At 61.7% G+C, this 186,673-nt stretch carries 166 protein-coding genes and 2 pseudogenes (1 of these 168 cut by a window edge); 91 read left to right on the forward strand and 77 right to left on the reverse strand.

All coding sequences use genetic code 11. The features are described 5' to 3' along the window. The 3 genes from lptF to AC07OJ_RS07935 all read right to left on the reverse strand — a co-directional run. Positions 1-113 carry the start of a lipotoxin F family OmpA-related lipoprotein LptF gene (gene lptF, locus AC07OJ_RS07925; protein ID WP_065903166.1) on the reverse strand. 673 nt of this gene lie to the left of the window's left edge, so only the first 113 of its 786 coding nucleotides appear in the window; its start codon is at positions 111-113; the stop codon falls past the left edge of the window. 55 nt (positions 114-168) lie between these two features. Next, positions 169-579 carry a DUF4398 domain-containing protein gene (locus AC07OJ_RS07930; RefSeq protein ID WP_177343934.1) on the reverse strand — a complete coding sequence of 137 codons (411 nt, stop codon included), beginning with the start codon at positions 577-579 and terminating at the stop codon, positions 169-171. Between the two features lie 289 nt (positions 580-868). Further along, positions 869-1,213: a pilin assembly protein gene (locus AC07OJ_RS07935; RefSeq protein ID WP_065903159.1), complete on the reverse strand. Its 345-nt coding sequence runs from the start codon at positions 1,211-1,213 to the stop codon at positions 869-871. 185 nt (positions 1,214-1,398) lie between these two features. Between AC07OJ_RS07935 and ppc the strand changes: the two genes are divergently transcribed. The 7 genes from ppc (at position 1,399) to AC07OJ_RS07970 (ending at position 8,627) form a co-directional block, all read left to right on the forward strand. Next, the gene (gene ppc / locus AC07OJ_RS07940; RefSeq protein WP_495094349.1) at positions 1,399-4,044 is read left to right on the forward strand and encodes a phosphoenolpyruvate carboxylase; all 2,646 of its coding nucleotides are present in this window, start codon (positions 1,399-1,401) and stop codon (positions 4,042-4,044) included. A gap of 279 nt (positions 4,045-4,323) precedes the next feature. After that, entirely contained in the window at positions 4,324-4,971 is a 648-nt protein-coding gene (gene adk, locus AC07OJ_RS07945) for an adenylate kinase (RefSeq protein WP_065903153.1), read from the forward strand. A gap of 89 nt (positions 4,972-5,060) precedes the next feature. Further along, entirely contained in the window at positions 5,061-5,747 is a 687-nt protein-coding gene (gene tsaB / locus AC07OJ_RS07950) for a tRNA (adenosine(37)-N6)-threonylcarbamoyltransferase complex dimerization subunit type 1 TsaB (RefSeq protein ID WP_495094350.1), read from the forward strand. 160 nt (positions 5,748-5,907) lie between these two features. Beyond that, complete coding sequence (locus tag AC07OJ_RS07955; RefSeq protein WP_065903149.1) at positions 5,908-6,210, forward strand: hypothetical protein; 303 nt, start codon at positions 5,908-5,910, stop codon at positions 6,208-6,210. Continuing rightward, positions 6,210-7,070 (forward strand): DUF72 domain-containing protein, encoded by an 861-nt coding sequence (locus AC07OJ_RS07960; RefSeq protein ID WP_120447770.1) that lies wholly within the window; start codon positions 6,210-6,212, stop codon positions 7,068-7,070. The genes AC07OJ_RS07955 and AC07OJ_RS07960 overlap by 1 nt, the downstream gene beginning before the upstream one ends. A 27-nt stretch (positions 7,071-7,097) precedes the next feature. After that, positions 7,098-7,925 carry an isocitrate lyase/PEP mutase family protein gene (locus tag AC07OJ_RS07965; protein WP_065903145.1) on the forward strand — a complete coding sequence of 276 codons (828 nt, stop codon included), beginning with the start codon at positions 7,098-7,100 and terminating at the stop codon, positions 7,923-7,925. Positions 7,926-7,952: 27 nt separating this feature from the next. Then, positions 7,953-8,627: an extensin-like domain-containing protein gene (locus tag AC07OJ_RS07970; protein ID WP_495094529.1), complete on the forward strand. Its 675-nt coding sequence runs from the start codon at positions 7,953-7,955 to the stop codon at positions 8,625-8,627. Between the two features lie 2 nt (positions 8,628-8,629). Here AC07OJ_RS07970 and AC07OJ_RS07975 read toward each other — a convergent pair whose 3' ends face one another. Beyond that, on the reverse strand, positions 8,630-9,250 hold the full coding sequence (locus AC07OJ_RS07975; protein ID WP_106804973.1) for an energy transducer TonB: 621 nt from the start codon (positions 9,248-9,250) through the stop codon (positions 8,630-8,632). 96 nt (positions 9,251-9,346) lie between these two features. On the opposite strand from AC07OJ_RS07975, the gene AC07OJ_RS07980 reads away from it, so the two are divergent. Then, on the forward strand, positions 9,347-10,129 hold the full coding sequence (locus AC07OJ_RS07980; protein ID WP_065903133.1) for a class I SAM-dependent methyltransferase: 783 nt from the start codon (positions 9,347-9,349) through the stop codon (positions 10,127-10,129). Positions 10,130-10,200: 71 nt separating this feature from the next. Here AC07OJ_RS07980 and AC07OJ_RS07985 read toward each other — a convergent pair whose 3' ends face one another. Continuing rightward, positions 10,201-10,836, reverse strand: a complete 636-nt coding sequence (locus tag AC07OJ_RS07985; RefSeq protein WP_106804972.1) for a TetR/AcrR family transcriptional regulator — start codon at positions 10,834-10,836, stop codon at positions 10,201-10,203. A gap of 93 nt (positions 10,837-10,929) precedes the next feature. Here AC07OJ_RS07985 and AC07OJ_RS07990 point away from each other — a divergent pair, with 93 nt between their 5' ends. The 3 genes from AC07OJ_RS07990 to AC07OJ_RS08000 all read left to right on the forward strand — a co-directional run bounded on the left by AC07OJ_RS07990 (position 10,930) and on the right by AC07OJ_RS08000 (position 16,245). Then, a complete protein-coding gene (locus tag AC07OJ_RS07990) occupies positions 10,930-12,030 on the forward strand; it encodes an efflux RND transporter periplasmic adaptor subunit (protein WP_495094351.1) in 1,101 nt (366 codons plus the stop codon). Positions 12,031-12,036: 6 nt separating this feature from the next. Further along, complete coding sequence (locus AC07OJ_RS07995) at positions 12,037-15,102, forward strand: efflux RND transporter permease subunit (protein ID WP_495094352.1); 3,066 nt, start codon at positions 12,037-12,039, stop codon at positions 15,100-15,102. A 549-nt stretch (positions 15,103-15,651) separates the two neighbouring features. Then, the gene (locus tag AC07OJ_RS08000) at positions 15,652-16,245 is read left to right on the forward strand and encodes a LysE family translocator (RefSeq protein WP_065903126.1); all 594 of its coding nucleotides are present in this window, start codon (positions 15,652-15,654) and stop codon (positions 16,243-16,245) included. A gap of 79 nt (positions 16,246-16,324) precedes the next feature. Here AC07OJ_RS08000 and AC07OJ_RS08005 read toward each other — a convergent pair whose 3' ends face one another. The 3 genes from AC07OJ_RS08005 to plsB are packed head-to-tail and all read right to left on the reverse strand — an operon-like array spanning position 16,325 to position 20,012. Beyond that, the gene (locus AC07OJ_RS08005; protein ID WP_065903339.1) at positions 16,325-17,014 is read right to left on the reverse strand and encodes a DUF4197 domain-containing protein; all 690 of its coding nucleotides are present in this window, start codon (positions 17,012-17,014) and stop codon (positions 16,325-16,327) included. Positions 17,015-17,054: 40 nt separating this feature from the next. Further along, positions 17,055-17,456 (reverse strand): YbaY family lipoprotein, encoded by a 402-nt coding sequence (locus AC07OJ_RS08010; RefSeq protein ID WP_106804971.1) that lies wholly within the window; start codon positions 17,454-17,456, stop codon positions 17,055-17,057. Positions 17,457-17,507: 51 nt separating this feature from the next. Further along, positions 17,508-20,012 (reverse strand): glycerol-3-phosphate 1-O-acyltransferase PlsB, encoded by a 2,505-nt coding sequence (gene plsB, locus AC07OJ_RS08015; protein WP_065903120.1) that lies wholly within the window; start codon positions 20,010-20,012, stop codon positions 17,508-17,510. A gap of 181 nt (positions 20,013-20,193) precedes the next feature. On the opposite strand from plsB, the gene AC07OJ_RS08020 reads away from it, so the two are divergent. Next, entirely contained in the window at positions 20,194-20,403 is a 210-nt protein-coding gene (locus tag AC07OJ_RS08020) for a cold-shock protein (RefSeq protein ID WP_003219353.1), read from the forward strand. Between the two features lie 172 nt (positions 20,404-20,575). Here AC07OJ_RS08020 and AC07OJ_RS08025 read toward each other — a convergent pair whose 3' ends face one another. The 4 genes from AC07OJ_RS08025 to AC07OJ_RS08040 all read right to left on the reverse strand — a co-directional run bounded on the left by AC07OJ_RS08025 (position 20,576) and on the right by AC07OJ_RS08040 (position 25,806). Next, positions 20,576-20,953 (reverse strand): hypothetical protein, encoded by a 378-nt coding sequence (locus AC07OJ_RS08025; protein WP_106804969.1) that lies wholly within the window; start codon positions 20,951-20,953, stop codon positions 20,576-20,578. A 48-nt stretch (positions 20,954-21,001) separates the two neighbouring features. Further along, entirely contained in the window at positions 21,002-21,811 is an 810-nt protein-coding gene (locus AC07OJ_RS08030; RefSeq protein ID WP_262134481.1) for a putative RNA methyltransferase, read from the reverse strand. Then, the gene (gene dapE, locus AC07OJ_RS08035; protein WP_495094353.1) at positions 21,811-22,962 is read right to left on the reverse strand and encodes a succinyl-diaminopimelate desuccinylase; all 1,152 of its coding nucleotides are present in this window, start codon (positions 22,960-22,962) and stop codon (positions 21,811-21,813) included. Before dapE ends, AC07OJ_RS08030 begins: the two co-directional genes overlap by 1 nt. A 252-nt stretch (positions 22,963-23,214) precedes the next feature. Then, positions 23,215-25,806 (reverse strand): glycosyltransferase, encoded by a 2,592-nt coding sequence (locus tag AC07OJ_RS08040; RefSeq protein WP_065903110.1) that lies wholly within the window; start codon positions 25,804-25,806, stop codon positions 23,215-23,217. A 211-nt stretch (positions 25,807-26,017) separates the two neighbouring features. Between AC07OJ_RS08040 and tcdA the strand changes: the two genes are divergently transcribed. Then, entirely contained in the window at positions 26,018-26,833 is an 816-nt protein-coding gene (gene tcdA, locus AC07OJ_RS08045; RefSeq protein WP_495094354.1) for a tRNA cyclic N6-threonylcarbamoyladenosine(37) synthase TcdA, read from the forward strand. A gap of 247 nt (positions 26,834-27,080) precedes the next feature. On the opposite strand, the gene AC07OJ_RS08050 is transcribed toward tcdA, so the two are convergent. The 4 genes from AC07OJ_RS08050 to AC07OJ_RS08065 form a co-directional block, all read right to left on the reverse strand. Next, positions 27,081-27,494: a SufE family protein gene (locus AC07OJ_RS08050; RefSeq protein WP_495094355.1), complete on the reverse strand. Its 414-nt coding sequence runs from the start codon at positions 27,492-27,494 to the stop codon at positions 27,081-27,083. After that, a complete protein-coding gene (locus tag AC07OJ_RS08055) occupies positions 27,491-28,696 on the reverse strand; it encodes an aminotransferase class V-fold PLP-dependent enzyme (protein ID WP_495094356.1) in 1,206 nt (401 codons plus the stop codon). Before AC07OJ_RS08055 ends, AC07OJ_RS08050 begins: the two co-directional genes overlap by 4 nt. Positions 28,697-28,765: 69 nt before the next feature. Next, the gene (gene dapD, locus AC07OJ_RS08060) at positions 28,766-29,800 is read right to left on the reverse strand and encodes a 2,3,4,5-tetrahydropyridine-2,6-dicarboxylate N-succinyltransferase (RefSeq protein WP_495094357.1); all 1,035 of its coding nucleotides are present in this window, start codon (positions 29,798-29,800) and stop codon (positions 28,766-28,768) included. 32 nt (positions 29,801-29,832) lie between these two features. After that, positions 29,833-30,141: an arsenate reductase gene (locus tag AC07OJ_RS08065; protein WP_229999207.1), complete on the reverse strand. Its 309-nt coding sequence runs from the start codon at positions 30,139-30,141 to the stop codon at positions 29,833-29,835. A gap of 267 nt (positions 30,142-30,408) precedes the next feature. Between AC07OJ_RS08065 and AC07OJ_RS08070 the strand changes: the two genes are divergently transcribed. Next, positions 30,409-32,052, forward strand: coding sequence for a Na+/H+ antiporter (locus tag AC07OJ_RS08070; RefSeq protein ID WP_065903095.1), 1,644 nt, complete (start codon positions 30,409-30,411; stop codon positions 32,050-32,052). Positions 32,053-32,064: 12 nt separating this feature from the next. Here the strand turns inward: AC07OJ_RS08070 and dapC are convergent, their stop codons facing one another. The 3 genes from dapC to map all read right to left on the reverse strand — a co-directional run bounded on the left by dapC (position 32,065) and on the right by map (position 36,959). After that, a complete protein-coding gene (gene dapC / locus AC07OJ_RS08075) occupies positions 32,065-33,264 on the reverse strand; it encodes a succinyldiaminopimelate transaminase (protein WP_495094358.1) in 1,200 nt (399 codons plus the stop codon). Between the two features lie 143 nt (positions 33,265-33,407). Next, complete coding sequence (locus AC07OJ_RS08080) at positions 33,408-36,110, reverse strand: [protein-PII] uridylyltransferase (protein ID WP_495094359.1); 2,703 nt, start codon at positions 36,108-36,110, stop codon at positions 33,408-33,410. 66 nt (positions 36,111-36,176) lie between these two features. Continuing rightward, complete coding sequence (map, locus tag AC07OJ_RS08085) at positions 36,177-36,959, reverse strand: type I methionyl aminopeptidase (protein WP_065903086.1); 783 nt, start codon at positions 36,957-36,959, stop codon at positions 36,177-36,179. A 387-nt stretch (positions 36,960-37,346) separates the two neighbouring features. Here map and rpsB point away from each other — a divergent pair, with 387 nt between their 5' ends. From rpsB to ispD, 23 genes are all read left to right on the forward strand, one after another. After that, complete coding sequence (gene rpsB, locus AC07OJ_RS08090; protein ID WP_003189158.1) at positions 37,347-38,084, forward strand: 30S ribosomal protein S2; 738 nt, start codon at positions 37,347-37,349, stop codon at positions 38,082-38,084. A gap of 203 nt (positions 38,085-38,287) precedes the next feature. Next, positions 38,288-39,151, forward strand: a complete 864-nt coding sequence (gene tsf, locus AC07OJ_RS08095; protein WP_025855127.1) for a translation elongation factor Ts — start codon at positions 38,288-38,290, stop codon at positions 39,149-39,151. A 212-nt stretch (positions 39,152-39,363) separates the two neighbouring features. Beyond that, positions 39,364-40,107, forward strand: coding sequence for a UMP kinase (pyrH, locus tag AC07OJ_RS08100; protein WP_003189161.1), 744 nt, complete (start codon positions 39,364-39,366; stop codon positions 40,105-40,107). Continuing rightward, on the forward strand, positions 40,104-40,661 hold the full coding sequence (gene frr, locus AC07OJ_RS08105) for a ribosome recycling factor (protein WP_016974404.1): 558 nt from the start codon (positions 40,104-40,106) through the stop codon (positions 40,659-40,661). Before pyrH ends, frr begins: the two co-directional genes overlap by 4 nt. A gap of 17 nt (positions 40,662-40,678) precedes the next feature. Further along, entirely contained in the window at positions 40,679-41,434 is a 756-nt protein-coding gene (gene uppS, locus AC07OJ_RS08110) for a polyprenyl diphosphate synthase (RefSeq protein ID WP_016974405.1), read from the forward strand. Then, positions 41,434-42,240 carry a phosphatidate cytidylyltransferase gene (locus AC07OJ_RS08115; RefSeq protein ID WP_065903083.1) on the forward strand — a complete coding sequence of 269 codons (807 nt, stop codon included), beginning with the start codon at positions 41,434-41,436 and terminating at the stop codon, positions 42,238-42,240. The genes uppS and AC07OJ_RS08115 overlap by 1 nt, the downstream gene beginning before the upstream one ends. Further along, positions 42,237-43,427, forward strand: a complete 1,191-nt coding sequence (ispC, locus tag AC07OJ_RS08120; protein ID WP_495094360.1) for a 1-deoxy-D-xylulose-5-phosphate reductoisomerase — start codon at positions 42,237-42,239, stop codon at positions 43,425-43,427. Before AC07OJ_RS08115 ends, ispC begins: the two co-directional genes overlap by 4 nt. A gap of 53 nt (positions 43,428-43,480) precedes the next feature. Then, a complete protein-coding gene (gene rseP, locus AC07OJ_RS08125) occupies positions 43,481-44,833 on the forward strand; it encodes a sigma E protease regulator RseP (protein WP_065903081.1) in 1,353 nt (450 codons plus the stop codon). 74 nt (positions 44,834-44,907) lie between these two features. Continuing rightward, complete coding sequence (gene bamA, locus AC07OJ_RS08130) at positions 44,908-47,295, forward strand: outer membrane protein assembly factor BamA (RefSeq protein WP_065903080.1); 2,388 nt, start codon at positions 44,908-44,910, stop codon at positions 47,293-47,295. Positions 47,296-47,340: 45 nt separating this feature from the next. Next, positions 47,341-47,844, forward strand: coding sequence for an OmpH/Skp family outer membrane protein (locus tag AC07OJ_RS08135; protein WP_003172279.1), 504 nt, complete (start codon positions 47,341-47,343; stop codon positions 47,842-47,844). A gap of 3 nt (positions 47,845-47,847) precedes the next feature. Then, positions 47,848-48,903 carry a UDP-3-O-(3-hydroxymyristoyl)glucosamine N-acyltransferase gene (gene lpxD, locus AC07OJ_RS08140; protein WP_065903077.1) on the forward strand — a complete coding sequence of 352 codons (1,056 nt, stop codon included), beginning with the start codon at positions 47,848-47,850 and terminating at the stop codon, positions 48,901-48,903. A 111-nt stretch (positions 48,904-49,014) separates the two neighbouring features. After that, complete coding sequence (gene fabZ, locus AC07OJ_RS08145; RefSeq protein WP_003172281.1) at positions 49,015-49,455, forward strand: 3-hydroxyacyl-ACP dehydratase FabZ; 441 nt, start codon at positions 49,015-49,017, stop codon at positions 49,453-49,455. Then, positions 49,452-50,228, forward strand: a complete 777-nt coding sequence (lpxA, locus tag AC07OJ_RS08150) for an acyl-ACP--UDP-N-acetylglucosamine O-acyltransferase (protein WP_065903075.1) — start codon at positions 49,452-49,454, stop codon at positions 50,226-50,228. Before fabZ ends, lpxA begins: the two co-directional genes overlap by 4 nt. A 2-nt stretch (positions 50,229-50,230) precedes the next feature. After that, on the forward strand, positions 50,231-51,370 hold the full coding sequence (gene lpxB / locus AC07OJ_RS08155; RefSeq protein ID WP_065903073.1) for a lipid-A-disaccharide synthase: 1,140 nt from the start codon (positions 50,231-50,233) through the stop codon (positions 51,368-51,370). Further along, complete coding sequence (gene rnhB / locus AC07OJ_RS08160; RefSeq protein ID WP_495094361.1) at positions 51,367-51,999, forward strand: ribonuclease HII; 633 nt, start codon at positions 51,367-51,369, stop codon at positions 51,997-51,999. Before lpxB ends, rnhB begins: the two co-directional genes overlap by 4 nt. A gap of 76 nt (positions 52,000-52,075) precedes the next feature. Then, positions 52,076-55,597 carry a DNA polymerase III subunit alpha gene (gene dnaE / locus AC07OJ_RS08165; RefSeq protein ID WP_065903070.1) on the forward strand — a complete coding sequence of 1,174 codons (3,522 nt, stop codon included), beginning with the start codon at positions 52,076-52,078 and terminating at the stop codon, positions 55,595-55,597. 129 nt (positions 55,598-55,726) lie between these two features. Continuing rightward, positions 55,727-56,674 carry an acetyl-CoA carboxylase carboxyltransferase subunit alpha gene (locus tag AC07OJ_RS08170; protein ID WP_003172288.1) on the forward strand — a complete coding sequence of 316 codons (948 nt, stop codon included), beginning with the start codon at positions 55,727-55,729 and terminating at the stop codon, positions 56,672-56,674. 192 nt (positions 56,675-56,866) lie between these two features. After that, the gene (tilS, locus tag AC07OJ_RS08175) at positions 56,867-58,186 is read left to right on the forward strand and encodes a tRNA lysidine(34) synthetase TilS (protein ID WP_495094362.1); all 1,320 of its coding nucleotides are present in this window, start codon (positions 56,867-56,869) and stop codon (positions 58,184-58,186) included. Positions 58,187-58,459: 273 nt separating this feature from the next. Then, positions 58,460-60,091: a CTP synthase gene (pyrG, locus tag AC07OJ_RS08180; RefSeq protein ID WP_065903062.1), complete on the forward strand. Its 1,632-nt coding sequence runs from the start codon at positions 58,460-58,462 to the stop codon at positions 60,089-60,091. 5 nt (positions 60,092-60,096) lie between these two features. Then, positions 60,097-60,942 carry a 3-deoxy-8-phosphooctulonate synthase gene (gene kdsA / locus AC07OJ_RS08185; RefSeq protein ID WP_201143652.1) on the forward strand — a complete coding sequence of 282 codons (846 nt, stop codon included), beginning with the start codon at positions 60,097-60,099 and terminating at the stop codon, positions 60,940-60,942. A gap of 163 nt (positions 60,943-61,105) precedes the next feature. After that, positions 61,106-62,395 carry a phosphopyruvate hydratase gene (gene eno / locus AC07OJ_RS08190; protein WP_065903054.1) on the forward strand — a complete coding sequence of 430 codons (1,290 nt, stop codon included), beginning with the start codon at positions 61,106-61,108 and terminating at the stop codon, positions 62,393-62,395. 171 nt (positions 62,396-62,566) lie between these two features. Then, on the forward strand, positions 62,567-62,845 hold the full coding sequence (ftsB, locus tag AC07OJ_RS08195) for a cell division protein FtsB (RefSeq protein ID WP_003172294.1): 279 nt from the start codon (positions 62,567-62,569) through the stop codon (positions 62,843-62,845). Continuing rightward, entirely contained in the window at positions 62,842-63,549 is a 708-nt protein-coding gene (gene ispD / locus AC07OJ_RS08200; protein WP_201143653.1) for a 2-C-methyl-D-erythritol 4-phosphate cytidylyltransferase, read from the forward strand. The genes ftsB and ispD overlap by 4 nt, the downstream gene beginning before the upstream one ends. A gap of 270 nt (positions 63,550-63,819) precedes the next feature. Here the strand turns inward: ispD and AC07OJ_RS08205 are convergent, their stop codons facing one another. Next, entirely contained in the window at positions 63,820-64,716 is an 897-nt protein-coding gene (locus tag AC07OJ_RS08205) for a LysR substrate-binding domain-containing protein (RefSeq protein WP_065903049.1), read from the reverse strand. 109 nt (positions 64,717-64,825) lie between these two features. Here AC07OJ_RS08205 and AC07OJ_RS08210 point away from each other — a divergent pair, with 109 nt between their 5' ends. The 8 genes from AC07OJ_RS08210 (at position 64,826) to rpoS (ending at position 72,025) form a co-directional block, all read left to right on the forward strand. Beyond that, on the forward strand, positions 64,826-65,938 hold the full coding sequence (locus tag AC07OJ_RS08210) for an S-(hydroxymethyl)glutathione dehydrogenase/class III alcohol dehydrogenase (RefSeq protein WP_010212435.1): 1,113 nt from the start codon (positions 64,826-64,828) through the stop codon (positions 65,936-65,938). A gap of 88 nt (positions 65,939-66,026) precedes the next feature. After that, positions 66,027-66,872, forward strand: a complete 846-nt coding sequence (gene fghA, locus AC07OJ_RS08215; RefSeq protein ID WP_106804951.1) for an S-formylglutathione hydrolase — start codon at positions 66,027-66,029, stop codon at positions 66,870-66,872. A 54-nt stretch (positions 66,873-66,926) separates the two neighbouring features. Continuing rightward, the gene (gene ispF, locus AC07OJ_RS08220; protein ID WP_012722614.1) at positions 66,927-67,400 is read left to right on the forward strand and encodes a 2-C-methyl-D-erythritol 2,4-cyclodiphosphate synthase; all 474 of its coding nucleotides are present in this window, start codon (positions 66,927-66,929) and stop codon (positions 67,398-67,400) included. Further along, positions 67,397-68,455: a tRNA pseudouridine(13) synthase TruD gene (gene truD, locus AC07OJ_RS08225; protein WP_120447788.1), complete on the forward strand. Its 1,059-nt coding sequence runs from the start codon at positions 67,397-67,399 to the stop codon at positions 68,453-68,455. Before ispF ends, truD begins: the two co-directional genes overlap by 4 nt. Beyond that, complete coding sequence (surE, locus tag AC07OJ_RS08230; RefSeq protein WP_495094363.1) at positions 68,443-69,192, forward strand: 5'/3'-nucleotidase SurE; 750 nt, start codon at positions 68,443-68,445, stop codon at positions 69,190-69,192. The genes truD and surE overlap by 13 nt, the downstream gene beginning before the upstream one ends. A gap of 41 nt (positions 69,193-69,233) precedes the next feature. Further along, the gene (locus tag AC07OJ_RS08235) at positions 69,234-69,869 is read left to right on the forward strand and encodes a protein-L-isoaspartate(D-aspartate) O-methyltransferase (RefSeq protein ID WP_177343936.1); all 636 of its coding nucleotides are present in this window, start codon (positions 69,234-69,236) and stop codon (positions 69,867-69,869) included. Between the two features lie 208 nt (positions 69,870-70,077). Next, complete coding sequence (locus tag AC07OJ_RS08240; RefSeq protein ID WP_065903043.1) at positions 70,078-70,914, forward strand: peptidoglycan DD-metalloendopeptidase family protein; 837 nt, start codon at positions 70,078-70,080, stop codon at positions 70,912-70,914. Between the two features lie 106 nt (positions 70,915-71,020). After that, positions 71,021-72,025 carry an RNA polymerase sigma factor RpoS gene (gene rpoS / locus AC07OJ_RS08245; RefSeq protein ID WP_025855149.1) on the forward strand — a complete coding sequence of 335 codons (1,005 nt, stop codon included), beginning with the start codon at positions 71,021-71,023 and terminating at the stop codon, positions 72,023-72,025. A 197-nt stretch (positions 72,026-72,222) separates the two neighbouring features. On the opposite strand, the gene AC07OJ_RS08250 is transcribed toward rpoS, so the two are convergent. After that, positions 72,223-72,432 carry a cold-shock protein gene (locus AC07OJ_RS08250; protein ID WP_002554837.1) on the reverse strand — a complete coding sequence of 70 codons (210 nt, stop codon included), beginning with the start codon at positions 72,430-72,432 and terminating at the stop codon, positions 72,223-72,225. A 389-nt stretch (positions 72,433-72,821) separates the two neighbouring features. Here AC07OJ_RS08250 and dcd point away from each other — a divergent pair, with 389 nt between their 5' ends. Together dcd and AC07OJ_RS08260 are read left to right on the forward strand one after the other, a co-directional pair. Next, the gene (gene dcd / locus AC07OJ_RS08255) at positions 72,822-73,388 is read left to right on the forward strand and encodes a dCTP deaminase (RefSeq protein WP_065903042.1); all 567 of its coding nucleotides are present in this window, start codon (positions 72,822-72,824) and stop codon (positions 73,386-73,388) included. A 108-nt stretch (positions 73,389-73,496) separates the two neighbouring features. Beyond that, on the forward strand, positions 73,497-73,694 hold the full coding sequence (locus AC07OJ_RS08260; RefSeq protein ID WP_010212420.1) for a hypothetical protein: 198 nt from the start codon (positions 73,497-73,499) through the stop codon (positions 73,692-73,694). 15 nt (positions 73,695-73,709) lie between these two features. Here AC07OJ_RS08260 and pdeM read toward each other — a convergent pair whose 3' ends face one another. From pdeM to AC07OJ_RS08335, 15 genes and pseudogenes are all read right to left on the reverse strand, one after another. Beyond that, positions 73,710-74,360, reverse strand: a complete 651-nt coding sequence (pdeM, locus tag AC07OJ_RS08265) for a ligase-associated DNA damage response endonuclease PdeM (protein ID WP_065903041.1) — start codon at positions 74,358-74,360, stop codon at positions 73,710-73,712. Beyond that, entirely contained in the window at positions 74,360-76,840 is a 2,481-nt protein-coding gene (locus AC07OJ_RS08270) for a ligase-associated DNA damage response DEXH box helicase (RefSeq protein WP_495094364.1), read from the reverse strand. The genes pdeM and AC07OJ_RS08270 overlap by 1 nt, the downstream gene beginning before the upstream one ends. A gap of 153 nt (positions 76,841-76,993) precedes the next feature. Next, on the reverse strand, positions 76,994-77,758 hold the full coding sequence (locus AC07OJ_RS08275; RefSeq protein ID WP_065903037.1) for an ABC transporter ATP-binding protein: 765 nt from the start codon (positions 77,756-77,758) through the stop codon (positions 76,994-76,996). A 13-nt stretch (positions 77,759-77,771) separates the two neighbouring features. Beyond that, a complete protein-coding gene (locus tag AC07OJ_RS08280) occupies positions 77,772-78,890 on the reverse strand; it encodes a succinylglutamate desuccinylase/aspartoacylase family protein (RefSeq protein ID WP_495094365.1) in 1,119 nt (372 codons plus the stop codon). Positions 78,891-78,899: 9 nt separating this feature from the next. Beyond that, positions 78,900-79,610 carry an ABC transporter permease gene (locus AC07OJ_RS08285; RefSeq protein ID WP_065903025.1) on the reverse strand — a complete coding sequence of 237 codons (711 nt, stop codon included), beginning with the start codon at positions 79,608-79,610 and terminating at the stop codon, positions 78,900-78,902. Then, the gene (locus AC07OJ_RS08290) at positions 79,607-80,335 is read right to left on the reverse strand and encodes an ABC transporter permease (RefSeq protein ID WP_065903023.1); all 729 of its coding nucleotides are present in this window, start codon (positions 80,333-80,335) and stop codon (positions 79,607-79,609) included. The genes AC07OJ_RS08285 and AC07OJ_RS08290 overlap by 4 nt, the downstream gene beginning before the upstream one ends. A 60-nt stretch (positions 80,336-80,395) precedes the next feature. Continuing rightward, positions 80,396-81,175 (reverse strand): transporter substrate-binding domain-containing protein, encoded by a 780-nt coding sequence (locus AC07OJ_RS08295; RefSeq protein WP_065903021.1) that lies wholly within the window; start codon positions 81,173-81,175, stop codon positions 80,396-80,398. A gap of 316 nt (positions 81,176-81,491) precedes the next feature. Then, positions 81,492-83,132 carry an ATP-dependent DNA ligase gene (locus AC07OJ_RS08300; RefSeq protein ID WP_495094366.1) on the reverse strand — a complete coding sequence of 547 codons (1,641 nt, stop codon included), beginning with the start codon at positions 83,130-83,132 and terminating at the stop codon, positions 81,492-81,494. Beyond that, positions 83,129-84,133: a ligase-associated DNA damage response exonuclease gene (locus AC07OJ_RS08305; protein WP_065903019.1), complete on the reverse strand. Its 1,005-nt coding sequence runs from the start codon at positions 84,131-84,133 to the stop codon at positions 83,129-83,131. The genes AC07OJ_RS08300 and AC07OJ_RS08305 overlap by 4 nt, the downstream gene beginning before the upstream one ends. Positions 84,134-84,313: 180 nt before the next feature. Continuing rightward, the gene (locus AC07OJ_RS08310) at positions 84,314-86,755 is read right to left on the reverse strand and encodes a penicillin acylase family protein (protein ID WP_495094367.1); all 2,442 of its coding nucleotides are present in this window, start codon (positions 86,753-86,755) and stop codon (positions 84,314-84,316) included. Positions 86,756-86,980: 225 nt separating this feature from the next. After that, positions 86,981-87,625, reverse strand: a complete 645-nt coding sequence (locus tag AC07OJ_RS08315; protein ID WP_065903017.1) for a glutathione S-transferase N-terminal domain-containing protein — start codon at positions 87,623-87,625, stop codon at positions 86,981-86,983. A gap of 93 nt (positions 87,626-87,718) precedes the next feature. Beyond that, positions 87,719-88,504, reverse strand: coding sequence for an ABC transporter ATP-binding protein (locus AC07OJ_RS08320; RefSeq protein WP_495094368.1), 786 nt, complete (start codon positions 88,502-88,504; stop codon positions 87,719-87,721). After that, positions 88,501-89,559: a FecCD family ABC transporter permease gene (locus AC07OJ_RS08325; RefSeq protein WP_106804940.1), complete on the reverse strand. Its 1,059-nt coding sequence runs from the start codon at positions 89,557-89,559 to the stop codon at positions 88,501-88,503. The genes AC07OJ_RS08320 and AC07OJ_RS08325 overlap by 4 nt, the downstream gene beginning before the upstream one ends. A 131-nt stretch (positions 89,560-89,690) precedes the next feature. Beyond that, a pseudogene (locus AC07OJ_RS08330) lies at positions 89,691-90,818 on the reverse strand (ABC transporter substrate-binding protein). Between the two features lie 25 nt (positions 90,819-90,843). Continuing rightward, positions 90,844-93,225: a TonB-dependent receptor gene (locus tag AC07OJ_RS08335; protein ID WP_106804938.1), complete on the reverse strand. Its 2,382-nt coding sequence runs from the start codon at positions 93,223-93,225 to the stop codon at positions 90,844-90,846. Positions 93,226-93,422: 197 nt separating this feature from the next. Here AC07OJ_RS08335 and AC07OJ_RS08340 point away from each other — a divergent pair, with 197 nt between their 5' ends. Together AC07OJ_RS08340 and AC07OJ_RS08345 are read left to right on the forward strand one after the other, a co-directional pair. Continuing rightward, positions 93,423-94,133: a response regulator gene (locus AC07OJ_RS08340; RefSeq protein WP_065903005.1), complete on the forward strand. Its 711-nt coding sequence runs from the start codon at positions 93,423-93,425 to the stop codon at positions 94,131-94,133. Next, positions 94,130-95,515: an ATP-binding protein gene (locus AC07OJ_RS08345; RefSeq protein ID WP_495094369.1), complete on the forward strand. Its 1,386-nt coding sequence runs from the start codon at positions 94,130-94,132 to the stop codon at positions 95,513-95,515. Before AC07OJ_RS08340 ends, AC07OJ_RS08345 begins: the two co-directional genes overlap by 4 nt. A gap of 92 nt (positions 95,516-95,607) precedes the next feature. Here the strand turns inward: AC07OJ_RS08345 and AC07OJ_RS08350 are convergent, their stop codons facing one another. The 4 genes from AC07OJ_RS08350 to AC07OJ_RS08365 all read right to left on the reverse strand — a co-directional run bounded on the left by AC07OJ_RS08350 (position 95,608) and on the right by AC07OJ_RS08365 (position 97,387). Continuing rightward, positions 95,608-95,817: an SEC-C metal-binding domain-containing protein gene (locus AC07OJ_RS08350; RefSeq protein WP_065890089.1), complete on the reverse strand. Its 210-nt coding sequence runs from the start codon at positions 95,815-95,817 to the stop codon at positions 95,608-95,610. Beyond that, complete coding sequence (locus AC07OJ_RS08355; protein WP_065903001.1) at positions 95,814-96,296, reverse strand: LEA/WHy family protein; 483 nt, start codon at positions 96,294-96,296, stop codon at positions 95,814-95,816. The genes AC07OJ_RS08350 and AC07OJ_RS08355 overlap by 4 nt, the downstream gene beginning before the upstream one ends. 118 nt (positions 96,297-96,414) lie before the next feature. Beyond that, positions 96,415-96,885: a YchJ family protein gene (locus tag AC07OJ_RS08360; protein ID WP_065902999.1), complete on the reverse strand. Its 471-nt coding sequence runs from the start codon at positions 96,883-96,885 to the stop codon at positions 96,415-96,417. A gap of 4 nt (positions 96,886-96,889) precedes the next feature. After that, positions 96,890-97,387, reverse strand: coding sequence for a DUF6231 family protein (locus AC07OJ_RS08365; RefSeq protein ID WP_065902997.1), 498 nt, complete (start codon positions 97,385-97,387; stop codon positions 96,890-96,892). A 191-nt stretch (positions 97,388-97,578) separates the two neighbouring features. Here AC07OJ_RS08365 and AC07OJ_RS08370 point away from each other — a divergent pair, with 191 nt between their 5' ends. Then, the gene (locus tag AC07OJ_RS08370; protein WP_065902995.1) at positions 97,579-98,274 is read left to right on the forward strand and encodes a PA1041 family peptidoglycan-binding anchor lipoprotein; all 696 of its coding nucleotides are present in this window, start codon (positions 97,579-97,581) and stop codon (positions 98,272-98,274) included. A gap of 155 nt (positions 98,275-98,429) precedes the next feature. Next, entirely contained in the window at positions 98,430-99,188 is a 759-nt protein-coding gene (locus AC07OJ_RS08375; RefSeq protein WP_065902993.1) for a collagen-like triple helix repeat-containing protein, read from the forward strand. Positions 99,189-99,348: 160 nt separating this feature from the next. On the opposite strand, the gene AC07OJ_RS08380 is transcribed toward AC07OJ_RS08375, so the two are convergent. Beyond that, the gene (locus AC07OJ_RS08380) at positions 99,349-99,813 is read right to left on the reverse strand and encodes a CopD family protein (protein WP_106804935.1); all 465 of its coding nucleotides are present in this window, start codon (positions 99,811-99,813) and stop codon (positions 99,349-99,351) included. Between the two features lie 99 nt (positions 99,814-99,912). Here AC07OJ_RS08380 and dinG point away from each other — a divergent pair, with 99 nt between their 5' ends. From dinG to AC07OJ_RS08410, 6 genes are all read left to right on the forward strand, one after another. Then, entirely contained in the window at positions 99,913-102,057 is a 2,145-nt protein-coding gene (gene dinG / locus AC07OJ_RS08385) for an ATP-dependent DNA helicase DinG (RefSeq protein WP_495094370.1), read from the forward strand. A gap of 98 nt (positions 102,058-102,155) precedes the next feature. Beyond that, the gene (locus tag AC07OJ_RS08390) at positions 102,156-104,453 is read left to right on the forward strand and encodes a beta-galactosidase (protein ID WP_495094371.1); all 2,298 of its coding nucleotides are present in this window, start codon (positions 102,156-102,158) and stop codon (positions 104,451-104,453) included. An 82-nt stretch (positions 104,454-104,535) separates the two neighbouring features. After that, positions 104,536-105,681, forward strand: coding sequence for a serine hydrolase domain-containing protein (locus AC07OJ_RS08395; protein ID WP_065903335.1), 1,146 nt, complete (start codon positions 104,536-104,538; stop codon positions 105,679-105,681). A 144-nt stretch (positions 105,682-105,825) separates the two neighbouring features. Beyond that, on the forward strand, positions 105,826-106,980 hold the full coding sequence (locus AC07OJ_RS08400; protein ID WP_065902982.1) for an OmpA family protein: 1,155 nt from the start codon (positions 105,826-105,828) through the stop codon (positions 106,978-106,980). A 27-nt stretch (positions 106,981-107,007) separates the two neighbouring features. Further along, entirely contained in the window at positions 107,008-107,655 is a 648-nt protein-coding gene (pdxH, locus tag AC07OJ_RS08405; protein WP_495094372.1) for a pyridoxamine 5'-phosphate oxidase, read from the forward strand. A gap of 265 nt (positions 107,656-107,920) precedes the next feature. Continuing rightward, positions 107,921-108,385, forward strand: coding sequence for an outer membrane lipoprotein (locus AC07OJ_RS08410; protein WP_003189251.1), 465 nt, complete (start codon positions 107,921-107,923; stop codon positions 108,383-108,385). A 77-nt stretch (positions 108,386-108,462) separates the two neighbouring features. Here AC07OJ_RS08410 and nhaA read toward each other — a convergent pair whose 3' ends face one another. Continuing rightward, on the reverse strand, positions 108,463-109,638 hold the full coding sequence (nhaA, locus tag AC07OJ_RS08415; protein ID WP_065902978.1) for a Na+/H+ antiporter NhaA: 1,176 nt from the start codon (positions 109,636-109,638) through the stop codon (positions 108,463-108,465). A gap of 215 nt (positions 109,639-109,853) precedes the next feature. Here nhaA and AC07OJ_RS08420 point away from each other — a divergent pair, with 215 nt between their 5' ends. After that, a complete protein-coding gene (locus AC07OJ_RS08420; RefSeq protein ID WP_495094373.1) occupies positions 109,854-110,948 on the forward strand; it encodes a PLP-dependent cysteine synthase family protein in 1,095 nt (364 codons plus the stop codon). Positions 110,949-111,022: 74 nt separating this feature from the next. On the opposite strand, the gene AC07OJ_RS08425 is transcribed toward AC07OJ_RS08420, so the two are convergent. Both AC07OJ_RS08425 and AC07OJ_RS08430 read right to left on the reverse strand, forming a co-directional pair. After that, on the reverse strand, positions 111,023-112,636 hold the full coding sequence (locus tag AC07OJ_RS08425) for an NAD(P)/FAD-dependent oxidoreductase (protein WP_495094374.1): 1,614 nt from the start codon (positions 112,634-112,636) through the stop codon (positions 111,023-111,025). Between the two features lie 106 nt (positions 112,637-112,742). Beyond that, entirely contained in the window at positions 112,743-113,414 is a 672-nt protein-coding gene (locus AC07OJ_RS08430; RefSeq protein ID WP_065902972.1) for a COG3650 family protein, read from the reverse strand. Positions 113,415-113,595: 181 nt separating this feature from the next. Between AC07OJ_RS08430 and AC07OJ_RS08435 the strand changes: the two genes are divergently transcribed. Beyond that, on the forward strand, positions 113,596-113,976 hold the full coding sequence (locus AC07OJ_RS08435) for a hypothetical protein (protein WP_177343933.1): 381 nt from the start codon (positions 113,596-113,598) through the stop codon (positions 113,974-113,976). Here AC07OJ_RS08435 and AC07OJ_RS08440 read toward each other — a convergent pair. Continuing rightward, the gene (locus AC07OJ_RS08440) at positions 113,961-114,560 is read right to left on the reverse strand and encodes a short chain dehydrogenase (RefSeq protein ID WP_120447802.1); all 600 of its coding nucleotides are present in this window, start codon (positions 114,558-114,560) and stop codon (positions 113,961-113,963) included. The two genes, AC07OJ_RS08435 and AC07OJ_RS08440, sit on opposite strands and share 16 nt — an antisense overlap. A 103-nt stretch (positions 114,561-114,663) precedes the next feature. On the opposite strand from AC07OJ_RS08440, the gene AC07OJ_RS08445 reads away from it, so the two are divergent. After that, entirely contained in the window at positions 114,664-115,572 is a 909-nt protein-coding gene (locus tag AC07OJ_RS08445; protein ID WP_495094375.1) for a LysR family transcriptional regulator, read from the forward strand. Here the strand turns inward: AC07OJ_RS08445 and AC07OJ_RS08450 are convergent. The 9 genes from AC07OJ_RS08450 to AC07OJ_RS08490 form a co-directional block, all read right to left on the reverse strand. Continuing rightward, positions 115,569-116,054, reverse strand: a complete 486-nt coding sequence (locus tag AC07OJ_RS08450) for a DoxX family protein (RefSeq protein ID WP_065902964.1) — start codon at positions 116,052-116,054, stop codon at positions 115,569-115,571. The two genes, AC07OJ_RS08445 and AC07OJ_RS08450, sit on opposite strands and share 4 nt — an antisense overlap. Next, a complete protein-coding gene (locus AC07OJ_RS08455) occupies positions 116,051-116,827 on the reverse strand; it encodes an HvfC/BufC family peptide modification chaperone (protein WP_495094376.1) in 777 nt (258 codons plus the stop codon). Before AC07OJ_RS08455 ends, AC07OJ_RS08450 begins: the two co-directional genes overlap by 4 nt. Further along, on the reverse strand, positions 116,824-117,702 hold the full coding sequence (bufB, locus tag AC07OJ_RS08460) for an MNIO family bufferin maturase (RefSeq protein WP_495094377.1): 879 nt from the start codon (positions 117,700-117,702) through the stop codon (positions 116,824-116,826). Before bufB ends, AC07OJ_RS08455 begins: the two co-directional genes overlap by 4 nt. Positions 117,703-117,725: 23 nt before the next feature. Beyond that, positions 117,726-118,031: a BufA1 family periplasmic bufferin-type metallophore gene (locus AC07OJ_RS08465; protein WP_065902955.1), complete on the reverse strand. Its 306-nt coding sequence runs from the start codon at positions 118,029-118,031 to the stop codon at positions 117,726-117,728. Between the two features lie 258 nt (positions 118,032-118,289). Further along, a complete protein-coding gene (locus AC07OJ_RS08470) occupies positions 118,290-118,991 on the reverse strand; it encodes an ABC transporter ATP-binding protein (protein ID WP_010212366.1) in 702 nt (233 codons plus the stop codon). A 1-nt stretch (position 118,992) separates the two neighbouring features. Continuing rightward, complete coding sequence (livG, locus tag AC07OJ_RS08475; RefSeq protein ID WP_012722652.1) at positions 118,993-119,760, reverse strand: high-affinity branched-chain amino acid ABC transporter ATP-binding protein LivG; 768 nt, start codon at positions 119,758-119,760, stop codon at positions 118,993-118,995. Next, a complete protein-coding gene (locus AC07OJ_RS08480) occupies positions 119,757-121,010 on the reverse strand; it encodes a high-affinity branched-chain amino acid ABC transporter permease LivM (protein WP_065902953.1) in 1,254 nt (417 codons plus the stop codon). Before AC07OJ_RS08480 ends, livG begins: the two co-directional genes overlap by 4 nt. Next, positions 121,007-121,930, reverse strand: a complete 924-nt coding sequence (gene livH / locus AC07OJ_RS08485; protein ID WP_017735932.1) for a high-affinity branched-chain amino acid ABC transporter permease LivH — start codon at positions 121,928-121,930, stop codon at positions 121,007-121,009. Before livH ends, AC07OJ_RS08480 begins: the two co-directional genes overlap by 4 nt. A gap of 228 nt (positions 121,931-122,158) precedes the next feature. Then, a complete protein-coding gene (locus tag AC07OJ_RS08490) occupies positions 122,159-123,286 on the reverse strand; it encodes a branched-chain amino acid ABC transporter substrate-binding protein (protein ID WP_065902951.1) in 1,128 nt (375 codons plus the stop codon). A 341-nt stretch (positions 123,287-123,627) separates the two neighbouring features. Here AC07OJ_RS08490 and AC07OJ_RS08495 point away from each other — a divergent pair, with 341 nt between their 5' ends. Continuing rightward, positions 123,628-123,939, forward strand: coding sequence for a DUF2288 domain-containing protein (locus AC07OJ_RS08495; protein ID WP_495094378.1), 312 nt, complete (start codon positions 123,628-123,630; stop codon positions 123,937-123,939). A gap of 251 nt (positions 123,940-124,190) precedes the next feature. Beyond that, positions 124,191-125,282 (forward strand): hypothetical protein, encoded by a 1,092-nt coding sequence (locus AC07OJ_RS08500; RefSeq protein ID WP_106804923.1) that lies wholly within the window; start codon positions 124,191-124,193, stop codon positions 125,280-125,282. A 36-nt stretch (positions 125,283-125,318) separates the two neighbouring features. Here the strand turns inward: AC07OJ_RS08500 and AC07OJ_RS08505 are convergent, their stop codons facing one another. From AC07OJ_RS08505 to AC07OJ_RS08515, 3 genes are all read right to left on the reverse strand, one after another. Beyond that, a complete protein-coding gene (locus AC07OJ_RS08505; RefSeq protein WP_106804922.1) occupies positions 125,319-127,496 on the reverse strand; it encodes a hypothetical protein in 2,178 nt (725 codons plus the stop codon). A 203-nt stretch (positions 127,497-127,699) separates the two neighbouring features. Then, positions 127,700-129,964: a putative bifunctional diguanylate cyclase/phosphodiesterase gene (locus AC07OJ_RS08510; RefSeq protein ID WP_495094379.1), complete on the reverse strand. Its 2,265-nt coding sequence runs from the start codon at positions 129,962-129,964 to the stop codon at positions 127,700-127,702. Positions 129,965-130,102: 138 nt separating this feature from the next. Further along, a complete protein-coding gene (locus AC07OJ_RS08515; protein WP_120447807.1) occupies positions 130,103-130,468 on the reverse strand; it encodes a YkgJ family cysteine cluster protein in 366 nt (121 codons plus the stop codon). A gap of 250 nt (positions 130,469-130,718) precedes the next feature. Here AC07OJ_RS08515 and AC07OJ_RS08520 point away from each other — a divergent pair, with 250 nt between their 5' ends. After that, positions 130,719-132,065: a spinster family MFS transporter gene (locus AC07OJ_RS08520; RefSeq protein WP_065902939.1), complete on the forward strand. Its 1,347-nt coding sequence runs from the start codon at positions 130,719-130,721 to the stop codon at positions 132,063-132,065. A 164-nt stretch (positions 132,066-132,229) separates the two neighbouring features. Here the strand turns inward: AC07OJ_RS08520 and rapA are convergent, their stop codons facing one another. Next, on the reverse strand, positions 132,230-135,076 hold the full coding sequence (gene rapA, locus AC07OJ_RS08525) for an RNA polymerase-associated protein RapA (protein WP_065902937.1): 2,847 nt from the start codon (positions 135,074-135,076) through the stop codon (positions 132,230-132,232). 219 nt (positions 135,077-135,295) lie between these two features. On the opposite strand from rapA, the gene AC07OJ_RS08530 reads away from it, so the two are divergent. Then, complete coding sequence (locus tag AC07OJ_RS08530; RefSeq protein ID WP_065902935.1) at positions 135,296-135,637, forward strand: aspartate-semialdehyde dehydrogenase; 342 nt, start codon at positions 135,296-135,298, stop codon at positions 135,635-135,637. Here AC07OJ_RS08530 and AC07OJ_RS08535 read toward each other — a convergent pair. From AC07OJ_RS08535 to AC07OJ_RS08545, 3 genes are all read right to left on the reverse strand, one after another. Further along, on the reverse strand, positions 135,634-136,815 hold the full coding sequence (locus AC07OJ_RS08535; protein WP_495094380.1) for an aminotransferase class V-fold PLP-dependent enzyme: 1,182 nt from the start codon (positions 136,813-136,815) through the stop codon (positions 135,634-135,636). The genes AC07OJ_RS08530 and AC07OJ_RS08535 overlap by 4 nt on opposite strands. Beyond that, complete coding sequence (locus AC07OJ_RS08540) at positions 136,812-137,282, reverse strand: RidA family protein (RefSeq protein ID WP_065902931.1); 471 nt, start codon at positions 137,280-137,282, stop codon at positions 136,812-136,814. Before AC07OJ_RS08540 ends, AC07OJ_RS08535 begins: the two co-directional genes overlap by 4 nt. A 90-nt stretch (positions 137,283-137,372) precedes the next feature. Next, positions 137,373-138,239: a LysR substrate-binding domain-containing protein gene (locus AC07OJ_RS08545; protein WP_495094381.1), complete on the reverse strand. Its 867-nt coding sequence runs from the start codon at positions 138,237-138,239 to the stop codon at positions 137,373-137,375. Between the two features lie 100 nt (positions 138,240-138,339). Here AC07OJ_RS08545 and AC07OJ_RS08550 point away from each other — a divergent pair, with 100 nt between their 5' ends. Then, complete coding sequence (locus AC07OJ_RS08550) at positions 138,340-138,534, forward strand: hypothetical protein (RefSeq protein ID WP_106804916.1); 195 nt, start codon at positions 138,340-138,342, stop codon at positions 138,532-138,534. Positions 138,535-138,677: 143 nt separating this feature from the next. Further along, positions 138,678-138,794, forward strand: a complete 117-nt coding sequence (gene ccoM / locus AC07OJ_RS08555) for a cytochrome c oxidase subunit CcoM (RefSeq protein WP_276145525.1) — start codon at positions 138,678-138,680, stop codon at positions 138,792-138,794. A gap of 839 nt (positions 138,795-139,633) precedes the next feature. Here the strand turns inward: ccoM and AC07OJ_RS08560 are convergent. Beyond that, complete coding sequence (locus tag AC07OJ_RS08560) at positions 139,634-141,109, reverse strand: inorganic phosphate transporter (protein WP_065902928.1); 1,476 nt, start codon at positions 141,107-141,109, stop codon at positions 139,634-139,636. 311 nt (positions 141,110-141,420) lie between these two features. Then, on the reverse strand, positions 141,421-141,621 hold the full coding sequence (locus AC07OJ_RS08565) for a hypothetical protein (RefSeq protein WP_057701255.1): 201 nt from the start codon (positions 141,619-141,621) through the stop codon (positions 141,421-141,423). A 555-nt stretch (positions 141,622-142,176) separates the two neighbouring features. On the opposite strand from AC07OJ_RS08565, the gene pcaR reads away from it, so the two are divergent. From pcaR to AC07OJ_RS08635, 14 genes and pseudogenes are all read left to right on the forward strand, one after another. Next, a complete protein-coding gene (pcaR, locus tag AC07OJ_RS08570) occupies positions 142,177-143,019 on the forward strand; it encodes a pca regulon transcriptional regulator PcaR (protein ID WP_065902926.1) in 843 nt (280 codons plus the stop codon). Positions 143,020-143,162: 143 nt separating this feature from the next. Continuing rightward, positions 143,163-144,503 (forward strand): 4-hydroxybenzoate transporter PcaK, encoded by a 1,341-nt coding sequence (gene pcaK / locus AC07OJ_RS08575; RefSeq protein WP_065902923.1) that lies wholly within the window; start codon positions 143,163-143,165, stop codon positions 144,501-144,503. A gap of 269 nt (positions 144,504-144,772) precedes the next feature. Next, positions 144,773-145,630 carry a CoA transferase subunit A gene (locus AC07OJ_RS08580; protein ID WP_495094382.1) on the forward strand — a complete coding sequence of 286 codons (858 nt, stop codon included), beginning with the start codon at positions 144,773-144,775 and terminating at the stop codon, positions 145,628-145,630. Then, the gene (locus AC07OJ_RS08585; protein WP_065902919.1) at positions 145,630-146,409 is read left to right on the forward strand and encodes a CoA-transferase subunit beta; all 780 of its coding nucleotides are present in this window, start codon (positions 145,630-145,632) and stop codon (positions 146,407-146,409) included. The genes AC07OJ_RS08580 and AC07OJ_RS08585 overlap by 1 nt, the downstream gene beginning before the upstream one ends. After that, complete coding sequence (gene pcaF / locus AC07OJ_RS08590; protein WP_177410378.1) at positions 146,406-147,608, forward strand: 3-oxoadipyl-CoA thiolase; 1,203 nt, start codon at positions 146,406-146,408, stop codon at positions 147,606-147,608. The genes AC07OJ_RS08585 and pcaF overlap by 4 nt, the downstream gene beginning before the upstream one ends. A gap of 17 nt (positions 147,609-147,625) precedes the next feature. Then, positions 147,626-148,330, forward strand: coding sequence for a protocatechuate 3,4-dioxygenase subunit beta (gene pcaH / locus AC07OJ_RS08595; RefSeq protein WP_106804910.1), 705 nt, complete (start codon positions 147,626-147,628; stop codon positions 148,328-148,330). Between the two features lies 1 nt (position 148,331). Continuing rightward, complete coding sequence (gene pcaG, locus AC07OJ_RS08600) at positions 148,332-148,898, forward strand: protocatechuate 3,4-dioxygenase subunit alpha (RefSeq protein WP_106804909.1); 567 nt, start codon at positions 148,332-148,334, stop codon at positions 148,896-148,898. Positions 148,899-149,078: 180 nt separating this feature from the next. Beyond that, a complete protein-coding gene (locus AC07OJ_RS08605) occupies positions 149,079-150,374 on the forward strand; it encodes an MFS family transporter (protein ID WP_065902911.1) in 1,296 nt (431 codons plus the stop codon). Between the two features lie 9 nt (positions 150,375-150,383). After that, positions 150,384-151,748 (forward strand): 3-carboxy-cis,cis-muconate cycloisomerase, encoded by a 1,365-nt coding sequence (locus AC07OJ_RS08610; RefSeq protein ID WP_495094383.1) that lies wholly within the window; start codon positions 150,384-150,386, stop codon positions 151,746-151,748. Positions 151,749-151,758: 10 nt separating this feature from the next. Continuing rightward, positions 151,759-152,550 (forward strand): 3-oxoadipate enol-lactonase, encoded by a 792-nt coding sequence (gene pcaD, locus AC07OJ_RS08615; protein WP_495006523.1) that lies wholly within the window; start codon positions 151,759-151,761, stop codon positions 152,548-152,550. Between the two features lie 304 nt (positions 152,551-152,854). Then, complete coding sequence (gene pcaC / locus AC07OJ_RS08620) at positions 152,855-153,253, forward strand: 4-carboxymuconolactone decarboxylase (RefSeq protein WP_065902905.1); 399 nt, start codon at positions 152,855-152,857, stop codon at positions 153,251-153,253. Between the two features lie 196 nt (positions 153,254-153,449). After that, the gene (locus AC07OJ_RS08625) at positions 153,450-154,739 is read left to right on the forward strand and encodes a TrkH family potassium uptake protein (protein ID WP_495094530.1); all 1,290 of its coding nucleotides are present in this window, start codon (positions 153,450-153,452) and stop codon (positions 154,737-154,739) included. Then, positions 154,729-155,424: a potassium channel family protein gene (locus tag AC07OJ_RS08630; RefSeq protein WP_201143679.1), complete on the forward strand. Its 696-nt coding sequence runs from the start codon at positions 154,729-154,731 to the stop codon at positions 155,422-155,424. The genes AC07OJ_RS08625 and AC07OJ_RS08630 overlap by 11 nt, the downstream gene beginning before the upstream one ends. A 262-nt stretch (positions 155,425-155,686) precedes the next feature. After that, positions 155,687-155,866: pseudogene (locus AC07OJ_RS08635) on the forward strand (carboxymuconolactone decarboxylase family protein); the annotation flags it as partial. A gap of 10 nt (positions 155,867-155,876) precedes the next feature. Here the strand turns inward: AC07OJ_RS08635 and AC07OJ_RS08640 are convergent. From AC07OJ_RS08640 to AC07OJ_RS08675, 8 genes are all read right to left on the reverse strand, one after another. Next, positions 155,877-157,433: a M91 family zinc metallopeptidase gene (locus tag AC07OJ_RS08640; protein ID WP_495094384.1), complete on the reverse strand. Its 1,557-nt coding sequence runs from the start codon at positions 157,431-157,433 to the stop codon at positions 155,877-155,879. A gap of 120 nt (positions 157,434-157,553) precedes the next feature. Then, the gene (locus AC07OJ_RS08645; RefSeq protein WP_065899477.1) at positions 157,554-158,453 is read right to left on the reverse strand and encodes a polysaccharide deacetylase family protein; all 900 of its coding nucleotides are present in this window, start codon (positions 158,451-158,453) and stop codon (positions 157,554-157,556) included. 83 nt (positions 158,454-158,536) lie between these two features. Further along, complete coding sequence (locus AC07OJ_RS08650; protein WP_495094385.1) at positions 158,537-159,787, reverse strand: OprD family porin; 1,251 nt, start codon at positions 159,785-159,787, stop codon at positions 158,537-158,539. Positions 159,788-159,928: 141 nt separating this feature from the next. Next, positions 159,929-161,554 (reverse strand): J domain-containing protein, encoded by a 1,626-nt coding sequence (locus tag AC07OJ_RS08655; RefSeq protein ID WP_495094386.1) that lies wholly within the window; start codon positions 161,552-161,554, stop codon positions 159,929-159,931. Positions 161,555-161,565: 11 nt separating this feature from the next. Then, positions 161,566-163,263: a molecular chaperone HscC gene (locus AC07OJ_RS08660; RefSeq protein WP_495094387.1), complete on the reverse strand. Its 1,698-nt coding sequence runs from the start codon at positions 163,261-163,263 to the stop codon at positions 161,566-161,568. 314 nt (positions 163,264-163,577) lie between these two features. Further along, positions 163,578-165,035 carry an AdeC/AdeK/OprM family multidrug efflux complex outer membrane factor gene (gene adeC, locus AC07OJ_RS08665; protein ID WP_065899473.1) on the reverse strand — a complete coding sequence of 486 codons (1,458 nt, stop codon included), beginning with the start codon at positions 165,033-165,035 and terminating at the stop codon, positions 163,578-163,580. Continuing rightward, the gene (locus tag AC07OJ_RS08670) at positions 165,032-168,193 is read right to left on the reverse strand and encodes an efflux RND transporter permease subunit (protein ID WP_065899472.1); all 3,162 of its coding nucleotides are present in this window, start codon (positions 168,191-168,193) and stop codon (positions 165,032-165,034) included. Before AC07OJ_RS08670 ends, adeC begins: the two co-directional genes overlap by 4 nt. A 3-nt stretch (positions 168,194-168,196) precedes the next feature. Further along, entirely contained in the window at positions 168,197-169,345 is a 1,149-nt protein-coding gene (locus AC07OJ_RS08675) for an efflux RND transporter periplasmic adaptor subunit (protein WP_106804900.1), read from the reverse strand. 286 nt (positions 169,346-169,631) lie between these two features. Between AC07OJ_RS08675 and AC07OJ_RS08680 the strand changes: the two genes are divergently transcribed. Continuing rightward, positions 169,632-170,264, forward strand: coding sequence for a TetR family transcriptional regulator (locus tag AC07OJ_RS08680; protein ID WP_065899470.1), 633 nt, complete (start codon positions 169,632-169,634; stop codon positions 170,262-170,264). A 234-nt stretch (positions 170,265-170,498) separates the two neighbouring features. Here the strand turns inward: AC07OJ_RS08680 and AC07OJ_RS08685 are convergent, their stop codons facing one another. Genes AC07OJ_RS08685 through AC07OJ_RS08695 form a run of 3 tightly spaced genes read right to left on the reverse strand, consistent with a single transcriptional unit; the run spans position 170,499 to position 173,078 of the window. Then, the gene (locus AC07OJ_RS08685) at positions 170,499-171,554 is read right to left on the reverse strand and encodes an alkene reductase (RefSeq protein ID WP_065899469.1); all 1,056 of its coding nucleotides are present in this window, start codon (positions 171,552-171,554) and stop codon (positions 170,499-170,501) included. 29 nt (positions 171,555-171,583) lie between these two features. Beyond that, entirely contained in the window at positions 171,584-172,750 is a 1,167-nt protein-coding gene (locus tag AC07OJ_RS08690) for an MFS transporter (RefSeq protein ID WP_065899468.1), read from the reverse strand. A gap of 13 nt (positions 172,751-172,763) precedes the next feature. After that, the gene (locus tag AC07OJ_RS08695) at positions 172,764-173,078 is read right to left on the reverse strand and encodes an ArsR/SmtB family transcription factor (protein ID WP_065899467.1); all 315 of its coding nucleotides are present in this window, start codon (positions 173,076-173,078) and stop codon (positions 172,764-172,766) included. 154 nt (positions 173,079-173,232) lie between these two features. Between AC07OJ_RS08695 and AC07OJ_RS08700 the strand changes: the two genes are divergently transcribed. Further along, the gene (locus tag AC07OJ_RS08700) at positions 173,233-173,817 is read left to right on the forward strand and encodes an acyl carrier protein phosphodiesterase (RefSeq protein ID WP_120447817.1); all 585 of its coding nucleotides are present in this window, start codon (positions 173,233-173,235) and stop codon (positions 173,815-173,817) included. A gap of 106 nt (positions 173,818-173,923) precedes the next feature. Here the strand turns inward: AC07OJ_RS08700 and AC07OJ_RS08705 are convergent, their stop codons facing one another. Beyond that, positions 173,924-174,715 carry a lysophospholipid acyltransferase family protein gene (locus AC07OJ_RS08705; RefSeq protein ID WP_106804898.1) on the reverse strand — a complete coding sequence of 264 codons (792 nt, stop codon included), beginning with the start codon at positions 174,713-174,715 and terminating at the stop codon, positions 173,924-173,926. Next, entirely contained in the window at positions 174,715-175,470 is a 756-nt protein-coding gene (gene olsB / locus AC07OJ_RS08710; protein WP_049709576.1) for an L-ornithine N(alpha)-acyltransferase, read from the reverse strand. Before olsB ends, AC07OJ_RS08705 begins: the two co-directional genes overlap by 1 nt. A 302-nt stretch (positions 175,471-175,772) precedes the next feature. Between olsB and AC07OJ_RS08715 the strand changes: the two genes are divergently transcribed. From AC07OJ_RS08715 to AC07OJ_RS08735, 5 genes are all read left to right on the forward strand, one after another. Next, positions 175,773-176,582 carry a hypothetical protein gene (locus AC07OJ_RS08715; RefSeq protein WP_495094388.1) on the forward strand — a complete coding sequence of 270 codons (810 nt, stop codon included), beginning with the start codon at positions 175,773-175,775 and terminating at the stop codon, positions 176,580-176,582. A 91-nt stretch (positions 176,583-176,673) separates the two neighbouring features. Beyond that, a complete protein-coding gene (locus AC07OJ_RS08720; RefSeq protein ID WP_495094389.1) occupies positions 176,674-177,747 on the forward strand; it encodes a serine hydrolase domain-containing protein in 1,074 nt (357 codons plus the stop codon). After that, positions 177,744-178,058, forward strand: a complete 315-nt coding sequence (locus tag AC07OJ_RS08725; protein WP_495094390.1) for an amidase — start codon at positions 177,744-177,746, stop codon at positions 178,056-178,058. The genes AC07OJ_RS08720 and AC07OJ_RS08725 overlap by 4 nt, the downstream gene beginning before the upstream one ends. A 338-nt stretch (positions 178,059-178,396) precedes the next feature. Continuing rightward, the gene (locus tag AC07OJ_RS08730) at positions 178,397-178,978 is read left to right on the forward strand and encodes a YceI family protein (RefSeq protein WP_065899461.1); all 582 of its coding nucleotides are present in this window, start codon (positions 178,397-178,399) and stop codon (positions 178,976-178,978) included. Position 178,979: 1 nt separating this feature from the next. Continuing rightward, on the forward strand, positions 178,980-180,137 hold the full coding sequence (locus tag AC07OJ_RS08735; RefSeq protein ID WP_065899460.1) for a phospholipase D-like domain-containing protein: 1,158 nt from the start codon (positions 178,980-178,982) through the stop codon (positions 180,135-180,137). 114 nt (positions 180,138-180,251) lie between these two features. On the opposite strand, the gene bglX is transcribed toward AC07OJ_RS08735, so the two are convergent. Further along, positions 180,252-182,543 (reverse strand): beta-glucosidase BglX, encoded by a 2,292-nt coding sequence (gene bglX, locus AC07OJ_RS08740; protein WP_106804895.1) that lies wholly within the window; start codon positions 182,541-182,543, stop codon positions 180,252-180,254. A 238-nt stretch (positions 182,544-182,781) separates the two neighbouring features. Here bglX and AC07OJ_RS08745 point away from each other — a divergent pair, with 238 nt between their 5' ends. From AC07OJ_RS08745 to AC07OJ_RS08760, 4 genes are all read left to right on the forward strand, one after another. Further along, positions 182,782-183,393: a LemA family protein gene (locus AC07OJ_RS08745; protein ID WP_106804894.1), complete on the forward strand. Its 612-nt coding sequence runs from the start codon at positions 182,782-182,784 to the stop codon at positions 183,391-183,393. 18 nt (positions 183,394-183,411) lie between these two features. Next, a complete protein-coding gene (locus AC07OJ_RS08750; protein WP_106804893.1) occupies positions 183,412-184,143 on the forward strand; it encodes a TPM domain-containing protein in 732 nt (243 codons plus the stop codon). 31 nt (positions 184,144-184,174) lie between these two features. Beyond that, positions 184,175-184,792: a TPM domain-containing protein gene (locus AC07OJ_RS08755; protein ID WP_106804892.1), complete on the forward strand. Its 618-nt coding sequence runs from the start codon at positions 184,175-184,177 to the stop codon at positions 184,790-184,792. A 221-nt stretch (positions 184,793-185,013) separates the two neighbouring features. Next, positions 185,014-186,231, forward strand: coding sequence for a class I SAM-dependent methyltransferase (locus tag AC07OJ_RS08760; RefSeq protein WP_120447819.1), 1,218 nt, complete (start codon positions 185,014-185,016; stop codon positions 186,229-186,231). The last annotated feature ends 442 nt before the right edge of the window (positions 186,232-186,673 follow it).

Here is a 186,673-nt window from a genome sequence, read left to right on the forward strand (position 1 = left end):
AGGGCCGAGAAGTTGGTCCGTGCATTTTCCAGGTTCGCGTTCGGCGGGGTGGAGCACGCCGCCAAGGCAACGCTCATCGCCAGCAGGGCAGGGATCATCAATTGTTTACGCATAGTCGTGTCGTCCTTTCAATTCGATATCGGGTGCATTGCAATCAGGGGCGGCGGCTTATTGCTGCTTGATAACAGCCGGGCGCATGCCTTCCTGACGCAGCTCCTGAACAGCTTTCTGGGAGTCCTTCACAGCCTGTTCGGCTTTGGCGGCCTGGGCTTTACGCTCAGCGACGCGAGCGTCCCACTCGGCTTGTTCAGCCAGGCGACGGGCTTCGTCGTAGTTCTTGTCGTGCATGGCAATCTCGGCTTGCTTGAGCTTGTCCTGGGCCGACTTCATTTCTACGGCTGCGTACTCGGTGCCGCCGGCGCTGACAGCGCTGTTCACCGCCGATTGGGTAACTGCGTACTGCTCGGTCGGCGGGTTGCCGGCGCAGCCAGCCAAAACGAAGCTGGTGCCGATTGCCAGCGCGGCCAACTTGAGCCCGCGCAGATGGTTAAACGAGGATTTGGCAGTGCTGGTCTTCATCGTCTTCAACTCCATTGGGTAACTCCTGAAAAACATCAAAATCCATGTCACTGGTCAGCGGTCCGGGGCCCGGCGGTAAAGCACGAAAAGCCCTTTCAAACGGCCGTTCCAAGTGATGGCTTACTGGCTGTGACCGGAGGCTTTTTTCAAAAGTTCAGAAGAGATGGCGATTTGCCTAAAAAAATAACTGACTGAATGGTCAGCCTGAAAAACTTGGAACTTTTGCCGCGCGCGGAGGTAGGTCGGGCCCGTGAAGGGCCCGGATTACAAGGGGAAGAAGGGGGTGGGGTCAGTGTTTCTGCTCGTCCGAACTGCTCGACATATCGTGCAGATAGCGTCGCGACAGCGTCAGGAAACGTGGGGTAGGGCCGACGTCTTCGTAGAGCGGGTCGCCCTCTTCATCGGTGGCAACCACCTGCTGTCCCTTGATATAGGGAAAGCTGGCTTCCAGCTCTTCGAGGGCGGCGCCGATCAGCTCGCCGAGCAGTTCTTCGGTATGGCGCTTGGGGTACATTTCCGCGATGGCCGCCAGCCTTGCGGCGGACTCCACATCCAGATGGATGGCGTACTCGGTCTTGGTCAAGCGACCCTTGGCGTTCTCTTCCCAATGCTGGGCCAGTTCTCGGATTTTCATGGCAACCTCAATAAAGCCCGCGATGGCAGGCGGTGATGAGTGTCCAGCCGCGTGCGTGGATAAACGCAGGCGACTCACAGTTGAGACTAGCTGCAAGTCACAAGGTTTAAAGTCTTGTCATAAACCGATGCTGGCGGCACTCTGGAAAACCTGCGCGTCCCGGATTTCTGGCTGGAGATTGGCTGATGAGTGATATCGATGCACGCTTGCGTGAGGATGTTCACCTCTTGGGTGAGCTGTTGGGCAACACCATTCGAGAGCAGTACGGCGATGATTTTCTCGACAAGATCGAGCAGATCCGCAAGGGCGCCAAGGCCGACCGGCGTGGCGCGGTCGCGGAGAAAGCCGCGGGCGATGAACTGAGCGCCAGCCTCAATCAGTTGAAGGAAGACGAACTGCTGCCCGTCGCGCGGGCCTTCAACCAGTTTCTCAACCTGGCCAATATTGCCGAGCAGTACCAGCTGATTCACCGGCGTGATGAGTCGCAACCAGCGCCGTTCGAATCCCGGGTGCTGCCGGAGTTGCTGGCGCGCCTGCAAAGCGAAGGCCACAGCAACGAGTCCCTGGCCCGCCAGTTGGGGCGCCTGGAGATCGAGCTGGTCCTCACCGCCCACCCGACCGAAGTGGCGCGCCGCACCCTGATCCAGAAATACGATGCGATTGCCGCGCAGCTGGCATTGCAGGATCACCGCGACCTCACCACCGCCGAGCGCGAGCAGATCCGCCAGCGCCTGCAGCGCTTGATCGCCGAAGCCTGGCACACCGAAGAAATCCGCCGCACTCGCCCCACGCCGGTGGACGAGGCCAAGTGGGGCTTTGCGGTGATCGAGCATTCTCTGTGGCATGCCATCCCGAATTATCTGCGCAAGGCTGACCAGGCCTTGCACGCCGCTACCGGCCTGCATTTGCCCCTGGAGGCGGCGCCGATTCGGTTTGCATCGTGGATGGGGGGCGACCGCGACGGCAACCCGAATGTCACCGCGCCGGTCACCCGCGAAGTACTGCTGCTGGCGCGCTGGATGGCGGCCGATCTGTACCTGCGCGATATCGATCACTTGGCGTCGGAATTGTCGATGCAGCACGCCAGCGCGGCGTTGCAGGCCAAGGTCGGTGACAGCGTCGAACCGTACCGTGCGCTGCTCAAGCAATTGCGCGAACGCCTGCGCGCCACGCGCAGTTGGGCGCATGCCTCATTGACGACCAGCACCCCGGCGCCGGCCGACGTGTTGCAAAACAACCGCGACCTGCTCGACCCGCTGGAGCTGTGCTACGAGTCGCTGCACGAATGCGGCATGGGCGTGATCGCCGATGGTCCGCTGCTCGACTGCCTGCGCCGCGCGGTGACTTTTGGTCTGTTCCTGGTGCGCCTGGACGTGCGCCAGGACTCCAGCCGGCATTCGGCGGCCATGACGGAAATCACCGATTACCTCGGCCTCGGTCGTTATGAAGACTGGGACGAAGAGGCACGCATCAGTTTCCTGACCAAGGAGCTGGGCAATCGCCGCCCGCTGCTGCCGGGGTATTTCAAACCGTCGGCGGACACGGCCGAGGTGTTGAATACCTGCAAGGAAATCGCCGCCGCGCCGGCGGCGTCGCTGGGTTCCTACGTCATCTCCATGGCCGGCGCCGCGTCGGACGTACTCGCGGTGCAACTGTTGCTGAAAGAGTCGGGCGTGCAACGGCCGATGCGCGTGGTGCCGCTGTTCGAAACCCTGGCTGACCTGGATAACGCCGGGCCGGTGATGGAACGCCTGCTGCAACTGCCGGGCTACCGCGCCCGTTTACAGGGCCCGCAGGAAGTGATGATCGGTTATTCGGACTCGGCCAAGGACGCCGGCACCACCGCCGCAGCCTGGGCGCAGTACCGGGCGCAGGAACGCCTGGTGGATATCTGCCGCGAGCAACAGGTGGAACTGCTGTTGTTCCATGGCCGTGGCGGCACGGTCGGGCGCGGTGGCGGCCCGGCTCACGCGGCGATCCTGTCGCAGCCGCCGGGGTCGGTGGCGGGGCGTTTCCGCACCACTGAACAAGGCGAAATGATTCGTTTCAAATTCGGCCTGCCGGACATTGCCGAGCAGAACCTCAATCTTTACCTGGCAGCGGTGTTGGAAGCGACGCTGTTGCCGCCGCCTCCGCCGGAACCGGCCTGGCGCCATTTGATGGACGAATTGGCGGCGGATGGTGTCAGCGCTTACCGCGCGGTGGTGCGGGAAAATCCGCAGTTCGTCGAGTATTTCCGCCAATCCACACCGGAGCAGGAGCTCGGTCGCTTGCCCCTCGGCAGTCGTCCGGCCAAGCGTCGTGCCGGTGGCATCGAAAGCCTGCGCGCCATCCCGTGGATCTTCGGCTGGACCCAGACCCGCCTGATGCTGCCGGCATGGCTCGGCTGGGAAGCAGCGTTGAGCAAGGCGCTGGAGCGCGGCGAAGGCGAACTGCTCGGGCAGATGCGGGAGCAGTGGCCGTTCTTCCGGACCCGCATCGACATGCTCGAAATGGTCCTGGCCAAGGCGGATGCCGACATTGCGCGGCTGTATGACGAGCGCCTGGTGCAGCCGGACCTGTTGCCATTGGGCACGCACTTACGCGACCTATTGTCGCAGGCGTGCACGGTGGTGCTTGGCCTGACCGGCCAGTCGCAACTGTTGGCCCATAGCCCCGACACCCTGGAGTTCATCCGCCTGCGCAACACCTACCTTGACCCCCTGCACCTGCTGCAGGCTGAGTTGCTGGCGCGCTCGCGCCAGCAGGAAGCGGCGCAGGACAGCCCTCTGGAACAGGCGCTGCTGGTGTCTGTGGCCGGTATCGCCGCCGGTTTACGCAACACCGGTTGAGGTTTTACGCGTGTTCTCAAAGGCTTGCAGATGAAGTACGCCAGCCGCCAGAAAATGGGCGGTTGGCGTTTGCACGGCCGGGTTGCACTCAGGCACACCCCACCTATGGTGCATGTATGGCGCGGGTTCTTGCGACTTTCGGCGGCTTGTGTGCTTAGGGTCTGCTGTGTATCTTGATCAGCCTTTGGCCGTTTGTGCGGCCCGAATCCTATTTTTACGAGATTGGCCCCACGCGGCGAATCCGAGCGTCATCTCTATAAAAAATTGAGGAGCACATCGATGCGCGTCATTCTGCTGGGAGCTCCCGGGGCCGGTAAAGGTACTCAGGCAAAGTTCATCACTGAAAAATTCGGCATTCCACAAATCTCCACCGGTGACATGCTGCGCGCTGCGGTAAAAGCAGGCACCGAGCTGGGCGTCAAAGCCAAGGGCATCATGGATGCCGGCGGCCTGGTGTCCGATGACCTGATCATCGCCCTGGTCCAGGACCGTATCGCGCAGCCAGATTGCGCCAAGGGTTTCCTGTTCGACGGTTTCCCACGCACCATTCCCCAGGCTGAAGCCTTGGTGACGGCTGGTGTCGAGCTGGATGCCGTGGTCGAAATCGCCGTTGAAGACGAAGAAATCGTCCAGCGTATCGCCGGTCGTCGCGTTCACGAGGCCTCGGGCCGCGTGTACCACACCGTCTACAACCCGCCCAAGGTTGAAGGCAAGGACGATATCACCGGTGAAGACCTGGTGCAGCGCAAGGACGACACCGAAGAAACCGTGCGTCATCGCCTGTCGGTCTACCATTCCCAGACCAAGCCGCTGGTGGATTTCTACCAGAAGCTGTCTGCTGCCCAAGGCAAGCCGAAGTACAGCCACATCCCTGGCGTCGGCTCCGTGGAAGCGATCACCGCCAAGGTGCTGCAAGCCCTGAGCTGATCAATCGCTCGGCTTCACAGTAACGGCCCGCTTGCGGGCCGTTGTTGTTTATACTGGCGCACTTTTTTTCGACTTGGACACCTACACCGATGAGCACCCTGCTGGCCCTGGACACCGCGACTGAAGCTTGCTCCGTTGCCTTGCTGCACGATGGCAAAGTAACGAGCCACTACGAGGTGATCCCACGCCTGCACGCGCAGAAGCTGTTGCCGATGATCAAGCAACTGCTCGAAGACGCCGGCACGACCCTGGCTGCCGTGGATGCCATCGCCTTCGGCCGTGGCCCCGGTGCATTTACGGGCGTGCGGATCGCCATCGGCGTAGTCCAGGGCCTGGCGTTTGCTCTCGAGCGCCCGGTGTTGCCGGTCTCCAACCTGGCGGTGCTGGCGCAGCGTGCCTTGCGTGAGCACGGCGCACGGCAGGTGGCGGCGGCGATTGATGCGCGCATGGATGAAGTCTATTGGGGCTGCTACCGCGAAACCGCTGGCGAAATGCGCCTGGTTGGCGTGGAGGCCGTGCAGTCGCCGGAATCAGCGGCATTGCCAAGTGACGCCAGTGGCGACTGGTTCGGCGCTGGCACCGGCTGGGGGTATGGCGAGCGTATCGCGGTGCCGCTGGTGGGCCAGGACGCCATACTGTTGCCCCATGCCGAAGACCTGCTGACGCTGGCACGCTTTGCATTCGAGCGGGGCGAGGCGATTCCTGCCGACCAGGCGGCCCCGGTGTACCTGCGCGATAAGGTCGCGCAAACCAAGGCTGAGCGCGGGATAATTTGACGTCAAAAATGCTGGCAATTTGGGACTAAAGTCGCCAATCGTCAGAATTTGCCGGCGTTTTTAAACCTTTTACAAATTATGTGTTCTAGTTATCACCAGAGCATTTGCGCGCTACGGATTGCGCCACTAAAATGCCATCACCGATACCGAGTTCGCATCGATGCGTATAGACGGCTTTTCCTCACAGTCCTACCCCATCAAGCGCAAGCCACGTAAGGCGAACGTCACGGTAGACGAGTCCGTCGAGGATTCGCCGGACTTCATCGAAGTCCAGTCTGAAGCATCATCCAGCCAGCAAGGCCCTGCAGGTGCCCGCACCAGCGGCCTTCCGGCCCGTCAGCAAGACATGGTCTTCCCTCGCTCCATGAGCAAAAGCGTCGCCACCGCCCTGGCCAGCTACCTGACCACCGCCGGTTTTGTCGAATGGGATATGGAAGTGCTGGGCCTCGACATCCACATCTGATGCGCCTGCCTTATTTCATCGGTTGCCCGTCCTGGAGCGAAAACGCCTGGCGCGAGTACCTGTACCCCGTCGATGCCCGTTCCAGCGACTACCTCGCGCTGTATTCCCAGGTCTTCAACGCCGTTGAAGGCAATACGACCTTTTACGCCCGACCCTCGGCCGCCACTGTGCAGCGCTGGGCTGAAATCATGCCGGATGATTTTCGCTTCACCGCTAAATTTCCCGGTGACATCAGCCACGGCGGCGACCTGCGTGAGCAGTTGCCGGCGGCGGAAAGTTTCGTCGGGCTGATGAGTCCGCTGGGTGAGCGCGTCTCGCCGCTGTGGCTGCAACTCTCGGCCAGCTTTTCGCCGCAACGGCTGGGCGAGCTGGCGGGTTTTATCGATGCGCTGGAGCGGCCGCTGGCGGTCGAAGTGCGGCACCCGGAGTTCTTCGCCAAGGGCGATGCCGAGCGCATGCTCAACCGTCTGCTGCGCGACCGCGGGGTCGAACGCATCTGTCTCGACCCGCGTGCATTATTCAGTTGCACCTCCACCTCAGCCGCCGTGCTGCATGCTCAATCGAAAAAGCCCAAGGTGCCAACACGGCCTGCGGCACTGACCCAGTTTCCCCAGGTGCGTTTTATTGGTCATCCGGAGCTTGAGGCCAATGACCCGTTCCTGATCCCGTGGGTGGAAAAAATCGCCGGCTGGATTGAAGAAGGCCGCACCCCCTACGTGTTCCTGCACACCTCGGACAACCGCCTGGCCGCGCAATTGGCCCTGCGCTTTCACGCCAAGCTGATGGCGCGTTTGCCCGGCCTGCCGGCGTTGCCGACCCTGCATCGAGAACCCGCAGCGGAGCAACTGGGGTTACTCTAGGGCTCCTTTTTCCGCCAGGAGTCAGTCATGGATGCCCAAACCCTTCGCGCCGAAACCTTCAAGGCCTTGCATGAGCGCGACCGCGCGTTTGTGATGCCCAACCCGTGGGATGCAGGCTCGGCGATCATGCTCGCCAGCCTCGGCTTTGAAGCCCTGGCCACCACCAGCGCAGGTTATGCCTTCAGCCTGGGGCGGCCGGATGCCGAAGGGGCACTGTCGCTGGAAGACACACTCGCCAATGCCGGCGTGATTGCCCGGGCGACCACGCTGCCGGTGGCGGCCGACCTGGAAAACGGCTTCAGCGACACGCCCGACGGCTGCGCCCAGACCATTCTGCGTGCGGCTGCCAGCGGGATCGTCGGTGGCTCCATCGAAGATGCCACCGGCATTGCTGTCGACCCGATCTATCCCTTTGATCTGTCCGTAGAGCGTGTGGAAGCTGCAGTCGCCGCTGCACGCAGCCTGCCATTCCCGTTCATGCTCACCGCCCGTGCGGAAAACCTCCTGCATGGTCGCCTGGATTTGCCTGACACCATCCGCCGGCTGCAGGCCTACGCCGAAGCCGGTGCCGATGTGCTGTATGCGCCCGGCCTGCGCAGTGCCGAGGACGTACTGGCGGTGGTCAAGGCCGTCGCGCCCAAGCCTGTGAATGTGCTGATGTCCGGTGGGTTGAAACTGAGCGTGGCGCAATTGAGCGAAATGGGCGTCAAGCGCATCAGCGTGGGCTCGGCCATGGCGTTGGCGGCGTATGGCGAGTTCTACCGGGCCGCGCAGGAAGTCTATTCGTCGGGCACGTTTACCTTCACTGAACGCTCGATGCCCTACAGCCAGGCGACGCAATTCTTCAAGGACTGACCCGTGCGTTTTTTTACCGTGGTGGGGATGCTGCTGTTGTTGGCCGGCGTAGCGGTGCTGGGTGTCTGGCGCGGCTGGGTGCCTTTACCGGCGGAGTGGAACCCCTGGGCGCCGTTGGATGTGCGTGCCGCCCCGAACCTGCTGACGCGGTTCAAGCTCGGGCGGTTGCAGGATGATCCCGCGCTGTGCGACCAGGTACTGAAAACGTCCGGCCTGCGCGTCAGCCATCAAGCGGATACACCGGCCGATGCGGCGTGCCCACTGCGCAATGTGCTGCGCGTGCAGGGTGCCGACGTGGGCTTGAGCAGCAGTTTTCTCGCCAGTTGCCCGTTGGCCGTGGCGTTTGCACTGTTCGATCGCCACAGCCTGCAACCGGCGGCCCAGGCGGTGTTTGGCCAGGCGGTGACGCGGGTCGATCACTTGGGCAGCTTCGCTTGCCGCAACATGTATAACCGTGCCGAAGGGCGACTCAGCCAGCATGCGTCGGCGAATGCCGTGGATATCGCCGGCTTTCGCCTGGCAGACGGGCGCAGCATCAGTGTGCTCAAGGATTGGCCGGGAGAGGGCGACGCTGCGCGCTTTTTGCGCCAGGTGCGCGAGGGCGCCTGCAACGATTTCAATGTGGTGTTGAGCCCGGACTACAACGCCGCGCACCGCAACCATTTCCATCTGGACATGGGGCGCTGGTGGGTGTGTCGCTAGGTTTACGCGGCCAAGCGCAGGTTGTGGGTGATCAGTGGGCGAGCCCAGTAGTAATCGAAATCCAGGGCTTTTTGCTGCGCCACCAACTCCTCTTCGGGGTACGGCGTGGCGGCCGGCGGCAACAGGTCCAGTTCGAACTCGGCAATCGGCAAGTGCAGTGGCCGTGGCTCAGGCGCCGGGCCTGGTTCGGGCAGTGGCTGGCCGGCGGTCAGCACGATCGGGCGGACCCAGCCGCTCTCGAAATTCTGCTGGCGTTGCTGGGCGACGATTTCTTCCGGTGGGAACGGGGTTGCCGGCGGTGGCAGCAACTCGGTTTCAAATTCGGCAATCGGCAGGAACAGCGGCTCAGGCGGGGCGATTTCGGTGTCTTTCACCTCGCATTCACGCTGGGTCAGAATCTGCGACAACAGGTCGGCACCTTCGCTGGGCTCGACCGCCGGGTCCAGCGGCTCAGGCGCCTTGGCGGCGAGCGCGTCCGGCGTCTCACCGAGCTGCTCGGCCAGCGCGCGGGCAAAGAAGTCCTGCCACACATGACTCACCCCGGCCAGCGCTTGAGTATTGCGCAGGCCGTAGTGGTTATGGGTCGGCAGTACACCGATGGTTAGGGGAAGAATGTCTGACATTTTTCTCGGTCGACGCTCAGCTCTGGCAAAATACCTGACTGTTGTTTTTATCGGCCGACTTTTGCCGATCCTTAATATTTTTGAGCGTAGTGATTGATGAGCGAACAACCCGCGGCCAGCCGCATCCAGGTCGAGGCCTTGGCCGAAGGTTTCAAGGACCGCGCCGCGCAGTGGGCTGCGCTGCTTGGCTTGCCGTTGCAGCTGGACGAGGCGGACTTTTCCCTGCAGGTTGGCGAGCAGGGCCTGCAGCTGCAACAGCTAGGCCCTGACGCACCGGGGCCAGTGCGCGTGGACTTCGTGGAAGGCGGTGCTGCTCATCGCCGGTTATACGGCGGCGGCAGCGGCCAGATGATTGCCAAGGCGGTGGGCATCGCCCAGGGCGTGCGTCCGCGCGTGCTGGATGCCACGGCCGGGCTGGGCAAGGACGCGTTCGTGCTGGCCAGCCTCGGCTGCGAGATGAGCCTGATCGAGCGCCAGCCGTTGATCGGCGCCTTGCTCGAAGACGGCCTGGCGCGCGCTGCGCAGGATTTTGACGTGGCGCCAATCGTGGCGCGCATGACCTTGCTCAAGGGCAATTCCATCGACGTGATGCTCAACTGGCAAGGCGAGCCGCCCCAGGTGATCTACCTCGACCCGATGTTTCCCCATCGTGAGAAAACCGCCCTGGTGAAGAAGGAAATGCGCTTGTTCCGTCCACTGGTCGGCGATGATCCGGACGCCCCGGCGTTGCTCGCTGCCGCCCTGGCCCTGGCCAGCCACCGCGTGGTGGTCAAGCGTCCACGCAAGGCACCGTGCATCGACGGGCCCAAGCCGAGCCATGCGCTGGATGGTAAGTCCAGCCGGTATGACATCTATCCCAAGAAGGCGCTCAAGCCTTAAGCCTTCATTGACCTGGAGGGGCCCTATCGCTGGCAGGCCAGCGATAGGACCGGTCAAGACAACACAGCGCTTCAGGCCCGGTAAGCGCGCATAAACAACCCCACCACCTCCTGCACATGCGCTTCGGCGTCTGCTTCGCTCAAGTGTCCGCCGCAGCCATACAACAAGCAGAAATTCGCCGTGCCCTTGAGCAGGCAGAAGAAGTGTTCGGCTGCCCTGAAGGGTTTGTCGATGGCCAGGGCGCCGCTCTGGTCGATCCTGCTCAGCAGTCGCTCCATGCCTTGCAGCATGCGCATGGGCCCGGCCTCGAAGAAGATCTGTGAGAGTTTCACGTCCTGATTGCCGGTGGTCATCATCAGGCGATGCAGGTTCACCGATTCCTCGCTGTTGATCAGCCGATGGAACCCCCGCGCGATATTCAGCAACACCGTCTCCACCGGCAGCCCTTCAGGCAGTTCGAAATACATCACCGGCAATTGTTCTTCGCACGTGGCCACCACGGCAGCGGTGAACAGGGTTTCCTTGTCGGTGAAGTGGCTGTAGACGGTCAGCTTCGACACGCCGGCTTCAAGCGCCACGGCATCCATGCTGGTGCTGGCGTAGCCATTGCTCAAGAACAGGGTCTTCGCTGCCGAGAGGATAGCCTGGCGTTTTGCCATGTCCTTGGGACGCCCGGGGCTATTGGTGTTTACACGATTGTCGGACATTTTCACCTTTAATACTGGACTGGTGAGTTTGGTATTAATAACATACCGGCCAGTATAATTATTCCTAGCTCCATTTGCGAAAGGTCCTTCAGCATGCGCAGTACTTTCCTGCCCCTTGCGTTGCCTGCCAGCTTGGTCTTCCTGTTGGCCGCCTGCGGCCATGAAGAAGCGGCCCAGACCACCCTCCGCCCAGCCATGGTGGTGCAGCCGCAGCCATCGGCGCAGGCGACCGACAGCTACCCGGGTGAAGTGCGTGCCCGCTACGAGCCGGACCTGGCCTTTCGCATCGGCGGCAAAGTCAGCAAACGGCTGGTGGAGGAGGGCGAGCGCGTCAAGGCCAACCAGCCGCTGGCGGAACTCGACCCGCAGGACGTGCGCCTGCAACTGGAGGCCACCCGCGCCCAAGTGGCCGCTGCCGAGGCCAACCTGAGCCTGGTGCGCGCCGAGCGGGATCGCTACAAGACCCTGATGGACCGTCAGATGGTCAGCCGCTCCCAGTACGATAATTCCGAAAACCTTTACCTATCCGGTGAAGCGCGCCTCAAGCAAATCAAGGCCGAATTCGACGTGTCCAGCAACCAGGCCGGGTACGCCGTGCTGCGTGCGCCCCAGGATGGTGTGGTCGCCAAGCGTGCAGTAGAAGTCGGCCAGGTGGTGTCCGCCGGGCAGACGGTGTTCACCCTGGCCACCGATGGCGAGCGCGAAGTGCTGATCAGCTTGCCGGAGCAAGGGTTCGGCCGCTTCAAGATTGGCCAGCCGGTGTCGGTCGAACTGTGGAGCCAGCCGGACCAGCGTTTCGCCGGGCGCATTCGTGAGCTGTCACCGGCTGCCGATCCCAAGTCGCGCACCTTTGCTGCCCGCGTCGCCTTTACCGGTGGCAAAGTCCCGGCCGAGTTGGGTCAGAGTGCCCGGGTCTTCATACAGGCCGACGGCGTAATTCCGTTGTCGGTACCGCTGTCTGCCCTCAGTGCGGAGAACGGTGAGTCCTACGTCTGGCGTGTACAGCCGGACAATACCCTCAAGCGCACCCCCGTGCGCATCGGCGCCTTCGGTGAAAAGACCGTCCCGGTGCTGGAAGGCTTGAGCCCTTCTGATTGGGTGATAGCTGCCGGTGTGCATGTGCTCCACGAGGGCCAGCAAGTGCGCCCGGTGGATCGCTCCAACCGTGTGGTGAATCTGGCGGCCAAGGAGTAGTCCCCGATGGCTTTCAATCTTTCCGAATGGGCGCTGCGTAATCGCCAGATCGTACTGTTCCTGATGATCTTGCTGGCGGTGGTCGGCACCTTGTCCTACACCAAGCTGGGACAAAGCGAAGACCCACCGTTTACCTTCAAGGCCATGGTGATCAAGACCGACTGGCCCGGTGCCACGGCCCAGGAAGTTTCACGCCAGGTGACCGAGCGTATCGAGAAGAAACTCATGGAGACCGGCGACTACGAGCGCATTGTCTCGTTCTCGCGTCCCGGCGAATCCCAGGTCACCTTCATGGCCCGCGACTCCATGCACTCGGCGCAGATTCCCGAGTTGTGGTACCAGGTACGCAAGAAGATCAGCGATATTCGCCAGACCCTGCCGCCGGATATCCAGGGACCGTTTTTCAATGATGAATTCGGCACCACCTTTGGCAACATCTACGCGCTGACCGGCGATGGTTTTGACTACGCCGTGCTCAAGGACTACGCCGATCGCATCCAGATTCAGCTGCAGCGCGTGCCGGATGTGGGCAAGGTCGAGCTGCTGGGCCTGCAGGACGAAAAGATCTGGATCGAGTTATCCAACCTCAAGCTCGCCACCCTCGGCCTGCCATTGGCGGCGGTGCAGCAGGCGCTGCAGGAACAGAACGCGGTGTCCACCGCCGGGTTCTTTGAAACACCGAGCGAGCGTGTGCAACTGCGGGTATCGGGCAACTTCAAGACGGTGGACGAGATCCGCGCTTTCCCGATTCGGGTGGGTGATCGCACCTTCCGCATCGGCGATGTGGCCGACATTCACCGCGGCTTCAACGACCCACCGGCACCGCGCATGCGCTACATGGGCGAAGACGCCATTGGCCTGGCCGTGGCCATGCGTGATGGTGGTGACATCCTGGTGTTGGGCAAGGCACTGGAAGGCGAATTCGCACGCTTGCAGAAGAACCTTCCTGCCGGCATGCAACTGCGCAAGGTGTCGGACCAACCGGCAGCGGTGAAAACCAGTGTCGGCGAATTCGTCCAGGTCCTGGCTGAGGCCCTGGCGATTGTTTTGCTGGTGAGTTTCTTCTCCCTCGGCATTCGCACGGGCATGGTCGTGGCGCTGGCGATTCCGTTGGTGCTGGCGATGACCTTTGCCAGCATGTATTACCTTGGCATCGGCCTGCACAAGATCTCCCTCGGTGCGCTGGTATTGGCCCTGGGTTTGCTGGTGGACGATGCGATCATCGCCGTGGAGATGATGGCGATCAAGATGGAGCAGGGCTACGACCGTCTTAAAGCCGCGAGTTTCGCCTGGACCAGCACGGCGTTCCCGATGCTCACCGGCACGTTGATCACGGCGGCGGGCTTTCTGCCCATCGCCACCGCACAGTCGAGTACCGGTGAATACACTCGTTCGATCTTCCAGGTGGTGACTATTGCGTTGCTGGCCTCGTGGGTCGCTGCGGTGGTGTTCGTGCCGTATCTGGGGGAAAAGCTCCTGCCGGACCTGGCGAAAATTCACGCAGCCAAACATGGCGCCGATGGTCCTGATCCCTACGGCACGCCGTTCTATCAGCGCGTAAGACGTTTGGTGGAGTGGTGCGTGCGCCGGCGTAAAACCGTGATCGTCCTGACGCTGCTGCTGTTTATCGGCTCGGTGGCACTGTTCCGTTTTGTCCCGCAGCAGTTCTTCCCGGCCTCGGGCCGTCTGGAGCTGATGGTCGACTTGAAACTGGCCGAAGGCACCTCCCTGAGCAACACCGCCGATCAGGTCAAGCGCCTGGAAGCCCTGCTCAAGGAACATGCCGGCATCGATAACTATGTGGCCTACGTCGGTACCGGCTCGCCGCGTTTCTATCTGCCATTGGACCAGCAGCTGCCGGCGGCCAGCTTTGCGCAGTTCGTGGTGCTGGCCAAGACCATCGAGGAGCGCGAAAGCCTGCGCACCTGGCTGATCGAAACCCTCAACGAACAATTCCCCGAGCTGCGCTCCCGTGTCACGCGCCTGGAAAACGGCCCGCCTGTGGGCTACCCGGTGCAGTTTCGCGTGACCGGTGAACATATCGAAGAAGTCCGCGCCCTCGCACGCAAAGTGGCGGCCAAGGTGCGCGAAAATACCCACGTGGTCAATGTGCACCTGGACTGGGAAGAGCCGAGCAAAATCGTCTACCTCAATATCGACCAGGACCGCGCCCGCGCCCTCGGTGTGAGCACCGCCAACCTGTCGAAATTCCTCCAGAGTTCACTCACCGGTTCCAGCGTCAGCCAGTTCCGCGAAGACAACGAGTTGATCGAAATCCTCCTGCGCGGCACCGTGCATGAGCGCACCGAGTTGTCGCTGCTGCCGAGCCTGGCCGTGCCGACCGACAACGGCAAAAGCGTGGCGCTGTCGCAGATTGCGACCCTTGAGTACGGCTTTGAGGAGGGCATCATCTGGCACCGCAACCGTCTGCCGACGGTGACCGTGCGCGCTGATATCTACGGCAAGGAACAGCCGGCGACGCTGGTCCAGCAGATCCTGCCGACCCTTGAAGAGGTGCGCGCCGAACTGCCGGATGGCTACTTGCTGGAAGTCGGCGGCACCGTTGAAGACTCTACCCGCGGGCAGAACTCGGTGAAGGCTGGCGTGCCGCTGTTCATCGTGGTGGTGCTGACCTTGCTGATGCTGCAGTTGCGCAGTTTCTCACGCACGGCGATGGTGTTTCTTACAGCGCCTCTGGGATTGATCGGTGTGACGCTGTTCCTGCTGGTATTCCGCCAGCCTTTCGGGTTCGTGGCCATGCTGGGCACCATCGCGTTGTCGGGGATGATCATGCGTAACTCGGTGATCCTGGTGGACCAGATCGAACAGGACATCAAGGCCGGGCTGGCGCCGTGGCAGGCGATCATCGAAGCCACCGTGCGACGTTTCCGCCCGATTGTGCTCACGGCCCTGGCGGCGGTACTGGCGATGATCCCGCTGTCACGCAGTGTGTTCTTCGGGCCGATGGCCGTGGCGATCATGGGCGGGCTGATTGTGGCGACGGCATTGACGTTGCTGTTCTTGCCGGCGCTGTATGCGGCGTGGTTCCGGGTGAGGAAGGATGTCGTGTAGGCCTCAGAGTGATTTGGCGCGCTGATTCGGAACCTTTTTCTCACGCGTGCCACACAAGGTTACCTGTCAGGCAGGTACTTTATTCGGTCGGTTTGATCGCGAAGATAAAGTTTCCATGACATTCATAGAGGCGGAAATCAGATGGTTGGCAATTTGTATATGTTAGTGGGTCATATATTGGGTGGACAGCTACCGCCAATGAGCCACAGTTGTGACTCACATCGAAGTAAGCGGGATCTGGAGGAAAGGGTATCGAATATGGAAAAAAAATCGGTTAACTGGCCTGCGCAATCCATGAGCGGTATCTCGATCCAGAATAACAACCACAACACCAACACCCTCATCAGCCGCTGAATGCTTTGATTGTCTGCGTGCGTCTTTTCGCACTCTGCAATTGCAAGAGCCCCGAACACCACGGGGCGTTTGCTTTTTTCACGATAAATAACCGCCTCTGTGATACAACGCCCCCAACACTTTGTTCGCCAGGTTGGCAGCCGTAACCGCCATCGGCGCAAAGACCATCGATCATGACCGACTTAGGATAATTTCATGCTGGGTACCGTTTCGGCGCTGGTGCTGCTCCTGGCTGTGCCCGGGCCGACAAACACCCTGCTGCTGCGCGCGGGCATGCTGCTTGGTTTTCGGACGTCGTGGAAACTGGCCTTCGTCGAGTGCTTGGCCTACGTGCTGCAAGTCTCCCTGTGGGGCGTTGCACTGGTTTATCTGGCCGCGTATTCGCCTTGGGCATTGAAGGCTACGCAAATGGCCGCGGCCTGTTACTTGCTGTACGTTTCCTACCAGCTATGGCAACGCAAGGGCGAAACCATCACCCCAGGCAAGGATCGATTCTCCGGGCTTTATTTCTTCTGGCTGACAGTGATGAATCCCAAGGGCCTGTTGATCGTTTCCTTCATCGCTCCAGCGCACACATTTACCGCGCTGGCGGACTACGCGCTCTTCATGACTACGCTGGCGCTGGTAGTGATACCCGTGGGGTCGGCCTGGATAATGCTCGGCGGTCAATTCGAGGGTATCCGCAAGACCTGGCTGACGCCCTTGAAGATCAATCGTGCGACCTCTGTGGCCATCTGCTGTTTTGCCACGCTCATGATAGGGCGACTGGCTGACTCGCTCTTTTATTGAGCCGGTGACATAAAAACGCCAGGCATCGTGATGAACGACCCTGGCGTTGTGAGGGGGGCACCCAACGGGCGATCTGGAATTACAACGCGCCAAACACCTTCTTCGCCAGGCTGGTCGCCGCAGCGGCCGGGTTCTTGCGAATCGTTTCTTCCTGCTGCGCAATCATCTTGAACAAACCGTCCAATGCCTGCTCGGTCACGTAGTTCTCGACGTTGGCGCTCTTGGCATCCACAGCGCCAAAGGCTGCGGCCTTGCCGGCCAGGGCGTTGTACTGCTGGGCCACGCCGACCTTGTCGGTGGCGGCCTTGACGATCGGCAGGAACTTGGCGCGGATTTCTTCGCGGCTGCTTTTGTTCAGGTACTGAGTGGCCGAGTCCTGGCCGCCGGTGAGAATGCCCTTGGCGTCGGTCACGCTCATGTTTTTCACGGCATTGACCAGGATCGGCTGGGCCTGGGTCACGGCGGTTTCGGCGGCCTTGTTCATGCTGGTTTCGAGCTGGGTGACCTGGTCGCCCATGCCGAACATTTTCAACTTGTCGGCGACTTTGCCGAGCTTGCCTGGCAGACCGATCTTCACTTCAGGGTTGTTGCTGAAACCGCCGGGCACGCCCAGTTGTTTCACGGCGATCTGTGCGCCCTGGGTCAGTGCGTCCTTGAGACCGCCGGTGGCGTCGCCCTGGGACAGGCTGCCAAGGTTCAAGGCCATGGCGTTGGCGCCGAACAGCAGGCCGGCGCACAGGGCAGTGAGGCGAAGGGAATTACGGAGCATGGGCGCTTCCTTATGTGCGTAAATCAAGTGTTCGATGAATTCACTGAGCGACCGCATCAACCCGCAGGCGCAGCGGCTGTGGATCCTGGCCGTTGAGCTGCACAGCGTGCCGTTCGGTGGTGATAAACAGTAGCTTGCCATCCAGTTCGATGCGAGCACTCACCGCATAACTGTGGCCCGGCTTGACCTGGGCCGGGTCGTAGCTGAGGTGAAACGGCAGCGGCACCTGGCCTTTGACCGGGCCTTTCTGCTCGGCCAGGACCACCGCGGGCGCGTCTGCCAGGGACACGTCCTGCAGGCTGACGCTCAAGGTGGCGGCGGGCGGCAGGGCAATGCGCTGCAGGTAGAACACTTCGCCATCGAGGTTGGCCTTGGGGGTCGGGCTCATGGATTGGCAGGCTCCGAGCAGGGCGGTGAGGCCCAGGAGGATGATCTTTTTCATGGTACAGCTCCTTTTCAACGGCGCCGGCATCTAACCGGCGCCTTATTCAATCTAGCGGCTTTCTTCGGTTTCGACAGGCGCCTCAGCCGCACCGTCCACACGATGCAGGGCCACCTGGCGGATCGACAGGCGAATGTCCGCCGGCAACACGCGTTTGGCGGCGCCTTCGGCGAGTTCACCGAGCAGGTCGTGGTAGCTCAACTTGCCGGCCTCGTCGCGGCGCAGCACATCTTGCTCCAGCAAGGTCTGGATGAAATGTCGGAAAAGGCTCTTGTCGAAGAATTCCGGGGCGTTGAGGCCATGCAGGATCGACAGGCGCTGGGCCATGATCGTGCACAGGTCTTCCAGCTCTTCGGCGCTGATGCTGTTCTGGCCGCTGTTGAGCAACAGCGAAATCGCCATGTAGAAGCGTTGCAGGGTCTGGGCGATGCTCTTGGACAGCAGTGTCAGCAGCACGAAGTGCCGCGAACTTGGCGCCGGGCGCAGGTACACGTTGTTCTCGAAACGCAGCAGACCCTGTTCGACAAACGCCTCCAGCCATTGGTCGATCACACTGTCCAATTCTTCCAGCGACCAGCGGATAAACAGTTCCGATTGCAGGTACGGGTAGAGTGCGTGGGTGTAGCGCAGGATCTGCTCGCGGCTCATCCGCGAACTGCTCTGGAAGAAGCTTGCCAGCAGCGCCGGCAGGGCGAAGATGTGCAGCACGTTGTTGCGGTAGTAGGTCATCAGGACGGCGTTCTGCTCGTCCAGGTACAGAATCTTGCCGAGAGCGTCGCTCTGTTCCGACAGCAGGTCCATGTCCTTGACGTGCTTGATCAGCGCCAGGCCATCGCCTTCGGGCAGGGTGGTGTGCGGCGAATACGGCACGCGGCGCAGCAGCGCCAGGTACAGGTCGAGCTGGCGGGCCATGGCCTGTTCATCCAGGGCCAGGCGCGTGGTGGACAGCAGCGCCAGGGCCACCAGGTTCACCGGGTTCACGGCCGCCGCTTCGTTAAGATGGCGGGCCACCTGCTCGCCGAGGCGGTTGGTGGTTTCGTTGAGCCAGGCCGGCTTGTAGGTCGGTCCCAGTTCCTGGGCGCGCCAATCCGGTTGTTCGGCGTCGAGAAATTCCGCCAGCTTGATCGGCTCGCCAAAGTTGACCGCCACCTGGCCGAAGCGCTGCTTGAGTGCGCCGACCACTTTGAAAATATCGAAGATCGACTCTTTCTTCTTGCTCGCGCCCCGCAGCTCGCCGAGGTAGGTGCGGCCTTCGAGCACGCGCTCGTAGCCGATGTACACCGGCACGAACACGATGGGCATGCGCGAAGAGCGCAGGAAGCTGCGCAGGGTGATCGCCAGCATCCCGGTCTTCGGCTGCAGCATGCGCCCGGTGCGCGAGCGCCCGCCCTCGACGAAGTACTCCACCGGGAAGCCTTTGGTGAACAGGGTGTGCAGGTATTCGTTGAACACCGAGGTGTACAGCGGGTTGCCCTTGAAGGTGCGGCGCATGAAAAACGCACCGCCACGGCGCAACAGGCTGCCGATCACCGGCATGTTGAGGTTGATCCCGGCGGCGATATGCGGCGGCGTCAGGCCGTTCTTGAACAGCAGGTACGAGAGCAGCAGGTAGTCGATATGGCTGCGGTGGCAGGGCACGTAGATCACCTCGTAGCCCTGGGCAACCTTTTGCACACCTTCGATGTTATTGACCTTGATGCCGTCGTAGATCTTGTTCCAGAACCAGCTCAGCACCACTTCGAGGAAGCGGATCGCGGTGTAGGTGTAGTCCGAGGCGATCTCGTTGCCGTAGCGCAGGGCCTGGGCCTTGGCTTTTTCCGGGCTGATCTTTTCGCGCTCGGCCTCGTCGGCAATGGCCTGGCGTACCAGCGGCATGTTCACCAGGCCCTTCACCAGGTTGCGGCGGTGGGACAGGTCGGGGCCGATCACCGCAGTCTTCAGGTTACGAAAGTGCACACGCAGGATGCGCTGGGCCATGCGCACGGTGCGTTCGTGCCCTTTATTGTGCTCGATCAATTCACGCAGGTTGATAGGCGCAGAGAATTGCACACGGGTCTTGCGACCGAGGATCAGGATGCTCAACAGCCGGCGCAGACGCCCGGTGACCGCCCAGCTATCGGCGAACAGCAGCTTCCATGGGCTGGACTCGCTCTCGGGGGACTGCCCCCAGAACACGCTGACCGGAATGATTTGTGCATTCTCTTCGGCGTGCTCGGTCAGGGTGTTGACCAGGCGGGTCAGGGTCGGCGGCGCACCGCGCTTGTCCTGGCGGCCGAGCCAGTCTGGTTCCGGCGTGAGGTAGAAAAATGCGGCGGGCTCCATCAGCGGCCCCACCGACACCGGCAGCACCGGGCGCGGCAGGCCGGCCTTGGTGCACTCGGCATCGACCACGGCGAGTTCGCTGAGGGAGGGCGATTGCAGGACGTAGAACACCGGCCGGCTGCGGTCCAGGTTAAGGGTAAGGGACGACTGGTTGATCGTCTCCGAGCGAACCCAGAGGTACAACAGTCGGCGCAAGGTGCCAAACACCAGACGGCGGAACGGGGAGCGGGTCATAGGCGAGCTGCTTCAAGTGGAAAAAACCGAGCAGGCGCTCGGGCGAGTAGTGTGCCGTATTCGCCGAAAATCGGCAAAAAAGCAGCGATGTAAACTTGAGTTGATCGTTTTTGAGCCTGTCATATACTCGGCAGTTCCAGTGAGCGACTCAACAATAAAAACGCATGTGGGAGCAAAACAGATGGCAACGCGCGAAACCGGCAATGTGAAGTGGTTCAACGATGCAAAGGGCTATGGCTTTATTCAACGCGAAGACGGCAAGGATGTGTTTGTGCACTACCGCGCCATTCGCGGTGAAGGCCACCGTTCGTTGGCCGAGGGCCAGCAGGTGGAGTACGCCGTGGTGACCGGCGAGAAGGGGTTGCAGGCGGAGGATGTGGTGGGGCTGTAACCCGATAGGCACAACACACCTTTAAATGTGGGAACCCGGTCGAATGTGGGAGCCGGGCTTGCCCGCGATAGCATCGCCGCGGTTTGGCTGAATGACCGAGGTGGGCCCATCGCAGGCAAGCCAGCTCCCACATTTGATTGGGTTTGCACATTGAGGCCTTGTTAGCCTGACTTTATGCGGTTTTCCAGGTGATCTGCTCTTCACCGTCCGCGCTGATGCGAATCCAGGTGTCGGCACTTTCCTCACCTTCTTCTTCCACCCACGTACCCGGTGCGCAACGCACTTCGACGTTCAGCGCGGCAAATGCGGCGCGGGCGCAGGCGATGTCGTCTTCCCACGGGGTCTGGTCACTTTCCAGGTACAGGCTGTTCCACTTGCCTACGGCTTTCGGCAGCCAGGTAACCGGTACGCTGCCGGCCGTGCACTTGTAGGTCTGGCCCTTCTGGACCCAGTCGGTGCAAGGGCCCAGGGCGGCGCCCAGCCAGGCGGCGATGGCCTTGTGGTCGACGTCAGCGTCCTTCAGGTAAATCTCGATATCGGGTTGGCGCATGGATGTTCCTCGTTGCGGGATTCGAAAATCCATTCGCGGAAAAGTCAGTTATTGAAGCACGAAATAATCGTAGCGCATCGACACCGTGACCTGCAGCGGCTCTACCGCTTCGATCACCTCGGCACGGCGCTCGGCACTCGCACGCCAGCCGTGGGGCGTCATGGCCAGCAGGTTGGCGCGGTCCTTGGGCTCGGCCAGGCTCAGGGTGAACGACAGCGTTTCAGTGTGCGCCAGGCTCATGCCTTCCGGCACCAGGGCCAGGTGCTTGTCGTCGGTGTACTCGCGCACTTCGTCGTACAAACGCTCGCGCAACTCCATCAGGTGGCCGGCGGTAGGGCCAACCTTCATCAAGCCACCGCCTGGGCTGAGCAGGCGTTTGGCCTCCTGCCAGTCCAGAGGGCTGAATACGCTGGCGATAAACTGGCAACTGGCATCGGCCAAGGGCACGCGGGCCATGCTGGCGATCAACCAGGTCAGTGCCGGGTTGCGCTTGCAGGCGCGCTTGACCGCTTCCTTGGAGATATCCAGGGCATAGCCGTCGGCATGGGGCAGGGCATCGGCGATTTGCGCGGTGTAGTAACCCTCGCCGCAGCCGATGTCCACCCAGCGTTGCGGTGCACGTTCGCGAGCCAGTTCGGCCAGGCGCCTGGCCACTGGGGCGTAGTGCCCGGCGTTGAGGAAATCGCGGCGCGCCTCGACCATCGCGAGGTTATCGCCCGGGTCGCGGCTGTTCTTGTGCTGCACCGGCAACAGGTTCAGGTAACCCTGGCGGGCACGGTCGAAACGGTGCCCGGCCGGGCACGCCACGCCGTTGTCCACCGCGTTGAGCGGTGCGCTGCAAATGGGGCAGGCAAGCATCAGGCGAGCAACTTGATCAGGGTCTGGTAGTAGATTTCGGTCAGCACATCGAGATCGCTGGCCAGGATGCGTTCGTTGACCTGGTGGATCGTCGCGTTCACCGGGCCCAACTCGACCACCTGGGTGCCGAGGGTCGCGATGAAGCGCCCATCGGAGGTGCCGCCACTGGTGGAGGCCTTGGTTTCACGACCGGTGATCGCCTTGATGCTGGCCGATACGGCATCCAGCAACGCGCCCGGTTCGGTCAGGAACGGCAGGCCCGACAGCGCCCATTCCACGTGCCAGTCCAGGTCATGCTTGTCGAGAATGGCCGCGACGCGTTGCTGCAGGCCTTCTACCGTGGATTCGGTGGAGAAACGGAAGTTGAACACCGCCGTCAGGTCGCCAGGGATCACGTTGGTAGCGCCGGTGCCGGAATTGAGGTTGGAAATCTGGAAGCTGGTCGGCGGGAAGAAGGCGTTGCCATCGTCCCAATGCTCGGCGGCGAGTTCCGCCAGCGCCGGGGCCGCCAGGTGGATCGGGTTCTTCGCCAGGTGCGGATAGGCCACGTGGCCCTGCACGCCGCGCACGGTGAGGGTGGCACCGAGGGAGCCACGACGGCCATTCTTGACCACGTCGCCCACCAGCGCGGTGCTCGACGGTTCGCCGACGATGCACCAGTCCAGGCGCTCCTTGCGCGCGGCCAGGCGTTCGATCACGGCCTTGGTGCCGTGGTGCGCCGGGCCTTCTTCATCGCTGGTGATCAGGAAGGCGACCGAGCCCTTGTGGTCCGGGTAGTCAGTGACAAAACGCTCGGAGGCCACCAGCATGGCGGCCAGGCTGCCTTTCATGTCCGCTGCGCCACGCCCGCAGAGCATGCCGTTGTCGTCGATCAGCGCGTCGAACGGGTCGTTCTGCCAGGCCTGTACCGGGCCGGTCGGCACCACGTCGGTGTGGCCGGCGAAGCACAGCACCGGGCCATCATGCTTGCCATGGGTGGCCCAGAAGTTGTCCACGTCCTCGATGCGCATCGGCTCCAGTGCAAAACCGGCGTCGCCCAGGCGCTGCATCATCAGCTTCTGGCAGTCGGCATCGATCGGCGTCACCGAGGGGCGACGGATCAAGTCGATGGCAAGTTGAAGGGTCGGCGAAAGGTCGGCATGGGCCGTCATGGGGAAACTCCGGAAAGCGTGTCGTGGGCGCAGGACGTAGGTGGGATTCAGAGCCTGGATGGCACCCTTCCAATGTGGGAGCTGGCTTGCCGGCGATAGCATCGCTGCGGTGTGCCTGGCAGACCGCGGCGTCTGCATCGCCGGCAAGCCAGCCCCCACAGGGAATTGGGCCAGGCCAAGTCTCACAAAACGGCCGTTATCTTATAGCAAAACGGCGGCCAGAGGCCGCCGTTTAGTGCATTGCGCGAGTTTTTACTCCGCCGTTGCCGGCTCAACCGTCGGTGCCGGTTTGGGCAGCGACGAGAGGAACGCCATGATCAACGCCGCTACATAGGGCAGCGACTGCACCAGCAGCATGACCACCCAGAAGCGCATGTCATTGCTCGGCAGGCCCTGCACCAGGTAGATCCCCAGCGCCGCGCCCCACAACAGCAGCATGATGAACATTTCTTCGCGGGCTTCGGAAATCGCTACCCAGAAGCCGTGGTTATCCGCGTTTTTCGGTGTACGAAAGAACGGAATGCTGGTGGTGAAGAAGCCGTACAGCACCGCTTTGGCGATGGTATGGGACAACGCCAGCCCGGCGAGGGCCGCGCAGAACGCATCTTTCAAGTTCACGCCCACCGCACGGCGGTAGAGGAAGATGATCTTGCCGACCTTGAACACGAACAGCGCCAACGGCGGGATCGCGAAAATCAGCAGCGGCGGGTCGACCCGGGTTGGCACGATGATCATCGCCGCCGACCACAACAGCGCGCCGACGGTGAAGAAGATGTTCATGCCATCCGCCACCCACGGCAGCCAGCCCGCGAGGAAGTGATAGCGCTGGCCACGGGTCAGCTCGGTGTCCTTGCCGCGCAACAGGCTGGCGGTGTGCCGCTTGATGATCTGAATCGCACCGTAGGCCCAGCGGAAACGCTGTTTCTTGAAGTCGATAAAGGTATCCGGCATCAGGCCCTTGCCGTAGCTGTCGTGGTAGTACGCCGCCGACAGGCCTTTCTCGAACACACGCAGACCAAGTTCGGCATCTTCACAGATGCACCAGTCGGCCCAGCCGAGCTCTTCGAGCACCGAGCGGCGGGTCATGGTCATGGTGCCGTGCTGGATGATCGCGTCACGGTCGTTGCGGGTAACCATGCCGATATGGAAGAAGCCTTTGTATTCGGCGTAGCAGAGCTTCTTGAAGGTGCTTTCGTTCTGGTCGCGGTAGTCCTGCGGCGATTGCACGACCGCGATTTTCGGGTCGGCGAAGTGCGGCACCATGTGCTTGAGCCAGTTCGGCGACACGCAGTAGTCCGAGTCGATCACCGCGATCACTTCGGCATCTTTAGCGGTGTGCGGGATCAGGTAGTTCAGCGCGCCGCCCTTGAAACCGGCCAGGGGCGCGACGTGGAAGAACTTGAAGCGCGGGCCCAGGGTTGCGCAGTAGTCACGCACCGGCTCCCACACCGCCGGGTCCTTGGTGTTGTTGTCGATGATCAGGACTTCGTAGTCCGGGTAATCGAGCGCGGCCAGGGCGTCGAGGGTCTGTTTGACCATCTCTGGTGGCTCGTTGTAGCACGGCACGTGGATCGACACTTTCGGGCGGTAGTCCGAATCCCCTTCAACCGGCAGGAATTCACGCCGGCGCTTGTGAGTCCAGACCGCTTCGGCCAATTCGTGGGCTTCGGTCAGCAACACGATGAATACGCCCAGCGCACCGAGCGCCAACAGGAATCCGACCGTCAGGCTGAACCAGGTGCTGTATTGCTGGCTGTAGTCGTAGCCGATCCACACCAGCACCGAACCGCACAGGAACGCGATAAAGGTCAGGAAGGTGCGGCCACGCTGGCGCAAGGCCGAGCCGTCGATCATCAGCAGGGTCAGGGACAGCAGCGCAAGCACCACCGAACCGATGGCCAGCACGCGCCACTGCGGGATGGCGACCACCGGGCCTTCGAAGTTGAATTTCTGCTGGCGCGCGGCGTTGTACACGCCCCAGTAGGCGCCTACCGAACCTTCATCGCTGGCTTTCCACGGCTGGTCGAAGGCCTCGATCACGAAGTAGTTGTAGCCCTGGCGGTTCAGCGTATTGACCAGCTTGCGCAGGTAAATTGCCTGGTCCGCCGGCGAGGCGTCAGCACCACCGCGCATGCGCCCGTTGCTCGGCCAGCCAACCTCCGACAGCAGCAACGGCTTTTTCGGGAAGGTCTTCTTCAGGTCCCTGGCACGGTCGAGTACGAACTGGCCCGCCTGGTCGACCGGAATATGTTCCCAGTACGGCAGGATGTGCGCGGCGATCAAGTCGACGTGCTTGGCCAGTTGCGGGTTATGTTCCCAGATGTGCCATTGCTCGGAGGTGGTCACCGGCACTTTCACGGCGGCGCGCACGCGGTCCAGCAGCACGATCAGCGCTTCGGGGGTGATTTCTTCACGGAACAACGCTTCGTTACCGACAACTACCCGCACAACGCTGCGCGAGCTGTTGGCGATCTCGATGGCGCGCTGGATTTCACGCTCGTTGCGCTCCAGGTCCGGGCTGATCCAGATCCCCAGCGTCACGCGCAGGCCGAACTCTTCGGCGAGCTTGGGGATATCCCCCAGCGTACCGTCGACCGAGTAGGTACGGATGTTGTCCGTCAGCTTGCTCATGATCGCCAGATCCTGGCGCATCTGGTCGTCGGTCGGGTACTGGTCTTTCTGCGGGTACTGGCCTTGCTGGAACGGCGAGTAGGAAAAACCGGAGATCTGCTCGGGCCAGTTAGGGGTGGTGACCGGGCGGTTGATCAGCGCCCAGAAGCCGGTGAACAGCGCGGCAATTGCCAGCACCACCACCAGGTTGAGTCCAAATTTACGCGATGACATGGCTATTTCGGGTTCCAAAGGGTGTGGAACGAAAAGAGGTGTCGGCCTACGCCGAACGGCGCGCATCCTACACCGGCGCTTCCCTGAGCGTATAGCAGACAGAGAAAAGCCGGACGTTAGTCAGCGAAAGACCACCTAAGTTCTTTACTTGTAACTTGTAGCTTAAAACTTGCCGCTGCGTAGCCCATAATGCGCGCCGGTTTTTGGGGTAATGGTCATGAGTACAGAAGATCCGCGGTTTGCAGGCGTCGCCCGCTTGTATGGCATTGAAGGCCTGGAGCGCTTGAAAGCGGCCCATGTGGCAATCGTCGGCGTTGGCGGCGTGGGCTCCTGGGCGGCCGAAGCCATGGCCCGCTGCGGGGTGGGCGAGATTTCGCTGTTTGACCTGGACGATGTCTGCGTCAGCAACAGCAACCGCCAGTTGCACGCCCTGGACAGCACCGTGGGCAAGCCCAAGGTCGAAGTGATGGCCGAGCGCCTGCGCGGCATCAATCCGGATTGCACGGTGCACGCGGTGGCCGACTTCGTGACCCGCGACACCATGGCCGAATACATCACGCCGAACATCGATTGCGTGATCGACTGCATCGACGCCGTCAACGCCAAGGCCGCGCTGATCGCTTGGTGCAAGCGCCGCAAGATCCAGATCATCACCACCGGCGGCGCGGGCGGGCAGATCGACCCGACGCTGATCCAGGTCTGTGACCTGAACCGTACCTTCAACGACCCGCTGGCCTCGAAAGTGCGTTCCACCTTGCGCCGCGATTACGGCTTTTCCCGCACCGTGACCCGCCATTACAGCGTGCCGTGCGTGTTTTCCACCGAGCAGCTGCGCTATCCCAAGCCGGACGGCAGCATCTGTTTGCAGAAGAGTTTTGTCGGGGACGGGGTGAAACTGGACTGCGCGGGTGGGTTTGGCGCGGTGATGATGGTCACGGCCACGTTTGGCATGGTGGCGGCGACCAAGGCCGTGGACAAGATCGTAGCCGGCGTGCGCAGGCCGTCGGAGCGGGTCAAGCCTGAGTGAATCTCACTGCCCAGTACGTGCTTAAAAGGTAGGAGCTGGCTTGCCTGCGATAGCCTCACCGCGGTCTGACTGATAGACCGAGGTGCCTGCATCGCCGGCAAGCCAGCTCCCACATTTGATCTCCATCTGCCCGGTTGCCTGAGCCACACCTCAATTCCTGTGGGAGCTGGCTTGCCCGCGAAGGCAGTGTGTCAGTTGATGCATCAGGTGCCTGACACACTGCTTTCGCAGGCCAGCCAGCCCACGTTTAGTTTTGTCTACTGCTTAATTCGCGCATGCGTTGCAAGACGGCATTCAGGCCATTGCTGCGCGACGGCGACAGCTGCCGTGACAGGCCCAGTTGTGCAAACCAGTCTGGCAGGTCAACGGCTTGCAACTCACTGGCCGACAAGCCATTGACCCGTGCCAGCAGCAACGCCACCAACCCCCGAATCATCCGCGCATCGCTGCTGGCAGCAAACTGCCAGTGGTCGTCCTCTAAACGTCCCACCAACCACACCAGGCTTTCACAGCCCTGCACCAGGTTGGCGTCGACCTTGTCCTCATCCGCCAATGGCGGCAGGCGCTCGCCCCATTGCATCAGCATCCGCGCGCGCTGCTCCCAACTGCCGACCGCCTGGAAGGCTTCCAGCGCGGCTACCGCATCCAACGGCAGGCTCATCGCAGCATATCCAGCGCCTGGTCGAGCGCTTCAAAGAAGCGTTCCAGGTCATCGGAGTCGTTGTACAGCGCCAGGGACACACGAATGGCCCCGGACAAATGCAGCGCCTTGAGCAGTGGCATCGCGCAATGATGGCCGGCGCGAACGGCAATGCCTTGCTCGGTCAGCAGGTGCGCCAGGTCGGCGTTGTGCACGCCCTCGACCACGAAACTCACCAGCGCCACCTGCGGCGCACCCAGCACACGCACGCCATTGCGTGCCTGCAGCCCGCGCAGCAGGTAGTCATGCAGTGCCGCTTCATGCGCGGTCACTGCCTGCTCGTCCAGTGAGCTCAGGTAATCCAGGCTGGCACCCAGGCCGATCACACTGGCAATCGGCGGCGTTCCGGCCTCGAAGCCCAGCGGCGCGGGGCGAAAGCTGGCGCTGTGATAATCAGCCTGCTGCACCATCTCGCCGCCGAACTGCCAGTGGCGCAGGTGATGCAGGGCTTCATTGCGGCCAAACAGCACACCGACGCCGTCCGGGCCGTACAGTTTGTGGCTGGAAAATACATAAAAGTTGCAGCCCAGGGCCTGCACATCGTGGCGACCGTGGACGATGCCTTGCGCGCCATCGACCACCGTCAGCGCGCCATGGGCCTTGGCCAGTGCCAACAAGGGCTCCAGCGGCTGCCAGGTACCGAGCACGTTGGACAGCTGGCTCACCGCCAGCAGGCGTGTACGTGGGCCGATCAACTCGGCAGCGGCATGCAGGTCGATCACGCCGTCAGCGTCCAGCGGCAACACCACCAGCGTAAGCGCGCGACGTTTGGCCAGTTGCTGCCAGGGCAGCAGGTTGGCGTGATGTTCCAGGGCGCTGATGACCAGCTCATCGCCCGCATTGAATAAGTGCTCGAGGCCATACGCCAAGAGGTTCAGCGCTGAGGTAGCGCCATGGGTAAACACGATTTGCCCGCTGTCACCTGCGTTCAACCACTGCGCAACCTTGCTGCGACTGTCCTCGAAGGCCTGGGTCGCATGGGCACCCGGCAAATGTTGGGCACGGTGCACATTGGCTGCGCCATTGGCGTAGTAATGGCTGATGGCATCCAACAGGGCTTGGGGTTTTTGTGTGGTGGCGGCGTTGTCCAGGTAGGTCTGGTCTTGCCGTTGCAGGGTGGCGATGGCCGGAAAATCGGCGCGCCAGGGGGAGGGCACAAGCATGGTGATCAAGACTCGTATAAGCGAGCCGCAACCCGAAGGCGCGGCCCGCTAGTGGCATCGAGTGGCTGCTTAGTTGTGAGCGTGCAGCGCTTCGTTCAGTTCGATGGCCGATTTGTGGGTTTTGCACTCCACGGCACCGGTCTCGGAGTTGCGGCGGAACAGCAGGTCCGGCTGGCCGGCCAGCTCGCGAGCCTTGACCACCTTGACCAGTTGGTTCTGCTCATCGAGCAGCGCGACCTTGGTCCCGGCGGTGACGTACAGGCCCGATTCCACGGTGTTGCGGTCACCCAACGGGATGCCGATACCGGCGTTGGCGCCGATCAGGCAGCCTTCGCCGACCTTGATCACAATGTTGCCGCCGCCCGACAGGGTGCCCATGGTGGAGCAACCGCCGCCCAGGTCCGAGCCCTTGCCGACGAACACGCCCGCCGAAACACGGCCTTCGATCATGCCCGGGCCTTCGGTGCCGGCGTTGAAGTTGACGAAACCTTCGTGCATCACCGTGGTGCCTTCGCCCACGTAGGCGCCCAGGCGGATACGCGCGGCGTCAGCGATACGCACGCCGGCCGGTACCACGTAGTCGGTCATTTTCGGGAACTTGTCCACCGAGAACACTTCCAGCAGCTCGCCACGCAGGCGCGCTTCCAGTTGGCGTTCGGCCAGTTCGTTGATGTCGATGGCGCCCTGGCTGGTCCACGCTACGTTTGGCAGCTGCGGGAACACACCGGCCAGGCTCAGGCCATGTGGCTTGACCAGGCGATGCGAGAGCAGGTGCAGCTTGAGGTAGGCCTCAGGCGTGGAGGTCAGTGCGGCGTCTTCGGCCAGCAGGGTGGCAACCAGCGGGTTGTGGCTTTCAGCCAGGCGGCTCAGCAGCGCGGCCTGGGCAGCGTCGACGCTTTTCAGCGCGTCAGCCAGTTGCAGGGCTTGGGTCACGGTGAAGGTGATCGCCTGGTTGCCTTCGCTGTAGCTAAGGATTGGCGCGATGGCGGCAACGATTTCAGCCGATGGGTTGAGCAAGGGTTGTGCGTAAAACACTTCCAGCCAAGCACCTTGGCGGTTCTGAGTGCCGACGCCGAAGCCCAGGCTGAACAGGGAATTGGACATGCTGTTACCTCTACAAAAATGGAAGGGCTGGCCTACTTGAGGGCCGCCGAATAACTATCTGGCTTGAAGCCAATCAGGGTTCTGTCACCGAGATCAAGCACCGGGCGCTTGATCATCGAGGGTTGTGCGAGCATCAGTTCAATAGCTTTCGACTGATCGAGATCGGCTTTGCGTTCGTCTTCGAGTTTGCGAAAGGTGGTGCCCGCACGGTTCAAAACCACCTGCCAACCGTGCTCGTTGCACCATTGGGTCAAGTGTTCGCGGTCAATACCGGCCGTTTTGTAGTCATGGAACTCATAACTGACGCCGTGCTCATCGAGCCACGTGCGCGCCTTTTTCATGGTGTCGCAGGCTTTGATGCCGAAAAGGTGCAACGTTTTGCTTGAAACGGTCAAGGAATTGCCCCCCTTTGGACAAATGAAACTGAAAGGTCACGGATTATGCCACGGCCAGCGGGTTTGGGTGCCTCTCGTCAGCACCGTGCGACTTTTGTGCAAAGGCCAGCGCGCAGCATAGGCGAGTAACATAGCCCGGTAATATGGCACTTCAACGGCCAGTTGTTGCCTGATAGGTGTCGTTGAAAGTCGATTGTCCGGGAAACCCGCGTTATGCAAACCGCCTACACCGTTCTTATCCTGCTGATGCTGGTCAGCGTTTCGCGCCTGGTCGGGCGCATCATTCCATTGCCATTGCCCCTCGTACAGATTGCCGCCGGCGCCTTGCTGGCATGGCCCACGCTGGGATTGCATGTGGCGCTGGACCCGGAGCTGTTCCTGTTTCTGTTCCTGCCGCCGCTGCTATTCTCCGATGGCTGGCGCATGCCCAAGCGCGAATTGTGGCGCCTGCGCGGGCCGATCCTGACGCTGGCCGTGGGGCTGGTGCTGTTCACTGTGGTCGGTGCCGGCTACTTCATCCATTGGCTATTGCCGACGATTCCTTTGCCGGTGGCCTTCGCCCTGGCCGCCGTGCTGTCGCCGACGGATGCCGTGGCGGTGTCGGCGATTGCCCAGAACCGTTTGCCGACCCCCCTGATGCATATGCTCCAGGGCGAGGCGTTGATGAATGATGCCTCGGGCCTGGTGACCTTCAAGTTTGCCCTGGCAGCGGCGTTGACCGGCGTGTTCTCGTTGGCCGATGCCAGCCTGACCTTTGTGTTGGTCGCGGTGGGGGGCCTGGCAGTCGGGGTAGCGCTGAGCTGGCTAGTCGGGCGCCTGCGCGCCTGGATGATCGCGCGGGGCTGGGACGACCCGGCGACCCACGTGGTGTTCATGTTGCTGCTGCCGTTTGCCGCCTATGTGCTGGCTGAACGCCTAGGCGCCTCGGGCATCCTGTCGGCGGTCGCCGCGGGCATGATGCAAAGCTGGCTCGACCTGCTGCCGCGCCAGACCAGCACGCGCCTGCTCAACCGCAGCGTCTGGTCGCTGCTGGAGTTTGCTTTCAATGGCTTGATCTTCCTGCTGTTGGGCCTGCAATTGCCGGACATCATCAAGGCCGTGGTCAGCCATGAGCCGACGCTGTGGCCGACCTTGTTGTATCGCTGCCTGGACGTGATCGCGATTTTCCTAGTGCTGGTGGTGTTGCGCTTTATCTGGGTGCAAAGCATCTGGCGCCTGTCGGGCTTGCTCCGCCGCCTGCGTGGGAAAAGTGAGTTGACCCTGGTGCCCACTGCGCGCTCCTGCTGGCTGTTGACCGTCGGCGGTGTGCGCGGTGCGGTGACCCTGGCCGGCGTCATGTCGGTGCCATTGTTGCTGGCGCCGGGCCAGGATTTTCCCGAGCGCGACCTGCTGATCTTCATCGCGGCCGGCGTGATCCTGCTGTCGCTGATTGCCGCCTGTATCGCTTTGCCGCTGCTGTTGCGCGGCATCGAAAAAAGCCCGGATGAAAAGCGCCACAACGAGGTACGCGAGGCCTGGAAAAAGACTGCGGTGGCCGCAATTCATGCCCTGGAGACAGAGGAACCCGCCGAAAGCGGCACCCCGGACGCCGCCCAGGCCGCACTGGCGACCGAGCTGAAGGCGCGGCTGATGTCGGAATATCGTCATCAACTGGAGGTGTTCAACGACTCGGCAGAAGCCCAGGCGCTGGCGCAGCAGATGGATCAGCTTGAGCGCAAACTGCGCCTCAAGGCCCTGCGTGCGCAGCGGTTGGAGCTGTACAGCCTGAGCCGTCATCACCAGATTGGTGATGACGTATTGCGCGAAGTGTTGGCGGATCTGGATATGAGCGAGGCGAACCTGGGTCAGGTGAAGTGACTTGTGGGGCGCTTAGCGGCGACGCTGGATAAAGTCGCGAATCCGCTCAGCCGCCTCCACACACTCTGCCAATGGCGCGACCAGTGCCAGGCGCACACGCCCGGCGCCGGGGTTGAAACCGTCGACTTCCCGCGACAGGTACGAACCTGGCACCACGGTCACGTGTTCTTCCACGAACAGGTCGCGGCAGAAGGCGGCATCGTCGCCATTCACATTCGGCCACAGGTAGAACCCGCCGTCCGGGGCCTGTACGTCCAGCACCGGCTTGAGGATTGCCAGCACGGCGTCGAACTTCTCGCGATACAGGTCGCGGTTGGCCTGCACGTGGGCTTCGTCCTGCCAGGCGGCGATGCTCGCCAGTTGGGTTTGCACGGGCATGGCGCAGCCGTGGTAAGTGCGGTACAGCAGGAAACCCTTGAGGATTTCGGCATCGCCGGCCACGAAGCCCGAGCGCAGGCCTGGCAGGTTGGAGCGCTTGGACAGGCTGTGGAACACCACGCAACGCTTGAAGTCCTTGCGACCCAGCGCCACGCAGGCGCTGAGCAGGCCTGGCGGCGGGGTCTGTTCGTCGAAGTACAGCTCGCTGTAGCACTCGTCGGCGGCGATCACGAAGTCGTATTCGTCGGCCAGGGCGATCAGTTTTTTCAGTGTGTCGACCGGGATCAGGGCGCCGGTCGGGTTGCCTGGGGAGCACAGGAAGAGGATCTGGCAGCGTTTCCAGATATCGGGCGAGACCGCATCGAAATCCGGGTTGAAGCCATTTTCGTCCAGGCACGGCAGGTAGTGCGGCTTGGCCCCTGCCAGGAACGCGGCGCCTTCGTAGATCTGGTAGAACGGGTTCGGGCTGACGACCAGCGCGTCGTCGCCGCGGTTGACCACGGTCTGGGTGAAAGCGAACAAGGCCTCACGGGTGCCATTGACCGGCAGGATGTTACGCGCCGGATCGAGCCTGCCCTTGGGCACATTGAAGCGGCGTTCGCACCAGGCGCCGATGGCCTCGCGCAGGGCCGGGATGCCCAGGGTAGTGGGGTAGACCGCCATTTGGTCGAGGTTGTTGCTCAGCGCTTCGGCGACGAATGCCGGCGACGTGTGCTTCGGTTCGCCGATGGACAGCGCGATCGGGCGTTTGTCCGGGTTCGGCGTGACACTGCCGAGCAGGGCGCGCAATTTCTCGAACGGGTAGGGCTGCAGCTGGTTCAGGGCGTTGTTCATAAGGGCCTCAATCACGGTGGGCACGGACCCTGTGGGAGCTGGCGTGCCTGCGATGGCATCGCGTCGGTGTAGCTGATACACCGAGCGGCCCGTATCGCAGGCAAGCCAGCTCCCACACGGATCGTGTTTACAACGTTAAATAATCAAATGGTCAGGCGCGACAGCTCGACGCCGGGTTCCTGGGTCACGCTCAACTGCTGGACGATGGCCTCCTGCAAGCGGCGGCACAGTTCAGGGTCGGACAGCGGCTGGTTATCGGCATCGGTAATAAAGAACACGTCTTCCACGCGCTCGCCGAGGGTCGCAATCTTGGCGTTCTGCAACGACAGGTCGAACTCCAGGAAAATCCCGCCGATACGCGCCAGCAGGCCTGGCCGGTCCGGGGCGCTGAGTTCCAGCACCGTCACCGGGCGCTGGGCGTCGTTGGAAATGGTGACCTGGGGCGCGAACGCAAAGTGCTTGAGCTGGCGCGGTACGCGGCGCTGGATGATGGTCGGATAGTCATCCGGGTTACGCAGCGCTTCGGTCAGGCCTTCGCGGATCTTTTTCACGCGCACCGGGTTGTCGCCAATCGAGTCGCCGTCGGTGTCGAGCACGATATAGGTGTCGAGGGTGAACTGGCTGCTGGAGGTGATGACCCGGGCGTCATGGATGTTCAGGTTGAGCTGGTCCATCGCCGCCACGGTCACGGCGAAGAAATCGTGCTGGTCGGGGGCGTAGATGAAAATCTGCGTGCCGCCTTCGAATTCGCGCTGGGTGGTTTCCTTGATCAGCACCAGCGGGCCGCCATCGGCAGGCTGCTGCAGGATCGCGTCAGTGTGCCAGGCGACATCACCGGCGGTGTGGCGCAGGAAATAATCGTCTCCCAGTTGCGACCACAGTTGTTCGACGTCGTCCGGGTCGTTGCCGCCGCGCACCAGGATATCCAGGGCTGCGCTTTGCGTACGGCGGATCTGCTCCTCGCGGTCCACCGGGTTTTCCAGGCCGCGACGCAGGGCGCGCTTGGTCTCGGTGTACAGCTGGCGCAACAGGCTGGCGCGCCAGGAGTTCCACAGCGTCGGGTTGGTGGCGTTGATGTCGGAGACGGTCAGCACATACAGGTAATCGAGGCGGGTTTCATCGCCGACGATCTGCGCGAAATCATGGATCACCTGCGGGTCGGACAAGTCCTTGCGCTGGGCGGTGGTCGACATCACCAGGTGGTTCTGCACCAGCCAGACAATCAGGCGGCTGTCCCACAGCGGCAACTGGTGGCGCTGGCAGAAGGCCTCGGCATCCACTGCACCGATTTCCGAGTGGTCGCCATGCCGGCCTTTGCCGATGTCGTGGTACAGGCCGGCCAGGTAGATCAGCTCCGGCTTGGGCAGCCTGGCCATTAGCTTACTGGCCAGCGGGAATTTCTCTGACACCTGGGTGTACTGCAACTTACGCAGGTGCTTGATCAGGTTGAGGGTGTGGGCGTCCACCGTATAGATGTGGAACAGGTCGTGCTGCATCTGCCCGACGATAAAGCCGAATTCCGGCAGATAGCGCCCGAGAATGCCGTAGCGGTTCATCCGACGCAGGTTGCGGTGGATGCCGATCTTGCACTTGAACAGCTCGATGAACAGGCTGGTGTTGCGAATGTCGTGGCGAAAATCGTCGTCGATCAGGTGACGGTTTTCTCGCAGCAGGCGAATGGTGTCGGCGCGCACACCTTTGATTTCCGGCTGTTGGGCCATCAGCACGAAGATTTCCAGCATGGCGAACGGGGTGCGGCGGAACACGTTGTCGTTGCGCGCCTCGATATAGCCGTCATGCAATTGGAAGCGCGAGTTGATCGGCTGCGGCGGCGCTTCGTCTTCAGGGGCCAGGATCACTTCTTCGAAGTGCTGGATGATCAGGTCGCTGAGCTGGGCGATGCTCATGACCACCCGGTAATACTGCTGCATGAAGCTTTCGATGCTGGTCTTGGCGTCCTCGCCTTCGAACCCCAGCAGGGTCGCGATGGAGCGCTGGTGGTCGAACAGCAGGCGGTCTTCGGCGCGTCCGGCGAGCATGTGCAGGGCGTAGCGCACTTTCCAGAGAAACTCCTGGGACGAAGCCAACAGGGCGTTTTCGCTCTCGACCAGGAACCCTTCGCCCGCGAGGGCGCGCAGGTTCAGGGTGCCGTACTGGCGACGGGCAACCCACAAAATCGTCTGGATATCCCGCAGCCCGCCGGGCGAGCCTTTGACGTTGGGTTCCAGGTTGTATTCGGTGTCGTTGTACTTGTGGTGGCGGGCCTTCTGCTCGGCACGCTTGGCCAGGAAGAAGTCCTTGCTCGGCCACATGTTTGCGGTACTGGTGACTTCGAGCATGCGCTGGCGCAGGCGCTCGGGGCCGGCGATGGTGCGGCTTTCCATCAGGTTGGTGATCACCGTCAGGTCGGCGCGGGCCTCTTCGGCGCACTCGTCCACCGAACGCACGCTCTGGCCGACTTCCAGGCCGATGTCCCACAGCAGCGTCAGAAATCGCTCGATGGAATCGCGAAAGATCTCATGATCGGCGCTGTCCAGCAGGATCAGCAGGTCGATGTCGGAGTAGGGGTGCAACTCGCCGCGACCGTAGCCGCCGACCGCCACCAGGGCGATGTCGGCGTCTTCGCTCCAGCTGAACTGTTCCCAGGCCTTCTGCAGGATGTTATCGACGAACCAGGCGCGGTCCTCGATCAGCCGACGGATGTCCCGGCCGCTGCGAAAGCGCTCGTCGAGCACCTCGCGAGCCTGGCGGATAGCTTTCTTGAAAGCGGCGATAGGGCTCGCCTTCAGGGCCAGTTCGGCCTGGAACTGGCCACGGTCGAAGAGTTCGGGATCCACCTGGGGCATCGATCGGCTTTCCTTTCTATCTAACAGTCAGTCACAACACAATGGGGGAAAACCAAGGCTGCTGCCTTACGCCGAAACGCGAGGGATCGTGTCGTCGGCGCGCAGGGTGAAGATCTCGTAGCCGGTCTCGGTGACCAGCAGGGTGTGTTCCCACTGGGCCGAGAGCTTGCGGTCCTTGGTGATGGCGGTCCAGCCGTCGCCCAGCACCTTGGTGTCGGCCTTGCCCTGGTTGATCATCGGCTCGATGGTGAAGGTCATGCCGGCCTTGAGTTCCATGCCGGTGCCGGCACGGCCGTAGTGCAGGATCTGCGGCTCCTCGTGGAACACTGTGCCGATGCCGTGCCCGCAGAATTCGCGCACCACCGAGAAGCCGTTCTTTTCAGCATGCTTCTGGATCACTTCACCGATGTCGCCCAGGCGGCAGCCAGGCTTGACGATTTCGATGGCCTTGTACATGCATTCCTGGGTGACCTGGGACAGGCGCTCGGCCCAGACCGGCACGGTGCCGACGTGGAACATGCGGCTGGTGTCGCCGAAGTAGCCATCCTTGATCACGGTGACGTCGATGTTCAGGGTGTCGCCTTCCTTCAATGGCTTGTCACCCGGGATCCCGTGGCAGACCACGTGGTTGACCGAGGTGCAGATCGACTTGGGGAACCCCTTGTAGTTCAGCGGCGCAGGGATGGCCTTTTGCACATCGACTATATAGTCGTGGCAGATCTGGTTGAGCGTTTCGGTGGTGACGCCTGGCTTGACGTGCTCGGCAATCATTTCCAGCACGTCGGCAGCCAGTTTGCCGGCGATGCGCATGCCGGCGATGTCTTCGGCGGATTTCAAACTAACGGTCATACAGGCTCTCTCTAGCGCGACGCGCTGAAATCAATACGGTTTACGGGTGTGCGACAAAAGGTTGCAGAACTCGCACAAGCCCCAAAAAACGCGATTCTAACAGACGATGGCGTCAAATCATGACCCTCTGATGATCGCTTCTCTCTATCAGATGGGGCTAAATTCGCTCTATTCAAAGGGTTACGCCAATGCCGCGCACGGCAAATGTGATTGCGGGTTTCGTTTTCGCCCTTCGTGTGGTATAAAATGCGCCGCTTTCCGGGGATACCCCGCAAAGCTTAAATCCACACACGTGTCGACACGATGACCTGGGTGCCGGAGGCCTTGCTGCCGCTGGTTGGTCATTGGGATACGTGGAGGCCAAACCCGACTTATTAAGGAACTATCATGTCCCAAGTCAACATGCGCGATATGCTGAAGGCCGGTGTGCACTTCGGTCACCAGACCCGTTACTGGAACCCGAAAATGGGTAAGTACATTTTCGGCGCGCGTAACAAGATCCACATTATCAACCTTGAAAAAACCCTGCCAATGTTCAACGAAGCTCTGACTTTCGTAGAGCGCCTGGCCCAGGGCAAAAACAAGATTCTGTTCGTCGGCACCAAGCGTTCCGCTGGCAAGATCGTTGCTGAAGAAGCAGCACGTTGCGGTTCGCCGTACGTCGATCACCGCTGGTTGGGCGGCATGCTGACCAACTTCAAAACCATCCGTGCTTCCATCAAGCGTCTGCGTGACCTTGAAGTGCAAGCCGAAGACGGTACTTTCGCCAAGCTGACCAAGAAAGAAGCGCTGATGCGCTCCCGTGACCTGGAAAAGCTCGATCGTTCCCTGGGTGGTATCAAGGACATGGGCGGTCTGCCTGACGCGCTGTTCGTTATCGACGTTGATCACGAGCGCATCGCGATCACCGAAGCCAACAAGCTGGGCATCCCGGTTATCGGCGTAGTCGATACCAACAGCAGCCCGGAAGGCGTTGACTACATCATCCCAGGCAACGATGACGCAATCCGCGCTATCCAGCTGTACATGGGTTCGATGGCTGATGCTGTAATCCGTGGTCGCAACCACGTTGCTGGCGGTACCGAGCAGTTCGTTGAAGAAGCTCCGGTAGCAGCCGCTGAGTAATTGACGCCCTGGCGTTGACTCAGTAAGCAAAAAGGGGGCTTGGCCCCCTTTTTGCCACCTCGAAAACCATTTGTGGGCGCCCACTTGTGGCAGCGCAACCTAGCGACTGTAACGTGCAGCGGCCTACAACGGAGATTCGGGAAGAATTGATCGCCCGTTTGATCGGGTGGAATGGTTGAAAACCTATCCAAGAGGATTTTGAAATGGCAGAGATTACTGCAGCGTTGGTTAAAGAACTGCGTGAGCGCACCGGCGAAGGCATGATGGATTGCAAAAAGGCCTTGACCAAGGCCGGCGGCGACATCGAAAAAGCCATCGACGACATGCGTGCTTCGGGCGCCATCAAGGCCGCCAAGAAAGCCGGTAACGTTGCTGCTGAAGGCGCCATCGCCCTGAAGGAAGACGGTAAATCCGCAGTCCTGCTGGAAGTGAACTCGCAGACCGACTTCCTGGCTCTGCAGGATGACTTCAAGGCATTCGTTGCTGCCAGCGTTGAAAAAGCATTCGCTGACAAGCTGACGACCGTTGAGCCTCTGATCGAAGCTCAAGAAGCTGCTCGCCTGGTACTGGTCGGCAAGGTTGGCGAAAACGTCAACATCCGTCGCCTGGCTCGCGTTGAAGGTGATGTTGTCGGTGGTTACCTGCACGGCAACAAAATCGGTGTAGCGGTAGTTCTGAAAGGCGGCGACGTTGAGCTGGCCAAAGACATCGCTATGCACGTTGCTGCCAGCAACCCTGAGTTCCTGCTGCCTTCGGAAGTTTCTGCCGAAGCGATCGAGCGTGAAAAAGCTGTGTTCCTGCAGCTGAACGAAGAAAAAATCAAAGGCAAGCCAGAAAACATTGTTGAGAACATGGTCAAGGGCCGTATCAGCAAGTTCCTGGCTGAAGCAAGCCTGGTTGAGCAGGCGTTCGTCAAGAACCCTGAAATCAAGGTTGGCGAACTGGCCAAGAAAGCCGGTGCTGAAATCGTTTCCTTCACTTACTTCAAAGTAGGCGAAGGCATCGAGAAGCCGGTCGACAACTTCGCTGAAGAAGTTGCTGCCCAGCTGGCTGCCGCCAAGCAATAAGACAGTTTTCAACTGTCGCCCAAAAGAGGCTGCCCGCTCACGCGCGCAGCCTCTTTTCAAATGGGCAGGCCGATTTTATTTGGCTTACCCTCGGAACTGGCTTACAAAGCCGTGTTCCGATGGCGCTGTGACAGCGTCCAGCTAGAGTGAACGCAAGCCGTAAACGGCTCGCCAAGAATTTTTTAAAAAATACGCCGCAGGAGAGATTCGCAATGGCTCAGCAGGGCAGTGGTTATCAGGCTCGCTATAAACGCATTCTACTCAAGCTTAGCGGCGAGGCCCTGATGGGCTCGGAAGAGTTCGGGATCGATCCCAAGGTGCTCGATCGCATGGCGCTTGAAGTCGGCCAACTGGTCGGTATCGGCGTGCAGGTCGGCCTGGTGATTGGCGGCGGCAACCTGTTCCGCGGCGCGGCACTGAGTGCGGCCGGCATGGATCGGGTAACCGGCGACCACATGGGCATGCTGGCCACTGTGATGAACGCCCTGGCGATGCGTGACGCCCTGGAGCGTGCCAATATCTCGGCTATCGTGATGTCGGCTATTTCCATGGTTGGCGTGACCGATCACTATGATCGCCGCAAAGCCATGCGCCACCTGAACTCCAAAGAAGTGGTGATCTTCGCTGCGGGTACGGGCAATCCGTTCTTCACCACGGACTCGGCTGCCTGCCTGCGCGCCATCGAGATCGATGCCGACGTAGTGCTCAAGGCCACCAAGGTGGACGGCGTCTACACCGCAGACCCATTCAAAGACCCGCATGCCGAGAAGTTCGATCATCTGACCTACGATGAAGTGCTGGATCGCAAGCTGGGTGTGATGGACCTGACGGCTATTTGCCTGTGCCGCGACCACAAGATGCCGCTGCGCGTATTTAACATGAACAAGCCCGGCGCCCTGCTGAACATCGTACACGGCGGCGCGGAAGGGACTCTGATCGAGGAAGGCCAACAATGATCAACGAAATCAAGAAAGACGCCCAAGCGCGTATGCAGAAATCCCTGGAGTCTCTGAGCCATGCTTTTGGCCAGATTCGTACCGGCAAGGCTCACCCAAGCATCCTGGGTAGCGTGATGGTGCCTTACTACGGCGCTGACACCCCGCTGAGCGGCGTGGCCAACGTCACTGTGAAAGACTCGCGCACCCTGCAGGTCGTGGCGTTCGAGCGCAACATGCTCGCTGCCGTCGACAAGGCAATCCAGAGCGCTGGGCTGAACCTCAACCCGACCAACCTGGGCGAGTTGCTGCTGATCTCCATGCCTGCCCTGACCGAAGAAACCCGCAAGGGCTTCACCAAGCAGGCGCGTAGCGCCGCGGAAGATGCTCGTGTTGCCGTGCGCAACATCCGTCGTGATGCCCTGGGTGACCTGAAGAAGCTGGTCAAGGACAAGGAAATCAGCGAAGACGAAGAGCGTCGCGCCGTCGCCGATATCGACAAGCTGACCAAGGACGCCGAGGCCCAGATCACCAAGGCCACGGAAGAGAAAGAAAAGGACCTGATGGCCGTATAAGGGGTCAGGACGCCTTCATGGAAAAGACCAAGCAGACTGTACCCTCTGTGGTGCCGCGCCATGTCGCGATCATCATGGATGGGAATAATCGCTGGGCGAAGAAACGCTTTATGCCGGGTGTTGCCGGGCATAAAGCGGGTGTCGATGCGGTACGGGCTGTGATTGAGGTGTGTGCCGAGGCCAAGGTCGAAGTCTTGACCCTGTTTGCCTTCTCCAGCGAGAACTGGCAGCGCCCGGCCGAAGAAGTCAGTGCCTTGATGGACCTGTTCTTCAAGGCTCTGCGTCGCGAGGCCAAGCGCCTCAACGACAACAACATCAGCCTGCGCATCATTGGCGATCGCTCGCGTTTCCACCCGGAACTGCAGGCAGCCATGCGCGAAGCCGAGGCCATTACCGCCGGGGCCAACCGTTTTGTGCTGCAGATCGCAGCCAACTACGGTGGCCAGTGGGATATCGCCCAGGCCGCGCAGCGACTGGCCCGCGAAGTGCAAGCCGGTCATCTGCGCCCGGACGACATCACGCCCGAACTGCTGCAGACCTGCCTGGTGACCGGCGACCTGCCGTTGCCGGACTTGTGCATCCGCACCGGTGGCGAGCACCGCATCAGCAACTTCCTGCTGTGGCAGCTGGCCTATACCGAGCTGTACTTCTCCGACCTGTTCTGGCCGGACTTCAAACACGATGCCATGCGTAATGCGCTGGCCGATTTCGCTTCCCGTCAGCGTCGCTTCGGTAAAACGAGCGAGCAGATCGAAGCTGGAGCCCGGGTTTAATGCTTAAACAACGAATCATCACAGCACTGATCCTGTTGCCGATCGCCTTGTGTGGGTTTTTCCTGCTCGATGGTTCCGGCTTTGCGCTGTTTATTGGCTTGGTCGTAACCCTGGGCGCCTGGGAATGGGCGCGCCTGGCGGGCTTCAGTGCACAGTTGCCACGTGTGGTGTACGCCGCAATCGTGGCGCTGTTGCTGTTTCTCATGTACATCCTGCCGGACGTCGCGCCCTGGGTGCTGGGGGCGGCGGTCTTGTGGTGGGCGCTGGCGACGTTCCTGGTGCTGACCTATCCGCGCACCAGCAGTCATTGGTCCAGTGTGGCCTGCAAGCTGGTGATTGGCCTGTTGATCCTGCTACCGGCCTGGCAAGGGCTGGTACTGATCAAGCATTCGCCGATGGGCAACTGGCTGATCATGGCGGTGATGGTGCTTGTCTGGGGCGCGGATATCGGCGCCTACTTCTCGGGTCGTGCGTTCGGCAAGCGCAAGCTGGCGCCGGCGGTCAGCCCGGGTAAGAGCTGGGAGGGCGTGTACGGCGGCCTGGCATTGACCCTGCTGATCACGCTGGTGGTGGGTGTGGTGCGTGACTGGTCGGTGAAGGAGATCTTCCTGGCGCTGCTGGGCACTGCCATCGTCGTCTTTATCTCGGTGGTCGGTGACCTGACCGAAAGCATGTTCAAGCGCCAGGCCGGGATCAAGGACAGCAGCAACCTGCTGCCGGGCCACGGCGGCGTGCTGGATCGTATCGACAGCCTGACGGCGGCCATCCCGATTTTCGCCGTACTGCTGTGGATGACTGCCTCGTGAGCCGCCTGCAACAGGTAACCGTGCTGGGCGCTACGGGCTCGGTAGGGCTGAGCACCCTGGACGTGATCGCTCGCCACCCGGATCGCTATCAGGTCTTCGCGCTGACCGGGTTCTCCCGTTTGAGCGAATTGCTCGCCCTGTGTGTGCGCCATGCACCGCGTTTCGCCGTCGTGCCTGAGGCCGCGTTGGCGCGCGGGCTGCAGGATGATCTGCGGGCTGCCGGGCTGGCGACCCAGGTGTTGGTGGGCGAGGAGGGGCTGTGCCAGGTGTCGGCGGATGCCGAGGTGGATACCGTTGTCGCCGCCATCGTCGGGGCAGCTGGCTTGCGTCCAACCCTCGCTGCGGTCGATGCTGGCAAGAAGATCCTGTTGGCCAATAAAGAAGCGCTGGTGATGTCCGGTGCGCTCTTTATGCAAGCGGTGCGCAAGAGCGGCGCGGTGTTGCTGCCCCTCGACAGTGAGCACAACGCCATCTTCCAGTGCATGCCGGGTGACTTTGCCCGAGGCCTGAGCCAGGTCGGCGTGCGTCGGATTCTGCTGACGGCCTCTGGTGGTCCTTTCCGTCAAACTCCGTTGGCTGAGCTGGAACATGTGTCTCCGGACCAGGCCTGCGCTCATCCGAACTGGTCGATGGGGCGCAAGATCTCCGTGGATTCGGCAAGCATGATGAACAAGGGGCTGGAGTTGATCGAGGCCTGCTGGCTGTTCGATGCACGCCCCGAGCAAATCGAGGTGGTGATCCACCCGCAAAGTGTGATTCATTCCCTGGTCGACTATGTGGATGGTTCGGTGTTGGCGCAGTTGGGTAACCCCGACATGCGCACGCCCATCGCCAACGCCCTGGCCTGGCCGGAGCGGATTGATTCCGGCGTGGCGCCATTGGACCTGTTTGCAATTGCGCGGCTGGATTTCGAGGCGCCGGACGAGCAACGCTTTCCTTGCCTGCGCCTGGCGCGACATGCAGCGCAAGCGGGTAACAGCGCACCGGCGATGCTCAATGCTGCCAATGAAGTGGCCGTGGCGGCGTTTCTCGAACGGCGCATCCGCTTTCCGCAGATCGCGAGTATCATCGAGGACGTCCTGGCGCTTGAGCCTGTCGTGGCAGTGAATGATCTGGGAGCGGTGTTCGAGGCTGATGCCAAGGCTCGTGCCCTGGCTCAACAATGGCTGGACCGCAACGCGCGTTAGTTTGAGGGCGTGTTTGAGCCTTCAGGCACTGGATTGGAATGCGGAGAAATTAGATGAGTGCGCTTTACATGATTGTCGGCACCCTGGTTGCTCTGGGTGTGCTGGTTACCTTCCACGAATTCGGCCACTTCTGGGTGGCACGTCGTTGCGGCGTCAAGGTATTGCGCTTTTCCGTCGGTTTCGGCATGCCGCTGTTGCGCTGGCATGACCGTCGCGGCACCGAGTTTGTGATTGCGGCCATCCCCTTGGGTGGCTACGTCAAGATGCTCGATGAGCGCGAAGGTGAAGTGCCGGCTGATCAACTGGACCAGTCCTTTAACCGCAAGACCGTTCGTCAGCGTATTGCGATTGTTGCCGCGGGACCGATCGCCAACTTCCTGCTGGCGATGGTGTTCTTCTGGGTGCTGGCCATGCTCGGCAGCCAGCAGGTGCGCCCGGTCATCGGCGCGGTCGAGGCCGATAGCATGGCGGCAAAGGCCGGCCTGGTCGCAGGGCAAGAAATTGTATCCATTGATGGCGAGCCCACCACGGGGTGGGGCGCGGTCAATTTGCAATTGGTTCGTCGCCTGGGTGAGAGCGGTACCGTCAATGTGGTGGTGCGCGAGCAGGATTCCACGACCGAAACCCCGCGTACGCTGGCCCTTGACCATTGGCTGAAGGGGGCTGACGAGCCTGATCCGATCAAATCCCTGGGTATCCGTCCGTGGCGCCCGGCGCTGCCGCCGGTGCTCGCCGAGCTGGACCCGAAAGGCCCGGCCCAGGCCGCCGGGTTGAAAACCGGTGATCGCCTGTTGGCCCTCGATGGCCAGGCATTGGGCGACTGGCAGCAAGTGGTCGACCTGGTTCGTGTACGGCCTGATACCAAAATTGTGCTGAAAGTTGAGCGCGACGGTGCTCAAATCGACATCCCTGTCACCCTGGCGGTGCGCGGGGAAGCCAAGGCGGCCGGGGGTTACCTGGGTGCCGGGGTGAAAGGTGTAGAGTGGCCGCCATCGATGGTGCGCGAGGTCAGTTTCGGGCCGTTGGCAGCAATTGGCGAGGGCGCTCGACGCACCTGGACCATGAGTGTGCTGACCCTCGAATCCCTCAAGAAAATGTTGTTCGGCGAGCTCTCGGTAAAAAACTTGAGTGGACCGATAACCATTGCTAAAGTGGCGGGCGCTTCTGCCCAGTCGGGTGTCGCGGATTTCCTGAATTTCCTGGCTTATCTGAGTATTAGCCTGGGTGTTCTGAATTTGCTGCCCATTCCAGTATTGGATGGGGGGCATCTGTTGTTTTATCTGGTCGAGTGGGCGCGTGGTCGTCCCTTGTCGGATCGGGTGCAGGGTTGGGGGATACAGATCGGTATCAGTTTGGTGGTCGGGGTGATGTTGTTAGCCTTGGTCAACGATCTGGGTCGTCTGTAACGCTTCGCTGAATTGCGAATCTGCCGCATTTTGCGGCAGTTTGTTTATTGCCAGTTGGAATAAGAAAGGACTTCATGAAACGTCTGCTGCTAACTGCGGTTCTCACCGTATTGATGATCGCCGAAGTTCACGCCGAGTCCTTCACCATCTCCGATATTCGCGTCAACGGCCTCCAGCGGGTTTCCGCGGGTAGCGTCTTTGGTGCCTTGCCGTTGAACGTTGGGGAACAGGCTGATGACCGTCGCCTGGTGGAATCCACTCGTGCGCTGTTCAAAACCGGTTTCTTTCAAGACATCCAACTGGGTCGCGAAGGCAACGTCCTGGTCATCACTGTCGTCGAGCGACCTTCCGTCGCCAGTATCGAGATCGAAGGCAACAAAGCGATCTCCACTGAAGACCTGATGAAGGGCCTCAAGCAATCCGGCCTGGCCGAGGGCGAGATCTTCCAGCGCGCCACCCTTGAGGGTGTGCGTAACGAGCTGCAACGCCAGTACGTTGCCCAGGGCCGCTACTCCGCGACCGTGGAAACCGAAGTGGTCCCGCAACCTCGTAACCGTGTCGGCCTCAAGGTCAACATCAACGAAGGTACCGTGGCGGCGATTCAGCACATCAACGTGGTGGGCAATACCAAGTTCGCTGATGACGACCTGATCGACCTGTTCGAACTCAAGACCACCAACTGGTTGTCGTTCTTCAAGAACGACGACAAGTACGCACGTGAAAAACTCTCCGGTGACCTGGAGCGTCTGCGCTCCTACTACCTGGACCGTGGCTATATCAACATGGATATCGCTTCGACCCAGGTGTCCATCACCCCGGACAAGAAGCACGTCTACATCACCGTCAACGTCAACGAAGGCGAGAAGTACAAGGTTCGTGACGTCAAGCTCAGCGGCGACCTGAAAGTCCCTGAAGACCAGGTCAAGGCGCTGTTGCTGGTGCAGAAGGACCAGGTGTTCTCGCGCAAGCTGATGACCACCACCTCCGAACTGATCACCCGCCGCCTCGGTAACGAAGGCTATACCTTCGCCAACGTCAACGGCGTGCCGACCCCGCACGATGATGACCATACCGTGGACATCACCTTCGTTGTCGACCCAGGCAAGCGTGCCTACGTGAACCGCATCAACTTCCGTGGCAACACCAAGTCTGCGGACGAAGTGCTGCGTCGTGAAATGCGTCAGATGGAAGGTGGCTGGGCGTCGACTTACCTGATCGACCAGTCCAAGACCCGTCTTGAGCGCCTGGGCTTCTTCAAGGAAGTCAACGTCGAGACCCCGGCCGTACCGGGCGTGGATGACCAGGTTGACGTGAACTACGCCGTGGAAGAGCAGGCGTCGGGTTCCATCACCGCCAGCGTTGGTTTCGCACAGAGCGCCGGCCTGATCCTCGGTGGTTCGATCACCCAGAACAACTTCCTCGGTACCGGTAACAAGGTTTCCATCGGCCTGACCCGCAGCGAATACCAGAGCCGCTATAACTTCGGTTATGTCGACCCCTACTGGACTGCCGACGGTGTGAGCCTGGGCTACAACGCCTTCTACCGCACCACCGACTACAAAGACCTCGACGTTGACGTAGCAAGCTATGCGATCGACAGCCTGGGTGTGGGCGCCAACATTGGCTACCCGATCAGCGAAACGTCGCGCCTGACCTTTGGCCTGACCGCGCAACAGGATGAGATCAAGACCGGTGTGTACACCGTGGACGAGATCTTCGACTTTACCCGTCGCGAAGGTGACAAGTTCCTGAACTTCAAGGCGTCCGCCGGCTGGTCCGAGTCGACCCTGAACAAAGGTGTGCTGGCGACCCGTGGTCACTCCCAGAGCCTGACCCTGGAAACCACGACGCCGGGCAGCGACCTGTCGTTCTTCAAACTCGACTACCGCGGCCAGTTGTTCCAGCCGTTGAGCGATAACTACACCATGCGCCTGCACACTGAGCTGGGCTATGGCGATGGTTATGGTTCGACCAATGGCTTGCCGTTCTATGAGAACTACTATGCTGGTGGTTTCAACTCGGTACGTGGCTTCAAGGACAGCACCCTGGGTCCTCGTGGTACGCCAAGCCGTGGTGTGGGTGTAACCGGTAACCAAGGCACTGTGGCGGATTCGGACAACGACCCGCTGCCGTTCGGTGGTAACGTTTTGATTCAGGGTGGTGCGGAGATTCTGTTCCCGCTGCCATTCGTGAAGGATCAGCGTTCGCTGCGTACTTCGGTCTTCTGGGACGTGGGTAACGTGTTCGACTCCAAGTGCGAGCAGATCCGTAACCCGAGCGGCGTGAAGTCCGAAACCCAATGCAACGACGTGAGCCTCAGCAACCTGGCAAGCTCCGTGGGTGTGGGTGTGACCTGGGTGACCGCGCTTGGCCCATTGAGCTTTGCTCTGGCCATGCCGATCAAGAAACCGGATAACGCTGAAACCCAGATTTTCCAATTCTCCCTCGGCCAGACGTTCTAAGCGTCTGACCCAAGATAACGACAACGGATTCTGTAGGAGTACATCGTGCGTAAGTTGACTCAATTGGTTCTGCTGGCCACCGTGCTGGTAACCACCCCGGCCTTCGCCGAAATGAAAATCGCCGTCCTGAACTATCAGATGGCTCTGTTGGAATCCGATGCGGCCAAGAAGTACGCCGTGGATGCCGAGAAGAAATTCGGTCCGCAACTGACCAAGCTCAAGACCCTGGAAAGCAGTGCCAAGGGCATCCAGGATCGCCTGGTAGCCGGTGGCGACAAGATGCAGCAGGGCGAGCGCGAGCGCCTGGAGCTTGAATTCAAGCAAAAGGCCCGTGACTACCAGTTCCAGTCCAAGGAGCTGAACGAAGCCAAGGCAGTTGCCGACCGCGAAATGCTCAAGCAGCTGAAGCCGAAACTGGACAGCGCTGTGGAAGAAGTCATCAAGAAAGGTGCCTTTGACCTGGTGTTCGAGCGTGGCGCTGTCATCGACGTCAAGCCTCAATACGACATCACCCGTCAGGTGATCGAGCGCATGAACCAGCTGAAGTAAGCCATGACCGCGACTATCAAGCTCGGCGAGTTGGCCGAGTTCCTGGGGGCCACCTTGCGTGGCTCCAAGGAGAAAGAAATCACTGGGCTAGCCACCTTGCAGGAGGCTGGCCCAGCTCAGTTGAGCTTCCTCGCAAATCCCCAATACCGTAAATACCTCGTCGATAGCCAGGCTGCAGCCGTGTTGCTCAAAGCCGCTGACGCCGAAGGGTTTGCCGGGGATGCGCTGGTGGTGGCCGACCCGTACCTGGCTTATGCACGGGTATCGCACCTGTTCGACCCGAAACCCAAGGCTGCCGCCGGTATTCATCCTTCGGCGGTCATTGCCGATGATGCGCAGGTTGACCCTGCGGCCAGCGTCGGCGCGTTTGCGGTGATCGAGAGCGGTGCACGCATTGCGGCGGGTGTGACTGTCGGTGCGCATTGCTTCATCGGCGCACGCTGCGAAATCGGTGCCGATGGCTGGCTGGCACCCCGCGTGACCCTGTACCACGATGTGCGTATCGGCGAGCGTGTGGTCATCCAGTCGGGTGCCGTGATCGGCGGTGAAGGTTTTGGCTTTGCCAATTCCAAAGGTGTCTGGAACAAGATTGCCCAGGTCGGCGGCGTATTGATCGGCGACGACGTGGAAATCGGTGTCAACACCGCTGTTGATCGCGGGGCCCTGGCCGATACCGTGATCGGTAACGGCGTGAAGCTCGATAACCAGATCCAGATCGCCCACAACGTCCAGATTGGCGATCACACCGCCATGGCGGCGTGTGTAGGCATCTCCGGCAGCACCAAAATCGGCAAGCATTGCATGCTAGCCGGTGGCGTAGGGTTGGTGGGGCATATTGAAGTTTGCGACAACGTATTCATCACCGGCATGACCATGGTGACCCACTCGATTACCGAGCCGGGTGCCTATTCTTCCGGTACCGCCATGCAGCCTGCAGCTGAATGGCGCAAGAGTGCAGCACGGTTGAGGCAGCTCGACGACATGGCTCGACGCCTCAAACAGCTGGAAAAGCGTGTTGGAGACGTGACCCCTGGCGGTAATGCTTCATCAGAAGGCTGATACCATTTCCATATCAAGTGTGCACAGCCGCTAGACTGCCTCCTTGATTTGCTAGCGGGGCGTGCTTTTAGTTCGCCCGCCCCCAATCTTTATTACAGGCTTCCCCCCGAAATGATGGACATCAACGAGATTCGCGAATACCTGCCTCACCGTTACCCGTTCCTGCTGGTGGACCGCGTAGTGGACCTCAATGTTGAGGAAAAGCGCATTCGTGCCTACAAGAATGTCAGCATCAACGAACCGTTCTTCAATGGTCACTTTCCTGCGCATCCCATCATGCCGGGCGTGTTGATCATCGAAGCGATGGCCCAGGCTGCCGGTATCCTTGGTTTCAAAATGCTCGACCTCAAGCCTGCCGATGGCACGCTTTACTATTTCGTGGGCTCCGACAAGTTGCGTTTCCGCAACCCGGTTACCCCGGGTGACCAGTTGATCCTGGAAGCCAAGTTCATCAGCTGCAAGCGCCAGATCTGGAAGTTCGAATGCCAGGCTTCGGTGGATGGCAAGCCGGTGTGCTCCGCTGAGATCATCTGTGCGGAACGCAAACTATGAGTTTGATTGACCCTCGCGCAATCATCGATCCGTCGGCCGTGCTGGCCGCCGACGTTGAGGTCGGCCCTTGGTCGATCATCGGCGCAGGTGTGGAAATCGGCGAGGGGACTGTCATCGGGCCGCACGTGATCCTCAAGGGTCCGACCCGCATTGGCAAACACAACCGCATCTACCAGTTCTCCTCGGTAGGCGAAGACACCCCGGACATGAAGTACAAGGGTGAAGAGACACGCCTGGTAATCGGTGATCACAACATCATCCGTGAAGGCGTGACCATTCACCGTGGCACTGTGCAGGATCGTGCCGAGACCACGCTGGGTGATCACAACCTGGTCATGGCCTATGCCCATATCGGCCATGACAGCGTGATCGGCAACCACTGCATCCTGGTCAACAACACCGCCTTGGCTGGCCATGTGCACGTTGACGACTGGGCCATCCTGTCCGGCTTTACCCTGGTGCATCAGTACTGCCATATCGGCGCCCACAGCTTTTCCGGCATGGGTACCGCAATCGGCAAGGACGTACCGGCGTTTGTCACGGTATTCGGCAACCCGGCCGAAGCCCGCAGCATGAACTTCGAAGGCATGCGCCGTCGGGGTTTCAGCGAAGAGGCGATCCACGCCCTGCGCCGTGCCTACAAGGTGGTTTATCGTCAGGGGCTGACGGTGGACCAGGCGTTGATCCAACTGGCCGAGTCGGCAGCGTTGTTCCCGGAAGTCGCGGTGTTTCGCGACTCGATCCAGGCGTCGACTCGCGGCATCACCCGCTGATCATGGCCACTCTGCGTATCGCGCTGGTGGCCGGAGAAGCCTCCGGCGACATTTTGGGCGCAGGTCTGATGCGGGCGCTCAAGGCCCAGCATCCAGCAGTGGAGTTCATCGGCGTCGGCGGCCCGCTGATGCAGGCTGAAGGGCTCACGTCCTACTTCCCCATGGAGCGCCTGTCGGTCATGGGGCTGGTTGAGGTGCTGGGTCGCCTGCGCGAGCTGTTGGCCCGCCGCAAGCTGCTGATCCAGACGCTGATCGAAGAAAAGCCTGACGTCTTTATCGGCATCGACGCACCGGATTTCACCCTCAACATCGAACTCAAGTTGCGCCAGGCCGGGATCAAGACCGTGCACTACGTCAGCCCATCCGTTTGGGCGTGGCGGCAGAAGCGTGTGCTGAAAATCCGTGAAGGCTGTGACCTGATGTTGACCCTGCTGCCGTTCGAGGCCAGGTTCTACGAAGAGAAGGGGGTGCCGGTGAGGTTTGTCGGGCATACCCTGGCGGACACCATTCCCTTGCAGGCTGACCGCGCGGCTGCGCGTGCCGAACTGGGCCTGCCCGACGGCCCGCTGGTGGCGCTGATGCCGGGCAGCCGTGGCGGCGAAGTCGGCCGGCTGGCCTCGGTGTTTTTTGATGCTGCCGAGCGCCTGCAGGCCTTGAAGCCAGGCGTACGTTTCGTGCTGCCGTGCGCCAGCCCGCAGCGTCGCGCGCAGATCGAAACCTTGCTGGAAGGCCGCAACCTGCCATTGACCTTGCTCGACGGTCAGTCGCACCTGGCTCTCGCGGCCTGCGACGCGGTGTTGATCGCCTCGGGCACCGCGACACTGGAAGCCTTGCTGTACAAGCGCCCGATGGTTGTGGCCTACCGCCTTGCGCCGCTGACGTTCTGGATTCTCAAGCGCATGGTCAAGAGCCCTTACATCTCCTTGCCCAACCTGCTGGCCCAGCGCCTGCTGGTGCCGGAGTTGTTGCAGGACGATGCAACGCCCGAGGCCCTCGCGCAAACTCTACTACCCTTGATCGACGGCGGCGAAGAACAGACCCGTGGTTTCGACGACATCCACCGCACCCTGCGCCGGGATGCCTCGAACCAGGCGGCTGACGCCGTGTTGAGCTTGATCGGCCACAAACAGGAAGCTTTATGAGCACGCAAATGGGCCTGGATTTCAGCCTGGTTGCCGAAGCCCACGCACTCGTGGCCGGCGTTGACGAAGTCGGACGCGGCCCGCTGTGCGGCGCGGTGGTGACGGCGGCGGTGATCCTCGACCCGAACCGCCCGATCCTGGGCCTCAACGACTCGAAGAAGCTCACCGAAGCACGCCGTGAAAAGCTCTACGACGAGATCTGTGAAAAAGCCCTGAGCTGGCATATCGCCCGGGCCGAAGTCGAAGAAATCGACGAATTGAATATCCTCCACGCCACCATGCTGGCCATGCAGCGGGCAGTGGAAGGCCTGCACATCACGCCGAAAATGGCGATGATCGACGGCAACCGTTGCCCCAAGCTGGCCATGCCGTCCGAGGCGGTGGTCAAGGGCGATAGCAAGGTGCCGGCCATTGCCGCCGCTTCGATCCTGGCCAAAGTCAGTCGCGACCGTGAAATGGCTGCGTTTGAATTGATCTATCCCGGCTACGGCATCGGTGGGCACAAGGGCTATCCGACGCCCGTTCATCTGGAAGCCCTGGCGCGCCTGGGTCCTACCCCGATCCACCGCCGCTCGTTCGCCCCGGTGCGCCAGGCCTACGAGCTGCGCGAGAGCTTCAGCGAGGTTTAGTCGCGAGGCTGATGTTTTTGCCAAGGCCCGGTACAATCCGGGCCTTGTTGTTTTCATGTATCAAGACAGGATCACTATGCCGGCTTCATTCGTTCATCTACGCCTGCACACTGAATACTCCCTGGTCGACGGCCTGGTACGGATCAAACCGCTGGTCAAAACCCTGGTGGGCATGAATATGCCTGCGGTCGCGGTGACCGATCAGAACAACATGTGTTCCCTGGTCAAGTTCTACAAGAACGCCATGGGCGCCGGGATCAAGCCGATCTGCGGCGCCGACCTGTGGCTGTCCAACAAGGACCCCGATAACCCCCTGAGCCGCATCAGCCTGTTGGCGATGAACGGCGTCGGTTATCGCAACCTCACCGAATTGATTTCCCGTGGTTTTATCGATGGCCAGCGCAACGGCTCGATCATCATCGAGCGCGAATGGGTCGCCGAGGCCAGCGAAGGCCTGATCATGCTGTCGGCCGCCAAAGAAGGCGAGATCGGCATCGCGCTGTTGGGCGGCAACCCGCACGAAGCCGAAGTGCTGGCGAGTGAGTGGATGCAGGTCTTTCCGGGGCGCTTCTATCTGGAAGTGCAGCGCACCAACCGCCCCAACGATGAAGAGCATCTGCACGCCGCCGTGGCCCTCGCCGACAAGCTGGGCGCGCCACTGGTGGCGACCAACGATGTGCGCTTCATCAAGAAAGAAGATTTCGAGGCCCACGAAACCCGCGTGTGCATCGGCGAAGGCCGGGCCCTGGATGACCCGCGCCGCTCCAAGAACTACAGCGAAGAGCAGTACCTCAAAAGCGCGGACGAGATGGCCGAGCTGTTCAGTGACCTGCCCGAGGCCCTGGAAAACTCCGTCGAAATCGCCAAGCGCTGCAATATCGAAGTGAAGCTGGGCAAGCACTTCCTGCCCAACTTCCCGATTCCCGATGGCATGACCATCGATGAATACTTTCGCAAGGTGTCGTTTGACGGCCTGGAGGAGCGCCTCAGCGTCCTGCTGCCTAAGGACACCACCGAAGACTATGAGGCCAAGCGCCAGGTCTACGTTGATCGGCTGAATTTCGAGCTGGATATCATCATCCAGATGGGGTTCCCCGGTTACTTCCTGATCGTGATGGACTTCATCCAGTGGGCCAAGAACAACGGCGTACCGGTCGGTCCTGGCCGGGGGTCAGGTGCTGGCTCGCTGGTGGCCTATGTGCAGAAGATCACCGACCTCGACCCGCTGGAATATGACCTGCTGTTCGAGCGCTTCCTCAACCCGGAACGGGTCTCCATGCCCGACTTCGACGTCGACTTCTGCATGGACGGTCGCGACCGCGTGATCGAATACGTGGCCGAGAAGTACGGCCGCAACGCCGTGAGCCAGATCATCACCTTCGGTTCGATGGCGGCCAAGGCGGTAATCCGCGACGTGGCACGGGTGCAGGGCAAGTCCTACGGCCTGGCAGACCGCCTGTCGAAAATGATTCCGTTCGAAGTCGGCATGACCCTGGAGAAGGCTTACGAGCAGGAAGAAATCCTGCGCGACTTCATCAAGGTCGATGAAGAAGCCGCCGAAATCTGGGACATGGCGCGCAAGCTTGAAGGTGTGGTGCGTAACGTCGGTAAACACGCCGGTGGTGTGGTTATCGCGCCGACCAAGCTGACCGACTTTTCGCCGATCTATTGCGACGAAGAAGGCGATGGCCTGGTGACCCAGTTCGACAAGGACGACGTCGAGGCTGCCGGCCTGGTGAAGTTCGACTTCCTCGGCCTGCGGACCCTGACGATCATCGACTGGGCGCTCAAGACCATCAACCGCGACCGTGCCAAGGTCGGTGAAGAACCGCTGGATATCGCCTTTATCCCGCTGGACGACAAACCGACGTACACGCTGTTGCAAAAAGCTGAAACCACAGCGGTGTTCCAGCTTGAATCGCGTGGCATGAAAGAGCTGATCAAAAAGCTCAAGCCCGACTGCCTGGAAGACTTGATCGCACTGGTGGCCCTGTTCCGTCCGGGCCCGTTGCAATCGGGCATGGTGGATGACTTCATCAACCGTAAGCACGGGCGTGCCGAGCTGGCGTACCCGCACTCGGACTACCAGTACGAAGGCCTCAAGCCCGTATTGGCGCCGACCTACGGCATCATCCTGTATCAAGAACAGGTGATGCAGATTGCCCAGGTCATGGCCGGTTACACCCTCGGTGGCGCGGACATGCTGCGTCGAGCCATGGGTAAGAAAAAGCCCGAGGAAATGGCCAAGCAGCGCGGCGGTTTCATTGAAGGTTGCGCCACCAACAATATCGACGCTGACCTCGCCGGTAACATCTTCGACCTGGTGGAAAAATTCGCCGGTTACGGTTTCAACAAATCCCACTCCGCCGCGTACGGCCTGGTCTCGTACCAGACCGCCTGGCTGAAAGCCCACTACCCGGCGCCGTTCATGGCTGCGGTACTCTCGGCGGATATGCACAACACCGACAAGGTCGTGACCTTGATCGAGGAAGTGCGCACCATGAAGCTGCGCCTCGACGCGCCGGACGTGAACGCCTCGGAATTCAAGTTCACGGTGAACGACGAAGGCCGCATCATCTATGGTCTCGGCGCGATCAAGGGCGTCGGCGAAGGTCCGGTGGAAGCCATCACCGAAGCCCGCCAGGACGGCCCGTTCAAGGACCTGTTCGACTTCTGCGCACGGGTTGACCTCAAGCGCATCAACAAGCGCACCCTCGACGGCTTGATCCGCAGCGGTGCGCTGGACCGCCTCGGCCCGTACTTCCATGACGAGCCGAAGGCCTACCAGGCGAACATCGACCGCAACCGCGCCGTGCTGCTCACCGCCATGGAAGAAGCGATCAAGGCCGCCGAACAGACTGCTCGCACCCACGACAGCGGTCACGCCGACCTGTTTGGCGGGCTGTTCGTCGAGGAAGACGCGGATGTGTACGGCAACCATCGCAAGGCCAAGGAGTTGACCCTCAAGGAGCGCCTCAAGGGTGAGAAAGACACCTTGGGCCTGTACCTCACCGGTCACCCGATTGACGAGTACGAGGGCGAGATTCGCCGTTTCGCCCGCCAGCGCATCATCGACCTGAAGCCGGCGCGGGATACCCAGACCGTCGCCGGCATGATCATCGCCCTGCGCGTGATGAAAAACAAAAAGGGCGACAAGATGGGCTTTATCACCCTCGACGACCGCTCGGGCCGGATCGAGGCGTCGCTGTTTGCCGACGCCTTCCATTCCGCGCAGTCGCTGCTGCAGACCGATGCCATGGTGGTCGTGGAAGGGGAGGTCAGCAACGACGACTTCTCCGGCGGCCTGCGCCTGCGGATCAAGCGGGTGATGAGCATGGAGGATGCGCGTACCAATCTGGCCGAAAGCCTGCGCCTGAAGGTGAAAACCGAGGCACTCAAGGGCGATCAGCTACGCTGGTTGGGCGACCTGCTCAAGCGCCACCGTGGTGCGTGCCCGGTGACCATGGAGTACACCGGCAATGACGCCAAGGCGATGCTGCAGTTTGGTGAGACCTGGCGAATTGATCCCGCTGATGGCTTGATTCAAGCATTGCGTGACCAGTTCGGGCGAGACAACGTCTTCCTCCAATACCGTTGACGGTCAGATATGTCTGATCACGACTAAACATTTAATCTCGACCTAAACGCGCCTCTCCCTTAAGGTAGGGCGCGAATAGACAACCGGCTGGCCAGGCACTCCCTGGCCGTCGACCCAAGACGGACGCTTATGAACCCGAATTTTCTTGATTTCGAACAGCCGATCGCTGACCTGCAAGCCAAGATTGAAGAACTGCGCCTGGTCGGCAATGACAATTCGCTGAACATCGGCGATGAGATCGCTCGCCTGCAAGACAAGAGCAGCACGCTCACCGAAGACATCTTCGGCAAGCTGACCAGCTGGCAGATCGCGCGCCTGGCTCGCCACCCGCGCCGTCCATACACCCTGGACTACATCCAGCACATCTTCACCGAGTTCGACGAGCTGCACGGCGACCGCCACTTCTCCGACGACGCGGCCATCGTCGGCGGTATTGCCCGCCTGGACGACCAGCCAGTGATGGTGATCGGTCACCAGAAAGGCCGTGAAGTGCGCGAGAAAGTCCGTCGCAACTTCGGCATGCCGCGTCCGGAAGGCTACCGCAAGGCGTGCCGCCTGATGGAAATGGCCGAACGTTTCAAGATGCCGATCCTGACCTTCATCGACACCCCGGGTGCTTACCCAGGTATTGACGCTGAAGAGCGCAACCAGAGCGAAGCGATCGCCTGGAACCTGCGAGTGATGTCCCGTCTGAAAACCCCGATCATCGCCACCGTGATCGGTGAAGGTGGTTCCGGCGGTGCACTGGCCATTGGCGTCTGCGATCAGCTGAACATGCTGCAATACTCGACCTACGCGGTGATCTCGCCGGAAGGTTGCGCCTCGATCCTGTGGAAAACCGCCGAAAAGGCGCCGGACGCTGCTGAAGCCATGGGCATCACCGCCGATCGCCTCAAAGGCCTGGGTATCGTGGACAAAGTCATCGCCGAGCCTTTGGGCGGTGCCCACCGTGACCCGGCCGCGGCTGCCGCGACCATCCGTGCCGAACTGGGCTCGCAACTGGCGATGCTCAAGAAGCTGGATAACGAAGCGCTGCTGGCCCGTCGCTACGAGCGCTTGATGAGCTACGGCCTCTAAGCACGACACGGTACTCAATGTGGGGGCTGGCTTGTGTGGGAGCTGGCTTGCCTGCGATAGCATCAATTCGGTGTCACTGATGACCCGAGTTGCCTGCATCGCGGGCAAGCCCGGTTCCCACGCAAGCCCGCTCCCACATTTGCTTTGTGTATGCTTGGCGGACGTATTCCAGATTGGCGGCGGTAATGTGTGATGAAACCAACTCTACCCGCCCAACTCCTGCAAGCCCTTGCCCCTTGGCGCAATGCCCCGGCCTGGCACGTCGCATTCTCGGGTGGCCTTGATTCCACCGTCCTGCTGCACCTCCTGGCCACGCTGGCCAACACTGACCACCTCCCGCCACTGAGCGCGATCCATGTCCACCATGGCCTGCAAGCTGCCGCCGACGCGTGGCCTGTTCACTGCCAGTCGGTATGCGACAGCCTGGGCGTGCCCCTGCGTGTGATGCGCGTGCAGGTGCAACCCGGTGCCAGCCTTGAGCGTGCCGCCCGAGACGCGCGTTACCAGGCGTTTACCGAGGTGACGGGGGCAGGGCAGGTGATGCTCACCGGCCAGCATCGTGACGATCAGGCTGAAACCCTGCTGTTTCGCTTGTTGCGTGGCGCCGGGGTGCGCGGGTTGGCGGCAATGCCGGTACAGCGGCCATTGGCAGGTGGCTATCTGGTGCGGCCATTGCTGCATGTCTCGCGTGAAGAGCTGGAAGCCTACGCCCGCGTGCATCAGCTCAGGTGGATCGAAGACCCGTCCAACGCCGATCCACGCTTCTCTCGCAACTACCTTCGTCATCGTGTGTTGCCGGTGCTTGCGCAGCGCTGGCCTCAGGCCGTAGCCAGCCTTGCGCGCACGGCCGAGCACCTGAGTGAAGCCCAGGGCCTGCTCGATGAGCTGGCATACATGGATCTGCACACCGCCGATCAGCCGTCCCCCTTTGCCTGGCTGCCGTTACCGTCGCTGGCGCTTGCGCCGCTGTGTGAACTGTCCGACGCTCGTCAACGCAACGCCCTGCGGCATTGGCTGACTCCGCTTACCCGCTTGCCCGACAGCGACCATTGGGCCAGCTGGCTTTCCCTGCGGGATGCCAAGGACGACGCACAGCCTGTGTGGCGCCTGGCTGACGGTGAGCTGCACCGTTGCCGTGAGCGCATCTGGTGGCTGCCTGCCGTTTGGTCGGAATTTTCCGACGCATCGGTGAGCTGGCCTGATCCGCAATACCCACTAGAGTTACCCGGCAATGGTCGGCTGAGTGTGACCGGCACTGCGCCTGCAGGCCCTTTGGTTGTCCGTTATCGCCAGGGCGGTGAAATCGTCGAAGTGCCAGGTCGAGGCCGGCGTGACTTGAAGCGCCTGCTTAATGAAAGTGGGCTCCCGGGTTTCGTCCGTGGCAGATTGCCGCTGCTCTATCAGGGCGAGCAATTGCTGGGTGTGCCCAGCCTTGCGGGACTCTGGCCAGCAACGCGCGAACGCTGGCAATTGCATTGGGTGCCACAGACCTGCGATCAAGGTTTGAGCTGATAGAGCCTTTCCGGTAGACTACGCTCCCTTCTTGATACAACTTCTGTGGATTCGCCTGAATCGCAGCAGTTGCCGATTACCAAGCAGTCTTTGCTGGGCGATTCCAAAAAATGTGTAGCGATCAACGTACCGGTGTTTCATTGCTGGTCTGTCACAACGCGGCGGTTTTTTTGAAAGGTGCACTGTGATTAATGCAGGTGATCGGGGGCTTCGGCCTTCCTTCGCTTTCCCCGGCGGCTCGGACCGCTTTAACGCAGACTTCTAGGGTTTTTCATGACGCGCTACATATTCGTCACGGGCGGTGTTGTTTCTTCATTGGGGAAAGGCATTGCCTCCGCTTCATTGGCGGCCATCCTGGAGGCGCGGGGACTTAAGGTCACCATGCTCAAGCTGGACCCGTACATCAACGTCGACCCGGGCACCATGAGCCCGTTCCAGCACGGTGAAGTGTTCGTCACCCACGACGGCGCCGAGACTGACCTGGACCTGGGCCACTACGAGCGGTTCATCCGCACGACCATGACCCAGAACAACAACTTCACCACCGGCCGTGTCTACGAGCACGTGCTGCGCAAGGAGCGCCGTGGTGACTACCTGGGTGCAACCATTCAGGTGATCCCGCACATCACCGACGAAATCAAGCGCCGCATCATCAAGGGTGCAGGCGACGCGGACGTGGCGATGGTCGAGATCGGTGGCACCGTGGGTGACATCGAGTCCCAACCGTTCCTCGAAGCCATCCGCCAGTTGCGTTTCGAAGTCGGCGCCAAGCGCGCGATGCTGATGCACCTGACGCTGGTGCCGTACATCGCCACCGCCGGCGAAACCAAAACCAAGCCCACCCAGCACTCGGTCAAGGAACTGCGTTCCATCGGCCTGCAGCCGGACGTGCTGGTGTGCCGCTCCGATCACCCGATCGACATCTCCTCGCGTCGCAAGATCGCGCAATTCACCAACGTTGAAGAGCGTGCGGTAATTGCCCTGGAAGACGCCGACACTATCTACAAGATCCCGGGCATCCTGCACTCGCAAGGCCTGGATGATTTTGTGGTCGAGCGTTTCGGCCTGCAGTGCGGCGGTGCCGACCTGTCCGAATGGGAAGCCGTGGTCGACGCCAAGCTCAACCCTGAGCATGAAGTCACCATCGCCATGGTCGGCAAGTACATGGAACTGCTGGACGCGTACAAGTCGCTGATCGAAGCGATGAGCCACGCCGGCATCAGCAACCGGACCAAGGTCAACCTGCGCTACATCGATTCCGAAGACATCGAGAACCAGGGCACCGCGCTGCTCGAAGGGGTTGACGCGATCCTCGTACCGGGCGGTTTCGGCCTGCGTGGCGTGGAAGGCAAGATCACCGCCGTGCAGTACGCCCGTGAGAACAAAGTGCCGTACCTGGGTATCTGCCTGGGCATGCAAGTGGCCGTTATCGAGTTCGCCCGTAACGTGCTGGGCTGGAAAGACGCCAACTCCACCGAGTTCGACAGCAAGAGCGGCCACCCGGTCGTGGGCCTGATCACCGAGTGGGAAGATGCCACCGGTGCCGTCGAGACCCGCACCGAAGCCTCCGACCTGGGCGGCACCATGCGCCTTGGCGCGCAAGACTGCCTGCTGGAGCCGGGCTCGCTGGTCCACGACTGCTACGGCAAGGACGTGATCGTCGAGCGTCACCGTCACCGCTACGAAGTGAACAACAACCTGCTGCCGCAAATCAAAGAAGCCGGCCTGAAGATCTCCGGTCGCTCCGGTGATGGCGCGCTGGTTGAAGTGGTCGAGGCACCGGATCATCCGTGGTTCGTGGCTTGCCAGTTCCACCCTGAGTTCACCTCGACGCCGCGCGACGGTCACCCGTTGTTCAGCGGTTTCGTCAAAGCAGCACTGACGCAACATCAGAAGAAGGCGTAACCCTGATGGCCCAGAAGATCATTCGCGTAGGCGATATCGAGATTGCCAACGACAAGCCCATGGTGCTGTTCGGCGGCATGAACGTGCTGGAAAGCCGCGACATGGCGATGCAGGTCTGTGAAGAGTACGTACGCGTTACCCAGAAACTGGGGATCCCGTATGTGTTCAAGGCCAGCTTCGACAAGGCCAACCGTTCGTCCGTGACCTCCTATCGCGGCCCGGGCCTTGAAGAAGGCATGCGGATCTTCCAGGACATCAAGCAAGCCTTCGGCGTGCCGATCATCACCGACGTCCACGAGCCTGAGCAGGCTGCCGTGGTCGCCGAGGTGTGCGACATCATCCAGTTGCCGGCCTTCCTGTCGCGCCAGACCGACCTCGTGGTCGCCATGGCCAAGACCGGCGCGGTGATCAATATCAAGAAAGCCCAGTTCCTCGCACCCCAGGAAATGAAACACATCCTGAACAAGTGCGTGGAAGCGGGTAACGACCAGTTGATCCTCTGCGAGCGTGGTTCGAGCTTCGGCTACAACAACCTCGTGGTGGACATGCTCGGTTTCGGCATCATGAAACAGTTCGAATACCCGGTGTTCTTCGACGTGACCCACGCGCTGCAAATGCCGGGTGGCCGCGCCGATTCCGCTGGCGGGCGTCGTGCCCAGGTATTGGACCTGGCCAAGGCGGGTATCAGCCAGTCCCTGGCGGGCCTGTTCCTGGAAGCCCACCCGGACCCGGACAACGCCAAGTGCGACGGCCCCTGCGCCCTGCGCCTGGACAAGCTGGAGCCGTTCCTTTCCCAGCTCAAGCAGATGGACGAACTGGTCAAGAGTTTTCCTGTCGTCGAAACCGCGTAAGATCACGATCCCTGTGCAGGAGCCGGCTTGCCGGCGATGGCGCCCTCAAGCCTTGCGGCGATGCGACGGACCGCATCGCCGGCGAGCCGGCTCCTGCAATGTGCACCACAAGTTAAATCGAGCGGTATAGAGCGTTTTCGTCAACTTTGGAGTGTTTACAACAATGGCAAAAATCGTCGACATCAAAGGTCGTGAAGTTCTCGACTCCCGTGGCAACCCCACCGTCGAAGCCGACGTGCTTCTCGATAACGGCATCATCGGCAGCGCCTGCGCGCCGTCCGGTGCTTCCACCGGTTCGCGCGAAGCGCTGGAACTGCGTGATGGCGACAAGAGCCGTTACCTGGGCAAGGGTGTACTCAAGGCCGTAGCCAACATCAACGGCCCGATCCGTGACCTGTTGCTGGGCAAGGACCCGCTGGACCAGAAAGCCCTGGACCACGCAATGATCAAGCTCGACGGCACTGAAAACAAAGGCAGCCTGGGCGCCAACGCCATCCTCGCGGTGTCCCTGGCAGCTGCCAAGGCCGCGGCCCAGGACCAGGACCTGCCGCTGTACGCCCACATCGCCAACCTGAACGGCACGCCGGGTGTCTACTCGATGCCGGTCCCGATGATGAACATCATCAACGGCGGCGAACACGCCGATAACAACGTCGACATCCAGGAATTCATGGTGCAGCCGGTGGGCGCCAAGTCGTTCTCCGAAGGCCTGCGCATGGGCACCGAGATTTTCCATCACCTGAAGGCTGTACTGAAGGCCCGTGGCCTCAGCACTGCTGTGGGTGACGAAGGTGGTTTCGCGCCGAACCTGGCGTCCAACGAAGATGCACTGAAAGTGATCTCCGAAGCGGTGGCCAACGCTGGCTACACATTGGGCACCGACGTGACCCTGGCCCTGGACTGCGCGGCCAGCGAGTTCTACGAGGACGGTAAATACAACCTGTCCGGCGAAGGCCACGTGTTCACCTCCGAAGGTTTTGCCGACTACCTCAAGGGCCTGACCGAGCGCTACCCGATCATCTCGATCGAAGACGGCCTGGATGAGTCCGACTGGGCTGGCTGGAAAGTCCTCACCGACAAGATCGGCGAGAAAATCCAACTGGTGGGCGACGACCTGTTCGTGACTAACACCAAGATCCTGAAAGAAGGCATCGATAAAAAGATCGCCAACTCGATCCTGATCAAGTTCAACCAGATCGGCACCCTGACCGAAACCCTGGAAGCCATCCAGATGGCCAAGGCTGCGGGCTACACCGCCGTGATCTCCCACCGCTCCGGCGAAACCGAAGACTCGACCATTGCCGACCTGGCCGTGGGCACCTCGGCGGGCCAGATCAAGACCGGTTCCCTGTGCCGTTCCGACCGCGTTTCCAAGTACAACCAATTGCTGCGTATCGAAGAGCAACTGGGCGGCAAAGCCAAATACAACGGTCGCAGCGAGTTTCGCGGCTGATTGTTAAATGGTAAAAAGTCCGCGGATTGCGTCGGAAAAATCACGACAGTGTGCATTTCGACGCTAATCTGATGACTATCTAGCACAAGCCTGGTTCTTCCAGGCTTCGTGCTATCAGTTGCTGCAAAAGTTTTGCATGGCGGTCTTTTTTCACTGGATACCCGATATTCGATGCGCAGTCCCAATTGGTTGTTCCTCGTCTTGCTCTTGTTGCTGGCTGGCCTGCAGTACCGCCTATGGGTGGGTAATGGCAGCTTTGCGCAGGTAAAAGACCTGACGCAGCAAATTGCCGACCAGCATGCCGAGAACGAGCGTCTGCTGGAGCGTAACCGCGTCCTCGATGCCGAAGTGCTTGAGTTGAAAAAAGGCACCGAGACCGTGGAAGAGCGCGCGCGTCATGAGCTGGGCATGGTCAAGGAGGGCGAAACCCTCTACCAGTTGGCCCAATGAGTCACCGTTTGCCGGCCTTCTGGGCCGTGATACCTGCCGCGGGCGTCGGTGCCCGTATGGCTGCGGACCGTCCCAAGCAATATCTGCAACTGGGCGGGCGCACTATTCTCGAACACAGCCTCGGCTGTTTCCTTGACCACCCTACGCTCAAGGGCCTGGTGGTCAGTCTTGCTGTTGATGATCCCTATTGGCCCAGCCTGGCGTGTGCCACTGACCCGCGCATCCAGCGTGCAGACGGCGGTTCGGAGCGCTCGGGGTCGGTGCTCAATGCACTGCTGCATCTGAATGCGCTGGGCGCTGGCGACGACGATTGGGTATTGGTGCACGATGCGGCGCGACCGAACCTGAGCCGCGATGATCTCGACAAACTCCTGGCGGAGCTGGCGGACGACCCGGTGGGTGGCCTGCTCGCCGTGCCGGCCCGCGACACCCTCAAGCGTGTCGACAAGCACGGCCGGGTGCAGGAAACCGTGGATCGCAGCCTGATCTGGCAAGCGTACACCCCGCAGATGTTCCGCCTCGGTGCTTTGCACCGTGCGCTGGCTGACAGCCTGGTGGCGGATGCGGTGATCACCGACGAAGCGTCGGCCATGGAGTGGGCCGGTCAGGCCCCCCGGCTGATCGAAGGACGCTCGGACAATATCAAAGTGACCCGGCCGGAAGATCTGGAGTGGTTGCGCTTGCGGTGGGCGAATCGGCGCTAGTCGGTGATATGTGGGAGCTGGCTTGCCTGCGAAGAGGCCGGCACCAACAGCCCAGCATTACCGGCTCCTACATTCAATCTCCATATGCCCAGGGGCTAAGCCTCACCCCAATCCCCTGTGGCAGCTGCCTTGCTCGCGAAGGCGGCGTGTCAGTTGATGCATTCGGTGGCTGACCCGCCGTCGTCGCAGGCAAGCCAGCTCTTGCAAGATAAACGCGGTCAATGTGGGAGCTGGCTTGCCTGCGAAGAGGCCGGCACCAACAGCCCAGCATTACCGGCTGTACTCCGGCCGCTCAGCCAACCCTTCCTTCAAGAAATCCACTAATTTCCTTACCTTCGGCGACAAGTGCCGTTGCTGCGGATACAGCGCCCACACCGCCGTATTCGGCGGCTGATGCGCCTCCAGCAGTGACACCAGCGCGCCGCTGTGCAAGTGCTCCAGGACGTAATAATCCGGCAACTGGCACAAGCCGACGCCTTGCAAGGCCGCATCCAACACCGCTTGCCCACTGTTGCAGCGCCAATTGCCCTGCACCCGCTGGGAAAATTCGCGCCCGTCCTGGGCCAGTTGCCAGATATCCGAGCTGCCGATCAGGCAGTTGTGCCGGCTCAATTCCGACAAACTATGTGGCCGACCATACCGGGCGAGGTAGGACGGTGACGCGCACAGGTACATGCGCCGGGGAGCGAGGCGGCTGGCGACCATGCGTGAATCCTGCAAGCGTCCCAGGCGAATCGCCAGGTCCAGGCCCTCGTGCACCAGGTCGAGCTGGCGATTGGTCAATTCGATATCTACCCGCAACTGCGGATACAGCGCCATGAACCGCGTCACCAACGGCACGATAAAGCGCTCGCCGTAGGCCACGGCGCAGGTCATGCGCAACATTCCCTTGGGCTCGCTGGTCAGGTCGCCCACGGCGCGCAGCGCTTCCTCGCGGCCATCCTGCAGGCGTTGGCAATGTTGCAGGAAAGTCTGGCCGGCTTCGGTCAGCGTCACTTTGCGCGTGCTGCGATAGAGCAAACGCGTCTGCAGGCGTTCTTCCAGGCGTGCCACTTGCCGGCTGATATGCGACGACGACACGCCCAGCCGCTCGGCTGCTGCAGTGAATTGGCTGCACTCGGCGACGGCGACGAACTCATCGATGCCTTCCCAGCGGTTTTCCAGCATGGCGATTATCCCTGTACAGCAATAAAGTTTTGCTTTCGCCTGGATTATTAATCAGGTAGCCATGTTTTACACTCACCGTCTCAGTTTTTAACCCGATGGAGAATCCCGGATGATCAAGTCCCGTGCCGCCGTAGCCTTCGAAGCCAAGAAGCCCCTTGAGATCGTTGAAGTGGATGTGGCCATGCCCAAGGCGGGCGAGGTGCTGTTGCGGGTGGTTGCGTCCGGTGTGTGCCATACCGATGCCTACACCCTGTCGGGCGCCGACCCGGAAGGTATCTTCCCGTCGATTCTGGGCCATGAAGGCGGTGCGGTCGTTGAAGCGATCGGCGAGGGCGTGACCTCGGTGGCCGTCGGCGATCACGTGATCCCGCTGTACACCCCGGAATGCGGCAAGTGCAAATTTTGCCTGTCGGGCAAGACCAACCTGTGCCAGGCCATTCGCTCCACTCAGGGCAAAGGCTTGATGCCTGATGGCACCACGCGCTTTTCCTACAAGGGCCAGCCGATTTTCCACTACATGGGTACCTCGACATTCTCCGAGTACACCGTGCTGCCGGAAATTTCCGTGGCAAAAATTCCTAAAGAAGCCCCATTGGAAAAAGTCTGCCTGCTCGGCTGTGGCGTCACCACGGGTATTGGTGCAGTGATCAACACCGCCAAGGTCAAGCCGGGCGACACCGTGGCCATCTTCGGTCTCGGCGGGATCGGCCTGTCGGCGGTGATCGGCGCGGTGAAGGCCAAGGCGGGTCGTATCATTGCCATCGATATCAACCCGGCCAAGTTCGAAATCGCCAAGCAACTGGGCGCCACCGACTGCATCAACCCGAAAGACTACGATCGCCCGATCCAGGACGTGATTGTCGATTTGACTGACGGCGGCGTGGACTTTTCCTTCGAGTGCATCGGCAATGTGCAACTGATGCGCGCCGCCCTCGAGTGCTGCCACAAAGGCTGGGGCGAGTCGGTGATCATCGGCGTTGCCGGTGCTGGCCAGGAAATCGCCACGCGCCCCTTCCAACTGGTGACCGGGCGCGTCTGGCGCGGTTCGGCCTTCGGTGGCGTGCGCGGCCGCAGCGAATTGCCAAGCTATGTGGAAATGGCCCAGACCGGCGAAATCCCGCTGGATACCTTCATCACCCACACCATGGGCCTGGAAGACATCAACAAGGCGTTTGACCTGATGCACGAAGGCAAGAGCATTCGTACCGTCATCCATTTCTGAAGCAGCGGCAAGCTGCAAGCGACAAGCTGAAAGTGAGCACGCCTTACTTGCAGCTGATTGCTTGCCGCTTGCAGCTGGGAGCATTCTCATGACCCTGGAAAACATCTCATGCCAGAAGAGTTTTGGTGGCTGGCATAAACGCTACAAGCATCATTCCGATGTGCTCGATTGCGACATGACTTTCGCCGTCTACCTGCCGCCGCAAGCGGAGCAGGGCGGCAAGTTGCCGGTGCTGTACTGGCTGTCCGGGCTGACCTGCACCGACGAAAACTTCATGCAGAAGGCCGGCGCCCAGCGCATGGCCGCCGAACTGGGGTTGATCATCGTCGCGCCAGATACCAGCCCGCGTGGGCCGGGTGTACCCGGTGATCCGGATAACGCCTGGGATTTTGGCCTGGGCGCGGGTTTCTATCTGAATGCCACCCAGCAACCCTGGGCCAAGCACTATCGGATGCATGACTACGTGGTGCAGGAATTGCCGGCACTGGTCGAGGCTCATTTCCCCGCATCGGATAAACGCGGGATCAGCGGGCACTCCATGGGCGGCCATGGTGCGCTGGTGTGTGCCTTGCGCAACCCCGGGCGTTACCTGTCGGTGTCGGCATTTTCGCCGATCAACAACCCGATGGATTGCCCCTGGGGCCAGAAAGCCTTCTCCCGTTACCTGGGCGAAGAGCGCTCGAAATGGCGTGAATGGGATGCTTGCGTGCTGATCAGCGAAGCCTCGCAGAAGCTGCCGCTGCTGGTAGACCAGGGCGACCGCGACGACTTCCTCGCCGTGCAACTCAAGCCGGAAGCCTTGCAGCAAGCGGCCAAGGCCGCCAACCATCCGCTGGAACTGCGCCTGCAGCCCGGCTATGACCACAGCTACTTCTTTATCGCCAGCTTCATCGAAGACCATTTGCGACACCATGGTCGTGCTTTGCTCGGTTAATGTGAGGCAAAAGTAGGTAGAATCACGCCCTGAATTAAATCGGGGCGTTTTTTTATGCGTATTGGCCACGGCTACGATGTGCACCGTTTCGCTGAAGGCGATTTCATCACCCTGGGCGGCGTGCGCATTGCACACCACCATGGGTTGCTGGCTCATTCCGACGGCGACGTTGTCCTGCATGCCTTGAGCGATGCCTTGCTCGGCGCAGCGGCGTTGGGCGATATCGGCAAGCACTTTCCGGACACCGACCCCACCTTCAAGGGGGCGGACAGCCGCGTGTTGCTGCGCCATGTGGTCGGCCTGATCCATGCCAAGGGCTGGAAGGTCGGCAACGTCGACAACACCATCGTGGCCCAGGCGCCGAAAATGGCCCCGCATATCGAATCGATGCGCGCGCTGATTGCCGCAGACCTGCAAATTGAATTGGATCAAGTCAACGTGAAAGCCACCACCACCGAAAAGCTCGGGTTTACCGGTCGTGAAGAGGGCATCGCGGTGCACTCCGTCGCCTTGTTGCTGCGCGCATGAATGACCTGCAACTGCTGGGCCCACGGGCCTACGGCGAGGCCTTGGGCAGCGCGGTCCTCAAGGCCACGGCGGAAGATTTCCAGGTGGACGAGGTGCTGGACATCCCGCTGAGCGGCGAGGGCGAGCACCTGTGGCTGTGGGTGGAAAAGCGCGGTCTGAATACCGAAGAAGCTGCGCGGCGGATTGCCAAGGCCGCTGGCGTGCCGTTGCGCACCGTCAGCTATGCCGGGCTCAAGGACCGCCAGGCGTTGACCCGCCAATGGTTCAGCGTGCAACTGCCGGGCAAGGCCGACCCGGACATGAGCGGCGCCGAAAACGACACCCTCAAGATCCTCAAGACCGGTCGGCACAAACGCAAGCTGCAGCGGGGCGCGCATTCGGCCAACGGTTTCACCTTGCGCCTGACCCAGTTGGACGGTGACACCGCCGCCATCGACGCGCGGTTGCAACTGATTGCCCAACACGGCATTCCTAACTACTTCGGCGCGCAGCGCTTTGGTCACAATGGCGGCAACGTCGCCGACGCCCGCGAATGGGCGGCGCGCAAGGCCTTGCCGGAACAGCGCAATGTGCGTTCGCGCTTGCTGTCTACCGCGCGCAGCTACCTGTTCAACAAAGTCCTGGCAGCCCGTGTGGCCGATGGTTCGTGGCAGAAGGCCCAGGTCGGCGACCTGCTGGCGTTCACCGACAGTCGCAGCTTTTTTCCGGCGGGGGAGGCGGAATGCAGCGACCCGCGCCTGGCGATTCTGGACCTGCACCCCACCGGCCCACAGTGGGGCGAGGGCGACTCACCGGCGGCGGGTGCCACCCACGCGTTGGAACAGGCGATTGCCGCCGAAGAAGCAGACCTGCGCGATTGGCTGGTGAAAGCCGGCATGAGCCAGGAACGTCGCATTCTGCGACTGCCCATTGGCGGGTTGACGTGGCATTATCCCTCGCTGGACATTCTGCAATTGGAATTCGTCCTGCCGGCCGGATGCTTCGCCACTGTCTTGGTGCGCGAGCTTGTTGATCTGGTGCCGGTGGGGCAGACGGACAACCCATGCGTATTCTGATATCAAACGATGACGGTGCCACCGCACCCGGGCTTGCCGCGCTCTATGCTGCGCTGCAGGATTATGCCGAGTGTGTGGTGGTCGCCCCCGACCAGGACAAAAGCGGCGCCAGCAGCTCGCTGACGCTCGACCGTCCGCTGCACCCGCAGGTCCTGGCCAATGGCTTTATCAGCGTCAACGGTACCCCTACCGACTGCGTGCACCTGGCAATCAACAGCCTGCTGGAGCAGGAACCGGACCTGGTGGTGTCGGGCATCAACCTCGGGGCGAACCTGGGCGATGACGTGCTGTATTCCGGTACCGTGGCGGCGGCCCTTGAAGGGCGTTTCCTGGGGCGTACCGCGTTCGCTTTTTCGTTTGCCTCACGCCAATTGGACAACCTGCCCACTGCTGCCTATTTCGCGCGCAAGCTGGTGGAGGCCCATGGTTCCCTCGACCTGCCGCCACGCACGGTGCTCAACGTCAATATTCCCAACTTGCCCCTCGACCATATTCGCGGCATCCAGCTGACGCGCCTGGGCCATCGCGCCCGTGCGGCAGCGCCATTGAAGGTGGTCGACCCGCGTGGCAAGGAAGGCTACTGGATCGCCGCTGCGGGCGACGCTGAAGATGGCGGCCCAGGCACGGACTTTCATGCGGTGATGCAAGGTTATGTTTCGATTACCCCGTTGCAACTTGATCGCACCTTCAGTGATGCCTTCAGTGGTCTCGATGGATGGCTGGAGGGCCTGCGCTGATGGCTCGTGAACAAGACGACCTGCTGCGCCGTGGCATCGGGATGACGTCCCAGCGCACCCGCGAGCGTTTGATCCAGCGCCTGTACGAGGAAGGCTTGTCCAACGCCCAGGTGCTGGAAGTGATCCGGCGCACGCCTCGGCATCTGTTTGTCGACGAGGCCCTGGCCCACCGTGCCTATGAAGACACGGCATTGCCGATCGGTCATAACCAGACTATCTCCCAACCTTATATGGTGGCTCGCATGAGCGAGCTGCTGCTGGCCGCCGGGCCGTTGGACAAGGTGCTGGAAATCGGCACCGGCTCCGGCTACCAGACCGCGGTACTGGCGCAACTGGTGGAGCGGGTGTTCTCGGTAGAACGCATCAAGGTGCTGCAGGACCGCGCCAAGGAACGCCTGGTGGAGCTGAACCTGCGCAACGTGGTGTTCCGCTGGGGTGATGGCTGGGAAGGCTGGCCGGCGCTGGCGCCGTATAACGGCATCATCGTCACCGCCGTGGCCACGGATGTGCCGCAAGCGTTGCTCGACCAACTCGCGCCGGGCGGCCGCCTGGTGATCCCGGTGGGTTCCGGCGAAGTGCAACAATTGATGCTCATTATCCGTGAGGACGACGGCTTTTCCCGGCATGTGCTGGGGGCCGTGCGATTCGTACCGTTGCTGAACGGCCCGCTGGCCTGATCATTTGTTCATGGGCAGTGAATTCTGCTGGTGAGGATGTGTCTTACGGCGGGGTTCATCGAGTCAACAAGATGAGCGGCGGCATTCAACAGGATGAATTTTTCGTTTCAGTCGTGTGCCGGTAAAAAGCCAATGCCCAGTTATACTTGCGTCATATTTCAAGCCTGATACAGGCGTTCATGTTCAGCCACCACAAAGGGAGCGGCGGGTGAGTCTCACAGGTCTTGCGCAGCGTATGAGTAAAACAAGCTTTCAGCGACTGGTGCTTGGCCTTGTCTTGAGTTCCCTGTTGGCGGCGTGCTCCAGCTCGCCAAGCAGCGGCGCGCGGGTGGTTGACCGTAATAGCGCAGTGCCGCAAAAGCCGACGGTCACCACTGGCCAGTACGTGGTTCGCAAAGGCGACACACTGTTCTCGATTGCCTTCCGCTATGGCTGGGACTACAAGGCGCTTGCAGCTCGCAACAATATTCCTGTGCCGTATACGATACATCCGGGTCAGACCATTCGCTTCGATGGCCGCACCGGTTCAACGCCTACGGCAGTGGTGACAAACAGCGGATCTTCGCCGTCGTCTTCGAGCAAGACCACCATCATCACCCGGCCTGCAGGCACCGCCGCGCCTACGGTTGCGAGCAAGCCGGCACCCGCGCCGCTGCCGCCGGCAGGGCCTGCACCGACCGGTTGGGGGTGGCCTTCAAACGGGGTATTGATTGGAAAATTCTCTTCAAACGGTAGTTTGAATAAAGGCATTGATATCGCCGGAGATTTGGGACAGCCTGTTTTAGCTGCGTCTGATGGGACAGTGGTGTACGCCGGGAGTGGTTTACGGGGCTACGGCGAGCTGGTCATCATCAAACACAGCGATACCTACGTCAGTGCCTACGGTCACAACCGCAGGCTGTTGGTTCGGGAGGGGCAGCAGGTCAAAGTCGGACAGACAATTGCCGAAATGGGGTCAACTGGTACAGACCGGGTGAAACTGCACTTTGAGATTCGCCGTCAGGGGAAGCCCGTAGATCCGCTGCAATTCCTACCCCGTCGTTGATGTGTTGCACAGCCTGTTCCCTCACGTAGAAGGAACAGGCTCCAGCGTTGCCAAGGATAAAGGCGTCGCTTGAGCTTGAGGTCGAACTCACCAAAGGACTATAACAATGGCTCTCAGTAAAGAAGCGCCGGAGTTTGACATCGACGATGAGGTTCTCCTTATGGAGACCGGTATCGCTACGGAATCGATGTCGAATGAGGGACCTGCTGTACCTTCAGTTCGTACCAAATCCAAGAACTCCACCGCGTTAAAGCAACACAAATACATTGACTACACCCGGGCGCTCGACGCGACCCAGCTGTACCTCAATGAAATCGGCTTTTCCCCCCTGCTGACCCCCGAAGAAGAAGTCCATTTTGCGCGCTTGTCGCAAAAGGGCGATCCGGCTGGGCGCAAGCGCATGATTGAAAGCAACCTGCGACTGGTGGTGAAAATCGCCCGACGCTACGTCAATCGTGGGCTGTCGCTGTTGGACCTGATCGAGGAAGGCAACCTGGGCTTGATCCGGGCCGTGGAGAAGTTCGACCCTGAGCGGGGCTTCCGCTTCTCAACCTATGCCACCTGGTGGATTCGCCAGACCATCGAACGGGCGATCATGAATCAGACCCGCACGATCCGGCTGCCAATCCATGTGGTCAAGGAGCTCAACGTCTACCTGCGGGCGGCGCGTGAGCTGACACAAAAACTCGATCATGAACCCTCGCCCGAAGAAATCGCCAACCTGCTGGAAAAACCGGTAGGGGAGGTCAAGCGCATGCTGGGCCTTAACGAGCGGGTGTCTTCGGTCGACGTCTCGCTGGGTCCGGATTCGGATAAAACCCTGCTGGACACCCTGACGGATGATCGTCCTACAGATCCTTGCGAGCTGTTGCAGGACGATGACCTGTCCCAAAGCATTGACCAGTGGTTGTCGGAGCTCACGGACAAGCAGCGTGAGGTGGTGATCCGCCGCTTCGGCCTGCGTGGCCACGAGAGCAGCACCCTGGAGGATGTAGGCCTGGAGATCGGCCTGACCCGTGAGCGGGTGCGGCAGATCCAGGTAGAAGGGCTCAAGCGCTTGCGTGAGATCCTGGAGAAGAATGGCTTGTCGAGTGAGTCGTTGTTCCAATAGGCGGCGCAGGACGAAATGTGGGAGCGGGCTTGCTCGCGAATGCGCAGTATCAGTAGGCAGATGTGCTGACTGATCCAGCGCTTTCGCGAGCAAGCCCGCTCCCACATTGCTTTGTGCGCGGCATCACAGCACCAAATTGCAGGCATAAAAAAACCCCGCTTTTGAGGGCGGGGTTTTTTCGACTAAGTCAGTACAAGTTAGATAACTTGAACTTCTTCAGCTTGCATGCCTTTCTGACCGCGGGTAGCGATGAAAGAAACCTGTTGGCCTTCTTTCAGGCTTTTGAAGCCGTCGGATTGGATAGCTTTGAAGTGAACGAACAGGTCGTCACCGGATTGTGGAGTGATGAAGCCGAAGCCTTTTTCATCGTTGAACCACTTAACGGTACCAGTTTGGCGATTAGACATGGTGTATCTCCTTGGACAAAGTTAACTGCGACTCAGGAAAAGCCCTGGCCGAGACTGAGTGCAAAGAGCAGGAAAAATTCTTGGAGATGGTTGGATCGAAATTCAACATATCGTGTAGAGATTCTCAGTGACACAAGCAGCACAGTGGCGCCACCTTAACCCTTTTTCCGGGACGTGCCAATGGTATTTCCGAAGGTTTCTCTATTTTCGTGACTGGCGGTGGTATTTACCGCCACCAGCGCCTGCAACCCGGGTCCCGGCCCCGCTGGCCGCGACTTACAGGAGCGTGCGCATTCATCAACAAATCCCCCACGCCCTTTGAACCCCAACGCTGGCCCCGGTAAGATGCCCCACAGAATTTTTCCACCTCGCTATTCAGGACACCCGCCATGAGCATCAAATCGGACAAGTGGATTCGCCGCATGGCGCAAGAGCACGGCATGATCGAGCCCTTCGTAGAGCGCCAGATGCGTGGCGAAGGCGCTGAACGCCTGATTTCCTACGGGGTTTCCAGCTACGGCTACGATGTGCGTTGCGCCGATGAATTCAAGGTGTTCACCAATATCAATTCGGCGACCGTCGATCCGAAAAACTTCGACGAAAAAAGCTTCGTCGACGTGAAGAGCGACGTGTGCATCATCCCGCCAAACTCCTTCGCCCTGGCGCGTACCGTGGAGTTTTTCCGCATTCCGCGCGACGTGTTGACCATCTGCCTGGGCAAGAGCACCTACGCTCGCTGCGGCATTATCGTCAACGTGACGCCGCTCGAGCCTGAGTGGGAAGGTCACGTGACCCTGGAATTCTCCAACACCACCACGCTGCCGGCGAAGATCTACGCCAACGAAGGCGTGGCGCAGATGCTGTTCCTGCAGTCCGATGAGGCCTGTGAAGTGTCCTACAAGGACCGTGGCGGCAAGTACCAGGGCCAGCGTGGCGTGACCTTGCCGCGCGCTTGATCGAAAGGTCCTACACGCCAAGGGAATTAGTCTGCAGAAAGTGACTCTATTGGGTGTACTGCCTCGGCGCGTGCAAGACGCGCCGGGCCACGCTTGAGGAGTACTTTTATGAAGATCGACCCGCGAATCAGCGCCGAACTTGCCCGGCTTGAACCCAACCAGATTGGTGTTCTGGCCTGGTCACTGATGGCCGATCCCGCCTACGCAGGCGGCATCCCCGGCCAACCCGAGCCGGATTACCCCCAGCCGACCGAGCCCGGTGAACCGACCCTTCCGGACGAGCCACCGCCCGCGCCTGTCGCCTGATAACTGGGAGGCCGGTCAACGCACTGGCCATACCTCGTGATCACCGATCACAAAGATCCGGTGGTCATTGTCCTGCTCCACCGCATAACCCCCCGTAAACGCCCCGAACGCCGGCAACAGGCTGACGCGGCTACCCAGTTGGAAGCACGGCAGGCGCAAGCGTTGCCGGCCTTTGCCGCGCAAGTGATACACCGGGTGCACATGACCCGCGAGTACATGGTGGCTGGCATGCGCATCCGGTTCGTGTTGCAGTGCGAATGGCCCCATCAGCAGCGGCTCCGCGACCACCTCGATGTCCAAGTCCGCCGGCGGATCGCCTGCGCGCTTGTCGTGATTGCCGCGAATCAAGGTCAGGTGCAGCCCTGTATGGCGTTCACGCCACGCCCGCAAGGCGCCCAGCGTGCCACTGGCATGCGAGCCGGGGCCGTGCAGGAAGTCGCCCAGGAAGATCACGCGGGCGCAGGTAAAGGCCGCTAACAGCCGATCCAGTCTTTGCAGGTTCTCGGTGGTAGTCCCCTGTGGCACCGGTTGCCCGAGGCTGCGGTAGGCCGAGGCCTTGCCGAAATGCGCATCGGCGATCAGCAAACACTGGCGCGCAGGCCAATACACGGCCTTGTCCGCCAGCAGCCATAACGTTTCACCTTCCAATTGCACGGTGTAATACATCAAGCCTTCCCATTATCCGCGACTTTCTCCAGGTCCTTGACCATCCGCGCGATGCGCTCGGAGAGTTTTTCCGAACTCATGCTTTCACGCATCCGTTCCACCAACAGCGGAAAGGCCAGCGGTGTCGGCCGTTCGATCACGTGCAAGTCCAGTTGCAGCGCCGACAGACGCCGCAGTGTCTGTTCCAGCCGACGAATATCCAACTCATCACGCAGGACTTCTTCCCCGGCCTGGGTCAGCAACAGGTTCTGCGGGTCATATTGCTTGAATACCTCGAAGAACAGGCCGCTGGACGCCTGTACCTGGCGTGTACTTTTCGGCGCGCCGGGGTAACCGGCAAACACCAGTCCGGCGATCCGCGCAATCTCGCGAAAGCGGCGCAGGGCGAGTTCGCCGGCGTTCAGGCTGGCCACGACGTCGGCCAGCAAGTCTGCCGGGCTCAGCAATGCCTCATTCAGCAGGGCAGGCCACTCCACCGGTGTCGCGCTCAGCAGTTCCAAGCCGTAATCATTCACTGCAATCGAGAAGGTCACGGGTTGGCGTTGGCTGACCCGCCATGCCAACAGGCTCGCCAGGCCCAAGTGCACCTGGCGCCCGGCAAACGGGTAGAGAAACAGGTGCCACCCCTCGCGTGATTTCAGGGCTTCGGCCAACAACCCGTCGTGCGTGGGCAGGCCGGACCAGCGCAACTGTGTCTGCAACAAGGGTTGCACCGCGCGCATTTCCGGGCCGTCGTAGTGCCCGCGCGCCGCAGCGTCGAAGCGTTCCACCACGGCTTGCGCCAACTCGTTGGAAAGCGGCATGCGCCCGCCATTCCAGCGCGGTACTGCGGCTTTTTTGGCGCTGCTGCGACGTACATAGGCGGTCATGTTTTCCACCCGGACCAGCTCCAGCAAGCGCCCGGCAAACAGGAACCCATCACCCGGCTTGAGGCGCGCGATGAAGCCTTCTTCGACACTGCCGAGGTTCTTGCCGCCGCCGCCCTTGCTCCAGAATTTCAGCTGGATGCTGGCGTCGCTGACGATGGTGCCCACGCTCATGCGATGCCGGCGCGCGAGCCTGGCGTCGGGGACGCGCCAGATGCCGTGTTCGTCGGGCTCCACGCGGCGGTAGTCCGGGTAGGCAGTCAGCGACAGCCCGCCATGGCGCACAAAGCCCAGGGCCCAGGCCCAATCGGCCTCGGTCAGGTCGCGATAGGCCCAGGCACCGCGCACTTCCGCCAGCAGTGCATCGGGGGTGAAGCCACCGCCCAGCGCCATGCTCACCAAGTGCTGTACGAGTACATCCAGCGGCTTGTGCGGCGATTCCCGCGCTTCGATGTGCCGCTGCGCAATGGCATCCTGGGCGGCGGCGGCTTCCACCAGTTCCAGGCTGTGGGTCGGCACCAGCGTCACCCGCGATGACCGCCCCGGCGCGTGGCCCGAGCGCCCGGCGCGTTGCATCAGCCGCGCCACGCCTTTGGCCGAGCCAATCTGCAGGACTCGCTCCACTGGCAGAAAATCCACCCCCAGGTCCAGGCTCGAGGTGCACACCACGGCCTTGAGCTGCCCGTCCTTGAGTGCGCGCTCGACCCAGTCACGCGTCTCCCGGGACAGTGAGCCATGGTGCAGGGCAATCAAGCCGGCCCAGTCCGGGCGCGCCTCGAGCAACGCCTGGTACCAGATTTCCGATTGCGCGCGGGTATTGGTGAATACCAGGCAACTGCTGCTGGTTTCCACTTCGGCCACTACCTGCGGCAACATTTTCAAGCCGATATGCCCGGCCCAGGGGAAGCGTTCCGCGACGGGCGGCAACAAGGTGTCGACCAACAGCTGCTTGGCTGTCTGCCCCTGCACGTTGATCCCGCCACCTTGTGGGACCAATACCTCCAAGGCGTGAGCCTGATTACCCAGCGTTGCCGAAATCCCCCATACCATCAGCTCGGGATGCCAACGCCGCAGCCGTGCCAGCGCCAGCTGCAGTTGCACGCCGCGCTTGTTGCCGATCAGCTCATGCCATTCATCCACCACCACCATGCGCAGGTGCGCCAGGCTCACTTCGCTGTCCGCGCGGGCGAGCATCAGGGTCAGGCTTTCCGGGGTGGTGACCAGCGCGGTGGGCTGTCGGCGTGTCTGGCGTGCACGCTCGCTGCTGCTGGTGTCGCCGGTGCGCAGGCCGATGCTCCAGGGAATCTGCAAGGCCTCGAGCGGTGCTTCGAGTGCGCGGGCGGTATCGGCGGCCAACGCCCGCATGGGCGTGATCCACAGCACCGTCAAAGGCTCTGCGGGCGCTTTGCGTTTGCCGCTGGCCGGCGGGCGAGTGATGGCGAAGCGATTCAGGGCGGCAAACCACAGCGCATAGGTTTTTCCCGCACCAGTGCTGGCATGCAGCAAGCCGGACTGGCCTGCCTTGACGGCAGCCCACACCGCTTTCTGGAAGGCGAACGGTTTCCAGCCCTTGGCGGCGAACCATGTTTTGGCGAAGTCGTGGGGTTTTGCCATGCGACGGCTGACACTCTGGAAGGCCTATTCCACAGACCTTCACCGAGCATCAAAGGTTTAACGCAATCCTTGCAGGCGCGTCGCACCGCGGCGAGGGTGGCGCAAAGATCGCCGCAGGGCTCAAGGCGCTATCGCCAGGCGGTTCCTACACGTTTACTTCAGGTTGCCGCTGAGAAATTGCTGCAGCCGCTCGCTTTTCGGATTGCCCAGCACATCCGCCGGCGCACCTTGCTCTTCCACCAAGCCCTTGTGCAAAAACAGCACCTGGCTCGACACCTTGCGCGCGAAGCTCATCTCATGGGTCACCATGATCATGGTGCGGCCTTCTTCGGCCAGGCCCTGGATCACCTTCAATACCTCGCCCACCAGCTCCGGGTCGAGGGCTGAGGTAGGTTCGTCAAACAGCATCACTTCTGGCTCCATGGCCAGGGCGCGGGCGATGGCCACCCGTTGCTGCTGGCCACCGGAGAGAAAGGCCGGGTATTGATCGGCCACGCGTGCCGGCAGGCCGACCTTGTCGAGGTAGCGACGGGCACGGTCTTCGGCGTCCTTCTTGCTGCAACCCAGCACCCGGCGCGGGGCCATGGTGATGTTTTCCAGCACGCTCATGTGGCTCCACAGGTTGAAGTGCTGGAACACCATCGCCAGGCGTGTGCGCAGGCGCTGCAGTTCGGCATCGTCAGCCACGCGCATGCCATGGCGGTCGCTGACCATGCGGATCGGCTGGCCGTCGAGGGTCATGGCGCCGTCGTTGGGGGTTTCCAGGAAGTTGATGCAGCGCAAAAAGGTGCTCTTGCCGGAGCCGCTGGCGCCGATCAGGCTGATTACGTCACCGGTCTTGGCCTTGAGCGAGACACCTTTGAGCACTTCATTGTCGCCATAGCTTTTATGCAGGCCTTCAACGGTCAATTTGTACATGGGGCGTGCATCCTCAAGGCGAAAGTAGATAGCCGCTACGGTAGGCCTCTGAGCCGGCGACATGGCCGATGACCATCCCGGCAGTGGCCATGCGGCGTAGCGAACGGGCGTAAAGCAGGCCGGCCTTCTGGCAGTGCACAGGCGTTACGCGGTCGGTAATGGGGTCGATGATGTCGGCGATCAGTTGCCCGGCCTCCAGGTATTCCCCCGGCAGGGCGCTGAACACCAGCAGGCCGCCCACCGGTGTCGCCACCGGTTCGACGCCTGCCAGCGGCGTGGCGGGGTAGGGCAGCGCCGGCAGCGGGGCGGCTTCGCCCTCGATCGCGCCGAAGTGGATCAGGTAATCGATGATCGCCTGGCAATCGAGGCTGGCCAGGCCATGGTTGACGTCGCCCTGGCCACGCAGCTCGACGGTGACGGAAAAGCTGCCCATCGGGATCGGGAAGCGCTCGCCGAAACGCTGCTGCAATTGCCACCACACCAGTGTGAAACACTCATCGAAGGATTGCCCGCCGGAATCGGTGGCGAGCAAGTTGGCTTCCGAGCCGAGATAGCGCGCCAGCGGCTCGACCTGCGGCCACGCCTCGGGCGTGGTGTACAGGTGCGCAACGGCTTCGAAATCGCAATGCAGGTCGAGCACCATGTCGGCATCGCAGGCCAGGCGTTGCAGCACCAGGCGCTGGGAATGCAGCTGGGTCTCGGCGGTTTGCGCGGCCAGGGCGTTGGACAGCGCGGTGCGGATCAGTTCGACGTTGTGCCGCGGATCATCCCCGAGTGACGCTTCGACCTGGTTACCCACCGCGTCACTGAGGTCGACAAACAAGCGATTGAAGTTCTGCCCGCTTTCCAGCTCGTAGCGGCCCAGCGGAATATCCATCAACACCTGTTCCAGGCCCACCGGGTTGGCGATCGGCACCAGCACGATTTCGCTGCGCAGGCGCCCGGCGGCCTCCAGTTGCGCCAGGCGCAGCTTGAGGTGCCAGGCCACCAGCATGCCGGGCATTTCATCGGCATGCAGCGACGACTGGATGTAGATCTTGCCTTCAGCCTGTTCCGGGCCGAAGTGGAAACTGTGAATCTGCCGCGCCGTGCCAGGCACCGGCGCGATCAGTTCATGAATCTGATGACGCATGAAGGCTCCTTAATGACTCGGCCCGAGGAAGGCCAGCCAGCGGCGCTCCGCCAGACGAAACAGGCCGACCAGGGCAAAGGTCACTGTCAGATAGATCAGCGCGGCGATGCCGAAGGATTGGAAGGTCATGTAGGTCGCCGAGTTGGCGTCCCGTGCGACCTTGAGAATGTCGGGCACTGTCGCGGTAAACGCCACGGTGGTCGAGTGCAGCATCAGGATCACTTCATTGCTGTAGTACGGCAACGAGCGGCGCAGGGCCGAGGGCATGATCACATACGCATACAACTTCCAGCCGCTGAGGCCATAGGCCTTGGCGGCCTCGACTTCGCCGTGGGCCATGCTGCGGATCGAACCGGCGAAAATCTCGGTGGTGTAGGCGCAGGTGTTGAGGGCAAAGGCCAGGATCGTGCAGTTCATCGCATCGCGAAAAAATGCGTCCAGCACCGGCTGCGCGCGCACCGCGGCGATGCTGTAGATGCCGGTGTAGCAGATCAGCAACTGGATATAGAGCGGCGTGCCACGAAACAGGTAGGTGTAGAACTGCACCGGCCAACGCACCAGGCGATTGCGCGAGACGCGGGCGATGGACAGCGGGATCGAGACCAGGAAACCAATCACCAGCGAGGCGCTGAGCAGCCACATGGTCATTGCCAGCCCGGTGATGTGCTGGCCGTCGCTGTACAGGAAGGGGCGCCAGTATTGCTGCAGGAGTTCGATCATCGCACGGCCTCCCGGGACCCAGCGGAGTAGCGGCGTTCAAGCCGACGCAGGACGAAATTGGATGCACTGGTGATCAGCAGGTAGATAAACGCCGCGATGACCAGGAAGTAAAACAGTTGATAGGTGCTCTTGCCGGCATCCTGGGCGGCCTTGACCAGGTCCGCGAGACCAATGATCGATACCAGCGCCGTGGCCTTGAGCATGACCATCCAGTTATTGCCGATGCCCGGCAGGGCAAAACGCATCATCTGCGGAAAGGTCACGAAGCGAAACCGCTGCCCGCGACTCAGCCCGTAGGCGGTTGCAGCTTCCAACTGGCCACGCGGGACCGCGAGGATCGCACCGCGAAATGTCTCGGTGAAGTAGGCACCGTAGATGAAGCCCAGGGTGATCACCCCGGCGCTGAATGGGTCGATCTCGATGTAGTCCCATTCCATGAAGTCGGTCAAACCGGTCAGCCAGATTTGCAGGCTGTAGAAAATCAGCAGCATCAGTACCAGGTCAGGTACGCCGCGAATCAAGGTGGTGTAGAGCTGGGCGGGAATACGGATCAAGCTGACGCTGGACAGTTTCGCGCTGGCCCCAATCAGGCCGAGCAGGACACTGACAGCCAGGGAGGCGACCGAGAGTTTTACGGTCATCCACGTCCCTTGGAGCAACAGCGGGCCGAACCCCTTCAAACTGAAGGCGCCCAGCCCCAGGGTTTGCAAAAGATCTTCAAACATGAATTCAGGACCTAATGGCGATAAAAAAGCGCCCACCGCAAACCGGTGGGCGCCAGGGTGTTATTTACCGCTGTAGAGGTTCAGATCGCCGAAGTGTTTCTTCTGGATGGTGGCGTAGGTGCCATCATCGTGTAACGCTTTGATACCTTTATCGAGCAAGGCCTTGAGGTCTTTGTTACCTTTTTTGATACCGACCGCAGTTTTCGACGGCAGCAAAGGGTCGTCGATAGCCTTGCTGACTTCGTAGTCAGCGCCGGCCGGCGACTTCAAGAAGCCCAGTTCGGCTTGCAGCATGTCCTGCACGGACGCATCCAGACGGCCGGAGGTCAGGTCGGCGTACACCTGGTCCTGGTTGGCGTAGGCCTTGGTGGTCACACCGGCTTTGTCCAGCACAGCCTTGGCGTAGGCTTCCTGGATAGTGCCTTGCTCGTAGCCCACCGATTTGCCCTTGAGGGACTCAGGCGTGGAGTAGTTCGCGCCTTTTTTGAACACCAGGGAGGTCGGGCCGGAGAACAGCTCGCTGGAGAAGTCGATCGCCTTCTCACGGGCTTCGGTCACGGTCATCGACGAAATCACGCCGTCGAATTTGTTGGCGTTCAGGCCTGGAATCATGCCGTCGAAGTCACTTTCGACCCACTTGCACTTCACTTTCAGCTCGGCGCAGATCGCATTGCCCAGGTCGATATCGAAGCCCACCAGGCTGCCGTCGGCGGCCTTGGATTCGAATGGCGCGTAGGACGGATCGACACCAAAACGCAGTTCCTTGTATTCCTTGGCCAACGCAGTACCAGCGGCCATGCACAGAGCCAGTGCAGAAAGGGTCAGCAATGCTTTTTTCATTATGTAATCCCTGGAAACCAAGATAAGCGCTTGTGGCGCGTTTAGGACTGTTACTGAACGGTGTCAGACGCAACACAAGTAGCAATTTCTGCACCATAGTTCCGAATGGTCGTTTTAAAAGGTGGGAAGAGGGAGATCTCAGTGTAGGAGATGCCCGAAAATGGGCACACAAAAAACAGTGCACCCATTTGGGGCTGATGCAGATCGAAAACCTGGGAGCTGGCTTGCCGGGGATGGTGGCGAGTCAGCTTATTTCATCTGTCACTGATCCGCCGCCATCGCAGGCAAGCCAGCTCCTACAGGGATTTGTGGGGTTTTAGCATCCGGTCAGCAGGTCTTGCAGCGTGGCCAGGTTGTCAGCCTCATCCACCGCCTTGTCCTGCCGCCACCGCAACATCCTCGGAAACCGCACCGCGATCCCACTTTTGTGCCGCTTGGACAGGGCTATGCCCTCGAATCCCAGCTCGAATACCATGCTCGGCGTGACACTGCTGACCGGTCCGAATTTCTCTACGGTGGTCTTGCGCACAATCGCGTCGACCTTGCGCATCTCTTCGTCGGTCAGCCCTGAATAGGCCTTGGCGAAGGGCACGAGCGTGCGCTCGCTGCCGGGCGGACCGTCCCACACGGCGAAGGTGTAGTCGCTATAGAGGCTGGCGCGCCGACCATGGCCGCGCTGGGCGTAGATCAACACGGCGTCGACGCTGAACGGGTCGACTTTCCACTTCCACCACAGGCCCATGTCCTTGGTGCGACCCACACCGTAAAGGCCTTTGCGCTCCTTGAGCATCATGCCTTCGACGCCCAACTGACGGGAGGCTTCGCGTTGCTGCGCAAGATCCTGCCAGGTCGCGCCCGTGAGCAGGGGCGATGGAATCAGCACGGGTTGGTTGCACTGGGCGATTACCCGCTCGAGTTGAGCGCGACGTTCGGCCTGGGGCTGGTTGCGCCAGTCGGCGCCCTGGTATTCCAGCAGGTCATAGGCGAGGACGGCGACCGGTGCATCGTCGAGCACCTTTTTGCTCAGGGTCTTGCGGCCAATTCGCTGTTGCAGCAGGGCGAAGGGCTGCACTGCGTCCTTCCACACCACGATTTCGCCGTCGATAACCGTACCATCGGGCAGGCCACTGGTCAGGCTGTGCAGTTCGGGGAAACGCTCAGTGACCAATTCTTCGCCACGCGACCACACCCACAAGCGGCCGTCGCGCTTGACCAGTTGCGCGCGAATGCCATCCCACTTCCACTCCACCTGCCAATCGGCGGGGGAACCGAGCAATGCGTCGAATTGCTCCACCGGTTGCGACAAGCCATGGGCGAGAAAAAACGGATAGGGCTGTCCGCCGCGCTGCGCATGTTCGTCGTCTGATTCGGCGGCGATCAGCTTGAGGTAGCCTTCCGCCGTCGGCCGGTTGGACAGGTCGGTGTAGCCCACCAACCGCTGCGCGACCCGCTTGCTGTCGAGGTCGGCCATTGCGGCGAGTGCACGGGTGACCAGCAATTTGGACACGCCGACGCGAAAGCTGCCGGTGATCAACTTGATGCACACCATCAGGCTCGGTTGATCCAGTTGCGCCCATAACGCCGGCAGGCGCTCGGCCAGGTCCTGAGGTGCCAGGCCGCGCAGCGGCAGGAGCTTTTCTTCCAGCCACACCGCCAGGCCATCCTGCGAGGTGTAGGTAGATTCCGGTAATAGCAGGGAAATGGTCTCGGCCAGGTCGCCGACCGACTGGTAGCTTTCCTCGAACAGCCACGGCTCGATGCCCGCCGCCTCGGTGGCCATGTCCCGCAGCAGGCGCGTCGGCACCAACTGGCGAGGGCGCCCGCCGGACAAAAAATACACCGCCCATGCCGCATCTTCTGCCGGAGCGTGCAGGAAGTAGGCTTGCAATGCCGCGAGCTTGGCATTGCTGGACGTGGTGGCGTCAAGGTTGGCGTAGAGCTGCGCGAAGGCTTTCATGCCGTGGCCTCTTCTTCGTCATCCCCGTATTCGGTGGTGAAGCCTTGGGCATCCAGGCCTTTTTCCCGCAGGTGGCGCACCAGTACGCCGACCGAACCGTGGGTCACCATCACGCGTTCGGCGCCGGTCTGTTCGATGGCCCACAACAGCCCCGGCCAGTCGGCGTGGTCGGACAGCACAAAGCCACGGTCGACCCCGCGCCGCCGCCGTGTGCCGCGCAGGCGCATCCAGCCACTGGCGAAGGCGTCGCTGTAGTCGCCGAAGCGCTTGATCCAACTGCTGCCGCCGGCGGAAGGCGGGGCGATGATCAGGGCTTGGCGCAGCAGCGGGTCGGTTTTTTTGAAGTCGCCGGCGTAAAGGGTTTCCGGGATATAGATACCCGCTTCGCGGTACACCCGGTTCAGCGGTTCGACCGCGCCATGACTGAGGATCGGGCCGATGCTGGCGTCGATGCCATGCAGGATGCGCTGGGCCTTGCCGAATGAGTAACAGAACAACACGCTGGCCTTGCCGGCGGCAATATTGGCCTGCCACCAGGCGTTGATCCCGGCAAAGATCTGCGCCTGGGGTTGCCAGCGGTAGATCGGCAGGCCGAAGGTCGACTCGGTGATAAAGGTATGGCAACGCACGGGTTCGAACGGCGCGCAGGTGCCGTCGGGTTCGACTTTGTAGTCGCCGGAGGCAACCCAGACTTCACCCTGGTATTCCAGACGCACCTGGGCCGAACCGAGTACATGCCCGGCAGGGTGGAAGCTCAGGGTCACGCCGTGGTGAACGAGTTGTTCGCCATAGGCGAGGGTCTGCAGGTTGATGTCCTGGCCCAGGCGCGAACGCAAGATGCCTTCACCGGGGGCGGCGGCCAGGTAGTGCTGGTTGCCGGTGCGGGCGTGGTCGCCGTGGGCGTGGGTGATGACCGAACGTTCCACCGGGCGCCAGGGGTCGATGTAGAAATCTCCGGCGGGGCAGTAGAGGCCTTCGGGGCGGGCGATGACAAGGTCCATGGGCGTGCCGGGGGCAATGGGCTTATCAGGTAGGAGGCAGGGGCGGGGCGAGAAGTTCTATCTGAATGCAGGTGGTCCATTGTCGGCGCCGGCTTACCGGCGATAGCGCTGTGTCAGACGGCTGGAACGCCGGCTGACAGTGCACCATCGCCGGCAAGCCGGCGCCTATAAGGAGGCGGGTTATTTGCCCGGCGTCAGGGTCAACCGCGCCTTGCCATACACCTTCTCGAAGTTCTGCGGCTGCATCGGGAAGCTCAGGTATTGCGCCTTGAGCGACGGGTCGATGCCGTTGGCGTAGTTCGGGCTGGCGGGGTTGCCGGACTGGCCGATGCCCCCCTGGCCCATCATCGGTTCCACCTGGCCGAAATCGACGATCATGCGCAGCGCCGGCACCTGGGTGGTGTTGAAGTCCTGGCCCCAGGCATACGGTGCCGGGTTCAGGGTGTTGTGGTCGCCACCGGACGCCAGCGGGCCGCGAATTACCTGGCCAGTGCTGTTTTTCCAGGTGGTGCTGTGCAGCTTGCCCCACTGCCAGGCCTTGTGGTCGGCACCGAGTTGGCTGTCGCCGACGGTGATCGCGGCGGCCAGGCTGCGCGCAAGGATCGCGGGTTTGTCTTCTTTTTGCGGCGTGCGCACGTCGTCCCAGAACGGGCTGTCTTCACGGCCCAGCAGATGGTCGGCCTGGGCGGCATAGGACAGGCTGGCGTTGCTGACGAAGGCCTTCCAGCTGGCGCTGTTTTCCGGGCCCAGTTCGTCAAGGAAGATCTGCTTGGTGCTTTCCTGCAGGAACAGCTCGTAGAGCGCGGCGTCGGCGGACGTTGCCACGAGCCGGCCATCAAACGCCATCAGGCGACTCAGCGCCTCGCGTGCCTTGGCCTGTTCGGCGGCCGGCAATGCTGCAATCGCCTGTTTCAGCGGCTGGGCCATGCCCGGTGCCTGGAACATGGTCTTGAGCTTGGCGGCGAACAGGGTGGTCTGGTCGTACTGCATGGCGATCATGCTGCGGCTGTCGTGCTTGCCGGCATTGGCCAATTGCGCCAGGCGCTCGCTGCGTTCCGGCGCGTCCCACGAGTTGGACAGTTGCATGCCGTAGCCGCGCGGCGCGGTGCGCTGGTTGGCGGTGCCGATCCAGCCTTGGGCCGGGTCCTGGTCGTAGGGGTGCAGCATCGCATCGGCGTAGCCGTCCCAGTCAAAGCGGGTGTCCCAGCCCGGCGAGGGCAGCAGGCCTTCGCCTTCGCGACGGTTGGGGAAACGCCCGGTGACTTGCCAGCCGATATTGGTGGCGTCGGCGAAGATCATGTTCAAGGCAATCGCGCGGATTTCGCGGGTGGCGTCCGACGCCTTGGCGACGTTTTGCGCACGGGACAAATCGAAGAACGCATCCAGGCTCTTGTCATCCTTGAAGTCGGCCGTTTGCAGGGCCAGACCCAAGCCGCTGGTCAGGGCCTGGCTGCTGTTGAGAAGGGCGCCGTGACGGGTTTCGTACACCACTTCACGCAGTGGGCGCTGGCCTTTGGCAAAGTAGGTCTCGTTGCGCACGCCAGCCGGTAGCCATTTTCCGTTGTTCTCGTAGTACAACGCGTTGCCTTGGCGTTTGACCTTCTCCAGGAACAGGTCCTGGGTGTCGCCCTTGACCGTGCTCATGCTCCACGCGACTTTGCCGTTGAAGCCGGACAACAGGGTCGGCAAGCCGGCAATCGAAGCACCGACGGCCTGGTATTTGGGCGCACGAATCTGCACGTAGCTCCACGGCGACGGAGCCTGGGGCTGGGCGGCGAGGTCGCTGGCCAGCAGGCTTTTGCCGCTGCGGCTGCGTTGCGGGCCAATCGCCCAGTTGCTCGAGGTAGTGACGGCCAGCGCGTTGAGGCTGCTCAGTTGCTGGCTGGCCGTGTCCAGCCCGGCCAGGCCAGTGATCTGGCTAAGGTTCACGCCTTTGAGTTTCTCGGCTTCGGCCAGCGGAATCGGCTCATCCGGCGTGCTCGGCGTCAGCCAGGCGAGCTTGTCGACGCCAACTTTTTGCGCCAGCACCAGGGAGGCAAGTTCTTCCTGCAGGTTGGCCGACTCGCTGAAATTCAGCAGGCAGAACAGCAGCGCCGAATCTTCCGGCTTCCAGTACTCGGGCTTGTAGCCGGTCTGTGCCAGGTCCGGCGGCAGCTTGTCGCGGTAGCGGAACAAGTAGGCGTTGACGCCGCGCGCATACACTTCGAAGAAGCGCTTGAGGCGTGGCGAGGAGGCGTTATACAGCTCGCCGGCGCTTTTCTTGAGGTTGACCGCACGCATGAAACGGTCGACATCCAGCACCTCAGGGCCGGACATTTCTGCCAGGCGGCCCTGGGCCAGCAGGCGCAGGGTGACCATCTGGGTGATGCGGTCACTGGCGTGCACATAACCGAGGCTGAACAGCGCGTCGTGGAAGGTGTTGCTTTCGATCAGCGGCATGCCCTGGGCATTGCGGCGTACCGATACATTCTGTGCCAGGCCTTTGATCGGCTGCACGCCGGCAACTGGCGGCAGGGTGTCCTGGGTGCTCTGGAGCTGGCAACCGGCCAGGCTTAATGCACTGGCCACTGCCGCGGCAACGCCGAACCGGGGAAGAAAATGTGAGAGGGCTGGCGAGGCCATGGCAAAGCTCCTGCGGGGGGTAGCGTCAGTAAAGGCGCTACGTTAGTGAGCGCGGCGAAACGACGCAAGCGGGAGTTTTGGGTTAAGCGTGAGAACTTGATTCGGACAGCGATCAAGGTGGGCGTTGGCCTGCCTGCGATGCCAGCACCCAGGTGCGTCAGTCACACTCTGGTGAGGCTATCGCAGGCAGGCCCGCGCCCGGATTTGATCGCGTGCTGCTTCAGATCAGGCCTTGGGCGGGTTCACTTTCTGTACCAGTTCATACGCGCGCACGGTTGCTGGCCGCTCCTTGATACTGTTGAACCAGCGCAGCACATGTGGGAAGTCTTCCAGGCGTTGGCTCTGCCACTTGTGGGAAACGATCCATGGATAGATCGCCATGTCGGCAATGCTGTAGTCCTCACCCGCGACGAACGCGCGGTCGGCCAGGCGCCGGTCGAGCACACCGTACAGGCGCGCGGTTTCGTCCACATAGCGCTTGATCGCGTAGGGAATCTTCTCCGGGGCGAACTGGCTGAAGTGGTGGTTCTGGCCCGCCATCGGCCCCAATCCACCCATCTGCCAGAACAACCATTGCAGTGCTTCCTGGCGACCACGCAGGTCTTGCGGAATGAACTTGCCGGTTTTTTCCGCGAGGTACAGCAGGATTGCGCCGGATTCAAACAGCGAAATCGGCGCACCGCCGTCGGTCGGATTCTGATCGACGATGGCCGGGATGCGGTTGTTGGGAGCGATCTTCAGGAAGTCCGGCTTGAACTGGTCGCCCTGGCCGATATTGATCGGGTGCACCTTATAGGGCAGGCCGGCTTCTTCCAGGAACAGCGATACTTTGTGACCGTTGGGGGTAGTCCAGTAGTACAGGTCGATCATGAAGCTCTCCAAATGAGCGAATGCCTGCAGCTATAGGTGAAGACCAAGGGGCAATAATTCAATCAAACATTTGCGTCTAACCTTAGAAGCGTTTTACACAGCGCCGTCCACCAACACTTGCAGCGACTGCTGCGAGCAGCGTTCGATGCGCACCTGCACGCCATACACCTCGGCAAACAGCGCCGGGTCGAGCACCTCATCTGCCGTGCCGCTGGCATACAGCCGGCCCTTGCGCAGCACGGCGATATGGTCGGCAAAGCGTGCGGCAAGGTTGATGTCGTGCAGCACCACCACGGCGATCAGTTGGTGCTCGCGCACCAGCCCGCGCACGCACTCCATGACTTTCAACTGGTAGTTGAGGTCGAGGGCGCTGGTGGGTTCGTCCAGCAGCATCACCTGGGGGCGACGCGCGATCAGTTGGGCAAGACTGACCAATTGGCGCTGGCCACCCGACAACGTGCTGAGTAACTGGTCGGCCAAGTGCGCGATGCCAATGCGTTGCAACGCCTCGAAGGCTTCGCGCAGGCAGGCCTCGCTGGACAGTGGAATGCCCTCCACATGAGCCACGCGCAGCGCGGCGATCACGCTTTCCATCACGCTGAGGCTCAGGCCGGGCGGCAGGTTCTGCGGCATGTAGGTCACCCGTCGCGCGCGTTCGGCAACGGACATGGCCGACAGGTCGAGGTCGCCCAATCGCACAACGCCTTGCATCTTTTCCAGCCCGGCCACGGCACGCAGCAAGGTGGATTTACCCGCGCCGTTGGGACCGATCAAGGCGGTCAGGCTGCCGTGGGGCAAGGTCGGCAAGCTCAGGTCGTGCACGATCTGCCGGCGCCCGTAGCTCACATTGGCGTTGTGTACCGATAAGCCCGCACTCATAACTGCCTCCCCCGCTTGAACACCAGCACCACGAAAATCGGCACGCCGACCAAGGCGGTGACAATGCCCACCGGCACAATCACCCCGGGCATGATCAGCTTGCTCGCAATCGACGACAGCGACAGCAGCAACGCACCGGTCAGGGCGCTGGCCGGCAACAGGAAGCGTTGATCCTCACCCACCAGGATCCGCGCGATATGCGGACCTACCAGACCGATAAATCCGATGGTGCCTACAAAGGCCACGGCGGTGGCCGACAACAGGCTGATGCGCAGCAACGAGAAAAACCGCAGGCGCTTCACGTCCACGCCAAAGCTCTGCGCGCGGTCCTCGCCCATGCGCAATAGGGTCAGGCGCGGTGCGGCGGTGAAGGAAAACGGCAGCACCACCGCGACCACCAGCGCCAGGATGCCGAGCTTGTCCCAATTGGCCCGGGTCACGCTGCCCAGAGTCCAGAACACCAGCTGTTGCAGCACGTCTTCGGTGGCCACCAGTTGCAGCAAGGCCACCACCGCGTTGCAACTGAACACCAGCGCGATGCCGAACAACACCAGGCTTTCCACGCCGGCGCCGCGCAGGCGTGACATGGCTTGCAGTAAAAACACCGAGGCGGCGGCGAAGATAAACGCCGAGATCGAAATCGCGGTGTTGGCCGAGACCCACAGCGTGGTCACCGGGAACACAATCACCAGCGATGCGCCCAACGCCGCCGCCGACGACACGCCCAAGGTAAACGGGCTGGCCAGCGGGTTGTTGAGGATCGCCTGCATCTCGGCCCCGGCCAGCGACAACGCGCAGCCTACCAGCACCGCCATCAGCGCGTAGGGCAGGCGCACGTTCCAGATGATCACCTGGTCGGTGGCGCTCAGGTGCGAGGGATGCAGGATGCCGTCGAGTAACGCCAGCAGGCCCATGCCCGACGGGCCGCTGGCCAGGTCGACCAGAATCGCGCAGGCCAGCGCGGTGCCGAGCAAGGCCAGCAGCCAGGCACGCCGCGCCAGCAGGCGACGGTAGCCGTGGGTGGCGCTGGCGAGGTCGAGGGTTTGAGTGGTCATGGAGTTCACACAATTTTGAAGACGATGAAAATCCAAATGTGGGAGCGGGCTTGCTCGCGAATGCGCGGTGTCAGTCACTGAATAGGTCGACTGATACACCGCCTTCGCGAGCAAGCCCGCTCCCACAGTTTTTACCGCGTTTCGACAGCAGGCTTGCTGTTGATCCAATAGGCACCCTGCAGCGGCATCCCCAGGAACTGCTGGTTGATCTGCGCCATCGTCGCCTGCGGGTCCAGCGTGGCGAACAGCTGCGGGTGTACCCACTTGGCCAGCGCTTCAATCGCCAGCAGGTTGTAGGGCGAGTTGTAGAAGTCATGCCACAGGCCGTGGGAATTGCCTTCGCGGATCGCGCGAAGATTGGCGAATTCCGGCCGCGCCAACACGCGGTCAAACGCTTCACGCGCCTCGTCCTAGGTAACGCCTGCGCCCAGGATCAGGCCGGGTTTGTGGTTGCCGGTGGCCACGTACACATCCGGATCAGCCTTCAGCGCATATTCAACGCTGATATCACCCAGCGCGCCGGGCACGACATCGGCAGCGATGTTGCGTCCGCCGACCAGCTTGATCACTTCACCCATGCCGCTTTTGCCGGTGGTGTGCCCCGGTGCCTGCCAGGCACCGGCCAGCAGTTCGAGGAACACGCTCGGGCGCGGGCCGGCCGGCAAGGTAGCGACGGCGTCGCTGATCACCTTGATGTGCTGGTCATAGAACGCGAGGAATGCCTTGGCCTGGGCTTCACGCCCCAACGCCTGGCCCAGCGCGCTCATGCTGCTATGGGTGCCTTGTACCGGGTTGATGCGAAAATCGACGAACAGCACCGGGATTCCGGCCTTGGCCAATACATCGGCGACCGGGCTGTGTTCGGTCGGGCCGTGCCCGGAGATGCTGAACACCGCCAGGTCCGGTTTCAGCGAGAGAATTTCTTCAGCGCTGACGCTTTGTTCCGACGCCTGCCCGATCAAAGGGATGTCTTTGACCGTCGGAAATTTCGCCACGTAGGCGTTATAGGTGTGTTGGTCCAGCAGCTTCAGATCGTTCTGCCAGCCGACGATGCGCTGGAACGGCGCGTCCTTGTCGAGCAGGGCAAACGCCGAAATCAGGCGGCCTTCACCCAGTACCACGCGTTTGACGTCGTCCTTGACCTCGACCTTGCGGCCGAGCACGTCGGTGACTTCGTGGGCGGCGGCGGTTTCGGCATGGCCGAGGACCAAGGCGCCGAACAGCACGCCGAGCTTGAGCAAGTGAAGGGGTTTGCGCATGGCAGAGGCTCCTGGTGAGAGAGGATCAGAATTCATAATCGACGCTGGCGGTGAGGGTGCGCCCGGCACCTGGGATGCCGTAGAGCTGGAAGCCATCGAGGGAGGCGCCGACCTGGCTGTAATAGAACGTGTTGAAGACGTTGTTGAGGTTGAGGTTGACCGTGGTGTCCCTGTTCACCTTGTATTGCGCGGCCAGGCTGCTGAGCCAGTAGCCGGGGGCTTTTTCATGGTCGCGGGTGTAGATCGCATTCACGCCGGAGGGGCCATTGGCGTAGCTGCTGTTGTTGTTCAAGCCGCCGACGTATTTGTTGTCGGTGTAGCGGCGCCGACCGACGTATTGCTCGCCGTAGCTCAGGCTCAGGGCGTCGGTGACGGCATAGGTGGTCCACAGGTTGGCGGTCAGGTCAGGGACGTTCTTGGCTTCGGCGCCCTTGTTGATGCCTTTGGTCTGGGTACTCTTGAGCGCCGAGAAACCGGTGTAGGCGGTCCAGCGCGAGGTGATATTGCCTTGCAGGCCGAGTTCCACGCCGTCCACGCGCTTGGCGGGCAGGGCGCGTACCGGGGCGGATTCGCCGTCCTGGTATTCCCAGGCGTTGTCGAGTTCGGTGCGGAAAATCGCGGCGGTGACGTTCAGCATGTCGTGGGCAATGTCCCACTTGGTGCCCAACTCGTAGGTCTTGGACTTGGCCGGGCTGTAGTTGCTGGTGCTGGCCGCGCCGTAGATCTGGTTGTTGGTGGATGCGCCCAACGCCGACGGTTGCGCTGCTTCGCTGTAGGAAACATAGACGCTGCCGTTGGGCAACGGCTTGTACACCGCGCCGACCCGTCCGCTCACCGCACCGTCGGTGCTGCTGATGGTCGATTGGCCGCGTTGGCTGGTTTGCGCCCGCCAGTTGTCGTAGCGCAGCGAGCCCAGCACCTGCCACTGCTCGTTGAGGGTGACGGTGTCACCCAGGTAAATACCGGCGTTGTCGATCACCGAGCGCGGGTCGCCTTCACCCTTGGTCACGTAGGTGCTGGCGAAGCTGTGGCTGGGCTCGCTCATGTCGAAGAACAGGTTGCCTGCCGGCACTTCGGCGTTGCGCTTCAGCCCGCCGTAGGTCTCGTGGTAGAACTCGAGACCCGAGACCACCGCGTGTTGCAGGCTTGCTGTGTTGAACTTGAAGCTGAAGTCGGTCTGGTTATCCAGGATGGTGTAGCGCTTGGACAAGCCAAAGTCGCTGCCGCGCAGGATGCCGTAGGCGGTGTTGCTGTTGTTCACGTAGTCGGTGTAGGCATTCACCGTGCTACCTGGCACTTGGCTGATCGGGCCTACACCGGTGTAGCCCAAAGTCGCACAACGGGCGCCGGTGCAGGTTTTGTTGCCATTCGCGTCGGCGGCAAAAAAACGCGCCGGGGAGAGCACGGCGAAGTTGTCGCTGCGTTCCCAGCGAGTCTGATTGCGCAGGTTGGCTTCATTCCAGTCGAAGTCGTGCTCCAGGCGGGCAGTCAGCGAGGTGGTTTTGTTTTGCTGGGTGTAGAGGCTGGAGTCGCCGTACCAGTTCGAGCGTTTCACCCCGGGCATGCGGTCGCCGTCGGTGCCCCGCTGGATCGGCACGCCGCCGTCCGGGGTGTTGGTGTCTTTCTGGTAGAAGGTGTCGATGAACAGGCGCGTGTCGGTGCCCAGGCCGAAGCCGAACGAGGTGGCGATGCCCCAGCGGTCGTAGTCCACGTCGTCGCGCTCGGCCACCTGGTTGTAGTGTTTCATCAGGTTGATGCGTACGGCGGTGGTGTCGTTCAGTTGCTTGTTCAGGTCGGCCGTGAGCCGGCGATAGCTGTCGGTGCCAATCCCGGCCGAGACCTTGTTGGCATCGCCCAGGTGCGCTTCCTTGCTGACCAGGTTGACACTGCCGCCCACCGCAGAAACCCCGGACTCGATGGAGCCGGTGCCCTTGAACACTTCGGCCTGCTGCAGGTTGAAGGTGTCGGTACGGGTCGACATGCCGGCATCGCGCACGCCGTCGACGGTCAGGCTCTGCTCCGAAGAAAAGCCCCGGATCGAGAACAGATCGCCCCAGCCCAGGTTGCCCTCGCCAGACATGAAGGTAATGCCCGGCACGTTGCGCAACACTTCCTGCAGGGTCTGCGCGTTCTGCTCCTTGAGCACCTGCTGGGGCACGATGGTCACGCTTTGCGGCGCGTCCAGCAGCGGTTGGCTGATTTTTGCCGAGGTCACCCGGTCCACTTTGAAGGTGGAGGTGGCTTCACCGTCGACCTTGATTTCCGGCAGGCTCAGCACCGAGCCATTGGTCGTGGCGGCTGTCGTATCGGCCAAGGCGGTCGGGGCGACGCCGCCAGCCGCGAGGAAACCGAACATCGGCGCCAGGGTACTGTGCAACGTGTGACGGTGAGGGGTGGGCAATGACATAGGCAGTGATCCGAGTCTAAATTACAATTACTCTCATTTAGGTTCGGTAGTCTAAAGAGCGATTCCGCCTGCCATACCGGGGCTTTGTATCGCTGATGCGTGATTATGGTTTCCTACAACATTCCATTACATTTGCCTGCACTGCTGGCTGAACTTTCGGCTATCTCCTGCGTTTTGAGTTTTCGGATCGACTGCCCATGGCCAAGCAAGACCACCTGCTGATCGTTGATGACGACCCGCAAATCCGCCAACTGCTCTGCGACTACCTGAGCGATGCCGGTTTCCAGGTATCCACCGCCGCCGACGGCAAGGAAATGCGCCGCCGCCTAGCGCTCAACGTGATTGACCTGATCGTGCTCGACCTGATGCTGCCGGGTGAAGACGGCCTGAGCCTGTGCCGCGAACTGCGGGTCAGCTCCAACACGCCGGTGGTGATGCTCACGGCCAAGGGCTCGTTGATCGACCGCATCGTCGGCCTGGAGATCGGCGCCGATGACTACCTGCCCAAGCCGTTCGACCCGCGTGAGTTGCTGGTACGGATCAAGGTCGTGCTGCGACGCGTGCAGAGTTTTCCGGATCGCGCGCGCCTGGACGAGGCGCCGAGCATTCGCTTCGCCGGCTGGCAGCTCGACACGCGGGCGCGGCAGTTGCTGTCGCCGCAAGGCGTGGTGGTGAGCCTGGGCAACTCGGATTACCGCGTGTTGCGCCTGCTGTTGCAGCACCCCAACCGTCCGTTGAGCCGCGACTTTTTGCTCAACCACGTGTTCGACAAGGACAGCACGCCGTTCGACCGCTCCATCGACGTGTGCATCAGCCGCCTGCGCTCGCAACTGCCGGCGGGGCTGATCAAGACCGTGCGCAACGAGGGTTACATGCTCACCGCCGATGACGTGGTGTTGGAATCGTGAGACTGCTGCCGCGCTCGCTGTTCGGGCGGCTGGTGCTGATCCTGGTCAGCGGCATGCTCGCGGCCCAGGCCCTGACCAGCAGCATCTGGTACGACCGGCGGCATGGCCAGGTGCTGGAAATCCCTGCGCGGCTGATCGCCACTCGACTGGCGGATGTGGTGCGGCTGGTGCACAGCGATCCGCAGCAGGCGGACCTGCTGATCAAAATGCTCGATACGCCGAACTTCCGCCTGACCCTGAGCGACCAGGCCAGCGCCACCCCCAGTACCCTCAACGATGCTGACCGGCCCACCGAGCGCTTGATCAAAAAGGTGTTGTCGCAGAAGACCGGCTACGCCCAGACCCTGGTGCTGTTGCGCCTTTCCCTGGTGGATGGCGAAGGGCAAAGCGCCGGGCTCTCGACACTGCTCAGCTCCCAACCGGTGGTGGGGCAATTCCTGATCGATCTGCGTCTGCCCGATGGGCGCTGGTTGCAGGTGGATGCCAGTGAAGAGCAGGGCTGGACCAGTACCTCGCCGCTGGACCTGCTGTTCGACTACGTGATGCGCATCTATTTGTTGCGCGTGTTGGTGCTGGTGGTGATTGCCCTGGTGGCGGTGCGCCTGGCCATCCGTCCGCTCAATGCGCTGGCCAAGGCCGCCGAAGCCCTGGGCCGTGATATCCAGCGGCCGCCGCTGTCGGAGGATGGCCCCACCGAAGTGCGCCGCGCCGCGCAGGCCTTCAACGCGATGCAGCAACGGCTGATTGCCAACATCGCCGAGCGCACGCGTTTTCTTGCGGCGATTTCCCACGACTTGCGTTCACCGATCACACGCCTGCGCCTGCGTACCGAGATGCTCGACGACCCTCGCACCCAGGAGCGTTTTCGCAGCGACCTGGAAGAAATGGAGCACATGGTCTCCAGCACCCTGGATTTTGCCAGCAGCGGTGAAATCAACGAGACGCGGCAGAACATCGACATCAATGCCTTGCTGCAAAGCTTGCAGGCGGACTTGCAGGATGTGGGCGAAAGCGTGCGCATCGAAGGTCGTGCCAGGCAACCGTTGCCGGGGTACGCGCGCAGCCTCAAGCGTTGCGTGCAGAACCTGCTGGAAAACGCGGTGCGTTATGGTCGCGACGTGGTGGTGCGGGTCGAGGACCAGGCGGACAGTTTGAAGATCATCATCAGCGACCGAGGGCCGGGGATTCCCCAGGAACAACTGGAGCAGGTGATGGAGCCGTTCTACCGCGTGGAGGGTTCACGCAATGCCGAGACGGGCGGGTATGGGCTGGGGTTGAGCATTGCGCACACCATTGCCCGGGCGCACGAGGGACGGTTGAGCTTGAGCAATCGGGACGGCGGGGGGCTTGAGGTGGTGTTGCAGTTTCAACACAAACCCTGACGTGCTAACTCAACCTGAAGGAACCGGCTTGTCGGCGACAGCGATGTTGGGGACGCCATCGCCGGCAAGTCGGTTCCTGCAGGGTCAGGGCATCAAGCCCCGTGGCACTTCTTGAATTTTTTCTCGCTGCCGCACGGGCAAGGATCGTTGCGGCCGACGTCCTTCAACGCGTTGCGCACCGGCTCCTGGTGAGCGTGGCCGCAGTTCGGGCCGTGGACATGACCGTGGTCGTGATCGTGGTGATCGTGATGATCATGATCGTGGTTGCAGTCAGGACCATGGACATGGGGTTGCTGAGTCATCGATGTCGCTCCGGAATAAAATCGCCGGGGATTATCTCGCCATTGTGGTTCACCTGCACGTCATAACCGATGAATAATCCGGTTTTCAGCTCACCCTCCAGGCGATAAGGCACGGGTTTGTCGGGATTTTTCAGCATCTGCACGACATCGCGGATCTGCGGCCAGAGGTTGGTGCGCACCGACACCTTGAAAAACGCGTGGCCCCGGGGCGGCACGGTCAGCCATTCGTTGGACTCACCTTCGGTCAGCACAAAATCGCCGAGGCTGACCTTGTAGATCAGGCCGCGCACCGTCAGGTCGGCGTCGTCGCGGTTGTCCACGCGAAAGTACAGCTTGAATTTCTGCTCGAGCAACTTGGCCCGCACCACTTCGACTTTCACCAGCGAGACGTGGGGCGGCGGCGCATCGTCTTCGAACCAGGACGCGCAGCCGGTGAGGCCGAGGGTCAACGCCAGCATCAAGCTGTACATCCGAAGCATGGCGTTATCCATCCTGTGTAGGAGCGAGCTTGCTCGCGAAGGTCGTCAACGATGACGCGCTAAGCCTGACACACAAAGGTGCCCCCGGGGTTTTCGCGAGCAAGCCCGCGCTTGCAGGTCAGAGGTAGCTGGAACAACACTTCTTGAATTTCTGCCCACTGCCGCACAGGCACGCATCGTTGCGGCCGGCCTTCACTTCCACTGTCGGGTCGATGAAGTACCAGCGCCCCTCATTCTGTACGAAAGAAGACTGCTCGCGGTGGCTATGTTCGCCGGTGCTGTCGTGCCAACGCGCGGTAAAGGTCACAAAGGCATGTTCTGGCTGGCCGCCGAACACCTCCGAGTTTTCGACTTCCAGGCCGAGCCAGGTGCTCTGGGCGCTCCAGGCGGCGATGGCGTCGCGGTCGAGGCCGGCCTGTTGCGCGGGCAGGGTGGTGGCCACCAGGTAGTCCACCAGGCCCAGCACATAGGCGCTGTAGCGTGAACGCATCAGGGCGCTGGCGCACGGGGCCGGGTGCCCGGCGTGATAATGGCCGCAGCAGGCATCCAGCAGGTTGCCACTGCCGCAGGGGCAAATGGATGTACTCATCGGGTTACCACCAATACTTTCCGAAGTTTTCCGGGTTGGCCCAGAAGCGGGCGTTGAGCCAGTCCGGCACCTGTTTATAGTCAAGCAGATCGTAGGTAAACAGCGTCAGAACCTGTTCATCGCGCTGGAAACGCTCGCCGGCCTGCAGGGCCAGGGAGAAGAAGTCGGTGTCTTTCCAGTCGCATGCGCCCAGGTCCACCAGCACGGCAATGCGGCTGGCGTTGAGGTTGCGAATGCCACCGAGCAAGGTCAGGCCTTGCGGTTTTGACAGGTGCTCCAGGCAGTCGACCACCAGCGCCAGGTCAAAACGCTGCGCCGCAAGTTCCGCCGGCAGGGCGCCGGGCGCTGCCACGGACACCTGGGTATCCGGGTGCGCGGCTTGAAACGCGTCCAGCGCCGGAAACTGACTGGCGCCCAATAACAGCAGGCGTTTGGGCTGGTGCAGATCCAGCAAGGCAGCCAAGGCTTGCTGGGGCGTACGGGAAGAAATGCCAGCGGTCATCAGAGATCCTCACATCAAGACGCTAGAGACTAGCGCGGCTGAGCGTGCGGGCCTAGAGCGGGCGGCTGCGAAAAGTCCGTCGAGAACGACGATCCCTAACAAATACGGGGGCGTGGCGTAGTGGCGCAGTTGAAAAGAGCGGTCTTTACTCCACCCATCGGCCCCCGCCGATCCCCTCAGGAGAAAGTCAGATGAGCATCATGCGGACAGCTCTACCCTTGGTTCTGCTCACCGGGTTATTGACAGGTTGCGCAGGCTTGCAAAAAACCGATTGGCCGACCTGCGCTGCCGTTGGCGGTGTGACCGGCGCGGCGATCGGCGCCACGGAAAGCTCGGCCTATGCAGGCTACGGCGCCTTGCTGGTCGGCGGCATGGCCGGCGCCTATTGCTGGGTGCACGGTGATGGCGACGAGGACGGCGATGGTGTGCCGGACAGCCGTGACAAGTGCCCGCACACGCCAAAAGGCGTGCAGGTCGATGCCAATGGCTGCCCACCGGTGCCGCCGGCTGCGGTGGTTGAGGAAGTGGTGGTGGTCAAGGAAGAAACCATCGTAATTCGCGATGTGCACTTCGAGTTCGACTCGGCCAGGCTGACCGCCGCCGATAAAACCAAGCTCGACACCATTGCCACGCGCCTGAAACAGGAAGCCCCGAGTGCTCAACTGCGGGTCAGCGGGCATACCGACAGCGTCGGCAAGGATGCCTACAACCAGAAACTCTCGGAAAAACGTGCTCACTCGGTCACCGATTACCTGATCGGCGCCGGCGTGCCGCGCAGTGCCTTTGTGTCTGTGACGGGGGCGGGCGAAAGCCATCCGGTTGCCGACAACAAAACCGCTGAAGGTCGTGCCTTGAACCGTCGTACGGAAATCCAGATCAACCGCTGACAAACCTTGCCCCTGTGGGATCCACAGGGGCATTGTCGCGCGCCTCGCCTGCACCTCTCCCTGCACAAGTTTTTTGATGCTTCACTGGCAAATCGCCTGTAGAAGTCGTTACTGTGCGTCCAAAGAAAAATTCGAAATCAGTCAGGAGCCCCATGATGCGTAAGGTTTTACTGTTGGCCGCGTTGGTCAGCCCCGTCGCCCTGGCCCAGAGCGTCAGTGTTGAGACCAATTCGTTGATGCGCCTGCCCAACAGCACCAGCGTGTTGCAACTGGAGCGTCTGGAGGTAGCGGACTACGGCACCTTGCTGATCCCGGCCACCATCAGCCAGGTCACGGTGGATGAGCTGCACCTGGGCCGCGATGCGCGGATTGCGATTGTCCCCGGCGGCACCGTGCTGCAACTGCAGGTGCGCCATGCGCAGTTGGACCACGGCAGCCAGATCACTTCGCGGGGCGCGCCGGGCACCCATGAAAAACCGGCCAAGGCCGGGCGAGACCTGACCTTGCGGATCAATTCACTGGTGGCTGAAGAGCTGTCGGTGGATGCCCGTGGCGGCGCGGGCGCCCAAGGGTATGCCGGGCTGGATGGTGCCAACGGCGTGGACCCGGGTTGCACCTGGGGTTCGGCCGGGCGTGGCGCCAACGGTGACAATGGCGGCGACGGCTTGCCGGGCGCTGCGGGCGCGCAGGTGCGGGTCGAGTTGCCGCAGGACTTCCCGGCCCAACAGATCAAGGTCTGGGTCGACGGCGGTGCCGGCGGTCTGGCCGGCACGGCGGGCAAGCCTGGCAAAGGTGGCGAGTCCAAGGGCTGCCTGGTGTACCGCGCCGACGGCGGCGAGAAGGGCCGCCCAGGGCTGGAAGGGCAACCAGGGCCAGCAGGGCCTGCGGGCACTGTGACCGTACAGCGTCTGTAACCTCTCTAATGTGGCGAGCGGGCTTGTCCCGCGTTGGGCTGCGCAGCGGCCCCAAACCCAAACACCTCGGTTTGCCTGAAACAACGCACCGATTCCTGGAGGGGCCGCTTCGCAGCCCAACGCGGGACAAGCCCGCTCGCCACAGGGGGCTTGGCCGGCCTCAGAACATCGGCCGGGCCGACGCGATTGCCACCACTACCAGTCCCACGATCAAGTTGATCCCGACCAATTTGCGGATCTGCCCCAGCGCGGCCGCGCCTGCCGGCCAGTCTTCAGCCGCCACTGCCTTGCGCAATTCCGGGAATTTCAACGCCTGGATACGGATAAACAGCGCCGTCATCACCAGGTACAACCCCATCATCACCTGCACGTAGCGCGGCGCGGTTTCAAAGCCACTGAAGCGCAGTTGCAACAGGCCGATGCCGCTGATCGGCAAAACCAGCACCGCCACCCACACCCACACGAAAAAACGTTGAAACACATTTGCCCACAACTTGAGCCGTGCGGGGCCCTCAAGTGCCGCCACGGCGGCGGGGCGCAGGATCATCCAGGCGAAAAACATACCGCCGACCCATACCAGGGCGGCCAATACATGCAGGGTGTAAGCGAGGCTAAACGCGGTCATTGTGGTACTCCGTTCTGCGCGGGATTAATTAGCGGGGTATGATAGCGGCCGATCCGAACCACTGAAAATTTATCCAGCGTTTTTTGCGCCCGACTATCCATGATCAGCACTGAACTCAAAACCACGATCCAGGGCGCCTATTCGCGTTTTCTCGAAGCCAAGAGCTTGAAACCGCGCTACGGCCAACGCCTGATGATCGCCGAAGTGGCCAAGGTCCTCGGGGATATCGACGTCGACGACGAAGGCCGCCGCGAAGGTGAGCCCGCCGTCGTGGCCGTCGAAGCCGGCACCGGTACCGGCAAGACCGTGGCCTACAGCCTGGCCGCGATCCCCACCGCCAAGGCCGCCGGCAAGCGCCTGGTGATCGCCACTGCGACTGTCGCCCTGCAGGAGCAGATCGTCTACAAAGACCTGCCCGACCTGATGCGCAACAGCGGCCTGAACTTTACGTTCGCGCTGGCCAAGGGCCGTGGGCGCTACATGTGCCTGTCCAAACTCGATGTGCTGCTGCAGGAAGGCCATGCGCAAACGGCCACGGCGCAGCTGTTCGAAGAAGAAGGCTTCAAGATCGAAGTTGATGAAGCCAGCCAGAAGCTGTTCACCAGCATGATCGAGAAACTGGCCGGGAATAAATGGGACGGCGACCGCGACAGCTGGCCCACCGCCCTGGAAGATTCCGACTGGGCGCGCCTGACCACCGACCACAGCCAGTGCACCAACCGCCATTGCCCCAACTTCGGCCAATGCGCCTTCTATAAGGCCCGCGAAGGCATGGGCAAGGTCGACGTGATCGTCACCAACCACGACATGGTCCTGGCCGACCTGGCCCTGGGCGGCGGCGCCGTGCTGCCGGACCCGCGCGATACGCTCTACGTATTCGACGAAGGCCATCACCTGCCGGACAAGGCCATCGGCCACTTCGCCCATTACACGCGCCTGCGCTCCACCGCCGACTGGCTGGAAACCACCGCCAAGAACCTGACCAAATTGCTCGCCCAGCACCCGCTGCCCGGTGACCTCGGCAAGTTGATCGAGCAAGTGCCGGAGCTGGCGCGCGAGATCAAGACCCAGCAGCAATTCATGTTCAGCGCCTGCGAGCAGGTCGCTGACTTCAAGCCCGGTGAAGACGTGGAGGGGCGCGAGCGTCCACGCCACCGTTTTGTCGGCGGGCTGATCCCCGAGCACATGCGCGAAATGGGCATCGAGCTGAAAAAAGGTTTCTCGCGCCTGACCGACCTGTTTACCCGCCTGACCGACCTGCTCAAGGAAGGCATGGATGGCGAGGTCAACATCGGCATCGCCAGCAACCAGGCCGAGGAGTGGTACCCGCTGTTCGGCAGCCTGTTGTCGCGTTCCCAGGGCAACTGGGAGTTGTGGACTGCGTTTACCGTCGAAGACCCGGAAGACAACCCGCCGATGGCCCGCTGGCTGACCCTGTCGGAAAGTGGCGCGCTGTTCGACATCGAGGTCAACGCCAGCCCGATCCTCGCGGCCGAAATGCTGCGCCGCAACCTCTGGAACGTGGCCTACGGCTGCCTGGTGACGTCGGCGACGCTGACCGCCCTGGGCACTTTCGACCGCTTCCGCATGCGTGCCGGCCTGCCGAAAAAAGCCGTCACGGCCGTGGTGCCGAGCCCGTTCCATCACGCCGACGCCGGCGTGTTGCGGGTGCCCGACCTCAAGGCCGACCCTCGGGATGCGGCGGCGCACACGGCTGCGATCATCCGCGACCTGCCGGAACTGGTGGAAGGCTCGCGCGGCACGCTGGTGCTGTTTTCGTCACGTAAACAGATGCAGGACGTGTTCGACGGCCTCGACCGCGACTGGCGCAAGCAGGTGTTTATCCAGGGCAACCTGTCCAAGCAGGAAACCCTCAACAAGCACAAGGCGCGCGTCGATGGCGGCGATTCCAGCGTGCTGTTCGGCCTGGCAAGCTTCGCCGAAGGCGTGGACTTGCCCGGTGCCTACTGCGAACACGTGGTGATCGCCAAGATCCCGTTCTCGGTGCCGGATGATCCGGTCGAGGCGGCATTGGCCGAATGGATCGAGGCACGCGGCGGTAACCCGTTCATGGAAATCTCGGTGCCGGATGCGTCCCTGAAACTGGTGCAGGCCTGCGGTCGCTTGCTGCGCACCGAAGAAGACCGGGGCACCATCACCTTGCTTGACCGCCGCCTGGTTACCCAGCGCTATGGCAAGGCTATCCTGGATGCCTTGCCGCCGTTCAGGCGCGAAATTTCTTAAGCCACTGTGGGCGAATTCGCCCACTTCGTGGTCTATCTGACTGCCAACGCTTTACGTCATCAGGCCATTCATCGGCCGTTTGGGAGAACCTTGTTCGTATGATTCGCACGCTGCCCGCCCTTTTTGCCCTGCTGTTCGCCGCGCCCTTGATGGCCGCGCCTGCCGGGCAACAGACATTGTTCAACTTTGTCCGGCCTGCCGATGTGGTCAAGGTGGCGACCCAGGACGCCAGCCTGCCGCAATACAATGCCGAACAAACCCCCGAAGGCGAGGTGCTGCGCCGCATCACCTTCAACCCGGCCGCCGAGCCGAGCCTGGTGCTCAGCCCGCAGACCGGTGTGTGGGACTGGTCACAGTCCGGCGCCATGAGCCTGCGCATCCAGAGCGCGATGGACTGGGCGCTGACGCTCTACGTCAAGGTGCAGAGCGCCGACGGCAAGACCCTGGTCAGCCGCATCGACCTGCCGGCCGGCCCGGTGCAGACCCTGCTGGTGCCGCTGCAAGCCAATTCCCCGCTGAGCCAGGGCATGAAGGCCGGCCCGCCGATGCCGATCACCGTGGACGGCCAGCGCGTGCTGCTCGCCGCCAGCGCCGGGGCAATCGACCGCAGCCAGGTGGTCTCGGTGACCCTGTCGATGATCAAGCCTGTCGCCGCGCAGAGCATCCTGCTGGAGCGCTTTGGCGTGCAGGACAGCGAGCCGGTGTTGAAAGCAGCCTACAGCGAACTCGTGGATGCCTATGGCCAGTCCACCCGTGCGCGTTGGCCGGAAAAAGTCAGCAGCGACGAGCAACTCAAGGCGGCCGCCGCCAAGGAGCAGCAACAGCTCAAGGGCTGGCTGGCCGAGCGGGATAAATCCTCGCTGGATCAGTATGGTGGCTGGAACAAAGGCCCGGCGTTCGACGCCAGCGGCTTCTTCCGCACCGAAAAACGCGACGGTCGCTGGTACCTGGTGACGCCGGAAGGCCACCCGTTCTACTCCCTGGGCGTGAATACCGTGGCGGCGGACAACAACCAGACCTACGTGGCCGGGCGTGAATGGATGTTTGCCGCGCTGCCCAAGGCCGGCGAGCCCTTCGACAAGTACTACGGCCGTGGCGACAACCGTGGCGGCAACGGCGCCGATCAGGGCCGGGGCTTCAACGTCGGGCGTTGGTACGACTTCTATGGCGCGAACCTGCAGCGCACCTATGACACCGATGGCTTCGACCAGAAACGCTGGGTCAGCCACACCCTCGACCGCCTGCAAGCCTGGGGTTTCAATACCGTGGGCAACTGGAGCGAGCCGGACCTGGCCACTGCCGACCGCGTGCCGTACACCTTGCCACTGTCGATCGTCGGCGATTACGCCAGCATCAGCACCGGTACTGACTGGTGGGGCGGCATGCCTGACCCGTTCGACCCGCGTTTCGCCATGGCCACCGAACGCGCCGTGGCCATCGCGGCCCGTGACCACCGCGATGACCCTTGGCTGATCGGCTTCTTTGCCGACAACGAACTGGCCTGGGCAGGCCCCGGTGATGACCCGAAATCGCGCTACGCCCTGGCCTACGGCACGCTGCGCATGACCACCGACGTACCGGCCAAGCGCGCGTTCCTCAAGCAACTGCGCGACAAGTACCGGAATGAAGAAGGCCTCTCGAAAGCCTGGGGCATCCACCTGGCGGGCTGGGAGCTGATGGAAGACCCGGGCTTCGAACCGCCGATGCCGAGCCCCGAGCACCCGGAAATCGAAGCTGACTTCAAGTACTTCCAGAAAACCTTCGCCGATGCCTACTTCAAGACCATCTCCGATTCGCTGAAGTGGCACGCGCCCAACCAGCTGTTGCTGGGCGGCCGTTTTGCGGTGAGCACGCCGGAGGCCGTGGCGTCCTGCGCGCAGTATTGCGACGTGCTGAGCTTCAACATGTATACCCTCAAGCCCCAGGACGGTTATGACTTTGCCGCCCTGCGTGCCCTGGACAAGCCGGTGCTGATCACCGAATTCAACTTCGGCTCCGCCGACCGCGGCCCGTTCTGGGGTGGCGTGACGCAATTGGCGCGCGAAGAAGATCGCGGCGCGGCGTATAGCACCTTCCTCAAGCAGGCCATGGCTGAGCCATCGATTGTCGGTGTGCACTGGTTCCAGTACCTGGACCAACCGGTGACCGGTCGCTTGCTGGACGGTGAAAACGGTCACTTCGGCCTGGTCGGCATCACCGATGTACCGTTCCAGGGCTTCGTCGACAGTGTGCGCAAAAGCAACCTGGCGGCAATCGACCAACTGGGCAAGGAAGCAGAAAAAGCCAAGGCCGCCAACGCCGTGCGTGAAAGCGAAGGCGGGCGCGGTGGGCATGAAGGCAAAGGCCCGGGGCAGGGCGCCGGGCATGCGGGCGGGCACTCTGGAAATGGGCATTGATTGAGGGCTGACGGGTTCACAAAAGCCACAAGGGCTGGAACAATGTCGGCCACTTTTAACGGTGTTTTTCGAGGGCGCTCAGGTGCAGATTCAGGGTCATTACGAACTCCAGTTTGAAGCGGTACGTGAAGCGTTCGCCGCCTTGTTCGATGACCCGCAGGAGCGTGGTGCCGGGCTGTGCATCCAGATCGGCGGCGAAACCGTCGTCGACCTGTGGGCCGGTACCGCCGACAAGGATGGAACCGAGGCCTGGCACAGCGACACCATCGTCAACCTGTTCTCCTGCACCAAGACCTTCACCGCCGTCACGGCCCTGCAATTGGTCGCCGAAGGCAAGCTGCAACTGGATGCGCCCGTCGCCAACTACTGGCCGGAATTTGCCGCTGCTGGCAAGGAAGCCATCACCCTGCGCCAACTGCTCTGCCACCAGGCGGGCTTGCCGGCGATCCGCGAGATGCTGCCCACCGAAGCCCTGTACGACTGGCAACTGATGGTCGACACCCTGGCGGCCGAAGCGCCGTGGTGGACCCCAGGCCAAGGCCATGGCTACGAGGCGATCACCTATGGTTGGCTGGTGGGTGAACTGCTGCGCCGCGCCGACGGGCGTGGGCCAGGTGAGTCCATCGTGGCCCGGGTGGCAAGGCCGCTGGGACTGGACTTTCATGTCGGCCTGGCCGATGAAGAGTTTTATCGCGTCGCCCATATAGCGCGCAGCAAAGGCAATATGGGTGATGAAGCCGCACAACGCTTATTGCAAGTAATGATGCGGGAACCGACCGCCATGACTACGCGGGCATTTGCCAACCCACCGTCTATTCTGACCAGTACTAATAAACCTGAATGGCGACGCATGCAGCAGCCGGCGGCAAATGGCCACGGTAATGCACGCAGCCTGGCGGGTTTCTATAGCGGTTTGTTGGACGGTAGTTTGCTCGAAGCCGACATGCTCGAACAATTGACCCGCGAACACAGTATCGGGCCGGATAAAACATTATTGACACAAACCCGTTTTGGCCTGGGTTGTATGTTGGATCAACCGCAGCTGCCCAATGCCACCTTCGGCCTTGGCCCGCGTGCTTTCGGGCATCCTGGCGCCGGTGGTTCGGTGGGTTTTGCCGATCCGGAACATGATGTAGCGTTCGGTTTCGTGACTAATACACTGGGGCCTTACGTACTAATGGACCCACGGGCACAGAAGTTGGTCGGAATATTGGCCGGTTGTCTGTAAACCCCTTGCTGTTTCACGTTTTTTTGTTACAAAGGCAACTATAAGAAAGACGCTGAACGAAATGTTGTAACTTTAATGTTCTGTAAGCGTCTGTTTAACGGGTCATCCAGACCCCCGTTTCTTTTCTCATTTTGTGGATATCTCATGTTATCGAACAAGTCCTTGGCACTGGCGCTTTGCCTCACCATTACCGGTTGCGCACAAACTCCACAAAATGATGCCGAAGGCGGGCATTGGTGGTCATTTGGATCGGATAAAGCCGCTACCAAGGATGCAGTCGCCCAAACCGACGCCAAGCCGGATGCCAAGCCTGCTGCCGGCGCCAAGCCTGCCGCACCGGTAGCCGCCGCTGCTGCCCCGGCACCAGCCGCTGCGCCTGCGCCGGTCGCCAAGGCTGACACCGGTTCCAGCTGGTGGCCGTTCTCTTCCAAGAGCGCCGACGAGAAAGCCGCTGATGCCAAGGCTGACCTGAAAGCCGATCTTAAGGCTGCGGAACCTGCACCGACCGTTGCCAAGACCGACACCGAGACCCACTGGTGGTGGCCGTTCGAAAGCAAACCCAAGCCATTGGCCAAGGTCGACGTGACCAACGTGCCGATGCCTGACCCGAAAATCACCCAGGCCTGGTTGGACGACTATGAGCCACGCCTGCGCGCCGCCATCAAGGACAGCAACCTGCAACTGGAGCGTCGTGACAATGTACTGGTGGTGATCGCCCCGGTAGACGGCTCCTACAACCCTAAGCGCCCTGCCATGTTGCTGCCGGTCACCCTGGGCCCGTTCACGCGCGTCGCCAAGGCAGTTGAAGCGGATCCGAAAACCGCCGTACTGGTACTCGGCCATGTGGATGCCACCGGCACTGCTCCGGCCAGCCAGGCGTTGACCAAGGAACGTGCGCAATCGATCGCCTCGATCTTCAGCCTCAGTGGCCTCAAGCAGGACCGCCTGATGCTGCGTGGCATGGGCGACCTTATGCCGCGTGCCGCCAACGACAGCACCCAGGGGCGTGCGCTGAACCGTCGCATGGAAATCATGTTCACTCAGCGTACAACGATGTTGGCCTTGCTGAGCAAATACCAGTCGGGCAAAACGCCGCCTGTGGCTGAGATGGTTGCCGTGCAGGATGTTCCAGCACCGGCTCCGGCCGCCAAGGCTGCGGCGAAAAAAGCGCCTGTCGCCAAGAAAGCCGCTGCCAAGCCCGCCGCCAAAAAGGCCCCGGCCAAGCCCGCTGCCAAGAAGCCGGCGCCAGCCAAGGCCAAGGCCGCCACTCCGGCCGCGAACGACCAGGCGAAAAACTGATCCGTTGAACCAGAAGGATAAAGCTGCATGACCCAGGCACTGGCCGATATGCGCCGTGACTACACACGGGACGGTTTGAGCGAGGCCCAGGCCCCGAGCGAACCGTTTGCGTTGTTCCACCAGTGGTTTGGCGATGCGGTGAAAACCGAGCAACCGCCGGTGGAGGCCAATGCCATGACGTTGGCCACGGTTGACCAGGACGGTCGCCCACATTGCCGCATCCTGTTGCTCAAGGGCCTGGATGCGCAGGGCTTTACCTTCTTCACCAACTATCAGAGCGCCAAGGGCGAACAGCTCGCGGCGCGGCCCTTCGCCGCCATGACCTTTTTCTGGCCGACCCTCGAGCGCCAGGTGCGCATCGAAGGGCGGGTGGTCAAGGTCACGCCTGAGGAATCGGACGCTTACTACCAGGTGCGCCCCTTGGGCAGCCGCCTGGGAGCCTGGGCGTCTCCACAGAGCCAGGTCATCCGTGATCGCGAAGAACTGCAGGACCTGCTCAAGGCCACCGAGCAGCGCTTCAGTGACAGCCAGCCCGACTGTCCCGAGCATTGGGGCGGTTACCGCCTGCTGCCCGAGCGCATCGAGTTCTGGCAAGGCCGCGCGAGCCGCCTGCACGATCGCCTGAACTACCGCCTGCAAGGGGCCGACTGGGTCCGCGAGCGCCTCGCGCCCTGAACCTCACCTTTCGTCACTTCGCCTGAATGTTGTCCGCCGCGCTCACGTCTCTATACCAGGAGGTTTGGGTTGCGTGCGGCTGCGCGGCTACAATGATGGAACAGTCGATACATCTCTTGGCACAAAGGCCAAGCTACCGTTCGTCGAGTTTTCTGTTACTGGCTGTCTGTACTCAGGCTGAATGAAAGCAATTTTCTGCGGGGCTTGCCGTGACAGGCGCCAAGCCGCAGCGTCTAATGAATACCTGTCCTTTGGAGTTGATGCTATGCGTAAGTCCGTTTTACTGGTTGCCTGCTTTACCACCCTGTCGTTGCTGTTGGGTGGCTGCGCCTCGAGTCTGACCGGCGACTCGTACTCCCGTGACGAAGCACGTCGTGTGCAGACCGTGCGCATGGGCACCATCGAATCCCTGCGTCCGGTGAAAATCGAAGGTACCAAGACCCCAATCGGCGGCGCTGCTGGCGCAGTCATCGGCGGCGTAGGCGGCAGCGCCATCGGTGGCGGCCGTGGCAGCATCGTGACTGCCGTGATCGGCGCCGTTGCCGGTGGCCTGCTGGGCTCGGCTACCGAAGAAGGCCTGACCCGCACCCAAGGTGTGGAAATCACCGTTCGTGAAGACGATGGCAGCATGCGCGCCTACGTGCAGGCCGTGCAGGAGAATGAAATCTTCCGCATCGGCGACCGCGTGCGCATCATGACCGTTGATGGCACCAGCCGCGTTACCCGCTAAGCGGTAATCGGCAGGCAAAGAAAAACCCCAACCGGGTAACCGGTTGGGGTTTTTTCATGGGTGAGGGTTCAGCCAGCTCAGGCTTTCTTGCGGCTCGCCATCGCCGTTACCGCGTAGCCGATGCATGCCGCCAGGATCGACCCGGTCAGAATCCCCATGCGGTCCTCGCCGGCGAACTCGCTGGCCCCCGGTACAAACGCCAGGGAACCGACGAACAGGCTCATGGTGAAGCCGATGCCGCACAGGATTGCCACGCCGAACACCTGGCCCCAATTCGCGCCGCTGGGCAGGGCGGCGAGGCCGGTCTTGATGGCCAGCCAGGTGAGGCCGAACACCCCGACGGTTTTGCCGATCAACAGGCCGGCGGCGATGCCCATCGGCACATGGTGGGTGAAGCTTTCGAGGCTGACGCCGGTCAGCGAAACACCCGCATTGGCGAAGGCGAACAGCGGCAGGATGCCGTAGGCCACCCAGGGGTGCAGGGCGTGTTCCAGGGTCATCAGTGGCGAGGCTTCGGCGTTCTTGGTGCGCATCGGGATGCAGAACGCCAGGGTCACGCCGGCCAGGGTCGCATGTACACCGCTCTTGAGAACGCAGACCCACAGGATCAGGCCAATGATCAGGTACGGCCCGAGCTTGATCACGCCCAGGCGGTTCATCGCGATCAGGGCGATCAGGCAGGCGCCCGCACCTGCCAGGGCGGCACCCGACAGGTCGGCAGAGTAGAACACGGCAATGACAATGATCGCGCCCAGGTCATCGATGATCGCCAGGGTCATCAGGAACAGCTTCAACGACACTGGCACGCGTTTGCCCAGCAGCGCCAGGACGCCCAGGGCGAAGGCGATGTCGGTGGCCATCGGAATCGCCCAGCCGGAGAGTGCGGCGGGGTAGTCCTTGTTGATCGCCCAGTAGATCAGCGCTGGCACGACCATGCCGCCGATGGCGGCTGCACCGGGCAGTACCACTTGCGATGGCTTGGACAGGTGACCATCAAGCAGCTCGCGCTTGACCTCCAGGCCGATCAGCAGGAAGAACAAGGCCATCAGGCCATCGTTGATCCACAGCAGGGCTGGCTTGGCGATTTTCAGCGCGCCGATCTGCGCCACCACCGGCACGTCGAGAAACGCCGCGTACAGGTGTGACAAGGGCGAATTGTTGATAATCAGGGCCAGGGCCGCAGCGGCGATCAATAACAGACCGCTGGCGGCTTCCAGCTGGAAGAAACGCGTGAAAGTGCTACGCAGAGGCAAGGGATGCTCTCCAATGAGGTTCAATAGGTGGGTACCCTAACCCGTACCGTTAGTTGTTAAAACAAAAGTTATATTCTTATTTGTTATAAGGGACGGACTCGAGCGGCATTGCGCCTGAGCCTAGCAATTGTGTGTCCAATTGAGTCTTCACTGTATCTGTGTGCAGTGTAGGAAAACCCCTAAAGTTAGGGCTGAAACCCTTAGAGAACCCCGCCATGAGCGACCACCGTCCTTGGGCCCGCGAAGCCATTCGTATCATTGAAGCAGACTTCCAGCGCAGCGCCGACACGCACCTGATTCCCTTGCCGCTGCCAGGCTTGCCGGGTATCGAGTTGTACTTCAAGGATGAGTCCAGCCACCCCACCGGCAGCCTGAAACATCGCCTCGCGCGTTCGCTGTTCCTGTACGCACTGTGCAATGGCTGGCTCAAGCCCGGCGCGCCGGTGATCGAGGCGTCCAGCGGTTCGACGGCGATCTCCGAGGCCTACTTCGCGCGCCTGCTCGGCTTGCCGTTCATTGCGGTGATGCCGGCCACCACCTCCCAGGAAAAGATCGCGCAGATTGCCTTCTATGGCGGCAAGAGCCATCTGGTCCAGGATCCGACGCAGATCTACGCCGAATCCGAGCGCCTGGCGCAGGAAAGCGGCGGGCACTTCATGGACCAGTTCACTTACGCCGAACGCGCCACCGATTGGCGCGCGAATAACAACATCGCCGAGTCGATTTTCCAGCAGATGCGCTTCGAGCAGCATCCTGAGCCAAGCTGGTTGATCTCCAGCCCTGGCACTGGCGGCACCACCGCCACCCTCGGACGGTATGTGCGCTACCGCCAGCACTGCACCCGCGTGTTGTGTGCGGATGCCGAGCGCTCGGTGTTTTTCGATTTCTACCAGAGTGGCGACGCCAGCCTGCGCCTGGACTGCGGTTCGCGCATCGAAGGCATTGGCCGGCCACGCGTCGAGGCGTCGTTTTTGCCCAAGGTCATTGATGCGATGGTCAAGGTCCCGGATGCGCTGTCACTGGCGGCCATGCATTACCTGGCCGAGCGCTTGGGGCGGCGGGTCGGGGGTTCCAGCGGGACCAACCTGATTGGCGCGCTGGTGGCGGCGCAGCAGATGAAGGCTGCGGGGGAGTCGGGGTCGATCGTGGCAATTTTGTGCGATGGCGGCGAGCGGTATGCAACCACCTATTACGATCAGGCGTGGCTGACGGGGCAGGGCTATGCCCTGGACGATTTGGTCGCGGCCGTGGCGGCCAGCGTGGAGCGCGGCGAGCCGTTGCCGGACAGCATCCTGCGCGCCAACATTTAACCTTGCAGGAGCCCGGCTTGCCGATTAGAGGCGCTGCGCCGAATCGACAAGCCGGGCTCCTACAGGGGAATGTGTCAGGCTTCGAGGCCCAACATATCCCGCGCCAATGCCTCGGCAATCCGAATCCCGTCAACACCGGCCGATAGAATCCCGCCGGCATAGCCTGCGCCTTCACCCGCCGGGAACAGGCCTTTCACGTTCAGGCTCTGCATCGATTCATCACGGGTAATCCGCAGCGGCGACGAGGTGCGAGTCTCGATACCCGTCAACACCGCATCGTGCAGCGAGTAACCCTTGATCTGCTTCTCGAACGCCGGCAGCGCATCGCGGATCGCCTCGATGGCAAAGTCCGGCAAGGCCAGGGCCAGGTCACCGAGGGCCACGCCCGGTTTGTAGGACGGTTCCACACTGCCAAGGGCGGTAGACGGCTTGCCGGCAATGAAATCACCTACCAGTTGCGCCGGTGCTTCGTAGTTGCTGCCGCCGAGGATGTAGGCGTGAGATTCCAGGCGTTCCTGCAGCTCGATACCGGCCAACGGGCCCCCGGGGTAGTCCACCTCAGGGGTGATGCCGACCACGATGCCGGAGTTGGCGTTGCGCTCGTTACGCGAGTACTGGCTCATGCCGTTGGTGACCACGCGGTTCGGCTCGGAGGTTGCTGCCACCACGGTGCCGCCCGGGCACATGCAGAAGCTGTAGACCGAGCGCCCGTTCTTGGCGTGGTGCACCAGTTTGTAGTCGGCGGCACCGAGTTTCGGGTGCCCGGCGTATTTGCCCAGGCGCGCGGCATCGATCAGCGACTGCGGGTGTTCGATACGGAACCCCACCGAGAACGGCTTGGCTTCCATGTACACGCCACGGCCATGCAGCATGCGGAAGGTGTCGCGGGCGCTATGGCCCAAGGCCAGGATCACGTGCCTGGAAAGGATCTGCTCGCCACCGTCGATGACCACGCCGTTCAGCTGGCCGTCCTCGATCAGCACGTCGGTGACCCGCTGCTCGAAGCGCACTTCACCTCCGAGGGCGATGATCTGTTCGCGCATGTTTTCCACCACGCCGGTCAGGCGGAATGTACCGATGTGCGGCTTGCTGACGTAGAGGATTTCTTCCGGCGCGCCGGCCTTGACGAACTCGTGCAGGACTTTGCGACCGTGGAATTTCGGGTCCTTGATCTGGCTGTAGAGCTTGCCGTCGGAAAAGGTCCCGGCGCCGCCCTCGCCGAATTGCACATTGGACTCGGGGTTGAGCACGCTTTTACGCCACAGGCCCCAGGTGTCCTTGGTGCGCTGGCGCACTTCCTTGCCGCGTTCGAGGATGATCGGCTTGAAGCCCATCTGCGCGAGCAACAGCCCGGCGAAGATCCCGCACGGGCCGAAACCGACCACGATTGGGCGCTCGACCAGGCCTTCCGGCGCCTGGCCGACGACTTTGTAGCTCACGTCCGGCGCGGGGTTGACGTTGCGGTCGTCGGCGAACTTGAGCAGCAGCGCGGCTTCGCCTTTCACGTTCAGGTCGATGGTGTAGATGAAGCACAGCTCCGACGACTTCTTGCGGGCGTCGTAGCTGCGCTTGAACAGGGTGAAATCGAGCAGGTCATCACTGGCGATGCCCAGGCGCTGCACGATGGCAGGCCGCAGGTCTTCTTCGGGATGGTCGATGGGCAGCTTGAGTTCGGTGATTCGTAACATGACGGGATCCGGTAGGCGGCGGGCAGAGAGGCCGGCTGTTTTGCAAACCGGCGATTATAAGCCCCAATGGCGGTTTTCCGACATGTTAAAACAGCGCAGGGCCGAATCAGTCGTCCCGCGAGCCGCCGAACGACGCGCAACCACGCTGTACCTGGCCGTTGACGCGTAACTCGGCAGTCATGTGTTGCAAGCTGCCACTGACGCTGTCGATGCAACGCTGCGGGGCCACCCACAGTTCGATGTGCTGGTTATTGGCTTCGGTCATCAGGTTGAAACGGCCGTCGCCCATTTGCTCTTCGACGTATGGCACCGCCAGTGGTGGCTGGCCTTCGCGTTCCAGCACCATGCCCTTTGCCGTGACATTCATCGCCCAGGCCGGTTTGTGGCCGTTGGCCCGCAGGATCATGCGCTTGAAGTCCGGGTCGTCGCAGGCCGAGGTCGAGCGTTCCACACGGTAGAGCTGTTGCAGGTCTACCGAACCCTGGGTGCCGCTGGCGACCCCGGAAAACTTGCCGCGCAGGTCGGCAAACAACGCGCCCTGCTGGCCGGCCAGGGAGGCGGCCTCCTGCAGGATGCTGGTGCCGCCGGTGTCGTTGACCACGTAGTTGCGTTTATCGTTGCACGGCTGGAACAGCAGCTTGCCACCCACTGCGGTGAGTTCACCCTGCATGCGGGTCATTCCGGCGAGAGACGGCTTGGCCGGCTCGCTTTCGAACATCTGGCAGGCGGCGAACAGGGGGAGCAAGGCAAACAGGGCGAGGGTACGGGCGGCGCGCATATCGGGTCTCCAGACAAGTGCCGCCACGTTACGCAGGCTGGCGCTGCATCACAAGTACGGGACACAGTTTGAATACCTGTTCTCCACGCGTTGGGAAATCAGGCGGTGCAAAGGGGGATGTTTCCTATAGTTAGGGCAGATACGTCGTGAGAAAGTCGAGATCTTTGGGTCGGAGATTGCCATGAACATCAAATGGAGCCTGTGCGTTCTCCTGCTCTGGGCGAGTGCGGCCTGTGCAGACGAGCCCGCCCGGCTCGTCTACTGGTCGGCCACCGACTTCACGAAGATCTCGGTGACGCTGAAAAGACCTGAAGACCCCGACCCGTCTCGCGTTGAAGTCAGTGTCACGTTGAGTCCAGAGGCCAGGGCGAGGACCCAGTCCATTACGCTGCTGACGTATCAGCGGTACCTGACACTCTATGTGGACGGCTACCGGCTGAATACGTCCAGGGTTCAAGGCCAGCTGGGCGGGGAGTTCGTGATGTTTGCCCCGCGCGCGCTGGTGAATGAATGGATGTCTCAATTCTCCCGTGAGGCTGTCGCGTCTCAACCGACGATGTAGGTCTGACCGGTCTGCAAGCCTTCCACGCTTTTGGCGTAGGCCAACGCCACGTCGGCGCCGGTCGCCGGCTTGTAGCCACGGAAGTACGGTGCGTAGCTGTCCATGGCTTCCAGCAGCACAGTCGGGCTGACGGAGTTGATGCGCAGGCCACGTGGCAATTCGATTGCAGCGGCTTTGACGAACGCATCCAGCGCGCCGTTGACCAGTGCCGCCGAGGCACCGGTACGGATCGGGTCGCGGTTCAGAATGCCGCTGGTGAAGGTGAACGAGGCGCCATCGTTGGCGTACTCACGCCCGATCAGCAGCAGGTTGACCTGGCCCATCAGCTTGTCCCGCAGGCCGAGTTCGAAGTCGCTGTCGTGCATGTCACCCAGCGGCACGAAGTTCACGCTGCCTGCCGCGCAGACCAGTGCATCGAACTTGCCGGTTTGTTCGAACAGCCGGCGGATCGAGGCGCTGTCGCTGATGTCCACCTGGAAGTCGCCGCTGCTGCGACCGATGCTGATCACGTCGTGACGCTGGGCCAGTTCTGCCTTGACCGCAGAGCCGACGGTGCCGCTGGCGCCAATTAAAAGGATTTTCATGGTGCTGTTCCTCCAGGGGTAAGTGAAGGTTCAGTCTAGTGTGGCTTTTCTGCTGGATAAACGCGCTAATAGGCAACCTTTGGTTTTCAAATGGAAACAATCCATGAGCGAGATGGATGACCTGGCGGCCTTTGCCGTACTGATCGAGGCGGGCAGTTTTACCGTGGCGGCCGAGCAGTTGGGCTGCAGCAAGGGGCAATTGTCCAAGCGCATCAGCCAGTTGGAGGCGCAGTACGCCGTGGTGCTGCTGCACCGCACCACGCGCAAGCTCAGCCTGACCGCTGCCGGTGCGGCCTTGTTACCCCAGGCCCAGGCGCTGGTGGTGCAAGTGGATCGCGCCCGCCAGGCGTTGGCGCGGCTCAAGGACGACCTGTCCGGGCCGGTGCGCATGACGGTGCCGGTGTCGCTGGGCGAAACCTTCTTCGATGGCTTGTTGCTGGAGTTTTCCAAGCAATACCCGCAGGTGCAGATCGAGCTGGAGCTCAATAACAGCTACCGGGACCTGGCGCGGGACGGCTTTGACCTGGGGGTGCGGTCTGGGGCGATTGAACACGAGCGCCTGGTGGCCAAGCCGTTGCTGGCCTGGCACGAGATGACGTGTGCCAGCCCGGCTTACCTCGAGCAATATGGTGAACCCCAGACCCCGGCAGACCTGGCCGCACACCGCTGCCTGCTCAACAGCCACTACAGCGGGCGGGAGGAATGGTTGTACCACCAGCAACACGAATTGCTGCGGGTGCGGGTCAGTGGCACCTTCGCCTCCAACCACTACAACCTGCTGAAAAAGGCCGCCCTGGTGGGGGCCGGCATCGCTCGCCTGCCGTCTTACGTCTTGCCGGCGGAACTGGCTGACGGCCGGTTACGCTGGCTGCTGCGCGATTATCAGACGCGGAGCCTGCCGATGTACCTGGTCCATCCTTACCAGGGCGGGCTGCCGCGCCGCACCCAGGTACTGGCCGACTACCTGGTGGACTGGTTCAAGCGCAGCGGCGAGGCCCTGGACCGGCTTTAACGGTAACGGCGCGCGATCAGGTGATCGATGGACAGGCAACCCGGTCCCTTGGCGACCAATAGCAGCAACAAGGCAATCCAGGTGCCGTGGGTCGGGTACGCATCGGGGTATACAAACAGCTGAATCACCAGGGTCATGCCGATCAGGGCCAGGGCCGAGAAGCGCGTGGCGAACCCGACCAGGATCAACACCGGGAAAAAATGCTCGGCAAACGCTGCCAGGTGCGCCGCCACTTCCGGTGACAGCAGCGGCACGTGGTATTCGCTGCGAAACAGCGGCAAGGTCGAGGCCGCCAGTTTCGGTGCGCCTAGCTGGAAGGTGCCGCTGACCAGGTCAATCGCAAAGCCTTCGACCTTGGTCTGCCCGGACTTCCAGAACACCGCGGCAATCGAGAAGCGTGCGAGAAAGGCGATCAGGCTGTAGGGGATTTTTTCGAAAAGCGCGATGGCCCGCTTCACCAGGCACGATGGGGATGTGTTCATGGCGATACCTTCGGTTCCAGGTGCAAGTGAGTGATGACGTCGTGGCTGATCAGCAGGGTCAGGCAGTGGTGCAGGTCGAATTCGGCCGAGGCTTCGAGGGCGTGGGTCACGGCCATTTCCAGCGCTGCGCCGTGCTTGAGGCTGTCGATAAAGGCGACTGAGCCGCTGTCGATGGCGAACACCTTGACCGCCAGGCCCTGGCGCAGCACCAGCGCGCCTTGGGCGTGCCAGGGGTTCAGGGTGGCCATGGCGTCCTCGGTCTGGTGCGCGGCCCACACTGCCACCACCGCATAGGCGGAATTCAGGGTGGCGAGGGACGGGTGCAATTGCAGGCGCAGTTGCCCCAGGTCTGTCTGGCCTTGCAGCGCATGGAGAATGGCCGGCTGCTCCAGCGCAGGCGTATCCGCAGCGTGATAGGCGCACACGCGCAGACGCTCAAGGCGTGCCACGTCAGCGAGGTACGGCACGCTGGCGGCGGGTTCGAACGCGTGGATGAACTCGGCCAGCGTGCTGCCGTATTCACTGATCAGCGGGCTGGCAGGGGGCGACGCTTGCACGTAGAGCCCGGCCATGGCGCGAAAGAACTCATCTCCCACCAGTTGCAAGGTCACCGGGTAGGTTGTCGCCAAGGCGTTGATCAACGCGCTGTGTACATTGTTGCGATACACCGCAAAGCGGCTGGCCGGGTCGGCGCCATTGCTGCTGAAGAGTCCGTCGGGGCAAGCCTGGTCGGGCGCCAGCAGGGCCTTGGCAAATGCGTCGTGAAGGCTCATGGGCGTACCTGCGACAAGTGCCGTTCGGCGTGCTCGGCTTCGGCCAGGAGCACGCTGAAGGCCGGTACCTGGTTGTCTCGCTCGATCAGCGTCGCCACCGGGCCGATGCGTGCCAGTACCTGTTCGTACAACTGCCACACGGCGTTTTCGATGGGCGCGCCGTGGTCATCAATCAGCAGGCGGTCGCCCAGGCTGTCAGTGTCTTCGGCAAAGCCGGCCAGATGAATCTCACCCACCGCGTGCAGCGGCAGGGCGTCGAGATAGGCCTGCGGGTCACGTTGATGGTTGATGCACGACACGTAGACGTTGTTCACGTCGAGCAGCAGGCCACAGCCGGTGCGCCGGATGACCTCGCTGATGAAGTCGGTCTCGTCCAGGGTGGAACGCTCGAACTGCAGGTACGTCGACGGGTTCTCCAGCAGCATCGGCCGCTTGAGCGTGTCCTGGACCTGGTCGACGTGCGCACACACCCGGTTCAGGGTGGCGGCATCGTAGGCCAGCGGCAGCAGGTCGTTGAGAAACACCGGGCCGTGGCTCGACCAGGCCAGATGTTCGGAAAATGAGTGGGGTTGATAGCGTTCGATCAGGGCCGCCAAGCGTGCCAGGTGGTCCCGGTTGAGCGGGCTTTCACCGCCGATGGACAGGCCCACGCCGTGCAGCGACAGCGGGTACTGCGCGCGGATCAACCCCAGGTAGTGATGAAACGGGCCGCCGGCCACCATGTAGTTTTCGGCGTGTACTTCAAAAAAACCGAGGTCGGGCGAAGTCTCGAGCACGTGCGCGAAGTGCTCGGTCTTCAGCCCCAGCCCGGCCCGACAGGGGAGGCCGGGCGCCTGAGCCGGCGAGGGCGTTTGCAGGGATGAAAGCGTCATCATCAGTACTCAGGCTGACCAGGGTTTCAGGACTTGGCGGTGAAGGCAGCTTCCTGGCCGAAACCGGTCGGCGAGGTGGAGCTTGGGGTTTTGGCGCAGGTGCCGGCCGGTACCAGTTTCCAGGCGTTGGCCTGGTCTTTGACTTTCGAGGTGCCGGCGCAGGATGTGCCAGCGCCTGCGGCGCAATCGTTCTTGCCGGCTTCGGCGACACCGAAGCATTTCTGCATGTCGTCGGCGGCGTGGGCAGTGGTGCTCAGGGCGGACAGGCTCAAGGCAGAACCCAGGGCCAGGACGAGGGTAGCGGCGGACAGCGAGCGGGTAGTGGTGGTCATGTTGAATCTCCAGCAGTGGGTTGAGTTGGCGGGCTTGAGTGCCTGCTTGTACCACTAGAGATGTTGGGGGGAAATTCGTTACAAACCCAGCAAAAATAATTTCAGGCTTGGCAACATTCAGGCACCCCACAAAGCAAATGTGGGAGCGGGCTTGTCCACGAATGCGCTGTGTCAGCCATTAGATACTTGGCTGATCCAGCGTATTCGCGGGCAAGCCCGCTCCCACATTTTTGATCCGGTTGCTACCGCAACCTTCTCTTAACCACCCAGGTACGCCTCACGCACCTTTGGATCGGTGAGCAGCTGCTCGCCGGTACCTTGCATCACCACCCGGCCGTTCTCCAGCACGTAGGCACGGTCGGCGATCTTCAGCGCCTGGTTGGCGTTCTGCTCCACCAGGAACACCGTCACACCGTCCTTGCGCAGCTGTTCGATGATGTCGAAGATCTGCTGGATGATGATCGGCGCCAGGCCCAGGGAAGGCTCGTCGAGCAGCAGCAGCTTGGGTTTGCTCATCAGCGCACGGCCGATGGCGAGCATTTGCTGCTCGCCGCCGGACATGGTGCCGCCGCGCTGGCTGAAGCGTTCCTTGAGCCGTGGAAACAGGTGCAGCACCTTGTCCATCTGCTCCTGGTAATCGCCCTTGTCGGTGAAGAACCCGCCCATGGCCAGGTTCTCCTCGACGGTCAGGCGCGAGAACACACGGCGGCCTTCCGGCACGACCGCAATGCTCTTGCGCATGATCTGCGACGACTGCTGGCCCACCAGCTCTTCACCCATGTAGCGGATGCTGCCGCTGTGGGCCTGCGGCGAACCGCACAGGGTCATCAGCAAGGTCGATTTGCCGGCGCCGTTGGCGCCGATCAGCGTGACGATTTCCCCTTGGCGCACTTCCACGTTGACGCTGTGCAGGGCCTGGATCTTGCCGTAGAAAGTGGAAACGTTTTCGAATTGCAGCATTTTACGCTTCCCCCAGATAGGCTTTGATCACTTCAGGATTGTCGCGGATCTGCTCCGGCGTCCCGTCGGCCAGCGGCGTGCCCTGGTTGATCACCACGATGTGGTCGGAGATGCTCATGACCAGTTTCATGTCGTGTTCGATCAACAGCACGGTGGCGTTGTTTTCCTCACGCAACACGCCGATCAGCGCCTTGAGGTCTTCGGTTTCCTTGGGGTTGAGGCCGGCCGCCGGTTCGTCGAGCATCAGGATCCGCGGGCGGGTCATCATGCAGCGGGCGATTTCCAGGCGACGTTGCTGACCGTAGGCGAGGGTGCCCGCCGGGCGGTTGGCGAACTCGGTCAGGTTGACCTTGTCCAGCCAGTACTCGGCGTACTCCATGGCCTCGCGCTCGCTCTTGCGAAACGCCGGGGTCTTGAACAGGCCGGCGAAGAAGTTGGTGTTCAGGTGACGGTGCTGGGCGATCAGCAGGTTCTCGACCGCCGTCATGTCCTTGAACAGCCGCACGTTCTGGAAGGTCCGCACCACGCCCTTGCGGGCGATCTCGTGACCGGCCAGGCCCTGGATCGGCTGGCCGTCCAGCAGGATGCTGCCGCCGCTCGGCTTGTAGAAACCGGTGAGGCAGTTGAACACCGTGGTCTTGCCGGCGCCGTTCGGGCCGATCAGCGCCACCACTTGTTTCTCTTTCACGGTCAGGGCCACGCCGTTGACCGCCAGCAAGCCGCCGAAGCGCATGCTCAAGTTTTCGACTTTCAGGATCTCGCGGCTCATTTGCGCAGCTCCATGTGTGGACGTTGCATGGGCAGCAGGCCTTGAGGTCGCCAGATCATCATCAGCACCATCATGGCGCCGAACATCAACATGCGGTATTCGCTGAACTCACGCATCATTTCCGGCAGCAGGATCATCACGATCGCCGCCAGAATCACGCCCAGTTGCGAGCCCATGCCACCCAGCACCACGATGGCGAGGATGATCGCCGACTCGATGAAGGTGAACGACTCCGGGGTCACCAGGCCTTGGCGCGCGGCAAAGAAGCTGCCGGCAAAACCGGCGAACGCGGCGCCCAGGGTGAACGCGGAAAGCTTGATGATGGTCGGGTTCAGGCCCAGGGCCCGGCAGGCGATTTCATCTTCGCGCAGCGCTTCCCACGCGCGACCGATCGGCATGCGCAGCAGGCGGTTGATCACGAACAGGGCGGCCAATGCCAGCAACAGCGCCACCAGGTACAGGAACACCACTTTGCTCACCGGGTTGTAGTCGATCCCGAAGTACTCGTGGAAGGTCTGCATGCCTTCGGCTGCGGTGCGGTCGAACGACAGCCCGAAGAACGTAGGCTTGGGGATGCTGCTGATGCCGTTGGGGCCGCCCGTGATATCGGTCAGGTTACGCAGGAACAGACGGATGATTTCACCGAAGCCCAGGGTCACGATGGCCAGGTAGTCACCGCGCAGGCGCAGGACCGGGAAGCCCAGCAGGAAGCCGAACGTGGCCGCGGCCATACCCGCCAGGGGCAGGCAGATCCAGAAACTCCACCCCAGGTAATGCGAGAGCAGCGCGTAGGTGTAGGCACCCACGGCGTAGAAGCCCACATAACCCAGGTCGAGCAGGCCGGCGAGGCCCACCACGATGTTCAGGCCCAGGCCCAGCAACACGTAGATCAGGATCAGGGTCGCGATGTCGACCGCACCGCGCGAGCCGAAGAACGGCCAGATCAGCGCAGCGATGATCAAGGCAATGATGATGTAGCGCTGGGTGCGCGGCAGGGTCAGGAATTGACTGACCTTGGGCGAAACCAGTGGGCCACGGTCGCGCTTGAACAGGGCGCCGACCTGCTGGGTGAACAGCACGCGCAGGAACATCAGCACCGAGCACAGGGCAATGATGGTCAGGGTCACGGGGCCGGTGCCATGCACTTCGAGGTTGATGCCGACAATGCTCAGCTTGAGGCCGAGTACCGGGAAGGCCACGGCCCACACCAGCAAGGCGCTGAAAAACGCCGATTTAAGATATCTGCTCATACTTTCTCAACCTCCGGACGGCCCAGGATGCCGGTCGGACGGAACAACAGCACCAGAACCAACAGGCCGAACGCCACGACGTCCTTGTACTGGTCGCCGAAGATATCGGCGCCAAAGGCCTCGGCCACACCCAGCACCAGCCCGCCGAGCATGGCGCCCGGAATGCTGCCGATGCCGCCCAATACCGCCGCGGTAAAGGCCTTGAGGCCTACCAGGAAACCGGCGTTGGGGTTGATCACGCCGTACTGCATGCTCAGCAGCACGGCAGCCACTGCCGCGAGTGCGGCACCGATGACGAAGGTCAGGGCAATGATGTTGTTGGTGTTGATGCCCAGCAGGTTGGCCATCTTGATGTCTTCGGCGCAGGCCCGGCAGGCGCGCCCCAGACGGGAGCGGGAGATGAACAGGGTCAGGCCCAGCATGGCCACCAGGGTGACGACGAAGACCAGAATCTGCATGTAGGAAATCAGGACTTCTTCCGCGCCACCCGGACCGAAGGAGATGCTCCCCGGGATCAGGTTGGGGATGGATTTATCCTTGGAGTCCTGGGACAGCAATACGGTGTTCTGCAGGAAAATCGACATGCCGATAGCGGAAATCAGCGGGATCAGACGGTTGCTGCCACGCAAGGGACGGTAGGCAACCCGCTCGATACTGTAGCCATAGGCACTGGTCACGACGATCGACGCGATGAACGCGGCGGTCATCAACAGCGGCAGTGAGTGGATACCCATCATGGCCAGCCCGGCAAGGGCGATGAAGGCCACGTAGGAACCAATCATGTACACCTCGCCATGGGCGAAGTTGATCATTCCAATGATGCCGTAAACCATTGTGTAGCCAATGGCTATCAAGGCATAGGTGCTGCCAATGGTCAGGCCATTAACCAGCTGTTGGAAAAAATGATAGATCTCAGGCATTACAGCGCTCCTAAAAACCCGATACGCATTTCACTGGTGGAGTCATGTTCCGGCCCTGTGCTGTGTTCTATGAGCACATTTGCACAAAGCGTTTGCCAGCGAACCGCTGGTGACGGTTTTAAGATTTTCAGGTGAGCCAGCGCCCGGATCGCGGGTGACAGGCCCATAAACCTCGTAAAACAAAGCCCACTGCTCTCACAGTGGGCTTGTTGACCAGTAACGCCTGGCTTACTGAGGGGAAACTTCGGTTTTTGGTTTGCCGAAGTGCCATTCGTAGACCACGAACTTGAAGTCCTTCAGGTCGCCCTTGGCGTCGAAGCTCAGCTCGCCGGTAGGTGTCTTGAAGGTACCCGCGTGGATGGCGGCTGCCACTTTGGCGGTGTCTTCGCTCTTCGCAGCGGCAATACCGCCGGCGATCACTTCAACGGCCGAGTAGGCCGGGAATACGAATGGACCGGTTGGGTCCTGTTTGTTCTTGGCGAACTCTTCAACAATGGCCTTGTTGGCCGGATCGGTGTCGAAGGATTTCGGCAGGGTCACCAGCAGGCCTTCCGAAGCGCCTTGGGCGATCTGCGAGATGGAGTCGTTGCCGACGCCTTCAGGGCCCATGAACTTGGCGTTCAGGCCTTTTTCCTTGGCTTGGCGCAGGATCAGGCCCAGCTCTGGGTGGTAGCCGCCGTAGTAGACGAAGTCGACGTTGGCTTGCTTGAGCTTCTGGATGATCGAGGAGAAGTCTTTGTCACCGGCGTTCAGGCCTTCGAAGACGGCAACCTTGGTGCCTTTCTTCTCGAGAGTCTGCTTGACGGCGGTGGCGATGCCTTCACCGTATTGCTGTTTGTCGTGCAGGACAGCCACGATTTTCGGCTTAACGTGATCGGCGATGTAGTTACCGGCTGCAGGGCCCTGGGCGCTGTCCAGGCCGATGGTGCGGAAGATCAGCTTGTAGCCACGGGCGGTGATTTCAGGGCTGGTGGCCGCCGGGGTAATCATGATCACGCCTTCGTCTTCATAAATATCGGACGCTGGCTGAGTGGAGCTGGAGCAGAGGTGACCGACTACGAACTTGACGCCGTCGTTGACCACTTTGTTGGCGACGGCAACGGCTTGTTTAGGATCGCAAGCGTCGTCATATTCCTTGGCTTCGAGCAACTTGCCGTCGACGCCGCCCTTGGCGTTGATGTCGGCGATGGCTTGCTTGGCACCCATGAATTGCATGTCACCGTATTGCGTCACAGGACCGGTTTTAGGGCCGGCGATACCAATCTTGATGGTGTCAGCTGCGAACGAATGGCCGGCAACCCCAGCCAGGACCATAGCGGCAAACAGTTTGGAAATCTGCTTAGTAGCCTTATTCATAGTGCTCCACTCTTACTGTTGTATTTTTTATAGTTCTAGCGGCCTTGTGAGCTGTAGAACCGGATCAGATATCTCGGATATCCCCCCGGCAGTGCCCTGGCAACTGTACCGGTACAGTGTAGAGCGCCGGTTGATCGCTTGAAAAGCTGGCTGCTGGGGGCAAAACCCGGGTATGTCGCTTAAATGAAAGAAAAAGACAGAATTGCGGCGGGGTGATGCCAGAGTCTCGGGCAATCCTTGGCTTTCCTGACACTTTCAATCGATGCCTCATTTGCAACTGGGTTTTTCTGCCTGACCTGCGACGTTATGATTGCGCCGATTTTTTATTCAGGTGAATTCCCATGACGCAAGAACCTAGCACCCTCTATGCCAAGCTGCTCGGTGAAACCGCCGAAATTTCCTGGAAGGAGCTTGAACCGTTCTTTGCCAAGGGTGCCCTATTGTGGGTCGACGCCGGCCTGGATTTGATCGAGGCCGCCGAGGGCATGGCCGAGGATAACCGTGACAAAGTCGCTGCCTGGCTGGCCTCGGGCAGCTTGGGCGAAGTGTCTGCGACGCGGGCATTGGACCTGGTGGAGCGCGATCCAGGCTTGTGGGCAGTGGTGGTTTCGCCTTGGATCCTGATCCAGGAAAGGGCATCGCAGTCGAAGTAAGCACCTTAATGGTGCGTGTTGTTTCGCTGCAAAAGTGTGTAGCGGAGTAACCGCCAGGGCGGTGATGGCATCTTGCCGTGAAGAAAGGTCACAGCCCAAGGTGACGCGCACGTCATGGGAACAGTTCTCCAGGCGTTGGATGGCTCCGGGAATTGTTTCTCGGTGTGTATATAAAGCGGGTGGCTGTCAGATCGTAGCGTAGGAAGCATCGAATTCCGGTAAAGTTCGCCGCCTGTCATCCGGAGCCCGTTATGCCTTCAGCGCTGCCCCCTCTAGAGAAAACGTCGCAGCAACTGCTTTACCTCATTTACGGTAATCAGGATGTTTACCGGCGCGAAGCGAAATTCAGCATCCTCACCGCGCTGGCGCAGCTCAAGCAGGGCGAGTCGCTGTGCATCCGGGTCATGACCGATCGCCCGCAGGATTTCGCCGGCTGGCCGGTCGAAACCGTTCACCTCGATGAGCAGACCCTCGCCCAATGGCAGGGAAGCAACGGTTACATCCACCGCCGCAAGGCCTGTGCGATTGCCCAGGGGTTGAAGCTGGCGGACAAGACCCTGTTCGTCGACACCGACACGCTGTTCCTCAAATCCCCCCATCGCGTCTTCGAACTCATCGCGCCCGACCAGTATGTGATGGATGGCTTCGAATACGACTGGAGCTATGTGTGCCAGCGCCCCGACTACCTCAAGTTGGGTGAGCACCTGCAGGCGCATGGCATTTGCGCCGGCAATAGTTTCAAGCTCTATAACAGTGGCCTGTGTGGCGTACGCGCCAGTGACACGCCGCTGCTCGAGGCCGCGATTCGCTGGATCGATGAGTGGACCCAGGGCTCGTTCGATATCCACACCATCGAGCAGATCGCGATTTCCTTCGCGATGCGCGACAAGACGGTGCGCGAGGCGAACAAGTTCGTGCATCACTACTTCGCCGACAAGCGCTTCTTCCACGCCATGCAGGCGCACTTTTTCAGTCTCTATGGCGAAGCGTTCGGCCCTGAGCTGGTAGCGCGTTGCCTGGATGTGCCGCAGGTCAAGCCCGTGCCATCCCCTTGGCAGCGGCTGCGGATCAAATGGAAACTGCGCAATCAGCGCAAACACCTGAAGCGGGTCGGTCGCGACTTGCTCTACGGCAGCTCGGCGCCCAAGCACCCGTACTACGACGTGTGTCGACACGGCTGGTGGGAGTCGGCCTTCAAGGAAATTCGTGGCTGGGACGTGGAAGAACAGCAGAAGGTCTTCGGCACCGACGGTGCCGGCTGGCCCAAGCAGTTGCCCCGGCCGCTGAAGCGCGCAGACGAGCAAGTCATCCTCACCTTCCTGCGCCAGCGCGCGGCCGGCTGATGTCGCGACGGCGCCCTGCGGCGCCGTCGCAGCGGTTCAGGCAGTCTTGCCGGTGTGGTTATTCAGCGAAATAACCTTGGTCTTGCCGATGCGGTGACGGTAGATCTCACGCAGGTACTTGATTGCCTTCTTCACGCAATCGCGCGACAGGCGAATGTCATTGATCGACACAAACTTGTCTTTGTCGTTGATCAACTCGCGGTACTTCTTCTCATACATCGGCTTGATCGCGTACCAGTTGGTATCGAGGATCTTCGCCGGGTTTTCGAACTCGTTGAGCAACTCGTCGATACGGTCTTCGTCGAAGTCCTCGTGGATGATGAAGTCCAGGATCGAGTTGTCCAGCGTGTCGTCGAAACGGTACGGGTTGCGCGCAAAGCAGCGTTTGATAAAGGCCACGATCAGCGTGAGGAAGTCATCCGACAGGCACGGGCTTTTCGCGATCAGGGTGGTCAGCGACAGGTTCGCCGATGCACCGATCACCAGGGCGTAGCGCTTGAGCGTGGTGTTGGGGAACAGGCTGTTGAGGTGAGTCTTGAGCCGGTTCAGGTCCATGTAGGACAGTTTGTAGTCCTTGGGCAGGGACACGATCGAGACCACCGACGAGCAGTTCTTGAAAAAGTGCAGGTCATGCAGCGCGGCCGCGTCGTAGCCGGAGTTCTTGTACTGCTCCAGGGACGCTTTGTAGCGCTTGGATTCGATCGGCAGCAGGCTGATGCCTTCGATGGCCTGGGTGACCTTGTTGAAATGCGGCAGGTCGATGGAGCGGAAGAACAGGTCGTCGATGTTCAGGCGCTGGGGCTCTTTTTCGAACACCTTGAATTTGTCGTTGCTCGGCGCCGGGGTTTCCGGGACCACGGACTCTGCGTAGGCAATCGCCACCGGGCCGGCCAGGCTCATGAACAGGTCGTTGGCATCCAGGCGAATGGTTTCGCCGATGTCGATGCCGGCGCGACGGAAGTAGTTCTGATCGTAGTCAGTGGTGACCGCCTGGGCCGTCAGAATGTTGAAGATCTGCTGCGAGATGTATTGGTTGGCGTGTTTTTCCATGGCATTGACGTCAATGTTCTGGATATTGCCGTCATCGCTTTCTTCGGCGTAACGCATGATGTCGTTGGAGATCAGCATCATTGCGTTCCAGGGGCGGATGCGGCCCTTCACGCTGGCTTCGCTGCTGTCTTCATTGGCGAAGTTGTACGAGAAATCCCATTCTTCCGACAGGTACTTGCACAGCAGGCGCCCGGCGTTGATGTGCAGGGCCTCGGACATTTCGCTGCGGTGATCGGAAATATTCGGCAGTACGCAGATGCCGCTGGTGAAGATCGGCTCGAACACAAAGGCGTGGCCGCTCTTGCTGTCGTGCTCGTCGGCGGGCTTGGTGTCGAACGTCTTGTTCATGTACGAGTGCTGCTGGGCCAGGCCGAATTCCGAGGCCATGCCCGAACCCGTGCCGCCGCCGGCGCTGAAGATCGAGAAGTACAGGCGCGACTGGTTGGCCTTGATGCCGCAGGAGTCGATCAGGTACGAGTGGATCATCTTCCAGTCGGGGCTGGAAAAGCGCTGGGTATCCTTGTTGAGGATGATCTTGGCCAGGTACTGGCCGAGGATCGGCGCGTTACCGGCGCCACCGGCATGGACTTCCGACAGGTCCATGATTTTCATCTTGCTGTAGTCGCGCAAAAAGCCGCTTTTTTCGCCTTTGCGCGAGAAGCGGATGCGCCCGGCGATGTCCTTGTCCAGATCGCCCAGCATCACCAGCGGCTCGACCAGGAACACCGGCTTGCTGGCCTTGCCGCTGCCCAGGCGCAGGTTGTTGCGGATCCACTGGGCCGGGCTGTAGCCCTTGTCCAGCGTCTTGTCTTCGGTACTGAATTCGTTGAGGTAGAACTTGCGGGCGTTGTACACCAACTCCGCCACGTCGAGCGCGATGTTCGAACCGCAACGGCCCAGGCCGATCAGGCACACCGAGGGGAATTCCTGCTCGCTGCGCTGTTCGCCGTCGCCTTCCAGGTGGGGCGGGCGTGGGAACACCATATCGCGCAGGCCGTCGAGGTTATCGAGGATGCGGTCGGTATTGGTTTCGGTGAAGTACAGGTATTGCTGAGTGGCCAGCGGGCGCGCGGTGCTCAATGACTTTGAACCTGAGGGCTTGTCCGCAGGAGCTGGGAGCAACACGTCGGATACCACGGTGGCAGAGTTATTTTTAGAAGTCATTGTGCGCCAAGTGCCTGGGCGGATGGCTGGAAAGAATCAAAGGGCCATCACGGAATGGGAGTTCGCGACTTTACAGTGCGTCCTTGTCCGGAACGATCGGGTTTGACCCTGTATGCTCAGGCAAAACCTGGCCGGACTCTGATGAATCGGCCGTTTGTCGGCGTTCTTTAGGCAAATGATGGCGAAATGCCAAAGTTTAGGCGTCAGCGAATTGGCCTGACGATGGAAGTCGACCCTGGGCGCCCGGTGGAAGGCTCTTTCGCTGACGGTTTTTCCTGGGTGCCTGCCACGCTATAAGGGTAGAGCGGGTTACGGATGTCGATACCCTGGATCACGCCGATGATGTCGCTGGCAGGCACCGCCGGGCTCAACAGGTAGCCCTGGACGAAATCACAGCCATGCTTGAGCAGCAGTTCGAACTGGGCCTGGGTTTCCACACCTTCGGTCACCACCTGCAGGTGCAGGGTGTGGGCCATGCCGACAATCGCCTGGACGATCTCGATATCGGCGGTGGACTTGGGAATGTCCTGGATGAACGAGCGGTCGATCTTCAAGGTGTTGAGCGGCAGGCGCTTGAGGTAGGCAAGCGATGAATAGCCGGTGCCGAAGTCGTCGATGGCCAGCGACACCCCCAGCGCGCGGATCTGCCGCAGCAGTGCCAGGGTGCTGCTGATGTTGCCCATCAACGCGTTTTCGGTGACTTCCAGTTCCAGGCGATTGGCGGCGATGCCGCTGAAACGCAGCGCGTCTTCGATCTCGTCCGCCAGTTCGTCGCGGGCCAGGTTCAACGCGGAACAGTTCACGGACATGGTCAGCTCGGTGTAACCCCTGTCGGACAACAGGCTCAGGTCATGACAGGCCTGGCGCAGTACCCAGTGGTCCAATTCGGCAATCAGCCCGTTGTTCTCGGCGATGCCGATAAACCGATCCGGGGCCAGCAAGCCGTGCTGCGGGTGTTGCCAGCGTACCAGGGCCTCGAGGCGCGTGACTTTGCCCAGCTTCATGTCGAAGATCGGTTGGTAGAACAACACCAATTGGTTACGGGTGCGCAGGGCGCCGCGCAGTTCTTCCTCCAGTTGCAATTCGAGGAAGGCGCGGGTTTTCAGGTTGGAGCTGAAGAAGTTGAGGCTGTTACGCCCGGTGTCCTTGGACTGGTACAGCGCCAGGTCTGCGGTCTTCAGCAACTCTTCGCAGGTCAGGCCGTCATCGGGAAACAGGCTGATGCCGATGCTGGTGGTCATCACCATGCGCCGGCCGGCCAGTTCGATGGGTTCTTTCATCTTCTGCATGATGCGCTGGGCCAGGTGCCGTGCCTCGTCGCGGTTGTGGATGCTGATGAGGATGCAGAACTCATCGCCGCCAAAACGCGCGACCACGTCGGCGTGGCTGCGCACCGAGCCCTTGATGTGCCCGGCGAGCACGGTGAGCAATTGGTCACCGGCATCATGCCCGAGGCTGTCATTAATGCGCTTGAAATGGTCGATATCGAGGAAGATCACCGCCATCATCCCCTGTGAAGCGGTTTTTTCCGCGAGTTTCTCTGCAAAGATCTGGTTGAAACCACGGCGATTCAGCAGGCTGGTGAGTGCATCGTAGTGGGCTACTTGCTGCAGCGAGGCGCGCGCCTGGTCGAGTTCGCTGAGCAGCGCGTTGACCCGGCGCAGATCGCGTTCCTTGTGCTGCAGCTTCTTGTCGGCGAGGGCGGCGCTGATGCTGCTGCCGATCACCAGCAGGGTGATCACGGCCACCGACAAACCGAGCTGGATCGGGTTGTTGTCCAGCGGCAGGGACATGTCTGCTCCGGCAGGCACCATCAAGCGCAAGGCGGCCATGCCGGTAAAGTGCATGCTGATGATCCCGGCGCCCAGCACCAGGCTGGCGGCGTATTTGAGCAATTGGTGAAACACGCCGGCGCCGTTGCGCAGGTAGCTCGACAGCAACAGCGCGGCGAAGCTGGCGCCGATGGCAATCGCGATCGAGGCCAGGAACAACCCCGATTCGAAATACGCCTGGGCCTGGGAGCGCATGGCTGACATGCCCACGTAGTGCATCAGCGCGATACCCAGGCCCATCCACACCGATGCCAGCAGGTACTGATGCAGGCGCAGATGGGCGTGACTGAGGGTCTGCATGGCGAACAATGAGGCAATCAGGGCGATCAGCAGCGAGGCGAACGTCATGATCAATTCGTAATGGATGGCGATGGGCGCCTGGAAGGCCAGCATGCTGATGAAGTGGGTCGACCAGATCCCGCCGGCCAGGCAACCGGCGCCGAGCCAACGCCAATGGCGCCTTGCGGTGGGGTCCTCGACATGGCCGACACGCTCAGCCATGTCCAGCGTGCCGAACCCGGCCGCACAAGCGACCAGGTAGGCCAGCAGCACCAGAAACGGGTTATGACTGCAATTGAGTAATAAGTGCCCGCTTTCTGGGAGGTCGGTAAAAAAATGCAGACCCAGCCATTCCATAGCATGTCCCGTCATAGAGTCACGTCACTGCCTGAGGCGATGACCTATGAAGTCGAGTATAGAAGCCTCGCGGGATTCGTCAGCGCTAATGGCACTTTGCTCTCAACCATTTTGGCATGCCGTCCATAGCGTTTAATGCTAAGCGCTGATGGGCAGGTCCAGCTCGAACGGGGCTGTCAGCGGCGCCAGGCCGAACGCGGCGCGGGCGGCGTCGCAATCGACGTTCTGCACGCCCTGGCTCCAGGAGGAGTCGAACTCGCGGCACACACTCGAGCGCTGTGCATAAATTGAGCAACTGGTGCCTTTGCCCACTTCCCCTTCCAGGCTGCAGCAGCGCGCGGGCTTCTGGTCGGTACCGATCATCGCCACGCGGGTGGGGTTGATCTGCACCACCAGCTCATCGGGTACGGTGCCCCCCGACGAGGCGCACTCTCCCCAAAAGAAAGACACACGGAAGTGTGAACAGCAGGCACCGCAATTCAGACACGGACTGGCTTCGGACATGGGCGTCTTCGATAAAAGAGAGTAAGGGGGATGCTACGGAAGGCTCGCCATTCTATCCGTGCCAAGGCCGTTGGGAAGGGGGGCACTCACTTATATTTTTGTAGGCCAAGTCCCGTGGCGCCGGGTGAAATCATGCCCTATCAGCTTTACGAATCATTACAGACAAGCCTTGCCCGTCTGACTATGTTGCAGGTACCGGGCAGGATGCATCGGGCATCGCAGCTCTCATAACAATAAAAGAGACGGACCCATGCAGAACTCGACCCAAGCGGCGAATGCCTGGCGCATTCTGTTCCTGCTGTTCCTGGCCAACCTGTTCAATTTCTTCGACCGCACCATTCCGGCGATCATCATCGAGCCGATCCGCATGGAATGGCACCTGAGCGACTTCCAGCTCGGCATCATCGGCACCGCCTTCACCATCGTCTACGCGATTGCCGGCCTGCCGCTCGGGCGACTCGCCGACACCGGCTCGCGCAGCAAACTGATGGGCTGGGGCCTGTTCGCCTGGAGCGGGCTGACGGCGGTCAACGGCATGGTTGGCAGCTTCTGGACGTTCCTGCTGGTGCGCATGGGCATTGGTATCGGCGAAGCCAGCTATGCGCCAGCGGCCAACTCGTTGATTGGCGACCTGTTCCCGGCACACCGCCGCGCGCGGGCCATGGGGATTTTCATGCTCGGCCTGCCGTTGGGTCTGTTGCTGGCGTTCTTCACCATTGGCGCGATGGTCAAGGCGTTCGACAGCTGGCGCGCGCCGTTCTTTATTGCCGCGGTGCCGGGTCTGATCCTCGCGGTGTTCATGTTCTATATCAAGGAGCCCAAGCGCGGCGCGGCCGAAACCGTGCAGGTCTCCCAGGAGCGCGTCGACCGCCCGATTCGCCGCGTGCTGGCGGTACCGACTTTCCTCTGGCTGGTGCTGGCCGGGCTGTGCTTCAACTTCGCCACCTATGCCTGCAACTCGTTTCTGGTGCCGATGCTGCAACGCTATTTCCTGATGCCGTTGCAGGAAGCGGCGGTCGCCACTGGGGTGATCGTCGGTATCACCGGTTTGATCGGCCTGACCCTGGGGGGCTGGATTGCCGACAAGATTCATCAGCGCGTCGCCAATGGCCGTCTGTTGTTTGCCGCGTTCAGCCTGATCATCTCCACCGTCACCACTGCCTGGGCCTTGCACGCGGGGCGGATCGAGATCGGCGTGTTCGTGGCGCTGTTCAGTGTCGGCTGGTTGTTTGCCTATAACTTCTACACCTGCGTGTACACGGCGATCCAGGACGTGGTCGAGCCGCGCCTGCGGGCGACGGCGATGGCGTTGTTCTTTGCCGGGTTGTACCTGCTGGGCGGTGGCATGGGGCCAATTGTGGTGGGCGGTCTGTCCGATCACTTTGCCCATTCGGCGATGTATGCCGATGGGGCTGCGCAGATGACCGAAGCGTATAAAGCCGTGGGCTTGCATGACGCCATGTACTTGATCCCGGTGGCGCTGTTCCTGACCATGCTGTTTCTGTTCCAGGCCTCGCGCAGTTTTGTGCGTGATGCCCAGCGGATGAAGGATGGGTTGGGGGCGGTGGAGGTGCCTGCTTCGGCGGCGACGGCTTGAGACCGAGGTGACCCCTTCGCGAGCAAGCGCGCTCCCCCAGTTGAAACATTCCAACTGCGGGAGCGGGCTTGCCCGCGATGAGGCAATTACAGGCTCCGATTTGCTCCAGTGAATAAAAAAGGCCCGCATTGCGCGGGCCTTTTTTCAGCGGAGCAGGGCGGTCATCAACCCGCCACCAACACCCGGATCGCTTCCAGTCGCAGCGCCGCCTTGTCGAGCATGGCCAGGCCTTGCTCGCGTTGTTGGCGCAGGGCCACCAGTTCGCTGTCGCGTACGGTCGGGTTGACCGCTTGCAGCGCCGTCAGGCGCGACAGCTCTTCGTCAGTGTCTGCAGCCAGGCGGCGCTTGGCTTCGGCCACACGCTCGGCGTGGCGTGGGGTGATCTTCTCTTCACCGGCGTTGATCCGTGGCGTCAGCTGGTCGCGCTGGGCCTGGATAAACTTGTTGGCGCTGGCCCGTGGCACGCTTTCCAGCTGGTCGTTCAGGGTTTCAAACGACACGCGGCTGGACAGGTCGTTGCCGTTGGCATCCAGCAGGCAGCGCAGGGCGGCCGGCGGCAGGTAGCGGCCCAGTTGCAGCGAGCGCGGGGCAACCACTTCGCTGACGTAGAGCAGCTCCAGCAACACCGTGCCAGGCTTGAGCGCCTTGTTCTTGATCAGCGCCACGGCGGTGTTGCCCATCGAGCCGGACAGCACCAGGTCCATGCCGCCCTGCACCATCGGGTGTTCCCAGGTGATGAACTGCATGTCTTCGCGCGACAGCGCCTGGTTGCGGTCGTAGGTGATGGTCACGCCTTCGTCGTCGCCCAGGGGGAAGCTGGCGTCGAGCATTTTTTCGCTGGGCTTGAGGATCAGCGCGTTTTCCGAATGGTCTTCGCTGTCGATGCCGAACGCGTCGAACAGGGTTTCCATGTAGATCGGCAGGGCGAACTGGTCGTCTTGTTCGAGGATGGCCTCGACCAGCGCATCGCCTTCACCCGCACCGCCGGAGTTGAGCTCCAGCAAACGGTCGCGACCGGTGTGCAGTTCCTGCTCCAGGCGCTCGCGCTCGGCACGGGCCTCGTCGATCAGGGCCTGCCATTCGCCATCGTCGGCGTTTTCCAGCAGCGGCAGCAGGCGCGGGCCAAACTGGTGCTGCAAGGCGTTGCCGGTCGGGCAGGTGTTGAGGAAGGCGTTCAGCGCTTCGTTGTACCACTGGAACAGGCGCTCTTGCGGGCTGGTTTCCAGGTAGGGCACGTGCAGTTCGATCACATGTTTCTGGCCGATCCGGTCCAGACGGCCGATCCGCTGTTCCAAGAGGTCGGGGTGCGACGGCAGGTCGAACAGCACCAGGTGGTGGGAGAACTGGAAGTTGCGACCTTCACTGCCGATTTCCGAGCAGATCAGCACTTGTGCGCCGAACTCTTCATCAGCGAAGTAGGCGGCGGCACGGTCACGCTCGAGGATGTTCATGCCCTCGTGGAACACCGTGGCCGGGATGCCGGAGCGCACGCGCAGCGCGTCTTCCAGGTCCATCGCGGTTTCGGCATGGGCGCAGATCACCAGGACCTTGGTGCGCTTGAGCATTTTCAGCTGGTCGATCAGCCACTCGACCCGTGGGTCGAAGCGCCACCAGCGGTTTTCTTCTTCGATGTCCGGCTGCGACTGGAAGCTGACTTCCGGGTACAGCTCGGCGTGCTCGCCCAGCGGCAATTCGAGGTATTCGTCCGGGTTCGGCAGCGGGTAGGCGTGCAGCTTGCGCTCCGGGAAGCCTTGCACAGCGGCGCGGGTGTTGCGAAACAGCACGCGGCCGGTGCCATGGCGGTCGAGCAGCTCGCGCACCAGGCGCGCGCTGGCTTCGGTGTCGCCATCGTTGACGGCGGTCAGCAGCGCTTCACCTTCGTTACCGAGGAAACCCTGGATGGTCTGGTGTGCGGCAGGCGACAGGCGGCCTTTATCCAGCAGCTCCTGCACGGCTTCGGCCACCGGGCGATAGTTCTCGCTCTCGGCGCGGAAGGCCTGCAGGTCGTGGAAGCGGTTCGGGTCGAGCAGGCGCAGACGCGCGAAGTGGCTGTCCTGGCCCAGCTGTTCCGGGGTCGCGGTGAGCAGCAGCACGCCCGGGATGACCTCGGCCAGTTGCTCGACCAGCGCGTACTCGGCGCTGGCCTTGTCTTCATGCCACACCAGGTGGTGGGCTTCGTCGACGACCAGCAGGTCCCAACCGGCTGCGAACAGCGCATCCTGGGCCTTCTCGTCGTCCACCAGCCACTCCAGGGCGACCAGCGCCAACTGGGTGTCTTCGAACGGGTTGGTCGCATCGCTCTCGATGAAACGTTCTTCGTCGAACAGCGCAACCTGCAGGTTGAAGCGGCGGCGCATTTCCACCAGCCACTGGTGCTGGAGGTTTTCCGGCACCAGGATCAGCACCCGGTTGGCGCGACCCGAGAGCAGCTGGCGATGGATCACCAGGCCGGCTTCGATGGTCTTGCCCAGGCCCACTTCGTCCGCCAGCAATACCCGTGGCGCGATACGGTCAGCGACTTCACGGGCGATGTGCAGTTGGTGCGCAATAGGTTGCGCACGCACGCCGCCCAGGCCCCACAGCGAAGACTGCAGTTGGCGGCTGGTGTGTTCCAGGGTGTGGTAGCGCAGCGAGAACCAGGCCAGCGGGTCGATCTGCCCGGCGAACAGACGGTCGCTGGCCAGGCGGAACTGGATGAAGTTGGAGAGTTGGGTTTCCGGCAGGGTGACCTGCTCGTTCTGTCCATTGAGGCCGTGATACACCAGCAGGCCATCGACGTCGTCGACTTCCTGCACGGTCATTTTCCAGCCTTCGAAATGGGTGATGGAGTCCCCCGGCGAGAACCTCACGCGAGTGAGGGGCGCATTCCGTAGCGCATACTGGCGGGTGTCGCCAGTGGCCGGATAGAGCACGGTCAACAAGCGGCCGTCCTGTGCCAGAACGGTGCCTAACCCCAGCTCTGCTTCGCTGTCACTAATCCAGCGTTGCCCCGGTTGATACTGCTGCGCCATGCTGCCTGACTCCCGCCGTGAAAAAGCCGACTATCTTAACGGAACAAGGCCCCACGCCCAAGGACTCTGACAAAAACTACTCCGTTTGCGCCAGCGTCCGGAAGCCGAATCGACGGGTGGCAGGCACTTGCGAGTGTCGACTGGGTCACAGCTTGGCGAGTGCGTTCTCAAGTCGCCACGCGGCCCGCCGACAGCCTGTTGATCAGGAGAATAACTATTATGCTGCCACCCATGCTGCCCGTCAGCGTTGTGCCGGTCACTTCGCAACTCGACCCGGTACGCCAGAAGCCGGATATCCCGCCCGTGGTGCCAGTACAAGCGGGCTCCAACGAAAGCACGATCGACCTGAAAAAGGGCGATGCCGAGCAGTCGACCTTTCTGCTGCGTGAAGAGCAACGCCGCCAGCAGGAGCAGCAAAAACGCCGGCGCGAAGCCGACGAAGACCCGGAGCAGCACCTGGCGATTCCCGGCGACCTGCTCAATGCCGACAATACCGTGCCGGTGGCGCCGCTGATCGAAGATGCGCCGCGCCAGGGCTTGTGGGTGGACGTCGAGGTCTAGTCGCGCAACGCCTGCAATGCCGCCATCAACTGCGCGATGTCATCGTCGTTGTTGAGTGGGCTGACGGAGATCCGCGCGATGCTTGCCAGCCCGCGCGCCTGCATGTCCAACGGCGTGTAGGCCACGCCATTGGCACCGATATTGATGCGCTTCAAGGCCAGGCGGCGCTTGAGTTCGAAAGCGTCCCAGCCGTCCAGGTTAAAGGCGATCAGCCCTGATTGCGCAGTGCCCAGGTCATGCAGGGAAATACCCGGCATCTGACGCAAGGCCTGGCGAATTCGCTCACTGGTGTGTGCGATCCGTTCCCATACTTGCTCAAGCCCCAGTCGATTCATCTCCTGCAACGCGTTGCCCAGCCCCGCCAACAAGGCAAACGACACTTCGCTGGTTTCAAAGCGCCGGGCGTCGTTGCGCAGGTCGAAACCGTCTGCGCTCCATGGCGCCGAAAACACATCGCGCTGGGCCGGATTCAGGCGCGGCAAAAAGTCCGGGCGCACATACAGCAGCGCGGTGCCACGCGGCCCGCGCAGGTGCTTGCGCCCGGCGGACTTGAGCACATCGCACTGCAGCGCCTGCACATCCACCGGCACCTGGCCGACGGCTTGGCCGGCGTCGATGAAATAGGCAATGCCATGACGTCGGGCCACGGCGCCGATGGCTTCGGCGGGGTTGATCAGGCCACCGTTGGCCGGCAGCCAGGTCAGGTCGATCAGCTTGACGTGCTCGTCGATCATCGACTCCAGCGCCAGCGGGCAGACCGCGCCGGTGGCATCGCAAGGGATGACTTCCACGCGCGCGCCGGCCTGCACCGCCAGGTCCATGCTGGCGAGGTTGCCCCCCCATTCATGGCGGCCGACCAGGATGCGATCACCCGGTTGCCACGGGCCCAGTGCCTGGAATGCCAGGCTCCAGGCGGCCGAGCCGCTGCTGGCGAAGGCGATCGACGCGGCGGGTGCGTTGAGCAATTGCGCGGCGGCGCGGCGGGCTTTTTCCACCAGCACGGCGCCATGCTCGCCGGCTTCCATGGGGCCATCACGGGCTTCGCGGTGCAGTTGATCGATAATCGCGTCGAGGGTCGCCTGGCTTGGCAGCGAGGCACCGGCGTGATTGAAATGCACGATGCCCGACTGGCAGCCGGGCGTGCTGTCGCGCAATTGCTGGACGTCGAGCGGGCTCACGGTTGCAGCTCGAAAATCGCGTCAACCTCCACGGCCACGCCGGCCGGCAGGCTGGAAACGCCAACGGCGGTGCGCACATGCCGGCCTTTTTCGCCGAGGGCATTGACCAGCAGGTTCGAGGCGCCGTTGGCAACCCCGCTCTGGCGCTGGAAATCACCGCTGCTGGCAATGAATACACCCAGGCGCAAAATGCGCACCAGGCGCGACAGGTCATCACCCAGCGCATGGCTTAATTGTCCCAGCAGGCCCAGCGCTGCCAGCTCGGCTGCCTGGGCGCCTTCTTCATCGCTGAGGGATTCGCCCAGGCGGCCGACGTAGGCGGGCTTGCCATCGACCATCGGGATTTGCCCGGAGACGAACAGTTGGTTCTGGCTGATCACATAGTTGATGTAGTTGGCCGCCGGTTGGCTCGGGGTCGGCAGCGTCAGGCCGAGGGCTTGCACGCGTTGGCGCAGGGAGTCGCTCATGATCCATCCTCCTGGGTTAAGAGGTGCCAGCATGTTGGCCGAGGAGGGCGGCGACAAGCGGATAGATCTCACCCGACGTATCGAAAAAACTCACGCGTCGCGGCAGGCTTCCAGCAGCCATTCGCTGAAGCACGCGGCGGCGTCACCGGCCGGGCCGGGCGGCGCGATCAGCCAATAGCCGATGTCGCTGTGATACGGCGGCCAGTCGAAGGCTTCCACCAGGCTGCCGTCCTGGAGCCTGCGCTGGATCAGGCGATGACGGCCCATGGCGATGCCTTGGCCGGCCACGGCCGCTTCGACCACGATGTTGTAGTCATGCAGCATCACGCGCGGGTGGCGGTCGAGGTCGACGTGGTAGTGCGCAGACCAATCCGTCCATTCGAAGGGGCGGTGCGAGGTGGCCATCAGCAGTGGGCTGTCATGCATCGCTTTGAATGTCGGGCTGCACACCGGGGAGATGACTTCCGGCATCAGCCGCGTGGCCTGCACGTCGGGCCAGTCGCCTTTGCCATAGCGAATCGCCAGGTCGACCTCGGCGCCGGCCACGTCCGCCAGTTGAATCGCCGGTAACAGCTCCACCTGGATATGCGGGTAGCGGTTGAGAAACCCGGCCAGGCGTGGTGCCAGCCACAGCGTGGCAAAGGAGGCGAGCAGGCCGACACGCAGCACGGTGGTGCTGGGCGCTGTTTTTTGGGTGCGGGTCGCGGCGGCGATGGCGTCGAGGGCCGGGCGGATTTCGTCGTAGTACTGTTGGCCGTCAGTGGTCAGATCGATCGCGCGGGTGCGACGGATAAACAACGATTTGCCCAAGTGCTGTTCCAACTTTTGCACCTGATGGCTGAGTGCACTCTGGGTCACCGACAACTCGCTTGCCGCCTTGATAAAACTCAAGTGCCGCGCCACGGCTTCAAAGGCGCGCAGGGCCAGCAGCGGGGGAAGGTCCTTGTGCAGTGCCACGTGAGCGCATCTCCTGGGGTGGATGGGAAGTGCCGATTTTGGGCGAAGGCCTGCATTTTGTCGCCCGCTCAATTGCCGTGAGGCGCTGGAGCCCGCATTATTGAGCGATTCCCGCCACGACGTAAGCCAAGCCATGAGTGAAGACGACAAGCTGATCGACCTGAACGCCGAACGTGCCAAGCGTGTGCATGACCTCAATGACAAGCGCCTGAATGAAGTGCGCCAAGCGTTTGAGCAGGCCATGCCGCTGGGAAAAGCCAAGAAAAAACCGAAGAACAAACCGAAAAAGCGTTGAAACAACCTGCATCCGTTGATGCAGGTCAGTTATTGCCCTTCTTTACGCCCCGTCGCGGGCGACATTGATCCTCGTCAATTTTCCAATCCGCCTTCTCCATTAACTTAGCCCTATCGCAACAGGGCAAGTGCAGGAGGCCGGTCATGTTTATCGATAATGTGGTATTTGCCGGGGTGCTGACTGTCAGCCTCATGGTGCTGTTTTTTGTAGGGTTCGGGATTTTTATCTGGAAGGACGCTAATAAGCGTAAAGAACCGTAAGTCTTTCTGGATTACATGAGCACGCAAGGCATTTTGGGCGACTTCGGTCGCCCTTTTTTTTGTTTGTTTTTTGGCATGTCCACTATTGCGGGAATGGCTGAAATGGACCCCGCGCTTATTGCAGATTTGCTTTTGTGTGGGAGCTGGCTTGCCTGCGATGCAGATAAATCGGTCTCTCAGTGAGACCCAGCCGATGCCTTCGCAGGCAAGCCAGCTCCCACAGTTGAGCGTGTTCCCCCGCACCACTGCGGTCGGCTGTTGGGCAAAGCGTGCGCGCTTTTGTGTGGGAGCTGGCTTGCCTGCGATGCAGACAACTCGGTCTTCCCGTGAGACCCAGTCGATGCCTTCGCAGGCAAGCCAGCTCCCACAGTTGACCGTGCTCCCTCGCACCACTTGGGTCGGCTTTTGGATTGCTGTGTGACTAGGCTCAAAGCGTGCGCGCTTTTGTGTGGGAGCTGGCTTGCCTGCGATGCAGGCAACTCGGTCTTCCAGTGAGACCCAGTCGATGCCTTCGCAGGCAAGCCAGCTCCCACAGTTGAGCGTGTTCTCTCGCACCACTGCGGTCGGCTTTTGGGTTGCTGTGTGAGTAGGCTCAAAGCGTGCGCGCTTTTGTGTGGGAGCTGGCTTGCCTGCGATGCAGACAACTCGGTCTTCCAGTGAGGCCCAGCCGATGCCTTCGCAGGCAAGCCAGCTCCCACAGTTGAGCGTGTTCCTCCGCACTATTCGGGTCGGCTGTTGGGGCACCGTGCTGTAGATCTTGATCAAGGCGCCTTATCACAAGACAAAAAAAAGGCGCGATCCCAATCAAGGATCGCGCCTTTTTTTCCGAGGGCAGCCTGTCAGCTACCCAGCGCCTTGGAGGCCAACCAGAACAGCCCGGCCGACAGGCCCACGGTCGCCGGCAAGGTCAACACCCAAGCCATCAGGATGGTCTTCACGGTGCCGCCTTGCAGGCCGCTCTTGTTCGCGACCATGGTCCCGGCCACGCCCGACGACAGCACGTGGGTGGTCGATACCGGCAGGCTGAAGATGTTGGCCAGGCCAATCATGCTGGCGGTGGTGATCTGCGCCGACATGCCTTGGGCATAGGTCATGCCCTGCTTGCCGATCTTCTCGCCGATAGTCAGTACCACACGCTTCCAACCCACCATGGTGCCCAGGCCCAGGGCCAGTGCGACCGCGAGGATCACCCAGAACGGTGCGTATTCGGTGGTAGCGGTCAGGTCTTTGCGCAGCTTGTCGAGGTCGGCCTTGTCACGTGCCGACAGATTCGGCAGCTTGCCGACTTTCTTCGCGGTGTCGTCCAGGCAGAGCAAATACCGGCGTACTTCAATGCGGTGATCGGCAGTCAACGAATGGTAATCGGAAACACCTTTCAAGGTGTTGACCAGCGCGTTGATGGTCGGCTCGGTCTGCTGCGGATTGCACTGGAACTTGCCAGGCAGGTCGTTCTGCACGCTTTTACCCAGGGCCAGGAACTCGCCGAGGGTGTCTTGATTGCGCTGGTAGAACTGACTCAAATGCACCGTCGCGTCGCGGGTACGCTCGATCTGGTAAGTAGTGCTGCCGAGGTCGAGAACGAATTGCGCCGGCACGATGCCGATCAGCACCAGCATGATCAGGCCGATGCCTTTCTGGCCATCGTTGGAACCGTGCACGAAGCTTACGGCCATGGCAGAAATCACCAGCACCAGGCGGTTCCAGAACGGCGGGTGTTTCTTGTCGTCGAGCTTGCGACGCTGGTCCGGGGTCTTGTGCATCTTCGACAGCGGGCGCCACCACTTCAGCGCGATCAGCACCAGGGCGGCAACGAGGAAACCGGCCATCGGCGAGAACACCAGGGATGCGCCGATATCGATCGCTTTCTGCCAGTTCACACCGTCAGCCAAGGGGATGTCGTTGATCAGTGCGTTGGCCAGGCCGACACCGAGGATCGAGCCGATCAGGGTGTGGGAGCTGGAAGCGGGGATCCCGAAGTACCAGGTGCCCAGGTTCCAGGTGATCGCCGCCGCCAATAAAGAGAAGACCATTGCCAGGCCATGGCCGGTATTCACATTGATCAGCAACTCCACCGGCAGCAAGTGCACGATGGCGTAGGCGACACCGACACCACCGAGCAACACGCCGAGGAAGTTGAACACCCCGGAGAAGAACACGGCCAGGTGCGGCGGCATGGCTTTGGTATAGATGACTGTGGCCACCGCGTTAGCGGTGTCATGAAAGCCATTGATGAACTCGAAGGCGAGGACAAAGGCCAGGGCGAGCAACAGGCTCACTAGAACCCAAGCATCCAGTCCGCTGAATAAATCGATCATGAAGGTTTTCTGACCCGGTCGTAAGGGGGCGCGATTATGCCAGAAAACCTCAGTAATCGATGCACTAGCTGCTCATCGGTAACAATCTTCATTGAAAAAACCGCGGCAAAAGGCGCCCATCCCAGGGTTTTCGGGGGGTTGGCAAGTCTTTGATTTATAACGCGGAGGGTGCCAGGGGCAGGGTTTTTTGGCGAAAACAGCATGCCTGAAACATTTGTATGAAATTTCGCTCGCGGCAGTGGGATGCCGAATAGCCGGCTGCTAGCTATGTGCCAGCAGCCTGGCGCAACCCGTGGCTCAAACCGAAGCGCTTATGGCTCTTCGGTTTTGAGTTCCTGTTCAATCTTTTGGATTTCCTGGGCAAATGCCTGGTCGAGCAGGCTGGCTCGTTTGCGCCATGGTTTGCGTTCAGGTTCAGGCTGGGCGGCGTAGGTGGTGATTTCCCCGCCGTAAACGTCCTTGTAACGTTGCTCCTGGCGCTCAAGTTCCGCGCGCAGTTCGTCTTTCGTCACATCGTTACCTAATTGAGTTGAGTAATTACATTGCAGCACGGTGCCTGAATGTCGCCCTCGGGCTCTTTCAAGTTAAACCGTTGCAGCGTTGAACTTGAAACAGGCACGAACGGCCATGGATTAATGCTGACATTCGAGGCAGGTAGTTGCGATCAACAATGCACGGCATCTGCATCATCTGGCCAGCTCCCGTCCCGACAGTGAAACCGGGCGGACCTGCATACAGGGTGCATTATAGCGGCGCATTTGAATAACACTATCGGCATAAAGTTAAAAAGCGTCAACTTTGTGTGAGCGTTTTGTTACACGAGCGCGTCAGTGTTTGCATAAAAGTTGGCGTCATAAAATCCACCCCACTTCGGACGTTAAAACCCCGCCCTAACTTTAGTTGGTTGGCGGGCGGACCCGTCCTCGGTCATGCAAAATTGCGATTATCGAATGAGCGTCCGATAATCGCCCAATGTTCCCGGTCGTGCCTTGTGCATCCCGGCCGGCGCGGCTTGTAATAGCAGCCAAGCCTCCCTTGCGGTTGACAATAAGAGAAAGGATCCCGACATGAACGATCAATTGCGCAACGCTTTCGCCTCAGTGGCGCCGCCGATCGTTGCCTCACCGGCCAAGCGTATCCAGGCCTTTACCGGTGATCCGGACTTCATGACCTCCCTGGCCCGTGGCCTGGCCGTGGTGCAGGCGTTCCAGGAACGCAAGCGTCACCTCACCATCGCCCAGATCAGCCATCGCACGGAAATCCCCCGCGCCGCCGTGCGCCGTTGCCTGCACACATTGATCAAGCTGGGCTACGCCACCACCGACGGGCGCACCTATTCGCTGCTGCCCAAGGTCTTGACCCTCGGCCATGCCTACCTGTCATCCACGCCACTGGCAGTGTCGGCCCAGCCTTACCTGGATCGCATGAGCGAGCAGCTCCACGAAGCCTGCAACATGGCCACCCTCGAAGGTGACGACATTCTCTACATCGCGCGTTCGGCCACCACCCAGCGCCTGATCTCGGTGGACTTGTCGGTGGGCGGGCGCTTGCCGGCCTATTGCACCTCCATGGGCCGCATCCTGCTGGCGGCGCTGGACGATGCCTCCCTGCAGGATTACCTCGACCATGCCGACCTGCAAACCAAGACCAGCCGTACGCTGACCACCCCCGAAGCCTTGTTCGAATGCCTGCAACAAGTGCGTCAGCAGGGCTGGTGCATCGTCGATCAGGAATTGGAGCAAGGCCTGCGCTCCATCGCCGTGCCGGTGTATGACGCGTCCGGCCAGGTGCTGGCTGCGCTCAATGTCAGTACCCACGCCGGGCGGGTTAGCCGCAGCGAGCTGGAGCAGCGGTTCCTGCCGAGCATGCTGAGTGCGAGTCGGGATCTGAGCGCGCAACTGTTTGCCTAACTGTTCGGTGACCGCACAGATCCCGGTTTGATCAATTGACGATGTTTCCCCTGGCTTATTACTGTGCGGCAGCGCTCTGAGCGCCGCCCAATAATAACGACGACCCCAGGCCGTCAGCCCGCCATCGGTGTGGAATAAAAATAATGAATCAGCCTTCTGTCGGTACCACGCTGGACGTCCAGTCCTTTATCAACGCCCAGCCGCTGTCACGCTACCAGTGGCGCGTGGTCATTCTGTGTTTCCTCATCGTATTCCTCGATGGTCTCGATACCGCGGCCATGGGCTTTATCGCGCCCGCTCTGTCCCAGGACTGGGGCATTGATCGCGCCAGCCTCGGCCCGGTGATGAGCGCCGCGTTGATCGGCATGGTCTTCGGTGCCTTGGGATCGGGGCCGCTGGCCGACCGGTTCGGGCGCAAGGTCGTGCTGGTCGGCGCGGTGTTGGTGTTTGGAGCATTCAGCCTGGCCTCGGCCTACAGCAGCAATGTCGACCAATTGCTGGTGCTGCGCTTCCTTACCGGGCTGGGCCTGGGCGCCGGCATGCCGAACGCGACGACGTTGCTGTCGGAGTACACCCCCGAACGCCACAAGTCGCTGCTGGTGACCAGCATGTTCTGTGGCTTCAACCTCGGCATGGCGGGTGGCGGGTTTATCTCGGCCAAGCTGATCCCGGCGTTTGGCTGGCACGCGTTGTTGATGATCGGCGGCATCCTGCCACTGATTCTCGTGGGGGTGCTCGTGCTGTGGTTGCCGGAGTCGGCGCGCTACCTGGTGGTGCGCAACCGTGGGACCGACAAGGTGCGCAAAACCCTGTCACCCATCGAGCCGACCATCGTCGCTCAGGCTACCCACTTCAGCGTGCCGGAGCAGAAAACCGTCAAGGCGCGCAACGTGTTTGCGGTGATCTTCTCCGGCACTTACAGCGCCGGCACCTTGCTGCTGTGGCTGACCTACTTCATGGGCCTGGTGATCGTGTACCTGCTGACCAGCTGGTTGCCGACCCTGATGCGTGACAGCGGCGCCAGCCTGGAGCAGGCCGCGTTTATCGGCGCGTTGTTCCAGTTTGGCGGGGTGTTGAGTGCAGTCGGGGTAGGGTGGGCGATGGACCGGTTCAACCCCCACAAGGTTATCGGCACTTTCTACCTGCTGGCCGGGGTGTTTGCCTACGCGGTGGGGCAGAGCCTGGGCAATATCACTTTATTGGCGACTTTGGTGCTGATCGCCGGGATGTGCGTCAACGGCGCGCAATCGGCAATGCCGTCCCTGGCGGCCCGTTTCTACCCGACGCAGGGGCGTGCCACCGGTGTGTCGTGGATGCTCGGCATCGGCCGCTTCGGTGCGATCCTCGGCGCGTGGATGGGCGCCACCTTGCTGGGCCTGGGCTGGAACTTCGAGCAGGTGCTGACCGCGCTGGTAATCCCGGCGGCGCTGGCTACGGCGGCCGTGGTCATCAAAGGCATGGTCAGCCACGCCGACGCCACCTGACCCGCCGTCGCAGGGGCGGGCTTGCCGGTGATGCGGGCGCCTCGGTCAATCATTGAGCGCGGTGATGCGGTCGCTGGCAAGCCCGTTCCTACAGGGGTGGGCCGCTTCTGATGGCGTGTCGGCGAGAAGATTAGCTAGACAACAATCCGTTCGATAATCGAACACTGAGTCGATTATCGGATTGTTCAGCCCATTTACCCGGCTTAATCTTCAAGCACTTCGGCGCCACCTCAGCGCCTTTTTCGATCCACACCGGGAGCCCGAACCCCATGGCTGAAATTCTTGCGCTGCGCGACGCGGTGAAGCAATTCGTGAACGACGGCGATACCGTCGCACTGGAGGGCTTCACCCACCTGATCCCTACGGCAGCGGGTCATGAAATCATTCGTCAGGGCAAGAAAGACCTGACGCTGGTGCGTATGACGCCTGACCTGATCTACGACCAGTTGATCGGCGCCGGCTGTGCGCGCAAGTTGATTTTCTCCTGGGGCGGCAACCCTGGCGTGGGCTCCTTGCACCGCCTGCGTGACGCAGTCGAGAAGCAATGGCCGCAACCCTTGGAAATCGAAGAACACAGCCACGCCGACCTGGCCAATGCCTACGTCGCCGGCGCCTCGGGCCTGCCGTTCGCGGTACTGCGTGCCTACGCCGGTTCCGACCTGCCCAAGGTCAACCCGCTGATCAAGACCGTGACCTGCCCGTTCACCGGCGAAGTGCTGGCGGCGGTGCCGTCGGTGCGCCCGGACATCACCGTGATCCATGCACAGAAGGCCGACCGCAAGGGCAACGTGCTGCTCTGGGGCATTCTCGGGGTGCAGAAGGAAGCGGCCCTGGCGGCCAAGCGCTGCATCGTCACCGTCGAGGAAATCGTCGATGACCTCAACGCGCCGATGAACAGCTGCGTGTTGCCGACGTGGGCACTGACTGCGGTGTGCCATGTATCTGGTGGCGCACACCCTTCCTACGCGCATGGTTACAACGAGCGTGATAACCGCTTCTATCAGGCGTGGGACCCGATTGCCCGCGACCGTGCGACGTTTACCGCCTGGATCGACGAATACATCCACGGCACTGCCGACTTCAGTGAATTCCAGGCCAAGCTGGCCACCGTGCAGGAGGCCAAGTAATGGCTTACTCGACCAATGAAATGATGACCGTCGCCGCCGCGCGTCGCCTCAAGAACGGCTCGGTCTGCTTTGTGGGCATCGGCCTGCCGTCCAAGGCCGCCAACCTGGCGCGCCTGACTTCATCGCCCGACGTGGTGCTGATCTACGAGTCCGGCCCAATTGGCGCCAAGCCTTCGGTGTTGCCGCTGTCGATCGGTGATGGCGAGCTGGCGGAGACCGCCGACACGGTGGTGCCGACCGGTGAGATCTTTCGTTATTGGCTGCAGGGCGGGCGTATCGACGTCGGCTTTCTCGGTGCCGCCCAGGTCGACCGCTTTGGCAACATCAACACCACCGTGGTGGGCGATTACCACCAGCCCAAGGTGCGGCTGCCGGGGGCCGGCGGCGCACCGGAGATCGCAGGTTCGGCCAAGAGCGTGCTGATCATCCTCAAGCAGTCGTCGCGTTCGTTTGTCGACAAACTGGACTTCATCACCTCGGTCGGCCACGGCGAAGGCGGCGATTCACGCAAACGCCTGGGCCTGCCAGGGGCTGGGCCTGTAGGGATCATTACCGACCTGTGCATCATGGAGCCGGAAGCGGGCACCCATGAATTTGTGGTCACCGCGCTGCACCCTGGCGTGACCCGCGAACAAGTCGTGGCCGCCACCGGTTGGGCGATTCGATTTGCCGACCAGGTCAGCACCACCGAGGAACCCACCGACGTCGAGTTGAGCGCCTTGCGTGACCTCGAAGCACGTACCGCCGCCGCCCATGGCCAAGCCCCCGGAGAAGCCTGATGCGCGAAGTATTTATCTGTGATGCCATTCGTACTCCCATCGGCCGTTTCGGCGGTGGCTTGTCTACCGTGCGCGCCGATGACCTCGCCGCGTTGCCGATCAAGGCACTGATCGAGCGCAACCCTTCGGTGGACTGGAACGCGGTCGACGAAGTCTTCCTCGGCTGCGCCAACCAGGCCGGTGAAGACAATCGCAACGTCGCGCGCATGGCCCTGCTGCTGGCGGGCCTGCCGGAAAGCATCCCTGGCGTGACCCTGAATCGCCTGTGTGCCTCGGGCATGGATGCCATCGGCACAGCGTTCCGTGCAATTGCCAGCGGTGAAATGGAGTTGGCGATTGCCGGGGGCGTCGAGTCGATGTCCCGTGCACCCTTCGTGATGGGCAAGGCCGACGCGGCGTTTTCGCGCAACATGAAGCTCGAAGACACCACCATCGGCTGGCGTTTTATCAACCCGTTGATGAAAGCCCAGTACGGCGTGGATGCAATGCCGCAGACCGCCGACAACGTCGCCGACGATTTCAACGTGTCCCGCGCCGACCAGGACGCGTTCGCCCTGCGTAGCCAGCAACGCACGGCCGCCGCCCAGGCTGCCGGGTACTTCGCCGAGGAAATCGTGCCGGTACGCGTTGCGCACAAAAAAGGCGAGACCGTGGTGGAGCACGATGAACACCCACGGGACACCACCCTCGATGCCCTGGCCAAACTCAAGCCGGTCAACGGCCCGGACAAGACCGTCACCGCCGGCAATGCCTCGGGCGTGAACGATGGCGCGGCAGCGCTGATCCTGGCCTCCGCCGACGCCGTAAAAAAACACGGCCTCACGGCCCGCGCCCGGGTGCTCGGCATGGCCAGTGCCGGCGTGGCACCACGCGTGATGGGCATCGGCCCGGTGCCGGCGGTGCGCAAGCTGGTGGAACGCCTGGGCCTGGCGGTCAGCGACTTCGACGTGATCGAACTCAACGAAGCCTTCGCCAGCCAAGGCCTGGCCGTGCTGCGTGAATTGGGGATTGCCGACGACGCGCCGCAGGTCAACCCGAACGGCGGCGCCATCGCCCTCGGCCACCCGCTGGGCATGAGCGGTGCGCGGCTGGTGTTGACGGCACTGCATCAACTGGAAAAAACCGGCGGCAGCAAAGGCCTGGCGACGATGTGTGTCGGCGTCGGCCAAGGCTTGGCCCTGGCGATTGAACGCGTCTAATAAGAGAGGATTGCTCCATGAGTGACAAGCCCGGTTACCGGCGCCCGCAAGCGGGCACTCAGCCTGATTACCTGCACCCGGCCTACCAGTCGACGAACCTGCGTTCGCCGTCCAAGCCCTTGGTGTTTCTGCCCCATTCGTTGTCGGAAATCACCGGCCCGACCATCGGCGCCGAGCGCGTCAATGCGCAGGACAACGACCTCACCGCCCAGCACGCCGGCGAACCGCTCGGTGAGCGCATCATCATTCACGGGCGTGTGCTGGATGAAAACGGCCAACCGGTGCCGGGCATCCTCGTGGAGATCTGGCAGGCCAACGCTGCCGGTCGCTACAACCACAAGCGCGACCTGCACGACGCGCCGCTGGACCCGAACTTCACGGGCACCGGCCGCACCGTCACCGACGCCGAAGGCTGGTACCAGTTCCAGACCATCAAGCCCGGCGCCTACCCGTGGGGCAACCACCACAATGCGTGGCGCCCGGCGCATATCCACTTTTCACTGTTCGGCCCGAGCGTGCTGACGCGTCTGGTCACACAGATGTATTTTCCCGGCGACCCGCTGCTGGAGTACGACCCGATCTACAACTGCGTGCCGGACACCTCGGCCAAGCAGCGCCTGATCGCCCGCTTCGACCTGGAAAAAACCATTCCTTCCTATGCCCTCGGCTACCGCTGGGACATCGTCCTGCGCGGCCGCGACGCCACGCCGATGGAGAAATGAGATGACACTCACTGCGACCACGTCCCACACCGTCGGGCCGTATTACCACATCGGCCTGACCTGGCTGAACCGCGAAGACCTCACCGTGCCCGCCACCCTCGGCGAGCGCGTGGCGATCAGCGGGCAGGTGGTGGATGGCAACGGCGATGTCGTCAACGACGCCATGCTGGAAGTCTGGCAGGCGAATGCCGCCGGCAAGTACGACCATCCCGAGGATGAGCAGGACAAGGCTGTCGACCCCAACTTTGAAGGCTTTGGCCGGGTGCCGGTGGATGCCGAAGGGCGGTTTCGTTTTACCACCATCAAGCCAGGTGCCGTTCCGGGCTTGAAGGGCACGACCCAGGCGCCGCACCTGGTGGTCTTGGTATTCGCGCGTGGGCTGGTGAAGCACCTGCTGACGCGGATTTACTTTGACGGCGAGGCGCTGAATGGGGATGACGCGCTGCTGGCGTGTGTGCCCCAGGAGCGGCGGCGCACGCTGATCGCCAAGGCGGATGCGGCGGGTGTGTACCAGTGGAATGTGATTTTGCAAGGCACAGACGAAGAGACCGTGTTTTTTGATTATTGAGTTGGCTGAAGATTTTTCGCCGGCAAGCCAGCTCCCACAGGGGATGCTTTCCAAATGTGGGAGCCGGGCTTGCCGGCGATGAGGCCGGTTCAGGCAACTGCTGTGCAAAAGTCTGCTTGCGGAACATGGTTGTTGCAAAGTATGTCTAGGCTATAACCGTTCCCACTGAGTGAAAAAAACATGACAACAAAAACCAGCCACTACACCGGAGAAGAACGCAGCAAACGGATTTTTGCGATCGTCGGTGCGTCTTCCGGCAACCTCGTCGAATGGTTCGACTTCTACGTCTATGCCTTCTGCGCCATCTACTTTGCCCCGGCGTTTTTCCCGTCGGACGACCCCACGGTCCAACTGCTCAACACCGCTGGCGTCTTTGCCGCCGGCTTCCTGATGCGACCTATCGGCGGCTGGCTGTTTGGCCGGGTGGCCGACAAGCATGGTCGCAAGAATTCGATGATGATCTCGGTGCTGATGATGTGCGCCGGCTCGCTGGTGATTGCCTTCCTGCCCACCTACAAAGACATCGGCGCCTGGGCGCCGGCGTTGCTGCTGGTGGCGCGGTTGTTCCAGGGCTTGTCGGTCGGCGGCGAATACGGCACCACCGCGACCTACATGAGTGAAGTCGCGCTCAAGGGCCAACGTGGCTTCTTTGCCTCGTTCCAATACGTGACGCTGATCGGCGGGCAACTGCTGGCAGTGCTGGTGGTGGTGATCTTGCAGCAACTGCTCAGCGAAGACGAACTGCGGGCGTGGGGCTGGCGGATTCCGTTCGTGATCGGCGCAGTTGCAGCCGTGATCTCCCTGCTGCTGCGTCGCACCCTCAAGGAAACCACCAGCAAGGAAACCCGCCAGGACAAGGACGCCGGCAGCATCGCTGCGCTGTTCCGTGACCACAAGGCTGCGTTTATCACCGTGCTTGGCTACACCGCCGGCGGCTCACTGATTTTCTACACCTTTACCACCTACATGCAGAAGTACCTGGTGAACACCGCCGGGATGCACGCCAAGACTGCCAGCTACATCATGACCGGCGCGCTGTTCCTCTACATGTGCATGCAGCCGCTGTTCGGCATGCTGGCCGACAAGATCGGTCGCCGTAACTCGATGCTGTGGTTCGGCGCGCTGGGCACGCTGTGCACGGTGCCGATCCTGCTCAGCCTGAAAACCGTCAGCAGCCCGTTCCTGGCCTTTGTGCTGATCACCCTGGCCCTGGCCATCGTGAGCTTCTACACCTCGATCAGCGGCCTGGTGAAAGCCGAAATGTTCCCGCCACAAGTGCGCGCCCTCGGCGTGGGCCTGGCCTATGCGGTGGCCAACGCGATCTTCGGCGGTTCGGCGGAATACGTGGCCCTGGGGCTCAAATCCATGGGCATGGAAAACACCTTCTATTGGTATGTCACCGGCATGATGGCGGTGGCCTTCCTGTTCAGCTTGCGCTTGCCGAAACAGGCGGCGTATTTGCACCACGATTTGTAAGGGACCGTTATGACGCTGCGCACGAGCAATCAATTGTTCGACGCCTACTTCACCGCTGACAGCATGGCCGAGGTGTTCTGCGATCAGGGGCGCCTGCAGGGCATGCTCGATTTCGAAGCGGGCCTGGCCCGTGCCGAAGCGCGGGTCGGCTTGATTCCGCACGCCGCCGTTGCCCCGATTGCCCAGGCCTGCCTGGCGTCGCGGTACGACGTGGATGCCCTCGGCGTGGCGATTGCCACGGCGGGGAATTCGGCCATTCCGTTGGTGAAGGCGCTGGGCAAGTTGATCGCCAGTGAGGATGCCGGGGCCGAGCGTTATGTGCATCTGGGCGCGACCAGCCAGGACGTGATGGACACCGGCCTGGTCCTGCAAATACGCCAGGCGCTGGCGTTGATCGAAGCTGACCTGGCGCAACTGGGCGGCGTGCTGGCCGCGCAGGCGCAGCGTTATGCCGGCGTGCCGTTAGCTGGGCGCACCTGGTTGCAGCATGCGACACCGGTCACGTTGGGGATGAAAATCGCCGGTTGGCTGGGGGCAGTGACGCGCAGTCGGCAACGTCTCGCCGAGCTGAAACCGCGTCTGCTGGTGCTGCAATTTGGCGGCGCGTCCGGCACTTTGGCGGCGCTCGGTGAACAGGCGATGCCGGTCGCCGAGGCCTTGGCTGCCGAATTGCAGCTGGGCCTGCCCGAACAACCCTGGCATACCCAGCGCGATCGTTTGGTGGAATTTGCCAGTGTGCTCGGCCTGATCGCCGGCAGCCTCGGCAAGCTGGGGCGTGATATCAGCCTGCTGATGCAGACCGAGGCGGCGGAAGTCTTCGAGCCGTCGGCGCCGGGCAAGGGCGGTTCCTCGACCATGCCGCACAAACGCAACCCGGTGGGCGCCGCCGTACTGATCAGCGCGGCGACTCGCGTACCTGGCCTGGTGGCGACACTGTTCAGCGCCATGCCCCAGGAACACGAGCGCAGCCTGGGCCTGTGGCACGCCGAGTGGGAAACCCTGCCGGAGATTTGCCGGTTGGTCTCCGGAGCGCTGCGCCAGGCCTTGCTGGTGAGCGAGGGGTTGGAGGTCAATCCTGAGCGCATGGCGCAGAACCTCGACCTGACCCAGGGCCTGGTGCTGGCCGAAGCCGTGAGCATCGTGCTCGCCCAACGCCTGGGGCGCGAGACCGCCCACCACCTGCTCCAGCAATGCTGTAAACGCGCGGTCGCCGAGGGGCGTCACTTGCGTGCGGTGCTCGCGGACGAGCCGCAAATCACCCACGAACTGTCCGCCGCTGAACTCGACCGCCTGCTCGACCCGGCCCACTACCTGGGCCAGGCGCACACCTGGGTGACCCGCGCCGTCACCGAACATTTTGCCTTGACCGCCTGAGGAGAACGCTGTGGCTTTTGTACAACTCGCCGAGGGCGAACTGCATTACCAACTGGATGGACCTGCGGAGGCACCCGTGTTGGTGCTGTCCAACTCGCTGGGCACTGACCTGCACATGTGGGACATCCAGATCCCGGCTTTCACCAGGCATTTTCGCGTGTTGCGTTTCGATACCCGTGGCCATGGCAAATCCCTGGTCACCGAGGGGCCCTACAGCATCGAGCAACTGGGGCGCGACGTGATTGCGCTGCTGGATGCGCTGGATATCCAGCGGGCGCATTTCTGTGGGCTGTCGATGGGCGGCTTGATCGGCCAATGGCTCGGCATTCATGCTGGCGAGCGCCTGCAGCGCCTGGTGGTGTGCAACACCGCCGCCAAGATCGGCACGCCGGACATCTGGAACCCGCGTATCGAGATGGTCCTGCGCGATGGCGCGGCGGCGATGGTAGCGTTGCGCGATGCATCGATTGCGCGCTGGTTCACCGCCGATTTCGCTGCGGCCAACCCGCACCAGGCCCAGCAGATCACCGACATGCTCGCGGCGACCTCGCCCGAAGGCTACGCGGCCAATTGTGCGGCGGTGCGCGACGCCGATTTCCGCGAGCAACTGGCCTTGATCAAAGTGCCGACCCTGGCGATTGCCGGCACCGAAGATGCCGTCACGCCACCGGCCGGCAGCCACTTTATCCAGAGCCATGTGCAGGGCGCCGAATACGCCGAGTTCTATGCTGCGCACCTGTCCAATGTGCAGGCGGGTGCGGCGTTCAGTGAGCGGGTGCTGGAATTTCTGCGGGCGCATTGAACCTGTGGTGAGCGGGATTGCCCCCGCGTTGGGGGGCGAAGCGGGCTGGGGTCAGTCAGTGCGTTTTTTTCGATGGACCTTGTCGCAGGTTTTGGGGCTGCTGCGCAGCCCAACGCGGGGCAAGCCCGCTCGCCACAACAAGCCCACTAGCCACAACAAGCCCATTAGCCACAACAAGCCCATTAGCCACAATAAGTCGGCTCAGCAAAACAAGCGTGCTCAGCAAGACAAGTGTGCTGGCTACGGCAGGTGCGTTTGCCACGGTGGGGCGAGCTTTTATCACATTCAGTCGGGAGTATTTTTTGTGGATGAGAAACAACGTTATGCCGATGGCCTGCAAGTGCGCCGGGAAGTCCTGGGTGATGCGCACGTCGACCGCAGCCTCAATGCCCTGACCGAGTTCAACAGTGAGTTCCAGGAAATGATCACCCGCCACGCCTGGGGTGACATCTGGACCCGCCCGGGGCTGCCGCGGCACACCCGCAGCCTGATCACCATCGCCATGCTGATCGGCATGAACCGCAGCGAAGAACTCAAGCTGCACCTGCGCGCCGCGGCCAGCAATGGCGTGACCCGCGCCGAGATCAAGGAAGTGCTGATGCAGAGCGCGATTTACTGCGGCATACCGGCGGCGAACGCGACGTTTCACCTGGCTGAATCGGTGTGGGATGAACTGGGTGTCGAGTCGCGGGAGCAGGCCTGAACGCAGACTCCGCGACGCAGCGGGGGGCGGTAAAATGGGAGGTTGAGTGTTTCAGCTATGCTGACGGGGAGTAGCGGCTTATTCCTACAGCTCCTAAGGGGCGTCGTGTTTATCCTGCGCTACGGATCTTCCTATCCGACCTGAGCCCCCGGCCCTAATGAAATTACTGCTGCATCCCGCCAGGGTTGTCGCCTTGGTGTTCCTGGCCGCGATAGGGGTCGGAACCTTCATTCTGATGCAGCCGATTTCCCATGCCGAGGGGGACGCCGTCCCGTGGGCGACGGCCTTCTTTACGGCGGTATCGGCCGTCTGTGTGACCGGGTTGGTGGTGGTGGATACGGGTACGTACTGGTCGACCTTCGGCCAGTCGGTGATTCTGCTGCTGTTCCAGCTTGGCGGTTTCGGCATCATGACGGTGGCGACCCTGCTTGGCCTCATGGTTAACAGCCGGTTGCGCCTGCGCACCAAGATGGTCGCACAGTTGGAGTCGCGCTCATTGGGGGTGGGCGACATTGCCGGCGTGGCCAAACTGGTGCTGGTGGTGACGTTCGCCTTGGAGCTCATCACGACCGTGTGGCTCACTTTAAGGTTGCATTGGGGCTATGGCCAGTCATGGGCCGATGCGGCTTGGAGCGGCCTGTTTCATGCGGTATCGGCGTTCAACAACGCAGGGTTCTCGATTTATCCCGACAGCCTGATGCATTACGCCACGGATACCTGGATTCTGTTGCCTGTGATGGCCGCCATCATTATCGGCGGCATTGGCTTTCCCGTGCTGTATGACCTGCGCAGCCGGTTCAACCATCCTCATCGCTGGTCGCTGCATACCAAGCTCACCTTGTCTGGCACGGCGATCTTGCTGGTGGTCGGGTTTATCACGCTGTTGCTGTTCGAGTGGGACCATTCCACCACCCTTGGCCCGATGGCCGTGACCGATAAAGTGTTATCGGCAGCATTTGCTTCCGTGTCTGCGCGTACCGCCGGGTTCAATTCGATCGACATGGGGGCACTGACCCCGGAAAGCTGGGCGGTGCATTACTTTCTGATGTTCGTCGGTGGCGGCAGTGCAGGCACTGCCGGCGGGGTGAAAGTCGGTACTGTGGCGATCCTGGTCTTGCTGGTGATTGCTGAAATTCGTGGGCACAGTGATTGCGAGGCCTTTGGCCGGCGAGTCGGCGCTGCGGCCCAGCGTCAAGCGATAACCGTGCTGGTCCTGAGCAGCGCCCTGATCGTGTTGGCAACGCTCTTTATCCTGCGTGAAACCGCGTTGCCCACAGACCAGGTCATCTTCGAAGTCATCTCGGCGTTTGGTACCGTCGGCTTGTCCACCGGTATCACCGCCGAGCTACCCACCTCAAGCCAACTGGTGTTGACGCTGCTGATGTTCGCCGGACGGGTGGGCACTATCACGCTGGCGGCGTCACTGGCCTTGGGCAAGCACCGTATGCCCTACCGTTACCCAGAGGAGCATCCCATTGTTGGCTAACTTTCTATTTTCAGAGAAGTTCTCATTTGCCAAGGGCGACAGCGTGGTGGTAATCGGTCTGGGCCGCTTCGGCGGCTCGGTGGCCCAATCGCTGATGCGGCTGGGGCACGACGTCATGGGCATCGACCGCGACGCGGCACCGGTTCATGAGTGGGCTGACCTGCTGACGCATGCGGTGCAGGCCGACTCCACCAACCAGCAGGTGTTACGCCAACTGGGCGTTGCCGACTTTGCCCATGCCATTGTGGGCATCGGCACCGACCTGGCCGCCAGCCTGTTGACCATCATGACGCTGACCGAACTGGGGATCCCGGATATCTGGGTCAAGGCCCGAACAGCCGAGCACGGGCAGATAGCCCAACGCATTGGCGCTCACCACGTTGTCTATCCAGAGAAGGAAATGGGTGAGCGTGTGGCTCACCTCATTACCGGGCGGATGATTGATTTCATCGAGTTCGACGACGGTTTCGCCATCGCCAAGATTCATTCGCCCGTGTCGAGCCACAACAGCACGCTGGCCGATGGGCAAATCCGCGAAAAATTCGGCGTGACGGTCGTAGGGTTGAAGCGTGCCAGTCAAGATTTTCAGCATGCCACCCCGGGTACGCAGGTACTGCCGGGGGATCTGCTGATCGTGTCTGGGCCGACTCATCTGATTCAAAAATTTGCCGGCCATTCGACATAGGCCGGGAGTTGTGTTGCAGGTAAGCCTGTGGTGAGCGGGCTTGCCGCGCGTTGGGGGGCGAAGCGGGGGTGAGTCAGTCAGTGCGTTTGTTCAGTGCTTGGATTTTGGGGCTGCTGCGCAGCCCAACGCGGGGCAAGCCCGCTCGCCACAACAAGCCCACTAGCCACAATAAGTCCGCTCAGCAAAACAAGCCTGCTGGCTACGGCAAGTGCGTTTGCCACAGTGGGGCGAGCCTTTATCACGTTCAGTCGGGAGTGTTTTTGTGGGTGAGAAACACCGTTATGCCGATGGCCCGCAGGTGCGCCGCGAAGTACTGGGTGATGCGCATGTCGACCGCCGCCTCAATGCCCTGACCGAGTTCGACAGTGAGTTCCAGGAAATGATCACCCGCCACGCCTGGGGTGACATCTGGACCCGCCCGGGCCTGAGGCGGTCGAGCCGGCTCAGGCCGCCTACGTGGTGTAGACCCTCTTGCGCAATGGAAGCCCCATTTCTTCTTTCAGGCCGTTTTCGGTAAATGCCCGTGGATTGGAGGTGGTTTTCGCGGTGCTGGGGTCACCGTCGAAATCAACCGGGGGGACTGCCGATTGCAGACCGATCGCCTGTCGCTCCCTGTTGGGTTCACCTTCCTGGTTATTGTCGGGTTCTGCGGTTGCGCCCTTTAGATTTTGGCCTGTGGCACCCGCGAAGGCGTGTCCCCTTTCATGCGCGAGACTGGTGATCGGGGAGGAACTGTCGTCATGCATATACATCGGGTTGTAATTGATCGTGCCCAGGTCAGCTTTTTCTCCGGCTTTACCCTCCACGATATAACCCAACTGTGACTCGCTCAGGGCTTCGACGGCGCCGCCGGCTTGAAGATGCTGTTGGATGGCCTTGGTGTTGAAGCCGTAGGTCATGTCATACCGGGTGTCCAGCTCGCGCAGGGTGACCGGCGCGTTGTTGCTCGCGGCCAGTTCGTCCTCTTTCTTCAAGGACTGCTGGCCTATGGGCGACATTCTCAATAGCTCCAGATCGTCTTCGACGCGCTGTTTGAACTCGGCGGAACCCTCGACCTTATAGGCAGTTTTCCCGGCATCACTGGGCGTTACATCAATCCTGCGTGAGCTGGGCGAGTGGACCACGTTATCCGAAGGTTTGGCGTAGATCACCGTGTTGTCATGATAAGACCTCACGTTGTTTTTACCCCTGCCGGTGTAAATGACCGAACTGCCATGGCTGACCATCAGGTTGTCACCACCGCCACCGTGCATCACGGTGTGGCCATTTTTGGCGATCATGAAGTCGTTGCCGCGCCCTCCGTCCATATGCACCTTTCGGTGGGCAGGGCCCTGCATGGCCTGAAGGCGGTCATCGCCATTGTCGCCATACAGCGCACTGCTGCCACTGCCCGCGATCAGTGTGTCGTTGCCTTCCCCGCCTGATGCGACCCCACGCCCCCTGCCCATCACGATAAAGTCGTCGCCTGCGCCGCCCTTGATTTGGGTGTTGCCGCCACCACCGCGGGCGTAGTCGTCACCGTCTCCCAAATCGATCTTGATGGGCGTCGTGACGTCTGGAGCCACCACCACGGAGTCGTTGCCGCCGTGGGTCTTGATATACAGGGGCTGGACCATTCCCTGCTCGGGACGATTGAGCAGCTCGAGGCTGTAGGCTTTACCGTTGACCGTCGCGATCAGCTTCCCATCGGGGGCGCGCTTGATGTTCACCCGGTCTGCATGGTTGCCGGTTTCTAACACCATTTGACTGAATATGGTGCTGACGTCGCCGTTTTTTTCGGCGCTGAATTCAACCTCCTGGGAGATTTTCACATTCTTGTCCTGAAACAGGACCTCGCTGTTAACGTAGCTTTTGTGTCCCAGGGCGATTTCCGGAGACGGACGGGAGGCAGGGGTCAGGGCATCGGAGTCAGGGCGTTTGTATTTGATCTGGACGGAAGGTTCTGGCGGTGTCGGCGATGGACTGTGAGTGTAATTCGTCATTACGGGCGTGGACGCAGAGATAGTCATGGTAAGGCTCGATCGTTGCTGGCAGATTTTCCTTTGAGTGGTGGGCAGGGAAGTGTTGTTCCGAGGAGAGGGCAGTCAAACACTTGTCTTGATGTTGCGTGCCTTGGGAGCGGCCTGGATTTAGTGGGAGTCGGCGTCCCACACCCAATTCCACACGCCGGGCAGATGCACGGGCTCGCTGACATCCTTGACCGTACGCGCCAGCGCGGCGCGTTGCAGGGCGCCGGTGTCGGTGTAGAACGGCTCGGCGGCCGTCGGCATCCCATTGATGCGGGCGCTGTCGAGCAGGATCTGCAGGTACTCCTGCAGGTGCCGCGCGGTGTAGCGGTTGATATCGTGGAAGGTCACCACCACCGGTATCACCCCGTCCACTGTCGGTAGCTCGCCGAGCGCGATGTGTTCGCGCACCACCGACAGTTGTCGATACAGATTGGCGCGGCGGCGCGGGCTGCCGTTGAAGCCCCAGATCTTGCCGTCATTGGCACTCAAGTCGGTGAGCAACACCTGCATGCCATGGCGCTGGTAGGCGGCGAACGTGCGGCGGTCGTAGTTCCAGAACGGTGGGCGCACCAGCACGGGCGGCGTGCCGGTGATCGCGGCAATGTCGGCCGCACCTTGGGCGAGGGTGCTGTCCAGCTCGGCGTCATTCAGCCAGCGATGGTTGGTATGAAACGCTGTCGCCGTGTGAAAGGCCAGGATATGCCCGCCCGCGTACTCACGCTCCATGGTCTTGCGGCCGCGGGAGCTCCCGCCGGAACGGCTCGCTTCGGTCTGCAGGAAAAACACCGCCTTGATCCCCGGCAACACCGGGTTGTGCGCCAGGTCGGCGACCACGGAACGGCTGGGGTTGTTGTAGCCCGAGGCACTGGGGCCGTCGTCGAAGGTCAGCAGGAAACGGATCGGTGCCTGGGCTTGCAGGCGCTGTTCGGTCTGCGGCGTCAGGGGAATGGGCGCACCAATGCAGCCGCTGAGGCTCAGGGCCAGGGCACAGAGGGCGAAGGCGATGACGAAGGATTTCATGGTGTGCGCGGGCCCGGATAGAAGCCGCTGCTGAGTGGATCAGCAGCGGCAGGCGCGCACCATACAGCAAGTCCGGCGGCGGTTTACAGCAGACTTATCGGGTAACTGACGATCAACCGGTTTTCGTCGAATTCATTGTTGCTGTAGTCCCGGCGCATGCTTGAGTTGCGCCAGCGTACCGTCAGGTTTTGCAGGGAGCCGCTCTGCACGGTGTAGCCGATTTCGCTTTCACGGCCCCATTCCTTGCCGTCGGTGATGGTGCCGGTGTGCACGTTGCTGCCGCTGATGTAGCGGTTCATCAGGGTCAGGCCGGGGACGCCGAGGGCGGCGAAGTTGTAGTCATGGCGCACCTGCCAGGATTTTTCCTCGGCGTTGTCGTAGCTCGAGTTGTAGCTGTCGTTGGCCAGGGTGCCGCCGCTGGTGCCGTTGACGCGCATCCAGGCGCTGTTGCCGGTGAGTCGTTGCAGGCCGACGTAGAAGGTGTTGCCGCCGTACTTGGCGGAGAACAGCCCGGACCAGGTCTTGTTGTCCAGGTTGCCTGCGCGGGCGCTGCCGTCGTCCTTGCCGTAGAAGAATCCGAGGTTGGCCCCCAGCGTCCAGTCGCCGATGGGCTGGCTGTGGATCAGGTTGACGAACTGCTGGCTATAGATGTCCTTGAGCTGGGCATTCCACAGGCCGATCTGGGTGCGCTTGTCGTTGAACGCATACTCGCCGCCCTGGAAGTTGAAACGGTCGGAGGTGAAGGCCGGTTTACCGACCATCGACAGGTCGGTCATGCTGCTGTCGTCGCGCGGGCTGTTGGCGCGGAACTGGCCGCCGTAGAGGGTCAGGCCATCGATTTCCCTGGAGGTGATCTGCCCGCCGCGCAGGGTTTGCGGCAGGGAGCGGCCATCGTCCGAACGCAGGATCGGCAGCACCGGCATCCATTCGCCCACCTTGACTTCAGTCTTCGATATCCGCGCCTTGAACGCCACGCCCAGGCGACCGAACTCGTCCGCCGGGCGGCCATCGTGATCCAGCGGCAACAATTGGGTGCCGCCGGTGCCGCGCCCGCCATCGAGCTTCACCGAGTACAGGCCCAGCACATCCACGCCGAAACCGACCGTGCCCTGGGTAAAGCCGGACTTGGCATCGAGGATGAAACTTTGCGTCCACTCCTGCGCGCCGCCCTGGGTCTTGGTGGGGTTGGTGTAATTGCGATTGAAGAAGAAATTGCGCAGGTTGAGGTTGGCGCTGGCGTCTTCGAGAAACCCATGTTCTTCGGCGACGGCAGGCAACGCAAGACTGGCGACAGCGGTGGCCAGCAAGAGCCGGCGCGGGTGGAAAGTGCTCATGGTGTCGGACCTGTTGTTATTGGGGTTATGCAGGTGGCGGCCATGGTGCGGGGCGGTGCGGGGACGATTCAATCGGGGGAGGGCGGGTTGTGGGCGATGATCGAACGCAAGTTGCCGGGCCGTCGGGCCCGGCAGTCAGGGTCAGCGCTTGGGCAGGTCGAAGTGGGTCCAGGGGAAGCTCGGCAGGTAGTGCTGGGCGGCAACGATCAGCGCCACCATCACCACCAGGAACACCGCTTGCAACGGGCTCCAGAACGCCCAGTGCAAGCCGTTCAGCCACGGGTAGCCTTCGGCGAAGGCAGGGCTCATGGAACCGATGCGTTTTTTGTGCAACAGGTGGATCAGGACCATGCCGGCATAGGTGAGCGCGCCGAGCACGCCGAGCATCAGCCCGCAGGCCACCAGCATGATCGCCTGCGGCACGCCGTGGCGTATCACCAGCCAGTATTCATTGGGGTTGATCCGCTTGGGGATCAGGTACTGGCTCAGCCACAGGTCGGGTACCCGATAGGTGGAGCTCATCCCGGCCCACAGCTGTGTCACGCGAAAACCGATGGCGGCCGGCACGAACGCCATCAGCATGAAGATCGCGAGCGACATCAGGTTCAGGTTGTCGGGTTTGTCGTGTGCGATGCTCAGGCCGAACCCCAGGGCGAACACGGCCCACAGCCGGATAAATACCTGGGTGTAGATGGGCCGTGGCACGAACTTGCGCCAGAAAAACAGTTGTTTGTGGGGCAGGCGTTCGAGCAGTTGCGGGTAGCGCCAGGTGAGCGTTTCGGCCAGGTGCTGGCAGGCCTGCCAGTCGTTTTCGCCGAAGGTGTCGGTCAGGCGTTTTTGTTGCGTGGCCGACATCGGCGTCAGCAGCAGGCGCGCGGCCAGCGCATCGGCCGAGTTGCGCCGCTTGTCCTGAGCCTTGTCGAGCAGGTTGGCGTAGAAGCTTTCCTGCTCGCAGCGGGACACCAGTTGGCGCCATATCCAGGCGGGTTCCGGGTACACGCCTTTCTGGTCGTCCCAGCCGAACGCCTGGCACACCCGTTCAAACAGCGGCACGCTCCATTGGGTGTCGTGGAGCAGGTGCAGGACGATACGTTGCCACTGTTGCTGCAGGTCAAAGACCCGCAGCCAAGGCTGGTTGTTGTAGTGGGTGAGCCGGGTGATGAACTCGCGCTCGGCCTTTTGCTCGAGCAGTTCCTGCAAGGTGCGGCGGTAATCCTGCAGCAGCTCGCTGGTCAGCGCTTCGTATTGCCAGGGGGTCATTGCCACCTGCTGCCACGGCGTCAGCCATTCCAGGTGCTGCACTGCCCAACTGGCGATGGCGCTGCGCTCGCCCGGGGCATCGAAACAATGGCGCAGCAGGAGGGCCTGGAAGGCGTCGGCGCAGCCTTGTTGGCGGGCCTGGGCCCAGCGCTCGTCGAGGTTATGCACGCTGAGGCCGCTGAGCAGCGCCTGGGCCGGGTTCGGCGCCGGCGCCGGCGCCTCGAAGGGGGCAGGGCTGAGCGGGCGAACGTCCATCAGTTCGGCCAGGTCGCTGAGGTTGCCGTAGGCGGCTTCGGCCACAGGCGCCTCGACCCGGTCCTCGTCCTCGTCCTGGTTATCGACGCGCCAGCGCGCTTCACTCAGGGCTTCTTCGTAGGCCTCGCGCAGGCGCTGGAAGCCTTCGGCGTCTTCGTCCGGGCGGCAGCTTTTGAGCAGCCGCGCATAAGTGCGCTTGATGGTGCGCTCGTCGGCATCTTCCGGCAGTTGCAGCAGAGTCCAACAATCCATGGAGTGTTCCCTCAGCGCCAGAACCCGTTGTCGAGTTGCTCAAGTTGCCGGGTCAGTTCACTGCGCGCTTCGCGGATGCGGCGTTCGTCCTGGGTATCGAGCACCTGCTGGAATTGCCCGGCCCAGTGCCCGAGCTGCTCGCGCAACTCACCCAGGCTTTCCTGGTAGAGGCGTTCGAGGCGGGCGACGAGCACGGTGTTGACCTGCTGGTCGCGGGGGTGAACCTTCAACTCTGCCAAGGCTTGCAGGCGCTGCTGGATCTCCTGAGGGTTAAGTACGCCGGGGTTGTTCTCGATCACCAGCGAGTGTTGCTCGCCGGTCAGCGGGATCTTCACCTGGGCTTCCAGCAGGCCGTTGTTGTCGTAGGTGAAACGCACGTCCAGCGAGACTTCACCGGCCTTGCGCTTGGGCACGGCAATTTCCAGCTGGCCCAGCTCGATGTTGTCTTTGACCAGGCGGCTTTCGCCCTGGTAGATCTTCAACAGCACGCGGGTCTGGTCGTCGTACAGGGTGAACACACTTTTGACCCGGCTCACCGGCACGCTGCTGTTGCGTTCGATCAACGGCAGGTAGTGGCCGCTTTCGATGTGGCTGCCGTACTGGTTCGAGGTCTCGATACCGAGAGTGTAGGGGCAGACGTCGGTCAGCACGACTTCTTCGAGGGCGGCCGAGCGTGCCTTCAGCGCGGCCTGGATTGCCGCGCCGTGGGCGACTACCTGGTCGGGGTCGAGGCTGATGGACGGGAAGCGCCCGAACAGGCCGGCGGCGAGTTTGCGCACCAGCGGCATGCGCGTGGTACCGCCGACCAGCAGGATTTCATCGAGGTCGCCAACGCGAATCCGCGCATCGCGCAGGGCCCGTTCGATCGGCGCGCGCAGGCGCTCGAGCAGCGGCGTGTAGAGCTTGGCCAGCTCCTGTTGGGTGATGGTCGTGACCCATTGCTCGCCGTCGACGCGCAGGCTGAAGTCGGCGCTGTCGTCCTGGCCCAGGGCCTTGCGCACGCGCTCGGCCTCGCGGCGCAGGGCTTGCAAGACGCTGCTGGTGGGCGGGAAACCCTGGGCGTTGCGCTGGCTGTCGACAAAGTGTTCGAGCAGCAGCGTGTCGAAGTCTTCGCCGCCGAGGAAGTTATCGCCGGCGCTGGCGCGCACTTCCATCACGCCGTCGAACAGCTCGATGATCGACACGTCGAAGGTGCCGCCACCGAGGTCGAACACCAGGAACGAGGTTTCCTTGTCGCGCTGGTGCAGGCCGTAGGCGAGGGCGGCCGCGGTGGGCTCGTTGATCAGTTTCTCGACGTTGAGCCCCGCCAGTTCGCCGGCGATGCGCGTGGCCTTGCGTTGGCCGTCGCTGAAGTAGGCGGGCACGCTGATCACGGCTTCGGTGACGGTATGGCCGTAGGTGCGCTCGATGTCTTCCTTGAGACTCTTGAGCACCAGTGCCGAGAGTTCTTCAGGACGGAACGAACGGTCGCCCAGGCGCACTTCGGTGGCACTGCCCATGTAGCGCTTGAACAGCGACGTGGTCAGGTGCGGGTGCGTGTGCAGGCGCTCTTTGGCGGCCTGGCCGACCAGCACGCGGCCTTGATCATCCAGCCCGACCACGCTGGGGGTGAGCATCTGGCCCAGGGCGTTGGGCACCAATTCAGTGGCATCACCACGCCAGACTGCCGCGAGACTGTTGGTGGTCCCCAAGTCGATTCCTACGATCATTACGACAAGCTCCCTCTGTGGTCTGTAAGAATCTGTTACCAATTTTACCCTGAAAGGTTGAAGGGAGCGCAAGGTGCACGACCGGGGATAGGCGGATCGGTGGGGGTGGAGCGAGATGGGCAACCGAGCAAAAAACACGCGGCTTTTCTGTAGGCGCTGGCTTGCCTGCGATTGCATCGAATGGGTGTCACTGATGTACCGAGGTGCCTGCATCGCAGGCAAGCCAGCTCCCACAGAAAAGCAGCGTCGGGGAGTGAACAGGCATAAAAAAACCGCTTCCGGTAAGGGAAGCGGTTTTATCTACAGCCGCACTGTCAGAACAACTTCAGTGGCGGTGCTTGTTCTTTCAACGGCTCGTTCTTCGCGGTCTGCTCGTTCCAGCCACCGCCGAGGGCCTTGTACAGGTTGACCTCGCTGTTCAGCTGCGCCAGGCGGTCGGTGATCAGCGATTGCTGGGCACTGAACAGTTGGCGCTGGGCGTCGAGGAAGGTCAGGTTGCTGTCGACACCGATGCGGTAGCGACGCTCGGCCAGGCGGTAGTAATCCTGGTTGGCGGCGACGAAGCCACGTTGGGCATCCAGCTGCTGCTTGTAGGTTTCACGCGCGGCGAGGCCGTCGGAAACTTCCTGGAAGCCGGTCTGGATCGCCTTCTCGTAGTTGGCCACGTTGATCTCTTTCTGGATCTTCGAGTAGTCCAGGCTTGCGCGCAGGCTACCGGCGTTGAAGATCGGGATGTTGATCTGCGGGGCAAACGACCAGGTACCCGAGCCGCCTTTGAACAGGCCGCCCAGGGTCGGGCTGGCAGTGCCGGCACTCGCGGTCAGGCTGATGCTCGGGAAGAACGCCGCGCGGGCTGCGCCGATATTGGCGTTGGCCGCCTTGAGGTTGTACTCGGCCTGCACAATGTCGGGACGACGTTGCAGCAGGTCCGATGGCAACCCGGCTGGCACTTCGCTGAGCAGGTCATCCGACAGCGGCTTGCTGGTGATGTTTGCCGGCAAGCCGGTGCCCAGCAGCAGGGTCAGGCTGTTTTCGTCCTGGGCCACCTGGCGGGTGTAGCGCGCCAGTTGCACGCGGGCGTTTTCCACCGAGGTGCGCGCCTGGCTGAGGTCGAGGGCCGAGGCCACGCCGACTTCATTGCTGCGCGAGGTCAGCTTGTAGCTCTGCTCGAACGCGCCGAGGGTGTCCTGGGTCAGCTTGAGCAGTTCCTTGTCGGCCTGCCAGGTCAGGTAGGCGTTGGCCACGCTGGCCACCAGGCTGATCTGGGTGCTGCGCCGCGCTTCTTCAGTGGCGAAGTACTTCTGCAGTGCTTCTTCACTCAGGCTGCGCACACGACCGAACAGGTCCAGCTCATACGAGCTGATCCCGAGGCCGGCCGAGTATTGGCTGGTGATCCCGGCTTCGCCGGTCTGCGACAACTTGGCCGGGGTACGCGAACGGCTGCCGCTGCCCGTGGCCGAGATGGCCGGGAACAGGTCGGCACGCTGGATCTGGTACTGCGCGGCGTAGGCGTCGATGTTCAAGGCCGCAACGCGCAGGTCACGGTTGTTCACCAGCGCGGTCTGGATCAGCTGTTGCAGGGCAGGGTCATGGAAAAACTGCTTCCAGCCCTGCTCGGCAGCGGCCTGGCCCGGCGCCTGGGCCGACGAATACGCCGGCCCCTGCGGGTATTGCGCTGCTACCGGCGCGTCGGGGCGCTGGTAGTCAGGTATCAACGAGCAGCCACTGAGCACGAATGCCGTGACGGCTAGGGAAAGTAGCGACTTGCTCATTGGCCAGCCTCTTTAGGAGTTTCAGTAGTGTCGGTCTTTTTACGCTCGCCAACGGCCGACACGGTTGCAAAGAACAGTGGCACCCAGAAGATCGCCAGGACGGTGGCGGTGATCATACCGCCAATTACGCCGGTACCGATGGCGTGCTGGCTGCCCGAGCCGGCGCCAGTGGAGATCGCCAGGGGCAATACGCCGAGCATGAACGCCATGGACGTCATGATGATCGGACGCAGACGCATGCGGGACGCCTCGATGGCCGCTTCGACGATGCCCTTGCCTTGTTCGTGGAGCTCTTTGGCGAACTCCACGATCAGGATGGCGTTCTTCGCCGCCAGGCCCACTGTGACCAACAGGCCCACCTGGAAGAACACGTCGTTGGACAGGCCGCGCAGGCTGGTGGCGATCAATGCACCGATCACCCCCAGTGGCACTACCAGGATCACCGCGATCGGGATCGACCAGCTTTCGTACAGTGCCGCGAGGCACAGGAACACCACCAGCAGCGACAGCGCGTACAGCGCAGGCGCCTGGGAGCCGGAGAGGCGCTCTTCATACGACAGGCCGGTCCATGCATAGCCGACGCCGGCTGGCAGGTCCTTGGCGATACGCTCGACTTCCGCCATCGCATCACCGGTGCTGTAGCCAGGTGCCGGGGTACCGAGGATTTCCATCGCCGCTACACCGTTATAGCGCGAGAGTTTCGGCGAACCGAAGATCCACTGGCCCGACGAGATGGCCGACAGCGGCACCATCTTCCCGGAGCTGCTGCGCACGAACCACTTGTTCAGGTCTTCCGGAGACATCCGGCTGGCCGCGTCACCTTGCACGTACACCTTCTTCACACGACCACGGTCGATGAAGTCGTTGATGTAGCTACCACCCAGGGCAATCGCCAGGGTCTGCTGGATATCCGCCAGGCTGATGCCCTGGGCGCTGGCCTTCTCGTCGTCGACGGTGAGCTCGTACTGCGGCTCATCGTTCACGCCGTTGGGACGCACACCTGCGAGGATCTTGCTTTGCGCCGCTGCACCGAGGAACTGGTTGCGTGCCGCCATCAGCTTCTCGTGGCCGACGCCACCCTGGTCTTGCAGGAACACGTCGAAACCGGTGGCGTTACCCAGCTCCAGTACCGAAGGCGGCACGATGGCAAATACCATGGCGTCCTTGAAGGCCCCGAAGAAGTAACCCTGCGCACGCTTGGCCACCTCGAATACCGACATCGACGAGTCACGCTCATCCCACGGCTTGAGCATCACAAACGCGAGGCCCGAGCTCTGGCCACGACCGGCGAAGTTGAAGCCGTTCACGGTAAACACCGACTTCACGGCCTTGCCTTCGCCCGGCTCGCCTTCCTTGTCGTTCAGCAGGAAGGCACGCATGTCGTCGATGACTTTTTGCGTACGTTCAGCCGAAGAACCGACCGGCGTCTGTACCTGGGCAAAGATCACACCCTGGTCTTCCTCAGGCAGGAACGCGCTTGGAATACGGGTGAACATCCAGATCATGCCGGCCAGGATCAGCACGTAGACCAGGAACGCTGGAAACTTGTGCTTGATCATGTTGCCCACGCCGCGCTCGTAGCTCAGTACGCCACGGTCGAAGGTGCGGTTGAACCAGCCAAAGAAACCGCGCTTGGGTTGGCCATGCTTTTCAGGGTCGATCGGCTTGAGCATGGTGGCGCACAAGGCCGGGGTGAAGATCAAGGCAACCAGTACCGACAGCGCCATCGCCGAAACAATGGTGATGGAGAACTGTTTGTAGATCACACCGGTGGAACCACCGAAGAACGCCATCGGCAACAGTACCGCCGACAGTACCAGGGCAATACCCACCAGGGCGCCCTGGATCTGGCTCATGGATTTGACCGTCGCTTCTTTCGGCGACAAGTGCTCCTCGGCCATGACCCGCTCGACGTTTTCCACCACCACGATCGCATCGTCCACCAGCAAGCCGATGGCCAGGATCATGCCGAACATGGTCAGGGTGTTGATGGTGAAACCGAACGCTGCGAGGATCCCGAAAGTACCCAGCAATACCACCGGTACGGTCATGGTGGTGATGATGGTGGCGCGGAAGTTCTGCAGGAACAGGAACATCACCAGGAACACCAGCACGATCGCTTCGACCAGGGTGTGTACAACACCGGAAATCGACTCGGTCACGACCGGGGTGGTGTCATACGGCACCACCGCCTTCATGCCAGGCGGGAAGAACGGCTCCAGGGACGCCACGGTGGCGCGGATGGCCTTGGCGGTGTCCAGGGCGTTCGCACCGGCAGCCAGCTTGATCGCCATGCCGGAAGCCGGCTTGCCGTTGAACTGTGCACTGATGCTGTAGTTCTGGCCGCCCAGTTCGATACGCGCGACATCACCCAGGCGCACCTGCGAGCCGTCGGCATTCACTTTCATCAGGATCTTGGCGAACTCTTCGGCGCTTTGCAGGCGCGTCTTGCCGATGATGGTGGCGTTCAGTTGGGTGCCGGGCAGGGCAGGCAGGCCGCCGAGTTGGCCGGTGGCCACCTGGACGTTCTGCGCCTGGATCGCGTTGCTCACATCCACCGGCGTCAGCTGGTAGTTGTTCAGCTTGGCCGGGTCGAGCCAGATACGCATGGCGTACTGCGAACCGAACACCTGGAAGTCACCTACACCCGCGGTACGCGAGATCGGGTCCTGGATGTTGGACACGATGTAGTTGGAGAGGTCGTCCTTGGTCATGCTGCCGTCTTCCGACACCAGACCGATCACCATCAGGAAGTTCTTCACCGACTTGGTCACGCGGATACCCTGCTGCTGCACTTCTTGCGGCAGCAGTGGGGTCGCCAGGTTGAGCTTGTTCTGCACCTGGACCTGGGCGATGTCCGGGTTGGTACCCTGGTTGAACGTCGCGGTGATGGTCATGCTGCCGTCGGAGTTACTGTCCGAGGCGACATAACGCAGGTTGTCGATACCGTTGAGCTGTTGCTCGATCACCTGTACCACGGTGTCCTGCACGGTTTGTGCAGACGCACCTGGGTAGGTCACCTGGATATCAATGGCGGTTGGCGCAATGGCCGGGTATTGGTTGATGGGCAACTTCAGGATCGACAGTGCCCCGACCAACATGATCACCAGGGCAATTACCCAGGCGAAAATGGGACGGTCGATAAAAAATTTCGACATGGGTTACTCCCCCTGGCCAGCAGCGGCAGCAGGAGCAGCAGCGGAACCTGCGGGCTTGGCGTTGTCCGCGTCCTTGACCTTGACTTCGATGCCCGGCTTGATGAATTGCAGGCCTTCGGTGATCACGCGGTCACCGGCGTTCAAGCCTTTCTCCACCAGCCAGTAGGCGCCGGCAGTGCGGTTGGCCACCAGTTGGCGCTGCTCGACCTTGTTGTCCTTGTTCACCACCAGCGCGGTCGGGATGCCCTTGATGTCGCGGGTCACGCCTTGCTGCGGGGCCAGGATGGCCTTGCTGTTCACACCGGCCTGCAACTGGGCGTGGACGAACATGCCAGGCAACAGGGTGTGGTCAGGGTTGGGGAACACGGCGCGCAGGGTCACGGAGCCGGTGGTCTGGTCAACCGACACTTCGGAGAACTCCAGCTTGCCGTCCAGGCCGTAGTCGCTGCCGTCTTCCAGGGTCAGCTTGACCTTGGCGGCATTGGCGCCGGCTTTCTCCAGCTGGCCGCTTTCCAGGTCGCGGCGCAGTTTCAGCATTTCAGCCGAAGACTGCGTGACGTCGACGTAGATCGGGTCCAGTTGCTGGATCACGGCCATGGCATCGGCCTGGCCGTTGCTGACCAGCGCGCCTTCGGTCACCGAAGAACGCCCGATACGCCCGGAGATCGGCGCGAACACTTTGGTGTAGCGCACGTTGATCTGGGCGGTTTGAACGTTTGCTTCGGCAGTCATGCGGTTGGCGACGGCGGTGTCGTATTCCTGGCGGCTGACGGCTTGCTCATCGACCAACTGCTTGTAGCGGTCGGTGATGGACTTGGTCTGGGTCAGGCTGGCTTGTGCGCTTTTCAGCGTGGCTTCATAGACCGACGGGTCGATCTGATAAAGCTGCTGGCCTTCTTTCACATCCGCGCCTTCCTTGAACAGGCGCTTGAGAATGATCCCGTTGACCTGTGGGCGAACTTCCGCGATGCGGTAGGCAGTGGTGCGGCCCGGCAGTTCGGAGGTCAGGGTATAGGCTTGCGGTTGAAGGGTGACCACGCCGACCTGAGGGGTTTGAGCGGGCGGAGCCGCTTCTTCCTTTTTACATCCGCTGAGCAGCGATGCCAGGGCGACGGCAGTGACCAGAGCGGTAACAGCTGGCTTAAGTTGCATGAAGATCCTCGGGTCAGGCGCGCAGAGTGCGCACAAGAAGTGTGGAAGGGTAAAAAACAAGCTGTGAGTAGATAAGTAGCTTGCTACGCAATATACTTACGTTCATGGTTGTTTGTAAACTCTTGACAGGCTTCGCGGAATGTTGACAAAGCACCGCCCAAAGCCTCGATTTTAGTACGTTCGGCGCCCATGACGGTGTCGTCCCACAATTATTCAGATGATCGTTACCGCCTATTGATCGTGCGTTACCGATAGTCCCAAGTGTCCTGATTGAGGTTTTACTGCCATGGTTCGTCGCACCAAAGAGGAAGCTCAGGAAACGCGCAGCCAGATTCTCGCCGCCGCCGAGCAAGCCTTCTATGAGCGCGGCGTTGCGCGGACCACGCTGGCTGACATCGCCGCGCTGGCCGGGGTGACGCGGGGTGCCATCTATTGGCATTTCAGCAATAAATCCGATCTGTTGCAGGCGCTGCTCGACACCCTGCATGAGCCGCTGGATGAATTGGCGCGCGCCAGCGAAAGCGAGGATGAACTCGACCCGCTCGGGTGCATGCGCAAGCTGTTGATTCATTTGTTTCATCAAGTAGCCCTGGACCCGAAAACCCGGCGCATCAATGAGATCCTGTTTCATAAGTGCGAATTCACCGATGAAATGTGCGATATGCGCCGCCAGCGCCAGACCCACAGCCTGGAATGCAACCTGCGCATCGGCCTGACACTGCGTAATGCGGTCCATCGCGGGCAACTTCCGGAAAACCTCGACACTACCCGAGGGGCAGTGTGCATTCATGCCTACATCAACGGGTTGATTGGCCAGTGGCTGCTGGTCCCCGACAGTTTCCAACTGCACCAGGACGCCGAGCGCTGGGTGGATGCCGGGCTGGACATGCTGCGCTGGAGCCCCAGCCTGCGCAATTAAGACAAAATGCGTAATTGCATCCAGTTGTGTCAACAGTAAAGCCCAAGGACCGTCAATCGTCCTTTTGCCTGATCGGTGGGGTGACTTTATATACGGGCTGGCGGGCGGTTGATAGGTAGCCGCCTAAGTATTTTGTAGCGATTTTGTTGCAAGGCTGTGAAGGAATGTTTCTTCGCCCTCAAGAAAAAGCCCCGGTTCTCGCGAGCCGGGGCTTTTTCGTTTCAGCAAGTTACATCACAGGGCCAGTGTCGGGTAGTCGATGTAGCCGACCGGACCCTTGCTGTAGAAGGTGTCCGGGCGTGGCTCATTGAGCGGCGCCTCGGCCTTCAGGCGTGCTGGCAGGTCCGGGTTGGCAATGAACGGTACGCCGAAGGCCACCGCATCGGCCTTGCCCGCCGCCAGCCAGGCGTTGGCGCTGTCCTTGGTAAAGCGCTCGTTGGCGATGTACGCGCCGCCGAAGGCCTTTTTCAATTGTGGACCGAGGCTGTCGCCGGCTTCTTTTTCGCGGGAGCAGATGAACGCGATACCGCGCTTGCCCAGCTCGCTGGCGACGTAGGTGAAGGTTTCTGCCAGGTTGTCGTCACCCATGTCGTGGGCATCGGCGCGTGGTGCCAGGTGCACACCGACACGGCCGGCGCCCCAGACTTCGATGGCTGCGTCGGTCACTTCCAGCAGCAGGCGTGCACGGTTTTCCAGGGAGCCGCCGTAGAGGTCGGTACGCTGGTTGGTGCTGCTCTGCAGGAACTGGTCGAGCAGGTAGCCATTCGCGCCGTGGATTTCCACGCCATCGAAGCCGGCGGCCTTGGCGTTTTCGGCGCCGGTGCGGTAGGCGTCGACGATGTCGGCGATTTCAGCGGTTTCCAGCGCACGTGGCGTCGGGTAGTCCGCCAGTGGGCGCACCAGGCTCACGTGGCCTTTAGCCTGGATGGCGCTCGGGGCCACCGGCGTTTCGCCGTTCAGGTACGACTCGTGGGAGATACGGCCCACGTGCCACAGCTGCAGGAAGATTTTGCCGCCGGCACCGTGCACCGCCTTGGTGACGTTGGCCCAGCCACGCACCTGGTCGTTGGACCAGATCCCCGGGGTGTCCGGGTAGCCCACGCCCAGTGGCGTCACCGAGGTGGCTTCGCTGAGGATCAGCCCGGCGGAGGCGCGTTGCACGTAGTACTCGGCCATCAGCGCGTTGGGTACGCGGCCGGCATCGGCACGGCAGCGGGTCAGCGGCGCCATGATGATGCGGTTCGCCAGTTCCAGGTCGCCCAGTTTGATCGGATCGAAAATAGTCGTCATGGGGAAAACACCTTTCTCTTTGAAGTTGATCAGTTGGTCGCAGGGGCCAGGTCGGCATCGCCGCTCTGGCGGAAAGTAATCAAGGTCACCACCAGCGCGAGGATCGCCAGGGCGGCGGCTGCCAGGGGCACGCTGGTCAGGCCGAAACCGTGGGCAATGACACTGCCGCCGACCCAGGCACCCAGGGCGTTGCCGATGTTGAAGGCGCCGATGTTCAAGGTGGAGACCAGGTTCGGTGCGGCCTTGCCGAAGGTCACCACGTTGATCTGCAGCGCGGGGACGGCGGCAAACGAGGCGGTGGCCCACAGGAACAGGGTGATTTCAGTCGGGATCACGGCGATGCTGGTCCAGGTCAGCGCGGTGGAGACCACCGCCATGCTGATGAACACGCCGATCAGCGTGGCCGCCAGGCGTTTGTCCGCCAGCTTGCCGCCGATGATGTTGCCCACGGTGAGGCCCAGGCCGATCAGCAGCAGGGTCCAGGTCACGCCTTTGGGGGAGACGCCGGTGACGTCGCCAAGCAGAGGCGCCACGTAGGTGAAGAGGGTGAACATGGACGCGGCGAACAGTGCGGTCATGGTCAGCGACAGCCAGATGCCGGCGCCTTTGAGGGCGGCCAGTTCGGCACGCATGTCGAGTTTTTCTTCGTCACGCTTGGCCGGCAGGAAGCGGATCAGGCCGATCAGCGCCACGACGCCAATCACCGTCACGGCCCAGAAGGTCGAGCGCCAGCCGGCTGCCTGGCCCAGCGCCGTACCCAGCGGCACGCCGAGCACGTTGGCCAGGGTCAAGCCGGTGAACATCAACGCCACTGCCGAAGCGCGTTTGTTGGCCGGTACCAGGTTGGCGGCAACCACCGAGCCGATCCCGAAGAACGCACCGTGGCACAGCGCGGTGACCACACGGGCAAACATCAGCACGTTGTAGTCACTGGCCAGGGCGCACAGCAGGTTGCCGACAATGAAGATGCCCATCAACGCTACCAGGGCGGCCTTGCGCGGCAGCTTGGCGGTGGCCAGCGCCATGAACGGCGCGCCGATGGCCACGCCCAGGGCGTAGCCGGTGACCAGCCAGCCGGCGCCGGGAATCGACACGCCGAGGTCCGCCGCCACATCGGGCAGCAAGCCCATGATGACGAACTCGGTGGTGCCGATGGCGAAGGCGCTCAGGGCCAGTATGAGTAGCGAGAGGGGCATTTGCGTTTCCTTGTTACAGCGGTGCGCTGAGTTCAGTGATGAGCGCCGTGAGGAAGGCTTGGATCACTTCCTCATTGCGTTTGAAAAAGTGCCACTGCCCGGCCTTCTGGCTGCTGATCAGTCCCGCCCGTTGCAAGGTCGCCAGGTGGGCCGACACCGTCGACTGGGACAAGCCGCAGCGCTGGTCGATCTGCCCGGCGCAGATGCCGTATTCGTGGTTGTGCAGTTGCTCGGGGAACTGCACTTTCGGGTCTTTCAGCCAGGTGAGGATGTCTCGTCGTACTGGGTGCGCCAGGGCTTTTATTATTTCGTCGAGGTCGATGGACATGGCAGGTGCTCGGTGTCGTAAAGCGTTATATCGCGATGAGGCGAACCTTAAATCGTTATATCCCGATATACCAATATGATTTTGGTCTGAGGTCAGGCTAAATCGGTATATCGGGTTATAACGATACGTTGTCGGCAGTGCTAGACTGCGCGCCATGAATTATCTCGCACATCTGCACCTGGGCGGCCAACTTCCTGCACAACTGCTGGGCAGCCTGTATGGCGATTTCGTCAAGGGCCGCCTGCAGGGCCAGTTCAGCCCGCAAATCGAGGCGGCGATCCAGCTGCATCGGTCCATCGACCGCTTCACCGACAGTCACCCGCTGGTCGGCGAGGCGTTGTCGCGTTTCAGCCTGACCCGCAGGCGCTACGCGGGGATTGTCCTTGATGTGTTCTTCGATCATTGCCTGGCGCGCGATTGGGCGCTGTATGCCGACCAGCCGCTGGAGCGCTTCACCGCGCAGGTCTACCGCGTGCTTGCCGCCGAGCCGCAGTTGCCAGGACGGCTGGCGCAGATTGCGCCGTACATGGCGGCGGATGACTGGTTGGGGTCGTACCGCGAGTTTGCGGTGATGGAGCAGGTCTTGCGGGGGATCTCGCGGCGCCTGACGCAACCCGAGGAACTGGGCCAGGCCATGCAGGAATTGCGGGTGCTGTATGAGCCGCTGAGTGAGGATTTCCGGCGGTTCTATCCGCAGTTGCAGGCGTTTGCACGCACCCAACTGATCAGTGGGATCTAATGTGGGAGCGGGCTTGCTCGCGAAAACGGTGTGTCAGTCAGCCTATTTGTGACTGAAAGACTGCATTCGCGAGCAAGCCCGCTCCCACCTTTTGACGGTGCCCGCTTCAGGCTGCAAACGCAGGTCGGGTATCCACCTGTTCAGCTTCCGGCAACGGCCCAAACAACGCCTTCTGCACCGCTTGCTGCGCCTGGAACGCCAGTGCCGCGCGTTCCTGTCCGGCGCAGGCGATCGGCTTGAGCACGTGGATTTCCACATCGCCCTGGTCATTGGCAAACAGGCGCATCAGGTGCGAGAGCAAATCGTCATCGCCAATGAACGGGGCCAGCGGGTCGACTTGCCCGTCGCGCAGGTAACGGATCGCCACCGGCTGTAGCGACACATCGGCCTCGATCGCACTCGCCAGCAAGCGCCCGTGGAAGGTGCGCAGGCTGCGCCCGTCGGTGGTGGTGCCTTCGGGGAACATCAGCAGCGGGTGCTGTTGCTCCAGATGACGGGTCATCTGCTTGCGGATCAACTGGCTGTCGCCTGAACCGCGGCGGATAAACAGGCTGCCGGCCTTGGCCGCCAACCAGCCGGCCACCGGCCAGGTGCGCACTTCGGCCTTGGACAGGAACGACATCGGCGTGACCATGCCCAGCAGCGGGATGTCGGTCCACGACACGTGATTGCTCACCCACAGCATCGGCGTTTGCGGCAGCTCACCGTGCACCGTCACGCGAAAGGGCAGGGCGTTAGTCAGTCGCGCCATGAAAAACCGCGACCAGCGTTGGCGGCGCACCATCGAATTGGCCACCCCCATGCGTTCGAACACGCCAAACACACTGGCCATGCTCAAGCCCAGTGCCACCACCCCCAGCACCCGGGCAATGCGCCCGTATACGCGCAGGCGGCTCATCACATGGCCGCCTTGAAGTGACGTGCATAGCGCGGGCACAGCTCGTCGCGCTTGAGCAGGATGAACACGTCGGCGACCTGGAAGTCTTCATCCCAGCACGGCTCGCCGCAGATCTTCGCACCCAGGCGCATGTAGGCCTTGAGCAGCGGCGGCATTTCGGCGATCACGTTGGACGGCAGGTCCAGCGCGGGCAGCGGTTTTTTCGGTTCGGCACGCAGGTGTTCGTTGCACAGGTAGCGTTCGCGCAGGCGTTGCATGATCGCGTGGGCCTGGATGCCGCCGTCGTGCATCGGGATGCTCGCGCACCCCATCAGGTAGCTGTAGCCGCCCTGGTTGAGCACTTCGGCCAACTCGCCCCACAACACGGCGATGGTGCCGCCATTGCGGTAGGCCGGGTCGACGCAGGTGCGGCCGATTTCCAGGATCGGGCCCTGCAAGTGCAGCAAGCCATGCAGGCTGAATTCTTCTTCGCTGTAGAACCGGCCCAGGGTGCTGGCGGCCTGGTGGTCGAGCAAGCGAGTGGTGGCGACGAGTCGACCGCTGTTCAAGTCCCGCACGCCGATGTGGCTGCAGTGAACATCATAGTCATCCATGTCCAGGCCCAGTTCCGCGCCTTTCAGCTTGGCGTTGAACTCGCCGCTGAACACGTTGAACCGCAGGGCCTGGGCTTCCTGCAAAGCCTGCGCGCCGATCAGGCGTTCGGCTTGCAGACGGCGTTCATTGCCGGTGTCGCTGATGCGGGCGATCTGAGTCATGGCGAGTCTCCGAGTGCCGGCCACGATTTCGGCCGGTCGACTTTGTTGTCCAAAGTCAGGCTATGTAGCCTCGGTGTCATCTCCATGAAGTTATGGTGACGCTTGGATGACAGGCGTTTTGATAGGGCTGCACAGCAACGGTCGCCCGATATTGTTTTCCTACATTTGATTTGGAGTGAGGACGACCGCTTGGAGGGAACCGGATTACCCATGCTGCCACACAGGCTCTGGATGTGAGGGCAGATGGGCGCCTTATGCCGTTGGACGTTTGCCAAGCCTTCCGTTGTGGAGGTAGGAGCACTATGCCGGTTTCGCCAGTTTCGAATACCACTCCCGCCTGGTGGGAAATTAATAATCATGAAAAAAGTCAGGGTTCTGAGCCGCCGGAGGTGCAAGTCATCAGCAAGCGGTACAGCGGCACCCGCAGCCAGGATGGTCGGTCTTATGGCGAACCCGTCAACAACAAGGTCGTGGCGTCGGGCATGCACCTGTTTGTATACAAGCCAGATAGTCGTGATCCTGGGAAAAAACCCGAGGACATTTGGAGTGCTTTCAGCCAGTGGAATCAGGACAACTGTGTGACCGTTGCGGCAATAAAGATGGCGATGATGCAGTTTGGAGAGCAGCCAACCGACGTATTCAAGGAGGTGCGAGAAGTCCCGGGTGGTTTCCAGGTTACGTTAAGAAATAACGAGTCGGTTTACGTGACCCAGGCTGAGCTTGAAATGACGTCCATGGCGATGAAGTTCAAGGGGACGGATCCAGGGGCGGTCACCTCGGCGAACGTAATCAGTACGGTTATGGCCAAGGTTGAGCAGCAGAAATTATCCAAGGAACAGAACAGGAATGTGGGGTTTGGCGAAGCGCTTCAGGTCTTGAATCGCCCTGACGCCCTTCCTTTGGCGCTTGCGCGGCTTGGCTTGGGAAATATGATTGAAATGGTATCGCCTGAAGACTTGCTCAAGGGCCGTTTAGGGGCTTTTTCCAGCGGCGCTAAAAACGGCAGTCATAGCTCTGTGAGCGTGGGTGGTAAAGAGGAGCGTTGGGGGCTGCGCGGCGGTCCATCCCCGACTGGGGAGGATATTTACGCATATGCATTCAAGAAATCATAAGCGTGCGATGCTTGTCATAGCGGGTTGTCACAAAACCATCATTAGTCTCGGCTAGCCTCGCGGGCTTGAATGCCCCCTTGAGTTTGCGTCCATGGTCCGAGGCCTGTTGTGCGTTGCCCTGCTGTTAGCCACCGTCACCGCCCGCGCCGAAACCTGGCCGGACAAGGACTGGGTCAAGGGCACTCCGCTTGAAGGCCCCGCTGTCGAAGCGCTCAACACTTATGCGTTCCCGCCGCGTGATGACACCACCCGACAAGGCATCCGCACCGATGCGTTGCTGGTGATCCGTGACGGCCAAATCATTTATGAACGCTATGCCGCGCCCACCACTGCCATCACGCCACACCTGACCTGGTCCATCAGCAAAAGCCTGATGGCCACCGTGCTGGGCGTGGCCTTCGGTGATAATCGCTTCAAACTGACCGACCCGGCGGCGCGGTTTTACCCCCCGATGAAACAGCACCCCACGGTGACCATGGCTGACCTGTTGCACTGGGCCTCGGGCCTGGACTGGCAGGAAGACTACGAATACGCCCCGTTGAAATCCTCGGTGGTGGCGATGCTCTACACCCGTGGCCACGCCGACATGGCCGAGTTCGCCGCCGACACCGAAGCTTTCGCCGCCCCGGGCCAGGTCTTTCGTTACTCCAGCGGTGACAGCAATATTCTCTCCGCCACCCTTAAAGGCATGCTCGGCCACAAGGCCTACATGAGCTACCCGTGGGATGCACTGTTCAAGCCGCTGGGGATTCACAACGCCACGTGGGAGACCGACGCCGACGAAACCTTTGTCGCCTCTTCCTACGCCTACCTCACCGCCCGTGATCTGGCGCGTGTCGGTCTGCTGATGGCGCGAGACGGGCGCTGGGGGGAGCAACAGCTGGTGCCCAAGGCCTGGGTCGATTTCAATCGCCAGCCGTTCGGTCGCTACCAGGCAGGCCAGGACGAAGTCGTGCCCGGCGGCCAATGGTGGCTCAACCAAGGGGCTCCACGCCCGTGGCCCGACGCCCCTGCGGACACCTTCGCCGCCCTGGGTCACTGGGGCCAGGCGCTGTTTGTGATGCCTGAAGAACATTTGGTGATCGTGCGCTACGGCGATGACCGCGATGGCAGCTACCGCCATAACGAACTGCTCAAGCGCGTGCTGGCGGCGGTGAAGCCATGATCCGTCGTCGCCCGTTTACCAGCCTGTTTCTGCTGCTGTTGCTCGCCCTGCTGGGATGGGTCTGGCACGAGCGCGTCAACCTGCAAGCCTTCCCCGACATCATCGCGGCCTATACCGCCAAGGAGTATTGTTCGTGTCGGTATGTGGCGAACAACCCGGCTGAATATTGCCGGGGGTATGTGCAGCAGTACGTGCCCACCAGCGCATTCAGCGACAACCCGGAGCGCAGTGAAGTGACGGCCAGTGGGTTGGGACGCACACACAGCGCGCGGTGGTTCGGCGATCGGCAGGGATGTCGCCTCAACCCCTGACACACCACCTTCCCATACAGTAACCGGCTTGCCGGCGATGGCGGCGGCACCGGCGATAGGGATGTCGGCTGGTCTACCGCTATCGCAGGCAAGCCAGCTCCCACATTTGCTCGGCTTTGTCAGTTCCATCGCGCCAGCACGCGGTGGCAGGTGTCGCCCGAATTCCTGACACACCGCCTTCCCATGCAGGCGCCGGCAAGCCGGCGATAGGATTGTCGGCTGGTCTACCGCCATCGCAGGCAAGCCAGCTCCTACGTTTGCTCGGCTTTATCAGTTCCATTGCACCGGGCCCACGGCACAGTTAAGGTTCGTGCAGGTTTTTTGCCGCATGAGTCTTTATGTTCAATGTCAAACCCCTGGCCTTCTTCCTGCTGATCGCCGCCGCTGCGCCTGCACACGCCGATTGGTACCTGGACAACGAGTCCTCGCGCCTGTCCTTCGTGACGACTAAAAACACCGAGATTGCCGAGGTGCAGCGCTTCCTGGTGTTGCACGGCAAGGTCGACGGCAAAGGCGCGGCGCAGTTGGAGGTGGAGCTGGAGTCGGTCAACAGTGGCATTCCGCTGCGCGATGAGCGCATGCGCAATCAGCTGTTCGAGATCAAGACCTTCCCTGACGCGCTGATCAATGCGCAGATCAACCTGCAACCCATCAACGACCTGGCGCCTGGCGCGCAGTTGGAATTGCGCCTGCCACTGAGCGTGACGTTGCATGGCAAGACCCAGACCTACAGCGCCGAGCTGTTGGCCACGCGCCTGGATGATCGACGGTTCCAGGTGGTGACCCTGGAACCGGTGGTGTTGCATGCCGAGGATTTCGAACTGGTGCCAGGTGTGGCCGCGTTGCGCAAGGCGGCGGGGCTCAAGTCGATCAGTTTGTCGGTGCCGGTGGGTGCGGTACTGATTTTCACGGCGCGCTGACGTGAGCGGCGCGGTCTTCCCGTGGCGCAGCGCCAACCGTTTCGAGTTGTTGATCGACGGCCCGCAATTTTTCCCACAGATGTTGGTGGGCATTGCCCGCGCCGAGCGGCAAGTCGATGTGGAGTTGTACCTGGTGGAAGCCGGCGCCTGCGCCGAAGCCATGGTGCAGGCGCTGGTATTGGCCGCCGAACGCGGGGTGCAGGTGCGCTGCCTGTTTGATGATTACGGTAGCCTGGCCTTTACCTTGGGGCTGCGCAAACGCTTGACCGACGCCGGTGTGGCGTTGCGTTTTTACAATCGCCTGAACTGGCGACGGTGGATGCGCAATCTCTACCGTGACCACCGCAAGCTGTTGTTGATCGACCAGCACATCGCCGTGGTCGGTGGCACGGGCGTTACCGATGAGTTCTGGACGCCGGGGCAAGACACTGCCGACTGGCACGAAGTGATGGTGCAGATCAGTGGCCCGCTGGTGCAGGACTGGCAGGCACTGTTCGATCGCCAGTGGCACGCCAACGCCGCGCGGCGCGAGTGGAAACCTGCCACGCATTTTGGTTTGCCCCGCTTGCCCAAGGTGCCGGCGACCGGGCCGGGCCTGGGGCGCGTGGCCTATGCCGATGCCCGCCAGCACCGCGATATTCTGCAATCGCTGATCCGCGCCTTGAACAGCGGCCAGCACCGTATCTGGCTGGCCACGCCGTATTTCCTACCGACCTGGAGTGTCCGCCGTGCCTTGCGCCGCGCAGCCGGGCGCGGTGTGGACGTGCGCCTGTTGCTCACCGGCCCACGCACCGATCACCCGTCCGTGCGCTACGCCGGGCACCGTTATTACCCGCGCCTGCTGCGTTCGGGGGTGCAGATCTTTGAATACCAGCCGTGTTTCCTGCACCTGAAGATGGTGCTGGTGGACGATTGGGTCAGCGTCGGCTCATGCAACTTTGATCACTGGAATTTGCGCTTCAACCTGGAAGCCAACCTGGAAGCGTTGGACCCGGAATTGACGCAGGCGGTGGCGGGCAGTTTCGAGCGCGACTTTGCCCAGAGCCTGGCGGTGAGCCTGGAGGCGTGGAAGGCGCGGCCATTGTGGCGGCGGGTGAAGCAGCGGGTGTGGGGGTGGATTGATCGGCTGGTGGTCAACTTGCTTGATCGACGCGGCTGATTCGCTCACATCGATAAGCGGTGGGAGCTGGCTTGCCTGCGATAGCGGCGGTGAATGTTCCACCACTATCGCAGGCAAGCCAGTTCCCACATTGACCGTGTCTACAGCTTCAGGTCAGAGCAGTTCGAAGGTTTGTTGCTGCACATCCTGGGAGTCCAGCCCGATCTGCACGTTGAACTGGCCGGGTTCGGCGGCGTACTTCAACTGGGTGTTGTAGAACTTCAAATCATCCTCGGTGATGGTGAAGTGCAGCGTGCGCTCCTCACCGGCCTTGAGCATGACCTTCTGGAAGTTCTTCAGTTCTTTGATCGGGCGGATCATCGAGCCGGCCACGTCCTGGATATACAGCTGCACCACGGTTTCGCCGTCGACCTTGCCGGTGTTTTTCAGCGTGACACTGGCGTCGAGCTTGCCGGTCTTGTTCAGGGTGGTCGACGACAACGCCATTTCCGACAGGCTGAACGTGGTGTAGCTCAGGCCATAACCGAACGGGAACAGCGGCCCGGTGACGTCATCGAAGTACTGCGAGGTGTAGTTGCCCGGCTTGCCCGGGGTAAAGGGCCGGCCGATGGTCAGGTGGTTGTAGTAGGTCGGAATCTGCCCCACCGAACGTGGGAAGGTGATCGGCAGCTTGCCCGACGGGTTGTAGTCACCGAACAGCACGTCGGCAATCGCGTTGCCGCCTTCGGTGCCGGCGAACCAGGTTTCCAGGATCGCGTCGGCCTGTTGGTTCTCTTCGAGGATCGACAGCGGACGACCGTTCATCAGCACCAGCACCAGCGGCTTGCCGGTGGCCTTGAGGGCCTTGATCAGGTCGCGCTGGCTTTGCGGGATGTTCAGGTCGGTGCGGCTGGACGACTCGTGGGACATGCCGCGCGATTCACCCACGGCAGCCACCACCACGTCGGCATCCTTGGCGGCCTTGACCGCTTCATCGATCAGCACTTGCGGCGAACGGGTGTCATCCACCACTTCCGGAGCATCGAAGTTGAGGAAGTTGAGGTAGTCGACCACGGCCTTGTCGTTGGTGATGTTGGCGCCCCGCGCGTAGATCACCTTGCCTTTTTCGCCGATCACGGCATTCATGCCGTCGAGCAGGGTTACCGACTGCGCCGGTTTGCCGGCGGCGGCCCAGCTGCCCATCATGTCGATCGGTGCCTTGGCCAGCGGGCCGACGAGGGCGATGGTCGCGGATTTTTTCAGCGGCAGGGTGTCGTTCTGGTTCTTCAGCAGTACCAGGCTGCGGCGTGCGATGTCGCGGGCCTCACTGCGGTGCAGGCGGCTTTCGGCGTAAGTGTCGGCCGGGTCATCCTCGGCCTTGCCGATGCGCAGGTACGGGTCGGCGAACAGGCCCATGTCGTACTTGGCGCCGAGCACTTCGCGCACGGCGTTGTCGATGTCGCTCTGCTCGATCTCGCCGGACTTGAGCAAGCCGGGCAATTCCTTGCCGTACAGCGAGTCGTTCATGCTCATGTCGATGCCGGCCTTGATCGCCAGCTTGGCGGCTTCACGCCCGTCCTTGGCCACGCCGTGCTTGATCAGCTCGAAGATCGCGCCATGGTCGCTCACGGCCAGGCCCTTGAAGCCCCAGTCCTTGCGCAGCAGATCGTTCATCAGCCAGGTGTTGGCGGTGGCGGGGACGCCGTTGATCGAGTTCAGGGCGACCATCACGCCGCCGGAGCCGGCCTTGATCGCCGCGTGGTAGGGCGGCAGGTAGTCCTGGTACATCTTGACCGGGCTCATGTCGACCACGTTGTAGTCACGCCCGCCTTCCACCGCGCCGTACAGGGCGAAGTGCTTGACGCTGGCCATGATGCTGTCGGCATTGGCGGGGCTGGTGCCCTGGAAGGCCTTGACCATCACTTCGGCGATGCGCGAGACCAGGTAGGTGTCTTCGCCGAAACCTTCGGATGTGCGGCCCCAGCGCGGGTCGCGGGAGATGTCGACCATCGGCGCGAAGGTGATGTCGAGGCTGTCGGCGGCAGCTTCCTGAGCGGCGATGCGCCCGGAGCGGCCGATGGCGTCCATGTCCCAGCTGGACGCCAGGGCCAGGCTGATCGGGAAAATCGTGCGGTGGCCGTGGATCACGTCATAGGCGAAGAACATCGGGATCTTCAACCGGCTGCGCATGGCCGCGTCCTGCATCGGACGGTTTTCCGGGCGGGTGATCGAGTTGAAGGTGCCACCGATGCGGCCGGCGGCGATTTCCTTGCGGATCAGCTCGCGGGGCATCTCGGGGCCGATGCTGATCAGGCGCAACTGGCCGATCTTTTCATCGAGGGTCATCTGCTTGAGCAGGTCGCTGACGAAGGCGTCCTTGTCCTTGAGCGCAGCAGGCTTTGTTTCTGCCCAGACGGGGTGGGTGGCCAGAGTGGCAACAAGGCCGAGCAAACACAGCTTCTTCATGAATATCCTTTTTCGGCTCACTGCACAGCGCTGGGGCTGATCGGCCAAAATGTGGGGAGCGTCTATTGTTGTTCGGGTGTTGTTCAGATAAATGCAGCACACTCTGAACTCTTTTTCGCGCTGGGCATCTTTGTAGCTGATTGGCTCAATGCATTCCAGTGGTGGCGGATTATGCCCCAAGCGCGCGGTTTATAGGGTTAGTCGTCACATTCCATCCAGTTTGGTCAGGAGAAACACCATGCAAGCAGCACACTCTTCCCGCTGGGGCCTCAAGGCCGCGGCTTTGCTACTGATCAGCACGGTGCTGAGCGGTTGCGGCATCAACACCATCCCGACCCTGGATGAGCAGGCCAAGGCCGCCTGGGGCCAGGTGCAGAACCAGTATCAACGCCGTGCCGACCTGATCCCCAACCTGGTGGAAGTGGTCAAGGGCTACGCTGCCCATGAGCAGGACACCCTGACCGCCGTCATTGAGGCACGGGCCAAGGCCACCTCGATCCAGGTGGATGCCAGCACCCTCGACAACCCGGAAAAACTCAAGCAGTTCCAGCAGGCCCAGGATGGTTTGAGCGGTGCCCTCAGCCGCTTGATGGTGGTGTCCGAGCGCTACCCGGACCTGAAGGCCAACCAGAACTTCCTGGCCCTGCAATCGCAGCTTGAAGGCACCGAAAACCGTATCGCCGTGGCCCGCCGCGACTTTATCCAGGCGGTGCAGGCCTACAACACCGAGATCCGCACTTTCCCCGGCCGCTTGTGGCACAGCGTGATGTACAGCGATCTGCCGATCCGCGCCACGTTTGAAGCCACCAGTGCCGATGCCGATAAAGCGCCGCAAGTGAAGTTCAAATAAGGCTGCATTGAGGTGTCGATGCGTTTATTCAGGATAGGCCTGGCGCTGTGGCTGCTGGCCTGCGTGGGCGTGGCCCAGGCGGCGCTGACCTTCCCGGCATTGACCGGTCGGGTGGTGGACACCGCCCAGATGATCGACCCGGCGACTCGGGAGCAGATCACCCAGCAATTGCAGGCGCTCGAGCAAGCCCGTGGCGACCAGATCGTGGTGGTCACGGTACCCGACCTGCAGGGGGTGCCGATTGAAGACTACGGTTATCAGTTGGGCCGCCAGTGGGGCATTGGCCAGAAGGGCAAGGACAACGGCGCGCTGTTGATCGTCGCCCGCGATGAGCGCAAATTGCGCATCGAAGTCGGCTATGGCCTGGAAGGCGTGCTGACCGATGCGCAGTCCTGGGTGATCATCAACCAGGTGATTGCGCCCAAGTTCAAGGCCGGCAATTACAGCCAGGGCATCAGCGATGGTGTTTCGGCGATGGTGCAGGTGGTCGGCGGCGAACCGCTGGCGGTGCCGGCGCACGTGGCGGACGCCAACTTTGCCAAGGATAATCCGGGGTTTTCCATCGGCCTGTTTATCTTGCTGATCGGTGTGCTGTGGCTGTGCAATCGGCTGGGGCTGCCGGTGGGCGCCATCTTGCTGGCGATCCTCAGCAGCAGCAGCGGGCGCGGCGGTGGTGGCGGAAGCGGAGGCGGTGGTTTCCGCGGCGGCGGTGGCGGCTTCGGCGGCGGCGGGGCCTCGGGCGGCTGGTAATGACAATAACGACAACAGAGCATCTACAACCATGGCACTACTGAGTGAACACGAGCAACGCCAGGTCGCCGAGGCGATTGCCCGCGTCGAGCAGCAGACCGACGCCGAACTGGTGACGGTACTGGCTGCCCGCGCGGACGACTACGCCTACATCCCACTGCTGTGGGCCAGCCTGATCGCGTTGGTGGTGCCGGGTGTGGTGCATTACTTGTCCGGCTACTTGACCATGTACACCTTGCTGTTGGCGCAGTGGGCGACGTTTATCGTGCTGTGCCTGGTGTTTCGCCTGCCCAAGGTCACCACCCGCCTGATCCCGCGCTCGGTGCGCCATTGGCGCGCGTCCAACCTGGCGCGCCGGCAGTTCCTGGAGCAGAACCTGCACCACACGCTGGGCAGCACCGGTGTGCTGATTTTTGTCAGTGAGGCCGAGCGCTACGTGGAGATCCTGGTGGATGAGGGGATTTCCAAGCGCCTGGATGACAGCAGTTGGGACACCATCGTCAGGGCGTTCACTCAGCAAGTGAAACAGGGGCAGACACTGGCGGGGTTTATTGCTTGCATTGAAGCCTGCGGGGAGTTGCTCAAGGTGCATGTGCCGGTCACGCAGACCCGCAATGAACTGCCCAATCGCCTGGTCGTGCTCGAATAGCCCATCTTGCTCCAGGTGGGAACTGGCTTGCCTGCGGGGCGGGCAACTGGGTCTGTCAGGCCCGTCGAGGTGATGCAATCGCGGGCAAGCCCGGCTCCCACATAAGGTGCGTCCCGCCGTGGATGGGCAGGGTTGATTGACCGTTGATCAAATAACCCCGTGCCCTCGGCCCCCATCCCCCCTAAAATGCCCGGCATCCCCAGCCCGAGGCTTTTTTGTTCATGTCTGTCACCGCTCAACCTGCCCGCCCTGCGCCGGATCATCACGCCCAGTTCATCGAACTGTTGAGCGCAAGCCTGGCGCAGCATGCGTTTATCAAGCTGGTGCTGGCCAAGTACGTCGGTGCGGAAGCCGAGCTGCAACGGCTGATCATCAAGCAGGTAGAGGTCAAGGAGCAGCCGTGCCTGTCCTTCGTCTACCGCTACAAGACCCGCGACATCACCAAGAATTTCGCGCTGGCCGAAGGTGTGGCGATGATTGCCGAGTTGCTGCCGGCGTCCTTCAAGAACGCGCACCTGCTGTCGCTGACCGATGAAGCGCAGCTGGAATACAGCAAGAAGAACAAAAGCTCGCTGTTCAAAAGCAAGCCGCAGCAACTGCGCGAGGCGCCTTCGGCTGAGCATAACCGCGAGAAGAATCGCTTCCTCGACCTGAGCCGGCCGTTCCTCGCCGACCTCGGCGTGACCGATGCCAGGCAGGCGCTGATCCCGTCGATGTCGCGCAAGTGGAAGCAGATCAACAAGTTCATCGAAGTGTTCAGCCATGCGCTGACCTCATCACCGTTGAAGCTGGACCAGCCGGTGCGCGTCGCCGACTTCGGCTCGGGCAAGGGCTACCTGACCTTTGCGATTCACGATTACCTGCGCAACACCCTCAAGGCCGAGGGTGAAGTGACCGGCGTGGAACTGCGTGAAGACATGGTGACCCTGTGCAACAGCGCCGCTGCGCGCCTGGAGCATCCGGGCCTGGTGTTCAAGTGCGGCGACGTGCGCAGCGTGGCGCCGAGCGAGCTGGACGTGATGATCGCCCTGCATGCCTGCGACATTGCCACCGATTACGCGATCCACACCGGCATCCGTTCCGGCGCGTCGATCATCATGTGCTCGCCGTGCTGCCATAAGCAGATTCGCCTGCAGATCCAGAGCCCGGCACTGCTCAAGCCGATGCTGCAGTACGGCCTGCACCTGGGCCAGCAGGCGGAAATGGTCACCGACAGCTTGCGTGCGCTGTTCCTCGAAGCCTGTGGCTACGAGACCAAAGTGTTCGAGTTCATCTCGTTGGAGCACACCAACAAGAACAAGATGATCCTCGCGGTCAAGCGCGCCGAGCCTGTGGACAACGCGCAGTTGCTGGCGAAAATCCAGGAGCTGAAGGCGTTCTACCACATCACCGAGCACTGCCTGGAAACCCTGCTGAGGGCGGATGGTTTCTTGAACTGAACACACTACGTGCAGGCGCTGGCTTGTGTGGGAGCTTTCGAGCTTTAGCGAGGCTGCGAAAGCGGCGGTATTGGCGATAGGATTCCCCTGTGGGAGCTGTCGAGCTTTAGCGAGGCTGCGAAAGCGGCGGCATGGGCGATAGAGGGGTTGGCTGACCGACCGCTTTCGCGAGCAAGCCCGCTCCCACATTTTGAGCGTACCCGGCCACAGATTTCGTAGCCATTCCGCGATTCCCCTGTGGCAGCTGTCGAGCTTTAGCGAGGCTGCGAAGGCGGCGGCATGGGCGATAGAGGGGTTGGCTGACTGGCCGCCTTCGCGGGCAAGCCCGCTCCCACATTTTGACCGTACCCCGCCACAGATCTCGTAGCCATTCCGCGATTCCCCTGTGGCAGCTGTCGAGCTTTAGCGAGGCTGCGAAGGCGGCGGCATGGGCGATAGAGGG

This window comes from Pseudomonas sp. GW821-FHT09C08 (assembly GCF_059418125.1).

Coding starts and splice junctions, on each gene's coding strand:
- AC07OJ_RS07930 (WP_177343934.1), bottom strand. CDS start 579: ATGAAGACCAGCACTGCCAAATCCTCGTTTAACCATCTGCGCGGGCTC.
- AC07OJ_RS07935 (WP_065903159.1), bottom strand. CDS start 1,213: ATGAAAATCCGAGAACTGGCCCAGCATTGGGAAGAGAACGCCAAGGGT.
- ppc (WP_495094349.1), top strand. CDS start 1,399: ATGAGTGATATCGATGCACGCTTGCGTGAGGATGTTCACCTCTTGGGT.
- adk (WP_065903153.1), top strand. CDS start 4,324: ATGCGCGTCATTCTGCTGGGAGCTCCCGGGGCCGGTAAAGGTACTCAG.
- tsaB (WP_495094350.1), top strand. CDS start 5,061: ATGAGCACCCTGCTGGCCCTGGACACCGCGACTGAAGCTTGCTCCGTT.
- AC07OJ_RS07955 (WP_065903149.1), top strand. CDS start 5,908: ATGCGTATAGACGGCTTTTCCTCACAGTCCTACCCCATCAAGCGCAAG.
- AC07OJ_RS07960 (WP_120447770.1), top strand. CDS start 6,210: ATGCGCCTGCCTTATTTCATCGGTTGCCCGTCCTGGAGCGAAAACGCC.
- AC07OJ_RS07965 (WP_065903145.1), top strand. CDS start 7,098: ATGGATGCCCAAACCCTTCGCGCCGAAACCTTCAAGGCCTTGCATGAG.
- AC07OJ_RS07970 (WP_495094529.1), top strand. CDS start 7,953: ATGCTGCTGTTGTTGGCCGGCGTAGCGGTGCTGGGTGTCTGGCGCGGC.
- AC07OJ_RS07975 (WP_106804973.1), bottom strand. CDS start 9,250: ATGTCAGACATTCTTCCCCTAACCATCGGTGTACTGCCGACCCATAAC.
- AC07OJ_RS07980 (WP_065903133.1), top strand. CDS start 9,347: ATGAGCGAACAACCCGCGGCCAGCCGCATCCAGGTCGAGGCCTTGGCC.
- AC07OJ_RS07985 (WP_106804972.1), bottom strand. CDS start 10,836: ATGTCCGACAATCGTGTAAACACCAATAGCCCCGGGCGTCCCAAGGAC.
- AC07OJ_RS07990 (WP_495094351.1), top strand. CDS start 10,930: ATGCGCAGTACTTTCCTGCCCCTTGCGTTGCCTGCCAGCTTGGTCTTC.
- AC07OJ_RS07995 (WP_495094352.1), top strand. CDS start 12,037: ATGGCTTTCAATCTTTCCGAATGGGCGCTGCGTAATCGCCAGATCGTA.
- AC07OJ_RS08000 (WP_065903126.1), top strand. CDS start 15,652: ATGCTGGGTACCGTTTCGGCGCTGGTGCTGCTCCTGGCTGTGCCCGGG.
- AC07OJ_RS08005 (WP_065903339.1), bottom strand. CDS start 17,014: ATGCTCCGTAATTCCCTTCGCCTCACTGCCCTGTGCGCCGGCCTGCTG.
- AC07OJ_RS08010 (WP_106804971.1), bottom strand. CDS start 17,456: ATGAAAAAGATCATCCTCCTGGGCCTCACCGCCCTGCTCGGAGCCTGC.
- plsB (WP_065903120.1), bottom strand. CDS start 20,012: ATGACCCGCTCCCCGTTCCGCCGTCTGGTGTTTGGCACCTTGCGCCGA.
- AC07OJ_RS08020 (WP_003219353.1), top strand. CDS start 20,194: ATGGCAACGCGCGAAACCGGCAATGTGAAGTGGTTCAACGATGCAAAG.
- AC07OJ_RS08025 (WP_106804969.1), bottom strand. CDS start 20,953: ATGCGCCAACCCGATATCGAGATTTACCTGAAGGACGCTGACGTCGAC.
- AC07OJ_RS08030 (WP_262134481.1), bottom strand. CDS start 21,811: ATGCTTGCCTGCCCCATTTGCAGCGCACCGCTCAACGCGGTGGACAAC.
- dapE (WP_495094353.1), bottom strand. CDS start 22,962: ATGACGGCCCATGCCGACCTTTCGCCGACCCTTCAACTTGCCATCGAC.
- AC07OJ_RS08040 (WP_065903110.1), bottom strand. CDS start 25,806: ATGTCATCGCGTAAATTTGGACTCAACCTGGTGGTGGTGCTGGCAATT.
- tcdA (WP_495094354.1), top strand. CDS start 26,018: ATGGTCATGAGTACAGAAGATCCGCGGTTTGCAGGCGTCGCCCGCTTG.
- AC07OJ_RS08050 (WP_495094355.1), bottom strand. CDS start 27,494: ATGAGCCTGCCGTTGGATGCGGTAGCCGCGCTGGAAGCCTTCCAGGCG.
- AC07OJ_RS08055 (WP_495094356.1), bottom strand. CDS start 28,696: ATGCTTGTGCCCTCCCCCTGGCGCGCCGATTTTCCGGCCATCGCCACC.
- dapD (WP_495094357.1), bottom strand. CDS start 29,800: ATGTCCAATTCCCTGTTCAGCCTGGGCTTCGGCGTCGGCACTCAGAAC.
- AC07OJ_RS08065 (WP_229999207.1), bottom strand. CDS start 30,141: ATGAAAAAGGCGCGCACGTGGCTCGATGAGCACGGCGTCAGTTATGAG.
- AC07OJ_RS08070 (WP_065903095.1), top strand. CDS start 30,409: ATGCAAACCGCCTACACCGTTCTTATCCTGCTGATGCTGGTCAGCGTT.
- dapC (WP_495094358.1), bottom strand. CDS start 33,264: ATGAACAACGCCCTGAACCAGCTGCAGCCCTACCCGTTCGAGAAATTG.
- AC07OJ_RS08080 (WP_495094359.1), bottom strand. CDS start 36,110: ATGCCCCAGGTGGATCCCGAACTCTTCGACCGTGGCCAGTTCCAGGCC.
- map (WP_065903086.1), bottom strand. CDS start 36,959: ATGACCGTTAGTTTGAAATCCGCCGAAGACATCGCCGGCATGCGCATC.
- rpsB (WP_003189158.1), top strand. CDS start 37,347: ATGTCCCAAGTCAACATGCGCGATATGCTGAAGGCCGGTGTGCACTTC.
- tsf (WP_025855127.1), top strand. CDS start 38,288: ATGGCAGAGATTACTGCAGCGTTGGTTAAAGAACTGCGTGAGCGCACC.
- pyrH (WP_003189161.1), top strand. CDS start 39,364: ATGGCTCAGCAGGGCAGTGGTTATCAGGCTCGCTATAAACGCATTCTA.
- frr (WP_016974404.1), top strand. CDS start 40,104: ATGATCAACGAAATCAAGAAAGACGCCCAAGCGCGTATGCAGAAATCC.
- uppS (WP_016974405.1), top strand. CDS start 40,679: ATGGAAAAGACCAAGCAGACTGTACCCTCTGTGGTGCCGCGCCATGTC.
- AC07OJ_RS08115 (WP_065903083.1), top strand. CDS start 41,434: ATGCTTAAACAACGAATCATCACAGCACTGATCCTGTTGCCGATCGCC.
- rseP (WP_065903081.1), top strand. CDS start 43,481: ATGAGTGCGCTTTACATGATTGTCGGCACCCTGGTTGCTCTGGGTGTG.
- bamA (WP_065903080.1), top strand. CDS start 44,908: ATGAAACGTCTGCTGCTAACTGCGGTTCTCACCGTATTGATGATCGCC.
- lpxD (WP_065903077.1), top strand. CDS start 47,848: ATGACCGCGACTATCAAGCTCGGCGAGTTGGCCGAGTTCCTGGGGGCC.
- fabZ (WP_003172281.1), top strand. CDS start 49,015: ATGATGGACATCAACGAGATTCGCGAATACCTGCCTCACCGTTACCCG.
- lpxA (WP_065903075.1), top strand. CDS start 49,452: ATGAGTTTGATTGACCCTCGCGCAATCATCGATCCGTCGGCCGTGCTG.
- lpxB (WP_065903073.1), top strand. CDS start 50,231: ATGGCCACTCTGCGTATCGCGCTGGTGGCCGGAGAAGCCTCCGGCGAC.
- rnhB (WP_495094361.1), top strand. CDS start 51,367: ATGAGCACGCAAATGGGCCTGGATTTCAGCCTGGTTGCCGAAGCCCAC.
- dnaE (WP_065903070.1), top strand. CDS start 52,076: ATGCCGGCTTCATTCGTTCATCTACGCCTGCACACTGAATACTCCCTG.
- AC07OJ_RS08170 (WP_003172288.1), top strand. CDS start 55,727: ATGAACCCGAATTTTCTTGATTTCGAACAGCCGATCGCTGACCTGCAA.
- tilS (WP_495094362.1), top strand. CDS start 56,867: ATGAAACCAACTCTACCCGCCCAACTCCTGCAAGCCCTTGCCCCTTGG.
- pyrG (WP_065903062.1), top strand. CDS start 58,460: ATGACGCGCTACATATTCGTCACGGGCGGTGTTGTTTCTTCATTGGGG.
- kdsA (WP_201143652.1), top strand. CDS start 60,097: ATGGCCCAGAAGATCATTCGCGTAGGCGATATCGAGATTGCCAACGAC.
- eno (WP_065903054.1), top strand. CDS start 61,106: ATGGCAAAAATCGTCGACATCAAAGGTCGTGAAGTTCTCGACTCCCGT.
- ftsB (WP_003172294.1), top strand. CDS start 62,567: ATGCGCAGTCCCAATTGGTTGTTCCTCGTCTTGCTCTTGTTGCTGGCT.
- ispD (WP_201143653.1), top strand. CDS start 62,842: ATGAGTCACCGTTTGCCGGCCTTCTGGGCCGTGATACCTGCCGCGGGC.
- AC07OJ_RS08205 (WP_065903049.1), bottom strand. CDS start 64,716: ATGCTGGAAAACCGCTGGGAAGGCATCGATGAGTTCGTCGCCGTCGCC.
- AC07OJ_RS08210 (WP_010212435.1), top strand. CDS start 64,826: ATGATCAAGTCCCGTGCCGCCGTAGCCTTCGAAGCCAAGAAGCCCCTT.
- fghA (WP_106804951.1), top strand. CDS start 66,027: ATGACCCTGGAAAACATCTCATGCCAGAAGAGTTTTGGTGGCTGGCAT.
- ispF (WP_012722614.1), top strand. CDS start 66,927: ATGCGTATTGGCCACGGCTACGATGTGCACCGTTTCGCTGAAGGCGAT.
- truD (WP_120447788.1), top strand. CDS start 67,397: ATGAATGACCTGCAACTGCTGGGCCCACGGGCCTACGGCGAGGCCTTG.
- surE (WP_495094363.1), top strand. CDS start 68,443: ATGCGTATTCTGATATCAAACGATGACGGTGCCACCGCACCCGGGCTT.
- AC07OJ_RS08235 (WP_177343936.1), top strand. CDS start 69,234: ATGACGTCCCAGCGCACCCGCGAGCGTTTGATCCAGCGCCTGTACGAG.
- rpoS (WP_025855149.1), top strand. CDS start 71,021: ATGGCTCTCAGTAAAGAAGCGCCGGAGTTTGACATCGACGATGAGGTT.
- AC07OJ_RS08250 (WP_002554837.1), bottom strand. CDS start 72,432: ATGTCTAATCGCCAAACTGGTACCGTTAAGTGGTTCAACGATGAAAAA.
- dcd (WP_065903042.1), top strand. CDS start 72,822: ATGAGCATCAAATCGGACAAGTGGATTCGCCGCATGGCGCAAGAGCAC.
- AC07OJ_RS08260 (WP_010212420.1), top strand. CDS start 73,497: ATGAAGATCGACCCGCGAATCAGCGCCGAACTTGCCCGGCTTGAACCC.
- pdeM (WP_065903041.1), bottom strand. CDS start 74,360: ATGTATTACACCGTGCAATTGGAAGGTGAAACGTTATGGCTGCTGGCG.
- AC07OJ_RS08270 (WP_495094364.1), bottom strand. CDS start 76,840: ATGGCAAAACCCCACGACTTCGCCAAAACATGGTTCGCCGCCAAGGGC.
- AC07OJ_RS08275 (WP_065903037.1), bottom strand. CDS start 77,758: ATGTACAAATTGACCGTTGAAGGCCTGCATAAAAGCTATGGCGACAAT.
- AC07OJ_RS08280 (WP_495094365.1), bottom strand. CDS start 78,890: ATGCGTCATCAGATTCATGAACTGATCGCGCCGGTGCCTGGCACGGCG.
- AC07OJ_RS08285 (WP_065903025.1), bottom strand. CDS start 79,610: ATGATCGAACTCCTGCAGCAATACTGGCGCCCCTTCCTGTACAGCGAC.
- AC07OJ_RS08290 (WP_065903023.1), bottom strand. CDS start 80,335: ATGTTTGAAGATCTTTTGCAAACCCTGGGGCTGGGCGCCTTCAGTTTG.
- AC07OJ_RS08295 (WP_065903021.1), bottom strand. CDS start 81,175: ATGAAAAAAGCATTGCTGACCCTTTCTGCACTGGCTCTGTGCATGGCC.
- AC07OJ_RS08300 (WP_495094366.1), bottom strand. CDS start 83,132: ATGAAAGCCTTCGCGCAGCTCTACGCCAACCTTGACGCCACCACGTCC.
- AC07OJ_RS08305 (WP_065903019.1), bottom strand. CDS start 84,133: ATGGACCTTGTCATCGCCCGCCCCGAAGGCCTCTACTGCCCCGCCGGA.
- AC07OJ_RS08310 (WP_495094367.1), bottom strand. CDS start 86,755: ATGGCCTCGCCAGCCCTCTCACATTTTCTTCCCCGGTTCGGCGTTGCC.
- AC07OJ_RS08315 (WP_065903017.1), bottom strand. CDS start 87,625: ATGATCGACCTGTACTACTGGACTACCCCCAACGGTCACAAAGTATCG.
- AC07OJ_RS08320 (WP_495094368.1), bottom strand. CDS start 88,504: ATGAGTGCGGGCTTATCGGTACACAACGCCAATGTGAGCTACGGGCGC.
- AC07OJ_RS08325 (WP_106804940.1), bottom strand. CDS start 89,559: ATGACCACTCAAACCCTCGACCTCGCCAGCGCCACCCACGGCTACCGT.
- AC07OJ_RS08335 (WP_106804938.1), bottom strand. CDS start 93,225: ATGTCATTGCCCACCCCTCACCGTCACACGTTGCACAGTACCCTGGCG.
- AC07OJ_RS08340 (WP_065903005.1), top strand. CDS start 93,423: ATGGCCAAGCAAGACCACCTGCTGATCGTTGATGACGACCCGCAAATC.
- AC07OJ_RS08350 (WP_065890089.1), bottom strand. CDS start 95,817: ATGACTCAGCAACCCCATGTCCATGGTCCTGACTGCAACCACGATCAT.
- AC07OJ_RS08355 (WP_065903001.1), bottom strand. CDS start 96,296: ATGCTTCGGATGTACAGCTTGATGCTGGCGTTGACCCTCGGCCTCACC.
- AC07OJ_RS08360 (WP_065902999.1), bottom strand. CDS start 96,885: ATGAGTACATCCATTTGCCCCTGCGGCAGTGGCAACCTGCTGGATGCC.
- AC07OJ_RS08365 (WP_065902997.1), bottom strand. CDS start 97,387: ATGACCGCTGGCATTTCTTCCCGTACGCCCCAGCAAGCCTTGGCTGCC.
- AC07OJ_RS08370 (WP_065902995.1), top strand. CDS start 97,579: ATGAGCATCATGCGGACAGCTCTACCCTTGGTTCTGCTCACCGGGTTA.
- AC07OJ_RS08375 (WP_065902993.1), top strand. CDS start 98,430: ATGCGTAAGGTTTTACTGTTGGCCGCGTTGGTCAGCCCCGTCGCCCTG.
- AC07OJ_RS08380 (WP_106804935.1), bottom strand. CDS start 99,813: ATGACCGCGTTTAGCCTCGCTTACACCCTGCATGTATTGGCCGCCCTG.
- dinG (WP_495094370.1), top strand. CDS start 99,913: ATGATCAGCACTGAACTCAAAACCACGATCCAGGGCGCCTATTCGCGT.
- AC07OJ_RS08390 (WP_495094371.1), top strand. CDS start 102,156: ATGATTCGCACGCTGCCCGCCCTTTTTGCCCTGCTGTTCGCCGCGCCC.
- AC07OJ_RS08400 (WP_065902982.1), top strand. CDS start 105,826: ATGTTATCGAACAAGTCCTTGGCACTGGCGCTTTGCCTCACCATTACC.
- pdxH (WP_495094372.1), top strand. CDS start 107,008: ATGACCCAGGCACTGGCCGATATGCGCCGTGACTACACACGGGACGGT.
- AC07OJ_RS08410 (WP_003189251.1), top strand. CDS start 107,921: ATGCGTAAGTCCGTTTTACTGGTTGCCTGCTTTACCACCCTGTCGTTG.
- AC07OJ_RS08420 (WP_495094373.1), top strand. CDS start 109,854: ATGAGCGACCACCGTCCTTGGGCCCGCGAAGCCATTCGTATCATTGAA.
- AC07OJ_RS08425 (WP_495094374.1), bottom strand. CDS start 112,636: ATGTTACGAATCACCGAACTCAAGCTGCCCATCGACCATCCCGAAGAA.
- AC07OJ_RS08430 (WP_065902972.1), bottom strand. CDS start 113,414: ATGCGCGCCGCCCGTACCCTCGCCCTGTTTGCCTTGCTCCCCCTGTTC.
- AC07OJ_RS08435 (WP_177343933.1), top strand. CDS start 113,596: ATGAACATCAAATGGAGCCTGTGCGTTCTCCTGCTCTGGGCGAGTGCG.
- AC07OJ_RS08440 (WP_120447802.1), bottom strand. CDS start 114,560: ATGAAAATCCTTTTAATTGGCGCCAGCGGCACCGTCGGCTCTGCGGTC.
- AC07OJ_RS08445 (WP_495094375.1), top strand. CDS start 114,664: ATGAGCGAGATGGATGACCTGGCGGCCTTTGCCGTACTGATCGAGGCG.
- AC07OJ_RS08450 (WP_065902964.1), bottom strand. CDS start 116,054: ATGAACACATCCCCATCGTGCCTGGTGAAGCGGGCCATCGCGCTTTTC.
- AC07OJ_RS08455 (WP_495094376.1), bottom strand. CDS start 116,827: ATGAGCCTTCACGACGCATTTGCCAAGGCCCTGCTGGCGCCCGACCAG.
- bufB (WP_495094377.1), bottom strand. CDS start 117,702: ATGATGACGCTTTCATCCCTGCAAACGCCCTCGCCGGCTCAGGCGCCC.
- AC07OJ_RS08465 (WP_065902955.1), bottom strand. CDS start 118,031: ATGACCACCACTACCCGCTCGCTGTCCGCCGCTACCCTCGTCCTGGCC.
- AC07OJ_RS08470 (WP_010212366.1), bottom strand. CDS start 118,991: ATGCTGCAATTCGAAAACGTTTCCACTTTCTACGGCAAGATCCAGGCC.
- livG (WP_012722652.1), bottom strand. CDS start 119,760: ATGAGCCGCGAGATCCTGAAAGTCGAAAACTTGAGCATGCGCTTCGGC.
- AC07OJ_RS08480 (WP_065902953.1), bottom strand. CDS start 121,010: ATGAGCAGATATCTTAAATCGGCGTTTTTCAGCGCCTTGCTGGTGTGG.
- livH (WP_017735932.1), bottom strand. CDS start 121,930: ATGCCTGAGATCTATCATTTTTTCCAACAGCTGGTTAATGGCCTGACC.
- AC07OJ_RS08490 (WP_065902951.1), bottom strand. CDS start 123,286: ATGAATAAGGCTACTAAGCAGATTTCCAAACTGTTTGCCGCTATGGTC.
- AC07OJ_RS08495 (WP_495094378.1), top strand. CDS start 123,628: ATGACGCAAGAACCTAGCACCCTCTATGCCAAGCTGCTCGGTGAAACC.
- AC07OJ_RS08500 (WP_106804923.1), top strand. CDS start 124,191: ATGCCTTCAGCGCTGCCCCCTCTAGAGAAAACGTCGCAGCAACTGCTT.
- AC07OJ_RS08505 (WP_106804922.1), bottom strand. CDS start 127,496: ATGACTTCTAAAAATAACTCTGCCACCGTGGTATCCGACGTGTTGCTC.
- AC07OJ_RS08510 (WP_495094379.1), bottom strand. CDS start 129,964: ATGGAATGGCTGGGTCTGCATTTTTTTACCGACCTCCCAGAAAGCGGG.
- AC07OJ_RS08515 (WP_120447807.1), bottom strand. CDS start 130,468: ATGTCCGAAGCCAGTCCGTGTCTGAATTGCGGTGCCTGCTGTTCACAC.
- AC07OJ_RS08520 (WP_065902939.1), top strand. CDS start 130,719: ATGCAGAACTCGACCCAAGCGGCGAATGCCTGGCGCATTCTGTTCCTG.
- rapA (WP_065902937.1), bottom strand. CDS start 135,076: ATGGCGCAGCAGTATCAACCGGGGCAACGCTGGATTAGTGACAGCGAA.
- AC07OJ_RS08530 (WP_065902935.1), top strand. CDS start 135,296: ATGCTGCCACCCATGCTGCCCGTCAGCGTTGTGCCGGTCACTTCGCAA.
- AC07OJ_RS08540 (WP_065902931.1), bottom strand. CDS start 137,282: ATGAGCGACTCCCTGCGCCAACGCGTGCAAGCCCTCGGCCTGACGCTG.
- ccoM (WP_276145525.1), top strand. CDS start 138,678: ATGTTTATCGATAATGTGGTATTTGCCGGGGTGCTGACTGTCAGCCTC.
- AC07OJ_RS08560 (WP_065902928.1), bottom strand. CDS start 141,109: ATGATCGATTTATTCAGCGGACTGGATGCTTGGGTTCTAGTGAGCCTG.
- pcaR (WP_065902926.1), top strand. CDS start 142,177: ATGAACGATCAATTGCGCAACGCTTTCGCCTCAGTGGCGCCGCCGATC.
- pcaK (WP_065902923.1), top strand. CDS start 143,163: ATGAATCAGCCTTCTGTCGGTACCACGCTGGACGTCCAGTCCTTTATC.
- AC07OJ_RS08580 (WP_495094382.1), top strand. CDS start 144,773: ATGGCTGAAATTCTTGCGCTGCGCGACGCGGTGAAGCAATTCGTGAAC.
- AC07OJ_RS08585 (WP_065902919.1), top strand. CDS start 145,630: ATGGCTTACTCGACCAATGAAATGATGACCGTCGCCGCCGCGCGTCGC.
- pcaH (WP_106804910.1), top strand. CDS start 147,626: ATGAGTGACAAGCCCGGTTACCGGCGCCCGCAAGCGGGCACTCAGCCT.
- pcaG (WP_106804909.1), top strand. CDS start 148,332: ATGACACTCACTGCGACCACGTCCCACACCGTCGGGCCGTATTACCAC.
- AC07OJ_RS08605 (WP_065902911.1), top strand. CDS start 149,079: ATGACAACAAAAACCAGCCACTACACCGGAGAAGAACGCAGCAAACGG.
- AC07OJ_RS08610 (WP_495094383.1), top strand. CDS start 150,384: ATGACGCTGCGCACGAGCAATCAATTGTTCGACGCCTACTTCACCGCT.
- AC07OJ_RS08640 (WP_495094384.1), bottom strand. CDS start 157,433: ATGACTATCTCTGCGTCCACGCCCGTAATGACGAATTACACTCACAGT.
- AC07OJ_RS08645 (WP_065899477.1), bottom strand. CDS start 158,453: ATGAAATCCTTCGTCATCGCCTTCGCCCTCTGTGCCCTGGCCCTGAGC.
- AC07OJ_RS08650 (WP_495094385.1), bottom strand. CDS start 159,787: ATGAGCACTTTCCACCCGCGCCGGCTCTTGCTGGCCACCGCTGTCGCC.
- AC07OJ_RS08655 (WP_495094386.1), bottom strand. CDS start 161,554: ATGGATTGTTGGACTCTGCTGCAACTGCCGGAAGATGCCGACGAGCGC.
- AC07OJ_RS08660 (WP_495094387.1), bottom strand. CDS start 163,263: ATGATCGTAGGAATCGACTTGGGGACCACCAACAGTCTCGCGGCAGTC.
- adeC (WP_065899473.1), bottom strand. CDS start 165,035: ATGAGCAAGTCGCTACTTTCCCTAGCCGTCACGGCATTCGTGCTCAGT.
- AC07OJ_RS08670 (WP_065899472.1), bottom strand. CDS start 168,193: ATGTCGAAATTTTTTATCGACCGTCCCATTTTCGCCTGGGTAATTGCC.
- AC07OJ_RS08675 (WP_106804900.1), bottom strand. CDS start 169,345: ATGCAACTTAAGCCAGCTGTTACCGCTCTGGTCACTGCCGTCGCCCTG.
- AC07OJ_RS08680 (WP_065899470.1), top strand. CDS start 169,632: ATGGTTCGTCGCACCAAAGAGGAAGCTCAGGAAACGCGCAGCCAGATT.
- AC07OJ_RS08685 (WP_065899469.1), bottom strand. CDS start 171,554: ATGACGACTATTTTCGATCCGATCAAACTGGGCGACCTGGAACTGGCG.
- AC07OJ_RS08690 (WP_065899468.1), bottom strand. CDS start 172,750: ATGCCCCTCTCGCTACTCATACTGGCCCTGAGCGCCTTCGCCATCGGC.
- AC07OJ_RS08695 (WP_065899467.1), bottom strand. CDS start 173,078: ATGTCCATCGACCTCGACGAAATAATAAAAGCCCTGGCGCACCCAGTA.
- AC07OJ_RS08700 (WP_120447817.1), top strand. CDS start 173,233: ATGAATTATCTCGCACATCTGCACCTGGGCGGCCAACTTCCTGCACAA.
- AC07OJ_RS08705 (WP_106804898.1), bottom strand. CDS start 174,715: ATGAGCCGCCTGCGCGTATACGGGCGCATTGCCCGGGTGCTGGGGGTG.
- olsB (WP_049709576.1), bottom strand. CDS start 175,470: ATGACTCAGATCGCCCGCATCAGCGACACCGGCAATGAACGCCGTCTG.
- AC07OJ_RS08715 (WP_495094388.1), top strand. CDS start 175,773: ATGCCGGTTTCGCCAGTTTCGAATACCACTCCCGCCTGGTGGGAAATT.
- AC07OJ_RS08720 (WP_495094389.1), top strand. CDS start 176,674: ATGGTCCGAGGCCTGTTGTGCGTTGCCCTGCTGTTAGCCACCGTCACC.
- AC07OJ_RS08725 (WP_495094390.1), top strand. CDS start 177,744: ATGATCCGTCGTCGCCCGTTTACCAGCCTGTTTCTGCTGCTGTTGCTC.
- AC07OJ_RS08730 (WP_065899461.1), top strand. CDS start 178,397: ATGTTCAATGTCAAACCCCTGGCCTTCTTCCTGCTGATCGCCGCCGCT.
- bglX (WP_106804895.1), bottom strand. CDS start 182,543: ATGAAGAAGCTGTGTTTGCTCGGCCTTGTTGCCACTCTGGCCACCCAC.
- AC07OJ_RS08745 (WP_106804894.1), top strand. CDS start 182,782: ATGCAAGCAGCACACTCTTCCCGCTGGGGCCTCAAGGCCGCGGCTTTG.
- AC07OJ_RS08750 (WP_106804893.1), top strand. CDS start 183,412: ATGCGTTTATTCAGGATAGGCCTGGCGCTGTGGCTGCTGGCCTGCGTG.
- AC07OJ_RS08755 (WP_106804892.1), top strand. CDS start 184,175: ATGGCACTACTGAGTGAACACGAGCAACGCCAGGTCGCCGAGGCGATT.
- AC07OJ_RS08760 (WP_120447819.1), top strand. CDS start 185,014: ATGTCTGTCACCGCTCAACCTGCCCGCCCTGCGCCGGATCATCACGCC.